Here is a 217,743-nt window from a genome sequence, read left to right as displayed (position 1 = left end):
TCGTTTTCTGGGTGGTCCGTGGGTGGGGGCCCCACCAATGTTTTTCGTTGCCTCCTATACTTAAAACGGGGGGGGGGGGCCCCCCCCTAAACCCCCCCCCCCCCACCCCGTGGGTGATCAGCGGTCTTCGGTCAGGCGCTGAGCACGCCCGTGGCGAGCAGGCCGAGCAGGCCCACGCCGATCACGATCCGGTAGATCACGAACGCGTTGAAGGAGTGCTTGGCGACGAACTTCAGCAGCCACGCGATGGAGGCGTAGGCGACGACGAAGGACACGAGGGTGCCGACGGCCAGCGGGGCCGCGCCCACGCCGGCGCCGAGGGCGTCCTTCAGCTCGTAGATGCCTGCGCCGGTCAGGGCCGGGATGCCGAGGAAGAACGACAGCCGGGTGGCGGCCACCCGGTCGAGGTCCAGGATGAGCGCGGTGGACATGGTGGCGCCGGAGCGGGAGAAGCCGGGGAAGAGCAGGGCGAGGATCTGGGAGCAGCCGACCCACATGGCGTCCTTGAACGAGGTGTCGTCCTCGCCGCGCTTGTGCCGTCCCATCTGGTCGGCCGCCCACATCACACCGGAGCCGACGATCAGCGAGCCGGCCACCACCCACAGCGAGCCGAGGGCGCCGTCGATCAGCGGCTTGGCGGCCAGGCCCACGATGACGATCGGGATGGTGGCGGCGATCACCCACCAGGCGAACTTGTAGTCGTGGTGATAGCGCTCCTCGCGGTTGGTCAGACCGCGGAACCAGGCGGAGACGATGCGCTTGATGTCCTTGAAGAAGTACACGAGCACGGCGGCGATGGCGCCGACCTGGATGACGGCGGAGAAGCCGACCACGGACTTGTCGTCGACGGGGATGTTCATGAGCCCCTCGGTGATCTTCAGGTGACCGGTGGAGGACACCGGGAGGAACTCGGTCACCCCCTCGACGACTCCGAGGACGACGGCCTGACCGACGGAGATGGCGCTCATGGGATCCAGTTCTGGGGAAGAGGAGGAACGGCTGGTCGACAGTGCTGTAGACAGTCTTACTATGCCCGACCGTAGGGCAAGAGCCAGGCAAACAACGTACCGGCGAGGGCGAACCCCGCGAGCGCTGCAGCGAGCCCGGCCGCCACGCTCGCGACGACGTTGACGGCAGCGTAGAGCCCCGAGCCGACCCTGGTCGGCCGCAGGGTCTCGCCGGAGAAGGCGGAGCACGGCGCCGACGCCCCGCACAGTCCGGCATCCAGGAGAAGTTGCAGGTGAAAGCCTGTGACCCCGGTGGACACGACAGCTGCGAACGTCCCGAGGACGAGGCGCCCGGAGCTGTTCACGACGAACGTACCCCAGGGGACGACCGAGTCGTGGCGGGCCCGCACGGCGCGGTCGGCGAGGTGGCCCAGGAGCGCGCCGGCCACAACCTCCGCGGTCATCATGGGCAAGTTCACGACGAACTCTTACCTGCTGCCCCCGGCGGGCGGGGGCCGGAACACGGATCCGCTCCCGGGGCCGGGCCTCACCAGCCTTTCTCGAAGACGCGGGCGACCTCGGCGATGCGCATCTCGTCGCGCCGGTAGCAGACGCGGCAGCGCACGCGGCGGGTGCGCAGCAGGCCGAGGCGGGTGAGGAAGTCGAGGTGGGCGCGGGCTGTGCGGGGCGGGACGCCCAGCTTGACGGCGACGGCCCGCGCGGTGACACCGGTCTCGGCGAGGTCGCCGCGCCCGCGGGCCGGGAAGTGGGCCGCCGGGTCCTTGAGCCACTCCAGGATGGTGCGCCGTATCCGGCCCGAGGGTGCTCCCGTCATCCGTCCGCCCTCCGTCGCCGCCTCCTCGTACGCAGTGTTCCCACTGTGGCCCGGGCGACGCCGTCGTGTGCGGCACTCGACGGCCGTTGTCCGGTACGGGACGGGCATGCGGCCGAGGAGTAACGGGCCCGGGCCGTGTACGACGACGGGGGCCCGGCCGCCCCTTACGGCCGGGCCCCCTGCCGGGGTGGTTCAGCGGTGGCTGAACCACGTCATGGAGGAGAGCGCCTTGTCGTCGTAGCCGAACAGGGCCTGGTTCTCCCAGCCGTTGCCGGAGGTGGCGTCGGTCGGGTCCCAGCCGTTGCCGGACACGGCGGTCCAGGTGGCCTCCCAGTAGAAGACGCCGAGGCCACGGCCGCCCGGGACGGCCTCCACGATGCTCGCGACGTCGTTCATCCACTTGGTCTGGCCGGCCACGGTCGCCGGGTAGCCGGAGACCAGCTTGGCGGTGGTGTCGATCTGGTTCTCCAGCGCGTCGTTGTTGGCCAGTGTGAACGGGTAGGCGGTCTCGGCGACGAAGACGGGCTTGCCGTAGCGGGAGGCCGCGTCGTCCAGGGTGGTCTGGAAGTCGGAGAGCGGGCCGTGCCAGTAGCCGTAGTACGACAGGCCGATCGCGTCGAACTTCACGCCGTTCGCGACCGCGTTGTCGAACCACCACTCCGTGCCGGACTTGTCACCGCCCTTGGCCAGGTGCAGCGCCACGACCGTGGAGGAGCTGACCGCCTTGGCGGCGTCGTAGCCCGAGTTGAGCAGACCGGCCAGCTGGCTCCAGTTGGACGTGGAACCCTCGGACCACAGGATGCCGCCATTGATCTCATTGCCGATCTGGACCATGTCGGCGGTGGTTCCTTGAGCCTTCAACGCGTTCAGGACGTCGTACGTGTGGTTGTACACGTCCGTCTTGAGTTGACTGTATGTATGGCCCGTCCATGCGGCCGGCTTGGTCTGGGCTCCGGGGTCCGCCCAGGTGTCCGAGTAGTGGCAGTCGACCAGGAGCTTCATGCCCTGCGCCTTGATGCGCTTGGCCATCGCGAGGACGTGTGCCTTGTCGTTGAAGCCGTCCGCCGGGTTCACCCAGACCTTCAGGCGGGCGTAGTTCATGCCGTACGACTTCAGGATGGCCAGGGCGTCGCCCGTGGTGCCCGAACTCGTCTTGTAGGCACCGCCCTTGGCCTCGCTCTTGGCGAGGGAGGAGATGTCGGCGCCGTGGATGGACGTGCCGGTGGTGCCGGATGTGAAGGTCAGATCGTCAACATTGATCCAGTTGCCGGCATTCGCGTCACTGTTGATGCTGATGGTGCACTGACTGTTCGTCACCTTGATCGGCGTGACGATACGGATCCACCCACTGGACGAGAGGGGCAGATCGGTGCGCTGTTCGGCACTCCCGCAATTCTTGAGCGCTATGTACGCGGCGTTCTGCCCGCCACTGGAGCGGACCCAGGCGGTCAACGTGTAGTCGCCGTTGGTCAGGCCCGACACGTACTGGTACGTCTCCACCTTGTAGGCGGACGCCGCGTACTGGGTGAGGCGGTAACTGCCGCTGTGGCCGCCGGACTCGGTGTACGAGGCCCCGGTGTCGCCGTACTCGGACCAGCCGGTGGGTGTGGCCGTGCCGGTGCCGTCGGCCTCGAAGCCGCCGTTGGTCAGCGTGCTCGCGGCGTGGGCGGCCTGCGCGGGCAGGAAGGTGAGGGCGAGCCCGGCCGTGAGCGGCAGCAGCAGGGCTCTGGTGGTGCGTCCGGGATGGAACTTCATCGTCCGTCGTCCCTTCGACGTGACTGGGGAGGGGTGTCCTCCGGCGGGGCTGGAGGAGAACCCCTCCGCCCGCGGCTCTCGTGGCACACGCGGGCGGAGGGGAGCCTGCTCAGCCGTCGAGTCGTACGACCCGTACGGCCCCTGCCGGGACCGGGAGGCGGCCCGCGGCGCGTTCGCCCGTCAGCAGCTCGGTGCCGGGCGACTCCAGCGGCACCTTGGTGTCGCCGGCGGTGTGGTTGATCGCGAAGAGGTACGTGCCCGACGCGCCGCTGCGGCGCACCACTTCGACGTCCCGGGGCAGGTCTGCGCGCGGCGCGAGCCGGGCGTCGTCGGCGGCCCAGCCGATCAGCGCGTCCAGGCCATGGGCGTCGAGGCGGGTGGAGACGTACCAGGCGGTGCCGTCGCCGAGCCGGTGCCGGGTGACGGCGGGGCGGCCGGCGGTGAGCCCGTCGGCGTAGGTCCACACGGTCTCGGCGCCGCGCGGCACGACGAACTCCGTCCACACGTCCCCGGTCAGCTCGGAGCCGTCGGGTCCGGCCAGCCGCACCCGCTCGTCCTTGAGCAGCGGCGAGAACTCCTCCACCGTCAGACCGAGGACGTCGCGCAGCGCGCCCGGGTAGGCGCCCTCGTGCACGGCGTCGTACTCGTCGACGATGCCGGAGAAGTACGACACCACGAGCGTGCCGCCGTTCTCGACGTACTCCCGGACGTTGTTCCCGGCCGCCTCCGTCATCAGGTAGAGGGCCGGTACGACGACAAGGGGATAGGCCGACAAGTCGGCTTCCGGGTGGGCGAAGTCGACCGTGAGGTGGCGGTCGTAGAGGGCCTCGTAGAAGGAGTCGGCGCGTTCGCGTGGGTCGTGGTCCTCGCTGGGGCGCCAGGAGAGGTTCTGCGCCCACCAGGACTGCCAGTCCCACAGCATGGCGACGTCGGCCTCCGTGCGGGTGCCGCGGATCGTGCTCAACGAGTCGACGGACGCGCCGAGTTCGACCACCTCGCGCCACACCCGGGTGTCGGTGCCGCCGTGCGGCAGCATCGCCGAGTGGAACTTCTCGGCGCCGCGCCGGGACTGGCGCCACTGGAAGAACATCGCGCCCTCGGAGCCGCGGGCCACGTGGGCGAGCGAGTTGCGGGCCATCTGGCCGGGGGCCTTCGCGGGGTTGCGCGGCTGCCAGTTGACGCCGGAGGTGGAGTGTTCGAGGAGCAGCCAGGGTGCGCCTCCGGCCACGGACCGGGTGAGGTCGGCGGCCATCGCGAGGTTGACGTGGGTGCGGCGGCCGTCGGTGATCAGGTAATGGTCGTTGGTGACGAGGTCGACCTCGCGGCCCCAGGACCAGTAGTCGATCGAGTCGCACTGGCTGAGCGCGGTCATGAAGTTCGTGGTGACCGGGACACCGGGTGACAGGCGGTGCAGGATGTCGCGTTCGGCGGTGAAGTTCTCGCGGATGGTCGCGTCGGCGAACCGCTTGTAGTCCAGGGCCTGGCCCGGGTTGCCGACGGTCGGGGTGGCCCGGGGCGGGTTGATCTGCTCGAAGCCCGTGTAGCGCTGCCCCCAGAAGGCCGTCCCCCAGGCCTCGTTGACGGCTTCGACGGTGCCGTGGGTCCGGGCGAGCCAGCGGCGGAAGTGTGCGGCGCAGGAGTCGCAGTAGCAGGCGGAGACGGGGACGCCGTACTCGTTGTGGACGTGCCACAGGGCGAGTGCGGGGTGGTCGCCGTAGCGTTCGGCGAGTTTCACGGTGATCGCCCCGGCCGCGGCCCGGTAGTCGGCGTTGCTGTGGCAGATCGCGCCGCGGGAGCCGAACTCGTATCGCGTGCCGTCGGCGGTCACCGGCAGGGCCTCGGGATGCGCGCGGTAGAACCAGGCGGGCGGGGCGACGGTCGGCGTGCCGAGGTCGACGCGGATGCCGTTCTCGTGGAGCAGGCCGATCACCCGGTCGAGCCAGCCGAAGTCGTACTCCCCCGGGGCCGGTTCCAGCAGGGCCCAGGAGAAGATCCCGACGCTCACCATCGTGACGCCGGCCTCCCGCATCAGCCGGACGTCCTCCAGCCAGACGCTTTCCGGCCACTGCTCGGGGTTGTAGTCGCCACCGAAGGCGAGCCTGGTGAGGCCCCTGGGGCTGGTGTCCGGCATGGGTGTCTCCCGTTGAATCGATCATTTGGGAACGTGCACACACAACGGAGGCGGTGCGAGCCCAACATAACCGCACAGCAACAACCATTGACAAGTGTCCGGGATGTTTCTCTACTGTGAACGCTCACAGAAGCATGGCGGGGACTCCGGACAGGCGAGGACCTAGTTCATGTGAACGTGCACATCTGCATGGCAGGTCCCCGCAGGAGGCGGGGACCCAGGTCAGGGGAGAAACCATGCCGCACACGAAGCGTCGTCGCCTCGTGACAACCGCCCTCGCCGTCGCGCTCGGCGCGACCACCCTCGCCGCCTGCGGCTCCGGGGACGACAGCAAGTCCGAGTCCGGTCCGGTCTCGCTGACGTACTGGACCTGGACGCCCGGCATGGACAAGGTCGTGGACCTGTGGAACAAGGGGCCGGGGAAGAAGGACCAGATCACGGTCACGGTGAAGAAGCAGGCGTCCGGCGACACGCTGGTCACCAAGATCCTCACCGCGCACAAGGCGAAGAAGGCCCCGGACCTGGTGCAGGCCGAGTACCAGGCGCTGCCGACCCTGGTCAGCAACGACGCGCTGGCCGACATCTCCCAGCAGGTCGGTGACATCAAGGGCAAGTTCGCCGACGGCGTCTGGCAGCAGACCACGCTCGGCACGAACGCCGTCTACGCCGTCCCGCAGGACATCGGGCCGATGATGTTCTACTACCGCGCGGACCTGTTCAAGAAGTACGGCCTGACGGTCCCCACCACCTGGGAGCAGTTCGCCGAGACCGCCCGCCAGTTGAAGAAGAAGGCGCCGGACAAGGACCTGACCACCTTCTCCGCCAACGACTCCGGCCTCTTCGCCGGTCTCGCCCAGCAGGCCGGCGCCAAGTGGTGGACCGCCTCCGGCGGCAAGTGGAAGGTCGCCATCGACGACACGGCCACCCAGAAGGTCGCCACGTTCTGGGGCGGGCTGGTCAAGGAAGGCGTCATCGACAACCAGCCGATGTACACCCCCGCCTGGAACAAGGCGCTGGACACCGGCAAGCAGCTCGCCTGGGTGAGCGCCGTGTGGGCGCCGGGCACGCTGACCACGGCCGCGCCCGACACGAAGGGCAAGTGGGCGATGGCGCCGCTGCCGCAGTGGTCGGCGACCGAGGACGTGACCGGCAGCTGGGGCGGTTCCTCCACGGCCGTGACCACCGACTCCGCGCACAAGGAGGCGGCCGCGAAGTTCGCCGCCTGGCTGAACACGGACCACGACGCCCTGAACGCGCTGGCCAAGGACGGCGGCATCTACCCGGCCTCCACGTCCGCGCAGCTCAGTGGCGCCTTCTCCAACCCGCCGGACTACTTCTCGAACCAGGCCGACTTCTACACCAAGGCCGCCGACATCGCGAAGACCACGGCGCCCTCGGCGTGGGGCCCGAACGTGAACGTCGCCTACACGTCGTTCAACGACGCGTTCGGCTCCGCCGCCAAGAACAAGTCGGACTTCGCCGCCGCCCTGAAGACGATGCAGGACGCCACGGTCGCCGACATGAAGAAGCAGGGCTTCGGGGTTTCCCAGTGACGAGCCCCGCACGCCGGAAGTCGTACGGGGTCAAGGGGGCCCCGTACGCCTTCCTCTTCCCCGCCACCGCACTCTTCGCCCTCTTCTTCGCGCTGCCCATCGGTTACGCCGTCTTCCTCAGCTTCCGCAAGGTGCACGTCTCCGGGCTCGGCCTGGGCGCGGGTGCGCGCGCTGAGGTCTGGGCCGGCTTCGCGAACTACACCGAGGCCTTCAAGGACAGCGAGCTGCTCCAGGGCGCGCTGCGCGTGCTCGGCTACGGCTGCATCGTCGTCCCGGTGATGCTGGGCCTCGCCCTGCTGTTCGCGCTGATGCTGGACTCCGAGCGGGTGCGGCTCACACCGTTCACCCGGCTCGCGATCTTCCTGCCGTACGCCGTCCCCGGCGTGGTGGCGGCGCTGCTGTGGGGCTTCCTGTACCTGCCGGACGTGAGCCCCTTCTACTACCTGCTGGCGAAGCTGCATCTGCCGCAGCCGAACCTGCTGGACGGCGGTCCGCTCTATCTCGCCCTGTCGAACATCGCGGTCTGGGGCGGCACCGGCTTCAACATGATCGTCATCTACACGTCGTTGAGGTCCATTCCGGCCGAGGTGTACGAGGCGGCGAAGCTGGACGGCGCGAGCCCGCTGCAGATCGCCCTGAAGATCAAGATCCCGATGGTGGCGCCCTCGCTGGTACTGACCTTCTTCTTCTCGATCATCGCGACGCTCCAGGTCTTCAACGAACCGACGACCCTCAAGCCGCTCACCAACTCCGTCAACACGACGTGGAGTCCGCTGATGAAGGTGTACCAGGACGCCTTCGGCCGCAACGACATCTACTCGGCGGCCGCCGAGGCGACCCTGATCGCCCTGGTCACGCTGCTGCTGTCGTTCGGGTTCCTGCGGGCCGCGAACAGCCGCAGCAAGCGGGACGTCAGTCAAGGAGACGCGCGATGAGTTCTCTTGCCCTGCGCAAGGCGGCCCCGGCCGCGGGCACCACCCCTGGCACGGCCCAGGGTCCGCCGCTGCGCCGCCGGATCGCACTGGTGCCGACGATCACGCTGCTGGCCGGGGCGATCTACACGCTGCTGCCGGTCGCGTGGGTGGTGATCGCGTCCACCAAGTCCGGGCACGAGCTGTTCTCCACCTTCACCTTCCTGCCGGGCACCGGGTTCACGCGGAACATCGAGGACCTGAGCGCCTACCGCGGGGGCGTCTACTGGAAGTGGATGGGCAACTCCGCCCTGTACGCCGGTCTCGGCGCACTGCTCTCCACGGCCGTCTCGGCGTTCAGCGGCTACGCGCTCGCGACCTACCGCTTCAAGGGCCGCGAGACGATCTTCAACGTCCTGCTCGCGGGCGTGCTGATGCCGCCGGTGATCCTCGCGATCCCGCAGTACCTGCTGCTGGCGAAGGCGAACCTGACGGACTCCTACCTGTCCGTGCTGCTGCCGCAGATCCTCTCCCCGTACGGGGTCTACCTGGCCCGGATCTACTCCGCCGCGGCCGTCCCCGCCGATGTGGTGGAGGCCGGGCGCATGGACGGGGCGAGCGAGTGGCGGATCTTCACCCGGATCGCGCTGCCGATGATGATCCCGGGCATGGTCACCGTGTTCCTGTTCCAGTTCGTCGCGATCTGGAACAACTTCCTGCTGCCGTTCATCATGCTCAGCGACGACGAGAAGTTCCCGCTCACGCTGGGCCTGTACACGCTGCTGGAACAGGGCTCCAACACCCCGGCGCTGTACACCCTCGTGATCACGGGCGCGTTCCTCGCGGTCCTCCCGCTGATCGCCCTGTTCCTGGTCATTCAGCGGTTCTGGAGCCTCGACCTGCTGTCCGGGGCCGTAAAGTCATGACCATGAGCAATCCGGGCGGCCGGCGCAAACCGCCGACGATCCACGACGTGGCGCGCGAGGCAGGCGTCTCGCGCGGCACCGTCTCGCGCGTGCTCAACGGCGGGCACTACGTCTCTCCCGCCGCGCAGGAGGCGGTCAACGCCGCCATCCGCAGGACCGGGTACGTCGTGAACCGGCACGCCCGTTCACTGATCACCGGACGCTCCGACTCGGTCGGCTTTCTGCTGACCGAGCCGCAGGAGCGGTTCTTCGAGGACCCCAACTTCAATGTCCTGCTGCGCGGTTGCACCCAGGCGCTGGCCGCGCACGACGTGCCGCTCCTGCTGATGCTGGCGGGCACCGAGGACGAACGGCGGCGCATCACGCGGTACATCACCGCCGGGCACGTCGACGGGGTGCTGCTGGTCTCCAGCCACTCCGGTGATCCGGTCGCGCAGGAACTGCGGGAGGCGGGCGTGCCGCTCGTCGCCTGCGGAAAGCCCATCGGCCTGGGCTCGAAGGTGAGTTACGTGGCCGCCGACGACCGGGACGGCGCGCGGGACATGGTCCGGCATCTGCTGTCGCTGGGGCGGCGCAGGATCGGTGTGGTCACCGGTCCGCTGGACACACCGGGTGGGGTGGAGCGGCTCGCCGGGTACAAGGAGGTGCTCACCGAGGCCGGCATCGGGGTCGACGAACGGCTCGTCGTCTCCGGCGACTACAGCCGGGCGAGCGGTGAGGCGGGCGCGGAGCGGCTGCTGGCACAGGCGCCGGACATGGACGCGGTGTTCGTGGCCTCAGACCTGATGGCGCAGGGCGTGCTGGCGGCGTTGCACCGGGCCGGGAAGGAGGTGCCGGATGACATCGCTGTCGGCGGCTTCGACGACTCCCCGGCGGCGACAGCGGCCACTCCGGCCCTGACGACGATCAGGCAGCCGTGGGACCGGATCAGCAGCGAAATGGTGCGGGTGCTGCTCGCGCAGATCGGCGGGGAGGATCCGGCGGCGGTGATTCTGCCGACGGAACTGGTGCGGCGGGCGTCGGCCTGAGCGCCGACCGGAGTGCTGGGAGAGGCCGTCAGCCGTCTGCGGCGGCGTCGTGGTCTCTCGCGCCCACGCGGCGGCCAGTTCCGTGGTTAGGCCGCGGCTCATCAAGGTCACCGGCATTCACGTCGGCCCGGGGATCCAGGCGGCTGCAGCGCCGGGATGAGGGCGGACCGGTGCGTGACGGGCGCCACCCGGGTGAAGATCGCGGGCCGGTGTCGGCAACCGGTCAGGATCGGAGAAGCCGTGGCGGGCCGACCGGTCCTAGCGTGAGGTGCACCGGCGGGACGACCCGCCGGCCCGCGCATCGCGAAGGAGTGAGTGCCATGACCACAGGCGTGCAGACGATCATCTACCCCGTCAAGGACGCGAAGGCCGCCAAGGCGCTGTTCACCGCCCTGCTGGGCGTCCAGCCGTATGCCGACGAGCCGTACTACATCGGTTTCAAGGCCGCCGGGCAGGACGTCGGGCTCGACCCGAACGGTCACGCGCAGGGCCTGACCGGCCCGGTGCCGTTCTGGCACGTGACCGACCTGCGCGAGCGGCTCGCGGCGCTGGTGGAGGCGGGTGCCGAGGTGCTCCAGGACGTGCGGGACGTGGGCAACGGCCGGCTGATCGCCTCCGTGAAGGACCCCGACGGCAACCTGATCGGCCTCCTCCAGGACCCGGCCGCCTGAGACCCGGCTGCCTGAGACCCGCCCCGCGAGCCCCGGTCACCGCCCGCACCCCGAACTAGTTGCACACTCAACGATTGGCTGGATCGGTGCTACGGTGCGGGTATGGCAGTCAAGACGGCGGACGCCCGGCTTGAGGAACGGTGGCGGGACATCCTCGCGGTGCACGCGCGCACGATGTGCGAGATAGACCGGGCGCTGCACCCGCACGGACTGGGCGCCAGCGATTTCGAGGTGCTCGACATCCTGGCGACCGAGTCGCCCGCGCCGGGCGAGCAGTGCCGGGTGCAGAATCTGGTCGGCCGGGTGCACCTGAGCCAGAGCGCGCTGTCCCGGCTGATCGGCCGGCTGGAGAAGGACGGGCTGGTCGAGCGCTCGGTGTGCGCGGAGGACCGGCGTGGGGTGTGGGTGGCGCTCACCCCCAAGGGCCGCGCCCTGCACACGGCGGTGCTGCCGCTCCAGCGGGCGGTGCTGGAGCGCATGCTCGCCGAGCAGGACGTCAGAGCATCGGCTCCACAGCCCTAGAGCAGCAGTTCGGCCCCGTCGTCCAGCACCTCGACCCCGTGCTCGGCGGCACGCGCGCGTGCCGGTGACGCCGGGTCGAGCAGCGGGTTCGTGTTGTTGAGATGGGTGTAGACCCGGCGCGCCCCGGGATGCCGGGCGAGGGCGGCGAGGGTGCCGTCCGGGCCGGTGACCGGCAGATGCCCCATGGCCGCCTGCCCGGCGCCGGACCGTACCGCCGTCCCCATCTCGTCGGCCGCGTAAAAGGTGCCGTCGACCAGCACACAGTCGGCCTCGGCGCACAGCTCGTCCAGCTCCGCGCTCCAGGCGCCCACGCAGGGCGCGTACACCAGCACTCCCCCGCTGGCCAGGTCCTCGACGCGGTACGCCGTCACCCACGGGCCGGCCGGCTGCGGCGCCTGCACCGGAATGTACTTCGGGATCTTCGCGCCCACCGTACGGGCCGTGACCACCAGCCCGCCGGCCAGCACGAATCCGCCGTCGGCCAGGGTGTCCGCCCATTCCCAGGGGGCGTAGCGCTCCAGGGCGGTGCGGACGGGGGCGAGCGCCGAGCGGACCGGCGGAGCCGCGTAGACCTTCAGGCCCGCCGCTCCCCGCAGCTCGCCGAGTCCGGTGACGTGGTCGGCCTCGGCGTCGGTGAGCAGGACCCCGCGCAGCGGGGTGTCCCGGGGGCCGGGGCCGGGCCACAGTGCCGGTGTGGCGGTGAGCTGGGTGCGCAGATCGGGCGAGGCGTTCAGCAGCCACCAGTCGCGGCCGTTGCCGCTGACGGCGGCGCACTCCTGGGTGCGGGAGGGCAGCCTGCCGTCCCGGGCGGCCGCGCACAGCGCGCAGGCGCAGTTCCACTGCGGGAAGCCGCCCCCGGCGGCGGTGCCCAGCAGGACGACCCTCACGATTACCCCTCCGCGTTCGACCGGCCTTTCTCCCGCTGGGATCTTCCCCTCGCGAGGAGAGGGGCCACCCCGGCGCGGGGAGCAGTTCCGGCCGTTCGGTCGCCCAAGGGGGGTGAGGGCGTGTTTCAGCGGGCCAGCAGTGTCCGTACCCCCTGTGACGTGAGCGTCAGGGCGTGGGCCGAGTTGCCGTCTATGGCCAGGGCCAGGTCCTCGTCGGGCCACTGTGCGGCGAGGGCGCCGAGCGGGACGAGGCGGTAGCGCGAGATGAACGGCAGCAGCCGGCCCAGCTCGCCCTCCGTGGTGAACACGGGAACGACCGGTTCGCCTCCGGGCTGTTCCAGGACGGGCAGGGCCAGCGAGGAGGTTTCGGCTCCCTCCTCGTCGGGCGCGTCGTCCGGCACCGGGACGAGCACGTCGCTGTGCGCGAGGGTGTCCAGGGCGGCCTGGTCCTCGGCGTTCACGGCCAGCGCGTCCAGCGCCTGCTGGGCCGGTGTCGGCCGGTGGTCGTGTGCGGCGGATGTCTCCATGGCAGATCCCCAGGTAGCTGCGGTGATGCGGCCTCCCGGGCGGGTCCGTGCCCGGGTGCTCCCGGTCGCGTACCCGCTGGGCCCGGGGGCATGCGTGGGGATCGCGGGGAGGTCTGGTGAGCACGCGGGCGCGCGCCCTAGCGTGTCCTCATGCCGATGCGACCCTGGTTCCGCGAGGCCAAGCTGGGCATCTTCGTCCACTGGGGCGTCTACGCGGTGGACGGAGTGCCGGAGTCCTGGTCCTTCTACACCGGCCAGGTCTCCCACGAGCAGTACATGAGGCAGCTGGACGGTTTCACGGCGTCCCGTTACGACCCGCGCGCGTGGGCGGAGCTTTTCGCCCGCGCCGGGGCCCGGTACGCCGTGCTCACCGCGCGTCATCACGACGGGGTGGCCCTGTGGGACAGCGCGTACGGCGGGCTGGACGTGGTCCGCCGCACCCCGGCGGGGCGCGACCTGATCGCCGGGTACGCGGACGCGCTGCGGGATCGCGGCCTCAAAGTGGGCCTGTACTACTCCCATTCGGACTGGAACCACCCCGACTACGCGAGCACCCGGCACCCCGCCCCGGACGAGGATCCCCCGAACCCCCTCGCGCACGCCCGGCCCGGTGCGGAGGATCCGGCGGCCTGGTCGCGGTACCTCACCTACCGGGACGGGCAGGTCGGGGAGCTGGTGGACCGGTTCCGGCCGGACCTGCTGTGGTTCGACGGCGAGTGGGAGCGCACCGAGGAGCAGTGGGGGCTGGACGCCCTGGCCGCGCGGATCCTGGCCGGGAACCCGGACACCGTGCTCAACGCGCGCATGCTGAGCCACGGCGACTACGCCACCCCGGAGCAGGGCGTGCCGCTCCAGGCGCCCGACGGGCCCTGGGAGTTGTGCCTCACGGTCAACGACTCCTGGGGCTTCCAGCACCGGGACCACAACCACAAGTCGGTGCGCCAGCTGGTGCGTTACTTCACGGAGACGATCGCCGCGGGCGGCAACCTGCTGCTCGACGTGGGCCCGCGCGAGGACGGCACGATCCCGGCGGAACAGGCGGACCGGCTCACGGGGCTCGGGGCGTGGATCGGCCGGCACGGCGAGGCCGTGTACGGCACGGTCGCGGGGCTGCCGCCGGGCCACCACTACGGCCCGAGCACGCTGTCGGCCGACCGGCGGACGCTGTACCTCGTGTGCTTCGACACCCCGCGCGAGACGGTGTCCGTGCGCGGGCTGCGCAACCGGGTGCGCCGGGTGCGGGTGCTGGGGACGGACGCCGGTCTGGGCCACCGGGTCACCGGCGGGCTGCACGACGTACCGGGCGTGACCTGGATCGACGCGCCGGCTGCCATGGACGTGGACGAGTACGCGACCGTGCTCGCCGTGGAACTCGACGGGGAACTCGATCTGTACCGAGGTACCGGGCGGACCTGACGCCGTCGGCCGCGCGGTCGTCAGCCGGGCCCGGCGAGCAGGCCGGCGACGGTGGTGACCCGGACCAGCGGCCGGTACAGGTCCATCAGCTGGAGGGCCTTGAGGTGGGAGTCGTCGTCCGCGCCCGCGCAGGCGTCGGCGACCACCAGCACCTCGGTGCCGGCGTCGGCGGCGGCCAGGGCGGTGGACAGGACACAGCAGTCGGTGCTGACGCCGGCCAGGACCAGACGGTCGCCGGGGGCGAGACGGGCGGCGAGCTGCGGGGTCCACTTGCCGAAGGTGGTGGCGTCCAGGACGTGCTGAGCCTCGTCGGTGAACTCTGCGTCCAAGTCCCAGAGTTCGGCGTCCGGAGGCCTGCGGGCGAAGGGCCATCGCTCGTAGTAGGCGCGCCAGGCGCCGGTCGGGTGCTCGGGGGCCACGAAGCGGGTGAAGGTCACGCGGCCGGTGAAGGCGGGCAGCAGGCTGCGTACGCCTGCCGCCGCGTCCGCGTACCGGGGTGCGGCCCAGGGGCTCGCCGGGTCGGCGAAGACGTGCTGCATGTCGATGACGGCGAGGTGGCCGGCGCTCATGCGGGGAGCATCCCTTCGCCGGGCGGCGGTGCCCCGTCCTCCTGGGCGCGCACCCGGCGGCGGCCGAGGAGCAGCGTGCCGAGGAAGGCGAGCGCGAGGGCGGCGAGGACACCGAGGTTGGCGGACGCCCAGGCGCCGGACTTGCCGCCGAGACCGAGCGGCCCGAGCAGATAGCCCTGCCAACTGAGCCAGCTCGCGGAGGTGTTGGTGACCAGGCCCCAGCCGAGGGCCGTGGCGGCGAGGGTGAGCAGCAGGGGTGCCGGGGGGATGTCGCCGTAGCGGCCGTGCGGGCGGTAGAGGTCGCCGTCGTCGTAGTCGCGGCGGCGCAGGGCGAGGTCGGCCAGCATGATGCCGCACCAGGCGGCGATGGGGACGCCGAGCGTGGTGAGGAATCCCGTGAACGGGGCGAGGAAGTCGTCAGCGAAGAACACGATGTAGACGGAGCCGGCGATCATCAGGGCACCGTCGAGGAGCGCGGCCAGGTAGCGGGGCACCGGCAGACCGGCGGAGAGCAGGGCGAGGCCGGAGGAGTAGATGTCGAGGACGGCGCCGCCGACCAGACCGAGGACGGCGACGACGGCGAACGGCACCAGGAACCAGGTCGGCAGGATGGTCGTGAGCGCGCCGATCGGGTCGGCCGCGACCGCCTTGCTCAGCGACTGCGAGGAACCGGCCAGCAGCAGCCCGAAGACGAGCAGGAGCAGCGGGGCGACACAGGCGCCGAAGGTGGTCCAGCCGATCACCGCCCGGCCGGCCGAACTGCGGGGCAGATAGCGGGAGTAGTCTGCGGCGGCGTTGACCCAGCCGAGGCCGAAGCCGGTCATCATGAACACGAGCGCGCCGATGAACTCCTGCGGGGAGCCGGCCGGGACGGCGCTGACGGCGGCCCAGTGGATGTGGCCGGCAACGAGGGCGACGTAGACGACGGTGAGGACGCCCGTGATCACGGTGATCGCCGTCTGCAGCCGCATGATGACGTCGAAGCCCATGACTCCGCCGACGACGGTCAGCGCGGCCACGACGACGAGGGCGAGCACCTTGGTCCCGGTGCCGCCGCCCCAGCCGAGGCGGCCGAAGACCGTCGCGGTGGCGAGCGTGGCGAGCGCCGTGAGTACCGTCTCCCAACCGACGGTGAGCATCCAGGAGATCAGGGACGGCAGCCGGTTGCCGCGCACTCCGTACGCGGCCCGGCTGAGCACCATCGTCGGTGCCGAGCCCCGCTTTCCGGCGACCGCGATGAACCCGCACAGCAGGAACGAGACGACGATGCCGAGCACGCCTGCGGCGAGGGCCTGCCAGAAGGAGATGCCGAAGCCGAGCGCGAACGCGCCGTAACTCAGCCCTAGGACCGAGACGTTCGCGCCGAACCAGGGCCAGAACAGCGTGCGCGGCGTGCCCTTGCGCTCCGCGTCCCCGATCACGTCGAGGCCGTGTGTCTCCAGTTGGATCGGGCGGCCGGCGGGTCTGCCGTCGACCGGGTCCTGCGGGTACGTCGTCACACCGGGCCCCCTGTCCTGCCCGTCCGGGCGTGTCGCGATCACGCTAGGCGGGCACCCCGGGAGCGTCAATCGAGTTGGCGCACGTCGGCACTGCGGGGCGGGACCGGGCGCGTCGCGTCGGACTCCGGCCGTGGGAAGGCGGGCTCGGGCCGTCGGGCGGCGGGTTCACGCCGTGCGGCGGCGGCTCCCGGCAGCGGGGCAACGGCTCCCGGCAGCGTCGCGCCGGACTCCGGCCGCGGGGAGGCAGGTTCGGGCCGTCGGGAAGCGGGTTCACGCCGTGCGGCGGCGGCTCCCGGCAGCGGGGCAACAGCTCCCGGCCGCATCGCGCCGGACTCCGGCCGCAGGGCGGCAGGTTCGGGCCGTCGGCCAACAGTTCCCGGCCCTGGGACGGCGGGTTCCGGCCGCGAGGCCGCGGGTTCCGGCCCTGGGGTCGGGGGTTCCGGCCGTGGGGTCGGGGGTTCCGGCAGGGTGCGGGCGAGCAGCCAGCTCAGTACGGGCATCAGGATGAGCGGGGCGAGGGCGGTGCGCAGGGACGTGGCGTCGGCGAGCCGGCCGATGAGCGGGCTCACCAGCCCGCCGACGCTCACCGCCAGGCCGAGCGTGATGCCGCCTGCCGTGCCGACCCGTGAGGGCAGATAGTCCTGGCCGAGGGTGACCTGGAGGGAGAACGGCACGTAGAGGCCGGCGGAGGTCAGCGCCACGCACGCGTACAGGGCCGGGCCGGGGACGAACACGACGCCCGCGACCGCCAGGGCCGACACCAGGTACGACCACCGGCACACGGTGACCCGGTCCCACCGCTCGGCCAGCGCGCCGCCGAGCACGGAGCCGATCGCGCCGCCGGCGTAGAGCACACACAGCGCGGCGGTACCCGCGCCCGCTCCGCCGCCCAGGCGTTGCTCGGCGTACAGGGACAGGAAGGTGCTCAGGCCGATGAAGGCGATCGAGCGGCACACCACCGCCAGCGACAGCCGGACGAACGACGCCCTGTCGTCGGGTCCGGTCCGCGCGGCCATACCGGCGGAGCAGGCCGGTGGGCGGCGTCCGGGGGTGCGCAGGACGGCCAGGCAGAGCGCGGTCCCCGCGAGCGCGGGCAGTGCCAGTGCCGGGGTCCGGCGCAGCCCGCCCGTGCCCACGACGGCCGCGACCAGCAGCGGGGCGAGGGCGAAGCCCACGTTGCCGCCCAGCGAGAACCAGCCCATGGCACGGTGCGAGCCCCCGCTCGCGAGCCGGGCGACGCGGGCCGACTCGGGGTGGTAGGCGGCCACGCCGATCCCGGTCACCGCCATGCACACGAGGGTCGGGCCGTAGCCGCCGTCGAGGCCGGAAGAAGAGATGCCGAGGCCGGCGAGGAGTGTGCTGACGGGGAGCAGCCAGGGGACCGCGCGGCGATCGGTGAGGGCGCCGAACAGCGGTTGCGCCACCGAGGACAGCAGAGAGGCGGCCAGTACGACACCGGAGGCGGCGGCGTAGCCGTAGCCGCGCCCGGCGACGAGGAAGGGGATCAGGGCCGCGACGGCGCCCTGGTAGACGTCGACGCAGGCGTGCCCCACGGACAGCAGGGTGATCGAGGCGTTCTTTCGCACCTCGTCATGCTGCGACCGGGTGATACTGTCGCGCTTTCGATAAACTGCCCGATAATGACAGAAATCCGCCATGAACCGATCGCTCCGACGCGCACCCGGTTGCTGGCGTCCCGTACGGGGATCGACGCCCACCGGCACGACGACCACCAGATCGTCTACGCGGGCCGGGGCGTCGTGGCCGTCACCACCGACGCCGGTTCCTGGGTCGCCCCGGCCACCCGTGCCCTGTGGGTGCCGGCCGGCACGGTGCACGCCCACGAGGCGTACGGGGAGCTGGAGTTGCACCTGATGGGGCTGCCCTCGACCGAGAACCCGCTGGGTCTGGACACCCCGACCGTGCTCGCCGTGTCCCCGCTGCTGCGCGAGCTGATCATCGCGCATACCCGTACCCCGGACGACGGCAGTCCCGAGCGGGCGCGGCTGCGCGCGGTGCTGCTGGACCAGTTGCGCGCCTCGCCCCAGCAGCCCCTGCACCTGCCGGCGCCGTCGTCGCCGCTGCTGCGCGCGCTGTGCGGCATCCTGCTCGCCGATCCGGCGGACGGCCGTACCCTCGCCGAGCTGGGCCGGGAGGTCGGCGCGAGCGACCGTACGCTGTCGCGGCTGTTCCGCGGCGAGCTGGGCATGACGTTTCCGCAGTGGCGCACCCAGGCGCGGCTGCACCGGGCGTTGGTGCTGCTGGCCGAGCAGACCCCGGTGACGGCGGTGGCGCACCGCTGCGGCTGGTCCTCGGCCAGCGCGTTCATCGACGTCTTCCGGCGCGCCTTCGGCCATACGCCGGGCGCGCGCCCGGCGGACCCCGGCGGCGTCCCCCGTACCCCCGGTACTCCCGGCACCCCCGACAACCTCGGCTGACACACCTGCGAGCACCTCCGCCGGCACCGGCGCATCCTCCGACCGCCACCGGCGGGGCTCTCGGCCGTGGCCCGCGGCCTGGCGCGTCCGGTCGCGGCAACCGGCGGCGTGGCGTGTGCCGCGCCGCCGGGGTGCGCGGCGAGGATGGCGCTCGGTGACGGGCCCGGGAGCAGCTGGCGGAAAGGCGGAGGCGGGTATGACGGTGAACCGTGTCGGCCTGGTGGTGCACGGCGGACGCCCCGAGGCGGTGGTCGCCGCACGGGCCGTGCGCGAGTGGTGCGCCGAGCACGCGGTGGGCTGCGCGGACATCGACGTGTGGCAGGAGGGCGCGCGGCACAGCGCGCTGGAGGAGGTCGAGGCCGCGGGCGATCCGGACCTGATCGTCACCCTCGGCGGCGACGGCACGTTTCTGCGCGGTGCCCGGCTGGCCGCCGAGCACGACGCCCTGGTCCTCGGCGTCGACCTCGGCCGGGTCGGCTTTCTGACGGAGGTTCCGGTCTCCGCGGTGCGCGTGGCACTGGACGCCGTACGGGACGGGCGGATCACGGTCGAGCGCCGGATGCTGCTGACGATGCGCGCGTCGTGCCGGCTGGAGGTGCCGGCGCAGATGGAGGCGCTGATGCGGTACGGGCGCGGGCCGATGCTGCCGCCGCCCCGGGTGCGCCCGGAGTGCGAGACCGGGAACGAGTGGGGCGTGGCCCTGAACGTCACGGCGCTGAACGACGTCGTCGTGGAGCGGCTGACCCGGGACCGCCAGGTGTCGGTCGGGGTCTACCTGGCGGGCCGGCTGCTCGCCTCGTACTCCGCCGACGCGCTGCTGGTGGCCACGCCCACGGGGTCGACGGCGTACAGCTTCGCCGCGGGCGGTCCGGTGGTCTCGCCGCGCGCCGACGGGCTCGTCTTCACGCCGGTCGCCCCGCACATGGTGTTCAACCGCTCGGTCGTGGCCGCCCCCGACGAGCCCATCGGGCTGCGGGTGCTGGAGCGTTCGGGCCAGGCCGCCGTGAGCATCGACGGCCAGTTGCGCGGGGTGCTGAGCCCCGGGGACTGGATCGGCGTGTACGCCGCTCCCCACCGGCTCAAGGCCGTCCGGCTGGGCCCGATGGACTTCTACGGCCGGTTGCGCGAGCGCATGAACCTCACCGACGCCCCGGCCGCGCTGGCCGACGGCGAGGCGGCTCCGCTGTGGCCGGTCAGCACTCCCCCGCCGGGCGACCTGGCCCACCTCGCGCTGCCCCCGGCCCCGGCCGACGGACCGCCCCCGTCGTGAGCCGGGCTCGTCGCGAGCCGCCGCGTGACCGCCTCGTAAGCCGCGGGCGCCGTAAGCCTCGCTCGCCATAGGCCGTCCGCGCTCGTGCCGCCCCGGCGGGCCGCCCCTGACCTGCGCCTGGCCCGCTACAGCTGCCCGCCCTCCTGGATGTTCACCCCGTCGATCGTGACGACGTCCGTCCGCTCGGACCCCCCGACGACGCGGATCCAGCTGTCCACGGTCAGCTCGCGGCCGCTCAGGGCGATCTTGAAGCCGCCGTACATGCCGGGCACGGGGAACCAGCACACCGGGTGCGCAAGTTCGGTCAGCACCTCCACCTCCGGCAGCCGCATCCCCTGCTGGGTGGCGAGGTCGGTGCCGCCCTCCAGTCCCGCCCGGTGCCGGATCAGCCGGTGCAGGTGGTACTGGAGGCGGCCGGTCACGTCGGCGGGCAGCGGGTGCCGGATGTCCGGGCACAACGGGGCGGTGATGTGGTGGTGGCCGCGCTGCGCGGCGACGTCCACGGCGCGCGTCCCGTCGCCGGTGCGCAGGGTCCGCCACGCGCCGGCCTCCAGCAGCCGCTCGACCGTCTCGGCCGAGGCACCGTGCCAGGCGGCCTGGTGCAGGGGCGTGAAGCCGCTACGGCCTTCCAGTCGCGCGGTGTTGACCCAGTCGCGGTTCTCGCCGAGGAGAGCCAGCACGTTGTGCCAGTGACCGTCCCGGGCGGCGTCGGCGAGCCGGTCGCGCAGTGCCGCGTACTCGTCCTTGAGGCTCGACCGGCGCGTGACACCGTCCCAGTGCGCGACTTTCTCATGATCCACGGGGGCGAGTGTACGAACCGGACGGCGTCCTCCGCCACCTCTCGGCCGGTCCCGCGCACGACCCCCGCACCGACTGCGGCTGAACCCGTCGACAGCGCGCCTCCCGCACCCGCACGCGGCCCAGACCGTACCGGCCGCCGGCGCAGAGGTACGGACACCCGCCCCACAACGGCAGGGCGCGGAGGCGGGCTCCGGGCGGTGCCGGGCGCTTACCTCCGGGGTAATGGCCGGCCGGAAGCCCTCGCGGCTACTTTCGGTCCGGCGCGCCGACGTGCCGGAGACGAAGGAGCCGCCCATGTCCGCCTACGGTTTCGCGCACCTTCGAAGCCGCCGTCATCACCCGGACATCCTGGAGTACTTGGAACGGATCCAGGAGACCCTCGCGCCGTTCGGCGGCCGGTTCGTGGTCCACGGTCCGCCCGCCGAAGTGGTCGAGGGGGCCTGGGAGGGCAGCATGGTGCTGATCGAGTTCCCCGACCTGGACGCGGCCCGCGCCTGGTACCACTCCCCCGCCTACCAGGACATCCTGCGGCTGCGGGCCGACCACATCGACGGAGACCTCGTCCTCGTGGAGGGCGTCGCCCCCGGGTACGACCCGCGCGAGCGCGCGGCGAAGCTCCGTGCGGAGCACTCCGTGCCGGGGCCGTCACGCCGTCGATGAGGCCGTGGTCAGTGGACGCAGAACTCGTTGCCCTCCGGGTCCCGCATCACGACGGAGAAGGACCCCGAACTCTCCGCGTCCTGCACGCGCAGCCGGGCGGCGCCCGCGCTCTCCAGGCGCAGCGCCTCGGCGAGCACGCGCTCCTTCCGCGTGGCGAACGGGACGCTCCGCCCGCCGCTCACCCCCAGATCGAGGTGCAGCCGGTTCTTGCCTGCCTTCGGCTCGGGCACCTGCTGGAACCAGATCCGTGGCCCGACACCCCGCGGATCGATCACGGAGTCGGCGCAGTCGCCCGTGCCCAGCTCCTCCTCCGGCACACCCTGGTCCAGCCAGTACGCACGCCAGGTGGCGAACGGCGCGGGCGGCGGCTCGACTTCGTACCCGAGCGCGACCGCCCAGAACACGGCGAGCCGCTCCGGCTCGGCGCAGTCGACGGTCAGCTGGAGTGTGGGACGGGTGACCATCGGCCTACTGTAAAGGACCGTCAGAACACCCACCGCGTGTGCGTGTAGACCCCGTTGTCCCGGCCGAAGCCGTACGCCGTGTCCGGGGCGACCGCGAACACCACCGCGTCCCCTGCGCGGAACGCGTCCCCGATCCCGTGGAAGGTGCCCTCCGGCGAGGTGATGTGCGACCCGTACTTCGCCTCGTACGCCGCGATCACCTCCTCCAGCACCGCGGGATCGGCCACCCGCTCCGCCGTGCCCTCGACCACGAGGTCGAGCCCCTCGGTGAGCGAGTTTCCGCCGGTGGTCAGCGTGCACTGGGCGTGATGGGCGAGGTTCCTCGCCTTCTGTTCTCCCGGACCGGTGGCGAAGTACAGCACCCCGTCGTGCCAGGCGGCGATCACGGGGGTCACGTGCAGCCGGCCGTCGGGGCGCACCGTGGACACCCAGAAGATCTCGGCGGCCTCCAGGTGCCGCTGGGCCTCGGCCCACTCGGTGGCGGTGGCGTTCTCGGCACCGGGCCGGGGCTGAAGGGCGGAACTGTAGCGGGCGTCGAGCGAGGCCGTTGGCTCGGGCCGCGCGGGGTCTTGTGTCGGCATGACGGATCTCCTTCTTTCTCTCCTCCCTCATAACGACCGCCGGGCAGCGCGGAAATCATCGCCGCGCGCGTGACCGGGCGGAGCCCGCGTGCCTGGGCGGCCGTACGACACGTCCGTACCGGAATCAGCGTCTGTCCGGGGCGGCCAGCCGGTGCAGTCGCAGGGCGAGTTGGATCTCCAGGGCGCGGGCCGGGGTCTGCCAGTCCGCGCCGAGGAGCCGGCTCACGCGTTCCAGGCGCTGGGCGACCGTGTTGACGTGGACGTGGAGGGCGTCCTTGGTGCGGGCCGGGCTCATGCCGCAGGAGAAGTACGCGTCCACGGTGCGCAGCAGATCGGTGCCCCGCCGCTCGTCGTACGCCACGACGGGGCCCACGGTGCGCTCGACGAATCCGGCGACGTCCCGTTCGCCCGCGAGGAGCAGGCCGAGGAAGCCGAAGTCCTCGGCCGCCGCACCGTCCCCGGCCCGGCCCAGCAGACGCAGCGCGTCCAGGCAGCGGCGGCCCTCGGCGTAGGCGCCGGCCACGGTCTCGGGCCGGGCGGCGAGACCCGAGACGGGGGCGGAGGCGCCGACCGTGACGGATTGGCGGACGGTCCTGCCCAGGTGGCGGGCGGTGCGGCGGGCCACCTCCGTGGCGCTGTCGCCGGCGCCGAGCGGCAGCAGCAGGACCGTGCCGCCGTCGCGTGCGGCGGCCAGGCCCTGCCGGGTGGCGGCGAGATGGGAGGCTGCCGCCCACAGGCGGCGGCGGGCCGCGGCCTCCTCGTCGGCGTCGGCGGCCGGGCCGTCGAGACGGGCGGCGAGGACGACATGGGTCGCGTCCAGGTCGGCATGGAGCCGGGCGGCGCGCTCGCGCAGCAGGCGCGGGTCCCGGTCGCGGGCGTCCAGCAGGTCGTCCAACAGCTCGCCCCGCACGCGCTGTTCGGCCTCGGCGGCGGAGCGGCGGGCGAGCAGGAGCAGCGAGGTGACCATCGCCGCCCGCTCCAGCGTGCGCTGGTCGACGGGGTCGAGGCCGGGGTGTCCGCGCAGGACCAGCGCGCCGAGGACTTCGTCGCCCGCGGCCACCGGGGCGATCCAGTCCCGGCCGTGCCGTACGGCATGGCCCTCGGCCCGCGCGGCCTCCAGCGCCTCGGCCGGTGCCGCGCCGGCCTCGGTGAACTCCACGGTGCCGTCGAGGACTTCGGAGACGGCGGCGGCCACGTCGCGCACCCCGCCGCCGCGCAGGACGAGTTCGGCGAGCCGGTCGTGGACGTCCGAGGCGCGTTCGATGACCGCGCTGCGGTCCCGGATGATCTCGTTGGCGCTCTCCAGGCCTGCCAGCGCCGCGCGGGTCTCGGTGAGCAGGTTGGCGGTGTCGATGGCGGCGGCGGCGAGCGCGGCGAAGGAGCCCAGCAGGGCGATCTGCTCGCGTTCGAAGACACGGGCCCGGCGGTCGGCGGCGAAGAGGACGCCGATCACGTGCGGGCCGAGCACGAGGGGGACGCCGAGGATGGCGACCAGGCCCTCGTCATGGACGCCGGCGTCGATGGTGCGGGTGTGCTGGAAGCGGGCGTCCTCGAAGTAGTCGTCGGTGACGTACGGCCGTGTGGTCTGCGCGACCAGTCCGCCGAGCCCCTCCCCCAGGCCGAGCCGGAGCTGCTGGAAGCGGGCCGAGACGGAACCCTCGGTCACGCGCATGTACGTGTCGCCGTGCGCCGGGTCGTTCAGGGTGAGGTAGGCGACGTCCGTGCCGAGCAGGGAGCGGGCGCGCTGCACGATCGCCTGGAGGACGGCGTCCAGATCGCGCAGGCCCGCGAGATCGTGGGCGGTCTCGAAGAGCGCGGACAGCTCCGCCTCGCGGCGCCGGCGGCCCTCCAGCTCGGCCCGGACGCGCAGGGCGAGCGCCCTGGCCTGCTCCAGCTCGGCGATCCGCGCTGCCGGCCGGCCCTCGGCGCGGGCGAGCAGCACCGGCTGCTCGTACGCCTCCACCGAGGCGTCGCGGGCCAGCAGCTCCAGGTAGGGGACCTCGGGGCTGTGGCGGGGTGCCGACTGGAGGTGATCGCGAGACATGGTCACAGGATTGCGCATCATCGGCCCGGCCCGCCGAGCCTGTGGACAACTCTCGCCGGGCGCTCCCGGCCCGCACCTCAGTGGGCCGACCACCCGCCGTCGAGCACCAGCGAAGTGCCGGTGACGAAGGACGCCTGGGGGCCGCACAGATAGGCCACGGCCTCGGCGACCTCCTCCGGTTCGATGAGCCGCCGGACGGCGCTGTCCTTCAGCAGGATCTCGGACAGCACACGCTCCTCGGGGATGCCGTGCGCCCGCGCCTGGTCCGCGATCTGCTTCTCGACCAGGGGGGTGCGCACATAGGCGGGGTTCACGCAGTTCGAGGTGACCCCGTGGGGCGCGCCTTCCAGCGCGGCCGTCTTGGACAGGCCCTCCAGTCCGTGTTTGGCGGCCACATAGGCCGACTTGAAGGCGGAGGCACGCAGACCGTGGACGGAGGACACGTTGACGATCCGGCCCCAGCCCTGCGCGTACATGTGCGGCAGCGCGCCGCGGATGAGCCGGAAGGGCGCCTCCAGCATCACGGTGAGCACCGTGTGGAAGACATCGGGCGGGAACTCCTCGATGGGGCGCACCAGTTGCAGGCCCGCGTTGTTGACCAGCACATCGGTACCGGCGGCGGCCCGTTCGGCGGCGTCGAGGTCGGTGAGGTCCAGGGCGTGCGGTACGACGGTCCCGGGCAGGCCGGCGGCCCGGTCCGCCTCCGCCGCCAGCTCGGCCAGGCCCGCCGCGTCGCGGTCGACGGCCCGCACCTCGGCCCCGGCGGCGGCGAGCCGCAGCACGCAGGCGCGGCCGATGCCGCCGGCGGCACCGGTGACGAGTGCGGTGCGGCCGCCGAGGTCCGGGGAGAGCGGCTGGGAGCGCGGACCGGACGGGAGGCTGGGGGCGGTCATGGGCCGACCCTAAGCGGCACCCAACCCGTCACCACATGTGGTTCTCACCCACACTTCAGTCAAGAGTCGTAGGGGCAAACCATGTGGGTTCCTCGCACATGGCCTGCTTGATCCGGAGAAGACCGAACTCGTTGAGGTCGGGCAGCGCGTCCGGGGCGAACCAGCCCACCTCCAGCGACTCGTCGTCGTTGACGCGCGCCTCGCCGCCCACGGCGCGGCAGCGGATGGTGACGTCCATGTACTGGCAGGTGTCGCCATTGGGATAGGTCACCGGCTCCAGGGCCTGCACCAGGACGATCCGCTCGGCGACACAGTGCACCGCGGTCTCCTCGAAGACCTCCCGCACGGCGCAGGCCGCGGGCTGCTCACCCGGGTCCGGGATGCCGCCGATCACCGACCACTTGCGGGTGTCGGTCCGCCGGCCCAGCAGGACCCTGCCCTCGTCGTCGAAGACGATCGCGGTGACCCCGGGAAGCCAGAGCAGCTGCTGGCCGGCCGAGGCCCTGAGCGTGCGGATGAAGTCAGGAGTAGCCATGGCCTCGACCCTAACCGGACCGGCGTGCCCTCTCCTGCCGGTTCAGGATCCGTACCCCGGTCGTGCGGTCACGCGCCGCCGGTGCGCCGGGCGCGCAGCCCGGACCCGATCGCCCAGCCGACGCCGCCCGCGGCGACCAGCACGAGGGCGATCTCCGGGAGGATGCCCAGCTCGGTCGCGGGGGTCTCGGAGGTGCGCAGCGGCACCTTCTGCACGAGGTAGGCGGGCACGAACATGCCGGTCCTCTGCGTGATCCGCCCGTCCGGCATGATGATCGCGCTGACCCCGCTGGTCACCGGCACGGTGACGGTGCGGCTGTGCTCGACGGCGCGGATCCGGGACATGGCGAGTTGCTGGTAGGTCATCTCGCTGCGGTCGAAGGTGGCGTTGTTGCTGGGCACGGAGATCATCTCCGCGCCGTGTGTGACGGTGTCCCGCACGGCCCAGTCGAAGGCGGCCTCGTAGCAGGTGGCCAGGCCGACCTTGGCGCCGTCCATGTCGAACACGCCCGGCTTGCTGCCCCGGCTGAAGTCCTGGCGGACCATGCCGGTCCAGTTCTTGTTGATGGCGCCGACCATCCCGCGCAGCGGGAGGTACTCGCCGAACGGCTGGATCTGCCGCTTGTCGTAGGTCTGCGTCGGTCCCTTGGCCGGGTCCCACAGGACCTGCTCGTTGAGCAGCTTGCCGTCACGCTCCACGACCGCGCCGACCGAGACGGGCACGCCGACCGCCTTGGCGGCCTCGTCGATGACGGCGGCCGCGTCGGGGTTGGCGAAGGGGTCGATGTCGGAGGAGTTCTCCGGCCACAGCACGTAGTCGGGCCTCGCGACCTTGCCCGCCCTGATATCGGCGGCGAGCCTGAGCGTCTCGCGCACGTGGTAGTCGAGCACGGCCCGGCGCTGGGCGCTGAACTCCAGCCCGGAGCGCGGCACGTTGCCCTGGATGACCGCGACGGTCCGGGTGCCGTCCTCGGCCTTGTCGCTCACGAGCGCCCGGGCGGCGACCGCGCCCGCCACCGGGACGGCCACGCTCAGCAGCGCGGCGGCCGCGGCTCCGCGCCGTACGGCCGCGCTCCGGCGCTTCTCGGCGAGCAGCCGCCCGGCCTCGTACAGGCCGAAGCCGCACAGCACGACCCCGAATCCCAGCACGGGCGTGCCGCCCACCGCGGCCAGCGGCAGGAAGACGCCGTCGGCCTGGCCGAAGGCGATCTTGCCCCAGGGGAAGCCGTTGAACGGTGCGCGCGCGCGTACCGCCTCGCCCGCGATCCACACGGCCGCGGCCCACACCGGCCAGGCGGGCAGCCTGGAGACGGCGGCGATCCCGACGCCGACCAGGGCGATGAAGACCGCCTCGATGGCGACCAGGGCCAGCCAGGGACCGGGGCCGACCTCCACACCGGTCCACACGAGCAGCGGCAGCAGGAAGCCCAGCCCGAAGAGGTAGCCGAGGCCGAGGGCCGCCTTCCAGCTCCGGCCGCGCAGCACCCAGCCGAAGCCGGCGAAGGCGGGCAGCGCCAGCCACCACAGGGGGCGGGGCGGGAAGCTGACGTAGAGCAGCACTCCGCAGAGCGCGGAGGCGAGGGCCGGGACCAGGCGCAGCAGCCGGGCGCCGCGCGTGCCGGAGGCGGACGGCTGGAGCTGGTCCGGCTGGTCCACGGAGGTTGCGGTGACGGTCACCCGGGTGAGTGTACGGCGGCCGGGCTGACCGCGAACAGCACGGTTCGAGGGCCGGCACCGGCGTCGGCCCGGGGCGGTCTCCGCTGGTCACCGCCGTGTGGCGGGCCGCGGAACCCCGGGACCGCACCGTGCCGCCGCTCGCCGGCCCCGCCTCGGTCCTCCCCCTTCTCACCACGCTCCTCATCACGACGATCCGCCGCATCTCGTGCCCAAAGCGGTCATCAGCCGCTACGGTGTGCCCAGCCTCGGCAGTGCGACCGGACCCGGCGCCGTGACCTGTCGTGGGCCCGGCATGGGTGTGCGGGGGACGAGGGGCGGCGGGTGGGCTCGACGGAGATGAGGCCTGCGGCCGGTACGGCTGCGGCGAACGCGGTGAACGCGGCAAACGTCAGAGGGAACGTTTCTGACGGCGCGGGCATGATCCTGCTCGGGGCCTGCGCCGGGTGGGCGCTGATCACCGCGGCCGTGCACGACGGACGGCCCGAGGGTGTACTGCTCGCGGTGCTGGCCGTGACCGCAGGTCATGCCGTCGGCCGGGTCTCCGGAGCCCTGCTCCCGGTCGCCGCGCCCGGAGCCGGCGCGCTGGCCGCGCTAGCGCTGGCCGTGGCGCAGCCCGATCTCTCCCCCGGCGTCTGGTACGCCACTCCGCTCGGCCACGCCGGAGGCACGGCCGCCCTGCTGGCACTGGCCACGGGAGCCGCGTGCTGTGCCGCCTGGGCCGCGCCCGGACCGGCCCTGCGGCTGGGGCTGTGGGCGCTGGCCGCCGCAGTCGTACTGACCGCGGCCGTCCTCGGCTCGGCGGCCGGTTGCGCGGCGAGCACAGCCGTCCTGCTGTGCGCGCTGGCCGCTGGTTCGGTGACCCGCCGGGGTCTGTCCCTGCTGGGGCTGGCCGCGGCTGCGGCCCTGGTCGCGGGCACGACGTGGGCGCTTGCCGCCGGTGTGCTGCCCGACGGCCTCGCGGACGTGCTCGAAGGGCGGCTCACCGGGCACCGGGTGGAGCTGTGGCAGGACGCGCTGCGGATGGCGGACCGGCACGGGGGCCTCGGGGTCGGCCCGGACCGGTTCGGCGAACTGAGCCCGGCGGCGACGCGGACGGTGCCCTCCGACGGCAAGCCGCACTCGGCCCCGTTGCAGGTGGCCTCGGAGCAGGGCCTGGCCGGGGTGGTGCTGCTCGGGGCCGCGTTCTGCTGGGTGCTGCACGCGCTGTGGCGTACGCCCCGCTCGACGCCGGTCGCCCTCACCACGGGCGCCGCCCTGACGGCGCTGGCCGCGCTCGCCTCGCTGGGCAACGCGCTGAGCTTCACGTCGGTGACGGCGGGCGCCGGACTGCTGGCCGGGTGGGCGACGGCACGGCCCTGGGCGCGCGAGGGCGCGGAGCCGCGGCTCTGAGCGACGGGGCCGCCCCGGCACGCGGCGTCAGGCAGCCGGGCCTGGTTGGCCTGCCCGCAGCCGGGCCCGGATGACCCGTACCGCCGACTCCGCGTTGTCCACCGTGATCGTGAAGGTGTGCCCGTCCCACAGGCGCAGCACGACACCCTCACCCCGGCGTACGACGACCGCGGTGCCCTTCTCGGGGCGCCACCGGTAGCCCCAGCCGCCCCAGTGCCGGGGCGTGACCAGGGCGGTGAAGTCGGCGCCGGCCACGTGCGAGAGCGGGATGCGGCGGCGCGGGAGCCCTATGTGGCCGCAACGCACCTCGACGCACTCCCTGTCGAGCCTGAGGTCGACGTGCACGAAGGCGAGCGTGCCGAACAGGACCAGCAGCCCGGCCGCGATGCAGCCCACGACGGACATCGCCAGCGGGGCGACGCCGGAGGTCCAGGCCGAGTCCACGGCCAGCTCGATGCCGAGCGCCATGCACGCCGCACCGACCAGGGCCAGCAGCCACTGCACGCGGTTGGTGGCCCGCCCGGTCCAGACGTCGGGGTGTGCGGGGTCCTCGGCGTGGGGGTGGTCCCTCATGTTTATGAGGTTACTCAGGTTTCGCCGCGCGGGTACCGGCGTGCGGAGGACGACCGGCCCGGGCGGGACGGGACGGGCTCGCTCGCGGTGCGCCGTCGCCGCCGGTCAGCGGACCGGGCTGACGGCCCGCAGGAAGCGGCCTTCCGCGTACGTGAGGGCGGTGTCGGGGAGCGTGGCCTCGCGGCCGCTGAGCAGCACCGTGAGGGTGGTGTCGGCGAGGGCGTCGGGGGTCGGCTCGGCGCCGATCCGGCGCAGGGCCTGGGCGGCCACCGCACCGGCGGAACCGTGCAGGACGAGCGGCTGGGCGTCCGGACGCTGGACGGCCGCGCGGATCCGCTCGCCGACCAGCTCGTAGTTGGTGCAGCCGAGGACGACGGCGGTGACGTCCTTCGGGGTGCGGGCGGCGGCCGAGGCGATCGCGGCCTCGACCGCGGCCTCGTCGGCGTGGTGCACGGCGTCCGCGAGGCCGGGGCACGCCACCTCGGTGACGGTGACGCCTGCGGCGAACTGGTCGATCAGACCGCGCTGGTAGGCGCTGCCGGTGGTGGCGGGGGTGGCCCAGATGGCGACGTGGCCGCCAGCCGCGGCGGCCGGCTTGATCGCCGGGACGGTTCCGATGATCGGCAGATCCGGTTCGAAACGGGCCCGCATCTGCGGCAGGGAGTGCACGGACGCGGTGTTGCAGGCGACGATCAGGACGTCGGGCTCGTGGGCAGCGGCCGCCTCGGCCACGGCGATGGCCCGCTGCGTGATGTCCTCCGGGGTCCGCGGTCCCCAGGGCATCCCGTCCGGGTCCCAGGAGAGCACGAGATCCGCGTCGGGGCGCAGCCGCCGTACCGCTGCGGCAGCGGGGAGCAGGCCGATTCCGGAGTCCATGAGCGCGATCTTCACCCGGCCACGATAGACGATCCGCCCTTGCGGACCGCCCGGGTGGGGCAGACTGCGGCCGTGAGCACCCTGCTGTGGATCACCGTCGTCTCGCTGGCCGCCTGGTGCTGGCTGCTGCTCTGCCAGGGCTTCTTCTGGCGCACGGACGTCCGGCTGCCGCCACGCCGGGAACCGGACGCGTGGCCGTCCGTGTGCGTCGTCGTACCGGCGCGCGACGAGGCCGCCGTGCTGCCCGCGAGCCTGCCGTCACTGCTGGCGCAGGAGTATCCGGGGCGGGCGGAGGTCGTCCTGGTGGACGACGGGAGCACGGACGGCACGGGCGAGCTGGCCCGGGAGCTGTCCCGGCGGCACGGCGGCCTGCCGCTGACGGTGGGCTCGCCGGGGGAGCCGCCGGCGGGCTGGACGGGCAAGCTGTGGGCGGTGCGGCACGGCATCGGCCTGGCACGCGCGCGTGGTCCCGAGTACCTGCTGCTGACGGACGCGGACATCGCGCACGCGCCGGACAGCCTGCGGGAGCTGGTCGCGGCCGCGGGGGCCGGTGGCTTCGACGTCGTGTCGCAGATGGCGCGGCTGCGGGTGGAGAGCGTGTGGGAGCGGCTGGTGGTGCCGGCGTTCGTGTACTTCTTCGCGCAGCTGTATCCCTTCCGGTGGATCGGCCGCCGGGGATCGCGCACGGCCGCGGCGGCGGGCGGCTGCGTCCTGCTGCGCGCGGACATGGCGGAGCGGGCGCGCATCCCGGACGCCATCCGGCACGCCGTGATCGACGACGTGGCGCTCGCGCGCGCGGTGAAGGGCGCCGGCGGCCACGTCTGGCTGGGGCTGGCCGAGCGGGTGGACAGCGTGCGGCCCTATCCGCGGCTGCACGACCTGTGGCGGATGGTCTCGCGCAGCGCCTACGCCCAGTTGCGGCACAACCCGCTGCTGCTCCTCGGTACGGTCGCCGGGCTCGCCCTGGTCTACCTGGTGCCGCCCGCCGCACTGGTCGCGGGCGCGGCCGGCGGGAGCGTGACGACGGCCGTGTGCGGCGCTCTGGCGTGGGCGGTGATGGCGGGCACGTACGTACCGATGCTGCGCTACTACCGCCAGCCGCTGTGGCTCGCCCCGCTGCTGCCGTTCACCGCGCTGCTGTACCTGCTGATGACGGTGGACTCGGCCGTGCAGCACTACCGGGGGCGCGGGGCCGCCTGGAAGGGCCGTACGTACGCGCGTCCCGATGCCGTGCCCGACGAGGGCTGAGCCCGGTCACTTGCGGCCGGGCGTCCAGTTCATGCCCCAGCCGTAGGCGCGGTCCACGGTCCGCTGCGGGCTCACTCCGCGCGCCGGCACGAGATAGCGGGCCTCGCGCTCTACGAGGAGGTCGCCGCCGGTGTTCGTGATCAGGGCGAGCGCGCACACCGTCGAGGGGACGGTGCACTCGTCGAGCGAGAAGTCGATGGGTGCGCCGTGCTGCGGCCGGAGGGTGACGGTGGCGTGCAGGTCGGCGAAGGAGCTGGCGCCTTCGTAGATGGTGACGAAGACGAGGATGCGCCGGAAGTCCCGCAGGTGGTCGAGATTGACGGTGAGGTTCTCCCCGGCGGCCACGGCACCGGTGCGGTCGTCGCCGTCGAGGTGGATGTACGGCGGCCGGTGCAGCGATCCGAAGGCGTTGCCGAGGGCCTGGACGACTCCCTTGCGACCGTCGGCGAGTTCGTACAGGGCGCACAGGTCGAGGTCGACGTCCCCGCTGCCGCCGCCTCCCCAGCGGCCGCCCCAGCCCGAAAACTGTTTGCGCACCTGCCAGTTGAGGTTCACGCGCAGGGCACCGGACGTTCCGCCCTGCTTGGCGAGCGAGACGGAGGGGGCGGCCTTGGTGAGCGTGACCTTGGACAGGCGGACCGGCGCGGGGGGCGGTGCGGCGACCGGGGGCGCCACGGGGGGCGCCGGCGGCGGGGGCGGCACGGCCGGCGGCGGGGGCGGTACGGGGGGCGTCGCGGGTGCCGGCGGCGTCGCCACCGCGGGCGGTGCGGCGCGCTGCGGTTCGTCCACGGTGATCCCGAAGTCCGTTGCCAGGCCTTCGAGACCGCTGCTGTAGCCCTGGGCGACGGCACGGAACTTCCAGCCGCCCTGGCGGCGGTAGAACTCACCGAGCACGAAGGCCGTCTCCGAGGTCGCGCCGGGGCTGTCGAAGCGGACGACGACGGAGCCGGTCGCGCCGTCGGTCACCTCGATGTAGAGGCCGGGGACCTGTGCGAACGTGCCGCCGTCGGCGGAGGCGGCGAGGACGATCCGCTCGATCGCCCCCTCCACGCGCGCGAGGTCGACGGAAAGAGTGTCGGTGACCTGTCCGCCGGCCGTCCGCTTGCCCTCGTGGCGTACGGCGCCGGAGGGGTGCGCGGGCTGGTTGTAGAAGACGAAGTCCCCGTCGGAGCGGACCCGTCCGGCGGCGAGCAGCAGCGCCGAGGCGTCCGCGTCGGGCACGCCGGGACCGGAGCGCCAGCCCAATTCGACGCGCAGGGCCGTGGTCGGCACCGGCGCGTTCGACCCTTTCGGCATTGACATGTCCCGCCCCAATCCGTGGTCGACTCCCGGGCACCCCCGGCCGTCCGGTCATCCCTACCCGCACAACCTATTCCCGGGGCGGGCGAACTCCCCTGAACAGCACCGGAAGATCGCCGGTCGACCGCCGGTAACCCCGCGGAAAGTCTCCCTTTACATGATTCAAACGCGGGTCGGCGCCCCATTTTGCCAAGTTCGCTCGGATTGGGGATCCCAGGTCACTGCCGACACGGAAAAGAACCCTCTTATCGGTCTCCCCAACGAGCACATCGTGGGCTTAACTTATGTGCCATGACCTCCCCCCGCTCCACTTATGGTGGCGGCTACTACTCCGCCTCCTTCCCGGACACCCCGATCTACGACTCCCTCGTCGCCGAGCGGGGCACCCCGCAGATCGCCCCGATCCGGGTCCCCGCCGCCTACGACATGGGCAGCCACCTGCCCGCCCTGCCGTCGGCACTGCCCGCCCTCCCGGCGGCCCCCTCACCGCAGCCCCCCGCCTACGGCTACCCGCAGACGCCGCAGCCCGCGCCGCTCCAGCAGGCACCCACGGCGTACATCCCGCAGCAGGCGAGCGCCCCGCGCGGCTACCCCGGTCCGCAGGCCCCGCAGCCGCAGCGCCCGATGGCGGGCGGCACGGGGTACGAGGCCATGCGTCCCGCGCCGCGGCCCGCACCGGCTCCCTACCAGGACCCGTACAACAACCAGCAGTACCGCGGCTACTGACCGGCGCCTCCTCGCTGTCGGTGCCGCCTGGCACGATGGCGTCATGGAACACGCCGAAGTGCAGTCGATCCACGTCCATCCGGTCAAGGCGTTCCGGGGATTCGCGCCCCGGGAAGCTGTGGTGGAGCCCTGGGGCCTGGCCGGAGACCGGCGCTGGACACTGATCGACGACGGGGGAAAGGTCGTCACCCAGCGCGAGCAGCCGCGCCTCGCGCTGGCCGCCGCCGAGCTGCTGCCCGGCGGCGGCGTTCTGCTGTCCGCGCCCGGCCGGGCGCCCTTGCCGGTGACCGTGCCCGAGCCGGGCGAGACCGTGCCGATCAGCATCTTCGGCACGAAGGTGGAGGCGGTCCCGGCCGCGCCGCCCGCGCATGCCTGGTGCAGCGCCCTTCTGGAGGCGGACGTCCGCCTGGTGCACATGGACGATCCGGCCACCCGCCGCCCGGTCGACCCCGCGTACGCCCTGCCCGGCGAGACGGTCAGCTTCGCCGACGGCTATCCGCTGCTGGTCACCTCCGCGGCCTCCCTCGACGCCCTCAACTCCCTGATAGCGGAGGGCACCCACGGCCACGAGGGTCCGCTGCCGATGAACCGCTTCCGGCCCAACCTCGTCGTCGCGGGCACCGAGGCCTGGGCCGAGGACCACTGGTCCCGCGTCCGCGTCGGCGACGTGGTCCTGCGCGTCGCGAAGCCGAGCGGACGGTGCGTCGTCACCACCACCGACCAGGACACCGCCGTACGCGGCCGGGAGCCCCTGCTCACCCTGGCCCGCCACCGCAGGGCCGGCTCGATGCTGGTCTTCGGGCAGAACCTGGTGCCCGTCACGCCCGGCACCATCAGGGTCGGGGACCCGGTGCGGGTGCTGGAGTGACACGCGACAACGGCCGGATGCGGACGGGAACCGAAAGGGGGGCACCGTCGTTGAAAGTGCATGAGAAACGCCTGAGAAGCCGCGCTGGGGACCGTCCGCGGCGGACGTGACGTCGCTCTCTCTTGCTCCGGGGCACGGACGCACGCCCGCCCCGGGGGCTATGACGGAGCGGAAGGGGGTGGGGACATGCGAGCCATCAGGGGGCTGTGGCGCTGGCGGCACAACCCGCTGCGCCGACCGACCGATCTGGCCGAGGCATGGGTGGCGCTCGTGGCGCTGGCGCTGATCGCCGTGGCCGCGCCCGTGACGGGTGGTCTGGTCGGGGCCGTCGCCCAGGACTCGCTTCAGCGGTCGGTGCGCGAGCAGCAGCACACGCGCCATCTCGTCACCGCCACGGTGGTGCGTGCCCTCAAGGACACCCCCTCGCTGGAGACGGATCCCGACGCCGCCGTGGTGCGCGAGTCGCGCCACCGCGTCCTCGCCGACTGGACCGCACCGGACGGCACCGCGCAGCACGGCGCGGCCCTGGCGGACCTCAAGTCCCCTCACACGGGCGACCACTTCGCCGTCTGGACGGACCCGCAGGGCCGAATAACCACGCGGCCGCTGGACTCCCCCACCGCGACGACGCACGCGGTGCTGGCCGGATTCGGCGCGGCCCTGCTGATCGCCGGCCTGGTCGAGGGTGTCCGGCGGCTGGCCGTATGGCACATGATCCGCCGGCGGTACGCGTGCTGGGACCAGGCCTGGGACCGGGCCGGCCCGGACTGGGGCAAGGCGGGCACCGGCAGCTGACGGCCTGACGGCTCTGGTCAACCCACCAGGCACGCACACGCTACGGTGGACCGGCCGAAACGCTTTCGGCGACAACCCGCGGATGAGCGAACCGCAGGGACACGCAGGTTTTCGAAGAGCGCGCAGGCGCACCGGCCCCAGGTCCGGCACCGTCGCGCTCCCGTCACCGGCGGCACGGTCCCGCGCGGGATCGAGTCATCAGTACGACGAGGTGGGGGCACGGCAACGCCATGGCACAGGGCACGGTCCAGGTGACGCACACCGGTACGTCGCGGTGGCGGCGCCGCACGGGTGAGTACGCATCTCTCGCCGCCGCCCTGGAGGCCGCCGCCGACGGCGACGTCCTCACCATCGCCCCCGGCACCTACCGGGAGAACCTCGTCGTGCAGCGGTCCGTGACGCTCCGCGGCCCCGAGGGCTCCCCCGGATCGGTGCGGATCGCGCCTGAGGCGGGAGTGCCGCTGACGGTGCGGGCCTCGGCCGTGGTCCAGGACCTGCACGTGGAGGGCCAGGACGTGGCGGCACCGGCGCTGCTGGTCGAGGAGGGCACGCCCGAACTGACGGACGTGCGGATCGTCACGCGCTCCGCCGTCGGCATCGAGGTGCGCGGCGGTGCCCGCCCGACCGTGCGCCGCTGCACGGTGGACAACCCCGCGGGCGTCGGCATCGCCGTTCTCGACGGCGGCAGCGGGGTGTTCGACGAGTGCGAGGTCGTCGCGGCCGGACAGGCGGGCGTGGCCGTCCGCGGCGGCGCCCATCCGCGCCTGGTGCGCTGCCGCGTGCATCACGCCTCCGGTCCCGGGCTGACGGCGACCGGCGAGAACTCCGCCCTGGAGGCGGTGGGTTGTGAGATCTACGAGGTCCGCGGCTCCGGTGTGCAGGTGAGCCAGCGCGCCACCGCGCATCTGACCGACTGCGACGTGCACCGCACCACCGCCGACGGCGTCACGCTGGACACGGACGCGGTGCTCACCCTGGCCGACTGCCGTATCCACGACATCCCGGAGAACGCGGTCGACCTGCGCTCCCGCTCAGTGTTGACGCTGACCCGCACGACGGTCCGTCAGTTCGGGCGCAACGGCCTGTCGGTGTGGGACCCGGGCACGCGGGTGGACGCCAACCAGTGCGAGATCTTCGACAGCACGGGCGACTACCCGGCGGTGTGGGTGAGCGACGGCGCCACGGCCGTCCTCGACTCCTGCCGGGTGCACGACGTGCCGGACGCGCTGTTCGTGCTGGACCGCGGCTCGCGCGTGGACGTCGTGGACAGCGACCTGTCCCAGGTGCGCAACACGGCGGTGTCGGTGAGCGACGGGGCGACCGCGCAGCTCGACGACTGCCGTATCCGGGAGGCGGCCACCGGCGCCTGGTTCCGCGACCACGGCAGCGGCGGCACGCTGAACAACTGCACCCTGGACGGCACCCAGACCGGCGTGATCGTCACCAAGGGCGCCGACCCCACCGTCGAGCGGTGCACGGTCGACTCCCCCGCCGAGGCCGGTTTCTACGTCTCCGCCGGCGGTCGCGGCAGCTTCCTCAACTGCCGGGTCAGCGGCAGCAGCGGGTACGGCTTCCATGTGATCGACGGTTGCCGGGCGACCCTGCGCAAGTGCCGTACGGAGCGCTGCGCGCGCGGCGGTTACGAGTTCGCCGACAACGGCCCGGACGCCGGTTCCGTGACGGGCCCGGTCGTGGAGGACTGCACCAGCGACGAGAGCGGGGGCCTGCGCCCGCCGGCGGTGCGGGAGACCGCCGTACAGACGGCGACGCATGCCGGCGGCCTGCTCGGCTCGATCCCCGGGCAGCGCACCACGGAGCACGAGCCGGTGGCCGACACCGCGGAACCGGCCGCGCCGGCGCGCACCTCGAAGGACGTGCTCGGGGAACTCGACGCGCTGGTCGGCCTGGAGAGCGTCAAGCGCGAGGTGCGGGCGCTGACCGACATGATCGAGGTGGGCCGGCGCCGGCAGCGGGCGGGCCTGAAGGCGGCCTCGGTCAAACGGCATCTGGTGTTCACCGGCTCCCCCGGCACCGGCAAGACGACGGTCGCCCGGCTCTACGGCGAGATCCTCGCCTCGCTCGGCGTGCTGGAGAAGGGGCACCTGGTGGAGGTGTCCCGGGTCGACCTGGTCGGCGAGCACATCGGCTCCACGGCGATCCGCACCCAGGAGGCCTTCCAACGGGCGCACGGCGGCGTGCTGTTCATCGACGAGGCGTACGCGCTGTCACCGGAGGACGCCGGGCGGGACTTCGGCAAGGAGGCCATCGACACCCTGGTGAAGCTGATGGAGGACCAGCGGGACGCTGTGGTGGTGATCGTCGCCGGGTACACGGCGGAGATGGAGCGCTTCCTGTCCGTCAACCCCGGTGTCGCCTCCCGCTTCTCCCGCACCATCACCTTCGGCGACTACGGCCCCGAGGAGCTGCTGCGGATCGTGGAGCAGCAGGCCGACGAGCACGAGTACCGGCTGGCGCCGGGCACGTCCGAGGCACTGCTGAAGTACTTCACGGCGATCCCGAAGGGCCCGGCGTTCGGCAACGGCCGCACCGCCCGGCAGACGTTCGAGGCGATGGTGGAGCGGCACGCGAGCCGCGTCGCCCAGCTCGCCGACCCGAGCACCGACGACCTCACCCTGCTGTACGCGGAGGATCTGCCCGAACTGCCGTGAGCACCGGGCGGCACAGGTAGGTCCGGCACACGGTCTAGTCGACGCCGCCCGCGGAGTCCCGCGGATCCGGTCGCGGCCGCGGGCGTTGCCCCGGCAGCTCCGGGCGCAACCGGGCCAGCAGGCGGGCGCGTTCCCGGTCGAAGTCGGGGTCCGCCTGGTAGTCGGAGTGGCCGAGGATGGGTGCCGGGAGCGGATGGTCCGGGGTGCGGCCGTAGGCGAGGGGGTCCCGCAAGGGGCCGTGGTCGACCTCGGGCGTGGTGTCGTCGGGGACCCGGACGGGTCCGCCGATGGGGTCGGTCCGGCGGTAGAGGTTGCGCCAGCAGGCGACGTCGTGGTGCAGGGCGGCGAGCGCCGGCGGTCCGAAGTGGGCGGGGAACCAACGGCCGTAGAGACGCTCCAGCGGGGAGCCGTAGGTCAGCAGGGCGATCCGTTTGCGGGTCGACGGGGTCAGCTGCCAGGCGGCGGCCGCGGCCAGGACGCTGCCCTGGGAGTGGCCGGAGAGGACCAGGCGGCCGCCGGTGCGCTGCGTCCAGGTCGCCATCCGCCAGGTCAGGTCGGGCACGGCGCGCTCCGCGTAGCACGGGGGCGCGAAGGGGTGGGCGGCGCGCGGCCAGAAGGTGCCGACGTCCCACAGGATGCCGATGGTGCGCCGTGCCGAGGCGTCCTTGTAGGCGCGCCGGCCCCAGGTCACGAACAGCAGGAAGGCGAACCCGACCAGCCAGGAGCCCAGCGCCTGCGAGGTCTCGGCCGCCGCCCGCAGCACGTCGACGGTGCGGCGGGCGGCGCCGTCGGGTGTCTTGCCGGTGGTCATGGCGCCGGCCAGGGCCAGGGCGCCGAGCACGAAGGTGGTGGCGGTGAGCACGGCGACGACGAGGGGTGCGCGGTCGGTGAGGGTGGCCATGGACCGGACCTGGGCGATGGTGCGGGTGCGGCCGGGGTCCTCGGGTTCGCCGGGGTGCTCGTGGCGGATGCGGGCGCGCTCGGCGCGGGCGAGCCGGGCGGTGCCCAGTCCGAGCCGGACGCCGAGGAGCAGCAGGACCGCGAGGACCGGCGGGATCGTGGACGCCTGCCAGGTCAGCAGCACGGGCGGCCCGGCGGGCAGGGCGCCGGTGCCGTCCAGCCAGCCCGCGACGCGCTGGGCGACCCCGCCGGACATCACGCCGCCCAGGGAGCATGCGAGCAGCGCGACGGCCGGGCCGCCGAGGCCCCGCATCCCGGCGCGCCGGTCGGGAGCGCGGCGGTGCAGGTCCCGGGCGACGAGGGCGAGGGCGATCACGAGCAGCCCCTGGGCCAGCATGAGCGTGCCGAAGGCCGGGTCGCCGGGCAGCCGCCCGGTGGAGTGCCAGCCGGGCCGGGACCAGCCGGCGTAGAGCGCGGTGAGCAGCAGCAGGCCGAGCGCGGCGAGCGGCAGGCGGCGTACGAGATGCCGGTCGAGCGCCTGGTCGAGGGTGTTCTCGCTGCGGCCCCGGCGGCAGACCACGCCCACCGCCGCTGCCGCCCCGGCCAGCAGGGCCGCGGTCAGCAGCCAGCTCAGGACGTTCAGGGCCACGGGACCGCCCGGCCGGTGGTCGAAGCGGGTCGCCGGGGTCGCGAGGGCGGCGGCCACGGTCAGCAGGCCGGCCGCGGTGTGCGCGGCGCGCAGCCGGGCCACGAGGCGGCGCCCGTACCAGAATCCGGGCATCGCCAGCGCGCTGCCGTCGGTCTCCGGCTCCGGTTCGCGGGACATCGGCCGGTGCGACTCGTACGCACTCCAGGTGCGGCGCGAGAGGTACCAGAGCAGGGCGGTCAGCGCGACCGGCACCAGCGCCGCGAGGGCGAGCCGACGGCCGGGCAGGCTCCACCAGCCGCCGTCCGCGACGGACGCCGCGACGCCGGAGAACGTCAGCCAGGTGTGGCGGCGGGCGCACTCGGGGGCGCCCGCGCACTGCCAGGCGACCAGGTCCAGGGCCACCTCGCAGGCGGCGGCCACCAGCAGCACGGTGAGGGTGAGGGCGGTGAGGCGCACGAGGAGGCCGTACAGGCGGACGGCGCGCGGCCGGTCCGTCGCGGCGGGGCGCATCCAGTGGGCGAGGTTGACCACCATGAACGGCAGCAGTAACAGCCACAGGGCGCGGCTGCTGTCGCCGGAGGTCAGGTTGCACCAGACGTACGCCTCCCGCACGGGCTCGCCGCGCGGTGCCTTCCCCGGTTCGGCGTCCGCCGCGCGGCGGAACACCGCGGCGGTGTCGTCGCCGGTGACCCGGACCGTGCGCGGGTCGCCGAGCATCTTCTCGGGTGTGGTGCCGCCGACCCCGTGCACCAGCAGCTCCAGCTCGGCCAGCGGCGCGGCGGGCCCGTCCGCCCGGTCGGTGCCCGCCTCGCCGGGCCCGTCGGTCTGCGGCCCCGTGGGGCGGTTCTGCGCGCGTTCCACTGTCGTCGCACTCCCGTGCCCACGCCCGAACGGTCTGAGTCGATGCGGGCTTCAGGATCTCCGCTCCGCCGGTGCCGCGCACCGCTCGTCACGGAATCTCCCCGATCCGTGTGACGTCGTGACGCAACGCGTGCGACACGAGTGGCATGTGCGCGTCGTGACAGGCGGGTGGCGCGACCCCTGCCGGACCGTGAAAGGATGGGACGCCCGCGCACTTCCGGTTCTCCGGATTCTCCTGGTCGGAGCCGGTGCGGCGGGCGAGTCGGACGGTTGGCGGCGAAAGGACCGGTGCGTGCGTGAGTGAGAATCAGAACCTCCTCGCGGAGCAGCGCCGCGCCCTGATCCTGGACGAGGTCCGGCGCCGGGGCGGTGTGCGGGTCAACGAGCTGACCCGCAAGCTCGGGGTCTCGGACATGACCGTGCGCCGTGACCTGGACTCCCTCGCCCGTCAGGGCATGCTGGAGAAGGTGCACGGCGGGGCGGTGCCGGTGGTCGAGGCCAGCACCCATGAGCCGGGGTTCGAGGCCAAGTCGGGTCTGGAGCTGACCGCCAAGGAGGACATCGCACGGGCGGCGGCCCGGCTGGTCAGCCCGGGCGCGGCGATCGCCCTGTCCGGCGGTACGACGACGTACGCGCTCGCGCAGCATCTGCTGGAGGTGCCCGACCTCACCGTCGTGACGAACTCGGTGCGGGTCGCGGACGTCTTCCACGCGGCGCAGCGCACTTCGGGTCAGCGCCAGGGCGCGGCCACGGTGGTGCTGACGGGCGGGGTGCGCACACCGTCGGACTCGTTGGTGGGGCCGGTCGCCGACCAGGCCATCGCCGCCCTCCACTTCGATCTGCTGTTCCTCGGTGTGCACGGAATATCGGTCGAGGCGGGGCTGTCCACGCCGAACCTCGCGGAGGCCGAGACAAACCGGCGGCTGGTGCACTCCGCACGCCGGGTCGTGGTGGTCGCCGACCACACCAAGTGGGGCACGGTGGGCCTCAGTTCGTTCGCCACGCTGGAGCAGGTGGACACGCTCGTCACCGACGCGGGGCTGCCGGCCGAGGCGCGTACGGAGATCTCGGAGCATCTGCCGCGGCTGATCGTGGCGGGCGAGGGCGAGGGCGACATCGAGGCAGCCGAGGACATCTGACGGCCCGTCAACTACGCTGAACTCCCTCAACTGTCTGCTTCGGGACAGGACTTCAGACGTCACGAGGGGGTTCGCGTCATGCCGCACCGTCTGCGCCCGGTCGGGCCGGAGTTCGTCGACAGCGCGCCGGTACGACTCGTGTTCACACAGGACGTGGCCGCCCCTCCGGAGGCCGTCTTCCACGCCCTCGCCGAGGACGTGCCCGGCTGGCCGCAGTGGTTCTCGGCCATCGCCTCCGCCCGGCCGACCGAGGGCGGGCGCGAGGTGCGGCTGCGCGGCGGCATCCGTTTCCGCGAGACGGTGCTCGCGGCGAAGGGGCCCGAGGTGTACGCCTATCGGGTCGACGTGACGAACACGCCGGGCGCCCGCGCCTGGATCGAGGAGTGGCGGCTGGCCCCGGCCGGACCGGGAACGCGGGTGCGGATGACCTTCGCCCTCGACGGCACGGCGCCCTTCCGGCTGGTGTGCGGACTGGCCCGCCCCGGAGTCGGCCGCTCCTTCCGCACGGCGGTCGCCGCACTCGACCGGCGCCTGCGCTGAACCGCCCGCGACGCCGTCCCGGCCGGCCGCCCGTGGACCACCCCCCGGCCCGTCCGGGGACTCAGTCGGGCCAGACGCCCGTCGTCAGCAGGGTGTCGATCGCCGCCGAGTACGGCGTGATGTCGAGGCCCTGCTCCGCGAGCCAGGCGTCGGAGTAGTACTTGTCGAGGTAGCGGTCGCCCGGGTCGCACAGCAGGGTGACGACGCTGCCGGTCCGGCCCTCGGCCACCATCTCGGAGACGATCTTCAGCGCGCTCCACAGCCCGGTGCCCGTGGAGCCGCCCGCCTTGCGGCCGATGGCCCGCTCCAGGGCGCGTACGGCGGCGACGCTCGCCGCGTCCGGCACCTTCATCATCCGGTCGATCGCGCCGGGCACGAAGCTCGGTTCCATGCGCGGCCGGCCGATGCCCTCGATCCGGGAGCCGCAGTCGCAGGTGACGTCGGCATCGCCGGTCGTCCAGCCCTCGAAGAAGCAGGAGTTGTCCGGGTCGGCGACGCAGACGCGGGTGTCGTACTGCATGTAGTGGACGTAGCGGGCGAGGGTCGCGGAGGTGCCGCCGGTGCCCGCGGTGGCGACGATCCAGGCCGGCTCCGGGAAGCGCTCCAACTCCAGCTGGCGGAAGATGGATTCGGCGATGTTGTTGTTGCCGCGCCAGTCGGTGGCCCGCTCGGCGTAGGTGAACTGGTCCATGTAGTGGCCGCCGGTCTCCACCGCGAGTCGGGCCGACTCCTCGTACATCTTCCGTGAGTCGTCCACGAAGTGGCACCGCCCGCCGTGGAACTCGATCAGGCGGCACTTCTCGGCGCTGGTCGTGCGCGGCATGACCGCGATGAAGGGCACGCCGATCAGCTTGGCGAAGTAGGCCTCGGAGACGGCCGTCGAGCCGCTGGACGCCTCGATCACCGGGCGACCGGGGCGGATCCAGCCATTGCAGAGGCCGTAGAGGAACAAGGAACGGGCGAGGCGGTGCTTGAGGCTCCCGGTGGGGTGCGTCGACTCGTCCTTGAGGTAGAGGTCGATGCCCCACCGCTCGGGCAGCGGGAAGCGGAGCAGGTGCGTGTCCGCCGAGCGGTTGGCGTCGGCCTGGACCTTGCGTACGGCTTCTTTCAGCCAGTCGCGGTAGGCCGGGTCGCTGCGGTCCACGTCGAGGGTGGCGCCGGTGCGGATCTGGGGGGTGGTGCTCACGGCGGTGCTCCTTACGCTGGGCGCCGACAACGCCTGACGCGGCCGACACGTCGAGCATAGGCATCTTTGACACCGCTTCCCACCTGCATAAACGCATCTTTGGGCGACCCAAAGCGGCCCTGGGGCACAGGCGGGCGCGGCCGGCCAGGGGCGCATTGGCGGGAGTGCTCCGGGCGGTCGTCGCGCGCGCCCCGCGTGTACTGGTGCTCTCGGCCCCCTCGGGGCAGACTGCACGCGACGGGACCTGTCGTCCCCAGGGGCGCACACTGGGTCGCGGAAGCACACGCGCAAGGGGGCTGCAAGCGATGGCGGAGCCGGAGTTCACGGCCACGGGCGTGCGGATCGGCAAGCGGCTGCGTTCGCTCACGCGGGCCGGGCAGGTCCGGATCAACGACGGCAGGCTGGAGTTGCTCAACAGCTACGGCAGCGAGATCGACAGCGCGCCCGTGCAGGCGGTGCGGGCGTCGAAGCCGTGGTTCGCGGCGGACGACCGGGCGCTGGCCGATCTCAACGGCCAGCGGTATCTGCTGACGCTGGGCGAGCACGACCCCGCCCCCGGCGAGCCGGGGCCGCCCGCGGCCCGGCGGTTCATCGAGGCGGTGCGCCGGGCCGCAGGCCGCGGCGGTTGAGTGCCGTAGGGCCGCGGGTGGGGGAACCGGTCACACACTCCGAGCAGCGTCGCGCCGCGGCGAGTTGCGGGAGCGCATCCGCCCTGTCACGCTGTTCACACACGTCACTCTGGGTTTACCGGCGATAACGCTGCGAACCAGCCCGCCGGCCATGACAGCAGGCGACGTTTGGACGCAAGCACCCTGCTGGATCCGTTGTTCTCCGTGTTCTTCCGGTCCCTTCGGACCTCTACATCGGGGAGTCGCGAGCCGTGATCAGTCATCCGAGCAGGCACTGCACGGTGGAGCTGCAAGCCCTGCCGTCGCGGATCGGCCAGGTCCGCAGAATCGTATCTGCGCAGTTGCGCTACTGGCATATGGACCCGTTGATAGACCGGGCCGCACTCGGTGTGACGGAGCTGCTGAGCAACGTCCACCGGCACGCCAGGCCCGACAAGACGTGCACCGTCGAGCTGGAGTTGCTGGCGGACCGGCTCACGGTCTCGGTGCGCGACAGCGACCCGCGGCTGCCGGTGCCGGCCGACACGGCCGCGGACGCGCCCGACGTCGGGCCGCTGGCCACCTGCGGCCGGGGGCTGGCGATGGTGGCCGCGGTGAGCGACAGCTGGGGCGCGCGGCCGGACGGCGAGAACGGCAAGGTCGTGTGGTTCACGCTGCCCGCCCCGGAGGAGGCCCGGACGCGTCCGGCGCAGGCCCCGCACCGTCCGGCACGGGCGGCACAGCCGGCCCGGCCGACGCCGGTACCCGTGCCCGTGGTGGCCACGGTGCCGGTCACGGTGCCGGTCACGGTGGCGGCTTCGGTGACCGCGGGGACTCCCGTGACTGCCGCGGCTGCGGTGACCGCCGGAACGCCCGTGGGCGCCGCCGTCGCTGCCGCGAGCGCGACTCCTGCGCCCGCACCGGCCCCGTCCCCGGCTCCCGTTCCCGCGGTGGCACACGCCTCCGCCGGGCCCGGGGCACAGGCTCCCGCCCGGTCGGCCGTTCCCGGCTGACCGGGCGGTGAGGCCGCCTCCGGACCCGGACGGGCGCGCCTGCCCGCCGGGCCGGTTCGGACCGTACCCGGCTGCGCCTCCGACGCGGCCGATCGCGACAGTTCCCGCACTCGCGGAACGCCGACGACCACGCCCATCCGCCGAGCCGGGTCGGACCGAACTCGGTTGCAGTCCCGACGCGGCCGGTCGCAATGGACCCCACACCCCGCACCCCGGAACCCGGACGACCACACCCACCTGCCGAACCGGGTCGGACCCTGCTCGACTGCAGATCCCACGCGGCCGGTCACAGCGGATCGCACGCCCCGGGACCCCGACGACCACGCCCACCCGCCGAACCACGCCGGACCATCCCCAGCTCCAGATCCCGCGCGGCCGACCGCAACGGACCCCACACCCCCGGGACCTCGACGGCCACACCCGCCCACCAGATCAGCTCGGACCGAGCCCGGCCACACACCCCACGCGGCCAGTCGCAGTGCACCCCGAACCCCGTGAACGGGACGACCACACCCACCCGCCGAACCACGCCGGACCATCCCCAGCTCCAGATCCCGCGCGGCCGACCGCAACGGACCCCGCGCCCCCGGGACCCCGGGACCCCGACGGCCGCGCCACCCACACCAGGGCACACCGCACCGGGCAGCAGATCCGACGCGGACGCGCCCGGCGGGTTCCGTGCTCCTCGGGGCGGTCACTGCGTGGCGATCGACCTCAGGACGTCGAGGCGGGCCGCTCGTCGGGCCGGGCGCAGGCCCGCGAGGGCGCCCGCGGTGAGGCCGACGAGGGCGACCACGGCGAGCCGTGCGGGTGGCAGGGCGAAGGCGAACGCGGTGTCGCTCGCGCCGTCGGAGGCCTTCACCAGCACCCAGCCGAGGAAGGCGCCGAGGCCGAGTCCGCCGACCGTGCCGAACGCGGCGACCAGGACCGACTCCCAGCGGACCATGGCCCGCAGCTGGGTGCGGGTCTGCCCGACGGCCCGCAACAGCCCCAGTTCCCGGGTGCGTTCGTGCAGCGCGAGGGTCAGGGTGTTGGCGATGCCGAGCAGGGCGATGAGCACCGCGAGGGCGAGCAGGGCGTAGACGAGGGTGAGCATCATGTCGATCCCGCCCGCCGAGGACTGCGCGTACTCGTCGCGGGTCTGCACCTGCGGGTTGCCGTAGCGTGCCGCGACCTGCTGCACCGCCGCCTTGCCCGCGTCGGCGCCCACCCCGTGCCTGAAGGTGACGGCGACGAGGGTGTCGGAGTCCTGGGTACGGTGCGGGGCCCAGGCGGCCCGGGTGATGACGTAGTCACCGGCCAGTTCGGAGCGGCCGTACACGGCCCGGACGGTGAAGTTCTCGCTCGTGCCGTCGGTGAAGGTCAGGCGGGCGGTGTCACCGGTGCGCAGATGCTGCCGGCCGGCCTCCGCCCGGGTGAGGGCGATCCCGTCGGTGCCGAGGTCGCGCAACGAACCGGTGACCGTGCCGAGGTCGAAGGCGTGGGCGAGCGCGGCCGGGTCGGTGACCGTCAACGCCCTCCCCCTGCCGTCGACTTCGGCGACCCCGCGGCCGAGACCGACGGCGGTGTCCACCTGGGGAAGCCGGCTCAGGGCCGGGGCGAGCCGGGGGCTGAGTCCGCTGCCGCCCGCGCCGAAGGAGGGGTTGCTGACGGCGACGTCGCCCGCGAAGGACCGGGACACCGTCTGGTCCATGGTGGCCTTCAGCGAGGCGCCGAAGACGGTGAACAGGGACACCACGGCCACGCCGATCATCAGCGCGCTCGCGGTGGCGGCCGTCCGCTTCGGGCTGCGCAGGGCGTTGCGCCGGGCGAGGCCGCCGGTGACCCCGCGCAGCCGGTCCAGCGGACGGCCGAGCAGGCGTACGACGGCGGTCGCGGCGACCGGCCCGAGGACGACGAAGGCCGCCAGAGCGAGCAGCGCGCCGAGTCCCGCGAGCCATACGGACGGGGTCACGAGGACACCGCCGAGGGTCGCCGCGAGCGCGAGCGCGCCGAGGGCGGCGCCGGTGACCGCACGCGGGCGGGAGGCGCCCGAGGTGTCGACGTCCGTCTCGCGCAGCGCGGCGAGCGGCGCGGTGCGTCCGGCGCGCAGGGCGGGCAGCAGCGCGGAGGCCACACAGACCACGACGCCGACCGCGAACGGCAGTGCCATCGACAGGGTCTTGATCACCAACTCGCCGTCGGGGAACGGGAATCCGATCGCGGGGAAGAGCGCCTGGAGCCCGGCGGCGATGCCGATGCCGCCCGCGAGCCCGGTGAGCGAGGCGGTGAGCGCGACCGCGAGCGCCTCGGCGAGGGCGATGGCGGTCACCTGTCGGCGGGCGGCGCCCAGGGCCCGCAACAGGGCGTTGTCGCGGGTGCGTTGGGCGACCACGATCGCGAACGTGTTGTGGATGGAGAAGGTGGCGACGAGCAGGGCGACGCCGGAGAACACGAGCAGGAAGGTGGTGAAGAGGGTCAGGAACTGGCCGGAGACCATGTCGGTGTTCTCGCGCGCCGACTGCTGCCCGGTGACGACCTCGACTCCCTTGGGCAGTACCGGAGTCAGTCGCCGCACGAGCTCGCCCTGACCGACTCCGGGCGCCGCCCGCACGTCGATGGCCGCCGCCTGCCCCGGCCGGGCGGTGAGATACCGCTCGGCGTCCGCCTGGGTCATGCCGGTGAAGGTCACCTGTGCCATGCCGTCCTGGCCCCCGAAGGTGGCGAGGCCCACGACGGTCACGCGCACCGGGTCGGGGGTGCGCAGGGTGGTGGTGTCGCCGATCTTCAGGCCCGCCTTCTTCGCCGCGCCCCGGTTCACCACGACCTCGCCGGTGCGGGCGGGGGCGCGGCCCTCGGCCAGCCGGTACGGGTTGAGCCGCGGGTCGGTGATCCAGTTCCCGGCGAGGGTCGGCGGCCCCTGACCGCCGACGGGTTTGCCGTCGGCGCCCACGAGTTGGCCGCGCCCCTCGATGTCCGGGACGGCTGCGGCCACGCCGGGCACCCGCTCGACGGTGCGCACCAGCGAGGTCTCGACGGGCTGCCGTACGCCCTGGCCCTGGCCGGGTGCGGTGATGGCGTCGGCGCCGCGCACCACGGCGTCCGTACCGACGGTGGCCTCGCCGAACATGGCACCAAAACTCGCCCTGAGCGTGTCGCCCATGACGAGGGTGCCGGTCAGGAACGCGACGCCGAGGAACACGGCGAGGAAGGTGCCGGCGAAGCGGCGTCGGTGCGCGCGCAGCGAGGCGCGGCTCAGCCGGAGCGAGGCGTTCATGACCGCACCTCGAAGGCCTTCATGCGGTCCAGGACGCGGTCGGCGGTGGGCGCTGCCATGCGGTCGACCAGGCGGCCGTCGGCGAGGAAGAGCACCTCGTCGGCGTGCGCGGCGGCCACCGGGTCGTGCGTGACCATGACGACCGTGCGGTCCATCTCCCGCACGGCCCGGCCGAGCAGTCCGAGGACCTCGGCGCCGGAGCGGGAGTCGAGGTTGCCGGTGGGCTCGTCGGCGAAGACGACGTCGGGCCGGCCGGCGAACGCCCGTGCCACGGCGACGCGTTGCTGCTGGCCGCCGGAGAGTTCGGACGGCCGGTGGTGCAGCCGGTCGCGCAGCCCGACGACGTCCACGAGCGCGTCGGTCCACTCCGGGTCGCCGCGCCGCCCGGCCAGGTCCAGCGGGAGGGTGATGTTCTCCGCGACGGTCAGCGTGGCCACCAGGTTGAACGCCTGGAAGACGAACCCGATCCGGTCGCGGCGCAGCAGGGTCAGGCGGCGGTCGTCCAGCGCGCCCAGGTCGGTGTCGCCGATGCGGGCGGTGCCGGAGGTGAGGGTGTCGAGGCCGGCCGCGCAGTGCATGAGCGTGGACTTGCCGGAGCCGGAGGGGCCCATGATCGCCGTGAAGCGTCCGGCGGGGAAGTCCACGGTGACACCGTCGAGCGCGCGTACGGCGGTGTCACCACCGCCGTACACCTTGACCGCGTCCCTCACGCCGGCCGCGGCCTTTCGCTGTGCGGTCGTCGTGGTCATGCCGGGCCCCCCTTGCCCGTGCGGCCGAACTGCTCGTCCAGGACGGACAGGCGGCGCCAGTACTCGTCCTCATCGATCTCGCCGGAGGCGAAGCGGCGGCCCAGCACCGCGAGCGGGGAGTCCCCGGCCGGGCGGCCGCCGTCGACGGGCCGGTACCAGGGACCGCCGCGACCGCGCCACCCGGTGCGGCGCAGCAGGGTGACGGCGCCGATCACGACGGCCGCCCAGATCAGCGGGAAGAACAGGATCCACGGGCCGGGCCCGCCGTGCCAGCTCGCCAGGGTCTGCATCTCGGGTCATCTCCCTTGTCGTCGCGTCGTCCCCGGTCTTCGGGGACGCCACGAGACTCCCTCCCGCAGGGGGCCCGGGTCGTCGTGCGGCCGGCGGCACCGCGCGTACCCCCCGGGGAGTACGGCGACGGGGTGCGTCTGCTCCGCGCGGACGGACGCTCCTCGGGGACGCTCGCTCCTCGGGAACTGGCTATTTGTAACTACTAGTATGTACAGTAGCCGCATGAGCACCCCGGAACGACTGATCGAGTCCACGCGCGAACTGCTGTGGGAGCGCGGTTACGTGGGCACGAGCCCGAAGGCGATCCTGGAGCGCGCGGGCGCGGGCCAGGGCAGCATGTACCACCACTTCAAGGGCAAGCCCGATCTCGCCCTGGCAGCGATCCGGCGGACCGCCGACGAACTGTGCGCCACGGCCGAGCGCGTCCTCGCCGGGCCGGGCACGCCGTACGAGCGCATCGAGGCCTACCTGCTGCGCGAGCGAGACGTGCTGCGCGGCTGTCCGGTCGGCCGGCTAACGATGGACCCGGACGTGATCGCCAGCGAGGAGCTGCGCGCGCCGGTGGACGAGACGATCGCGTTCATCCGGCGGCGGATCGCCGAGCTCGTCGAAGAGGGCAAGCGGCAGGGGCAGTTCGCGCCCGGACTGGACGGCGAGGAGATCGGCGCGGCCGTCCTCGCGACGATCCAGGGCGGCTATGTCCTCGCCCGCGCCTCGGGCTCCCCCGCCGCGTTCGACGCGGGCGTACGCGGCCTGCTCTCCCTGCTGACGCCTCCGGCCACCGGAAAGGACCGCTGAATCCGATGCATGCCATGCAGTACGAGCTGACGCTCCCCGCCGACTACGACACGGGGATCATCCGTACCCGGGTCGCCCGGATCGGGCATCTGCTCGACGACTGGGACGGCCTCGGCTTCAAGGCGTACCTGCTGCGCGAACGCGGGCGGTACAACTCCGTGGTGAACCAGTACGCACCGTTCTACCTGTGGCACACGGTCGAGGGCATGAACCGCTTCCTGTGGGGCGGCGCCTTCCAGGGGCTGGTGAACGACTTCGGCAGGCCCACCGTGCGGCAGTGGACCGGGCTGGGCTGCGCCGAGGGGACGGGTACGCGCGCGGCGTTCGCCGTGCGGCGCCGTCAACCGCTCGCGGAAGGCGTGGAGTTGGCCGGAACGGTGGAGGATGCCGTCGCCGAGGCGGAGCGGCTGGCCACCGAGGACGGCGCGGTGCTGGCGGCGGCGGCCGTGGACACGCGCGCGTGGGAGCTGGTGCACTTCTCGCTCTGGGAGCATGACGCCCCGAAGGCCGAGGGGGACGTCTTCCAGGTGCTGCACCTGTCCGCGCCCGGCCGGGACCGGCTCCCGCGGGGCCGGCAGTGGTGAGTCGCGTCCGTACGGTCCTCGGCGACATCGCACCCGAGGACCTGGGCGTGTGCGACGCGCACGACCATCTCTTCCTGACCAGCCCGATGTTCCCGGGCCGGGAGCTGAACGACACCGCCGCGGCCCGGGCCGAGCTGGGGGCGTTCCGGGCGGCCGGCGGTGCGGCCGTCGTGCAGTGGACGCCGTACGGCTTGGGGCGCCGGGCGGCGGACCTGCCCGGGCTGTCCCGGGCCACGGGAGTGACGCTGGTGTGCGCCACCGGCCTGCACCAGGCCGCGCACTACACACCGGAGTTGCTGGCCGGGCTGCGCGGCCGCCTGGCGGAGGTGTTCGTGTCCGAGCTGACCGAGGGTATCGGTACGACCGGGGTCCGGGCCGGGCTGATCAAGGTGGCGGGCGGCTTCCACGCGCTCGACGCGCACGCCCGCTGGACGATGACGGCGGCGGCCGAGGCGAGCCGTGCCACCGGCGCGCCCATCGCCGTGCACCTGGAGATGGGCACCGGCGCGCTGGACGTACTGGACCTGCTGTGCGGGGAGTTGGACGTACCGGGTGAGCGGGTGATCCTCGGGCATCTGAACCGCTCACCCGACCCGGTGGTGCAGCGGGAGGCCGCGCGTTCGGGCTGCTGGCTGGCCTTCGACGGGCCGTCCCGCGCACACCACGCCACCGACTGGCGGATGCCCGGCGCGGTGCGCGACCTGGCGGAGGCCGGCTTCGCCGACCGGCTGCTGCTCGGCTGCGACACCGTGCTCGCCGGCGCCCGCTCGGTCGACGGCGGGCCCGGCATGCCGTATCTGCTGCGCAGGGTGCGGCCGCGGCTGGTGGCGGAGTTGGGTACGGAGCTGGTGGAGCGGATCCTCACGGAGCATCCGGGGCGGGCGTTCGGGATCGGCCGGCGGTGAGTGCTGGCCGGCCTCGTGCGCGGGGTGGTCCTCCGGCGCGTGCCGGGGCACAGCGCGCGGTCCGCGACCGGGCGGCCGGGGGCCGGGCGGATTCGGCGCCGGAGCGGGGCCGCTGGCGAGGGCGCCGACGGCGGTGTGACCAGGCTCAGTTGTCGGCGTAGTGGCGTAGGACCGGGTGCAGGTAGTCCACGTGCGGGCCCGGGAGGGTGGACAGGTCCGCTGGTGAGCCGACCAGTTCGATCCGGTCGAACTCGGGATCGTCACCGCGGGCGGTCTCCGCCGCCGCCAGCTCGGCGTACCGGTCGTACAACTCCGGTGCGGGACGCGGCGGGGCGAGGAACAGCACGCCGACGCTGCCGCGCTCGCCCCGGGTGGTCAGCCACCAGGTCAGGGCCTCGGGCGGGGTGTCGGAGCCGGTCTCCTCGGCCAGTTCGCGGGCCGCGTGGGCACGCAGCGCCGCGAGGTCCAACCCGTGGGGCCCGGCCGGGGGTTCGACGGTTCCGCCGGGCAGCTGCCAACGGCCGGGAACGGCGGTCGAGGGGGACATCCGGCCCACCGTCAGACGGCCGTCGTCGGCGGGCTGGACCACGGCCACGAACAGGGACGAGAGCGTGGGCGAGCCGGGCACGTGCCGCAGCGCGCGGTACCGGTAGGTGGCCCGGGCCCAGGTCAGCACCAGGCCGTCCGCCCCGTCACGCTCCACCCCGACGAGTGCTGCCGCCGGGCCGTCGAAGAGGGCCGGGTTCGCCCGGACCGACTCTTCCCACACCTCGTCCATCGCCGAGCGGTGCGGTCCCGACAGTGCCGGCAGAGCCGTCTCGACCAGGCGCAGGCGTACGGCGGGCAGGAGTTCCACGGTCGCGGGGCCGTGCGCGGTCACCGCAGTGCCGCCAGCGGGTCGTCCAGGACCGGCTGCCAGGCCAGTTCGGCCGCGCCGACCAGGCTGTTGTGGTCCAGCGTGCACGGCAGGATCGGCACGCCGCCGCTCTGGCCCCACAGGCTGCGGTCCGCGACGACCGCGCGCAGCCGGCCGGGGTCGGCGTCCAGCAGGGTGCGGTGCAGGCCGCCGAGGATGATGCGGTCGGGGTTGAGGATGTTGACGAGCCCGGCGAGACCGAGGCCCAGGCGGTCGATGAGCGCCTCGGCGGCCGTACGGACGGACGGGTCGTCGTACTGCGTGCGCAGCAGGTCGTTGGCCTGCTGGAGCAGGGACACCTCGGGGCCCGGCTCGCGGCCCGCCTCGACCAACAGCGCCAGCGGGTCCGCCTCGACGTCCAGACAGCCACGGCTGCCGCAGTGGCAGGGGCGGCCCTCCGGGTTGACCGTGAGGTGGCCGACCTCCAGCGCGAGGCCCGAACTGCCGGTGTGCAGACGGCCGTCGAGGACCAGGGCACCGCCGACGCCCCGGTGCCCGGTGGCCACGCACAGCAGGTCGCGGGCGCCCCGGCCGGCGCCGTGCCGGTGTTCGGCGAGCGCGGCGAGGTTGACGTCGTTGCCGGCGAACGCGGGGCCGGTGAGGCCGGCGGCGCGCACGCACTCCGCGAAGATCCGCCGGACGGGGGCGCCGACGGGCCAGGCCAGGTGCAGGGGGTTGAGGGCGAGTCCGTCGGGTTCGGCGACGGCCGACGGTACGGCGAGCCCGGCGCCGACACAGCGGCGGCCGGTCGTGCGCAACAGCTCGGCGCCCGCCTCCACCACCGAGCCGAGCACCTTCGCCGGGTCGGCGTCGACGGTCTCGCAGCCCGGCGCGGTCGCCACGATCCGTCCGCCGAGGCCGACGAGCGCGGCCCGGAACCCGTCGGCGTGGACCTGGGCCGCCAGCGCCACCGGCCCGTCCTCGGCCAGCTCCAGCCGGTGCGAGGGCCGCCCCTGGGAGCCGGCGGCCGCGCCGGGCCGGGCGTCCACCCGGATCAGCCCGAGCGCCTCCAGCTCGGCGGCCACCGCACCCGCCGTCGCCCGGGTGACCCCGAGTTCGGCGGTGAGCACGGCCCGGGTCGGTGCGCGCCCGGTGTGCACGAGCTCCAGCGCGGGCCCGAGCGCGCCGCGCCCCCGGTCCAGTCGCGCCCTCGGGGTCGTCCTCTCCCCCGCCGTCCGGGGGTCCGCCTTGCCGCTCATGAGGGCGAGTCTCCCATGATCCGCAACCGTGGGTCCGGGCCGCCTGCTACAGCCCGCTCACCCGCAGGGTGATGTTCAGCCGTCCGCCGAGTCCCAGCCAGGGCGGTGCCGTACCGGGACGTACGCGCGGCACCCCGTGGTAGGCCCGCCGGGACGGCCCGCCGAAGACGAACAGATCGCCGCTGCGCAGCTCCACGTCGGTGTACGGCCGGGCGCGCGTCCCGGTGTTGCCGAAGCGGAACACGCACGTGTCGCCGAGGCTCAGCGAGACCACCGGTGCGTCCGCGCGCTCGTCGGCGTCGCGGTGCATGCCCATGCGGGCGTCGCCGTCGTAGAAGTTGATCAGCGCGATGTCGTACGGCGCCGGGGGGACCGCCGCCGGGCCGAGCGTGTCGGCGACCGCGCGGCGGCCCAGCTCGCCGAGCCAGGCCGGGAAGGGCTTCACCGGGGCGCCGTCGCCGTCGACGGCCGTGCGGGCATAGGCGTACGGATACCAGTGCCAGCCCAGGCAGACCTGCCGGGCGGTCATCGTGCCGCCGCCGGGTGTGCGGACCGTGCGCAGTCCGGCCGGGGGCCGGGCCCAGTCCCGGCAGGCGGCGAGCAGATGCCGCTGCTCTTCGTCCGCCAGCCAGCCCGGGGCGTGCACGGCGCCCGGTGCGACCTGCGCGCTCTCCCTGGGAAACAGCTCCGCGTCCACGCGCTCCATCATGGCGCAGGCCCGCCGCACCACCCCTGATCTGCGGCTCCGCTAGCCTGGGGGCACGATGAGCGACCGTATGACGACACCGTGGGGCGAGGTCGAGCTGACCCGCTTCCCCGAGGATCCCCGCGACCGGCTGCGTGCCTGGGACGCCTCCGACGCGTACCTGCTGCGCCACCTGGCCGAGGAACAGGTGCCGCTCACCGGCGCGGTCGTGGTGGTCGGGGACCGCTGGGGCGCGCTGGCGACGGCGCTCGCCGCGTACCACCCGACACAGATCACCGACTCCTTCCTCAGCCAGGAGGCGACCCGGGCGAATCTGGCGCGGGCCGGCGTGGAGCCGGGTGCCGTCCAGCTGCTCACCACCCAGGACCCGCCGCCGGAGCGCGTGGACGTGCTGCTGGTACGGGTGCCGAAGAGCCTCGCCCTGCTGGAGGACCAGCTGCTGCGGCTGGCACCCGCCGTGCACGCGGGCACGGTCGTCGTCGGCACCGGCATGGTGAAGGAGATCCACACCTCCACGCTCCAGCTCTTCGAGCGGGTCCTCGGTCCGACCCGCACCTCGCTGGCCCGGCAGAAGGCCCGGCTGATCTTCTGCACCCCGGACCCGGCGCTGGAGCGGCCCGCGAACCCGTGGCCGTACACCTACGCCCTCCCGGGCGACGTCGGGCCGGCCTCAGGGCGCACGGTCGTCAACCACGCCGGCGTCTTCTGCGCCGACCGTCTCGACATCGGCACGCGTTTCCTGCTGCGGCACCTGCCCGGCCCGGGCGCCGCCCGCGTGGTGGACCTCGGCTGCGGCAACGGCGTCGTCGGTACCGCGGTGGCGCTGGCGGACCCGTCGGCCGAGGTGCTGTTCGTCGACGAGTCGTTCCAGGCGGTGGCCTCGGCGGAGGCGACGTACAAGGCCAACGGGGTGCCCGGGCACGCGGAGTTCCGGGTCGGTGACGGGCTGGCCGGGGTGGCCCCGGGCAGCGTGGACCTCGTCCTGAACAACCCGCCGTTCCACTCCCACCAGGCGACGACCGACGCGACGGCATGGCGCATGTTCACCGGCGCGAAGCGCGCGCTGCGGCCGGGCGGCGAGCTGTGGGTGATCGGCAACCGTCATCTCGGGTACCACGTGAAGTTGAAACGGTTGTTCGGCAACAGCGAACTGGTCGCCTCCGACCCGAAGTTCGTGGTGTTGCGGGCGGTCAGGAAGGACTGAACGACCGGTCAGCCGGAGGTGCGGCCCAGCACCCCGATGATCCGGCGTACCTCGTCCGCCATCGCCTCCCTCCCCACGCTCAGGTACTTCCGCGAGTCGACGGCCTCGGGGTGGGTGGCGAGGAACTCCCGGATCGCCCCGGTCATCGCCACGTTGAGCGCCGTGCCGACGTTGACCTTGGCGATGCCGCCCGCGACCGCCTCGACCAGGCCGTCGTCCGGTACGCCGGAGGAGCCGTGCAGGACGAGCGGGACGGCGAGCGCCGCGGACAGCTGCTTCAGCAGTGCGTGGTCGAGGCGGGCCGTGCGGGTGGTCATGGCGTGCACGCTGCCGACGGCGACGGCGAGCGCGTCGACGCCGGTTCCGGCCACGAAGTCACGGGCCTGGTCGGGATCGGTGCGCGCGCCGGGCGCGTGGGCGTCCAGCGGAGGTCTGCCGTCCTTGCCGCCGACCTGCCCCAACTCGGCCTCGATCCAGAGTCCTTGGGAATGCGCCCAGTCGGCGGCGGCCCGGGTGGCGGAGAGGTTGTCGGCGTACGGCAGCCGGGCCGCGTCGTACATCACCGAGCCGAACCCCGCGCCCGGTGCCTGACGCAGCAGGTCGTCGCTCTGCACATGGTCCAGGTGCAACGCGACGGGCACGGTGGCCCGTTCGGCGGCGGCGACGGCGGCGCGGGCCAGCGGCAGCAGCCGTCCGTAGCGGAACTTGACGGCGTTCTCACTGACTTGGAGGACGACGGGGGCTTCGGCCGACTCGGCGCCGGCGATGACGGCTTCGATGTGTTCCAGGGTGATGACGTTGAACGCGGCGACCGCGGAGCGGGCCGCGGAAGCGGAGGTGATCAGCTCGCCTGTGTTCACGAGGGGCACTTCGGGTGTCCTTCCGAGACGCGGACCGGGGGGGTGGCAGCAGGGGCGGGGCGGGGCGGCCGGAGGTTCGACCGGGAACGGCCAGGGGTCGGCCGGGTACCGGCAGAGGGTGAGCCGGGCTGCCGCCGGAGATGGGCGGCCGGGGGGCCGGGCAGGCGGTGGCTGGGGGGGGTGGCTGCGCGTGGGCCGCACATCGGGGAAAGTCGGCGGGAGCCCGGCCGCGCGCGGGCCGGGGTCGGCCATGCGCGGGCCGGGGTCGGCCATGCGCGGGCCGGGGTCGGCCATGCGCGGGCCGGGGTCGGCCATGCGCGGGCCGGGGTCGGCCAGGGTCGGGCCGGGGGCGGCCGGTCGTCAGTCTGGGCCGGCCGGTCGGCCGGGGGTCAAGCCGGTCGGCCGGGCGTCAGGGGGCGAGGATCACCGAGCGGGTGAGATGGCGCGGCCGGTCGGGGTCGAGGCCGTGCGCGGCGGCGACGGCGACCGCGAGCCGCTGGACCCGGACGAGTTCGGCCAGCGGGTCGAGTTCGCCCTCGATCCACAACCCGCCGGTGGCGCCGACCTGTTGGGCGAGCCCTTCGGGCGCCTCGCCGAGCATCCACGCGGCCCTGCCCGCGGTGGTGATGCTGATCGGGCCGTGCCGGTACTCCATCGCCGGATAGGCCTCGGTCCAGGACAGCGAGGCCTCGCGCATCTTCAGACCGGCCTCGTTCGCGAGCCCGACGGTCCAGCCGCGCCCGAGGAAGGTGAACTGGGTGCAGGCGACGAGCTGTTCGGGAAGAGGAGTGGTGAGGGCCGTGCGCGCGTCGGCGACGACGGAGTCGGTGTGCAGGCCGAGATGGGCGCGGAGGAGGGTGAGGGCGGTGGTGGCGAACCGGGTCTGGACGACGGAGCGTTCGTCGGCGAAGTCCAGGACGACGAGGTCGTCGGCGGCGGACATGACAGGGGTGGCGGGGTCGGCGGTGACGGCGGTGGTCCGCGTCCGTCCCCGCAACGCGCCGAGCAGCTCCAGCACTTCCGTCGTCGTACCGGAGCGGGTGAGGGCGACGACCCGGTCGTACGACCGCCCGGACGGGAACTCGGAGGCGGCGAACGCGTCGGTCTCGCCCTGCCCGGCGCCCTCCCGCAGCCCGGCCACCGCCTGCGCCATGAAGTACGAGGTCCCGCACCCCACGATCGCGACCCGCTCCCCGGACTCCGGCAGCGCGGCCTTGTACCGCTGCGCCCCTTCGGCGGCCCGCGCCCAGCACTCCGGCTGGCTGTTCAGCTCGTCCTCGACATGGGTCATGCCCACACCCTTCCCTCGCTGATTGTTCCTGCAAGATATAGCGAGCTTTCGAGCACAATCAAGCATCAACGCGCAGAGGACCGTGCGCTAGGGTCACCGGGAACACGGAGAAGGAGGCTGCGGATGTCCCGGGACGCCCGCTGGAAGGCGCTGCTGGAACTGCTCGTGGAGCGCGGCCGGCTGGAGGTCGAGGAGGCGGCGGCCGAGCTGGAGGTGTCGGCGGCGACGATCCGCCGGGACTTCGACCAGCTCGCCGAGCAGCAGATGCTGGTGCGCACCCGGGGCGGAGCGGTGGTGCACGGGGTGTCGTACGAACTCCCGCTGCGCTACAAGACCGCCCGCCGCGCCTCCGAGAAGCAGCGCATCGCCAAGGCCGTGGCCGATCTGCTGGCGCCGGGCGAGGCGGTGGGGCTCACGGGTGGTACGACCACCACGGAGGTGGCCCGCGCCCTGGCCGTGCGCGGCGACCTGTCCAGCGGCTCACCGGCGCTGACCGTCGTCACCAACGCGCTCAACATCGCCAACGAGCTCGCGGTGCGGCCCCAGTTCAAGATCGTGGTGACGGGCGGGGTCGCGCGCCCGCAGTCGTACGAGCTCATCGGCCCGCTCGCGGACGGGGTGCTCGGGCAGATCACGCTCGACGTGGCGGTACTCGGTGTCGTCGCCTTCGACGCCACGCACGGGGCGGCGGCGCACGACGAGGCGGAGGCCGCGATCAACCGGCTGCTGTGCGAGCGCGCCGAGCGGGTGGTGGTCGCCGCCGACTCCAGCAAGCTGGGCCGGCGCGCCTTCGCCCGGATCTGCGGAGCGGAGCTGGTGCACACGCTCGTGACGGACACAGCGGTACCGCAGGAGACGGTACGCCTCTTCGAGGAGGCAGGAATCCGGGTCCTGGCGGTGTGACACCCGGCCCGAGCCCCGCCGACGCGACGGCCGGCCGGCCCCGGCCGCGACCGGCCCGCACCGAGCCCACCCGGCACGGCGGCCGGTGCGCAACCCCCGGGCACGGCACCGGCCCACACCGGACCCACCCGCCACACCGGCCGGCGCAGAACCCCACCCACGACACATCGACCCACACCGAGCCCGGTCACCGCGGAGGCCCGCACAGAAGCGGCGCGCGCCACCGACGCATCGGGCTCCGCCCACGCCGGATCCGGCCACCTCGGACCCGGCCGCTTCGGATCCGGCCCCTTCCGCGCCGACGTCTGCTTCCGTGCCGACCGCCTCAGAACCGCCCCAGGTCGGCCTTCACGAACCCCGCCCCCCGCTGGTCGTTGCACCCGGTCTGCGGCCGGTCGGCCGGGTCGGGCCAGGTCTGCTGGGCCTGGAGGGCCACGCTCACCAGGGTGAGCAGCAGGTCGACGTCGCTCGCGGCGTCGAGGCGCAGGGTCACCCACTGAGAGCCGGGCACGATCCTGATCGCCCCCGAGTCCCTCAGGTCCTTGGCGAAGCGCCGGATGGCCCGGTCGGTCAGCCGTAGATCGACATCGCGGTCCGAGTGGAAGTGGGCGATCTCGCCGTGGGCCGAACTCACCGCCTCTCCCAGGCCGCAGCTCGGGATCGCCTGGCTCAGGTCGGGCCAGGTCGCCAGTTGCGCGAGCGCGCGCGAGGCCAACGTCATGGGGCCATCATGGACCGCTCACCCCTCGGCAACCAGCTCGTGAGCAAGCATTAACCGACCTGTATCCACCGGAGGACCGCGCACGGAAAGACTCCGGCCACCCCGAACGGGGCACACGGTGCGCGGGGTTGACGGCACGGCCGGCATCAAGGCACACAAGTAGGCGCAGGTCAAGGACACATCGCTCCCGCCACGGACAGGCCGGAGCCGGTCGCACGCGGCCGAGGGCGGCCCGGACGGCATGCGAAGGCGCTCGTCGCCGAGGCGAGCGCTGACGCGTATCCGGTTCTCTCGCGATATGAACACGCTTGGCCCGTCCGTACACGCGAGCACCCTGGAAAGACCTTGCCCCTCCCCTCGGCCTCCCCCTAACCTGAGTTTGTGCCGCAAATAAACAAAACCCGATCGCGCAACGTCGTGCCGGGCAGCAGTACCGATCTCACCCGGCTGCGGATCGCCCTGACCGCCTTCTTCGCCCTGGACGGCTTCATCTTCGCCGGATGGGTCGTCCGGATTCCCGACATCAAGGAGCAGACCCACGCCTCGGCCAGTGATCTGGGCCTGGCGCTCCTCGGCGTCTCCGCCGGTGCCGTGATCACGATGACCCTCACCGGGCGCCTGTGCCGGCGCTACGGCAGCCATCCGGTCACCGTGGTCTGCGCCGTTCTGCTCTCCCTCAGCGTCGCCCTGCCCCCGCTCACTCACTCCGCGCCCGCGCTCGGCGCCGTACTGCTGGTGTTCGGCGCCGCCTACGGCGGGATCAACGTGGCCTTCAACAGCGCCGCCGTCGATCTGGTGGCCGCACTGCGGAGGCCGATCATGCCCACGTTCCATGCCGCGTTCAGCCTCGGCGGCATGATCGGCGCGGGCCTCGGCGGACTGGTCGCCGGTGCGCTCTCCCCCACCCGGCATCTGCTCGGCCTCACCCTCACGGGGCTCCTCGTCACCGCCCTCGCCGGACGCACCCTGCTGCGACAGGAGCCGCCCGTGCCGGCCCGGACCCGCCCGTCGCCGCACCAGAAACCGCGGACCGGTGGCCCGCGACGCGGCGGCCACCGCGGGCTGGTGCTCGTCTTCGGGCTGGTCGCGCTCTGCACGGCCTACGGCGAGGGCGCCATGGCCGACTGGGGCGCGCTCCATCTCCAGCAGGACCTGGCGGCCTCGTCGGGCGTGGCGGCGGCCGGGTACTCGTGTTTCGCGCTGGCCATGACCATCGGCCGGGCGACCGGGACCACACTCCTGGAACGCCTCGGCCGCGCGCGCACCGTGATCGCCGGAGGCGCCGTCGCGGCGGCGGGCATGCTGCTCGGCTCCCTCGCGCCCTCCGTGTGGGCGGCGCTGATCGGCTTCGCCGTCACCGGGCTCGGGCTCGCCAACCTCTTCCCGGTCGCCGTCGAGCGGGCGGGCGCGCTGACCGGCCCGTCCGGGGTCGCCATCGCCTCGACGCTCGGCTACGGCGGCATGCTCCTCGGGCCGCCCTCGATCGGCTTCATGGCCGACTGGTTCTCTCTGCCGACCGCGCTCACGAGCGTGGCGGCGCTGGCCGCCGTCGCCGCGTTCATCGGGGTCACGACGCGGCGGACCATGGGGCGCTGACGGACCTCGGCCACGCGGCGGTGCAGCGGAAAAGGCGGGCCTTCGAGCGGACTCCATCCGGCACACTCGCCCCATGGAGACTGCCGACTTCCTTCAGACCCTGGACCGCGAGGGCCGACTGCTCGCGGCGGCCGCCGACGCCGCAGGGACCGACGCCAAGGTGCCCACCTGCCCGGAGTGGCAGGTGCGCGACCTGCTGCGGCACACCGGCGCCGTGCACCGCTGGGCCGCCGGCTACATCACCGAAGAGGGCACCGCACGGCGCCCCTTCGGCGACCCGCCGGAGCTGGACGGCGCCGAGCTGGTGGCCTGGTACCGGGACAGTCACCGCCTGCTGGTCGACGCCCTGGCCGCCGCACCCGTCGACCTGGAGTGCTGGACGTTCCTTCCGGCGCCCAGCCCCTCACCGCTGGCGTTCTGGACCCGCCGGCAGGCACACGAGACGACCGTCCACCGGTACGACGCGGAGGCGGCGCGCGGGGGTACGGCCTCCCCGATCGCCCCGGACTTCGCGGTCGACGGCATCGACGAACTGCTGCGCGGCTTCCACGCCCGCTCCCGGAGCCGGCTGCGCACCGAGGAGCCGCGCGTCCTGCGGGTGCGCGCGCTGCACGCGGGGACGGAAGGGGCGCAAGGGGCGGACACCGTGTGGACCGTACGGCTGTCGGCCGAGCCGCCGGTGACCGTGCGGAACACGGCCGGCGCAGATGACGAGGCCGGTGAGGCCGAGGCCGAACTGTTCGGACCCGCCGACGAGTTGTACCTGGCGCTGTGGAACCGCAGGCCGGTGCCGAGCGTGCGCGGCGATCACTCGCTGGCCGAGCTGTGGCGGGAGAAGGGCGGCATCTGACACTCCGTCAGCCTCCATCTCTCCTTCAGTCGGCGCAGGCCAGCATCCGCGCCAGCACCGCGCGCTGCACGGGCCGCACCTCGCCGTGCAGCGCGCGCCCCTTGCCCGTCAGGGCCACCCGGACCCCGCGCCGATCCTCGGCACACATCGCACGGTCGACCAGGCCGTCCTTCTCCAGGCGGCCGATCAGGCGGGACAGGGCGCTCTGACTGAGGTGGACCCGCTCGGAGATCTCCTGCACGCGGTAGGCGCAGCCGCCGTCGGCCGCCACCCCCTCGGCCAGCAGGTCGAGGACCTCGAAGTCGCTGGCGCACAAGCCGTGTTCGTGCAGCGCCCGGTCCAGCTCGCACTGGGTGCGGGCGTGCAGGGCCAGGATGTTCCGCCACTGCTCCACGAGTGCCTGCTCGGCCCTGTTCGCCGCCATGGGCGCACCGTAGCAGAGAATCAAGATTGTTGCACCGTAATTAAATGCATTTGCATTCGATGCATGCGCATGTACTGTCTTCGGCATGACCTCTCCGCTCACCCCCTCCGCGGCCCCGTCCCCGGCCGTCCGCTGGACTCCTCGCCTGTGGGGCACCCTGCTGGTGCTCTGCGCGGCGATGTTCCTCGACGCGCTGGACGTGTCGATGGTCGGTGTCGCGCTCCCCTCCATCGGCTCCGACCTGCATCTGTCCACGTCGACGCTGCAATGGATCGTCAGCGGCTACATCCTGGGCTACGGAGGCCTGCTCCTCCTCGGCGGACGCACCGCCGACCTGCTCGGCCGGCGCCAGGTGTTCCTCGTCGCGCTCGGCGTCTTCGCGCTCGCGTCGCTGCTCGGCGGGCTCGTGGACTCCGGTCCGCTACTGATCGCCAGCCGCTTCATCAAGGGCCTCAGCGCGGCCTTCACCGCGCCGGCCGGACTGTCGATCATCACCACGACGTTCCCGGAGGGTCCGCTGCGCAACCGGGCCCTGTCCATCTACACCACCTGCGCCGCCACCGGGTTCTCCATGGGTCTGGTGCTCTCCGGCCTGCTCACCGAGGCCAGCTGGCGCTTCACCATGCTGCTGCCCGCGCCGATCGCCCTGCTCGCACTGGCCGCGGGCCTGCGGCTGCTGCCGCGCAGCGCCCGCGAGGAGAACCACGCCGGCTACGACATCCCGGGCGCCGTCCTCGGCACCGCGTCGATGCTGCTGCTGGTCTACACCGTCGTCCAGGCCCCCGAGGCCGGCTGGGCCTCGGCCCGTACGCTGCTGTCGTTCCTCGCCGTCGCCGTGCTGCTCACCGCGTTCGTCCTGGTCGAGCGGCGTTCGCCGAGCCCGCTGATCCGGCTGGGCGTGCTGCGCTCGGGCAGCCAGGTGCGCGCCCAGCTCGGCGCCATCGCCTTCTTCGGCTCCTACGTGGGCTTCCAGTTCCTGACGACGCTCTACATGCAGTCCCTGCTCGGCTGGTCCGCGCTGCACACGGCGCTCGCGTTCCTGCCGGCCGGCGCACTGGTGGCGGTGTCGTCCACGAAGGTCGGCGCGATCGTCGACCGGTTCGGTACGCCCCGGCTGATCGCGCTGGGCTTCGCCTTCATGGCGCTCGGGTACGCCCTGTTCCTGCGCGTCGATCTCGACCCCGTGTACGCGGCGGTCGTCCTGCCGTCGATGCTGCTGATCGGCGCCGCCTGCGCGCTGGTCTTCCCCTCGCTCAACATCCAGGCCACCAACGGCGTCGAGGACCATGAGCAGGGCATGGTCTCCGGTCTGCTGAACACCTCGGTGCAGGTGGGCGGCGCGCTGTTCCTGGCGGTGGTGACGGCCGTGGTCACCGCGGGCGCCCCCGCACACGCCACTCCGCAGGCCGTCCTCGACAGCTACCGGCCCGGCTTCCTCGTCGTCACGGGCATCGCGCTGGCGGGCCTGCTGATCACGCTCACCGGTCTGCGCGGACACCGTAGCCGGCCGTCCGTGGTGGTCGCCCGGTCCACGTCCACGGCGCGGGAGGCGGAAGCGGAGCGCGTGGCGGTCCGCGACTAGGGGGTGTCGTTCGGATCAGGCCGGCCGAGACGAACGGTGCGGATCGGCCGACCCGAGCGGGGTCGTGGGGCCCCTCCCGCGCGAGCGAAGCCGAGCGTGGGGGAGTCGGCGAGTGACGACAACCCGGCTGGGGGTGCCCCCTCTGGGGGAGGGCGTGCCAGGGCCCGCGACGCCGGGATGATCCAGACGACACCTCCCAGGGGGAAGCCTCCGTACGTGCGCCCGGCGGGAGTTGGTTCGCCCGCCGGGCGCACGTCTGTGAGGCTGAGGTGATGGACAGCCACGGGGGACGCCGCACCAAGGCCCAGCAGGACGCGGCCACGGTCGAGATCGGCTATGCGCTGGTGAGCGCCGGGTTCGCGGCCGCGGTGCTGTTCGGAGCCGTCGCGGGGCCGGCGCTGCTCTTCGCTCTGCCCCGAGCGCTGAGGACGGCGCTGGTGTGGATCGGTCTCGTGGCCGCGTCCGTGGTCTTCCTGGCCCGGGTGGTGAGCGTGCTGGTGCGCTTCCGGCGGGGCGCTCAGCCCAGCCAGCCGGGTCGCACCAATCCCGACTCGTAGGCCAGCACGACGAGTTGGGCGCGGTCGCGGGCGCCCAGTTTCACCATCGCGCGGCTCACATGGGTCTTGGCCGTCAGCGGGCTGACCACCAGGCGGCGGGCGATCTCCTCGTTGGACAGACCGATGCCGACCAGCGCCATCACCTCCCGCTCCCGCTCGGTGAGCCGGGCGAGGGCATCGGCCGCCGCGGGCTCCTTGGAGCGGGCCGCGAACTCGGCGATCAGGCGCCGGGTGACGCCCGGCGACAGCAGCGCGTCGCCGTCGACCACCGCCCGTACGGCGCGCACGAGTTCGTCCGGTTCGGTGTCCTTCACCAGGAAGCCTGAGGCGCCGCAGCGGATGGCCTCGAAGACGTACTCGTCGAGCTCGAAGGTGGTGAGCATGACCACCTTGACGTCCGCCAGATCCGCGTCGTCCGTGATGCGCCGGGTCGCGGCCAGGCCGTCGAGCCGGGGCATGCGGATGTCCATGAGGACGACGTCCGGCGCCCGTTCGCGCACCAGGCGCAGCGCCTCCTCGCCGTCGGCCGCCTCGCCGGCCACCTCGATGTCCGGCTGCGCGTCGAGCAGCGCTCTGAAACCGGCCCGCACGAGCGACTGGTCGTCGGCGAGCAGTACCCGGATCACTGGTCCTCCCTGAGATGCGACGGCAGCACGGCGAGCACCCGGAAGCCGCCGTCGGGGCGCGGGCCCGCCTCGATGGTGCCACCCAGCGCGGCCGCCCGCTCCCGCATGCCGGCCAGCCCGTTCCCGCTGCCGCCGGCGTCGGCTCCGGTCGCGGGTCCGTCGTCGTCGACGCGCAGCCGCAGCGCGTCGCCGTCATGGGCGAACGCCACGCGCGCGTGCCGCGATCCGGAGTGCCGTACGACGTTGGTCAGCGCCTCCTGGACGATGCGGAACGCGGCCAGGTCGGCCCCCGCCGGCAGCTGCGGCGGCACGCCCTCGACCTCGACGCTCAGCCCGGCGGCGGCCGCCTGTTCCACCAGTTCCGGCAGCCGGTCCAGGCCGGGGGCGGGCGTGCGCGGGGCGGCGCCGGGGGCGCGCAGGGTGTCGAGCACCTGGCGGACCTCGCCGAGGGCCTCCTTGCTGGCGGCCTTGATGGTGGTGAGCGCGGTCCGCGCCTGCTCGGGGTCGCTGTCGAGCAGCGCGAGGCCCATGCCGGCCTGGACGTTGATGACGGAGATGCTGTGCGCGAGGACGTCGTGCAGTTCGCGGGCGATCCGCAGCCGTTCCTCGTCGGCGCGCCGCCGGGCCGCCTGCGCGCGGTCAGCCCGCTCCCGGGCCCACTGTTCGCGCCGCACCCGGGCCAGTTCGGCCACGGCGAACACCGCCAGCACCCAGGCGGCGAGGCCGATCTCCTGGATGACGCCCGCGCCCTTGTCCCCCGGGGGCGGCAGCCAGCGGTACAGCCAGAGCGCGACCAGGGCGTGCCCGGCCCACAGCAGTCCCACGGCCGCCCAGGCGGCTCGCCGGTGCCCGGCCACGACCGCGCTGAAGCAGGCCACCGCGACCGTCAGATAGACCGGCCCGTAGGGGTAGCCCGCGGCCAGGTAGCCGAGGGTCACCGCCGCCGTGCCGAACACCACGGCCACCGGGTGGCGGTGGCGCCACAGCAGCAGGAGCGAGGCGACGAGCAGCAGCACGCGCGCGTAGAGATCGAGCGGCACCCGGTGCGGCTGGCCGTGCCCGGCGAAGTTGCTGCCGACCAGCACGAACACGGTGAACAGCGCCGTCGAGCGCCACGGCCAGGCCCGCCCCCGGTGCGGCTCCGTGTCGTCCGGGCCGTCGCGCCAGGCAGGTCCGTACCGCGACCACGGGGGCCCGTACCGCCACCGCGGCGAGGGGGCGCGCTGCTCTTCCATGCCCGCCACGCTAGACGCCGGCGGCGGCGCCGGACGTCCGCCGGGCGAGGTGATCACCCGTACTCCCCGGGGAGTACGGCGCCCGCCACAGGGGACCCCGCCCCTACCGCAGCCCCACCCCGTGTGCCAGCCGCGTGACCGTGTGCCGGAAGAAGCTCTCCCGGTCCTCGACCACCTTGTGGAACTGGCCGAACAGCTCGAAGCTCACCAGCCCGAACAGCTGGGCCCAGGCCGCCACCATCGCCACGGCGACCTCGGGGGGCAGGTCGGGGGCGAGGTCGGCGGCCATGCGCTCGGCCTCGGGGCGCAGGGAGGCGGGCAGGGGCAGGTCGGCGAGCCCGGGGCCCTCGTGGGCGGCGCGGATGATGTCGATGAGGACGAGGCCCACGCGGGAGGCGGCCGGGACGGTGGTCTCGGGGGCGGCGTAGCCGGGCACGGGCGAGCCGTAGATCAGCGCGTACTCGTGCGGATGCGCGAGCGCCCAGCCGCGCACCGCCTCGCACACGGCGGTCCAGCGGGCCACGGGCGCGGCACCGCGCGCCGCGTCGTGCGCCCGCTCCGCACGCTCGCCGAGGGAGTCGTAGGCGTCGATGATCAGGGCGGTCAGCAGCTCGTCGCGGCTGGGGAAGTACCGGTACAGGGCCGAGGAGACCATGCCGAGTTCGCGCGCGACGGCCCGCAGCGAGAGCTTCGCCGCTCCTTCGTCCGCCAGCTGTCTGCGGGCCGCTTCCTTGATGGCGGCGGTGACTTCGGTCCTGGCCCGTGCGCGGGCGCCCTGTGGGGTGCTCATACCCTCAAGTCTGCCACGAGAGAGAGCAGTGCACACAAAAGAGAGCAGCGCTCTTGCATTCTCGTGCCGACCTCCCCCACACTGGAGCCAACCGAGAGCACCGCTCTCCCGAACCGTGGGGGTCACCATGTCGTCACACGTCAAGAAGCCGGGCTGGTTCACCGTCAACGTCTTCAACCGGACGGTGGCCTGGCTCACCGGCCGCGGCATCAGCATCTGGGGCTCCCGGGTCCTCGCGGTGCGCGGACGCAAGAGCGGGCAGTGGCGTACGACTCCGGTGAACCTGCTGACGGTGGACGGGCAGCAGTACCTGGTCGCCCCGCGCGGCCATGTCCAGTGGACCCGCAACATGCGGGCGGTCGGCGGGGGCGAGCTGAGGCTCGGCAGTAACGTGGACGTCTTCACCGCCGCCGAGGTCGCCGACGACGACAAGGTCCCGCTGCTGCGCGCCTACCTCAAGCGCTGGAAGGCGGAGGTCGGAGTCTTCTTCGACGGCGTCGGCCCCGACTCCCCGGACGAGGACCTGCGCCGCATCGCCCCCGACCACCCCGTCTTCCGGATCACCGTCACGAACTGACCGGATCCTCCGCCGGGGCGCCCTGCTCCCGGTCCAGCGCGGTCAGGGCGCGCTGGGCGAGCGGGCGGGAGCGGACGATCTCGGCGACCGAGGTCTTGCCCTGGGTGATCTCCCGGAACGCCCGCCAGGCGGGGCGGAATCCGGTGAGGGCCGCGTGGAAGAGGCCGGGACGCTTCTCGAACGCGGTCAGCAGCCGCTTGCCGACGCTCATCTCGACGCCGAGTCCGGCCTTGACCGCGAACGCGTAGTTCAGGGCCTGGCGGCGGGTGTCGACCGCGTCGTGCGCCTCGGCGATGCGCACCGCCCACTCCCCCGCGAGCCGGCCCGAGCGCAGCGCGAAGGAGATGCCCTCGCGCGTCCACGGCTCCAGCAGACCGGCCGCGTCACCGCAGACCAGCACCCGCCCCCGGGACAGCGGCGAGTCGTCCGCGCGGCAGCGGGTCAGATGCCCGGAGGAGATGGACGGCTCGAAGCCGGCCAGACCGAGCCGGGCGATGAAGTCCTCCAAGTACCGCTTCGTGGCGGCGCCTTCGCCGCGCGCGGAGATCACGCCGACCGTCAGGGTGTCGCCCTTCGGGAACACCCAGCCGTAACTGCCCGGCATCGGGCCCCAGTCGATGAGGACCCGGCCCTTCCAGTCCTCCGCGACGGACTCCGGGACCGGGATCTCCGCCTCCAGGCCGAGGTCCACCTGGGCCGGCTTCACCCCGACATGGGCCCCTATCCGGCTGGCGCTGCCGTCGGCGCCGACGACCGCGCGGGCCAGCACCGTTTCGCCGCCCTGGAGCAGGACGGCGACCGTGCGCCGGTCGGGGACCGCCGAGCCGTGCTGCTCCACGCGCTGCACCGTGACGCCCGTACGCAGCTCGGCGCCCGCCTTCTGGGCGTGCTCGACCAGCTGCTGGTCGAACTCGGGGCGGTTGATCAGGCCGAACAGCATCTGCTTGGAGCGGCGGGTGCGGGCGAACCGGCCGTTGTGGGAGAACGTGACCGCGTGCACCCGGTCACGGAAGGGCAGCTCGAAGCCCGGGGGCAGCGCGTCGCGCGAGGGGCCGATGATGCCGCCGCCACAGGTTTTGTAGCGCGGCAACTCGGCTTTCTCCAGCAACAGCACGCGCCGTCCGGCGACCGCGGCCGCATAGGCGGCCGAGGCCCCCGCGGGTCCCGCGCCCACCACGACGACGTCCCACACCTGCTGCACGTCGTCCGCCGAAGAGTTCTCGCCGCTCACGATGGTCTACTGCTCCGATCCAGCCGCTGCCGTAGTGTCCCCCGCATCCTACGGCGGTCGTCGCCGCAGGCCACTGTGGGAGTATCGGGGTACTCACCCCGTTCAACGTCGCACCCACGAGGAGCGTGCCCATGTCGTCGAATCCGGTCGCCGAGACCGTCGCCTCGCTGATGCCCCGGGCGAAGGCGGAGCTGACCGAGCTCGTCGCCTTCCGGTCGGTGGCCGACTTCGCGCAGTTCCCGAAGAGCGAGAGCGAGGCCGCCGCGCGCTGGATCACCGAGGCGCTCACCGCCGAGGGCTTCGTCGACGTGGCCCTGCTGGACACCCCGGACGGCACCCAGTCGGTCTACGGCTACCTGCCGGGCCCCGAGGGTGCGAAAACGGTTCTGCTCTACGCCCACTACGACGTGCAGCCGCCGCTGGACGAGGCCGGCTGGACCACCCCGCCGTTCGAGCTGACCGAGCGCGACGGCCGCTGGTACGGCCGCGGGAGCGCCGACTGCAAGGGCGGCTTCATCATGCACCTGCTCGCGCTGCGCGCCCTGAAGGCGAACGGCGGCGTCCCGGTGAACGTGAAGATGATCGTCGAGGGCTCGGAGGAGCAGGGCACCGGCGGTCTGGAGCGCTACGCCGAGCAGCACCCCGAGCTGCTCGCGGCCGACACGATCGTGATCGGCGACGCGGGCAACTTCCGGGCCGGCCTGCCCACCGTGACCACCATCCTGCGCGGGATGACCCTGGTCCGGGTGCAGATCGCCACCCTGGAGGGCAACCTGCACTCGGGCCAGTTCGGCGGAGCCGCCCCGGACGCGCTGGCCGCGCTGATCCGGGTCCTGGACTCGCTGCGCGCCGCGGACGGCTCGACCACCGTCGACGGTCTCGACTCCTCGGCCACGTGGGACGGCCTGGAGTACACCGAGGAGCAGTTCCGCTCCGACGCCCGGGTGCTCGACGGTGTCGAACTGACCGGCGGCGGCGCCGTCGCCGACCGCCTGTGGGCCCGCCCGGCGGTCAGCGTCCTCGGCATCGACTGCCCGCCGGTCGTCGGCGCGACCCCCTCGGTGCAGTCCACGGCCCGGGCCCTGATCAGCCTGCGGGTGCCGCCGGGCGTGGACGCCGCCGAGGCGACCAAGCTGCTCCAGGCGCACATCGAGGCGCACACCCCGTGGGGCGCCCGGGTCAGCACCGAGCACATCGGCCAGGGCCAGCCCTTCCGCGCCGACCCCACCAGCCCGGCCTACCGGGCGATGGCCGACGCGATGGCCGCGGCCTACCCCGGCGAGACCATGCAGTACGCCGGACAGGGCGGCTCCATCCCGCTGTGCAACACCCTCGCCGGGCTGTACCCGCGGGCCGAGATCCTGCTGATCGGTCTCAGCGAGCCGGAGGCGCAGATCCACGCGGTCAACGAGAGCGTCTCCCCCGAGGAGCTGGAGCGCCTGTCGGTCGCCGAGGCGCTGTTCCTGCGCAACTACGCCGGCTGACCCCCCGGGTCTCCCGTCCGCCGCTTCTGCCGGCGGCAGAGCGCCCTCGCCTGCGGGCGGGGGCGCTGCCTACGGTCGGGGCATGGACGTCATCGAACTGCTCCCCCGGCTGCACCTGCTGCGCTTCCCCGTCGGCCAGGCCTATCTCTGGCGCGACGACGACGAGTTGACGCTCGTCGACACGGGCACGATCGGTGCGGGCCCGGCGATCGCCGACGCGATCACGGCGCTGGGGCACGCGCCCTCGGACGTACGGCGGATCGTGCTGACCCATTTCCACGAGGACCACGTGGGCGGGGCGGGCGAGTTCGCGGCGCTGAGCGGCGCCGAGGTGCTGGCGCACCACCTCGACGCCCCGGTCGTCCGCGGGGAACTCCCCGGCCCACGGCACCGGTTCGAGGACTGGGAGCTGCCGATCCACCTGGAAGTGAGCAAGCACCTGCCCCAGGGGACGCCGGTGCCGCCCGCCCCGGTCACCGACGTGTCCGACGGCGAGGTGCTCGACTTCGGCGGCGGGGCACGTGTGCTCCATGTCCCCGGGCACACGGACGGCAGCATCGCGCTGTTCCTGCCCGCCGAGGGCGTGCTGTTCACCGGGGACACGGTGGCCGCGTCACCGGCCGACGGCTCGGTGATCCCAGGGGTGTTCAACCTCGACCGCCCGCAACTCCTCGCCTCTCTGCGGCGGTTGGCGGAGCTGGACGCGGAGGTGGCGTGCTTCGGGCACGGCGACCCGGTGCTGTCGGGTGCGGCGGCGGCGCTGCGCGAGGTGGCAGCCACCGCCTGAACACCGGACCACCGGGGATCAGCCGACCGGCACCCCGCCCTCCAGATACAGGGCGGTGCCCCGCTCACGGGCCCGCAGCGCCCAGCGCAGCCGCTCGTAGCGGACCGGCGGGAGCATCCCCGCGGCCTCCTGCTCGCCGGCGAAGCGCCAGGCGCGCAGCTCCGGGCCCGGCAGCAGCACCCGGGACGCCTCGGCGGGCTCCAGTCTGCCGCCGTCGAACAGCAGCCGCAGCCCGCCGAAGCCGGGCGGCGCGGGCCGCTCCCAGTCCACGACGAGCAGCCGCGGCACCTCCCGCAGCTCTATCCCGGTCTCCTCGGCGACCTCCCGCATCCCGGCACGGGCGGGCGCCTCACCCCGCTCGACCACCCCGCCGGGGAACTCCCAGCCGGGCTTGTAGGTCGGGTCGACGAGCAGCACCCGGTCGTGTTCGTCGAAGAGCAGCACCCCGGCGGCGAGCGTCTCGGCGGTCGGCTCGGGGGTCTGCACGATGTCACAGGGGGGTACGGTCCCGCCGGAGACGGCGTCGGCGATGCGGACGGCGGTCTCGTACGGAGTGAGGTCGCCGGTGTCCACGAGGTGGGCGTCGGCGGTGAGCCAGGAGGCGAGGGCGGCGCGGTAGGGCTCGATGTGGTCGTACGACCACTGCCGTATCCGTATCTCGCCGTCGGGCAGGTCGGGCGGGATCTCCCGGCCGGCTATCCGCTCGCGCAGGATCGTTTCGGCCGGGGCGAGGAGCAGATGGTGCACGGGGATCCTGCGGGTGGCGAGGCCGCCGAAGATCTCGTCGCGGTACTCCTGGCGGAGCAGGGTCATGGGCACCACGAGGGTCCCGCCCAGCTCGGCCAGCATCGCGGCGGCCGTGTCGACCATCAGCCTGCGCCAGATCGGCAGGTCCTGGATGTCGCCGACCTCGGCGAGGCGCTTGGGCGGCAGGAGGTGCGTGAGCGACCCGCCGACGACCTCGGGGTCGAAGAGCGTGCTGTTCGGGATCAGCTCGATCAGTTCCCGTGCGGCGGTGGTCTTCCCCGCACCGAACGCGCCGTTGATCCAGACGACGGTCACGGACTCCCCCTCTTCTGTTGGCCCCCTGTGGCTTGCCCGCAACACCCTGCCACGGAAACCCCGCCCCGGTGAGGGCGTCCGCACAGGAGTGCCGGTGCCCCCTGCGGCGGGAACACCGGCATGCGCGCGGAGAGCGCCGAAGCCAGGGGGTGTCGTTCGGATCAGGCCGGCCTGATCCAGACGACACCCCCTAGTTCTGCCCGAAGTCCTGCGGGAAGGCCCGATCGAAGGCGTGGTCGAAGGCCTGGGCGCCGGACTGCCGGCCGGCGGGGGCGAGACCGTCCTGGTCGACGAGGTCACCGGTCGAGTGGACGGTGTCCTGGACACCGAGCTCGTCGAGCGGACCGTTGTCCGCCGCGTGGGACGGGGTGACGGCGGCCACGACGAATCCGGTGGCCAGGGTGGCGAGGGCGAGGATGCTGCGCTTCTTCATGCGCTGACCAACTGGAAAGGCGGCCGGGGGTCACGCGGACCGCGCGCCTTCCGCTCATCAGGCCGATCGCCGTCCGGCGCGCGGGCGCCCCGGCCGTACGGGCGCCCTGGCGGGAAAATTCCGTGGCTCCGCCGATCATGTGCCGGATATCCTCCGGGGCCAGAGCGTCGACGATCACCTTCTTCAACGCCCCACCGCCGGACGGATCGAGGTCGCATGCGCGCGCAGGTGAGCGGTTTCCCGGCCGTCGGCCCCGACGGCGATCCCCTCGGCCTCGTGGCGCGCTCGGCCGACCGGCTCGTACGGTCCGCCGGCGCGCTGTCCGACGCCGCGCTGCGTGCCCCGGCCGGGCTGCCCGGGTGGACGCGCGGCCATGTGCTCGCCCATGTCGCCCACAGCGCCGACGCCTACGTCCGGCTGCTCGGGCTCGCGCGCACCGGCCGCGAGCCGGGCCCCCGCGCGGACCGGGCGTCACTGGCCGCCGCGCTGGAGCGGGACGCGGCCCTGCCCGCCGGCCGGCTCACGGCCCTGCTGCGCGAGAGCCTCGACCGGTTCACGGCGCAGGCGCGCGCGATGCCCGCCCCCGCCTGGGACCGTCTGGTCCCCGCGCTGGCCGGCTGGCGGCACCCGGCCTGGTATCTGATGCTGCGCTGCCTGCGGGAGCTGGAGACCCACCACCTGGACCTCGGCACCGGTCACGGCACCGAGCAGTGGCCCGGCGCGTATGTCTCCTGGGCGCTGGACGACACGCTCGGCACCCTGCGGGCGCAGGGCTTCGCGCTCGCCTCGGTGGAGGCCGTGGACCTGGGCCGGCGCTGGACCCTGGCGCCGCAGGGCCCCTCGGTCACGGGGGCCGGACACCGGATCCTCGGCTGGCTCACCGGACGACTGCCCGCCGACACCCTGGTTCCTGACGCACCGGCGCATCTCCTGCCCCGGCCGCCCGCCTGGCCCCAGCCTCCGCTGCCGGGCTGGGGCCGCGTCGGCGACGGCGCATGAGCCGAGCGAAGCCAACACATCCGAACACTCAACGAGCTCACAGGGTGAAACAGCCCAGCTGTCAAGGCTTTTGACGGGATATCGAACAGTCCAGACCTACCTCTTCCAACAGACTCCGACAGGTCCTACCGTAAACGCGCACGACTGAGCCTCGCTGACACCCAGGCGTCGCCCGGTCGTCAGCCACCGTTCGCGAGTCGGAGGAACGTCCACGATGCGTCACCCTCACACCCGCACGACCCGCACCGCCCGCCGAAGACTGCTCGGGGCCCTCGGCGCCGGGCTGCTGTGCACGGCGGGCCTCGCCACCCCCGCCGTCGCCACCCCGGCCGCCCGCGCCCCCGTCACCACGGTCCCCGCGCAGGCCCCCGCCGTCCCCGCCCTGGCCGACGGGCTCGCCCTCACCCCGCCGATGGGCTTCAACAACTGGAACTCCACGCACTGCCGGGCCGACTTCAACGAGACGATGGTCAAGGGCATCGCGGACCTCTTCGTGGCCAAGGGCCTGAAGGACGCGGGCTACCGGTACGTCAACCTGGACGACTGCTGGGCCCTGCCGAACCGCGACGCGAATGGCAAGCTGGTGCCCGACCCGGCCCGCTTCCCGAACGGCATCAAGGCCGTCGCCGACTACGTCCATTCCAAGGGCCTCAAACTCGGCATCTACACCAGCGCCGGCATCAAGACCTGCAACAGCGCGGGCTTCCCGGGCGCGCTCGGCCACGAGTACAGCGACGCGCGGCAGTTCGCCGACTGGGGCGTGGACTACCTCAAGTACGACAACTGCAACAACCTCGGCGTCGACGCCCGGTCGCGCTACCGGACCATGCGGGACGCGCTGAGAGCGACCGGGCGGCCCATCGTGTACAGCATCTGCGAATGGGGCGAGAACAAGCCGTGGGAATGGGCCGCGGACGTCGGTCACCTCTGGCGGACCACAGGTGACATCAGCGACGACTGGGGCTCGATGGTCTCGATCCTCAAGCAGAACCTGCCGCTCGCGCCCTACGCCGGCCCCGGGCACTGGAACGACCCCGACATGCTGGAGGTCGGCAACGGCGGCATGACGGACACCGAGTACCGCTCGCACTTCTCGCTCTGGTCGATCATGGCCGCACCCCTGCTGATCGGCACCGATCTGCGCAAGGCCACCCCGGCGACCTTCGACATCCTGGACAACAAGGACGTCATCGCCGTCGACCAGGACCCGCTCGGCAAGCAGGGCACGGTGATCTCCTCCGTGGGCGGGCGCTGGGTCATCGTCAAGGAGATGAAGGACGGCAGCCGGGCGGTCGCCCTCTTCAACGAGTCCGGCACCGCCCAGCGGATCGCCACCACCGCGAGCGCCGTCGGCCTGCCCGCCGCCCCCGCCTACACCGTGCGGGACCTGTGGCAGCACCGCGACGACAACACCGCCGGCACCCTCGCCTCGACCGTACCGGCCCACGGCACGGTGCTGCTGCGCGTTTCCGCCGACCCGCGCTGGGCGACCCACCCGCCGGCGGCCGAACTCGGCCTGGACGGCAGCCCGTTGCTGGAGGCGGCCACCCCGGTCACACTGACCGGCACGGTCACCGACCTCGGCCGTACACCCGCGCGCCGGCTCTCGGTGTCGCTCACCGGACCGGCGGGCTGGAGCGTGCGGCCGACCTCGGCGACCACGGCCGGCGCCCTCCCCACCGGCCGGACCCTGCGCACCGGCTGGCGCGTGACCGCCCCGGCCGGAACCCCGACGGGGGCCTACGACCTGACGCTCCGGGCCCGTTACCGCTCACCGTCCGGCGAACAGGTCTCCAGCGCCCTCCCGCTCAGCGCGTCCGTGGTGGTACGGCCGCCCGCCGGGACGTCGTACCTGAGCGATCTGCCCTGGCTGTCGGCGACCAACGGCTGGGGACCGGTGGAACGCGACACCAGCAACGGGGAGAGCGCCGCGGGCGACGGGCACCCGATCACCATCGGCGGCACCGTGTACGCCAAGGGGCTCGGGGCGCACGCGCCGAGTGACATCTCCTTCTACACCGGCCGGGCCTGTACGACGGTCCGCGCGGCCGTCGGCGTGGACGACGAGAAGGGCCTGAAGGGCACCGTCGCCTTCGAGATCTGGGCGGACGGCACGAAGGTCGCCGCCACGGGCGTCCTGACCAACACGATGCCCGCCCAGCCCCTCACCGCCGACGTCACCGGCGCCCAGGTGGTCCGCCTCGTCGTCACCGACGGCGGCGACGGCAACGACTCCGACCACGCGGACTGGGCGGACGCCGCACTGACCTGCTGACGGCGCCCATCCGCCGGGCGCGGCGACCGGCACGCGGCCGCGGGCCGGCGGGGACACCGCGGTGTGCGCCCCGTCCCGGCTCAGACCCCCGCCGCGTCCGGCCGCCGGGCCAGCGCCGCCGCGGCGGCCCCGACCAGCCCCGCGTCGGTGCCCATCTGGGCGGGGACGACCGTCAGCCGCTGCACGAACGACAGGGTCGCGTAGCCGGTGAGCGCCTTGCGCAGCGGCGTGAGCAGGATGTCGCCCGCCTTGCCGACACCGCCGCCGATCACCGCGATGTCGATCTCGACCAGGGTCGCGGTGGCCGCGATGCCGGCGGCCAGCGCCTGGGCGGCCCGCTCGAAGGAGGCCACGGCGACCGGGTCGCCCGCGCGGGCGGCGGCGGCCACCGCGGCGGCCGAGGTGTCGCCGTCGGGGCCCGGCAGCCAGCCCTGCTCCAGGGCGCGGCGGGCGATGTTGGGCCCGCTGGCGATGCGCTCCACACAGCCCCGCGAACCGCACGGACACGGGTCGCCGTCGAGGTCGACGCTGATGTGGCCGATGTGACCGGCGTTGCCGGTCGGGCCGGGGTGCAGCTGCCCGTTCAGGACCAGGCCGCCGCCGACACCCGTCGAGACCACCATGCACAGCGCGTTGTCGTGGCCGCGCGCGGCGCCCTGCCAGTGCTCGGCCGCGGTGATCGCGACGCCGTCCCCGATCAGCTCGACCGGCAGGCCCCCGGTGGCCACGCGGACCCGCTCCACCAGCGGGAAATCCCGCCAGCCGGGCACGTTGACCGGGCTGACGGTGCCCGCAGAGGCGTCCACCGGGCCGGCGCTGCCGATGCCGAGGAGGCCGGCGCGGACCCACAGCGGTGACCCGGCGAGCTCGCCGAGCACCACCTCGACGGCCCGCATGACCGTTTCGCCGTCCTGCTGGGCGGGCGTGGCACGCTGAGCGCGCTCCAGGATGCGGCCGTCACCGTCCACCAGTGCGCCGGCGATCTTGGTGCCACCGATGTCCAGGGCCGCCACAAGGTCGGTGTGCATGAGAGTCAGATCTCCCCGTCGAAGCTTGATAACCATACAGAGCAGGGCCGGTCAAGCGGTGGGGGCGCAGGCCGACAGACAGCGGTGGACAGTGTCTCGCGCATCTGACAACGTTGTCCAGGTTCTATGCTCGACGCCACATCCTCATACAAACGCCGGATCGGCGCAGCCCCCTCGGGACATTGCGCACACGCACCGACCGCGCGGACGAGACGGACGACAGGACAGGACCCCGCATCGTGCCCGACACCACCCGCCCCACAGACCGCCTGCCCGGCACCCGCTACGGCAACCGCCCGACCATGAAGGACGTGGCGGCGCGGGCCGGTGTCGGGCTGAAGACGGTCTCCCGGGTGGTCAACGGCGAGCCCGGGGTCACGCCGGACACCGAGCGGCGGGTGCAGGAGGCCATCGAAGCGCTGGGCTTTCGCCGCAACGACAGCGCCCGCGTGCTGCGCAAGGGCCGTACGGCGAGCATCGGCCTGGTGCTGGAGGACCTCGCCGACCCCTTCTACGGCCCGCTCAGCCGCGCCGTAGAGGAGGTGGCCCGGGCCCATGGCGCCCTGCTCATCAACGGCTCCAGCGCCGAGGACCCGGAGCGCGAGCAGGAGCTGGCGCTGGCGCTGTGCGCGCGCCGGGTGGACGGGCTGGTGGTGATTCCGGCCGGGGACGACCACCGCTATCTGGAGCCGGAGATCCGGGCCGGGGTGGCGACCGTGTTCGTGGACCGGCCGGCCGGGCGGATCGACGCGGACGTGGTCCTGTCCGACAACTTCGGCGGCGCCCGGGACGGGGTCGCGCATCTGATCGCGCACGGCCACCGCCGGATCGGGTTCATCGGCGACATGCCCCGCATCCACACGGCCGCCGAGCGGCTGCGCGGCTACCGGGCGGCCATGGAGGACGCGGGGATACCGGTCGAGGACGCCTGGATGTCCCTCGGACAGACCGATCCGGAGCGGGTGCGCCGGGCGGCGGAGGAGATGCTCGCCGGGCCCGAGCCCGTCACCGCGATCTTCACGGGCAACAACCGGGTGACGGTCACCGTGATCCGGGTCCTGGCCGAGCGCTCCCGCCGGGTCGCCCTGGTGGGCTTCGACGACTTCGAGCTGGCCGATCTGCTCCAGCCCGGGATCACGGTCGTCGCCCAGGACGCGGCCGCCCTCGGCCGTACGGCGGCCGAGCGTCTGTTCCGCCAGCTGGACGGCGGGCTCGTCGCCCCGGAGCGCATCGAGCTGCCCACCCGGCTGATCACGCGCGGCTCGGGCGAACTGCCGCCGGCGGACTGAGCCGCGCGGGACCGGAGCACCCACGTCAGCCGGCCGGCCCGGCGCCGTACGCCGACGGTCAGCAGACCCGGAGGCCGGGCACCGGGGCGTCGTTGTTCCCGCCCTCCAGGTAGACGTCGCTGACGTAGACGCCGGTGTTGCCGCTGTCGTCGTCGGTCTTCGCCCACCACACGTTCGTCCAGCGGCCGTAGGTCTCCCGGCGGCCCAGGTTCGCCTGGCAGTAGAAGTAGTTGGTGCCCGCGTCGAGAGTCCCGGCCGCGGCGCCGGAGGCCGTGTAGGACGTGGCCGTGCGCCACACGCCGCAGGTGTACTTGCCGCCGCCGGTGGACCGGCACGCTGCCGTCGGACCGGACGTGTGGCCCGGACCGCCGGTCGGGGCCGGGCCGTGGGACGGTTTGCCCGGTGGTGCGGCCGTGGCGGAGGCGGCGGCGCGCGAGGTCGGTCCGGTGGTGTCCGGGCCGCTCGGCGTCGGGCTGGGTTCCGCGCCCTTGCTGCCGTTCGGGCGGGTGTGCCCGGGCCGGGTGGACCGCTCGGTGCCGGCCCTTTGGGCGGTGGCGCTCGCGGAGCGCGAGGCGGCGGGCGCGGGCGCCGCCTTCGACGAGCCCGTGTCGCGCAGCGTGGCGACGGTGATCCCGGCCGCGGCGAGCACGACGGCGACGGCAGCGGCGGCGAGCAGGACGCGGCCCCTGCGACGGGGTGTGCCCGGCGGGGTGTTCACGGGCCCGGTGCGGGTGCCGGGTGCGAGGGTGGCCGGTCCGGTGGAGCCCTGGGCGTCGCCGGGCACCGGGCTCGTCGGCGCACCGGCCGGGGGCACGGGGCTGTGGGCGAACTGTCCGGCCGGGCCCTGCGGCGCCGCCGGGCCGAATCCCGGCGGCGCGGCCGGTGTGGTGGTTTCCGTGCGTTCGGGTGCGCCCGGCGGTGTCGCGCGCAGGGTGGTGGTCGGCGTGTCCGGCGTCCGTGTGCCGGTCACCTCGCGCAGTGCCTCGCAGGCCTCCTCGGCATCCGGGCGGGCGTCCGGGCGCTTGTCGAGCAGGCGCCGCAGGACCGGTGCCAGCGGTCCCGCCCGGCGGGGCTCGGGCAGCGGTTCGGTGACGATCGCGGCGAGCGTGGAGTAGGTGGACGTGCGGCGGAACGGGGAGGCGCCCTCGACGGCCGCGAACAGCGTGGCGCCCAGGGCCCAGACGTCGGACGCCGGGCCGGGCTCGGCGCCCTGGGCGCGCTCGGGGGCCAGGTAGTCGAGGGAGCCGACGAGTTCGCCGCTGCGGGTGAGGCGGGTGGCCGAGCCGTCGCCGGGGTCGTCCATGGTGGCGATGCCGAAGTCGGTGAGGACGACGCGGCCGGAGCGGTCGAGGAGGATGTTGCCGGGTTTGACGTCGCGGTGCAGGACGCCGGCGCGGTGGGCGGCGGCCAGGGCGTCCGTCACGGCGGCGCCGATGCGTGCCGCCTCGTACGGGTCGAGGGTGCCGCGCTCGCGCAGGACGTCGTCCAGGGAGGGACCCTCGATCAGTTCCATGACGATCAGCGGGCGCCCGTCCACCTCGGCCACGTCGTGCACGGCGACGACACCGGGGTGGCGGACCCGGGCGGCGGCCCGGGCCTCGCGCTGCATGCGCAGCCGCAGTTCGGACAGTTCCGGTCCGGCCGCGTCCGTGTACGTGCGCAGCTCCTTGACGGCGACCTCGCGGCCGAGGACCTCGTCCACCGCCCGCCAGACCACGCCCATGCCACCGCGCCCGAGCCGTGCGCTCACGCGATAGCGCCCGGCCAGCAGCCGGCCGGCTCCGTCCGAGTGCCCGTACCGCTCCGGTCCCTGCTCCCCCGAAGACACCGCCGCCCCGTTCCTGAAGTCGTTGCTCTGTCGCGTCCGCCTGGTCGATGCGTGGCGTCCAGCGTACGGGGCGGCGGCGCCGGCCAACTCCCGCGGCCGGGGGTCGTGACCGGTCCGCGACGTCTACTGCGCGGAGGCGGTCAGGTCGCCGCGCCGGGGCGCGGCGAACCCCTCCAGGTCGAGGCGGGTCAGGCCGGTGAGGCGGGCGACCTCGGCGATGTCGAGGGCGCCGCAGTCCAGGCCGCGCAGCAGGTAGCCGCTGAGGGCCTTGGCGGTGGCGGGCTCGTCCATGACGTCGCCGCCGACGTGGCCCGCGTAGCGGGCGAGGCGGCCGGCGGCCTGCTCGAAGCCCTCGCGGTAGAAGGCGAAGACGGCGGCGTAGCGGGTCGGGATGTGGCCGGGGTGCATGTCCCAGCCCTGGTAGTAGGCGCGGGACAGGGCGCGGCGGGTGAGGCCGTAGTGCAGCCGCCAGGCGTCGTGGACCTTGGCCGTCGGGCCGACGGGCAGGACGTTGGTGGAGCCGTCGCAGACGCGTACGCCGGTGCCCGCGGCGGCGACCTGCATGACCGCCTTGGCGTGGTCGGCGGCGGGGTGGTCGCTGGCCTGGTAGGCGGCGGAGACGCCGAGGCAGGCGCTGTAGTCGAAGGTGCCGTAGTGCAGACCGGTGGCGCGGCCCTCGGCGGCCTGGATCATCCGGGCGACGGTCGCGGTGCCGTCGGTGGCGAGGATGGACTGGCTGGTCTCGATCTGGATCTCGAAGCCGAGCCGACCGGCGTCGAGGCCGTGGACCTTCTCGAAGGCCTCCAGGAGCCCGACGAACGCGCCGACCTGCTCGGGGTACGTCACCTTCGGCAGGGTGAGGACCAGGCCCTCGGGCAGACCGCCCGCCTCGATCAGGCCGGTGAGGAAGACGTCGAGGGTGCGGATGCCCCGGTCGCGGACGGCGGCCTCCATGCACTTCATGCGGATGCCCATGTACGGCGCCGCCGTGCCGTTCTCGTACGCCTCCGCGATCAGGCGGGCGGCGCGGGCCGCGGTCGCGTCCTCCTCGGCGTCGGGGCGGGGGCCGTAGCCGTCCTCGAAGTCGACGCGCAGGTCCTCGATGGGTTCGCGCTCCAGCTTGGCGCGCACGCGCGTGTAGACCGGCTCGGCCAGTTCGTCCGCGAGGCCGAGGACGGCCGCGAAGGAGGCGGCGTCGGGGGCGTGTTCGTCGAGGGCGGCGAGGGCCCGGTCGCCCCAGGAGCGGACGGTGTCGGCGGCGAAGGCGTCGCCGGGGACGTAGACGGTGTGGACGGGCTGCCGGGTGCCGGGGTCCCCGGGGTAGAGGCGCTCCAGCTGCGCGTCGACCGGTGCGAGGGAGGCGCTGATCTCCTCGCTCACGGCGCCCGCGAGGCTCGTCGCCACCTTCTCCTGCTGACCCATCCCACACCCTCCTATTTTCCGCTGTACGGAATCAATAATCCGCAGAATGAAGTTATCCGGGCGGTTCGCGCTGGTCAACACCCTGTCCGTACGCCGGCCCACGAGAGAGAGTCGTCTTCAGGATGCACCGAGGCCCCGGTGACCGCGTGGGTCACCGGGGCCTCGGACAGCGCCTGGCCGGACTCAGCCCTTGCGGGCCTTGATCTCGTCGGTCAGCTGCGGGACGACGTCGAAGAGGTCGCCGACCACGCCGTAGTCGACCAGCTCGAAGATCGGGGCCTCGGCGTCCTTGTTGACGGCCACGATGGTCTTCGAGGTCTGCATACCGGCGCGGTGCTGGATCGCGCCGGAGATGCCGTTGGCGATGTACAGCTGCGGCGAGACCGACTTGCCGGTCTGGCCGACCTGGTTGGTGTGCGGGTACCAGCCCGCGTCGACGGCGGCACGCGAGGCACCGACGGCCGCGCCGAGGGAGTCGGCGAGCGCCTCGATGATCGAGAAGTTCTCGGCGCCGTTGACACCACGGCCGCCGGAGACCACGATCGCGGCCTCGGTCAGCTCCGGACGGCCCGTCGACTCACGCGGCGTGCGCGCGGTGACCTTGGTGCCGGTCGCCTTCTCCGAGAAGGTCACGGCGAGGGCCTCGACCGCACCGGCGGCCGGGGCGGCCTCCACTGCGGCCGAGTTCGGCTTGACCGTGATGACCGGGGTGCCCTTGCTGACACGGGACTTGGTGGTGAAGGACGCGGCGAACACCGACTGGGTGGCCACCGGACCCTCGTCACCGGCCTCCAGGTCGACGGCGTCGGTGATGATGCCGGAGCCGATGCGCAGCGCGAGGCGGGCGGCGATCTCCTTGCCCTCGGCGGAGGACGGGACCAGCACGGCGGCCGGGGACACGGCCTCGTGGGCGGCCTGGAGGGCGTCGACCTTCGGCACGACCAGGTAGTCGGCGTACTCGGACGCGTCGTGGGTGAGGACCTTCACCGCGCCGTGCTCGGCGAGGGTGGCGGCGGTGTCGGCGGCGCCGTTGCCCAGCGCGACGGCGACGGGCTCGCCGAGGCGGCGGGCCAGGGTCAGCAGCTCCAGGGTGGGCTTGCGGACGGCACCGTCCACGTGGTCGACGTAGACGAGGACTTCAGCCATGGGATTGCTCTCCTGCGTAAGGAAGTTGAGGGGCGGTCAGCGGGGGCGAGCCCTTAGATGAACTTCTGGCTCGCGAGGAACTCAGCGAGCTGCTTGCCGCCCTCGCCCTCGTCCTTGACGATGGTGCCGGCCGTGCGCGCCGGGCGCTCGTTCGCGGCCTCGACCGTGGTGAACGCGCCCTCCAGGCCCACCTCTTCGGCCTCGATGTCGAGGTCCGACAGGTCCCAGGACTGAACCGGCTTCTTCTTCGCCGCCATGATGCCCTTGAAGGACGGGTAACGCGCCTCGCCGGACTGGTCCGTCACGGACACGACCGCCGGGAGGGAGGCCTCCAGCTGCTCGCTCGCCGCGTCGCCGTCACGACGGCCCTTCACGACGCCGTCCTCGACGGAGACCTCGGAGAGCAGGGTGACCTGCGGGACACCGAGACGCTCGGCGACCAGCGCCGGCACGACACCCATGGTGCCGTCGGTGGAAGCCATGCCGGAGACGACCAGGTCGAAGCCGGCCTTCTCGATCGCCTTGGCCAGCACCAGGGAGGTGCCGATGGCGTCGGTGCCGTGCAGGTCGTCGTCCTCGACGTGGACGGCCTTGTCGGCACCCATCGACAGGGCCTTGCGGAGCGCGTCCTTGGCGTCCTCCGGGCCGATCGTGAGAACGGTGACCTCGACGTCGTCGTCGGAGTCCTCCGAGATCTTCAGGGCCTGCTCGACCGCGTACTCGTCCAGCTCGGAGAGCAGACCGTCCACGTCGTCGCGGTCGACGGTCAGGTCATCGGCGAAGTGCCGGTCGCCAGTGGCGTCGGGCACGTACTTCACAGTGACAACGATCCTCAAGCTCACGCCGGCTCTCCTACTGCATCGACATTTCCGGGCTGCCTCTTGCAGGCAGCATAGGCGCCTCAAGCGGCCGATCCCGGTCGGGGCGTCCGCGCGCTCCGACCGAAATATTACTCGTCAGTACACCCAGTTCATGCCCGCTAAGCAAGCGCTTTGAACTGTGACCTTCGCAACGCAGCGTAATCGGAATTCGACCGGCCCGCAGAAGACGGCGGCGTGATCAATCCCGCAGACCGTTGAAGCGCCCCTGGTGGTACAGGAGGGGGCGTCCGGCGCCCGAGGGGTCGCCCAGCACGACCTCGGCGAGCACGATGCGGTGATCACCGGCCGGGACACGGCCGACGATCCGGCAGACCAGCCAGGCGAGCACGTCGTCGAGCACCGGTACGCCTTCCGGACCCTCGCGCCAGGCCGTGGGCGCGCCGAACCGGTCGGCGCCGCTGCGGGCGAAGGTGCCGGCCAGCTCGCCCTGGTGCTCGCCGAGTATGTGCACGCCGACGTGGTCCGTCTCGGCGATCGCGGGCCAGCTGGAGGCGCCCGTGCCGATGCCGAAGGAGATCAGCGGAGGGTCGGCGGAGACCGAGGTGAGGGAGGTGGCGGTGAAGCCGACCGGGCCGGTGGCGCCGCGCGCTGTGATCACCGCGACACCGGCGGCGTGCCGGCGGAACGTCGAGCGGAGCAGGTCGGGGGAGGCGAGCCGGGGGGTGCCGAGTTCGGGCGAGGCCGTCATGGAAGGGTCCTTCTGCCGAGGGGGACGAGCCGGTGCGTAGCTGCTCAACAGCCCGGACAGCGCGCGCTCGCGGTGCGGGCGAGGTCGATGTGGGCCCGCCCGAAGAGAAGGAGTTTGATCGGCATACGGTCAGGCTGACGATAGGTGGCGCGCGCAGTCAAGTGCGTTCCGGTGGCCGGAAGATGGTGCGCCGCCCGTGGAGACACCCTCACACCGCCTCCCCGAGGGCCGCGATGACGTCGGCCTTGCGCGGCTGTCCTGCGGCGCGGCGCACCACCCGGCCGTCCGCGTCGAGGACGAGCACGGTGGGCGTCCTGAGGATCTCCAACTCGCGTACGAGACCCAGGTGGGCCTCGGCGTCGATCTCGACGTGCGCCACGCCGGGGACCAGTGCCGCCACCTCGCCGAGCAGGCGCCGGGTGGCCCGGCAGGGCGCGCAGAAGGCGCTGGAGAACTGGACGAGGGTGGCCCGCTCCCCCAGTTCGGCGCCCAGTTCGGCAGCCGCCAGCCGCACGCCGTCATCTCCGCACCGCACGCCGTCTCCTCCGCACCGCATGACGTCACTTGCTGGTCGACACTTGTGGTCGGCATCCGTACCAGCGCGGATCAGCCCGTGAAGATTCCTCCAGCATGACGGAAGGTTCGCATCGCACGTAAAGCCGATTTAAAGATCCGAGGTGGGATGTAGGCCGACGTGACGAGGATCTCGCCGCCGCAAGGCACCAGGACTGGCTACCCGTCCGTTCTTCGGGCACGATCTGCGAGACGCCGTAAACCTACGGCTGCGTAACTTTCCCGCCGGGAGCCCCTTTCCCGAGCAGAGCAGAAAGGGTCCACCCCGCACATGGCAGAGCTGGTCTACCGTCCCGTCGTCGGTTTCGCGAAGACGTTGTTCAAGGTCTGGGACCTGAAGATCGACTGCCAGGGCTCGGAGAACATCCCGCGTTCGGGCGGCGCCGTGCTGGTGAGCAATCACATCAGCTACCTCGACTTCATCTTCAACGGCCTGGCCGCCCTGCCGCAGAAGCGCCTGGTGCGCTTCATGGCGAAGGAATCGGTCTTCCGGCACAAGGTCTCCGGTCCGCTCATGCGCGGCATGAAGCACATCCCGGTCGACCGCAAGCAGGGCGAGGCGGCCTACGCGCACGCGCTGGACTCGCTGCGCTCCGGCGAGGTCATCGGGGTCTTCCCGGAGGCCACCATCTCGGAGTCGTTCACGCTGAAGAGCTTCAAGTCGGGCGCGGCGCGCCTGGCCCAGGAAGCGGGCGTCCCGCTCGTCCCGATGGCGGTCTGGGGCACACAGCGACTGTGGACGAAGGGCCACCCGCGCAACTTCAAGCGCAGCCATCTGCCCGTCACGATCCGCGTGGGCGAGTCGGTCGAGGCCCCGCGCGACCAGTACGCGGGCGCCATCACACGCCGCCTGCGCGAACGCGTCCAGGATCTGCTCGACGCCGCCCAGCGCACCTACCCCGGCCGTCCCAAGGACTCCGAGGACTCCTGGTGGCTCCCCTCCCACCTGGGCGGCACGGCCCCGACGATGGAGCAACTGCGCGCGGCCGAGGCGCACTGAGGCACGAGGCGCGGACCGAAGGGGCTCTGCGGAGCGGACTTCGACGAAGACTTCTGCGGGAGACTTCGCCAGCGCGACTTCCCCGGGATGCGGGGGGGGCGTCGGCGAGGCGCTGTTCGGCCACGCGCACCCATCACAAGGCCACGTGACCGAGGCCGACTGCCTCACGGAGCGCACGGCCAAGGCCGACCGGCCCGGGGCAGGTGACCGGGACGCAGTGAACGCGCGCGTCCGACCGAGGGCCACCAGCCCGGTGAACGGACGACCACAACCCATCGGCCCGGCACAGGTGACCGAGTCGCACCGACCACCCGCGTCCGACCGACGACCGCCGCCCGAAGTCCGTGGCCGAGGACACCGACCCGATGCCGCACGGCCCGGGTACGCCGCCCGGCGGCGCACGGTCCCGGACCGACCCGGGGCGGGACGACCGTCCCGGAGCAGAGACGGGGCGAGCCGGCGCCCTCACCGACATGGCGCGGAACCAGTGGGACGTATCCCCGTACGGCCACAGCACGCCGACGCCCGGCCGGGTGGGGTGGCGGTGCGGGCGCCCCGGGCGACCCAACGGCCGCGCCACGCCCGGCCATCCACGAGGGTTCCGCCTCGCCGACCCCGCCACACACGCCGGTGCGCCCCTTGCCACCTGCGCCGTGTCGCCAGGCAGACCGACCATGCACCCAACGACCATGGCACGTCCGGGACTCCACGGCGCCGTACGGCGGGTCGTACGCGACCCCGGGGAACAAGGGAACAGCCGTTGGCGCCAAGGGCTGATCTTGCCGTCCAGCAGGGCGTCCAACGGCCCTGCCGAGGTGCGGCAAAGCTCGGGCGATCTGGGCGGCCAGCGGTTCTGGCGGGCGGAGATGCCCGGTGTGGAGACCGGTGGCCACGGGCTGTTGGAGGACCTGGCCCGCAACGAGGTCGACCTGACCAAGCTCGCCGCGCGCTGGCCGGACATGCCGCGGGCCATCGGCTCACTGGCGACCGGGCAGCTCCGCGCGTACGGCCTGCTGCGGTTGTTCGGCCGCGAGGGGCGGCCCACGCCCTTGGGGCAGGCGTTCGCCGAGTACGGGTGCATCGCCAAACCCGGCACCTGCTCCGGGTCGTCGACCCGGTCGACCAACTCGGCGCGCTCGGCCTGCCTCGACGCCGCCGTCGACCACCTGCGGGCCCTGCCGCCCGAGGAGCGGGAGCGTGACATCCTGGACGAGGACACCGGCGGATGACGGGGCGTCAGGGCGCGTATCGGGTCGCGATCGACGAGCATCGCAGCTTCCGGGGCGGGTGCCCGTCCGGGATGCCGGCCCCGAGGGCCTCGGCTGCGTGCCCGCCGGGATGGTGTGTCAGACCTTGGCGAGCCGCTCCACCAGCAGTTCCACCCTCGCCTCGGCGTCCTCGGGCAGCAGGCGGCCCGCCCGGGTCAGGGTGGCGAGCCCGTGCAGGGACGCCCAGAACGTCTCGGTGAACAGCCCCGGGTCGATGCCGTCCCCGGCGACCTCGCCCAGGCTCTCCATCAGCGCGGCGAAGGCGTCCTTCAGCGGCTCCGGCGTGTGCTCCTGCGCGTACGCCAGGCCGCCGTCGAGCTGGAAGATGGCGTCGTAGACCGCCGGGTTGCGCTCGGCGAAGTCGAGGTAGGCGCGGGCCAGGGCGGCGACCCGCTCGCGCGGGCCGTCCGCGCCGGCGGTCGCGGCCCGCACCGCCACGGCCATCTCGGCGGCGCCCTCCAGGGCGACGGCGCCGATGATCTCGCGCTTGCCCCGGAAGTGGCTGTAGAGGACGGGCTGGCTGTACTCGATGCGCTCGGCGAGCCGGCGGGTGGTCACCGCGTCCCAGCCCTGCTGCTCGGCGAGTTCGCGGGCCGCCGCCACGATGAGGCGCTCGCGCTCCGCCCGTTCGCGCTGCTTGCGTTCCTGTACCGACATGCATTGATCCTAGCATCGCTAGACAATCGAGCGCCAGTAGTACTAGCGTTGCCCCACCTGCTAGCAACGCTAGTTCAACGGAGGGGTCGTCATGCTCAACGCACTTGAGGTGTTCACCACCGTGATCGTCGGCCTGATGGTGGGGGTGGAGTTCTCCGTCGCCTTCGTCATGAACCGGATCCTGGACGCGCTTCCCGAGGACAGCGGCCAGCTCGGCCACGCCCACGCCGGCCGGATGCTCGGCGCCCTGATGCCGTTCTGGTACATCGGCTCGCTCGTCCTCAGCGCGGTCTGGGCCGTCGCCGGATGGCACCACCACGGCGCCGGACTCGTCGTCACCGCCGCCAGCCTGCTGATCCTCAGCGTGGTCATGTCGCTCCTGCTGCTCGTCCCGATCAACAACCGGAACAAGACCTGGACCCCCGACAACCGGCCCGCCGACTGGAAGCAGCAGCTGCACCGCTGGGACCGCTACCACTACGTCCGCGTCGCCGTCATCATCGCCGCCTTCACCCTGCTGGTCGCCGCCCTCGCCTGAGCCCGCGGGCCGACCCCGCGCCGGTGGCGCACACGACTCACCGGGCGCCACGAAGCTCACCAAGCTGCCGAAGACCCGCAAGGAGAAGAACAATGTCGCTGAAGAAGATCAACACCGTCCTGGCCGCAGCCTTCATCCTCTTCATCCTCTGGTTCGGGACGGAATTCATCCTGAGCCCGGAGACGACGGCGCCGGGCTACGGCCTGCCGAGCCGGCCGTCCGGCGACGGCGGCGGCTTCCTGGTCGTCAAGGGAATCCGCGACGTCGTCCTGGCCCTGGTCCTGGGCATCCTGCTGGTGACCGGCCACCGCCGGGCGCTGGGCTGGGCGCTGCTGGTGGAGGCCCTCGCCGCGTACGGCGACATGGCCAACGTGCTGGCCCACCACGGCTCCGTGGCCACCGCGCTCGGCGTCCACTGCCTGACCGCGACACTGATGGTGGTCAACGGCCTGCTGATCATGCGCGAGACCCGCGGGGTCACGGCCGCTCCGGCAACGCCCGCCCCGCAGCCCGCCTGACGCCACCTCGGAGCGTGTCGGTATCCACCTGTCAACGCCCTTGCGACGGCCAGTAGTCGGTCGCTCCCGGGTCGGACCCGGCAGGTCTCAGAGTGCGTCGGGGAGTGTCTTCCACAGGGACGGTCGGTCCGGCGCGGTCTTCAGGGCGTCGAGGACGCGCGGATGCGGTGCGGCGTACAGCACCGGGTAGTCCGTCTCGCCGGCCGCGGGGTCGGGGATCCAGGCCAGCCGTTCGCCGTCGAGGGAGAACCGCGCGTCCACGCCCGGTTTGTTGCCGCGGGGATCCTGCCGGTGCCAGGCACCGTGGAAGCGCACGGCGACCAGACCGTGCACGGCGTGACCGCTGCCGTCGTCGTGCGCCAGGCGCTGGTAGCACAGGGCGGTCGGGATGTCCTCGGCCCGCAGCAGTGCGGCCAGGGCGTGGGCCTTGGCGTAGCAGATGCCGGTGCGCAGTTCCAGGACGTCCGAGGCGCGCCAGGTGACCCGCGGGTCGCCGGCGTCGGCCGAGTGCGGGATGGTGTCGCGGACGAACGCGAAAGCGGCGCGTGCATAGGCATACGAGTCCGCGACCCCTTCGGCCAGCCGGGCGGCCGTTTCCCGGACCACGGGATGGTGATGGTCGACGGCCTCGTCGTCAGCCAAGTAGGCAGAGAGGTCGGCGGTGTCCTGGATCAGCTCCATGGGTGCAGAGCATAGGAATGCGATCACCCGAGAGTCAATCAACTTTCAGGTGATCGCATACCTATGCAATCTGTCGAGCGACGGTACGACTAGCGCGCCATCTCCTCCTTGAGCGCCGCCACGAAGGTGTCGACGTCCTCCTCCGTGGTGTCGAAGGAGCACATCCAGCGCACCACTCCGGCGCCCTCGTCCCAGAAGTAGAACCGGAACCGCTGCTGCAGCCGCTCGCTCACGTCGTGCGGAAGCTTCGCGAAGACGCCGTTGGCCTGGACCGGGTAGAGGATCTCCACGCCGTGCACCGCGCGCACCCCCTCGGCGAGGCGCTGGGCCATCTCGTTGGAGTGCCGGGCGTTGCGCAGCCACAGGTCCTTCGCCAGCAGCGCCTCCAACTGGACCGACACGAAGCGCATCTTGGAGGCCAGCTGCATCGACAACTTCCGCAGGTGCTTCATCTGCCGCACCGCGTCCTGGTTGATGACGACGACGGCCTCGCCGAAGACGGCGCCGTTCTTCGTCCCGCCGAGCGAGAGGATGTCGACACCGACCGCGTTGGTGAACGTCCGCATGGGCACGTCGAGCGAGGCGGCCGCGTTGGCTATGCGGGAGCCGTCCAGGTGCACCTTCATGCCGTGCGCGTGGGCGTGCTCGCAGATCGCCCGGATCTCCTCGGGCGTGTAGAGCGTGCCCAGCTCCGTGCTCTGGGTGATCGAGACGACCTGCGGCATCGCACGGTGCTCGTCCTCCCAGCCCCAGGCCTGCCGGTCGATCAGTTCGGGGGTGAGCTTGCCGTCGGGCGTGGGCACGGTGAGCAGCTTCAGGCCGCCCATGCGCTCGGGGGCGCCGCCCTCGTCGACGTTGATGTGCGCGCTCTCGGCGCAGATCACCGCGCCCCAGCGGTCGGTGACCGCCTGGAGCGCGACGACGTTCGCACCGGTGCCGTTGAAGACCGGGAAGGCCTCGGCCGTGGATCCGAAGTGGCCGCGGATGATCCGCTGGAGGTTCTCGGTGTACTCGTCCTCGCCGTACGCCACCTGATGGCCGCCGTTGGCCAGGGCCAGGGCGGCCAGCACCTCGGGGTGGGCTCCGGCGTAGTTGTCACTGGCGAAACCGCGGACCTGCGGGTCGTGGTGGCGACGCGCGTCGGTCTTGGGTGGGTTCACGGCTTCTCGGTCAGCCACAGACGGTTTCCGTTCACTTCGGCGGCGGACTTGCTCCAGACGCCCTCGACGGCCTCGGCGAGGTCCTTGACGTCCGTGAAGCCCGCGAACTTCGCGTTGGGGCGTTCCGCGCGCATCGCGTCGTGCACCAACGCCTTCACCACCAGGATGGCAGCCGCCGAACGCGGACCCTCCTCACCCCCGGCCTTGCGGAAACCGTCCGCCATGGCGAGCGTCCAGGCCTCGGCGGCGGCCTTGGCCGCGGAGTACGCCGCGTTGCCCGCCGTGGGCTTCGAGGCGCCGGCGGCACTGATCAGCAGGTAGCGGCCGCGCTCGCTGCGCTGGAGGGCGTCGTAGAAGGCCAGGGAGGTGTGCTGGACGGTGCGGATCAGCAGCTTCTCCAGCAGGTCCCAGTCCGCGAGATCGGTCTCGGCGAAGTTCGCGCTGCCGCGCCAGCCGCCCACGAGGTGGACCAGGCCGTCGACGCGGCCGTGGTCCTTCTCGATGCGCGCCGCCCAGTCGCGGGTCGAGCCGAGGTCGAGCAGGTCGACCGTCTCGCCGGTGACCGTGGCGCCGCCGTTCGCGTAGCGGGCCGCGTCCACGGCCTCCGCCAGGCGCTCGGGGTTGTTGTCGGCGCCCACGACGACGGCGCCGGCCTCGGCGAGCCGGACCAGCGTCGCGTGCCCGGCGGGTCCGCCCGCGCCGGCCACCGCGATCACCGTTCCCTTGAGAGACCCGTTGTTCCCCACGTTCTTCCCCTCTTGAACAGCTCGAACAGCTTGAACAGTGATCCCGTCGCGGTCGCTCACGCGGCGGTCCGCCCGGCGCCGTCCGCCGTGATGCCCTTGGTGGAGGCGATCACGTTCTTCAGCTTCTTGGACAGGGCTTCATAGAACATGCTCAGCGGAAACTCGTCCGGAAGCACGTCGTCCACGAGTTTGCGCGGCGGCTGGGTGAGGTCCAGGGCGTCCGGGCCCTTGGCCCACTTGGAGCCGGGGTGCGGTGCCAGATAGGTGGCGACCAGCTCGTATCCGGCGAACCAGTGCACCAGCTTCGGGCGGTCGATGCCGTCCTTGTACAGCTTCTCGATCTCGGCGCACAGCTGGTTGGTGACCTGCGGGGCCCGCTCCCAGTCGATGGAGAGCTTGTTGTCGGTCCAGCGGACGACGTCGTGCTTGTGCAGGTAGGCGAAGAGCAGCTGGCCGCCGAGGCCGTCGTAGTTGCGGACGCGGTCGCCGGTGACGGGGAAGCGGAACATCCGGTCGAAGAGCACCGCGTACTGCACGTCACGGGCCTGCGCGACGCCGTCCGCCTGGAGCTTCACGGCCTCCTTGAAGGCGGTGAGGTCGCAGCGCAGCTCCTCCAGGCCGTACATCCAGAACGGCTGGCGCTGCTTGATCATGAACGGGTCGAACGGCAGGTCGCCGTGGCTGTGGGTGCGGTCGTGGACCATGTCCCAGAGCACGAAGGCTTCTTCGCAGCGCTTCTGGTCGTGGACCATCGCGGCGATGTCCTCGGGCAGCTGAAGGCCCAGGAGGTCGACGGCCGCGTCGGTGACCCGGCGGAAGCGGGCGGCCTCGCGGTCGCAGAAGATGCCCCCCCAGGAGAAACGTTCCGGCGCCTGGCGTACGGCGATGGTCTCCGGGAAGAGGACGGCCGAGTTGGTGTCGTAGCCGGAGGTGAAGTCCTCGAAGGTGATGCCGCAGAACAGCGGGTTGTCGTAGCGGGTGCGCTCCAGTTCGGCCAGCCAGTCCGGCCAGACCATGCGCAGCACGACCGCCTCCAGGTTGCGGTCGAGGTTGCCGTTCTGCGTGTACATCGGGAAGACGACCAGGTGCTGGAGGCCGTCCGCGCGGTCGGCGGCCGGCTGGAAGGCCAGCAGGGAGTCCAGGAAGTCCGGCACCTCGAAGCCGCCCTCGGCCCAGCGGCCCAGGTCGCGCACGAGCGCCTCGTGGTAGGCCTTGTCGTGCGGGAGCAGCGGGGAGAGCTGCTCGACCGCGTCCACGACACGCCGTACGGCCGCTTGGGCGTCCGCCCCGGCCGGGGCGCCCTCGGCGTCGAAGTCGATCGACCCGTCCTTGGACTGCCATGGCCGGATCCGCTCCACGGCATCCTTGAGCACCGGCCAGGCCGGGTGCTCAATCACCCTGGTCGACGAAGGAATCTGTTCCTCCATAGCCGACTGCACAAGAATTTCCGTCATGACCCATCCTTCACGGGAGAACCTCGCGTAAGGACACCGTATGCATACCCGGTTTCCGCCATCAAGAGGCATCTCGGGAAATTTTCCCGCTACATGGCTTGGTCACCGATGATTTTCCTGTGCTAAACCGTGACGGCGCTCACTTCCGTCGCTTGCAGCGCGCCCGGGCAGGGTGTCGCTCCGGCCGGTCAAGGACACGGAGACTCGCCCACGCGCGGGTGACGGTGGGGGCGCATACCGGCCAGTTGAGGCGCGCGGCACGCACCCGTACGGCGTGCACGTGCGGGTTCATCGCGGGCCCCGGCGATTAGGCTGCGAGCCTGCCCGCGCGGACGACGGCGTCCGTTCGTCCGTCCCGCGCGCGCCGAGCCGCCGTCGACGGAAGCGAGTCGAACCTTGAACTTCCTTACCATCGGTCACCGCGGGGTCATGGGTGTCGAGCCCGAGAACACCCTTCGCTCCTTCGTCGCCGCGCAGGACGCCGGCCTCGATCTCATCGAACTCGATCTGCATCTGAGCAAGGACGGCGCTCTGGTCGTCATGCACGACGCCGAGGTCGACCGTACGACCGACGGCACCGGGCCGATCGCCGAGAAGACCCTGGAGGAGCTGCGCGACCTGGACGCGGGCCGCGGGGAGCGGGTGCCGGTGTTCGAGGAGGTGCTGGACACGGTGCGCAGCCCGATCCAGGCGGAGATCAAGGACGTGGCGGCGGCCAGGGCGCTGGCGAAGGTGATGCACGAACGGGACCTGGTCGGGCGGGTCGAGGTGTCCTCGTTCCACGACGAGGCGGTCGCCGAGATCGCCCGGCTGGTGCCGGGGGTGCGCACGGCACTGATCGCCGAACGCTACGGCACCGACGTGGTGGAGCGGGCCGTGGCCGTCGGCGCCCCGACCCTCTGTCTCGACATCCGCCGGATCACCCTGGAGATCGTCGAGCACGCGCGCGAGGCCGATCTGCGGATCATCGGCTGGGTGGTCAACACGCACGACCATCTGCGCCTCGTCCGCGCCCTGCAGCTGGACGGCGCGACGACCGACTTCCCGGAGATCAAGCGCGCCGCGCGTTTCACCGCGTGATCGCGCGCGCGAGGGTCACACCAACGGCTTGACCAGCAGCTCGAACTGGAGGTCGGCGCGCTGCGGGATGCCGAAGCGCTCGTCGCCGTACGGGAAGGGGCTCATCTGTCCCGTACGGCGGTAGCCGCGGCGCTCGTACCAGGCGATCAGGTCGTCGCGCACGGAGATCACCGTCATGCGCATCTCGCCGACACCCCACGCCTCGCGCGCCCGGCGCTCGGCCTCGGCCATGACCACCTTGCCGAGACCTGCGCCCTGCATGGTCGGGCTGACGGCAAACATGCCGAAGTAGGCGTGGTCACCGCGGTGTTCGAGCTGGCAGCAGGCGACGATACGGCCGTCCCGCTCCACCGCGAGCAGCCGGCTGTCGGGCGACTTGATCACGTCGAGCACACCCTCGGGATCGGTGCGCTGCCCCTCCAGGATGTCCGCCTCGGTGGTCCACCCCGCCCGGCTGGCGTCGCCGCGGTACGCCGACTCGATCAGCGCGACCAGCGCGTCGACGTCGGCGTCCGTGGCGTCGCGGAAGGTGACGGAGGTGGCGCTGGTGTCCATGGGCGGCCTTTCGATCTCGGGCGTGGCTGAGCCAGGGTCGAGGGTAACCCTGCCAGTAGGCTCCGCCGGCATGGTGCATGTACTCAGCAGCCGGACGCTGCTCACCCCCACCGACCCCGAGCGCTCCCGTGTCTTCTACGGCGAGCGGCTGGGGCTGTGCGTCTATCGCGAGTTCGGTACCGGACCCGAGCGCGGCACGGTCTACTTCCTCGGCGGCGGCTTCCTGGAGGTCTCCGGCCGCTCCGAGACCCCGCCGTCGCCCGCCGTCCGGCTGTGGCTCCAGGTCGACGACGTGACGGCGGCGCACGAGGAGCTTCGCGCGAAGGGCGTCGCCGTCGTCCGGCCGCCGGTGAAGGAGCCGTGGGGCCTGATCGAGATGTGGATCGCCGATCCGGACGACACGCGCATCGCCTTGGTGGAGGTCCCGGCGGAACATCCGATGCGGTACCGACCGGGTATCTGATCCGGGACGGCGGTGGCTGTGGCACAGGCGGCGGTGGCAGGAGGGCCGAGGGGGTGTGCGGTGCCGGGCTGACGCGGTGCCGGTACGGGGCTCGCGTGCGGCTGCGTCGGCGGGCGCGCCGTGCGTCAGGCCGCCCGGCCGAGGGTTCTCGGGTCCGGCCCGGCACGCTGCCTCCCGGTCCGTGGGGCAGCGTGACCGCCGGCCGGATGTGGCCGTGTTCTCGAAGACGGGTCCGCGGGCATGGGGCTCGGGCTCGTGGGCGGGGCGGTGGGGGTGACCGGGTCGGTCCGGCCTCGCGCAGGGCCTCCCGACCTGTGGAGCGGCGCGGCGCCCGGCAGAGCGTGTCCGCGTTCTCGAAGACGGCTCGGTGGGCGTGGGCTCGGGCTCGCGGGCAGGGCGGTGGGGGTGGTCGGGGGCGAGGGCGTCCCGGATGGCCGGGCCTGTGGGGTGGGGTTAGCGTGCCGGGAGAGGGCTCCGCGGGGTGCGCCGGGCCCGTCCGCCCATCCGCTCGTCCGGAAGGTACCGCGATGGAGTTCGACAAGCCCGTGACCGGCGGCCCGTGCTGGACCGAGCTGGGGACCAGCGATCTGGAGGGAGCCAAGCGGTTCTACGCCGAGCTGTTCGGGTGGCGTCCCGAGACGGACCCGCGGCCGGAGGCGGGCGGGTACACGGTGGCCCACCTGGGCGACGCGCCCGTCGCCGCGCTCACCCCGCTCTACCAGGATTCCCAGCCGGTGGCCTGGAACGTCTCCTTCTCCGTGCCGGACGCGGACGCGGCGGTGCGGCGTGTGGAGGAGGCCGGCGGGGCGGTGGTCGTCGGTCCGATGGACGTGTTCGACGTGGGCCGGTTCGCGGTGGCCCTCGACCCGACGGGCGCGGCCTTCCAGTTGTGGCAGGCGCGGACGTTCCGGGGCGCCGGGCTGTTCAACGCGCCCGGCACACTCGGCTGGGTGGAGCTGGCCACCCGGGACACCCGCCGGGCCCGGGAGTTCTACACCACGGTGTTCGACTGGAGCGCCCAGTCCTCCGAGTGGTACACGGAGTGGGCCCTCGACGGCGCGGAGTTCGGCGGCATGGCCGACATGACCGACCGGTTCCCGCCCGACGTGCCGGCGCACTGGATGCCGTACTTCGCGGTGGCCGACGTGGACGCGACTGCCGAGGTCGCGGACCTGGCGGGCGGTGCCGTCGTCATGCCTCCCGCGACCGTGCCGGACGGCCCGCGCATCGCGGTGCTGCGGGATCCGCAGGGCGCGGCCTTCGGGGTGCACCTCATGGACCCGGAGGGCTGAGGAGCGGGCGATCCCGTCACCCACCAGGAAAGGACGTCGGCGCCCGCATCGCGCCCTGCCCACCGCGGGCAACCACCGGAAGAACCTCGTGCCCTCGGTCGAGGGGCGTGTCGGACCGGCCCGCGTGGGAGATCGTTCGGGCCAACACCCTTGCGGAGCTGTGAAGATCGCCGAGCAGGGCGGACGGACTCCGGCGCAGGTGGCGCCGGCCCGGCTGCTGGGGCGGCAGGGCAACGTCGTCCCGAACGTCGCGGCCACGAGGACGGCCCGCCTCGCCGACAGCCCGGCGAGCGCCGAGGTCCGGCTGGACGAGGTGCGCGCGCTCCCGCTCGGCCTCCCGCACGAGCCGACCGTCACGCGGAATACGGCGACCGCCGACGGTCCACGACGTCCTCCGACCCGGCCTCCCTAGGCGCGCAGCGCCCCCATCCGGCCCTCCAGGCGGCCGAGCAACTCCCCCAGCAGACCGGCGAGTTCGCCTTGCCCCTCGGGAGCGAGGACCGACAGTACGGCGGTCTCGTAGGCGAGTTGCTCGGGCAGGATGCCGTCGACCAGGTCACGGCCGGTGTCGGTGAGCCGGAGATGGGCGACGCGGCGGTCACGGGTGTCGCCGCGCCGCTCGACCAGCCCGCGCTCGGTCAGCTGCTTGAGCCGCTTGGTGACGGCGGCCCCGGAGGAGAAGGTCTCGCGGGCCAGCTCGCCCGGGGTCAGCTCGTGGCCGGTGCGGCGCAGCGCGCCGAGCAGATCGAACTCCGGGCGGCTGAGACCGGCCCGGCGCAGGGGCGCGTCCTCGGCCTGCTGGAGCAGGGCGGCACAGCGGTTGATCCGGCCGATGACCTCCATGGGCCCGGTGTCCAGCTCGGGGTGCACGGCCCGCCACTGCCGGACCACGGCGGCGACGGTGTCATCGGGCGAGGCCTCGGAACCGGGGCCCGGGCCGGTACCGGTGGCCGTACCCGTACGGTCGGCCTGCCCGGTCCCGCTCCCGGCCTCGCCCACGGCGTCGGCGCCGGAACCCGGGCCGGAACCCGTGTCGGTCCGCTCCACGCCCCGGCTCGGTCCCGCCTCCGCCCCGGTCGTGTCGTCCGCGGGTGCCGGTCCGCCGTTGCTCGCCGTCATGGCCGTATGTCCTCCGTCGCCCGGTCCGGGTCCTGCCTCCGGCCCCGGGCCTGCTCCTCGTCCTGCCCCGGCACGTACCCCTGGCGTCGTACCGTCGCCGCGAGCGTACGGTGTCCGGACTGCTCGGCGAGCACGACCCGCTCCTCGGGCAGGGCGCGCTGCCACCATTCGCCGAAGGCGGCGTCGGCTGTGGCGCGCAGGTCGGCGAGGGCGGCGGCGAGGGCACGGCGGGCGGACTCCAGGGCGCGGGGCGCCGGGTGCGGCTCGGCCAGCAGTCGGGCGGCGTGCTCGCGGGCGCGTTCGGCCGTGCTCAGGGCGTGTTCGAGGCGGTCGCCCGCGCGCCGGTTGGTGACGGCGACGGCCGCGCCGAAACCGACCAGCGCGCCGACGAGGGTGTCCACGACCCGCTCGGTCATCAGCCGCCCAGGGTCCTGGCTGCGGGCGAACTCGGTGATGAGCAGCGCCATCGGGGTCACACAGACGCTGCCGAGCCAGTAGTTGCGGCCCATCAGCGCCTCGGCGCCGAAGCTCAGGGCGAGGCAGCACAGCACCAGGGCGGCCGGGTGGAGATGGGCGAGCGGGGCGAGGACCGCGAAGGCGAGCACGCCGACGAGGTTGCCGACGACGCGCTGGACAGCCCGGTTCCAGGTGAGGGTGACGTTCGCCTGGTAGAGGGAGGCCGCCGTGACCAGGGCCCAGTAGGGGCGGCCGACACCGAGCGCGAGGGCGGCGTAGCCGGCGAGGGCGCAGCCGAGCGCGGTGCGCGCGGCGACCGGCGCGAGCGGGGCGAGGCGGTGCCGCAACGACCGTGGCCGCAGGGCGAGTTCGGTGTCCACGCCGAGGAGTTCGTCGGGGGACTCACGGGGCGGCGCCACCCGCGGTATCCGGCCGGTGCCGCGCAGCTCCCGGGCCCAGGCGCGCAGGCGGGCGGGGTCGCTGTCGGCGGGGGCGGCGAGGGCGACCTCGGCGCGCACGACGAGCTGTTCGAGGGCGCGGCGGGCCCTGTCGGGGCGTGCGGCGAGCAGCGACTGCCAGGCGGCGTGGATCGCGGCGGCGCTCGCGGCACGGGCCTTGGCGTGTCCGTCGCCGGTGCGGTCCGTGGCGGCGTACGCGGCGGTGGCGTTCAGGGCCTGGGCGGTGGCGCGCCGTTCGGGGCCGTGCGGGCGCAGCAGCCCGGGGGCCATGCCGACCAGCCAGGCCCAGGCGCCCGCCGCCAGGGCCAGCCCGACGTGCCCGGGGACCTGGCCGAGGGTCTGCGGTGCGAACAGCGAGGCGGAGCTGATGAAGGCGAGGACCACGTTGGCGGGCGGTCCGAGCCGGGTCGCGTCGCACACGGTCTTCTGCACGGCCGCCATGACGGCGCCGACGGTGACCAGGACGACGGCGTTCGTGGTGAGTGACGCCGCGAGCAGCGCGACGGCGAGGCCGCCGACCATGCCGGCCACCACCCAGGCGAGGACGCGGGCGCGGGCGGCGTAGGGCCGGTTGTGGCCGTAGAGCGCGCACAGGGATCCGGCCATCGTGTACATGGCGAGGTCGAGGCGGCCCAGCGCCAGCAGGATCAGGTTGGGCGGGGCGATGGCGGCGACCACGCTCAGCGCGGGCTTGAACCAGATGTCGGAGGGCCGCCCGAGGCGGAGCACTCCGGAGAAGGGAAGTCGGCGAAGGGTCGCACTGCTCATACCTATGAATTTAGCACATGTTTTACTCGTAAAACGTTCACCACCCGTCCCGCTCACCTGCTGCGCTCCGTCGAATGCTCCCCGTGTACACCCTTGCGCTCGCGTGCGCCCCGGTCGGCCCGGGCATCGCATCCCTCGACCGAGCGTCGAGCGGGGAGGTGCGCGTGCACGGACCGTTGACGGCTGCCTGGCTGCTGGTCGCGCTGTGCGCGGCGACCGGGGTCTACTGCCTGCTGCGGATGCGCAGCGGGGTCGAGGAGCAGCGCCGCTCCGCGGGCGGCGAGGCGCTGATGGGCTTCGGCATGGCCGTGATGGCCGTACCGGCGGCCGCCTTCACCCCGCCGCGGTGGGCGTGGCCGGCGTACGCGGCGGTGTTCGGGGCGGCGGCCCTGCGCGCACTGTGGGCCGCCCGCACGGCGCCGCACCATCTGCACCATCTGGTGGGCACGTCCGCGATGGTCTACATGGCGGCGGCGATGGCCGTGGCCCCGCCCGCCGCGCACCATGCGCACGGCGGCTCGGGCGTACCGGTGCTGACCGGCGCGCTCCTCGTCTACTTCACGGGGTACGTGCTCCTCACCGGCTCCCGCCTGGTGCCGGCCACGGTCGCCGCGGGCGGACCGCGATCCGGACCGGCACGCTGGGGAGACCGCCCGGAACTGGCCCGGGCCTGCCGGTTGTCGATGGGCATCGGGATGATGGCGATGCTGCTCACGATGTGAGCGAGCACCCGAGGGGCCGAGGACCCGAGGGCGGACCCGACGGGAGCGTTGCCTGCGTCACTTCGGCGTCACGGGCCGTACGGTGAGCGGCCTCGCGCTCATAGGGTGCTGCCCATGATGGTCCCCGTGGCACTGCTGCTGCTCGGCGCCGTGACCGCCATTGTCGCTCCCCGGCTGCTCGCCCGGGCCGACTGGGCGGACCGCGAACCGGTCGTCGCCCTGTGGGTGTGGCAGTGCGTGGTGGTGGCCGTCCTGCTGTGCTGCGCGCTCTCGATGACACTCAGCGCGGCCGCGGCCTGGGTGGCGGTGCGCGGGAACGTGTTCGCCCCGGCGCCGCGCGCGGTCGTGGACGCCTACGCGCTCGGCGCCGCCGGGCCGTGGGCCGCGACCACCGCCGTGCTGCTCGCCTCCGGGGGCCTGTGGAGCCTCGCGATGCTGGTGCGCGAGGTCGTACGGTCCAGGACGCGCCGGCGGGCACGGCGGACCGAACTCCTCGTGCGCGCACCGCTGTTGCCCGGCGAGAAGGCGGTGAGCGGACGGCTGGTGGTGCTGGAGGGCGACCGTCCCGACGCCTGGTGGCTGTCCGGTGCCGCGCCCCAGCTCGTCATCACCACGGCCGCTCTGCGCCGCCTGAAGGGGCGTCAGCTGGACGCGCTGCTCGCGCACGAGCAGGGTCACGCACAGGCCCGGCACGACTGGCTGCTGCACAGTTCGGCCGCGCTGGCGGGCGGGTTCCCGCAGGTGCCGGTGTTCGCCGCGTTCCGCGACGAGATGCACCGGCTGGTCGAGCTGGCCGCCGACGACATGGCCTCCCGGCGCTTCGGCCGGCTGACGACCGCGCTGGCCCTGGTCGAACTGAACGAGGAGCGGGGCGTGTTCGGCCCCTCCCCCACTCCGCAGGCCCATGTCCCACAGCGCGTGCACCGCCTGCTCGCCGCCCCGGACCGGCTCCCCGCCCTGCACCGGCTCCGCCTGACGGCGCTGGCCGCGCTGGTGCCGGTGATCCCGGTGCTGGTGGCCCTCGTACCGGGGCTGCGGGCACTGGGCTGAGCTGCCACGGAGCCGCCGAGGCGCTGTCGGGGAGCCGCCGGGGTGCCGGTCACGCCCCCCGCCGACCGGCCTCGTCTCGACCCACTGGGCCCCGCTCACGATGCGCCTGGTGTGCGGCCACGCTCGTACAGCAGTCGGTGAAGGCGGCCTCGGCGTCGGAGCACCCCGGGTACGGCTGGGCGTGCGCCGGCTCCCGGACGTGCTCGGCGGCCGGCTGTTCGAGGCGTTGGCGGTGACGTCGGCCGTGCCGGTGCACGAGCGGGTCGGGATCGGCCGGCTCAACTCACCTGGACACCGCTCCCGATAGGGTCGAGGGCATGGCTGCTGTGCTGTTCGACTTCTCCGGGACCCTGTTCCGGATCGAGTCCGCCGAATCCTGGCTGCGCGCGACGCTGAACACGTCGGGGCACAGCCTCCCCGAACCACAACTACTCGACACCGCGACTGCGTTGGAAGCGGCCGGCGCACTGCCGGGCAGCGGTGTGGAACCGGTCGCGCTGCCGACCGAACTGGCCGCCATGTGGGCGGTGCGGGACGAGAGCGCACCGCTGCACCGGGCCGCCTACACCGGCGCGGCCCGCCAAGTGCCGCTCCCCTGGCCGAAGTTGTACGACGCCCTGTACGAGCGACACATGGCGCCCGCCGCCTGGTCCCCGTACCCGGACGCGGTCGAGGTGTTGAGCGCGCTGCGCGAGCGCGGCATCGGGGTCGGCGTGGTCAGCAACATCGGCTGGGACCTGCGCCCGGTATTCCGCCATCACGGGCTCGACGGGTACGTGGACGCGTACGTGCTGTCGTACGAACACGGGGTGCAGAAGCCGGACCCGCGGCTGTTCTCGGTGGCCTGCGCGGCACTGGGCGCCGATCCGCGCCAGGTGGTGATGGTCGGCGACAGCAAGGAGGCGGACGGCGGTGCGGCCGCGCTCGGCTGCCGGGTGCACTTCGTCGATCATCTGCCGGTGGAAGAGCGGCCCGGCGCACTGCTGCCGGTGCTGGACCTCGTGGACTGAGGCCGCCTCCGGGCCGCCGGGCCGCGGCCGTTCGGGTAGGGGCCCTGAAGGGTGTGGAGAGTAACGGCTCGCTCACGCGCCGCCCGTCTGAGACGATCCCCCGCGTCGCCCCAGACGGACGGCAGCCCTGGACCGGCCCCGCCCATGGCGGGGCCTCCCGCGTTGAGTATAGTTGGCTGGCAGCCAGTCAACGCAGGAGTTACAGGATGTCCCCGCGCAGCGCCTCGGTCAATGAAGAGTTGCGACGGCGTTCCCGGGAACGGCTGTTGCAGGCGGCGGTGGAGATGGTCGGCGAGCACGGCTTCGAGGCCACCACGCTGGGCGACATCGCGGACCGGGCCGGTTCGGCGCGCGGACTGGTGTCGTACTACTTCCCCGGCAAGCGTCAGTTGGTGCAGTCCGCCGTGCACCGGCTGATGCACCGCACGCTGGAGGAGGCGCTGGAGCGCGAGCCGCACACCGAGGACGGCAGGGAGCGGCTGGCCCGGGCCATCGACGCCATCCTGGGCCTGACCCGCGACCACCCCGTCCTGATGCGGCAGCACATGGCCGGCCTGCTACAGGCGGAGGGCTTCGTGCAGTGCCCGGAGCAGCAGCGGCTGGGGGAACTGCTGGGGGACACCGTCGCCCGGTACGGCTCGGAGAACGTCCCGGCCGACTACCCGAAGCTGCGGGCCCTGTTGATGGGCGCGGTGTACGCGGCACTGCTGCCGGGGGCGCCGATGCCCCTGCCGGTCCTGCGGGCCGAACTGTTCCAGCGGTACGGGCTCGACTGGGCGATGGGGATGCCGCCGGAGAGCGAGCCGGCCACCGGGGCGCGGAAGCGGGATCTGTCCCGGTTCTTCGCCACGGAGGCCCGGCCGGAGCAGGACTGACGGCCAACCGGCCTCAGCCGCGGCGCGCGTGACGTGCCGTCAGAAAACCCGCGTCCCGCGCCTGGGCGATCAGTTTGAGGGAGCGGCGACGGCTGCGCCCGGTCGCGGTCATCACGGCGAGCACCGGGTCGGTGCCCTCCTCCTGCGCGGCGCGGTACTCCAGGGCCGCCCGCCGGCACCCCTCGACACCGCGCGGCCAGGCCGACCGTTCACGTCGAGCCGTGGCGCAGACGCCGGCTGCTTCCCCGTCGACCTCGCCGCTCACACCGCCCTCGTCCCGCTCACCGCCCACAGGGCCCTCGCCGCCCTCGCTGCCCTTACCGTCCTCAGCGCCCTCGCCCGCCGCGCCATTCACGCTCACCTCGTGCGGCTCCTCCGCCGCACGAGCACCCTGCTCGACCACCCACTCCTGCGCCCCCTCCACCGCTTCAGCCCGCGCACCCGCCGCCGCATCCTCGCCCTGGTCCGCCGCGTCCACCGCGTCCCCCGCCACCCCGCACGCCCCGGAGAGCGGCCCCTTGAGCCAGTCCGCGAGGGCTGTCAGGTCGGCGAGGGACAGGGCCGGTTCGGCCTGGACGTCCTCGATGGACACGCGTCCCTCGCGGGCGACGGCCAGCGCGTCGACGCGGGCGCCGTCGGGAAAGGCCAGCCGGACGTGGAACCAGGACAGGGTGCCGTCACGCTCCCGCACTTCCCACGCGGGCCACACGGACACCGCACCGTCCTCCGGGTCCCGATCAGTCAGATTGAGGTCAGAAAGATCAAGAAAGGATGCTCCAGGCACGCACGCAACGTAACCGCATGATCACACTCCATACGAACGGACACGCGTCCACGTCACCCCGGCGGCCCCTGCCGTACCGCGCCGGACGGTGCCATGCTGGTGACGTCCGCACACTCTCCTTCCCTCAAGGAGTTCCGCTGTGCTGCGTGTCGCCGTCGTCGGTTCGGGCCCGAGCGGGTGTTACACCGCCCAGAGTCTGGTTCAGCGGGATCCAGGGGTCCACGTGGACGTCCTGGACCGGCTGCCGTGCCCGTACGGCCTGGTCCGTTACGGTGTCGCCCCGGACCACGAGAAGATCAAGTCGCTCCAGGGCAGCCTCGCGTCGGTGCTCGAACACGAGCGGGTGAGGTTCCTCGGCGGGGTCCGGGTGGGCGGTCCGGGCGGGCTGCCGGTGGAGCGGCTGCGGGAGCTGTACCACGCGGTGGTGTACTGCGTGGGCGCGGCCGGTGACCGCCGCCTCGGGATCCCCGGCGAGGAGCTGCCGGGCAGTTGGCCGGCGACCGACTTCGTGGCCTGGTACAGCGCTCATCCGGACGCGATCGACGCGGGCTTTCTGCACGGTGTGCGCTCGGCCGTCGTCATCGGAGTGGGCAATGTGGCGGTGGACGTCGCGCGGATGCTGGTCCGGGGCGCCGCGGAGCTGAACCCGACGGACATCCCGCAGGCGGCTCTCGACACACTGGCGGAGAGCGGGCTCGCCGAGGTGCACGTGGTGGGGCGGCGCGGCCCGGCGCAGGCCCGCTTCACCACCAAGGAGCTGCGCGAGCTCGGCGATCTGCCCGACACCGAAGTGACCGTACGGGCACATGAGTTGGCGCTTGATCCGAGCGACCCCGGCACGCTGCCCGGGGTGTCGCGGCGCAATCTGGAGGTGCTGCGCGGCTGGGCGGAGCCCGCGCCGGAGCCGGCCGCGCGGCGGATCGCCCTGCGCTTCTTCCTGCGGCCGGTCGAACTGCTCGCGGGCGAGGGCGGCCGGGTGGGCGCCGTGCGCTTCGAGCGGACGGCACCGGACGGGCAGGGCGGAGTGACGGGCACGGGCCGGTACGAGGAGGTGCCGGCCCAGTTGGTGCTGCGGTCGGTGGGCTATCGCGGAGTGCCGCTGGACGGGCTGCCGTTCGACCCGGTGAGCGGCACCGTGCCGCACGAGGGGGGCCGGATCGTGCGGGGCGGTGCGCCCGCCCCCGGCGAGTACGTCGCGGGGTGGATCAAGCGCGGCCCGACGGGTGTCATCGGCACCAACCGGCCCTGTGCGAAGGAGACGGCCGCCTCGCTCCTCGCGGACGCGCCCGCGCTGCTCGCCAGGGAGGTGCCCGCGGATCCGGTGCCGGCGCTGCGGGCGGCCGGGTTCGATCCCGTGCCGTGGTCGGGCTGGCTGGCGATCCGGCGGGCCGAGGCCGCACTGGGCGCGCGGCTCGGGCGGAGCGTGGTCAAGCTGGCCGACTGGGACGCGCTGCGCACGGCGGCCCGCTCGGCGTAGCCGGGCCTGCTCCGCTGCGCCGCGGAGGCGGGCGGCCGGGGTGACACACACCGGCAACAGTCCGGAAATCAACAAACTGTTCAAGGCGCCTACGGTCTCCTCCTGTTCGGATGTCACTCCCCGCCCGCCGCTTGCTGGAGTTCCCATGGCCACCACCGCAGAGGTGCACCCCGTCGACGAGATACCGCCGGTACGGCAGCTGGCCGCCTTCGGGTTGCAGCATGTGCTCGCGATGTACGCGGGCGCCGTCGCCGTGCCGCTGATCGTGGGCGGCGCGATGAAGCTGTCGCCCGCCGACCTGGCGTATCTGATCACCGCCGATCTGCTGGTGTGCGGCGTCGCCACGCTGATCCAGTGCGTCGGCTTCTGGCGGTTCGGCGTGCGGTTGCCGATCATGCAGGGCTGTACGTTCGCGGCCGTGTCGCCGATGGTGCTCATCGGGACGACGAACGGCGGGCTGCCCGCGATCTACGGCGCGGTGATCGTAGCGGGGCTGGCGATCATGCTGCTGGCGCCGGTCTTCGGCCGGCTGCTGCGCTTCTTCCCGCCGCTGGTGACCGGCACGGTGATCCTGATCATCGGCGTCTCGCTGCTGCCGGTGGCGGGTGACTGGGCCGCCGGCGGCGCCGGGGCGAAGGACTTCGGCGCGCCGAGGAACCTGGCGCTGGCGGCCTTCGTGCTGGCGGTGGTGCTCGGCGTGCAGCGGTTCGCGCCGGCCTTCCTCGCCCGGATCGCCGTGCTGATCGGCATCGCGGTGGGCCTGGCGGTCGCGGTGCCGTTCGGGTTCACCCGCTTCGGCGCGGTCGCGGACGCCGACTGGGTCGGCATCAGCACGCCGTTCCACTTCGGCGCCCCGGCGTTCCATGTGTCCGCGATCGTGTCGATGCTGGTGGTGGCGCTGGTCAGCATGACCGAGACGACCGGTGACCTGATCGCCGTCGGTGAGCTGACCGGGCGGAAGGTCGAGCCGCGGTCGCTGGCCGACGGGCTGCGCGCGGACGGTCTGTCGACCGTGCTCGGCGGGGTGTTCAACACCTTCCCCTACACGGCGTACGCGCAGAACGTGGGTCTGGTCGGCATGACCCGGGTGCGCAGCCGCTGGGTGGTCGCGGCGGCCGGCGGGATCCTGGTGCTGCTCGGCCTGCTACCCAAGCTGGGTGCGGTGGTCGCGGCGGTCCCGGCGCCGGTGCTGGGAGGCGCCGGTCTGGTGATGTTCGGGACGGTCGCGGCGAGCGGGCTGCGGACGCTGGCCCGGGTCGACTTCCGGGGCAACGACAACCTGACCGTGGTGGCCGTCTCGGTGGCGATCGGCATGCTGCCGGTGGGAGTGCCCACGGTGTACGACGGCTTCCCGGACTGGTTCCGGACGGTGATGAACAGCGGCATCAGCGCGGGCTGTCTGTCCGCGATCGTGCTGAACCTGCTCTTCAACCACCGTACGGCGACGGCGGGTTCGGGTGCCGGCGGCTCGGCGGGGCAGGCGGGTTCAGGCTCCGCCGCCGAGCCGGCGGATCTGTAGCGCGGCGGCGGCGAGCAGGCTGTCGAGCAGCCCGGGAAAGAGGTCGTCCAGATCGTCCCGGCGCAGGATGTTCATCTTGGCCGTGCCCCGGTAGACCTGCCGGATGACCCCGCTCTCGCGCAGCACCCGGAAGTGGTGCGTGGTGGTGGACTTGGTCACCGGCAGGTCGAACTGCGAGCAGCTCAACTCCCCTTCACCGGCGGAGAGTTCACGGAAGATCCGCAACCGCATCGGGTCGGCGAGCGCATGCAGCACGGTCTCCAGCCGGATCTCGTCCCGCTCCGGGTGCGGCAGCGCGCGGCCGGTGGTGGCGGTGTCGGTCACGGCGGCGCCCTTCGTCACATGATCCTGGCCCGTCGATCCGTGATCGTGGCCCACGCACCATTGTACGACACCCATCATAGTTTGACATCTCTCGTAGTACGAGGGTTATCGTACGAGTCGACCAGCGGTCCCGTGACGAATGGAGTCCGTCGTGAGCGCGCTCTTCGAGCCCTTCACCCTGCGCGAAGTCACCATCCCCAACCGGGTGTGGATGCCCCCCATGTGCCAGTACTCGGCCGACCCGGAGGGGCCGCTCACCGGCGCCCCGAACGACTGGCACTTCGCGCACTACGGTGCGCGCGCCACGGGCGGCACCGGCCTGATCATCGTCGAGGCCACCGCCGTCTCGCCGCAGGGCCGGATCTCCCCCTACGACCTCGGCCTGTGGAACGACACCCAGGTGGAGGCCTTCCGCCGGATCACCCGCTTCCTGACCGCCCAGGGCTCGGTGCCCGGCATCCAGCTCGCCCATGGCGGCCGCAAGGCCTCCACCGACCGGCCGTGGAAGGGCGGCGCGCCGGTCGGACCGGAGGCGCACGGCTGGCAGCCCGTCGCACCGAGCGCGGTGCCCTTCGACGAACGGCATCCCGTACCCACCGAATTGACGATCGATCAGATCACCTCGATCGTCGGTGAGTTCGCCGCCGCCGCGCGCCGCGCGCTCGACGCGGGCTTCGAGGTCGCCGAGATCCACGGCGCCCATGGCTACCTCGTCAACGAGTTCCTCTCGCCGCACTCCAACCGCCGCACCGACGCCTACGGCGGCTCGTACGAGAACCGCACCCGCTTCGCCCTCGAAGTCGTCGACGCCGTACGCGAGGTGTGGCCCGAGGACAAGCCGGTGTTCTTCCGCGTCTCGGCCACCGACTGGCTCCAGGACGGCGGCTGGACCACGGAGGACACGGTACGCTTCGCCCGCGATCTGCACGCCCACGGCGTGGACCTCCTCGACGTCTCCACGGGCGGCAACGCCTCCGGCGTGACCATCCCGGTCGAGCCGGGCTACCAAGTGCCGTTCGCCGCCCGGGTGAAGGCCGAGACGCCGCTGCCCGTCGCCGCCGTGGGCCTGATCACCGAGGTGGAGCAGGCCGAGAAGATCCTGACGAACGGCGAGGCCGACGCCGTCCTGCTCGGCCGCGAGCTGCTGCGCAGCCCCTCCTGGGCCCGGCAGGCGGCGCGGGAGCTGGGCGCCGAGACCCGGGTGCCGGTGCAGTACCACCGGTCGGTCTGAGCCCGACGGCCCGCAGCCGGCCACCCCTCGGCACGGCGACACTGCCGGGCCTCGCCGCACGCCCGTCTCCCCCCAGGTCCGCACCGGCCGGTGACAGGATGTGGGGGCGAGGGGAGAGCGGATGGGGCGCAGGGAACGGGAGGCGGTCGCGCGCGCGGCGCGGCTGTACGAGGCGGCACGCTCGCTGGCCGACGACCACGACAAGGCCGTCGAGGCGGTACGGGCGGCACTGCGGCCGATCGAGGACGCGGCGGTGGAGCAGGCGCTCGACGCCCTGCCCGTGGCCCGGCTCCAGGACGCCACCGGCGGGCGGCTGCGGCTGAACGAGGTGGACGGCAGCGGGCTGCACACGGTGCGTCAGGTGCTCGACGCCGGCCCCTACCGGTTGCGGCAGATCCCCGGGGTGGGTGAGCGGACCGCCGGTCAGATCGTCGCGGCTGCGCGCCGGCTCGCCGACGCCGTACGGGAGACCGTCGCCGTACACCTCGACGTGGACCGGCCGCAGCCGCGGACGACGGCGCTCGTCAGGGCGCTTCAGGTGCTGGTGGAGGCCGGGCCGCAGGCGCGGCGTGCCGTCGGCGCGGCCGGCGTGCTCGCGCGGCGCCTCGAACCTCTGCTGTCCGACGCCGGGCCCGCCGCCGGGCGCCTGAGCCTGCTGGTCGCCGGGCAGGACAAGAAAGTCCGCGCGCTGGCGGCCGTCGAGCAGCTGCGCACGGTCGTGGCGGACGCCGAACGGGCCGGCACCCCCGGGGCGCTCGCGCAGGCCTCGGTGGACCTGCTGCGGGCGCCGTCGAACGACCTCGCGGCCTGGGTGGACTTCGAGCTGCGCTCCGCCGAGTACTACGGCCTGCTCACCGAGATCTCCGGGCGCACTCCCGACACGGCGGCCGCCGAGGGCTTCCTGCCCGACGAGATCGCCGAGCGCGTGCACGGCCAGCAGGTGGACGACTCCGGGCTGCGGGTGTCGCTGCGCGGCTACCAGGCGTTCGGGGCCCGCTTCGCGCTGGCGCAGCGCCGGGTCCTGCTCGGCGACGAGATGGGGCTCGGGAAGACGATCCAGGCGCTGGCCGCGCTGGCGCATCTGGCCGCCGCGGGGCAGAGCCACTTCCTGGTCGTCTGTCCGGCGAGTGTCCTGGTGAACTGGACGCGGGAGATCGAGGCGCGCACCTCGCTGCATGTCACGCCGTTGCACGGACCGGACCGGCACGCGGCGTTCGCCCACTGGAAGGGGCGGGGCGGGGTCGCCGTGACGACCTTCGACGCCCTGCGCGGATTCCCGGTGCCGGACGGGGTTGAGATCGGGATGCTGGTGGTCGACGAGGCGCACTGCGTGAAGAACCCCAGGACCCTGCGCTCCCAGGCCGTCGCCCAGTGGGCCGGGCCCTGCGAACGGGTCCTGTTCATGACGGGCACACCGATGGAGAACCGGGTCGCCGAGTTCCGCAACCTGGTCCGGATGCTCGACGAGGCCGTGGCGGAACGCATCGGCGACCGTGCCGGGCTGCCCGGTTCCGTGGCCTTCCGGAAGGCGGTCGCCCCCGTCTATCTGCGCCGCAACCAGGTGGACGTGCTCGCCGAACTCCCCGCGCTCCAGCACACGGACGAGTGGGAGGAACCGAGCGCCACGGACGAGGAGGCGTACCGCGAGGCGGTGCGCTCCGGGAACTTCATGGCGATGCGCAGGGCGGCGTACGCCCGTCCCGAGCGGTCCGCCAAGCTCGTCCGGCTCCGCGAGATCGTGCAGGAGGCGCGGGAGAACGGGCTGAAGGTGGTGGTGTTCTCCGCCTTCCGGGACGTCCTCGGCGTGGTGCGGGAGGCGCTCGGTCCCGACCCGCGCCGGGGCGGCGGGCCGGTGCTCGGCCCGCTCACCGGAAGCGTGCCGCCCGATCGGCGTCAGTCGCTGGTCGACGAGTTCGCCGCCGTGTCCGGCCCGGCGGTGCTGCTGGCGCAGATCCAGGCGGCGGGCGTCGGCCTCAACCTCCAGGCCGCCTCCGTCGTGGTCATCTGCGAGCCCCAGCTCAAGCCGACCGTCGAACAGCAGGCGGTGGCCCGGGCCCACCGCATGGGCCAGGTACGGCCGGTCCGGGTGCACCGGCTGCTGGCGCCGGGCGGGGTGGACGAGCGGATGGTGGAGATGCTGAACCGCAAGGCCCGCCTGTTCGACACCTACGCCCGCCGCAGCGCGCTCGCGGAGGCCACCCCGGACGCCGTCGACGTGTCGGACTCGGACCTGGCGCGCCTGATCGTCGAGGAGGAGCAGATCCGGCTGGGCCTGGCGCACGGCGGGCGGGGTGCCGATGGGGCCGAGGAGACCGGCGGCGAAGCCGACGACGCCGCTTGTGGCACATCCGGCGAAGCACCCGGCGGACTCGGTGGACTGGACGAACTCGGCGTGAGCGACGGCCATTCCTTTCCGGTGCGACACACGCACCCGGAACGGATCCCGGCGCCGGAACGGTCGAACACCCCCTAGGGGCGCCAGCGGTCGTCGTATTCGGGATGACCGGCGAACGGCAGCGCGAGCAGGCGCAGGGTGGTGCAGGGTGCACGGGGGTGCCCGCCCTCGCGGCAGGTGCGGCATCTGCCGCCGTCCCCGGTCCGGTGCTCCGCCACCAGGGCCCGCTTCGCCGGGAGTTCACGCAGCACCCGGGCCGGATCGTGCCGGGCCACATGGGTCAGCAGCTTCACCGGGTCCTCGGCGCCGAACTGCACCATCGGCGTGTGCGTGGACCCGCCGTCCCGGGACGTGAGCACCTGCTCGATCTCGTCCGCGACGACGCCCCAGACCGCGCCGGCCGCACCGGCGACCGCGTCGCGGGCCACCCGTTCCTCCTCCTCGAAGCGGTCCCGCAGGAACGCCTCCAGAGCCGTCGTCGTCATGCGGCGCGCTCTCTGCGGCCGACCGATGCGGACAGCTCCCGCTGGTAGTCGGCGTAGGCCGTGCGCAGGGCCTCCCCCGGCCAGTCGGCCGGGAGGAGGGCGGGCGGCAGGACGGGGTCGGTGAGCAGGTGGCGCACGGCCGCCGCGCAGGCGGTGAAGCGGTCCGCCGGGCCGCGGCCGGCCGCCGTGTGCGCGAGCAGCGTCCGCGCGGTGGCGGCCCAGGCGGCCAACGGCCAGAGCCGGGCGGCCAGTTCGGGGTCGGGATCGTCGGGGCGGGCGGTGTACGTGAGGGCGACGCGGTGCAGGTCGGCAGGCAGCGGGCGGTCGAGGTTGGCCGGGCGCAGCCACACACCCTCGCGGAGTTCGGCCAGGCGCAGGGCGGTCAACCGGGCGCGCAGGTCGGCGCGTTCCGCGGGGCCGCGTCCGGTCGCCGTGATCACCACCATCTCCCAGTCGCCGTCCCACGCGCGCGTGCCGGGACGCAGGGCCTCGTCCTGGCGGCGCTGGCGGGCCAGCAGCCGGTCGCTGAGCCGGTAGACGCCGTCCGCGCGCCGCAGGTCCCCGGCGGCCACCATCCGGCTGAGGGCGGCACGCAGCGTGGAGCCGCCCACGCCGAACGGCTCCACCAGCCGGACCAGGTCCTTCACCGGCAGCTCGGGCGGGTGTGCGCCGAGCAGGAGGCTCAGCACGGCCGACCGCGCGGACAGCGGCCGCAGGTCCGCGTCCTCCGGCTCGGGCGGGACGTTCATGCGCATGGGCACGTACTCTACGTGCGCTCTTGTTGTTGCGTTATTGCTACAGCCGTAGGAAGAGTGCAACATTGCCGTATGGTCTCCACACCCGCACAGCAACGGCCGCAGTACGCGGCTCGGCCGCAGTACGCCACGCACGACGTCACCAACCAGGCCCCGCCCCTGGCCCCGTACGACGCCTCCGACGACCGGGCCCTGCTGGAGGGGCTGCGCCGGGAGGGCGCCGGGTGGGCCGAGGAGGACCTCCGGCGGCTGGGGGCGCGCGCCGGGAGCGCGGAAGCGCAGGAGTGGGGTGAGCTGGCCAACCGGCACGAGCCCGAACTGCGCACCCACGACCGTTACGGCCACCGCATCGACGAGGTCGACTTCCACCCCAGCTGGCACCACCTGATGCGCACGGCGGTCGCCGAGGGCCTGGCCGGCGCCCCGTGGGCGGACGAGCGGCCCGGCGCCCACGTGGCCCGCAGCGCGGGCGGCCTGGTCTGGGGGCACACGGAGGCCGGGCACGGCTGCCCGACCTCGATGACGTACGCCGCCGTCCCCGCGCTGCGCGTCCAGCCGGACCTCGCCAAGCTCTACGAACCGCTGCTCACGAGCCGAGAGTACGACCCGGAGCTGCGCGTGCCGACCGAGAAGCCGGGTCTGCTCGCCGGGATGGGCATGACCGAGAAGCAGGGCGGTTCGGACGTCCGGACGAACACCACGACGGCCACGCCCACCGGCGAGCCGGGCGTGTACACCCTGCGCGGGCACAAGTGGTTCACGTCGGCGCCGATGTGCGACGTGTTCCTGGTGCTCGCGCAGGCCCCGGGCGGCCTGTCCTGCTTCCTGGTGCCGCGGATCCTGCCGGACGGCAGCCGCAACACGTTCCGCATCCAGCGGCTGAAGGACAAACTGGGCAACCGCTCCAACGCGTCCTCCGAGCCGGAGTTCGACCGGACGGTGGCCTGGCTGGTGGGGCCGGAGGGGCGCGGGGTGAAGACCATCATCGAGATGGTCAACTGCACCCGGCTGGACTGTGTGATGTCCACGGCGACCCTGATGCGCAAGACGCTGGTCGAGGCGGGGCATCACGCCCGGTACCGCAGCGCGTTCGGCGCCCGGCTCCTCGACCAGCCGCTGATGCGCAACGTCCTGGCCGATCTGGCGCTGGAGTCGGAGGCGGCGACGACGCTCACGCTGCGGCTGGCCGGCGCGGCCGACCGCGCGGTGCGCGGGGACGCCGGGGAGCGGTCCTTCCGGCGGATCGCCACCGCCGTGGGCAAGTACTGGGTCACCAAGCGCGGCCCCGCGTTCACGGCGGAGGCCCTGGAGTGCCTGGGCGGCAACGGCTATGTCGAGGACTCCGGCATGCCCCGGCACTACCGGGAGGCGCCGCTGCTGTCGATCTGGGAGGGCTCGGGCAACGTCAACGCGCTCGACGTGCTGCGCGCCCTCCGCCGCGAACCGGACTCCGCGGAGGCGCTGTTCGCCGAACTCGCCCTCGCGCGCGGGGCGGACGCCCGGCTGGACGCCACGGTGGCCGGGCTGAAGGACCAGTTGGCCGAAACCGACCAGGTGGGCGCCCGCCGGCTGGTCGAGCGGATGGCACTCGCCCTGCAGGCCTCGTTGCTGGTCCGGTACGCCCCGCAGCCGGTCGCGGACGCCTTCTGCGCGAGCAGGCTGGGCGGCGACTGGGGGCACGCGTTCGGCACGCTGTCCGCCGGGACCGGCCTCGACGCGATCCTGGAGCGGGCCCTGCCCGGCCTGAACTGACCCCTCTCCCCCGGCGAGTGCCGGCCACGCGCGCGTGTGGCCGGTGACAGCCGACGGATCGCACACAGTCAGACCGTGACTGCGGACCGTTGTCAGTGCCGTGGTGCACACTCGCGATCAGGTGGCACTCGCGTGGGGGAGGACTACGTGTTCACGGGGATCGACGAGGTCGACTGGGCCTCGCTGCGGCATGCCCACGGCAGCGCGCGGGACGTGCCTGGATGGTTGCGGGCGCTGGAGTCCGCGGACGACGCCGAGCGGGCGGCCGCGCTCGACGGGATGTACGGCGCGCTGCGCCACGAGGGCGGGGTGTACGACGCCACACCGGTCTGCGTCCCCTTCCTGTTCTCGCTCGCGGCCAGAGCGGAGGTCCCGGACCGGGCCGGCATCGTGGAACTGCTGGTCGGCGTCGGCACGGCGGGTCCGGACGGGGACACGCGCGCGTGGGAGGCGGTGCGCGCGGGTGCGGAGGACTTCGTCCCGCTCGCCGCGGACCCGGACCCGGCACTGCGCGCGGCGGCGGCCGGGGCCCTCGTGCGGTTCCCGACCGAGCCCGCGCGGACCCTGGAGGTGTTACGGCGGCGGCTGCGGGCCGAGCGGGACGGCCCCGTCCTGCTCGCCCTCACCGAGGCGCTCGGCCTGTTCGCCCTCCGGCACCCCGCACACGCCGACGCCGCGGTGGACCTCCTGGCCGAGCTGAGCGCGCCGCCGCACGAGGCGGGGCTGCGGCTGGCCGCCCTCGGGCAGCTCGCGCTCGCGGCGCCCGCCCGGCTTCCGGCCGGCCTGGTGCCGACGGCGGTCCGGCTGCTGCGGGAGCGGTCCGCGCGGCGTGCCGGCGCCGCAGAACAGCCCGCGGCCGACACTCTCGTGGGGCGGCTGCGGCGACTGCGTCCCTCGGACGAGGAGGGCGCCCGGCTGCTGCGCACCCTGCACTCCGCGCTGGGCGACCGTGTGGCGGACCGCAGCGCCCTGCTGTCCGGGCAGTTGACCAGTGCGGACCCGGTGGACCGGTGCAACGCGGTGTGGCTGGCGGCGGCCCTGCTGCGCGGCTGGCGCGGCGACCACAGGGCGACCGTCGCGCTGCTGGGCCGCCAACTGGACGCGGAACAGGACCGGTTGCGGGACGCGGCGGTCGTGGTCCTGGCGGAGCTGTACGCGCTGGCGACGCCCGCGGCCGACGCCCTGCACGCGCTCGTGTGCGCCAGGCCCGACCTGTGGACACACCGCTGGGAGCGCGGCGCCCCCGCGCTCGGCGGCCCGCTCAAGGCGCTGGCCAGGAGCGGTGATCCCCGCGCGCTCCCGGCCCTGGCCCAGCTCCTGGCGGGCCCGGCCGCGCCCGTGGAGCTGGGATTCGAACTGAGCCACCTGGGCGCCGCCGCGGCCCCGCTCGCCCCGGCGGTACGGCACCGGCTCGGCCGGGTCCCGCTGTCCTCCCCGTCCGCCGCCCGGCTCGCCGCCCCGCTGCTGGCGGCGGTGGGAGCCGCGGGGGACGCGGAGGCGGTCCCGGAGGTGCTGCGGCTGCTGTCGGACGCCCCCGACGCCCTGAGGACACGGGACGCGCTGGCGAGTCAGGTGATCGCAACGCTGGAGACCCTGGGCGCCACCGCGCGGGCGGTCCCGCTCCTGCACGCGCTCCTGCCCACCCGGCACGCGGCCGCGGCGGCCGGGGCCCTCTGGTCGGCGGACGGGGACAGCGTCGCCGTACTCCCGGTCCTGCTGCGGGAGTTGACCGAGGGCGAGCCTGCGAGCCGGTGCGTGGCCGCCCGCCGGCTGGGCAGACTCGGTCCGGCCGCGCGGCCCGCGCTGCCCGCACTGCGCCGCGCCACCCGGTCGGGGCGGACAGGGCAGCGGACGTCGGCCGCGTACGCGCTGTGGCACATCGCCGCGGATCCGGAGCCCGTGCTCCCCGTCCTCCGTGCGGCCTGGGCGGAGGACCTGCGCGCCCGCGGCACGATCGCCCACTGCCTGACCACGATGGGCCCGGCCGCGGCCCCGCTACGGGACCTCGTCACGGCGGAACTGGCCGCCCCCCGCCGCCATCTGGCCCGCGCGGGCGCGTCCTGCCGCCGAGGCGTACCGAAGGACGAGGCACTGCTGCGCGCCTGCCGGGAGGTGCTGATGATGGTGTAGCGGGTGATGCGACCGGCGGTGCAGTAGGTGTTGTGGCTGATGGTGCATGGGTGTTGGGAGTGTTCGGGGTGGCTCGTGTGGGTGTGGTGGTCAGACCGTCCGTCCCCACTGTGGGCCGAGCCGTGCCCATTCCGTGTCCCAGGCGTCCATCCGGCGGCGTTCGAGCCGGCGGCGCAGGGCCAGGCCGCCGACGAGCGGGACGGCGGCTGCGCCCGTGCCCACCAGCCCGCCGATGAGGGTGCCCCGGAAAGCGGCCTCGGAGGCGGAGGTGGGGCGGCCGACGAGACGGCCCTGGGGATCGGTCCAGACGGTGACCGGCGTACCGGCCTTGCTGCCGAGCCCCACCCTGACCTGCCCGGTGTGGGCGGTGCCGTCGGCCACCGTCCAGCGCACCTCGGCCCACACCCGCTCCTCCCCGGAGGTGTGGGCGTGCGGGGACGAGGTCTGCCTGGCCGCTCCCACGACACGGGCCACGACGGGCTGCCACTCGGCGCGCTCCCGGGCGAATCCGTGCTCCACCGCCCCGGCGGCCGCGAGACCGGCCAGCACCCCGGCGACGACGGTCAGCAGCCACGTGCCGAGCACCACCCAGGCCTCCACCACGTCGGCCCGGCGTTTGAGCGGGTTGCGCCGCCAGCGCCAGAGCCACACCTTCGGACCACGGAACGCCTTCAAAGGCATCCTCCTCACGAGCGCACCGACCGGCCGGACCGCCCTCCCATACGCGGGAGATCGCTCCGTTGCTCACGACGAGCCGTCTCCTCGACGGTCGCACGAGACACCCGGTTCGCGCAGGCACATGCCGGAACGCATCCGGCCGATCCCCGCCCCAGGCCGACGACACCGCCGTGACCTGCGCAGACGCGCACTCGGAGGGAGAGTGTCAGTGGTGGGGTGCAGACTGGCCGATATCTGACGACTACCTGGACAACGGCGTCCCGGAGGTGATCGGCATGACCGACGTTCTGCTGGCGGTGGGTACCCGAAAAGGCCTGTTCATCGGGCGGCGACAAGGCGGCGGCAGCTGGGAGTTCGACGACGGCCCGTACTTCAACGCACAGGCGATCTACTCGGTCGCCATCGACACCCGGGAGGGCCGGCCCCGGCTGCTGGCGGGCGGTGACAGCGCGCACTGGGGACCGTCGGTCTTCCACTCCGACGACCTCGGCCGCAGCTGGACCGAGCCCGAGCGGCCGGCCGTCAGGTTCCCGAAGGACACCGGCGCTTCGCTGGAGCGCGTCTGGCAGCTGCATCCGGCAGCGGCCGAGCCCGGCGTGGTCTACGCGGGCACCGAGCCCGCGGCGCTGTACCGCTCGGTGGACCGCGGCGAGAGCTTCGAGCTGGTCCGGCCGCTGTGGGAGCATCCGACGCGCGCGCAGTGGGTGCCGGGCGGCGGCGGTGAGGGGTTGCACACGGTGGTCACCGACGCCCGCGATCCGAAGGCGGTGACCGTGGCCGTCTCGACGGCCGGGGTGTTCCGCACGACCGACGGCGGCGCGAGCTGGGAGCCGTCCAACTCCGGTGTGTCCGCGGTGTTCCTGCCGGATCCGAACCCGGAGTTCGGCCAGTGCGTGCACAAGATCGCCAAGGACGCGGCCGACCCGGACCGGCTGTATCTGCAGAACCACTGGGGGGTGTACCGCAGCGACGACGCGGGCGGGCACTGGACCGACATCGGCGCGGATCTGCCGTCCACGTTCGGCTTCGCGGTGGCCACGCATCCGCGCCGGGGCGACACGGCGTACGTCTTCCCGATCAACGCCGACGCGGACCGGGTGCCCGCCGAGCACCGCTGCCGGGTCTTCCGCACCACGGACGCGGGCCGCACCTGGGAGCCGCTGGCCGAGGGGCTGCCGCCGGAGGCCCACTACGGCACGGTCCTGCGGGACGCCCTGTGCACGGACGACGCCGACCCGGCCGGTGTGTACTTCGGCAACCGCAACGGCGAGGTGTTCGCCTCGTCCGACGACGGCGACAGCTGGCAGCAGCTGGCCTCACATCTGCCGGACGTGCTGTGCGTGCGGGCGGCGGTGATCGGCTGACGTCTCCCACGCCCGCGTGCGCGGCGGGAGCGCGGGCGTGGGCGCCCAGCTCCGGCCATCGGTTGATCACGGGCCCTTGTACGGCAGTAGGGTGACGCCCGTGGCACCACGACCCTTGCATGAAATCGTCGAACCGGGCTGGGCGAAGGCCCTGGAACCCGTCGCCGGGCGGATCGCGCAGATGGGCGACTTCCTGCGCGCGGAGATCGCCGCGGGACGCACCTATCTCCCGGCCGGATCCAACGTCCTGCGTGCGTTCCAGCAACCCTTCGACGACGTACGGGTCCTGATCGTCGGTCAGGACCCGTATCCGACCCCCGGGCACGCGGTGGGCCTGTCGTTCTCGGTCGCCCCCGAGGTACACCCGCTGCCGCCGAGCCTGATCAACATCTTCCGCGAGCTGAACACCGACCTGGGCCTGGCCCAGCCGTCCAACGGCGACCTGACCCCGTGGACCCAGCAGGGCGTCCTGCTGCTCAACAGGGCGCTGACCACGGCTCCGCGCAGCCCGGGCGCCCACCGCGGCAAGGGCTGGGAGGAGGTCACCGAGCAGGCGATACGGGCGCTGGCGGCGCGCGGAAAGCCGCTGGTGTCGGTGCTGTGGGGCCGGGACGCGCGCAATCTGCGCCCGCTGCTGGGCAGCCTGCCGGCGGTCGAGTCCGCGCATCCCTCGCCGATGTCGGCCGACCGCGGGTTCTTCGGTTCGCGCCCCTTCAGCCGGGTCAACGACCTGCTGGTCCAGCAGGGCGGAGAGCCGGTGGACTGGCGTCTGCCGTGACCGTCCCCGGATATCTGGCGGTCGACTCCGGGGGCTCCGGTGTCCGGGTCGCCGTCGGCGTGCCGGGCCGGGCGCCGGCCGCCCGGCGGGAGTCACGGGAACCCGTCCGCACGGGTGCGCGGGGCATCGATCCGGCCCATCTGCTGGCGCAGCTCCTCCCCCTGGCCCGCGCGGCGGCCGTGGAGGCCGGCGTGGACGGGCTGGACACGGCCGTCGTCGGCGCCACCGGATTCGCCACGCTGGGTGACGCCCTGCGCGCCGAGCTGCCGGGCGCCCTGGCCCGGGAGCTGGGGGTGCGGCGGGTGGCGCTCGCCGCCGACGCCGTCACCGCCTATGTCGGCGCCCTCGGGCCGCGGCCGGGCGCCGTGCTCGCCGCGGGCACCGGGCTGATCGCGGTCGGCACCGATCTCGCCCGGTGGCGGCGGGCCGACGGCTGGGGACATCTCCTCGGCGACTGCGGCGGCGGTGCCTGGATCGGCCGGGCCGGCCTGGAGGCGGCGCTGCGCGCCCACGACGGCCGCGACGGCGGCTCCGTACCCCTGCTGGCCTGCGCCGAGGAACAGTTCGGGCCGGTGGGCGAACTGCCGGGCAGGCTCTACCCGCGCACCGACCGGCCCGCCGTGCTGGCCTCGTTCGCGCCCGCGGTGGCCGCGTGCGCCGCGCACGACCCGGTGGCCGCGGACGTCCTGCGCGCGGCGGCGCGGCACATGGCCGACTCCGCCGCGGCGGTGTGCCCGGCGGACGGGGTGCCCGAACTGGCGCTCACCGGCGGCCTGTTCGGCATGGGCGAGCCGCTCATCGGACCGCTGCGCGAGGAGCTGGCGAGCAGGCTGCCGCACGCCCGGCAGGTGCCGGCCGAGGGCGATCCCCTGCACGGCTCGGTACGCATCGCGGCCGACCTCGCGGCGGGGCGGCTCACTCTGCCGAGTGAACCGGCGATGCTCTCCGTGGTCCCCGTACGAGGGGGTTGAGCGAACGGGCGGAGCAAGCGGGTCGAGATCACCGTAAAAGCGGATTGTTCGCCCTGTCGGCCCATGTTCCCGGCACGTGCCCGGAACACGTGTCCTTGGTGCGTAAATCATCAGACAAAACAGGACGGATACCGCTCACCTGCACCCTCCCCGAACGGAGGAACCCCCGAAGCCAGTAACATGCGGCGCCATGAGCTCCCCCACTGGACCCGCGTCCGGCCTGCCAGTACGAATGCCGCGACCTCGTCAGCCCGGACGGCACCGCCGACCGGAACCGCTGGCGGCTCCCGAGGGCGCGCCCGCGCTCGTCCTCGCGGTACCCGGCGCGCCCAGCACCACCACCCGTGGCCTCGCCGAGGAGGTCGTGAGCATCGCCCGCTCCGAGCTGCCCGGCCTGAACGCCCGGATCGGGTACCTGGACGGGGACGACGCCGAGTTCCCCACGCTCCGCTCCGTGCTGGCGCACGCCGCCGAGGAGCGCACGGCCCGCTACGAGCAGGCCGTCGCCGCCGGTGTCGAGGGGATCAAGGAGCCCGACGGCCCGGTCGCCGTCGTCGTGCCGCTGCTGGCCGGTCCGGACAGCGCCCTGCTGCGCCAGATCCGCCAGTCCGTGATGGACAGCCGGGTCGCCGCCGATCTGACCGACGTCCTCGGCCCGCACCCGCTGCTCGCCGAGGGCCTGCACGTGCGGCTGTCCGAGGCGGGCCTGGCCCGCGCCGACCGCGCCCGGCTGTTCACCGTGGCCACCGCCGCCGACGGCATCATCCTGGCGTCCGTGGGCGGCGACGAGGCGGTGCAGGCGGCCGGGATCACCGGCATGCTGCTCGCCGCGCGCCTGGCCGTGCCGGTGATGGCGGCGGCCCTGGACCAGGAGGGTTCGATCTCCTCCGTCGCCGAGCAGCTGCGCTCGTCCGGCTCGCAGCAGCTGGCCCTGGCGCCGTACCTGATCGGCCCGGAGATCGACGCGGGGCTGCTCGCGGCGGCCGCCGAGGAGGCGGGCTGTGCCACGGCCGAGTCGCTCGGCGCGTACCCGGCGATCGGCAAGCTCGCCCTCGCCAAGTACACGACCGCGCTGGGCATCGCCCCGCAGCAGCCGCAGGGCACGCCGGTCCGCTGATCCCACGCCGGCACCCACCCGGCATCCGTACGGCCGAGGGCCCGCTCCACACCCGGAGCGGGCCCTTCGCACTCAGCCGAAGACGACGCAGGAGGCCGCGGGCACCGGCACCGAGCCGTCGTAGCGGGGCAGCCCCGTCGCCTCGTCCACGGCGAACCAGGTGACGTCGCCGGAGCGCTCGTTGGCCACGTAGAGGAAGCCGGCACGCTGGGCGAGCGCGCGCGGCCAGTTCCCGCCGCAGGTCACCGCGCCGACGAGGCGGAGCGCGTCGCCCTCGACGGCGAGGACCGACAGGACGTCCTCGCCGCGCGTGGCGGTCCACACGAAGCGGCCGTCGGGCGAGACCACGATGCCGGACGGATAGGCGTCGCCCGCCGGGGCGCCGGGCAGCACCGGGACCTCGGTCAGAGGCTTCAGGGAGCCGCGGGCGGCGTCCCAGCGGCAGACGGTCACCGTCGGGGTGAGTTCGTTGACGACGTAGGCGTGCCGGCCTTCCGGATGGAAGGCCAGATGACGGGGGCCGGCGCCGGGGCGCAGGGCGATCTCGCGGTGCACGACGGGGACGCCGGCCGCGAGGGCGCACACCCGTACCGAGTCCGTGCCGAGGTCGATGCTGACGGCCCAGCGGCCGCTCGGGTCGGGCTGGACCTGGTGCGCGTGGGGGCCGCGCTGGCGCCGGTCGTGCGGGCCGGAGCCGGTGTGCTGGAGCAGCCCGGAAGCCTTGGCGGCGAGGGTGCCGTCCGGGCGCAGCGGTACGGCGGTGACGCTGCCGGAGCCGTAGTTGGCGGTCAGCACGTGGCCGTCGTACAGGCCGAGGTGGGTGGGGCCGCTGCCGTCCACCGGCACGGGCGGTCCGGCGAGTTCCGGCCGCTCGCCGCCGACCCGGAAGGCGGCGACGGCGCCCTCGGCCGTCTCGCTGACCGCGTAGAGCGTGTCGCCGTCGGGTGAGAGGGCCAGATACGACGGGTCGCGGACGTCGTCGGCGGTGGCCCCGAGCGTGAGGGCGCCGCCGTCCGGCGCGACGGTCGCGGTGACCAGTCCGGGGCCGCCCGCCGCCGTGAACGAGCCGATGAACGCCCGGTGCCCGCCGGAGCTGCCGTCCTGTGCCACCGCTGTCCCCTCTCGGTCGTCCCGGTGGAGCCGGTCCGGGGCCGACGGTAGCAGTCGATCACGCGGGGTCTAGACCAAGAGACACAAGGCGCGTCCCCGGAATGCGGCGTCGGCTCAGGCGCCCACGAGCCGCGAGCCTGACGGCGACCGCAGGGGCTCGGCAAGATCGGCGAGGGCACGCTCCAGGCCGTGCAGATGGGCCAGGGCAGGCGGGTGGGCCGGGATGGACTCGGCGGAGGGTGCGGTGCGGCCGCGGTGCGGCTCCGGGCGGCCAGCCGTGAGCGCCTCGACGGCGGCCTCCACCCGCCAGTAGGCCGCTGCCAGCCGGGCGTCGTGCGAGGCCTCGGGGTCGGCCGCGACCGCCACCAGGCCGCGCACCTCGCGGACGCAGTCGTCGAGGAGCGCGAGGACGCGGCGGGCGCGCTCCTTGCGGGCCGGCATCGGGTTCAGCGGGTGCACCAGCGGGGCGACCGCGAGCCGGACCCGGCCGAGCAGCTGCTCCAGCTCGGCCACGCGCGGCGCCGGGTCGGCCGTCGCGGAGCCCGCGAGCCGGTCGGCGGCCTCGGCGGTGCAGGCGTGGACGCAGCGCAGGGCGCGCTGGATCCAGCCGTCGGTGACGGCGTGGGTGGTGACCGGCAGGACGAACAGCACGGCGAGCGCGGCGCCGAGCGCGCCGACACCGGTCTCGACCAGGCGCAGGCCGAGCAGACCGGGGCTGAGGACGCCGAGGAGGCCGTAGAGGGACTCGGCGAGCACGGTCACCCAGAGCATCATCCAGGTGTAGGAGACGGCGGCCGAGTAGAAGATGCCGAAGACGGCGATCGCGACGAGGACGGCGGTCGGGACGGGCGCGCCGTGTACGGGGACGGCGACGAGGAAGCCCAGGCCGATGCCGATCAGCGTGCCGAGGACGCGGCGGAAGCCGCGCACCAGCGTCTCGCCGCGCGAGGCGGTGTTGACGAAGACCCACCAGGTGGCACCGACGGCCCAGTACCAGCGCTGTTCCGACACCAGCTGGCCCACGACCAGTGCGAAGCCGGCGCCCGCGGTCGCCTGGACCGCCTGTCGCGTGGTCACCCGGGCGAGGCCGGTCCCGGCCGGCGCGGACGAGGCCGAGGGTGCGGCGGCCGGGGGCAGCCGGCGCTCGTAGCACCACAGCCCGAAGCGCACCACGGCCGCGCTCAGCACGGACAGCAGGACGGCGGCGTACAGCTCGGGCAGCTTCTCCGGGGCGGCGTGCACGAACTGGGCCACGAAGAAGGTCATGAAGGCGAACACGCCGAGGCTGTGCCCGCGCGGCCCCCAACGGCGCGCGTACACCCCGGCGCCGACGACGGCCAGGAAGGCGAGGTCGCGCGCGACGGGGAACGCGTGCAGCTCGGCCGCGGCGGCGAGCACCGGCACGCCCACGACGGGCAGCTGCGCGGTGGTGACCGCCTGCTCCCGCACGGTCGCGTCGGCCACGGTGAACAGCGCGAGCAGCGCGGCGAGGCCGCCGGTGACCGCGCCGACGAGGGAGTGTCCGGCGGCGAAGCAGACGACGACCGCCAGCCCGATGCCGAGGACGGCCCGCGCGGCGAAGCGCAACCGCGCCCGGCCCGGGTCCGGCGCCACGAACATCCTCTTCAGCACTGCTGCCCTCCCCATGGAACTCCGGCACAGAAAAGGCGCCGCGGGGATCCGCAGCGCCATCGACGTCTCCATGAGAGCATCACTCGGCTCACTGGCTCAAGTGATCGCCGAATCGCTGGTCCATTGGCACAGCACGGGCAGTGCCGCGGCGCTCATGGAAAAGCCAACGGACCAGGTCGGAGGGTCTGCGTCCCGGCGACACGCCTGAGCCATTGGTACAGTCGCCGGTCATGGCCGTGGACGAACTCGACACCCGCATCCTGCGACTGCTTCTGGAGCAGCCGCGCACCAGCGTGCGCGAGTACGCCCGCGTTCTCGGCGTCGCCCGCGGCACGCTCCAGGCCCGGCTGGACCGCATGGAACGCGACGGCGTGATCACCGGCACGGGCCCGTCCCTCTCCCCCGCCGCGCTGGGCCATCCGGTGCTGGCGTTCGTGCACATCGAGGTCACCCAGGGCCATCTGGACGACGTGGGGGACGCGCTGGCCGCCGTACCGGAGATCGTGGAGGCCTTCTCCATCACCGGCGGCGGGGATCTGCTCGCGCGCGTGGTGGGCCGGGACAACGCCCATCTGGAGGACGTCATCCAGAAGCTGATCAGCCTCCCGGGCGTGGTGCGCACCCGCACCGAGGTGGCGCTGCGCGAGCGCGTCCCGTACCGGCTGCTGCCCCTGGTGGAGTCGGTCGGCCGGGCGTCCCGCACCTGAGGCGGGGCCCGCGGATCGGCGTGGCCCATGGGAGCCGGGCACGGGCCGGTACGACATGACGTGCGTCGGGCACGACCGCTCGCGGATCCCCGTCGTGCGCACGCGGCCGTGACTGCATAGCGTGATCGCATGACCACAGACCAGGCCGGACCGGTGCCGGTCGTCGGTGACCGGCGGTGGAAGGCGCTCGCCGTCTGTCTGACCGCGGCCTTCATGACGCTGTTGGACACCTCGATCGTGAACGTGGCCCTGCCCTCGGTGGAACGCGGGCTGCACGCCGACGAGGCCGACCTGTCCTGGGTGATGTCCGGCTACGCGCTCGCCTACGGCCTCTGCCTCGTCCCGGCGGGCCGGCTCGGGGACATGCGCGGGCGGCGGCAGACCTTCCTGACCGGGCTCGCCCTGTTCACGCTGGCGTCGGCGGCCTGCGGGCTGTCGTCCGGTGCCTCCTGGCTGGTGCTGTTCCGGCTGCTCCAGGGGGCGTCGGCGGCGCTGATCGCGCCGCAGACCTCGGCGCTGATCCAGCAGATGTTCCAGGGCCCGGAGCGGGCGCGCGCGTTCGGCATGATGGGCAGCACCATCGGGATCTCCACCGCGGTCGGCCCGCTCGCGGGCGGCCTGCTGATCCAGGCGTCCGGCGGCCCCGAGGGCTGGCGCTGGGTCTTCTACGTCAACCTGCCCATCGGCGTGGCCGTCTTCTGCGCGGCCCTGCGACTGCTGCCCCGCTCCCCCGGTTCGGCGGGCAGGCGCGAGAGTTTCGACCTGCCGGGCGTCCTGCTGCTCGGTGCGGGCGTGCTCGCCCTCATGCTGCCCCTCGTGCAGAACCAGCAGTGGCACGGGCGGTCGAAGTGGGCACTGCTCCCGGCCGGAGCCGGCCTGCTGGCCGCGTTCTGGGCGTGGGAGCGGCAGCAGGGGCGGCGCGGCCGGGCGCCGCTGATCGACCTCGGGCTGTTCCGGCTGCGCTCCTTCACGCTCGGCGCGCTGCTGAGCCTCGTGTACTTCGGCGGCTTCACGACCCTGTTCTTCGTCTACACGCTGTTCCTCCAGAACAGCATGGGGTACGGCGCTCTCGCGGCGGGGCTGTCGTCCATGCCGTTCGCGCTGGGCGCCGCGGTGGGCTCCGCGCTCGGGGGCCGGCTGGTGCTGCGGTTCGGGCGCCGGACGGTCATCGGCGGCCTGACCACGGTGGCGCTGGGGATGGTCGGCGTCGTCACGGCCGTGCAGTTCGTGCCGGGGCGGGCGGTGGCCTGGGGGGCCGCGCTGCCGCTGCTCGTCGCCGGACTCGGCTCGGGCCTGACCATCTCGCCGAACACCACCCTGACCCTCTCCCGCGTCCCGGTGGGGCGGGGCGGGGCCGCGGGCGGGGTCCTCCAGACCGCCCAGCGCATCGGCTCGGCCGCCGGCATCGCGGTCGTGGGCTCGGTCTACTTCGCCCATCTGGCCCACCGCGGCAGCCCCGCGGCCGCGCTCCAGCTGGGCCTGGTCACGTCCATCGGCATCATTCTGCTGGCCCTCGTCCTGGCCTACGCCGACCAGCGCGAGCGGCGCTCTCACCCGGAGGAGGAGAAAAGACCGGAGGCCGCCAGGCAGGGGGCGTAGCCGGAGTCGTGCCGGGGTGCGGGACGGGGCGGCCCGTGGGACGAGGCGGCGCGCATGGCGCCGCTCCCGCCACCGCCGGCCTCACGACCTGCGCCGCGGCTTCCCCCGCTTCGGCGTCGGCTTGCCCCCCGCCGTGCGGGCCCGGGGCGTGCGGCCCGGGGACTTCGCCTGGGGCTTCTGGCGGGTGCCCGCGCCCTCGGAGCGCCTGGGCTTCTGTTCGGCCGACGGTTGGGTGCGGCCGCGGGTGCTGTTGACCGTGCGGCCGCGGACGATGCCGATGAAGTCCTCCACCAGGTCGGTGGTGGCCTCCTCCGGCCAGGACAGGGCGACGCCGGACTGTGGGGCGTCGGTGACGGGGCGGTAGGTGAGGTCCTTGCGGTGGTAGAGGCGGGCCAGTGACTGCGGGACGACCAGGAGCCCGACGTTCGCGGCGACCAGCTCGATCGCGTCCGGTGTCGTCGCGGGCCGCTCGAAGGCGGGCTCGCCGGGCGGACCGTCCCAGTCGAAGACGTCGTCCAGGGGGTGGAAGACCACCTCGTCGGCGAGGTCCGCGAGGGTCACCTCGTCCGCGGCCGTGATCACGTGGTCCTTGGGGACGACGACCACCGTGGTCTCGGTGTAGAGGGGGATCGCGCTGAAGTACGTACGGTCGACGGGGAGCCGGACGAGGCCCGCGTCGGCCTCGGCGGCGCGCAGCACTGCGGGTGCCTCGGCGGCCGATACCTGAACGAGGGTGAGCGGGGTGTCCGGCCGGCGTTCGTTCCAGGTCTTCACCCATTTGGCGGGCGTCACTCCGGGGACGTACGCGAGCCGGAACGACGGTGATTCCTCCGAGCCTGTCACCAGGCCAGGTTACCGGCCGTCGGCTGCGGGGCCGTCACCGGCGGCCCGCCCCGCCGCGCACGGCGTGGTCGGCGGCCGGGCACACGGCCGATACCCTTGACCTCATGAGTTCGCAGCAGAGCACCCAGACGATGAAGCCCGCGACCGCGGCGAAGAAGCTGGGTGTGTACCTCCCCGCCACCCCCGCCTCGTTCCAGGAGGGCGTCGTCACGCGCGCCGAGCTGAACGAGCTCCAGGCGAACCCGCCGGAGTGGCTGAGCGAGCTGCGCCGCACCGGCCCCCACCCGCGTCCGGTGGTCGCCGCGAAGCTCGGCGTCTCCATCGCCGGTCTCGCGCGCGGCGGGGTGACCGAGGCGCTGACCACCGAGCAGATCGAGGCGCTCAAGCAGGAACGGCCCGAGTGGCTGGAGAAGGAGCGCACCACACAGGCCGAGGTCCGCAAGGAAGCCGCGCGGATCAAGCAGAGGAACGCCGAGCGCGCGGAGCAGGCACGCCCCTGACGCACCGAGCGTCCCCGCAACGCCTGGAGCTTGCCCGACGCCCCCATCGCCGAGTCGTACGGCGGTGGGGGCGTCGTCGTGCTGCCGGCGCGCCGTCGACGTGCTCACCGTCGCGGCGGTGACGCCCGGGACAGCCCCGCGCGGCTCCGGCTCAGGCTGCACCACGTACTGCGGCTGCCCCGCTGGTGAGAGGCCCCGTGCCGGTCCTCCCCAGGGCCCGCGGGCGTTGTCAGTGGTGTGCCCTACAGTTCCCGTCACTTGATCAGTACGGGTGCGGGAGGCACGTATGGGGTGGGTGTCGGCCGGCGACTACGAAGTCGCCCTCGACGGTGGGAAGGTGGTGTGCCGCAACGCCTCGGGGCGGCTGCTGAAGTCGGTGCCCCCGAAGATCGCGGACGATCCGGGGGTCGTGGGTCTGAAGCAGCTGACGGAGTGGCTGGAGCGGCACGAGCGGCAGTGCCTGGCCGATACCGAGCGGTGGATGGTGCGTTCGCTGCCGGTCCCGCTCGACGTCCTCACGCGCGTGTGGCCGGACCCCGCCTGGCAGGCCGCGCTGCGCGACCTCGTCGTCACCGGAGCCGACGGACAGGTCGCCGGCTTCCTGCGGGACGCCGACCCCGAGCGCGGCCTCGGCCTGGTCGACCTCGACGGCGACACCGTCCGCATCTCCCCCGCCCTCGTCCGCGTCCCGCACCCCGTCCTGCTCGACGACCTGGAGGAGCTGCGGGAGTTCGCCGTCGAACTGGGTGTGGAGCAGCGCGCGCAGCAGCTCTTCCGCGAGGTCTGGCACCGCCCGGCCGCGCTCGACGCGGAGGCGACCCAGGTCGAGGAATACGCCGGGGGTTCGTTCAAGGAGCTGCGCTTCCTGCACGGCAGGGCCGCCCAGCTCGGCTACCGGGTGCGCGGCGGGTACGCGGTGTGCCCGGTCCTGGAGGACGGCCGCAGCGCCGAGGCCCGCGTCTGGATCGGCGACTACGACGGCTGGTCGGAGACCGAGACCGGCCCGCTGGCCTGGTCGGACTCCACCGGGAGGGTCCTGAGGCTCGGTCAGGTCGGGCCGGTGGCCTGGTCGGAGGGCATGCGCATGGCGGCCGCGCTCTACGCGGGGCGGGACATCGAGGACGAGGAGCGGGCGGCATGACGTACGACGGGGACAAGCGGAACGACGGGCACGACGGGGCCGCCGTGTCGGCGCTGCTGGATGCCGGTGCCGTCCTGCCGCCGGGCAGCACCGCGCGCGAGGACGCCGACGCTCTCACGGTCCGCACCTACACGCACGCCGCCCTGGACGGCCGCCCGGTGGTCCGGCTGGTGCCGGGCACGCTCGGCGAGGCCGAAGACCTGGCACTGGAGTTCCTGGGCCTGGCCCGCGAGCCGGAGACTCCCGAGGTCGGGCAGGTGCGCCGGGAGACGCTGGGCTTCCCGGCCTGGGCGCTGGTCCACGACCCGGCCAACGGCCATCACGCGCTCGCCCTGGTGAAGGACGTCGAGCGGCTCGCGCGGCAGGCCAAGTCCAAGCCGGGAGGCGCCAAGGACGGCTTCGAGGCACTCGGCGCCCGGCTGGGCCGGGCCGTGCCGCACTTCCTGCCGACGTTCTACGAACAGGCCGCGCGGGTCTTCCTGGAGCATGAGAACACCACCTACGCGGCCGCGTTCTTCGGCAAGGCCCGGGAGGCCGAGCGGGTGCACGCGCTCGCGGTGGACGAGGAGCGCCAGCGGGCCGTCTTCCTGGAGTTCGCGTTCGCCGGGGCGCTGACCGTGAAGGCGCTCAAGGAGCATGTGCGGGACCTGACCGCCCGGCTCGACCCGGCGGCTGCCTGGACGCAGTTCCGGCAGCTCACGGTGGAGCGCTGTGCGGCCGGGATGCCGCCGTACGCCTCGCTGCCGCAGGACGCGCGCGGGCTGATCAGGGCGGCGGGCCTGGACCGGGTCACCGAGGAGTGCGCGCTGGTCGCCGACCTGATCGCCTCTCCCGCCGCCGTACGCGCGCCGAAGTCCTTCTGGACCGCCTACCGCCCGGTGCTGCCCGTCCTCGCCGAGCGTCGCCCGGAGGTCCGGCTGCGGCTCCTGGAGATCATGCCGGCCGGTCTCGGCCGGGACGTCGAGGACGACGCGTTCTGGCTGACGCTGCTGGCGGAGACCGGGACCGAGCGGCTGCTGACCGATGGGCCGGCGGCCCGGGAGCACGGCGCCGATCCGGCGGACTGGCTGAGCCGCTGGGCGGCCTTCCGCAAGCACGGCGGATCGTACGCGCGGCGCTGCCCGGCCACGCTGGCACTGGTCGAGCGCATGGCTCCGCTGCTGCGGGAAGCGGGCCGCCCGGTGGACCTGTGCACCGGACGCTGGCACGCGGGCGCCGACCTCGATCTGCTGGACCTGTGCGCGGCCGAGCGGATCCCGCTGACGCTGCCGGGCGCCGACGTACCGGTGTATCTGCCGGTGCCCGAATGGCTGTTGGACACCCGGGAGGGCCGGCGTGACCTGGCGGCGGTCGCGGCGGACCCGCGGCTGCGGCGCCTGCTGCACCGGACCATGGGCCGGGTCGGCGGCCATCAGCGATCCGGCGAGCTGCTGAAGTCCGTCGCGGGTCATCCGGTGCTCTCCGACGTGCTGCGGGAATGGCTGGAGGAGGCCGCCGACGACGTCACGCGCGCGGTGGGCCTGCCGGGCGCCCGCGCGGCGCTCGACCGGCTGCGTCCGTTCCGGGTGATCGCCGCCGAGGTCGCCCCCGACGCGGTGGCCCGGGTCGCCGGGCACCAGGTCGCGCCGCTGCTCGGCCGGACCCTGCGCGCCGGCGTCCTGGACGAACTGGGCTGGCCCGCCCTCGACGAGGCGCTGACGCTGCTCGACGACGAGATCGGCGAGGTCGGCAAGGCCGGTCAGGGCGGCCAGGGTGGCCAGGGTGGCCAGGTCGGCAAGAAGAAGCGGAACGACGGCGACGACGAACTGGCCGTCCACGAGGCCTGGCCCGCGCTGATCCTGAGCCGCGGCCGCAAGGCGGTCGTCGTCGGACCGGAGCGCGTACTGCTCGCACACGACCTGCGCGTGCCGCACGAACTGGACCGCCGGCAGCGCCCCCGATTCCGGTTCGTGGACGGGGAACTGCTCGTGATGTGGCGGAGCGAGAACAAGCAGCACGGCTACTGGTCGGCCCGGCCCGCCGAGGTGTTCGAGCTGGGCGGCGAGCAGTTGCCGACCTGGTGGTCCGGCCAGGAGACGGCGATCGCGTCGGTCCCGCTGGCCGGCGGGGGCCGTGCCACCGGAGGCCGCACGCTGCACGCCGGGGACACGGACCTGCCCCCGTGCCGAGCCGTCATCGGCGACGGCACCACCCTGTGGCGCCAGGGCCGGCAGGGCCGCCGGACGGTCTGGCTGGAGTACGACCCGGCCACCGGCACGCACGGCCGCGCCTCCCTGCCCGCGCTGCTGCGCTCGGGCATCCGCGAGGACGCCGAGCTGCTGCCCGAGCTGTGCGAGGTCCTGCCGCTGCAACCCGGCCTGGAACACAGCCCGTTCGGCACCGACGGCACAGTGCTCGGACGCTGGGTGCGCACCGAGGGCGCCGGTGCCGAGGAGCGCCGGACGGCCGGGACGCCGGACGGGCGGACCGTGTCGCTCGCGATGGACGACGCAGGCGCGGCGGGCGTTCCCCTCGGCGCGCTGCGGCTGCCCTGCGACGCCGAGCCCGTGGTGGCTCAGCTGACCCGCCACCACGCGCGCCCGGGCGGACAACTCGGGCTCTACGCACGCGAGGACACGTCCTGCGACGGGCTGCTGGGCCGCGTGACGCCGAACGCCGGCGGCGGTGAGTACGCCGCCGGGACCCGCTTCGTACCTCCGCTGCCCTTCTGGCACGCGCTGCGCCCGCGTGACGAACAGGGCTCGGCCGCACTGCGCGCACTGGACGACGAGCGGGTCGCCGAGGCGCTCGGGAGGACCACCGAGACGCTGACGCTGCGTCAGAAAGCGCTGGCGAAGGCCGGGAACGACGAGGCCGCCAGGGCCGCCGTGCCGACCGCCGACCTCATCGTGCTGAAGGCCGTGGAGCACTTCTTCCCGGAGATCACCGACGAGCGGCTGCGCATCGGTGTCGCCGGGCTCGTCAAGTCGGCGTTGCACATCACCGACTCGGCCCTCTCCTTCGCGAGCCCCCCGAAGGAGCCGCCAGGGCAGCCGCGCAGCCGGACCGAGGGCATGTTCGCCGACTACAGCCCCGCGCACGGCGACGACCGCACGCTGTCCGACGCCCTGTCCGGTGTCGTCGGCCTGCACGGCTGGTGGCCCGGGGAGCGGTACACCGTGCTGCGGCAGATCCGCGCGGTCAACCACGTGCTGTCCGGCAGGCCCGCCGACGGCCGGCAACTGCCCGGCCCGGAGCGGCTCGACGCCCTCACCGACGGCTGGACGAGCGAGGAGCACACCGTCCCGGCGATCGGCCTGACGTGGCCGCCCGTCCTGGGCACCCTGCGGGCGATGCTGTACCGGGCCGCCTCGCCCGTCCTCTCCGACGCGCACCGGGAGGCACTGCTGCTGCTCGGCGAGGCCCTCGGCGAGGGTCCGCTCGCGTCGGCCGACGGCACACTGCGGCAGGTCGTACTGGGCGAACCGCTGGAGGAGAAGCAGCAACAGCGCGACGGGCAGGTACTGCGCCGCGCCGGGCGCACGGCGGTGATCCTCGGTACGCACCGGATCGACCGGCAGCACCACCGGATCCAGTGGCTGGCGCTGGACCACGATCCGGCCGGTGCGTTCGGCGCGGTCGCGCACTTCACGCTGGACGCGGAGACGCGGTACACCCCGACGGTCTCCGCCGAGGACCTCGCCGCCGTCATCGGCCTGGTCCGGGCGAAGGGCGCCGCTCCCTGGCAGCCGGGGGCGCCCGAGGCGCTGATCGCGGCGACCGGCGGCGGGCTGGGGCCGCTCCAGGCCACCGTGCTGCTCGCCGGAGTGCCGCAGGAGGCGCCCGCCGAGAGCCTCGCCGCCGTCGGACTGAAGCCGAAGCAGCGGGAGTTCGGCGCCGCCCGGCTACAAGGCCTCGGCATGGAGCCGCGGTTGGCGCTCATGGGGGCGCTGCTGCCGGCCGACCCGGTCACCCTGTGGACGGCGGGACCGGACCTCGACGCCGCCGGGCGGATGTGGACCGAGCGGTTCGGCTCGCTGGTCCGGCTGCCCGAGGACCTCTGCGCCGAGCTGTCCGGAATGGGGGCCGGCGGCGCCGAGGACGTGCTCAACCCGTCCCGCACGCCGTGGTTGAGCCGTACGACGGTGATGCGGTGGGACAAGGACGGCCGGCTCACCCCGGCTGACCCGCAGGCGCTGCCCGGCGGACACACCCTGGCCGAGGCGGTCGGCGCGCTCGCCGCGCTCGCCTACGTCCTGCCGTACGGCCATCCGCTGCGCGCTCTCCTGCCGGAGGGGCTCGCCGCGGTGCGGCGCCGGATGTCCGACCCGGAGCTGATGCTCGGTCTGGGCGTGGAGTCGACGGAGAAGGGCGGCCCCACCGCGGTGGAGCTGCGCAAGGCCTACGGACTGCCCGCGGCCGGCGGAGCCGACGCCCACGGCACGACCCGGGTCGGCGAGGCGCTCGCCCTGCGCCCCTGGTACCACGACGTCGAGACGGTCCTGGTCCGCCCGGCCGGGCTCACCGGTCCCGACGACGCCGTGTTCGGGCTGCTGGAGGGCCTGGTGGGGCCGCACCGGGGGCACGGCCTGCGCATGTTGCGCACGCTGCTCGGCGAGGAGCTGGGCCGCGCGGTCGCGACCGGTACCGAGGGCCTGACGGGATACGCCCAGGACCCGGCCGTCAGCGTGCCGGAGCTGGTCGCCGAGGTCGCCGGGGCCCACGGACTGAGCCAGGACGCGGCCGCGCTCTACCTCCAGCTGCTCGCCCTGCCCGATCCGACGGACCGCAACTGCGCCCGCTGGACCGGCTGGAGGCCCGCACGGCTGAAGAAGGCCCGCACCGAGCTGGCCGGCACGGACCTGGTCGTCACGGCCAAGCGGCCGCGCGCCGGGCGGACGTTGTTCCTGCCGTGCGGCTGGCGCGACCTGAAGTCGCCCGCGCTGCCGGTGGAGACCTGGAAGGAGGGCCTGTATCCGGTCCCGGCCCGGCAGCGTGCGATACCGCTGCTTCCGGTGCCGGAGCTGTTCCGGCGCGCCTGGGACCGCGTCCGCGCGGGCGACGCCCCGGCGTACGAGGAACTGACCACCCGCGCGACCCGGCGGGGGCGGCGCCGATGACGTCCCGCCGGCCCTGGTCAGGAGGCTCGCCCCGGCCCCTGCTCCGCGCCCTCTCACCGACCGCTGTCCGCACCGCACCGAAGGACTCCCGCCGATGACCGCCGCCCTCGCGCCCGACGCGACCCGTCAGATCGTCCCTCCCGAGGACCGGTACGCCGCCGAACTGGCCTTCCTCGCCGCCCACGACGCCGGTCCCAGGCCGCCCGCCTGGCGGCTCACGCCCCGGGCCGTCGTCACGTTCGTCATGGGCAGCGCCGGGCAGGCGCTGCGCCTGCCCGACGACGTGACGGCGCCGGAGGGCGTGCCTCGCCGGCTGGTGATCTCCGGCAAGTTCGTGGGTGACCGCGCGCTGGTCGAGCGGTGCGTGGTCACGCTCGCCGGTGAGCGGGGCCTGCTGCTGGTCGGCGAGCCCGGCACGGCCAAGTCGATGCTGTCGGAGCTGCTGTCGGCCGCCGTGTGCGGCACCAGCGGGCTGGTCGTGCAGGGCACGGCCGGCACGACGGAGGACCAGCTCAAGTACGGCTGGAACTACGCCCTGTTGCTCGCCCAGGGCCCCACCCGGCAGGCGCTCGTCCCGTCGCCGGTGCTCACGGCGATGACGCGGGGCGCGATCGCCCGGGTCGAGGAGGTCACGCGCTGTCTGCCCGAAGTGCAGGACTCCCTGGTGTCGCTGCTGTCGGAACGGCGCATCGCCGTACCCGAACTGGCGGGCGGCGAGGACGCGTTGGCGCACGCGGCACCCGGGTTCAACCTCATCGCCACCGCCAACCTGCGGGACAAGGGCGTCTCTGAGATGTCGGCCGCGCTCAAGCGACGCTTCAACTTCGAGACGGTGGGCCCGATCCCGGACCTCGACGCCGAGACGGCGCTCGTGCGCGGCCAGGCCCGGGCGGCGGTGGAGCAGGCGGGCGCGGCCTTCCGGGTGGACGACGCCGTCCTGGAGGCCCTGGTCACCGTCTTCCGTGATCTGCGGGAGGGCAGGTCGGCGGAGGGGTGGGAGGTCGAGCGGCCGTCCACGGTGATGAGCACGGCGGAGGCCGTGGCCGTGGCGGGTGCGCTGGGACTGGCCGCGGCGTACTTCCCCGGTGACCGGGACGTGCTCGGGCTGCTGCCCGGCCATCTCCTGGGTGTCGTGCGCAAGGACGACCCGGCGGACGCGGCGCGGCTGCGGGGCTACTGGGACGGAGCGGTCCGGCGCCGGGCCGAACAGGGGTCGGCCACCTGGCGCACGCTGTGGGATCTGCGCACGGTGCTGGAGGGCTGAGGATCGTGACCCACCCGTCCGCCGCCGAGGCGACAGGCCAGGGCAGGACCCAGGTCGAGGACAACGCCGGGGCTCGCGGCAGTACTCGCGCGCCCGACGCGGCCGTCGCCGCGCTCACCGGGCCGTCGGCGCCGTATCTCATCGGGGTACGGCATCACGCGCCGTCCCTGGCCGCCGCCGTACCCGCGCTGCTGGACGCCGCCGGGCCGGACGTGCTGTTGGTCGAGCTTCCCGCCGAGTTGCAGGAATGGCTGCCGTGGCTCGCCCACGAGGAGACCCGGGCGCCGGTCGCGCTCGCCGCGGCACCCGGCGGCGGCGGCGCGGTCGGGGGTCCGGCCTTCTACCCCTTCGCCGACTTCTCACCGGAACTGGCCGCCGTGCGCTGGGCCGCGCGCAACGAGGTGCCGGTGATCGCCTGCGACCTGCCGCTCGCGGACCGGGCGTGGACGGCGGCGCCGCACGCCGCGGCCCGGCCGACGGACGGAAGCGACGGCAACGACGGTGACAGTGACACTGGTCGCGTACCCGGAGTCGTCGCCGCCCTCCGCGCCCGGCTCACCGGCCGTCCCGGGGACGATCTGTGGGACCGGCTGGTCGAGGCGGCCGCCCCCGGTTCGCCGCCGGAGGCACTGCGGCGGGCTGCGCTGCTGACAGGGTGGGCGCTGCGTGAGGAGGCGCTGGCCTCGGGCGGGGTGCCGGAACTGGATCTGCGGCGGGAGCGCTGGATGCGCTCGTGCCTCGCGGCGGCCACGGCGAACGGGGAGCGTGCCGCGGTCCTCGTCGGCGCCTTCCACGCCCCGGCGCTCCTCGGACCGGCCGAGGACGACGCCGGCGAGAACGACGCCGGTGAGCCGGCCGCGCGGCGGCAGCCTGCCGACCCGGCCTGGACGACCTCCCTCGTCCCGTACAGCTACGCCCTGCTCGACGAGCGCTCCGGTTACCCCGCCGGAATCCGTGACCCGGAGTGGCAGCACAGGGTGCTGGACGCGGCCGGTGACCCCGCGGCGCTGGAGGAGGCGCTGATCCGGGCCGCCGTAGGGGTGTGTGCCGAGTTGCGGGCGCTGGGTCATCCGTCCGGGCCGGCCGACGCACGGGAGATCGCGCGGCTGGCCGGTGACCTGGCCCGGCTGCGGGGGCTGCCCGCGGCGGGCCGGGGCGAACTGGTCGAGGCCGTGCAGACGGTGCTGGCGCAGGGCGAGCCGTACGGGCGGGGGCGGGCCGTCGCCCGGGCGATGGAGCGGGTGCTGGTGGGTACGCGCACCGGGCGCCCGGCGCCACGGGCGCCGCGCAGCGGGCTGGCCCCGGCGGTCGAGGCGGACGTGGCCGAGCTGGGCCTGCCGGGCCCGGCGGACGCACCGTCCGCCGGCGTCCGGGACCTGCGCCTGGACCCGCTCCGCTCGGACCTGGACCGCCGCCGTGAACTCCTGCTGCGGCGCCTGACGGTGTGCGGGGTTCCGTACGGCGAGCCCAAGGCGGTGACCGGCACGGGCGGCGCCGACGCGCTCACCTCGCGCTGGGAGGTCCGCTGGACCCCGGCCACGGCGGCCATGCTGACGGCGGCCGGGGTGCGCGGGGTCACCCTGGCGCAGGCGACCGAGGGGGTGCTGCGGGAGCGGCGGCGTACGGAGCGGGACGAGGGCGGCCCGACGGCGGCGCAGACCCTGGCGGGGCTGGAGCAGGCGGCGCAATGCGGCCTGTCCGGGCTCGCCGACGAGCGCCTGGCGGACACCGCCGAGGTGCTGCCCGGCTCCGGCACGCTGCCCGAACTCCTCGCCGGACTGGCCCTGTTGGACCGGCTGCGGGCCGGGCACTGCGCCGGACTCGGCCGTGACGAGGAGCGTACGGCGCGGGCGGCGGCCGTAGCCGAGCTGCTGACGGCCGCCGCGGTGCGCCAGGTCGACGGGCTCACGGGCTCGGAGGACCCGGCCGACGCGCACGCCCTGGTGGAACTCGCCCACCGCGCGGATGTGTTGGGCGGCATCCGGCTCACCGACGCGCTCGCCCGGCTGGCGGCCGACGGCTCCCCGCTGATGCGGGGCGCCGCCGGGGCCGTCCGCGTGCTGCTGGGGCAGGAGGAGGCCCGGGCCCTCGGGGACCGGGTCGCGTCCTGGGTGGACGGGGCCGTCGACGCCGCGTCGCGTACGGCGCTGACCGCGCGGCTGGCCGGTCTGCTGAGCGCGGCCGGGCCGCTGCTGGAGTCGGCGCCGCCCGCGCTGGAACCGCTGCTGAACCGGGTGTCGGAGCTGTCCGACCGGGACTTCCTCGACCGGCTCCCGGCGTTGCGCGGCGGCTTCGACACGCTCAGCCCGGCGGCTCGCGAGCGGCTGCTGGCCGCGGTGGAGCGGCGCCTCGGCGGCGACCGGCCGGACGACACCGGGGCCGTGGACCCGGCGACCCTCGCCGTCTGGACCCGTGCGGATCTGACGGCCCGCGAGACGCTCGCCGCGCTCGGGCTCCTGCCGCCGCAGCGGCCCACCGGGGCGCGCGCCGGCGAGGAATCGCGGGACGAAACACACCGGGACGGGTCCGGCACACCCACGTCCGACAAGCCCACGACCAACACGCTCACGTCCAACGCGCCCACGCCCAACACGCCCGCGTCCGGCGGGGATCGCCCCACGCCCGCCCCGGCCGATGCCGGGCACAGGCTCCCTCCCGCCGACCGGTGGCGGCTCGCCCTGGGTCGTCGGACTGGCCAACTTGACTCATCCGCACGGCCGTTGGCGACCGCGCTGGACGAGTTGTACGGCAGTGGGCGCGGTGAGGGCAGTCGCGGAGAGCTCTCCGGACACGGGAACCGCGGCGGGCGTGAGGCGGCGTTTCCCGGGGTGCGGGAGTGGTCCGAGGAACTGGCGGCGCTGTTCGGCCCGGGGATCCGGGAGGAGGTGCTGGCGGCGGCCGCCGCGACCGGCCGCCAGGACGTGTTCGCGGAGCTGGACCCGGATCGGGTGCGGCCCTCCGTCGATCTGCTGCGGTCGGTGCTGCGGCACGCCGGTGGTCTGCCCGAGTCCCGGATCGCGGCGCTGCGTCCGCTGGTCCGCCGGCTGGTCGACGCGCTGACCCGGGAGCTGGCGACCCGGCTGCGCCCCGCCCTGCACGGCACCGCGCTGGCCCGCCCCAGCCGGCGCCCCGGCGGCGGCCTCGACCTGCCCCGCACCTTGCGGGCCAACCTCGCCACCGCCCGCCGTATGCCGGACGGCACGGTGCGGGTCATACCCGAGCGGCCCGTCTTCCGCAGCCGTGCGAAGCGGGCGGCGGACTGGCGGCTGATCCTGGTCACCGACGTGTCGGGCTCCATGGAGGCGTCCACGATCTGGGCGGCGCTCACGGCCTCGGTGCTGGCCGGGGTGCCCACCCTGTCCACGCACTTCCTGGCCTTCTCCACCGAGGTGATCGATCTGACCGACCACGTCGCCGACCCGCTCTCTCTCCTCCTGGAGGTCAGCGTCGGCGGCGGCACCCACATCGCGGCCGGGCTGCGGCACGCGCGCGAGCTGGTCAGCGTGCCGTCGCGCACGCTCGTCGTGGTGGTCAGCGACTTCGAGGAGGGCTACCCGGTCGGCGGGCTGCTGGCCGAGGTCCGTGCCCTGGTCGGGGCCGGCTGCCACGTACTGGGCTGCGCGAGCCTCGACGACGCGGGCCGGCCCCGCTACTCCACCGGCGTGGCCGGGCAGTTGGTCGCCGCGGGCATGCCGGTGGCCGCACTCAGTCCGCTCGAACTCGCTCGCTGGATAGGAGAGAAGATCGCATGAGCCGGGAACTGCCGCCGGTCGCACCGTCCGTGACGGCCGCTCTCGTCGCGGCCCTCTCACCCCGGCTGCGGAGACGCCTGGACACGGGCATCGCCAAGCTCGCGGACCGCCCGGTCGAGCGCGACGGCGCCGTCGTGCGCATCGCCCTCGACGACGCCACCGACCTCGAACTGCACGCCCCGGACGGCACGGTGAGGAGCACGGACGCCGTCCGCTGCGGTTGTCTGCTGGCGCCGGAGTGCCTGCACCGCGCCGCGATCGCCTCGGCGGCCCCGGTCGCGGACGACACCGACTCCGAGGAGATCGAGGGAAGTTCGGAGGAGGAGCCCGCCGCGCAGCAACCCTCCGTCCGGCCGGAGACGGCCACGGCCGAGCAGCGCGCCGCCGCCCGCGCGCTCCACTCCGCCGCGGCCGACGTACTGGAGGCCGGTACGGACGGCGCCGGCGCGGTGCTCCAGGCCGGGCTGCTGCGCGCCGCGCACACGGCGCGCCTCGCCGGTCTGCACCGGGCCGCCGCCTCGGCCGTGTCGGTGGTCACCGCGCTGCGCGCCGCCCGCGCGGCCGATCCGGCCTACCGGCTGGACGACCTCGTCGCACGACTGCGTGACGTGCTGACCGTGGCCCACCGCGTCCCGGCCGCCGAGGGCATCGAACTGACCGGGCTGCGCGGCACCGCACGGCAGCCGTACCGCCCGGACGGCTCGCTGCGGCTGTACGGCCTGTTCTCCGAGCCGGTGGTCACCGCGAGCGGCTACGCGGGTGCCGTCACCTGGACCGCGGACGCCACGGGCCGGCTGTACCAGGTGTCCGACGTCGCTCCGGGCGGCGCCGGGCGCGCGGTGGGCGCTGCCGACCGGGCGGTCCGGATCGGTGACACGGCCCTGAGCCACCGGGAGCTGTCCCGAGCGGGTCTGGCGGTGTCGGGGGCCACCGTCTCGCCCAGCGGTCGGCTCGGCGCGGGCGCGGGGGTACGGGCGGTGGCGGCGGCCGGTGCCGGCTGGCGCGAGGAGCCGCTGGACCGGCTCTGGAAGGTGCCCGTGGCCGAACAGATCGCGCGGGCGCTGAGCGGCGGTCACGATCTGCTGTTCCTGGAGGTCACCCTGGCCGGTACGGCGGCGGAGGCGGCGGGCGAGTGTCTGCTCGCCGAGTGCGGTGGCGTCGCGCTGCGGCTGACCCGGGCCCATGACGACCCGGCGCTGCCCTGCCGGGACAACCTGCGGCTGCTGGCCGCGGCCCGGGGCAGCGGACTCCGGGTCGTCGCCCGGCTCGCACCGGCCGCGCATCCCCGGGCCCAGCTCCTGGCGGCCGAGCATCCGACGGTGGCCGGCGAGCGTGTCGACCTCGGCTTCGACCGGCTCCAGCGCGCGGACCTGCCGGCCGTGCCCGCGTCCCTCGCGCCGGCCGCGTCCCCGGCGCCGGAAGAGGCCCCGGTCCATCTGCTGCGCCGCCGGGTGCAGCAGGCGGTGTCGGGCGGGCGGCGGGTGCTGTCCTTCCCCGGTGACTCGGCGGGTGACGTCCGTCGGCTGGGCCGGTCCGGGCTCGCGACGGCGGGCGACCTGCTGGAGGCGCTGCACGGGGCGGCGGCGGAGCGGTCCCGTGACGTGTTCGGCCGCCTCCTGCCGACGGACCCGGACCGCTTCGCCCGCGCGTGGCTGGCGGCGGCCCGCTACACCGACGAACTGGACCGGGCCCTGTGCGCCGCCGCCTGGACCTGAGTCCGGGTCCGGACCCGGGGTTCCCGAGACCGGGCCGGAGCGCATGCTCGTCGAGGTGACGGCAGTGCGACTCCCGGCCGGAACCGTGCGCACCGCCCCGAGCTGGACGCCCTGCCTTGTACGACGGTCCCGTCCCTGGCCGGACTCCTCGCCCTCGCCCCGACCCGCACCTCCTGGCCGCACACCACGGCGAGGACCCGCCGTACGCCGTCCACGCCTAGGATCCAGCTCACCGGATCACGCCGGAACTCCAGGCACAGGAACAGAAACAGGAACAGGGGACGGCTCCATGGTGACAGCGCGCCGGTTTCCGCTCGGCTCCGCGACCACGCTCACGGACCTGACGGACGACCCCCATCCCCGGCTGGCCCTGCTGCGCGCCCACGAACCGGTGTCGTGGCTCCCCGTGTTGGGCGGCTGGTTGGTGACCCGGCGTGATCTCGCACTGCGCGTGATGCGCGACGCGGCGACCTTCACGGTGGACGATCCCCGCTTCTCCACCGCCCAGGTGGTCGGTCCGAGCATGCTCTCCGTGGAGGGCGCCGAGCACAAGCGGCACCGCGCCCCCTTCGCCGACCCGTTCCGCGCGCAGGACGTGCACGACCGGTTCACCGGCTTCGTGGAACAGGAAGCAGCCCGGCTCGTGGCAGGCATCCGGCCGCGGGGCAGCGCCGAGCTGCGCCGGGAGGTGGCCGGACCGCTGGCCGTCGCCGTCGTCGCCGAGTCGCTGGGCCTGGTCGGCGCGGCCGCGGAGGAGGTACTGACCTGGTACGACGCCATCGTGAGCGCGGTCTCCGACCTCACCGCCGGGCGGCCGGCGAACCCCGCCGGGGCGGCGGCCTTCGACCAGCTGCGAGGAAGCGTCGAGGCGACGGTCGCGGCAGGAGGCGACACGTCGCCGCTGGTCGCGGCGGCCCGGAGCAAGCGCCTGAAGCTGCCGGAGGTGGTCGCCAACGCCGCGGTGCTGATGTTCGGCGGTATCGAGACCACCGAGGGCATGATCGCCAACGCCGTACTGCACCTGCTGGCACACCCCGGTCAACTCGCCCTCGTGTGTGCCGATCCGGACCTGGCCGACGCGGCGATCGAGGAATCGCTCCGCCTGGAACCCGCCGCGGCGAACGTGGACCGCTACGCGACCACCGACGTGACGATCGGCGGGGCCGACGTGCGGCGCGGTGATCTGGTGGTCGTCTCGCTCGCCGGCGCGAACCGCGACCCCGAGGTCTTCCAGGACCCCGACGTCTTCGACCTGCGACGGGACAACTCCCGTCTCCAGCTGGCCTTCGCGCACGGCCCGCACTTCTGTCTGGGCGCCCACCTCGCCCGCCTGGAAACCCGCGCCTGCCTCCTCGCGCTCCTCGACCGTCTTCCCGGCCTGCGGCTCGACCCGGCCTCACCCACCGCGCCCACAGGCCTGGTCTTCCGCAAGCCCCCGGCCGTGCGCGTCCGCTGGGACGTGCCGGACCGGCGCTGACCCGGCGCCGGCCTGTCTAGGCGCCACGACGGACCCGGGCGGCCTGGCGGGCCTCGGCGATCCGGCGGGCCTCAGCGGACCGGCGCGACGTGCCGTCGCCGCCGGGCCGCCCCGGTCGGGTGCCCATCCCGCGGAACGGGGCACCGCCGCGCTTCGGACGCTCCGCGACCGGCCCGCTGCCGCCGACGGGGACACCGGAGGGAGCCTGGGCGCCGGTGATGCGGCTCAGCTCGGCCTCGCCGGAGCGGACCTGCGTGATCCGCGGCCTGATGCCTGCGTCGGACAGGAGACGGGCCACGTCCCGGCGCTGGCCGTGGAGGACCAGGGTGACCACGCTTCCGGACGCGCCGGCGCGGGCGGTTCGGCCGGCGCGGTGCAGGTAGTCCTTGTGGTCGTGGGGCGGGTCGACGTTGACGACGAGATCGAGGTCGTCGACGTGGATGCCCCGCGCCGCGACGTTGGTGGCCACCAGCGCCGTGACCTCGCCGGTCTTGAACTGCTCCAGGGTGCGGGTGCGTTGGGGCTGCGACTTGCCGCCGTGCAGGGCCGCGGCCTTCACGCCGCTGCTCAGCAGGTGCCTGGTGAACTGGTCGGCAGCGTGCTTGGTGTCCAGGAACATGATCACTCGTCCGTCGCGGGCGGCGATCTCGGTGGCGGTGGCGTACTTGTCGGCACCGTGCACCTGCAGCACGTGATGCTCCATCGTGGTGACCGCGCCCGCCGACGGGTCGACCGAATGCACGACCGGGTCATGGAGGTAACGACGGACCAAGAGGTCGATGTTGCGGTCCAGCGTGGCCGAGAACAGCATGCGCTGACCGTCGGGACGTACCTGGTCCAGCAGTGCGGTGACCTGCGGCATGAACCCCATGTCCGCCATCTGGTCGGCCTCGTCCAGGACGGTGACGTTCACCCGGTCCAGGCGGCAGTCCCTGCGCTCGACGAGATCCGTGAGGCGGCCGGGAGTCGCGACGACCACCTCGGCCCCGGCACGCAGTGCGCCGGCCTGCCTGCCGATCGACATGCCGCCGACCACGGTGGCCAGTCGCAGCTTCAGCAGTCGGGCGTACGGGGTGAGCACATCGGTGACCTGCTGGGCCAACTCGCGTGTGGGGACGAGGACCAGGGCCAGTGGCCTCTTCGCCTCGGCGCGCTGTCCGCTCGTGCGGACGAGGAGCGCCAGGCCGAAGGCGAGCGTCTTGCCCGATCCGGTCCGCCCGCGCCCCAGGACGTCGCGCCCCGCGAGGGAGTTCGGCAACGTGGCCGCCTGGATCGGGAACGGCTCGTGCACGCCGAGATCGGTGAGCATCCTCAACAGCTCGGCAGGCATGTCCAGTTCACCGAAGTTCGCGACCGCGGGCAGGGCCGGGGTGACGGTGACCGGCGGGGCGAACTCCCCCTGGGGCGCGGCGGGACGGCGGCCGGTGGAGCGGTCGTTCGGGCGAGCTGAGCGGCTCATGGAGAACCTTCCTCGACGGGGCACGCATCGAGGAATTCACGACAGGAATGAGCCGGATGAATTGCAAGAACGAGCCGGATGTGAGACGGAAAGAATTTCACCGGAATGCAAAAAAGATATCTGGGACCCCGCCGCAGGACGGGGCCCCAGATATCTCGTACGCTTCGGCGTCAGGCGGGGGTGATGTTCTCCGCCTGCGGGCCCTTCTGGCCCTGCGTGACGTCGAAGTTCACCTTCTGGCCCTCGTGGAGCTCACGGTAGCCCTGGCTGGCGATGTTCGAGTAGTGCGCGAAGACGTCCGGGCCGCCCCCGTCCTGCTCGATGAAGCCGAATCCCTTTTCCGAGTTGAACCACTTCACGGTGCCGGTAGCCATGTCACATCTCCTTGGGGGCAGTGCCCGCGGGTCCACACCGTGTGAACCCCTGCGTTGCCACATTGAACCCCGTCCGGACAAGCACCGGATAAACAGAAATGCCCGGCGGCATACGGCCGCCGAGGCACTTGAAGTTTCGGGAACTACAACTGCAACTACCGGTAAGTTTAGCAGAGTACGCGGATCTGTACTACTTTCTTTCACCACGGAAGGTGAACCTTCAGATTGCGTCACGCTTCGGCGCCTGGAAGCCGCCGATCCTCTGTTCCAGCAGTTCGGCCAGCCGCAACGGGGTACGGTCCTCGAACATCGGCCCGATGAGTTGCACCCCCACCGGCAGGCCCTCGGGGGACCGTCCCGCGGGTACGGCGGTGGCGGGCAGGCCGGGCATGGTGGCCACACCGGCCCAGACGAGCTGGTCGAAGTACGGGTGCTCGACGCCGTCGATGTCGATCCGGCGTTCCCTCGGATCGGGGTTGTGGTCGTGCGGGAACGCGGGAGTGGGCGTGATGGGACACACCACGGCGTCGAACTCGGCGAAGAGCTGCCGCCACCCGTGGCGGTGAAGCTGGCGACGGTTGTCGGCCTCGATCCAGTCGAGGTGGCGGAACACCATGCCGCGCAGCCGCGCCGCATCGAGACTGCGGTCGTCCGCGCTCAGCGCGGCGGCGCGGGTCCGCAGCTCCTCGTACGCCTCGACGGGGAAACGCGCGACAGCGCTCGAAAACATCAACTGCGTGTAGAGCTCCGCGGCTTCGGCCAGATCGGGCAGCAGCGGACTGTGCCGTTCGACGCGGGCGCCGCCGTCGACGAGCGCGTCGGCCACCCGGTTCACGCCCGCCCGCACAGCGGACCCGGTCGGAATGAACGGATGCTCGTCGAGGACCAGGACCCGGAAGCCGCCGAGCCGCTCGTGGCGCGCGGGCGGCAGCGTCAAGGCGTGCGCCACGCCGAGGGTCAGCGGGTCCGGTCCGGCCATGACGTCGAGCAGGAGCATGAGGTCGCGGGCACTGCGCGCCATCGGGCCGACGACGGCGAGGTCGAGATCGACCGGCAGGGCCGGCACGGACGGCGGGACCATACCGCGGTTCGCCGCCAGCCCCAGGGTCGGCTTGTGCGCGTAGACACCGCAGAAATGCGCGGGGGTGCGCAACGAACCGGCCAGGTCGGAGCCGATGGACAGCGCGCCGAATCCGGACGCCAGTGCCGCCGCCGACCCGCCGGAGGATCCGCCCGACGTGCGACCGTGGTCCCACGGGTTGTTGGTGGTGCCGTAGATCTCGTTGAAGCTCTGTATGTCCTGCAGCCCCAAGGGCACATTGGTCTTGCCGAGCACCACCGCGCCCGCGGCCTTGAGCCGCGACACCTGCACCGCGTCCTCGGCCGGCATGTGGTTCCGGTGTTGCGGTATGCCCCAGGTGGTGGGCAGCCCGGCGATGTTGTAGGACTCTTTGACCGTCACCGGTATGCCGAGCAGCGGCCGGTCCTCACCGCGGGCGCGCGCCTGGTCGGCGTCGCGCGCGGCAGCCCTCGCACGGTCGAAGTCCGGCACACAGATCGCGTTGACCGCCTTGTCGTCCCGCTCGATACGGGCGATCGCCTCGTCGGTCAGTTCCACCGAGGTCACTTCACCGGCACGCAAAGCAGCCGCGAGCCTTTCGGCCGTCTGAAAGCTCCACTCCATGAACCAGACCGTACAGGCCTCTGGAGCAGGCCATAAAATGCCGTTTCGCACAACGGGTTTGATGTCTGCGGACCTCAACCGCAGTCGAGCTGGCCCGCGTTGTGCTTGGCGTCGAGTATCCGGCGCACACCGGCGTCGACCTTGGCCCGGAAGGAGGCGTCCTGTGCCATCCGGGCCTGGATGCCCTGTGCCATCGCGGGTATGGTGCTCGGCTGCACCGTGAGGATCATGTCCCCGCCCGCCGCGATGAAGTTCACGGCCCGCTGGGCAGGCGTGAAGGACCGTACCGCGACCGCGTTGCCGAGGTCGTCCGAGATGACCACGCCGTTGAAGCCGAGTTGGCCGCGCAGCAGGTGCTCGATGACCGTCGGCGAGAAGGCCGCCAGGTGGTTGGGGTCGATCTTGGTGTAGGTGGCCGACGAGATCATCACGAAGGGCGATCCGGCCTTGATCCCGGCCCGGAACGGCGTGAGGCTGGAACTGTCGGCGGTCGTCACCGAGTCGACGACGTTCGCGGTGGTGTCGGTGTTGCCGATCACCTGGCCCAGTCCGGGAAAGTGCTTGAGCGTGGTCATCACGCCCGACTGCGCGAAGCCGGCGGCGAAGGCGCCGCTGTGCGAGGTCACGACGTCCGCGGTGTGGCCGTACTCCCGCTGGAAAGAACCAATGGGTATGTTGCGGACGCCCAGCGCGGCCGGGACGACGTCGGCGACCGGTGCCAGGTTCAGGTTGACCCCGGCGGCCTTGAGCTCGTTGGCCCATGCGGCGGCCCGGGTACGCAGCGTCGATGTCGGCCAGCTGCCCTGGGTCAGGCCGCTGGGCATGGCCGAGAAGCCGGGGCCGTTGAGAACCTGCACCCGGCCGCCCTCCTGGTCCGTCGAGACCAGCAGGCCGACCCGCCGCCCGGCGACCTGGTCCGCCTGGCCTCGGAATCCGTCGACGAGCTTTCTGGTCGCCGTCGTACCGGCGCTGCTGCGGCCCGTCAGCATGACCGACCCCACGTGGTTGTCGCGCAGGATGCGCAGCTGGGCCTGGTCGGGCTGGGACGCGGAGATTCCCCCCATGAGCAGCTGTCCGACCCGCTGGGCAGTGGTCATGCCTGACAGGTATCGGTCGGTACAGGTGGCGGCGGGCGCCGACGAGGTGGCGCGCGCGGTGGCAGGGGCGGCATCGGCGCCGGTACGGCTCGGCAGTGCGCTGGAGGCACCCGGGGTCGGTGTGCCATGGCTGACGGCGGGGGATCCGGGGGAGTCGGGTGTCGCCCCTGGCGCGACCGATCCGCCACAGCCTGTGACGGCGAGCACGAGGGTGACCAGCGGGATCCTTGTGCGCAGGGCTGCGCAGCGGCGGTTCCTGGGCTGCTGCCGGACGCGTATGGTCATGCTTCTTCCTCCGGCCTGGACGAGCCGGGGTCACCGCGCCGCGTAGCCACTTCCGTCACGGCGAGCCCGGCTTGCTGCGTCCATCACACCGTACGTTATGGGGCATTCGTTCGCCCCTTGGCCAGACGGTGCGGGCTCCGCGGCGGATCGGCGCGGCAAGGCGGCAGCGCGTCGGCAGCCCCGGCGCCCGCCTCGGCATTCCAGTTGGTCAGCATGGCTCGATGACCCCGCCGGCGTGGTGCCGCGGCCTGCGACCCGACCGATGTCGTCGGTCAGGCTCTCGACGACGCACGAGCCCGCGAAGGGATCCGCCGTCGGCGGAGTTGACCGCTGGCGAATCCCGTTCAGGGCATCCCGGCTAAGGTGATCTCGCAGATCCCGTGAAGCGAGGGGTTCCATTGGGGGGAGCGAACGGGCGGCGGCCCACGGTGGTCGTACTCACCGCCCTGCAGGTGGAGTACGAAGCGGTGCGCCGGCACCTGGAGGACGTTCACGAGGTCGCGCTGCCACAGGGCACCCTCGTCGACGTCGGCAGGGTACCCGGCCTCGACTGGGAAGTGGCGCTGGCCGAGACAGGTCCCACCAACACCCGGGCCGCGCTCGTCACGCAGCCCACGATCGAGTACTTCGACGCCGAGGCCGTGTTCTTCGTCGGCGTAGCAGGCGCCCTCAAAGACGATGTGCACCTCGGTGACGTGGTCGTCGCCAGGAAGGTCTACGGCTATCACGGCGGCCGTGAGAGCGTGGACGGGTTCCAGGCTCGGCCTGACGCCTGGGAACCGGCATACGACATCGACCAGTTGGTGCGCTCCGCCCGCCGCAACGAGCCATGGGCCTTCCTCTCCCCGAATACGCCGTCCGCCGCGACGCCCAGGGTCCACTTCGAGCCGATCGCCTCGGGAGACGTGCTGATCGGCAGCCGTGACTCCGAGACGGCCCGCCGGATCCGCAGCCACTACAACGACGCCGTGGCCGTCGACATGGAGAGCCAGGGCGTCACCCACGCGGCCCGGATGCATCGCGCGGTGCGGGCGCTCTCCGTCCGCGGCATCAGCGACTTCGCCGGTCCCGGCAAGGCCGCGTCCGACGCCGCAGGCTCCCAGGAGACAGCGTCACGGCACGCCGCCGCCTTCGCGCTGCGGGTGCTGCGCGACCTGCGCCCCGCCGGACGGCCGGCCCAACGGCGGCCCCAGGGGCCCGCGGTCGTCGTGGTGGCCGGACCCGACCGCGACTCCGGCCCCACCGCATGGGACAGTCGGCCCACCGTCGAGGTCGAGGGACAGCAATACCTGCTGTACGAAGGTTCCGGAGACCTCCTTGACGAGTCGCGGGACGGCGACGTGGTGCGGCGCCAGGCAGTGGCGCGTGTGGTGTCGGACCGGGATTCCCGCGGTTCCTACGCCTGGCTGCGGCAGGTCGAGTGGGCACGGCCACGTCCCGGCCCGGGCCGCGTCGACCCCCTGGCCGCGCTCGAAAAGGAAGCCGGGCTGTGCCGTGCCTTCCGCGGCCCCGCCGTCGTACAGCTCGCGCGTCGTGGGAACACCGCCACCCTGGCTCTGGCCTGGCCGGCCGACCCGAAACTCGGCCGGCCCGTCAGGACCCTGGACGAACTGCTGCCCGCCGCGTCCTCGCCGACGGACCCGCTGCGGCTGTGGTCGATCGTGCGGGGCATCGCCGAAGTGGCCCACGTCCTGGAGCGGCTGGCCGGCGAAAATCTCTCACACCGGGCGCTGCGGCCGACCGCGATCGTCATGAACCGGCCGCACATGGTGCTGCGCGACTTCGGCCTCGCCGCCGTGGGGCCCCGCCCGGGCGAAAACCCCGGGCCCTATCAGGCACCCGAGCAGCGGTACGGCTCCGGTCTCCGACCCGGACCGGCCACCGATGTCTACCAGTTGGGTGCACTCCTGCATCAAGCGCTGGCCGGCCACATCCCCGATCCCGGGTATCCCGGGCTGACGCCCGCCAACGCCCCGGCCTCCGTTCCGGACAGCCTCGTCCACGTGGTCGGCAGTGCACTGCGGCAGGACCCGGGCGCGCGTCCAGGCGTGCGCGCATTCCGCCTCGCCCTGCTCGCCGCCGCCCGCGAGCTGTCGTCCTTCCCGCCGACCCAGCGCTGAGGAGCGCCGATGTCCGTCACCACCGTCGCGCTGCGCGCTCCGCTGGTGCTCGTCCCGGGGCACGGTCTGGACGAACAGCTCCGTGCCAAGGCCGAATCCAGCGCTGGGTTGCCGCCCGCCGTCTCGCAGATCGTCCACGATCTGAACCAGCTCGAACACGGCGCCGCGGTCAGCGTCAGCCCGGGCACGGGCAGGTACAAACCGTCCCTGCTGGTTCACACGCGCACGTACCGGCTGCGTCTTGAGGTGACGAACCGCGGTACCGGCTACTTCGTCAAGCACATCGACCCGCTGCGCCTCGCCGACCACGCGCGCCTTGCCCGATCCTGTCTCCTGGTACGCCCCCCTGCCTGGCGGATGGTGTTCGAGCTGCCGGCGGTGCCCGAGGGCTCGGACGCCCAGTGGCACGACCTCGAAGAGGCCTGGCGCAGGCTTGGCCGAGCACGGTCGGAGCAGCAGGAGAGCTCCTCCGTCAGCGAAGCCCACGCGAAGTTCCTCGACACGGTGGACCGGTTGATCGACATGACCGAGGAGATCACCACCCGGGAGGAGCGCACGGCCGCCCCGTTCCCGTATCAACGCCTGACGGCTACCGGCGGCAGGCGGAGCAGCGCTCCGCAGTCAGTGTATGAATTCCAGCTCCTCAACACGGAATTGCCGCCGACCGGCGCATTCGTCCGCATCCAGGGTGATACGGAGACCCGCGGCAGAGTGAGCCGTGCCGCGGGACGTTCCGTCACCGTCCGCTTCGACCAGCCCGTGTCGTGGGAGAGGCTCCCGGCTCGCGGAGCACTGGAACTCATACCGAGCAACGTGGTCTTCAACAAACAGCGGCAGGCCGTGGCGAGCCTTCGCACGGGGGACACAAGGAATCCGGGTCTGCTCCCGGCCGTGGTCGAACACCATGTACGCGCCATCCCGGCCACCACCGCACGGCCGCACGAGGAGCTCGACCCCGAACAGCTCGACGCCTTCCGCAAGGCGCTGACCACCGAGGACCTGCTGGTGGTGCTCGGCCCGCCCGGTACCGGCAAGACCCGGACCATCACCGAGATCGCCCACACCACCGCGATCACGGCCGCCACCGGCGGCGGCCGGGTCCTCGTCACCTCCCACACCAATCGCGCGGTGGACAACGTGCTGGCCCGACTGCCACCGGATCTCGTCGTCATCCGCGTCGGAGACGAGAGCAAAGTCCACGCCGATGTGAAACCGCTGCTCCTGGAGGAGCAGTCGGAGAACCTCGCCGAGGGCATCCGACACACCATGGCCCTGCGCACCCAGGCCTACCGGGAGGCGGAGGCCGCCGCGCCGTGGACGGCGGAACTCGCCGACCGGCTCCACCGGGTCGACGGCCTGGCCCAGCAGGTGAGCGCCGCGACCGTGCGTCTGCAAGGCGCGATCCAGGCGGCCGCGGCACCGGCCCGGGAGCGGCTGGCAGCACTCCGGCACGAGGAGGACGAACGGGAGTCGGCCTTGCGAGCGCTCAGTGAGCGCGCGTCCCGGCTCCGGACGAAGGCGCAGTCCGAACAACAGCGTGCCGACGCCTGGTTGACCGGTCGGCTGCACCGCTCCAGGGGCCGCCGCGCGGAAGAAGAGCTCACCGCGGTGCGGCACGAGATCCAGAGGTTCGAGGCCCTGGGCCCTGAACTGCGCCGACAGGCTGAAGCGGCGAGCGCCGAGGTGGACCGTGTGGTCCGCGAGTCGCCTGCCGTCAGCTCGGGACTGGCCGCCCGCCAGGCGGTGGAGCATCGACTCGGCGAGAGCCTTCACTCCGCCTACGAGGCCGCCGACGTGGCCGTCCGGGCGCTCGGCACGGTCATGCCTGGCGTGTCCGCTCCCACTCCGCTCCTGGATCCGGCCGAGGCGGCAGCCGCGCTGCACGCCCTGCACCGGCAATTGGAGGCGTGGCTGCCGCTCGTCTCCCAACGCCAGGAACTCAGCCGGCAGTGGCAGGCCGCCGTCGGCCAGGACCCTGGCCAGCTGGTGCCCGAACTCGTCCGCTACGCCCAGGTGGTCGGCGCCACCTGTATCGGAGCCGCGTCCCGCCCTGAACTGTCCGGAGTCGACTTCGACTTGGGCATCGTCGACGAGGCGGGCCAGATCGGCGTCGCGGACGCACTGGTGCCGCTGACTCGGGTCCGCCGGGGCGTCCTGGTCGGTGACGACCGGCAACTGCCGCCCTTCCACGACCGCGAGGTGGACGACTGGGCCCAGGGCGTCGGCGACCCCGGGCTGGTCCGGCTGATCTCGCAGAGCGCCTTGGAGCAGCTGCGTGCCGGACTGCCCGCCTCCCACGTCGTCCAGCTGACCCGGCAGCGCCGGATGCCCGCTGAGATCGCCGACTTCATCTCGGCCGCTTTCTACCGGGGAGAACTGCTCACCGAGAAGGAACACCGGCACACCGACCCCTTGTTCGCGAGCCCGATGGCCTTCGTCGACACTGCCTCGCTGCCCGCCGGCGTACGTCGCGAGTCGGGCGGGCATCGCGCCGAGGGCCGCGGCCGCAAGGGCGCCTCCAACGACTGCGAAGCACGTCTCCTGGCCCGCCTCGCCGCCTTCTACCACCGGCGGGGTTCCGAGTGGGTGGTGATCGTCCCCTACCTCGCGCAGCGCCTGGAGGTGGTCCGCCACCTCACCGCCCTGATCGGAGATTCCCAGCTCGCGGATGCCTCGGTCGGCAGCGTCGACTCCTACCAGGGCGGGGAGAGCGAGGTCGTGCTGTACGGCTTCACACGAAGCAACCCCGATGGCCGTGTCGGCTTCCTCAAGGAACTGCGCCGCGCCAACGTCGCCTTCACCCGTGCCAAGAGCCAACTGGTGCTGACGGGTGACCTGAGCACTTTGCTGTGCGCGGACGACCCCGGCTTCCGCGCGCTCATCGACGACCTGCACCGGCATCTGCTCGACCGCGGCGACCTGCGGGACTACCAGGACGTCATGGCAGCGCTCGACAAAGCCGCCCCCGGCCTGGACGAAGCCGCCGGCCTGGCCCCGAAGGGGGGCCGAGCGTGACGACGGCCGCCCGCCTCATGCCCTTCCCCGAAGAGCGGGTCCTGGAGGACGCCGCCTTCGGCCAGGGCATCGTGCCCACCCGGCTCTACGCCCTGCTCCTGCCCGTCTGGCAGGTGGAGATCCGCGCCGACATCACCGAGGGCGAGGACTTCTTCCTCATCGACCGCTTCCTGGAGCGCGGGCTGCGCCATGGCGCCCTGCACACGGTCGACGAACTCGCCGCGTTCTTCGCCCTGGACGGCGCCCTGGTCGCGCAGGCTGTGCGCTTCCTCACCGCGATCGGCCACCTGCGGGAGTCCGGGGGCCGTTTGTCCCTGACAGCACTGGGACAGCGCTCCGTGGACGACGACATCCGCTACGTGGTCACGCGCCAGGACCGCCGCAAGCTGTACTTCGAGGCCCTGAGCTGCGCCCCGCTGACCCGAACGCACTACGACCAAGAGGTCGTGACCCTGCTGTCCCCCGACGAACTGGCCGCCGTGACACGGGGCGACCGCTATCCGCGCTTCAGCCCGATCCACGTGGCCTCCGGCTTCGACCGCACAGCCCTGGAACGCCTCAAAGACCGCAAGGACCGGGCCCGGTTCAACCTGCCCGTCGCCCTGGACGCGGTGGAGAGCCTGGACGAGCGACTCGTCTTCCTGCCGGTCTATCTGGTGCGCGGCCGGGAAGGACTCCTGGTCTACGGCCAGGCCGGGGCAGGGGCCGAACACGACCCGGAGCTGAGCGCGCTCTGCGCCCGTACTCCAGAGCTGATCAGCGCTCTCGACAACGAGGAGCAGGGCGAGGAGTCGGACGAGCGTGTCCTGCGGGCAGCCCGGAACTGGCTCCGTGAGCAGCACCTCGACTCAGTCGCACCGGAACAGGACGCCGACGGCACCTGGTCGGTGTCGCTGCCCGCCACCGCCTTCGGCGAAGACGGAATCCCCGTGTCCCGCATCGGCACCTACCGCATGGCGGGCAACCGCTTCTTCCGCGTGTGGTGCCCGGCCGAAACACCACGGAAGCACGCTCTGCTGGACCGTCTGGACAAACGCCTCGGCTCCCGCCGCCAGGCCACGCGGGGAGAGGCAGAGGATCTCGTCGCCCGCCTGGCCCGCCAGCTACGCCTGGCGGTCCCCGACCTGTCCCAGCTCCGCGCCGGCGCCGGGAGAACCGGCCTCAAGGGCCTGGAGGCCCAACTGGCCGGACTGGAGGATGAACACGTGTGATCGGCGCCGGAGGGTCCTTCGCGGCGCCGTCCGCCTGGTGCTCAGCCTGCGGCCTTCCGCACTGAGCGACGCCGTCTCCACCCGACGGCTCCTGAGCACGCCAACTGCCCCAAGGTGCTGGGCCTCGTCACCCACTCGAAGGTGGCGATCGGGCGCAGGGGAGGTGCGCTACGTTCTCTGTCCCAACGGGCCGGCAGACCGGAGGAGTTGCGCAAGGCAGAGTTCACACTCGGCCTCGCCCTCGGCGTGGCCGCCCAGCCTCCCTCATGGCCGGTGCCGCCCAGTGGCCGCGTGGCAGTCCGGCCCAGCAGCTGTCAGCGGCAGACCTGCCGGCCGGTTTCAGCTCACGACCCTGCACCGCACCGCTGCCGCAGGGCATGCCCACCCCGCGCGCAGCCGCCCGCGCCGCCCGCCGTCTCGTGCGACGCATCACGGGACCCCTCGGGCGCCTGCTCACGGAGGCAGGACACGGAATGAGGTCAAGCCCCCGCAAGATACGTGAGACGCACCTTTCGTTGAGGATTATCCTGATTTGTATCGACCAGACATACCGACTGCCAGGTGCCCAGTTCCAGACGGCCGGCGATGACGGGGAGGGTCGCGTGCGGCGGGACGAGGGCCGGCAGGACGTGGTCGCGGCCGTGGCCGGGGCTGCCGTGGCGGTGCTGCCAGCGGTCGTCGGCGGGGAGCAGGGTGTGCAGGGCGGCGAGGAGGTCGTCGTCGCTGCCGGCGCCGGTCTCGATGACCGCGATCCCGGCGGTCGCGTGCGGGGTGAAGACATTGAGCAGCCCGTCGCGGCCCGCCGCCGCCTCCCGCAGGAAGTCGTCGCAGTCGGAGGTGAGGTCGACGACGCGCTCCCGCGAGCCGGTGGTGACGTGCAGCGTTCGGGTGGCGAGGGCATCTGGCATGCTCCCATCCTGACCCATCCGCCGGGCTCCCCTCTCGGCGGCGCGACCGGCTGCCGATATCCATGGTCCACAGGGCGAGACACCGTTGACCGTGGACCGCCCATCTGGCTACGTTCAGCCGCATGTTGCGTTCAGCCCTGCTCACCACGCGCGGTCACATCGACCTGCTGTGGGTGGCCTCCGCCGCGTGTCGCCGCGGCTGCTGACGCCCTTTTCCGCTTCACCCTTCCGCTCTCCGGCGCACTCCGCCGTCGATTCCGCAGACCCGTGTCCCCCTGGTCCGGCTGCTCGCGTACAACAATGACCGGCTGCTGAGACGGGCCTGGGACACGGCCCCCTTCCTTCCCCGTCTCTCCGCCCGCCCGCCCTCCCCCTTCCTCTCCTCCACCTCGCTCGCCCTCTCCCCGAGGAGCCTCCATGAGCATCAGCCATGCACCGCCCAACTCGCCTGAACCCGATATTTCCGGTATATCCAAGTCTGGGTCGGCCGAGGCGGCGGGGGCGGACGCCACCGGCCTCGACCTCCAACCCGTCGTCCCCGCCTCCTCCCGCTCCCTGCGCCTCCCCCGCTGGCTGCGCCGCACCACAGGTCCGATCCTGCTGCTCGCCCTGTGGCAACTGCTCAGCGCCACTGGCGTCCTGACGCCCGACGTGCTCGCCTCGCCGGGCCGGATCGCGCGGGTCGGCTGGGACCTGATCAGCGACGGATCGCTGCCGTCGGCCATGGGAACCTCGCTACGGCGCGTCGCCCTCGGCCTGCTCTTCGGCACCGTGACCGGCACCGGACTCGCCCTGGTCTCCGGGCTGTTCCGGATCGGCGAGGACGTGGTGGACGCGCCGGTGCAGATGCTGCGGACGGTGCCGTTCGTCGGTCTCATCCCGCTGTTCATCATCTGGTTCGGCATCGGCGAGGCCCCGAAGATCGCCATCATCACGCTCGGCGTGACCTTCCCGCTCTACCTCAACGTGTACGCCGGCATCCGCGGCGTCGACGCCCAACTCATCGAGGCGGGCGAGTCGTTGGGACTCTCCCGCCGGGGGCTGGTACGGCACGTCGTACTTCCGGGTGCACTGCCCGGCGCGCTAACCGGGCTGCGGTACTCCCTCGGCATCGCCTGGCTCGCGCTGGTCTTCGCCGAGCAGGTCAACGCCGACTCCGGCATCGGCTTCCTGATGGTGCAGGCACGGGATTTCCTGCAGACCGACGTGATCGTGGTCTGCCTGATCGTCTACGCCTTCCTCGGCCTGCTGGCCGACTTCATCGTCCGTTCTCTCGAAAGGGTGTTGCTGCAATGGCGACCGACGTTCACCGGCCGGTGACCCCTCGGACGACCCGGGCCGTGCACGTCGAGGGGCTCACCCGCTCCTTCGACGGCCGTACGGTCATCGACGATCTGCGTCTCGACATCGCGCCCGGCGAGTTCGTCGCCCTGCTCGGCCGCAGTGGCTGTGGCAAGTCGACACTGCTGCGCATCCTCGCCGGGCTCGACCGCGACATCCGGGGCACCGCACTGGTCCCGCGCCGCAGAGCGGTCGCCTTCCAGGCGCCTCGGCTGATGCCCTGGAAGAAGGTCTGGCGCAACGTCCTGCTCGGTCTGCCCGGCAAGCCCGAACGCGCCGTCGCCGAGCAGGCGTTGGCCGAGGTCGGGCTCGGCCACCGGGTCGACGCCTGGCCGAGGACGCTGTCCGGCGGCGAGGCCCAGCGCGCCGCCCTCGCCCGCGCCCTGGTCCGCGAGCCCGATCTGCTGCTGCTCGACGAGCCGTTCGGCGCGCTGGACGCGCTCACCCGGATCAGGGCCCAGCGCCTGGTCGGGGAGTTGTGGCAGCGCCGCGGCTGCGCCGTGCTGCTGGTCACGCACGACGTCGAGGAGGCCGTACTGCTCGCCGACCGCGTCCTGGTGATGGACGACGGCCGCATCGCCCACGAGCAGCACATCGACCTCGACCGGCCGCGCGAGATCACCGACCCTCGGTTCGCCGCACTCCGCGCCGGGCTGCTGGAACGGCTCGGCGTCAACACCGCCGCCGAAGCCGCCTGATCCCTCGATGCGCACCCGCGTCCCACCGCACTCGACACCCCCGCACACGAACGGAACCGCCATGCGACGACGACTCGTCCCCGCCGCAGCTCTCCTCCCCCTCGTACTCCTGCTCACCGCCTGCGGCGGGAACTCGTCCGCGAGCACCGACACCGACGGCACGGGCTCGGTCACCCTCGACGTCGGTGACCAGAAAGGCGGTTCTGAGGCCATCCTGCGCGCCGCGGGAGAGCTGAAGAACCTGCACTACAAGATCAAGTGGTCCACCTTCACCTCCGGCCCGCCCCTGCTGGAGGCCGTCAACGCGCAGGCCGTCGACATCGGCGGCGTCGGCAACACCCCGCCCGTCTTCGCGGCCGGTGCCGGTTCGAAGATCTCCGTGGTGGCCGCCTGGCACGGCACGTCCAAGGGCGACACGATCCTCGTTCCCAGCGACTCCAAGCTGACCGGTCCGAAGCAGCTCAAGGGCAGGTCCGTCGCCGTGGCGCAGGGCTCGTCCGCGCACTACCAGCTGATCGCCTCGCTCAGAGCGGCGGGGCTCAGCCTGTCCGACGTCAAGGTCAAGTACCTCCAACCGGCCGACGCACTCGCCGCGTTCACCTCCGGCAAGGTCGACGCATGGGCGGTCTGGGACCCGTACACCTCCCAGATCCTGCGGGCCAGGCAGGGGCGGGTGCTGACCACGGGCGATGGCGTCACCAACGGGCTCACCTTCCAGGTGGCCGCGCCCTCCGCGCTGAAGGACCCGAAGAAGGCCGCCGCCGTCAAGGACTACCTGACCCGGCTGCGGCGAGCGACGGCCTGGGTCCACGACCATCAGCAGGATTGGGCCAGGGTGTGGGCCAAGGACACGGGGCTGCCGTACGAGGTGGCGCTGGACTCGGTGAAGCGGACCAACTCCACACGTGTCGCCGTCGCCGTCGACCAACCTCTCGTCGCCTCCGAGCAGCAGATCGCCGACGCCTTCACCGAGTTGAAGCTGATTCCGAAGAAGGTGGACTTCGGCGACTTCGTGGACACCCGCTTCAACACCGGCCTGCCCCCGTCGACGACACCGGCCGAGAACTGACCCCGCCCGGGGAGCGAGAAGGGCACGGGGATCAGCACGGTGTCTCCACCGGAGCAGTCCGGCCGGTAGGCGGTGCCGGGCAGGTGGCGCCGCCACTCGGCGGGGTGATCATGCGACGGGTCACAGCGCAGGCCCGGGCGGTGACCGCGGGCACGGTGGTCTCCCAGATCTGTGCGGTGTGGTCGGCGCCACCGCCGATCACCCGGGTGCCGTCGGCGCTGAAGGCGACGGACTGGCTTGCGCCGGGGTCTCCGGTGTCTCCGGTGTCTCCGGTGAGTGTGGCCAGCTGGACGGGGTGCCGGAGGCGAGAGTGCGTCCGTCCGGGCTGAAGCCGCCGAGAAGACGGCCTGTCCGTGTCCGCGCAGGGCAGGACCGTACGGGACCGGGCGGCGGCAGTCCCTGATGTCCCACACCCGGACCGTGCTGTCCGAGCTGCCGCTGGCGTAGGGCAGGGCCTGGACCAGGTCGGGGTGGCGGGTGCAGTGGGCGTAGAAGTCGGCGCGGACGGCGATGACGACGCGGCAGCGGCTGTCGGGGGCCTGTGCGGAGCGGACGAGAGCGGCGATGAAGGCGGTGCGCTCGGCCGGATCGGTCGAGACCGACCGAGCGCGCGGTGTCCTCGCCGGATTCCCATGATCCACCGGAGGCGGTCGAGGCCGACGGTGGACGGGGTTCCGCGGCGGCAAGGCGGGTGGCCGTCTCGTGCCGCGTTCGCGCCCACTGCTCCTCATGCCACGGGCAGGGTGGGCAGTTGACGACCGGCCGCGGCGGCGGAGAGCTTCGCGATCGAGTAGTGGGCCCGCTGGGCGAGCACCCGGTAGGTGGGGTTCGCCGCCTACCGCATCCTCAGCCACTACGACCCCAACCTGTGCCTCGGCATCCCCGGCGCGAGCGAGGCCGACGGTGCCGCGGTGATCCAGTGGCCTTGCGGCACCTGCCCAGACCACTCCTGGTACTTCTGACCAGCGAAGCCCCTGCCTGCCGGGCGTACGACAGAACCTCCGGTACGGCGCCCGGTGTACTCCACCGACCTACACCGACGCCACATTCCCCCCGGACCTGCGCAGCGGACGGTTCCAGATGTCGACCTGGCCTGGGGACTCGGCGAGCCCTGGGGCCGACGCGACGGTGCCTGGGGCAGCGAGGACGACACACACGTCGCCCAGCTCCACGGCGGCCAGGGCTCAGGCCCGGGAAGATCCCCGCCCCCTCCCCAGTTAGTAGAATCGTGAACGAATCGCGCGAGGTCGAGGTTGTCGTCATCGGAGCCGGTCAGGCCGGACTGTCCAGCGCCTATCACCTGCGGCGCACCGGCTTCGAGCCGGACCGTGACTTCGTGGTGCTCGACCACTCCCCCGCGCCGGGCGGCGCCTGGCAGTTCCGGTGGCCCTCACTGACGTACGGCAAGGTGCACGGAATGCACGCCCTGCCCGGCATGGAGCTGACGGACGCCGATCCCGCGCGGCCGTCGGCGGAGGTCATCGGCGCGTACTTCGACCGCTACGAGCGCGCCTTCGGCCTGCGGGTGCGGCGGCCCGTCGACGTACGGGCCGTCAGGGAGGGCGACGGCGGCCGGCTGTCCGTGGAGACCTCGGCGGGCACCTGGTCCACGCGAGCGCTGATCAACGCGACCGGCACGTGGGACCGGCCGTTCTGGCCTCGCTATCCCGGCCAGGAGACCTTCCGGGGACGGCAGTTGCACACCGCCCAGTACGCCGGTCCCGAGGAGTTCGCCGGGAAGCGGGTCGTGGTCGTGGGTGGCGGCGCCTCGGGCACCCAGCATCTGCTGGAGCTGGCCCCCTACGCGGCCGCGACCACCTGGGTCACCCGTCGGCCCCCGGTGTTCCGCGAGGGGCCGTTCGACCAGGAGGCGGGCCGGGAGGCGGTCGCGCGGGTGGAGGAGCGGGTGCGTCAGGGGCTGCCGCCGCGCAGTGTGGTCTCCGTCACCGGGCTGCCCCTCAACGACGCCGTCCGGCAGGGTCTCGCGGACGGGGTTCTGGACCGGCAGCCGATGTTCGACCGGATCACCCCGGACGGGGTGGAGTGGAGCGACGGCCGCCGCGTCGCCGCCGACGTCATTCTGTGGGCCACCGGGTTCCGGGCCGCGCTGGACCACCTCACCCCGCTGCGCCTGCGCGAGCCGGGCGGCGGGATCCGGGTCGAGGGCACCCGGTCCGTCGCCGATCCCCGTGTCCACCTCGTCGGCTACGGCCCTTCGGCCAGCACCATCGGCGCCAACCGGGCGGGGCGCTCCGCCGTACGGGACATCAGGCAGTTGCTGTCCGAGGAGCAGCCGGTCGCCGTGTGAGACGGCGGCGGACAAGCGGCGCAGCCCATCTGCAACGGCATTCCGCGGTCCGGCCGGTCGAGGACGACCCGGGCGACCTTGCCCCTGCCCGCCCTCGTCGTGGCCTCGGCCTGGACGAGGCCGGCGACGGTGGCGGTGGCGGTGGCGGTGGCGGTGGCAGCCTGGTAGCGGAAGCCGAGAACCGTGTCGGACCTCCCTCCCGGGTTCAGCCGGCCGGCTCCAGCTGTGCGTCCCGGCGCACCAGGGCGGCGTACCGCCCGTCCCGCTCCAGCAGTTCTTCGTGCGTGCCGCGTTCGGCGACGCGGCCGGAGTCCAGCACCACGATCTGGTCGGCATCTCGGATCGTGGAAAGGCGATGGGCGATGGTGATCGTGGTCCGGTCGGCGGACAGGGCGTCGATGGCCTCCTGGACGGCGGCCTCCGTACGGGTGTCGAGCGCGCTGGTCGCCTCGTCGAGAATGAGGACCGGCGGATCGCGCAGGATGGTGCGGGCGATCGCGAGGCGCTGCTTCTCACCGCCGGAGAAGCGGTGGCCGCGTTCGCCGACGACGGTGTCGTAGCCGTCGGGCAGCGCGGCTATGTGGTCGTGTATCTGCGCCGCCTCGGCGGCCGCGTGAAGTTCCTCGTCGGTGGCGTCCGGCTTGGCGAAGCGGAGGTTGTCGGCGACGGTGGCGTGGAAGAGGTACGTCTCCTGCGAGACGACGCCGACCGCGCGGGCGAGAGTGTCGAAGTCGAGGTCACGGACGTCGACGCCGTCCAGCGTGACGCGACCGCCGGTGACGTCGTAGAGCCGGGGCACCAGATAGCCGAGCGTGGACTTGCCGGCGCCGGTGGGGCCGACCACGGCGAGGCCGGTGCCCGCGGGCACGGTGATGTCGATGCCGTCGAGGACCGGGCGGACCTTGTCGTCGTTGTCGTAGCGGAACTCGACGTTCTCCAGCCGGACTTCGCCCTTGATCTGGTCGAGGTGGACGGGCCGCTCGCGCTCGGTGATGTCGATCGGCAGGTCGAGATACTCGAAGATGCGCTGGAAGAGCGCGAGGGAGGTCTGGATCTGGACGCCGGTCGCGAGCAGGCTCACGGCCGGGCGGAACAGGCCCTGCTGGAGTGAGACGAAGGCGACGATGGTGCCGAGCGAGACCTTCGGGCCGCCGAACTGGAGGGCCAGACCGGCGGTCCAGTAGATGACGGCCGGCATCGCGGCCATGACGATCGTGATCACGGCCATGCGCCAGCGCCCGGCCATGTTCGACCGCACCTCAAGGTCGACCAGGCGCTCGGACTCCTCGGCGAAGGACGCGGTCAGCGAGTCCGACCGGCCCATGGTGCGGCCGAGCAGGATGCCGCTCACCGAGAGCGACTCGGTGACCGTGGCGGCCATGGCGGCCATCTGCTTCTGGCGCTGCGTGGTGATCTTCTTGCGTTCGTTGCCCACGCGGCGGCTGATCCACACGAACACCGGGAGCAGGAGCAGCGAGACGATCGTGAGCCGCCAGTCGAGCGCGATCATCGCGACGATCGTGGCGACCACGCTGGTGGCGTTGGAGACCAGGGAGGTGGCCGTGGAGGTGACAGTGGCCTGCATGCCACCGATGTCGTTGGCTATGCGGGACTGCACCTCGCCGGTGCGGGTGCGGGTGAAGAAGGCAAGCGACATGCGCTGGAGCCGGCCGTAGACGGCCGTGCGCAGGTCGTGCATGACGCGCTGGCCGACGGTGGTCGAGATCAGCGTCTGGAGCACGCCGAAGACGCTGGAGAGGACCGCGCTCAGGATCATGCCGAGCGCGAGCAGGCTCAGCAGGCCGGTCCGACCCTGCGGAATGGCGACGTCGAGGGTCGCCTTCAACAGGAACGGCGTGGCCACCGAGACCAGCGAGGCGGCACCTACCAGCAGGCCGACGACGGCGAGCCGCCCGCGGTAGGGACGGAAGAGCTTCAGGATGCGCCGCACCTGCCGGGGCTGTTCCTTGGCGTCGGCAGGTGGGGTCCAGGACGTTTCACGGTCGGGATGCATGGGCTCCTACGGAGACGGACGGGGGCCGGTCAGGAACCGGCCGACGATGACTGACTGATCGTAGCTCATTGTTACCTATACTCACAATGAATGTCGTCCTGATATTGTTCCCGCATGAGCACCCCCGATTCCGACGGCCTGCTCGCCGAGCAACTGCTGCGGCTCACCCGACGGGTGCACCGCATCCAGAAGCGCCATCTGGAGCGGCGCGATCTGGGCGTCACCCCGGCCCAGTCCCGGCTGCTGCGCACCCTCGCGCACTACCCCTCGCCACCGCGTATGGCCGACCTGGCCGAGCGCCTGGAGGTGGTGCCGCGCGCGGTGACGACGCTGGTCGACGGGCTGGAGGCGAGCGGGAAGGTACGACGGGCGGCGGATCCGGCGAACCGGCGCGTCACGCGGATCGAGCTGACCGATGAGGGGCGCGCGACCCTGCGCGAACTGCGCGGCGCACGCCGGTCGGCGGCCGAGGAAATACTGGCCCCGCTGACCGAGAAGGAGCGCGCGGTGCTCGGCGTACTGCTGGACACGCTGATCGACGGGGAGTCGGCCAAGAGCTGCTGACGGCCGAGCCCGCCCCGTCGGCAGGCCACCGCCCACGGACGGCACGGGCTGTGGCACGGGCACTTCCCGGGGAACGCCGGACTCACGGAAGCCGAACGGGACTTCCGTGATACAGAAGGCAGCTTCCGATGCCGATCATCCCGATGGCGTCGTGGATCCCTTCCGCGACGCCCGTGTCACAGCCGCGTACATCACCCCGTGCGTGACGCATCCCGCACGGCCGTGCTCAGCACCGCTTGCGATCCTCCGTCAGCATTCCCTGCGCCGTGGCCAGTGAACGGTCGTAGCAGCCGTCGGAGCCGTAACGGCGGTAGCGCTCGCCGGAGGTGCCGACCGCGTGCCGCTGCTCGCGCGGGACGTTGAGCGTGTACGCCGCGTCGCCGCTGTAGGTGTCGTCGAGCCGCGACCACGCGACGCGCCGGCCGTCCTGCAGCCGCCTCACCGACGCATGGTCGCCGAGCGTCAACACCGTGCGCAGCCGGTTGTCCGTCCCGACGGTCGTCGTGCCGTTCAAGGTGTACGTGCGCTGCGTGTGCGTCACCCGGGCTGGGCTGTGTCCGCCGGTGGTGACCGTCTCGTCGTCGGTCCAGGTCGCGTCCAGCCCGTCCGTGTTCTCACCCTCGGTCCAGCGGTGCACGGAGGTGTTGGCGAGGGTACGGCTGACGGTCGTCGTCACACGGCCGTGCGAGGTGTCGAGGTATCCGGAGACGGTGAGCCGGTGTCCGGCCCGGGTGTTCACCCGGTTCTCCGAACCCGGCGTGTAGCTGGAGGAGTTGACGAGGTTCGTCGCCGTGTCCGCGGTGAGTGCGCCGGTGACCCGGGCACGGTGCGCGTCCTGCCAGACCAGTACGTTCACCGGCGTGCTCCAGCCCGACTGTCCCGCAGGCACGCCGACGACCGAGACCTCGACCTGGTGCGGACGGCCGTCGTTCAGCAGGCCCGCGAAGGGCGTGAGGTCGTACTGGACGGGTCGCACGTCGAAGGCGCCCGGCGCCGGGATGACGTACCAGAGGAAGGGATCGGACCAGCCCCCCGTCCAGACGTTCGGGAACGGTGCGGCGATTCCGGCGAGTTGGCCGTCGACCTTGACCTCCACCTCGCGATACGGACCGTGATCGGCCTTGCAGGAGTACGAGGCCGGGTCGGCCACGGTCAGATACCAGAACTCCTCGCAGCCGCCACCCGAACCGGTCGCGTACACCTCGGCGACGATGCGCTCACTGTTGCGCGGCGTGGTGAGCGTCGTGCCGTGCGGCGTGTCCGTCAGGGTGAGGACCCGGTCGGGGGTGCGCTCGGCGGCGCGGCCCGCGTAGAAGGTCAGCGTGACGTGCACGTCGATGACGCCGGTGTACGTGCCGTCCACCACGTTGCCGATCAGCATCTCGACGTCCTGCGGGCTGCGAAAGGTGTCGCTGTATCGGGTGACGTCCTTCTCGACGTGCCACGCGATGCCGTCGGGCGAGGGCTCCGGAGTGGAGGTGCGCAGGATCTCGACCCCGCCGACGTGCAGATAGCCGAGCCGGTCGTACTGACGGCCCTTCACCTTGCCGTCGAGGCGCAGGACGACCTTGTTCCAGTGGTCGCCACAGCCCTGAGGCGGGGTGTACGCGCCGCGATAGGGCGTGAAGTCGCGGAACTGGGCGTCGGCCAGCGTGACCTGGCATGACGCGGTGTGCGGCCGGTCGACGGGCGGCGCGGCGGTGACCGGATCGTGCCAGTCGGTGCCGAACTCGGTCGGCACGTCGGCCGCTTGGGCGGTGACGGCTCCGGTGCCGAAGAGCGCGCTTGTCAGGAGGGTCACTCCGGCAAGCATGGACATGACTATCCGTCTTCTCATGGCCCGTGTTCTACGGGCAGTCGCCCCCGCCCCGCAATGACGCCTCGTCGCCTCAGGCGCGCAGTTCCCTCTCGTCCCCCATCACCATCATCGGATGCTGGGCCGGGTCGAGCGTGCGCAGCAGGAACTTCATCGCCCCCTTGGGCAGACTGACACAACCGGACGTGCCGTCGCCGTGATCGAGGTGCAGCCAGATACCGCCACCCCTGTCGTCACCGAGGGGGCGGGTGGGGTCGTGCGGGACGGTACCCGGCAGGCGGTTGTAGTCGATCGCGATGACATAGTCGAAAACATGGTCGTACGCCACGGCATTGACCGTCGGCGCGTAGGCCACGTAGTCCTGGTCGTACGGCAGCCTGCTGCCGGGGTCGTCGAGCACGCCACCCGCATCGGTGAGGCCGAACACGCCGACAGGGCTGCGGTCGTCGCCCGAATAATGCTCCAGGGTCCAGCCCTTCCGGCCATTGTGGGCGGCCCAACGGGCCACCCGCCGCCACTCCGGACCCTCCTTCATGTAGAGCACCGCCGTGGCGTCGGGTGAATCCTCGCCCTCGCCGTACACCGCCAGGACCTGGCCGGTGTCGGCGGGGATCCGGCGCTGGAGGCGCTCGCCGACGGCCGGGATGCGGGTCGGATCGGTCGCGGGCAGCGCCGCCACGCCCGGGGCGCGAAGACCCTGCGCACCGCCGGTGTCGACCGGGCCCGACGATCCGTCACTGCCGCACCCGGAAAGGGTCGCCAGGACAGCCCCGATCGTCACCGCGGCCGCCACGAGCCGCACGCTGTAGATCCTCACATGACCATGGTGGCACCACATAACGATCGATCATGTGACTAATCCTCCCATTTCACCGGGTTGGCTGACAGCACAGCAGCAGTGACCTGCACAGAATCGGATCACCCGGCCGCCGACCACGACCGGACTCCCGACGTGGATGCCAGCCTCGCCCGTGACCTCATGGATCCGTGGCCGGAAGCCGGTTGATTCGGCCGGTCCGCCGGGAAAACCGTTTGAAATTCACCACTCTGCGACGCGAACCTTTCACGGCTTGTTGGCACACCCCTCCGTCTCCCCCTCCCTGACACGAGCCACTGGGACGTCATGCAGATTCAAGACCTTCCGTATTCCGATCCGGGGGTCCCGGACACGCGTTCCGGCCCCCGATTCCTGTGGTGGCTCTGGCGCAACCAGCTGGGCGGACAGCTGAAGGCACTCGCCTGGGGCCTGCTCCACTTCGTCTCCGTCTCGGCCCTGCCCTTCTGTGTCGGCCTGGCCGTGCAGGCCGTCGTCGACCGCTCCGGCACCCGGCTCGCCCTGACGGGCGCTCTGATGCTGCTGTGCGGCACGGGCATCGCCCTCGGCGACACCTTCCTGCACCGAGCCGCGGTCACCAACTGGATCACGGCCGCCGCCCGGGTCCAGCAACTGCTCGCCCGCAAGGCCTCCCAGCTCGGCTCCGCCCTGACCCGACGGGTCGCCGCCGGCGAAGTGGTGGCCGTGTCCACCGGCGACGTCGAGAAGATCGGCTGGTTCGTCGAGGCGATCTCCCGGTTCACCGCCGCGGCGCTCACGGTCGTCGTGGTCGGTGTCGGCCTCCTCGTCTATCAGCCCGCCCTGGGTGTGGTCGTCGCGATCGGACTGCCGATCGTCGCGGTCTCGGTGCTGCCGCTGCTGCCCCGGGCCACACGCCGCGCCGATGTACAGCGCGAGAAGGCGGGCCGGGCCACCGAGCTGGCCTCGGACACGGTCGCCGGACTGCGCGTGCTGCGCGGCATCGGCGGCGAGGAACTGTTCCTCGACCGCTACCGCCGGGCCTCGCAGGAGGTACGGCACGCCGCCGTGCACAGCGCCCGGATGTGGTCGCTGATCTCCGCCATCCAGGTGCTGCTGCCCGGACTGCTGCTCATCGCGGTCGTCTGGCACGGCATCCACCTGGCCCGCCAGGGCCGAATCACCGTCGGCGAACTCGTCACCGTCTACAGCGCGGTCATGGTCCTCAACTACCCGCTGCGGCACTTCGAGGAAATCGCCATGGCGTACTCCTTCTCCCGCCCGTCGGCCAAACGGGCGGCCCGGGTGCTGGCACTGGAGCGGTCCACGGCCACCGACGGCACCCGCGCGGCCGAGGTGCCGACCGGGGATCTGTACGACCCCGACACCAAGCTGCTCGCTCCCGCCGGCCGGCTCACCGCCGTCGTGTGCGGCGACCCCGACGCGGCCGGACGTCTGGCGGAACGGCTGGGCGGCCACCCCGCCGAACCGGGCCGCTCGGTGCTGCTCGGCGGGATCGCCCTGGACGAACTCCCTCTGGACAGCGCCCGGACCGCCGTCCTCGTCCAGGACAAGGACCCGGTGCTGCTCTCAGGCACCCTGCGCGAACTGCTCGACGTGCCCGCCTCCGCGGCGGTGCCGGCCGAAGACGCCCTGGCCGCTGCGCAGTGCGCCGACGTGCTGGACGCGCTCGTCCAGGGATCGGTGGACGCCGCCGACCCGATGGACGCCCGCATCACCGAGCGTGGCCGCTCCCTCTCCGGCGGCCAGCGCCAACGGCTCGCGCTGGCCCGGTCGTTGGTCACCGATCCCGAGGTGCTGGTGCTGGACGAGCCGACCTCCGCGGTCGACTCGCACACCGAGGCCCGGATCGCGGACGGGCTGCACCGGCTGCGCTCGGGCCGGACGACCGTGGTCTTCACCTCCTCGCCGCTGCTGCTCGACCGCGCCGACCGGGTCGCCCTGGTCCATGAGGGCGAGGTCGTGGCGGTCGGCGTGCACCGCGACCTGGTCGACAGCGAGCCGCGGTACCGCGCCGTGGTGACGCGGCAGACGGAAGAGGAACTGGCCGCGACCGACGAGGACGTCCTGCTGGACACCCTCCAGGAGCTGGAAGAGATCGAGGAGAGCGCATGATCGGCGTTGCGCCGCCGGCGTACGACCCGGCGGCCCCGACGACCGCCACCACCCTGCCCGTCGGCGCGGGCGCGACGGTGCGCGCCTACGTCACCGAGCTGTTCCGGCGGCACCGGCGGGCCTTCCTGCTGCTCATCGCAGTCAACACGGTCGCCGTGATCGCCTCCATGGTGGGGCCGTACCTGCTCGGCGGCCTGGTCGAGCGGGTGTCCGACCGCTCCCGGGATCTCCAACTGGGCCTGACCATCGGACTGTTCGTACTCGCGCTGGCCGTCCAGGCCGTGTTCGTACGCCAGGTACGGCTGCGAGGTGCGGTACTCGGCGAGCGAATGCTGGCGGACCTGCGCGAGGACTTCCTCGTCCGCTCCGTCGGGCTGCCGCCGGGCGTGCTGGAACGGGCGGGCACCGGCGACCTGCTCTCCCGTATCACGACCGACATCGACCGGCTGGCCAACGCGATGCGCGAGGCCGTGCCGCAGCTGGCGATCGGTGTCGTGTGGGCACTGCTGCTGCTCGGCGGGCTCGTCGTGACGGCTCCGCCGCTGGCCGCCGCCGTGCTGCTCGCCGTCCCGGTGCTGCTGGCCGGATGCCGCTGGTACTTCAAGCGGGCGCCCTCCGGCTACCGCTCCGAGGCGGCCGGGTACGCCGCCGTCGCCGCCGCGCTCGCCGAGACCGTGGACGCGGGCCACACCATCGAGGCGCACCGCCTGGGCGCCCGCCGTGTCACCCTGTCGGAGCGGAGGATCAAGGAGTGGACGGCCTGGGAGCGCTACACGCTGTGGCTGCGGTCCGTACTGTTCCCGGTCATCAACGCCGTCCATGTCATCGTCCTCGGCTCGGTCCTGATGGTCGGCGGGGTCTTCGTGCTGCACGGCTGGCTCGACGTGGGCCGGCTGACCACCGGCGCCCTGATCGCCCAGATGCTGGTCGACCCGGTGAACCTGATCCTGCGCTGGTACGACGAGGTGCAGGTCGCCCAGGTGTCGCTGGCCCGGCTGGTCGGTGTGCGCGACATCGAACCGGATGCCGGGGACGCCTCGCTGGATCCCGAGGGGCGGGACGTGTCCGCCGACCGGGTGCACTTCGGCTACCGCAAGGGTGTCGACGTGCTGCGCGAGGTCTCGCTGGAGGTCGCGCCGGGCACCCGGCTGGCCCTGGTCGGCCCGTCGGGAGCCGGCAAGTCCACGCTGGGCAGGCTGCTGGCCGGGATCTACGCACCCCGGGACGGCACGATCACGCTGGGCGGCGCCGAGCTGTCCCGCATGCCGGCCGAACGCGTCCGCTCCCACGTCGCCCTCGTCAACCAGGAGCACCACGTATTCGTCGGCTCCCTGCGCGACAATCTCCTGCTGGCCCGCACCAGTGCCACCGACGCCGAGCTGTGGGCGGCACTGGGAGCGGTCGACGCGGACGACTGGGCGCGAGCCCTGGACGACGGCCTGGACACCGAGGTCGGCTCGGGCGGCCTGGCGCTCACTCCGGCGCAGGCCCAGCAGATCGCGCTGGCCCGGCTGGTGCTGGCCGATCCGCACACGCTGGTCCTGGACGAGGCGACCTCGCTGCTCGACCCGCGTGCCGCCCGCCATCTGGAGCGTTCCCTGGCCCGCGTCCTGGACGGGCGCACGGTGGTCGCCATCGCCCACCGCCTGCACACCGCCCACGACGCCGACGTGATCGCCGTCGTGGAGAACGGCCGCATCAGCGAGCTGGGCAGCCACGACGAGCTGGTCACCGCCGACGGCGCGTACGCGGCCCTGTGGCGCTCCTGGCACGGATGAGGACCCGCCGGAGCGGCCGGCGATCGGTACCGGAGTGAGGCATCCGCTGCCGATACCGGTCGCGCCGCCGGTCGCACCGGTCCTGGTGCTCACGATGCCTCGGCTGCCCCGGCAGGCCGGGACCGGGGTGGCTTCCGGGACCGCGGTGGCTTCGGTTCCCGGCCAGCGGGGCGGTCGGGCCATGGCCGGCCGCCTCGACGCGGACGCCGCCACAACCGGAGCCCGGACCGCCGGGGCTCCGGTGCACCGGCCCGCCAGGGGTCCTGCCCCAGCCGAAACACGAGGGGACCGGGACTCGGCGGCCCGCGTCGCGGTGGGCCCTGCCGGGTACCCGTATGCGCACACAGGCCTCCGCCGGGGGCCGTGCCGTTGCGCGGTCCCGAGCCGGGGTGGAAGGCTGGAGAGCGGCACCGGTTCGGGGAGCGTCGGCGAACCGTCTGGTTCGCGGCGTGTGGCACCCGTGCCGCACGTGTCGGCGGCCCGCCGCCCCGTGCGGTGGCATGCGGCCGTCCTCATCACCCGGAGGTACTCGTGGACAGCGCCGACAGCTGGGGGGACGACGTCTACCAGCCCGATCCCTCGGAGATCCGGGAGGACTCGGGGGTGCTCGACGTCGAGGACACACTTGACTTCGACGGCGTCGACGACCCGCTCGACCGTGGCTGGTCCCCTCCCGAGCGGCCGTGGGCGGTGGAACACACCGGTGTGACGGCCGCCGAGCGCCAGGCGGGCGAGACCCTGGACCAGCGGCTCGCCGAGGAGCAGCCCGACCTCTCCGCGCCCGACGGCGACGGCATCGGCGACTGCGACGGCACCGACGGGGAACTCCTGGACAACGAGGTCGGCGACCTCCGCTCCGGCCGACTGGTGGCCCCCGACGAGGGTGCCCACGAGGACGACGAGGCCGCCCTGCTCGCCACCGATGTCGGCATCGACGGTGCCGCCGCCTCCGCCGAAGAGGCAGCGATGCACATCGTCGACGAGGACTCCCTGTCCGGCTGACCCGCAGGCCCCCTGCCCGACCGCCCCGCACGAGGAGCCGCCATGCAGCAGGACAAGCACCCTGCCTACCGCCCCGTGGTCTTCCGCGACCGCGCCGCCGGATACGCGTTCCTGACCCGGTCGACGGCGCAGAGCGAACAGACCATCGAGTGGGACGACGGCGAGAGCTACCCGGTGGTCGACGTGGAGATCTCCTCGGAGAGCCACCCGTTCTACACGGGCAAGGCCCGCACGGTCGACGCCGAGGGCCGCATCGCCCGCTTCGAGCGCCGGTACGGCGGAGGGGAGTCCGGCGAGGCAGGCTGACCGGGAGCGGGGCCCCGGCCCCTCCGGGCCGGAGCGACGGAACCGACCGCAGAGCCTGCCCCGGGCCGATGCCCGGGCCGTGCCCGCCGTCAGATCACATTGAGTGCGGCGGCGCAGCCCACCCCGCCGAGCAGCATGAACACGGGCATGAGGACCTTCAGCTCCACCCAGCTGCCGGCCCGGAACCGTATCGCCTTCGGCGGTCCCACCGGGTACCAGCGCTTGCGGCCCACCGGAATGGGCCACAGGATCGGGCAGCCGGACACGGTCAGCGCGTCCCCGAGGTCGTGCACCAGCGCACCCAGCACGATCGGCAGCCCCAGCCACAGGTACTGCTGGTCCGGCGCCGTGAACAACCAGTCCGAGCCGTTGCCCGGCTTGTCCAGGATGCCCGCGAGGATCCACGCGCTGGTCCCCGCCAGCAGCCAGACGAGGATGTCGCTGCTGGAACCCCGGGCCGCCCGCCACAGCAAGCCTTCGATCGCCAGCACCATGTGCACGAACAGGATCGCCAGCACCGCCCAGCGGCCACCCGTGACAGCCGACGCCGAGGCGCCGGCTCCGAGCAGGACCGCCCACAGCCAGGTGTGCGTCAGCGTGCGGTGGCCGCCGTTGCGTCGCGGGTCGCCCTTCATGCGCGTCGCCTTGTAGACGGCCCAGGACAGCTTGTCGACGATCTCGCAGACCCAGTGGGAGATCGGCCCGAAGGAGCGCGAGATGGTCGCCGCCTTGTGGTCGAGGTCCGGGGCGAGCGCGGCGCCGGCGCAGATCAGCGCGCCGACGAGAAGGACGGGCCAGGGCATCGGGTGTCCGTACGCCGCGGCGGCCGCTCCGGCCCCGAGCCAGGCCGCGGCCCCCGACAGTGAGTGTGCTGGTCCCATCATGGCCGCTTCCCGCCCCATTCCTCGTGTATCGCTGTCCAGTTGAACCGGTGCGCTGACGATTCGTCGGCGACACAGCGTAGCTGCCGTGATCTTCGTCGTCGCAGCCGATTCCCCTCTCGGGGGCCAGGCCAGGCAAGATGGGTGCGTGACCCTCATCGATCAGCTGCCGCCGACCGCCGACCCCGACGCCCTGTACGAAGCCTTCGAGTCGTGGGCGCAGGAGCGCGGCCTCACCCTCTACCCGCATCAGGAGGAGGCGCTGATCGAGGTCGTGTCCGGGGCGAACGTGATCGTTTCGACGCCCACCGGATCCGGCAAGAGCATGATCGCCGCGGGCGCGCACTTCGCCGCGCTGGCCCGGGACGAGGTCACCTTCTACACCGCCCCGATCAAGGCACTGGTGTCCGAGAAGTTCTTCGAGCTGTGCAAGATCTTCGGCACCGAGAACGTCGGCATGCTCACCGGCGACGCCTCCGTGAACGCCGATGCCCCCGTGATCTGCTGCACCGCCGAGGTGCTGGCGTCGATCGCGCTGCGCGACGGCAAGGACGCGGACGTCGGCCAGGTCGTCATGGACGAGTTCCACTTCTACGCCGAGGGTGATCGCGGCTGGGCGTGGCAGATCCCGCTGCTGGAGCTCCCCCAGGCGCAGTTCATCCTGATGTCCGCCACCTTGGGCGACATGTCCTTCTTCGAGAAGGATCTCACCCGCCGCACGGGCCGCCCCACGGCAGTGGTCCGCTCGGCGACCCGGCCGGTGCCCCTCTCCTACGAGTACGAGCTCACCCCGCTCACGGAAACGCTGACCGATCTGCTGGGGAGCAGGCAGGCCCCCGTCTACATCGTGCACTTCACGCAGGCGCAAGCCGTGGAGCGGGCGCAGGCGCTGATGAGTATCAACATGTGCTCGCGCGAGGAGAAGGACCAGATCGCCGAACTGATCGGCAATTTCCGCTTCACCACCAAGTTCGGCCGCAACCTCTCCCGCTACGTCCGGCACGGCATCGGCGTCCACCACGCCGGCATGCTGCCCAAGTACCGCCGTCTGGTGGAGAAGCTCGCCCAGGCGGGCCTGCTGAAGGTCATCTGCGGCACGGACACGCTCGGCGTGGGTGTCAACGTGCCCATCCGCACGGTGCTGTTCACGGCGCTGACCAAGTACGACGGCAGTCGCGTCCGCACTCTGCGGGCCCGTGAGTTCCACCAGATCGCGGGCCGGGCCGGACGGGCCGGCTTCGACACCGCCGGACTCGTCGTGGCACAGGCGCCCGAGCACGTCATCGAGAACGAGAAGGCCCTGGCGAAGGCGGGCGACGACCCGAAGAAGCGGCGCAAGGTCGTACGCAAAAAGGCACCGGAGGGCTTCGTCGCCTGGACGGAGAACACCTTCGAGAAGCTGATCGCCTCCGAACCCGAGCCGCTGACCTCGCGCTTCCGGGTGACCCACACGATGCTGCTGTCGGTGATCGCCCGACCGGGCAACGCCTTCGAGGCGATGCGTCATCTGCTGGAGGACAACCACGAGCCGCGCAAGCAGCAGCTGCGGCACATCCGCCGCGCCATCGCGATCTACCGCTCGCTGCTCGACGGCGGCATCGTGGAGAAGCTCGACAAGCCGGACGCCGAGGGGCGCATCGTCCGGCTCACGGTCGATCTCCAGCAGGACTTCGCGCTCAACCAGCCGCTGTCCACCTTCGCGCTCGCCGCGTTCGAACTCCTCGACCCCGAGTCGCCGTCCTACGCGCTCGACATGGTGTCCGTCGTCGAGTCCACCTTGGACGACCCGCGGCAGATCCTCGTCGCCCAGCAGAACAAGGCGCGCGGCGAGGCCGTGGCCGCGATGAAGGCGGACGGGGTCGAGTACGAGGAGCGCATGGAGCGACTCCAGGACATCACGTACCCGAAGCCGCTGGAGGAACTGCTCTTCCACGCGTACAACACCTACCGCAAGAGCCACCCCTGGGTCGGCGACCACCCGCTCTCGCCCAAGTCCGTCATCCGCGACATGTACGAACGTGCGCTGTCCTTCACGGAGTTGGTGTCCTTCTACGAGCTGGCTCGTACTGAGGGCATCGTGCTGCGCTATCTCGCCAGCGCCTACAAAACGCTCGATCACACCATTCCGGACGACCTGAAGTCCGAGGACCTTCAGGATCTGATCGAGTGGCTCGGCGAGATGGTGCGCCAGGTGGACTCCAGTCTGCTCGACGAGTGGGAGCAGCTGGCCAACCCGGAGGAGATGACCGCCGAGGAGGCCCAGGAGAAGGCCGACGAGGTCAAGCCGGTCACCGCCAACGCGCGAGCCTTCCGGGTGCTGGTCCGCAACGCCATGTTCCGCCGCGTGGAGCTGGCCGCCCTCGATCAGGTCGAGGAACTCGGCGAGATGGACGCCGACTCCGGCTGGGACGCCGACGCCTGGGGCGAGGCGATGGACAAGTACTGGGACGAGTACGAGGATCTCGGCACCGGCCCCGATGCCCGTGGCCCCAAGCTGCTGGTCATCAAGGAGGAGCCGGAGAAGGGCCTCTGGCGCGTCCGCCAGATCTTCGACGACCCGAACAACGATCACGACTGGGGCATCAGCGCGGAGATCGATCTCGCGGCCTCGGACGCCGAGGGACGTGCCATCGTGCGCGTCACCGAAGTCGGCCAGCTGTGAGCCGTGCCCGACCAGGTGTGAGCCAAGGAGAGACCCACCGATGACGAACCCTGCCGAGAGACTGGTCGACCTGCTCGACCTGGAGCAGATAGAGGTCAACATCTTCCGTGGCCTCAGCCCGCAGGAGTCCTTGCAGCGGGTCTTCGGCGGCCAGGTGGCAGGCCAGGCGCTGGTCGCCGCCGGCCGCACCACGGAAGGCGACCGCCCGGTGCACTCGTTGCACGCGTACTTCCTGCGCCCCGGGCGCCCGGGAGTGCCGATCGTGTACCAGGTGGAGCGGGTCCGTGACGGCCGGTCGTTCACCACGCGCCGGGTCACGGCCGTGCAGCAGGGCCGCACCATCTTCAATCTGACCGCCTCCTTTCACAAGCCTGAGGAAGGACCGTTCGAGCACCAGCTGCCGCCTGCTCGCGAGGTGCCGGACCCGGAGTCGCTGCCGACGGTCACCGAGGAGATCCGCAAGCACCTCGGTGCGCTGCCCGAGCAGTTGGAGCGGATGGCGCGCCGCCAGCCCTTCGACATCCGGTACGTCGACCGGCTGCGCTGGAACGCCGAGGAGATCCAGGGGGCCGAGCCGCGCAGCGCCGTGTGGATGCGCGCGGTCGGACCGCTGGGGGACGATCCCCTGGTCCACACGTGCGCGCTGACCTACGCCAGTGACATGACGCTCCTCGACGCGGTCCGCATCCCGGTCGAATCCCTGTGGGGCCAGCGGAACTTCGACATGGCCTCGCTGGACCACGCCATGTGGTTCCACCGGCCGTTCCGCGCGGACGAGTGGTTCCTGTACGACCAGGAGTCGCCGATCGCCACCGGTGGGCGCGGGCTGGCCCGTGGGCGTATCTACGACCTGCAGGGGAGACTGCTGGTCTCGGTCGTCCAGGAGGGCCTGTTCAGGTCCCTGTAGCGACGCGGCGCCCGGGCCCTCGGCCCGCCGTGAGACACCGGTCGGGCTCAGCTGCGTTCAGGGCGTGGAGCTCTGCGCCGCAACCAGCCGCGCAGCCCCCGGTTCGCCGGCGCCGGGGCGGCTCGCTGGGCCCGGCGCTCCCGGCGCGCCGGCGGCCCGGCCTGCCGTACCACCGGCGCGCGATCCCATGCGAACGCCCGGCCCGCCGCCCCGTCCTCGGGCCATGGCGCCCCGAACACCGGACCGGCATGCCCCTCGGACTCCCCGAGAGGCTGCCTGGCGTCCGGCTCGGCCACCGTGAGCTCCTGCTCACCGTCCGTCGCGGGCGCTGGCCCGGCTTTGGGGGCGGGTTTCCCCGGCGCGGGCTCATCGGGCAGCTCGGATGTCCTCACCACAGGCGCGCTGTCCACCGCGCACGGCTCAGCCATCGGTTCACCGACCGACTCGGGTGTCCCGACCGCCGGTTCGTCGTCCCGCCTCCGGGCTCCTGTGATCATCATGCCCGGCGGCACCCCCGGCTCCATGTCCCGCGTGACCGTTCGGGCCAGGGGCGGGATCGGGCGAGCAGCCGCTCGCACGGAGGGCGCGACACGCCGGGCGGCCGGGCGCGGCGCGGGCGTCGCGCTGCGGGCCTCCTCGAGCACACGGGCCAGTTCGCCGCGCAGCCAGTCGATCTCGTCCGCATCCTGCGCGTTCGTGATCCGCTCGGCGAGTTGCGCCGCGGCCGATCCCGGGAGGCCCTGGCCGAGTGGCGTGGGCCGGAAGCGATTCACATACGAGCGTTCGTGAGGATCCTTGACGATGTCGGCGATCTCGACGGGTGAGAGGAAGGCGGCCACGGCTCCGGCTCGCGCCCACGGTTCCTCGGCGTGCCGCAGCAGGAAGCCGAGTTGGCGTCCGCGCCAGTTGCGGGCCCGCAGGTCGACTCCCGCCTCCAACTGGCCGCGCAGGGTCTCGGGAGTGCGTCCCTTGAGCAGGTGCGCGTTCTCCGGGGCCAGGGTGAAGTTCCGCAGGTCGTCCGCCAGATGGAGCCAGACCACGGCGCGGTAGCGGTTCAGATACCAGCGTACGGGCACGAGGAGTCCCAGGCGGGCGAGGCGGGTGAAGCGGCCGGCCGGGATCTCCATGAGCGCCGCGCCCTCGGTGGTGCCCACCACCTGGACACGCTCGCGCAGGGATTCCGGGAAGTCGCGCCGCTGGCGGAGCCGGTCGAGCTCCGCGCGCTCCACTCGCCGGGCTCCTCCCCCTCCCTCGTCGGGCACGGTGCGGATGTGACCGAGATGCAGAGCGAGGTCGAACTCGCTTCGTTTGAGGCCCAGTTCCCGAGCGGCACGGCTCAGGGTGTATGTGGCGGGCCGGGGCGGGCTGATGATGTTTGCCGACATGGTCGTCGCTCCCCCGTGGAGTGAAGGCTCACGCCATGTGCGCGAACCGTGTACACACCGTAGCCGGTTCGGCGCAACTCGCGGCGAGCCTGTGGATAACTCCACATGGGCAGGCGAACGTGCAGCTCAGAGGTCCTGATTGGGGGTTCGCTCGGGTTGCCTGGCATCGACTCCGAGGTGTTCGCCGACGCGGTTGACGAGCAGGGTCATCTCGTAGGCGATCTGGCCGATGTCGGCCTCCGCGCCGCTGAGCAGGCACAGACAGCTGCCGGTGCCCGCCGCGGTCACGAACAGCACGGCGTCGTCGTACTCGATCATGGTCTGGCGCACACTGCCCGCGCCGAAGTGGCGCCCCGACCCCTTGGCCAGGCTGTGCAACCCGGATGCCACGGCAGCCAGGTGCTCGGCGTCCTCACGGCGCAGGCCCGTACTCGCACCCGTGACCAGTCCGTCGTTCGACAGGACCAGCGCGTGCCGCACATGGTCCACCCGCTCGGTCAGATCGTCCAGGAGCCAGCCGAGTCCCTGGTTCTGCGCCATCTCCGTCTCCCCGTGTGACATCCCCCTGACTGGAGGAACTCCCCGCCAGCCTTCACCACGTCCGGCGTCCGGGCAAGCCGGATCGGCGCATGGCACAGAAGATGACCGACGGGCAATGTCGGACCTTCGCCCCGGACGGTACAGATACCGCCAACCTGGCCACCCTTCGCGGCGACGAAGCGCTGACACCAGGACCGGCCGACTCCCGCCGGCCGGGGACCGACCGCGTCCGACTCGGGGCGGGGACACCTCGACAAGGCGCGATCTCGCGGCTCACCCGACCGAGTTGAGGATCCGGGCCGTGTGCATCCGTCCCGCATACTCCACGAGCCGGATCAGGACTTCCTTGCCGGAGTCCCGGTCGCGTGCGTCGCACAGCACCACGGGGGTGCCGTGGTCGAGGTCGAGGGCGCGGGAGACGTCGTGGGCGCCGTAGGTGCGGGCTCCCGCGAAGCAGTTGACGGCCACCACGAAGGGGATGCTCCGGTGCTCGAAGTAGTCGACGGCGGGGAAGCAGTCCTCCAGGCGCCGGGTGTCCGCGAGGACGACGGCGCCGAGGGCACCCTGGGACAACTCGTCCCAGAGGAACCAGAAGCGGTCCTGTCCCGGCGTGCCGAAGAGGTAGAGGGACAGCCCCGAGCGGATGGTGATCCGCCCGAAATCCATGGCGACGGTGGTGGTGACCTTGCGGTCCACGCCGTCGGTGTCGTCGACCAACTGCCCTGCCTCGCTGAGCAGTTCCTCCGTGCGCAGCGGCCGGATCTCGCTGACGGCCCCGACAAGGGTGGTCTTGCCCACGCCGAACCCTCCGGCGACCAGTATCTTCAGCGCCAGCGCGGTGTCGCCGGTGACGTCGGAGTGCTCGGCAGCCATGATCACTTCTCTCGGGAGGACCGGTCACGGTCGGCGTCCGCGCACGCCGGGCGCGGCATCGACACCGTGACAAATAGGGCAGTCTTGTGGATGGTTTGACTGAAATGCACCTGATGTGAGCGACTCGCACCCGGTCGGGGGTGCAACGCGCCCGGATGAGGACGGGGTGAGGCGTACGACGCGCTCCGCGCGATCATCTACAGCGCTCGCAATCCGGCGATGACCTCGCGCAGAATCCGCTCGTCGGGCAGGTGCGCCGGGGGCACGGGGCGGCTGATGACCACGCGGCCGAGTTCCAGGAGGTCTCCGAGGAGCACCCTGACCACGCCGACGGGAAGGTCGGCGTCCGCCGCGAGTTCGGCAACGGACTGCGTCTCCGTGCGGCACAGCCGGATCAGGGTCCGGTGTTCGGGGCCGAGCGCCGTGTCGTCGTCGAGGGCCGGGGTCGCGGGGTCGAGGGTGACGAGGGCGATCAGGTCGAAACGCACCCCGGTGGGCCCGGCCTGGGTGCGTCCGCCTGTCATGGCGTACGGGCGGACCAGGGGCCCGGCCTCGCCGTCGTACCACTGGCTGCCCGGCTCCCGCGGGCCGTCCATCGGGTTCTCGGTCATCGGTGGCGCCTTCCGGCTCATCCGGCGACGGGCGGCTGTGCTGTGGCGCGCGGTGGCGTGTAGAGGTGCTCGCCGACCCGCTTGACCAGGCGCGCCATCTCGTAGGCGACCAGTCCGATGTCCGCGGTGACCGCGGTGAGCACCGCGAGGCAGGAACCGTCACCCGCCGCGGCCACGAACAGGAACGCGTCGTCCATCTCGACCATGGTCTGGCGCACCCCGCCCGCTCCGAAGTGCCGGCCCGTGCCCTTGGCAAGGCTGTTGAAGCCGGAGGCGACGGCGGCGAGATGCTCGGCGTCCTCGCGCGTGAGGCCGGTGGAGGCGCCGACGGCCAGCCCGTCGTTGGAGAGCACGACGGCGTGCCGTACCTCCCTCACGCGCATCACCATGTCGTCGAGCAGCCAGTCCAGTTCGCCGGATCGCCGGCCGGCGCTCGTCTGGGGGTCCTGGATCATGCCGGGTCTCCTTCGCTGCTGTCGTCACTGGCCGTTACGGGGCCCGGGGTGGCTCCGCGTCCGGGCTGTCTGCCGCCGCCGCGCGCCCAGCCGTCGCGGTAGGCCGCCATGCGGTCCCGCACCAGTTCGGGGGTGCGCAGGTCGTCACCGCGCCGATCGGGCACCGCTTCTTCGGTGCGCTGTTGTCGGAGTTGGGGAGCGAGGCTCGCCTGGCGCACGCGGCGTGGAAGGTCACCGGAAGGCTCGGCGTCATGGGGCGGGCGGTGCGGGCGCAAGGCGGTGACTCCGGGGGGCGGGTTCTCGACGGTCGTGCCGTGCCCGCCCTGCGCCTCGTCCCTGTCGCGGCGTCCGGGCTCGCCGGCCGCGGTGTGCGGACCGAGCGTGGTGGCCGCGAGGGCGGGGCGGTCCGGCCGTGCGGTGACGGCCTCGTGGAATCCGCTCGCGCCGGGCACGCGCGCGTACGCGCGTTCCTGCTCGTGGCGGGCCCGTTCGGGGTGCGGGGCGGCGGGTTCCTTCGACGCGCCGTGGAGCAGGGCGGTGGGCAGCAGGACGACGGCGGTCGTGCCGCCGTACGGTGAGGTCCGAAGGTGCACCTTCACCTCGTGCCGCGAGGCGAGCCGGCTGACGACGAAGAGCCCGAGACGGTCGCTGTCGAACAGGTCGAGGGCCTCGGACTGTTCGATGCGCCGGTTGGCCTCCGCGAGGGTCTCGGCACCCATGCCCAGTCCCCGGTCCTCGATCTCCAGCGCGTAGCCGTTGCCGACGGGTTCGCCGGTGACCCGCACGCGTGTGTGCGGCGGCGAGAACTGGGCGGCGTTCTCGACGAGTTCGGCGAGCAGGTGGGTGAGGTCGGCCACTGCGGCACCGATGACGTGCGCCTCGGGGAGTTGGCGGACCTCCACGCGCGCGTAGTCCTCGACTTCCGATACGGCGGCCCGTACGACGTTCGTGAGCGTCACCGGCATGCGCCAGGCGCGGCCGGGTGCCGCACCCGAGAGGATGATCAGGCTTTCGGCGTGGCGCCGCATCCGGGTGGTGAGGTGGTCCAGGCGGAACAGGTCGCTCAGTTCGTCGGGATCGTCGGAACGGCGCTCCATGCTGTCGAGGAGGCTGAGCTGGCGGTGGACCAGCACCTGGCTGCGGCGCGCGAGGTTGACGAAGACCCCGGAGATGCCGCTGGCGAGCTCGGCGCGCTCCACGGCGGCGTGCAGGGCTGCGCGGTGGACGGTGGTGAGCGCCTCCGACACCTGGCCCGTCTCGTCCTCGGCCGGCGGTCCCGCGGGGGCCTCCGCCTCGATGTCGAGTTCCTCGCCCACGCGCAGTCTGCGTATCGCTTCCGGGAGTTTGCGACGGGCGATGTCCAGGGCGTCGTTGCGCAGGCTCACGAGTTCGACCACGAGTCCGCGTCCGATACGCACGGAGATGACGAGCGAGGCGGCGACGGCGGCCAGCCCGAGCAGTACGGCGGCACCGGCGGGGCTGAGCAGTCCGCGGGTCACCGGGTCGGCGCGGCCCGCCACATTCCGGCCCGTGTCCGTCGCGATGCTCCGCATGCCGTCCTGCACGCGTGCGTGGGCGGCACTCCAGGAAGCCTGCGATGCCACCTCGGCAGACCTGCTGCCCGGCCCGGCGGTGAGGATCTTGTCCTCGGCCGCCCCGAGGGCCGCGTAGGAGCGGCTGCGGGACAGGTCCCGCCAGGCGGCGTGCTGGGCGGCCGGCAGATCGGCGACTGCTGTGTCGGTGAACGTACGGCGCGCGGCGACGGCGGCGCCGAACAGCCGCAGCCGCTCGCCCTGAAGACCGTCCGCACCGCCGCCGAGCAGCGCGTCCTCCTGGGCCAACGCCTCGGCGGCCCGGGAGAATTCGAGCAGTACGCGCGCGTCGGAGCCGACATCGGCCTGCTGGATGCCGGTGAGAGCGCCGTCCACGGCGAAGGCCTCGCCGATGGTCTTCGTGTACTGCGCGTACACCGTGTCCCAGCCGGACCTGTGGTCGAGCACGGCCGTCCGCAGCGCGCGCAGGTGCTCGGCACCGGTGACGAAGACGGCGAGGCGCCCGGAGACGTCGGCGGGCAGTTCCTCGCTGTCGGCGACGGTGTTGTCGCCGCCGAGGCGCAGCTCGCCCACGGCCCGGTCGGTGCGGCCGGCCAGAGCTTGGAGATCGCCGCCGTCGGCCGCGCCGGGTGAGAGGGCGTGGCGCACGGCCGCGGCGCGCTCGGCCTGCAGGGCGGCGACGGCCGCGGCCACCGGGGTACGCAGTTCGGCGTCGACCTGCTGGGACTGACGCAGCCGGGCGACGTCCTGGGCGGTGCTGACGGTGGCGTAGGCCCACAGGGAGAGCAGGGAGACGACCGGGACCATCAGCAGGCTGACGACCTTTGCACGCACGGTACGCGGGCGCAGGTACCGGCGGCTCCCACGCGCGCGTGCCTGTGCCGGAGACGCGCTGACGAGCCGGTCGGCGGCCTCGTCGGCGGGCGGTCCGGCGTGCGCACGGCGGCCGCGCGGGGGGTGTGCCGAGGCATCGGCTTTCGGGGCGGTACGGGGCGGGCGCATGGCCTCCTCGATCGGGACGTGGGTCGGGGCGCTCTGGCCTGGCTCCCCTTAGCGGGCGACGGTCTCGACGGGCCGTTGGGCGGAGGCGGAGGCCTCGCGCTCGTCGGCCGTGGGCGAGAGGGCGACGAACGCCGAGGTGATGAAGAGATAGGACCCGAGGCCGACGGCGAGGGGGAAGATGAACTGCATCGCCGTGGCCCCGGGCAGGGTCTCGCCGGAGGGGTTCACACGCACGCTCACCGCGAACATCCCGGTGTAGTGCATGCTGCTGACGGCCGCCCCCATGACGAGGGAGGCGACGGTGACCGCACGGGGCGACGTGATGTTGAGGCCGGCCCACAGGGCCGCGGTCGCCGCCACGACGGCGATCAGTACCGACAGTCCGACGAGGACGGGGTCGTACCGGACGTCGCCGTGCAGCCGCACCGCCGCCATGCCCAGATAGTGCATGCTGGCGACGCCCAGCCCGGTGGTGAGTCCGCCGAGCAGCAGCGCCCGGTTGCGGTCGCGACCGTAGCCGACGGCGAAGACGCCGGCGCAGACGACGACCATCGCGACGAGGAGACTGAGGATGGTCAGGGGTACGTCGTAGCGGATGTCGGTGCCGCTGACGCGGAAGCCGAGCATGGCCACGAAGTGCATGGTCCAGATGCCCGTCCCGATCGCGGATGCGGCGGTGACGAGCCAGTTGCGGCGCGAGCGGCCGGTGGTGGCGAGCGCGCGGACGGTGCAGCGCAGTCCGAGTGCGGCGCCCGTACAGGCCATCAGGTACGACAGCACGGGGGTCAGCCAGCCGAAGGCGGCGTGGTCCAAGTGTCCCATGGCCAAGGGACGCTAGGGGGCACGGGCGCACATGGGGGGCGCATTTCGAAACGTGCTGGAATATGACAGGCGGATGCGCCGGAACGATCGCGTCCGGCCCGAACATGTGCGCCTACATATCCCCCGTGACGGTGAGGAATCATGCGGAGCATGAGCGAAGACCACACACATGTGCAGGAGTTCTTCGGTGCCCGGGCGGCCGGCTGGGACAGCAGGTTCCCCGACGACGGCCCCGCCTACACGGCCGCTGTGACCGATCTCGGACTGCGGAAGGGGGACCGTGTGCTGGACGCCGGCTGCGGCACGGGGCGCGCCCTGCCACCGCTGCGGGCCGCCGTGGGCCCCTCCGGGGTGGTGCTGGGCGCCGACCTGACCCCGGCGATGCTCAAGGCGGCCGCGCGAGCGGGCAGGGACCGGGACGGACGGCTGCTGCTCACGGACGTCGCCGCGCTGCCGCTGCGCTCGCGGACCCTCGACGCCGTGTTCGCGGCCGGCCTGATCGCCCATCTGCCGCAACCGCTGGACAACCTGCGGGAGCTGGCGCGCGTGGTACGGCCGGGCGGCGCGCTCGCGCTGTTCCATCCCGTCGGGCGCGCGGCCCTGGCGGCCCGGCAGGGCCGGCAGATCACGGCCGACGACCTGCGTGCCGAGGCCAACCTCGGTCCGCTCCTGGCCGGTTCGGGATGGCGCATGACGTCGTACGTCGACGAGGACGCGCGGTTCCTCGCCCTCGCAACACGCGAGAGCTGATCGGCATGTCGACAATGCTGCTCCGCCGCGGTGCCGTGACGGCGCAGCCGCGCCCCCTTCCGGCCCGGTACCCTCACCGCCGTGCAAGGGGCAATCCGAGCCGAACTCCCTTGGCCAGGCGGTGTGCTCGCGTCACTCGATGGCGTCGGCGGCAGTGACGTCCCGGTGCCGCACCGGGCAGCCACGCAGTCCGGCAGTCGGACGGGTCCCCAGGCCGTCGACGCGGTAGCCGTTCGGGTAGCCCTTGATCTCGCGGTTCTGGCGGGCGAAGTGGGGGGCGTTGCGCGGCGGCAGCAGCCGGACGAGCCTGCCACGCGTGCGTACCGCACGGCGCACCAGCGCGGTCGTCGCAGCGCCGGGTGGCGCGTAACGGAACGTGCGCAGCAGCGGCTCGTCGAGCAGTGCCAGCGTCGCCGTGCGCAGCACCGGCGCCATCGGGCGCGGATACCAGGACGCCATCAGGCAGAGGGTGGCGTCGGAGACCTGCCGGGCCCGCTCGTCCCAGCCGAAGTGATCGCGCTCGTAGGAGTCGAGGAGCGCCTCGAACTCCTCATAGGTCGCGGGGATGCCGGGGATGCCCATGTGCCGGCCGAGAGTGCGGTAGTACTCGGTCGCGGCCACGATCTCGTGCCGGGACAGCCGTCGCCATCCGTAGGCGTCGATCCAGCGTCTGGGCACCACGACGAAGGTGCTCAGGACGTAGCGCATGTCGTCGTCGCTGATGTCGTAACTGCGGTGCATCTGGTTGATGCGACGGATCGCCGTGCGACCCTCCTCGGCGGCGAAGCCGTGCTCGACGATGGTGTCCAGGAGCAGCACGGTGTCGTCGTACCGCTTCTGCGTACGCTCGGTCAGCTCCGCCGTCTCGGCGAGCAGCCGGCCGATGCTCGGCACGGCATAGGTGCGGTACAGGGCCAGTTCAAGGGCTCGTGTGTAGTCCCAGGGGAACTCGAACGCCGTACTCAGGCGGTAGATCTCCACCGCGTCCGCCACCGGATCCAGCCGACGGATCCGACCGAGCCGCTCGAACCGCTTCACCACACCGTCCCCCTTCTTACGGCTCTTCCGAGGAGGGTCCAACTCTACGGTGGGTGACCGAGGATGAGCTATCGGCGACGACCCGATCGGGGCGCGGAGGCGGTCCGCACACAATATGTTCGAGGCAGCGGCGACGGAGGCCTGTGATCCGCTCGGGCCGCCCCTGACCATGGCGACGCCCCTGGTCCGCTGTGGCCGTTTCGCCCCCGTCCAGGTGGAAACCAGCAGCTCCGCGTGGTGTGGGCTGTCGTGACAAGGGGCTTGCGCTCGCACTAGGGTGCGCGCCGTTGGACGAACCACTGGGGAGGCTGGGATGGCCGGGACGGACGATGCGGCCGTCGCCGCCGCCGCGGACGATGCGCTGTACGTACTGACGGCGGTGCTGCTGACGCCGGCGCAGTTTCCGAGCGTGCTGGGCGACGACTATCCGGAGGCGTGCATGGCGCTGGGGCTGGCGCCCCTTGCCGACGGGTACGGCCTGGTGCTGGGACAGGACGGTGACGGCGCCCGCTGGACGGTCGTCATCGACGACGTCTCGCTGGTCGCCGTGGCGATCGCATCCTGGGACTGCGGCATGGAGTACGAACTGTCGCCGGACGAGCGCGCGGTCGTGGCCGCACTGCCGGGCTGGCCCCTGGCGGTCGCCGTGGCCGCCCCCGGCGTCCCCGCACCTCACGACCCCACTCCCGACGTGGCGGACGGGCCTCCGCTGAGCCCACCGGACACCAGCGCCTGGGGACCGGCCCAGCGCCGCCTGGGCGCCGACGAGATCGCCCTGCAGTGGGCGGCGTGGCGGGACCAGATCAACGACGAGAAGTTCTCCACACCGGACGAACGGGCACAGGCCACCGAATCCTCGGCGCACGGCGCGGAGGCCGACGAGTCCGCCGAATCCGCGCCGGACGGCGGAAGCGTGCCGCACAGCGGTCACCGTGGTGTCAAGCGGGTGCTCGCGGAGGCGCGCGCCTACGTCGACTCGCCGCCGCCGCTCGGCCGGGTACGCTCGTCGTTCGCCCCGGGAGACGCCCGTACGCTGCGCGCCGACGGGCCCGGCTGGTCGATGGTGGCCCGCACCGACGACATCGCGTTCGTCCTGCTGGACGAGGAACCCGGCGAGGTCCTGCCGGTGGGCCGGGGCCCCGAGTTGCCGGGGCTGCTGGAGGCGCTCGACAAGATGGCCGTGCGGCCCCTCTAGCGCTGGGCGGCCCTCGTCCGGGGCCGCCGCACCCGCCACCTGAACCAGCCGCCCGTACCGGCCCCGGACACCGCACTCCCGGCGACGGCGCGCCCCTCGGGAGCCGTCCGGACCTCCGCGGGCGCCTGTTCGAGCCTCCACGCCCGCCCGGAGCCCGGGCGGGCGTCTCCGGCTGTCCGCCGCCTCAGCGGCCGAGTTCCTTGCGGGTCACCCTGCGGAGCCTGCGCCGCTGCGAGGGGTCCAGCGTCAGGTACGCGGCCACCGGGACCCCGACCACGATCAGGAATGACACCCACCAGGGCAGCCATATGAGCAGGATCAGCCCGGCCGCCACGCCTCCTGCGGCGATCTTCGCGTTCTTGGACATGAACGTCGCCTCCTTCGCGGCCACTGCCGCTCTCTGCTCAGAAAACGGCCCCGCGCTCTTGGCGGTTCCGGACCCCGACCCTGAGACTTCCCCGAAGCCCACCCCCTAATGGTCCCGCCGGGGGCTGCGCACAGTCCGGGCTCTGTTCGCAGTATCGCTCCGCCACGCGCCTTGTGTGGGCCGCCGGTACGAGCAATTTCAACTGTCTCGCCGACACGCCCTCCAGCCCGTCACAGCGCCCGCCGGCCGTCGTGACGCCGGGGCCCACGCCCCGCTTGTGTTCCGCGAACGACCCCGCTGATCGAACAGATTGTGAAGTGGCCTTGATCACGACGTCGGCGTGCGGGGTGCGCCCACGGCGTGCTGTAGCCTCGGGCACCCCATCCATGGTAGTCAAATTTGAGGAGTGCGGCAGAGCTGTGCAGACCATCCCCACGGCACCCCCCTCAGAACTCTCCGAACTGGCCCGCTGTTGCGTCGTGTTCCTGCCGTCCGACCCGGCGCGAGCGGGGAGTTTCGCCTTCTGGCACTGGGACGGTGAGACTCCGCCTGCCGTCCCCGGCGGCTCCACTACGGAGCTGGACGTCGTACTGCCCACCGAGAACGGCGGTGTCGAACGGGTCCGCACCCCCGCGGTCCTGCTCCCCGTGCAAGATGCCCTCCCGCTGCTCACGCGCGCGCGTGCACTGCCGGAGGGGCATCGCTCGGCCTGCTTCTGGGAAGCTGCCCGCGGATTGGCCCTGCACTTCCTCGCGCGCGGACTGCTGCTCCCGGGCCTGTCTCCGGGCGATCATGACGCCTGGCGGGTGGGCCCACTGTCCGCACGGGACGCGGAGCTGGTCCGCGAACTCGCGGCCGGCATGCCCCCGGAGGCCCACGCAGTGCCGCTCACCGCCACGGAGCCAGCCCGGCTGCCCGACCCGGAACGGCTGCTCCGGGCGTTCCTGGACGCGGTCGCCGATGTGCTCCCACGCTCTCCCGCGGCCTCCTGGGTGACCGGCGGTCCGGCGTACGCGACGCCCGAGCCGCAGCGCCTGCCCGAGCTGCGGTCCTGGGCGGACGACATCGCCGCCGCCCACGACGCCGGCATACGACTGTCGCTGCGTGTCGAGGTCTCGGGGCTCGACCGTGCCGCTGAGCAGGACGACGGCCGGGTCCGGTTCCATGCGGTGCTGCAAGTACACGGGCCGAGCGGGGCGCCGGACGTCATGGACGCCACCGGTCTGTGGAGCGGCACCGGCCAGGGACACGAGTCGTTCGGCACACGCGCGCGTGCGGACGCGCTGCTGGCGCTGCGCCGCGCGGTCCGCGCCTGGCCGCCGTTGACGCCCCTGCTCACCGCCGCCGTGCCCGACGCCGTGGACCTCGCCAACGACGAGATCGCCGAACTGCTGGGCGAGGGCAGCCGTGCGCTGGCCGTGGCGGGCGTCGACGTGCACTGGCCGAAGGAACTGTCGCGCGACCTGACCCTGCACGCGACCGTCGGTCCGCCGGACGACGACACGTCCGCCCCAGGGGATGCCCCGGCTCCCCCGACATTCCTCGCCGCAGACGCCTCCGTCAGCTTCTCCTGGGGTTTCACGCTGGGCGGGCGGCAGCTGTCCCGGGCGGAGCTGGACCGGCTCGCGGAGGCCAAACGGCCCCTGGTGCGATTGCACGACGGATGGGCCCTGGTCGACCCGCGGCAGGCGGACGACGCCCGGACCCGGCAGGAGCGCTCGGTCGCTCCCGTCGAGGCGCTGGCCGCCGCGCTGACGGGGTCGACGGAGGTCGACGGCCGGCTGGTCGACGTGCGCTCGACGGGGTGGCTGGAACGTCTCCGGGAGCGGCTCACGGACCCCGAGCCGGTACGCGCCGTCGGCCCTCCGCCGGGCCTGTCCGCCACGCTGCGGGACTACCAGCTGCGCGGCCTCGACTGGCTGGCCCGTATGACCTCCCTCGGTCTGGGCTGCTGCCTCGCCGACGACATGGGCCTCGGCAAGACCGTCACACTGATCGCGCTGCATCTGTACCGGCAGACGGACGCCTCGTCCGCCGGCCCGACGCTCGTGGTCTGCCCGGCCTCCCTGCTCGGCAACTGGCAGCGCGAGATCGAGCGGTTCGCTCCCGGTGTGGCGGTGCGCAGGTTCCACGGGCCCGGGCGTGATCTCGGCTCCGTCGTGTCCGGGGAGTTCGTGCTCACCACATACGGCACCATGCGCCTCGACGCGGAGCGGCTCGCGAAGGTGCCCTGGAGTCTGGTCGTGGCCGACGAGGCTCAGCACGTGAAGAACCCCTACGCGGCGACCGCGCGGGCACTGCGCTCGATCGGCACACGCGCGCGTGTGGCGCTCACCGGCACCCCTGTGGAGAACAACCTCACGGAACTGTGGGCGATCCTCGACTGGACGACACCCGGCCTGCTCGGCCGGCTCGGTGCCTTCCGCGCGCGGTATGCGCATCCGGTGGAGGGAGGTCTCGACCCGGCCGCCGCGCGGCGGCTCTCGAAGCTCGTGCGGCCGTTCCTGCTGCGGCGGCGAAAGTCGGATCCCGGCATCGCTCCCGAGCTGCCGCCGAAGACCGAGAGCGATCGCCCCGTGGCCCTCACCCCCGAACAGGCGGGACTGTACGAGGCGTTGGCCCGCGAGACACTGGACCGGATCGCGGTCGCCGACGCCATGGCCCGCCGGGGTCTGATCGTGCAGTTGCTGACGGGCCTGAAGCAGATCTGCAACCACCCGGCGCAGTTCCTCAAGGAGGACGAACCGCGGCTCACCGGGCGCTCCGGAAAGCTGGAGCTGCTGGACGAACTGCTCGGCACGATCCTCGCGGAGGGTTCGGGCGTGCTCGTCTTCACGCAGTACGTGCGCATGGCCCGCCTGCTCGAACGGCATCTGACGGATCGTGGCGTGCCCTCGCTGCTGCTGCACGGCGGGACGCCGGTCACCGTTCGTGAGGCGATGGTCCGGCGCTTCCAGGAGGGTGAAGTGCCCGTCTTCCTGCTGTCCTTGAAGGCCGCGGGGACGGGACTCAACCTCACGCGGGCCGACCATGTCGTGCACTACGACCGCTGGTGGAATCCCGCGGTCGAGGCGCAGGCCACCGACCGCGCGTACCGCATCGGGCAGACCCGTCCGGTACAGGTCCACCGGCTGATCGCCGAGGGCACTCTGGAGGACCGGATCGCCGAGATGCTCGCCCGCAAGCGGGAGTTGGCGGACGCGGTGCTCACCACCGGTGAGGCAGCACTGACGGAGCTGACCGACACGGAACTGGCGGCGCTGGTGGAACTGCGCGGGGAGGCGCGATGAACCGTTACGACGAGAAGCACACACGCGTGGCCGGGCGCACGTTCGCCACGCAACCGCCCGCGCGCGGGCAGGCGTTCGCACGGACCTGGTGGGGCCGCTCCTGGCTGCGAGCACTGGAGGACGGGGCGTTGGACAACGCGGCGGTCGCGGCGGGGCGCCGGCTCGCGCGCGCGGGCGGCGTGGGCGCGATGACCGTACGGCCGGGCCGGGTCACCGCCGTCGTACGCGAGCCCGGCGGCGCGGCCCACCGGGCCGACGTGCTGCTGCCGGAGCTGTCCGAGGAGGAGTGGGCCCGGTTCCTGGACGTGGCCGTGGAGCAGGCCGGGCACATGGCGGCACTGCTCGACCGGGAGCTGCCGCCACATCTGATCGAGGATGCCACGGTGAGCGGAATCGAGCTGCTGCCGCGCCTCGGCGATCTGGAGCCGGCGTGCGACTGCGGAACGTGGGACCACTGCGGGCACACCGCCGCGCTGTGCCACCAGGTGGCGCGCCTGCTGGACGAAGATCCGTTTCTGCTCCTGCTGCTGCGCGGGCGGGAGCGGGAGGTCTTCCTCGCGGAGCTGCAAGGGCGCGGTAGCGCTTCCGCGTCCCTGTCGGAAACCGACGCGCGCGCGGCCGAGGGTGTGGACGCGGCGGAGTCATGGGCGGCCGGTGACATCCTGCCCCCGCTCCCCGAGCTGCCCGGGCTTCCCGCGGTACCCGGTACCCCACCATGTCTCGGCACCGGGGCGGCCGCGGCGCCCGGGATCGATCCTGTGGCACTGGAGCACCTGGCGGACCGCACCGCTGTGGAGGCGTACCGGCTGCTGGCGGAGGCCCTTCGCGGCGACGTGCGGGACGGCAGCGCCCTGACAGCGGCACAGGACGCCGTACGCCTCGCCTGCGCGGCGCCTGCGGGCTCGGTCACCGACCGGCTCGCCGAGGGGGCCGGCCGCGGCCGCGAGGGATTGCTGACCGCCGTCCGGGCCTGGCACGCCGGGGGCGCGGCGGCCCTGGCCGTGCTGGACGACGCGTGGCCGGTGCGGGATGCGGCGCTCGCACGCGCGCGTGTGGCGCTGGAAGCGGCCTGGGAGGCGGACGAGCAGCCGTCGTTCGACCGGAACGGCAACCGATGGACCGTGCCCGGCGAAGGAGTTCAGCTGCGTCTCGGCCCCGACGGCCGCTGGTGGCCGTACCGCGACGGCGGCGGCCGTTGGATCCCGGCGGGCGGGCCCGACCGCGATCCGGCTGCGGCTCTGACCGTGGCTCGCCTCGACACGGGCACGGAGGCCACGCCGCGCGTGGAGCATGCCGAGGTGAAGTCCCTGGACAGCAAGGAGTTTTGAGGCACCGTCACCACGACATCGCCACGATCCGGCGAGCTCCCGATTCCGGCATCGACCTCGTGGCCGGTCGGACCATGTTGGCGATGGGCGAGGGCTGGGGAGAACAGCGTGTGATGCGGCTGCGCTCCCAGCCCTTTCTCATGCCCCGGCAAGGGCACGCGCGCGTGCGAACGGTCAGCCGCGCGCTCCGAGCAGGTGGTCCATCGCCAGCTGGTCGAGGCGCTCGAAGGCCATCCCGCGGGTGGCCGCCGCCTCCACGTCGAAGTCCTCGAAGGCCGTACGGTCGGTGAGCAGGGCCTGAAGGCCGTCGGCCGCGGTCGGCTGGGCCAGCTGGTCCAGGCGCGAAGCGCGCAGCGCTTCCCGGACCTCCGGGTCGGCCCGGAAGGCCGCCGCACGCTCCTTCAGGATCAGGTAGTTGCGCATGCAGCCCGCAGCCGACGCCCACACACCGTCCAGATCCTCGGTCCGCGGCGGCTTGAAGTCGAAGTGGCGCGGTCCCTCGTAACCGGCACTCTCCAGCAGGTCGACCAGCCAGAACGCCGACCGCAGGTCACCGGCGCCGAACCGCAGGTCCTGGTCGTACTTGATGCCGGACTGTCCGTTGAGGTCGATGTGGAACAGCTTGCCCGCCCACAGAGCCTGCGCGATGCCGTGCGGGAAGTTCAGGCCGGCCATCTGCTCGTGGCCGACCTCGGGGTTGACGCCGTACAGCTCGGGGCGCTCCAGGCGCTCGATGAAGGCCAAGGCGTGGCCGACGGTCGGCAGCAGGATGTCGCCGCGGGGCTCGTTCGGCTTGGGCTCGATGGCGAAGCGGAGGTCGTAGCCCTGCGCGGTGACGTACTCGCCCAGCAGGTCGAAGGCCTCCTTCATACGGTCCAGGGCGGCGCGCACGTCCTTGGCGGCGCCCGACTCGGCGCCCTCGCGCCCGCCCCAGGCGACGTAGGTCTTCGCGCCCAGTTCGACCGCGAGGTCGATGTTGCGGATGGTCTTGCGCAGTGCGTAGCGGCGCACGTCGCGGTCGTTGGCGGTGAACGCGCCGTCCTTGAACACGGGATGCGTGAAGAGGTTCGTGGTGGCCATCGGGACCGTCATACCGGTGGCGTCCAGAGCCTGGCGGAACCGCTTGACGTGCGACTCGCGCTCGGTGTCCGAGGCGCCGAAGGGGATCAGGTCGTCGTCGTGGAAGGTCACCCCGTGGGCGCCCAGCTCGGCCAGGCGCTGGACCGTCTCGACCGGGTCGAGGGCACGGCGGGTGGCGTCGCCGAACGGATCCCTTCCCTGCCAGCCGACGGTCCACAGGCCGAAGGTGAACCTGTCCTCGGGGGTGGGCTGGTAGCTCATGCCGCGGCTCCCTTGCTGCGTTCTTGCTGCGTGACGACTATTTCGTCATGGCGGTTTACAAATTAGTATGCGCACGCACCTCTGGGAAGAGACAAGATGCAGATACCGCAGAGCCGCGGAAGAGGAGAGCCCGATGTCAGCATCCGAAGGTCCGCTCGTCGTCGGCGTGGACACATCCACCCAGTCCACGAAGGCACTGGTCGTCGACGCGTCGACCGGGCAGGTGGTGGCGAGCGGCCAGGCACCGCACACCGTGTCCTCGGGCGCGGGCCGCGAGAGTGATCCGCGTCAGTGGTGGGGCGCGCTGTGCGAGGCGTTGCGCCAGTGCGGTGACGCGGCGCACGAGGCGGCGGCGGTGTCGATCGGCGGCCAGCAGCACGGCCTGGTCACCCTGGACGAGCGCGGCGAGCCGGTGCGTCCCGCGCTGCTGTGGAACGACGTCCGCTCGGCGCCGCAGGCCCGCCGGCTGGTGGAGGAACTGGGTGGGCCGAAGGCCTGGGCGGAGCGCACCGGCAGCGTGCCCGGCGCGTCGTTCACGGTCACCAAATGGGCGTGGCTCGCCGAGCACGAGCCGCAGGCGGTGCGCGCCACGCGCGCGGTACGGCTTCCCCACGACTACCTCACCGAGCGCCTGACGGGACAGGGCACGACGGACCGCGGCGACGCCTCGGGCACCGGCTGGTGGGCGTCCGGGACGGAAGGCTACGACGAGGAGACCCTCGTGCACATCGGGCTCGACCCGGCGCTGCTGCCCCGCGTGGTGCGGCCGGGCGAGGTGGCCGGCACCGTGCGCGACAGCCATGACCTGCCGTTCTCCAAGGGCACGCTGGTCGCCCCGGGCACCGGCGACAACGCGGCGGCTGCGCTGGGTCTCGGTCTGCGGCCGGGCGCCCCGGTGCTCAGCCTCGGCACGTCCGGCACGGTCTACGCCGTCTCCCGGCGCCGCCCGGCCGACCCGACCGGCACAGTGGCGGGCTTCGCGGACGCGCACGGGGACTGGCTGCCACTGGCGTGCACCCTGAACTGCACGCTCGCCGTGGACCGTGTCGCGGCCCTGCTGGGCCTGGACCGGGACGCCGTCGAGCCCGGCGGCACCGCGACGCTGCTGCCGTATCTGGACGGCGAGCGCACCCCGAGCCTGCCGCACGCCTCCGGGCTGCTGCACGGACTGCGCCACGACACGACCGGGGGGCAGCTGCTCCAGGCCGCGTACGACGGCGCCGTGCACGCGCTGCTCGGCGCCCTCGACCTGGTCCTGGACCCGGACGCGGACCGCAGCACCCCGTTGCTGCTGATCGGCGGCGGAGCTCGCGGGACGGCCTGGCAGCAGACGGTACTGCGACTGTCGGGGCGGCCGGTCCAGGTGCCCGAGGCGCGGGAACTGGTCGCCCTCGGGGCCGCCGCACAGGCCGCCGGGCTGCTCACCGGCGAGGACCCGGGCGCCGTGGCACGCCGCTGGAACACGGCCGCAGGTCCGGTGCTGGAGGCGGTGGAGCGGGACGAGGCGACGCTGGAACGGATCACCGGGGTACTCTCCGACGCGGCCCCGCTGCTGGAGCGGGGGACGGACACCGGGCCGCAGGCGTGACGCCGGGCGGCGGACAGCGAGGATCGACGCAGGCATGACCGCACCGCTGCACGAGGCCCGCCCGCCGGGCTCCGGGCGCACCCTGCCGGACACCCAGCAGGGCATGCGTCGGCGCAATCTGGCCCGCGTGATGCACGCCGTCAGCGCCGAGGGGTCGTTGTCGCGGGCCGCGGTGGCCTCGCGCATCGGGCTGACGCGGGCGGCCGTGTCGACGCTGGTCGACGAGCTGATCCGCTGGAGGCTGCTGGAGGAGCTGGGGCCGGAGCGGCCGGGACGGGTCGGCCGGCCCGGGTCCGCGCTCGCGGTGAGCGGCCGCGGTCCGGCGGGGATCGGCGCCGAAATCGGCGTCGACCATCTCGCGGTGTGCGCGGTCGACCTGCGCGGCACGGTCCGCGCCCGGGCCGTGCGACGCGGGGCGAACGGGGGCCGGGCGCCCGAGGCAGTGGCCGCGGAGCTGGCGGAACTGGCGCACCGGGTCGTCACGGAGGCACAGCGCGAGGAACTCTGGCCGGCCGGGCTCGCCGTCGCCGTCCCCGGACTCGTGGCCCGGGACGGCCGTACGGTCGTCCGCGCCCCGAACCTCGACTGGCACGACACCGACATCGGTGCCCTGCTGCCCGGCGCATGGCCGCTGACCGTGGACAACGAGGCCAACTACGGTGCCCTCGCGGAACTGTGGCTCGGCGAGGACACCCCGCGCGACTTCCTGCATGTGTCCGCCGAGATCGGCATCGGTGCCGCGGTCGTCGTGGACGGCGGGCTGCTGCGCGGCACCCGGGGCTTCGCGGGCGAGCTGGGCCATATACCCGTACGACCGGACGGGCCGCCCTGCCCGTGCGGCGGCCGGGGGTGCCTGGAGCAGTACGCCGGCGAGGAGGCGGTGCTGCGCGCGGCCGGACTGGAGCCGGGCGAGGACCGGGTGGGCCTGCTCGCGGGGCGCGCCGAGGACGGCGACGAGCACGTACGGGCGGCTCTGCGGGACGCGGGAGCGGCGCTCGGCATCGCGCTGACCGGAGCGGTGAACCTGCTCGACCCCGAGACCGTGGTCCTGGGCGGTGCCCTGGCCGGCCTCTCCCCCTGGCTGCTGCCGTCCCTGGAGGCGGAACTGACGGGCCGTACCGCGGGCCCGGCCTGCCCGGTGACCGTCTCGCGGCTGGGGCCGGAGGGCCCCTTGCTGGGTGCGGCGCACTCGGTCGTCCGCTCCGTGCTGGACGATCCGGCCGTGGTGGCCGAGCGGTCCTGACCGTATCGGCACCGCGTCAGTACCGTCGCGGCGATCTTCCGAGCCAGGATTCACCCGATCGGGTGACGGAGTTTTCCACAGGCAGCAGGCTGTCCACGGATCCGCTGCGAGCCCTTCTGCCCACCCCGTCCGCGCCGTACCGTGATTCACGCGAGACGCTGCCGACGATTCGTCATGGATCTGGTGCGTACGCGAGATGACGGCACTTCACACACGTCGGGTGGCAGCGGGCTGACACGCATCGGGGGACACGCATGCACGGGGAGGGGACCGAGGCTCTGCGGCGCGACGCCATCGGGTTGCGCGAGGTGCTGTTCCAGAGCGTCACGGCGATGGCGCCGGCCGCCGCGGTGGCCGCGTCGATTCCGTCCGGCGCCGCCTTCGCGGGTGGCAGTCTGCCACTGGCGGTGCTGATCGCGCTTGTGGCCTGCCTGTTCACGGCATCGTGCGTGGCCGAGCTGGCCCGGGAGTTACCGGCGGCGGGCTCGGTGGCCACCTATGCGGCGCGGGGGCTGCATCCGGCCGTCGGCTTCCTCGTCGGCTGGGGTTACGTCTTCGTGGAGGCGCTGGTCCCGCCCCTGCTGCTTCTGCAGCTGGGCTTCACGGCGGCCGGCACGCTGCATGAGGAATGGGCCTCGTGTCCGGCCGACCTCTGGTGGCCGTGGTCGCTGGCCGGTGCGGCCGTGATCGCCGTCGCCGGATACCTCGGCGTCCGGGCCTCGGCCCGCTTCGGGACGGTCCTCGGTGTCTTCGAGATCCTCGTCTTCCTCGTGTTCGCGGTCCTGCTCATCGGCAAGGCGGGCAGCGCCAACACCCTGTCGGTGTTCGGGACTTCGCACACCGCCGACGGGTACGCCGGGTTCAGCGGCGTGTTCGCCGGATCCGTCTACACGGTGCTGGCCTTCTCCGGGTTCGAGGCGGCGGCGCCGCTCGCCGAGGAGACGCGTGACCCCCGACGGACGATGCACCGCGCGGTGCTCGGGGCGGCTCTGGGGATCGGTCTGTTCTACGTGATCACGACCTATGCGATGACGGTCTACTACGGCCCGGACCGCTTCACGAAGTTCGGCGCCTCGGGCGAAGCGTCCTGGGACGGTGTCGCCCGGGCCTCCTTCGGCCTCTTCTGGGTGCTGGTGTTCCTGGCGGTGATCAACTCCACGATCGCCAACGCCAACGCGTGCGCCAACGTCTCGACCCGCACGGCCTTCGCCCTGGCCCGTATCCGGGTCCTGCCCGGGCTGCTCGCCACGCTGCATCCCCGGCACCGCTCCCCCGTGGCCGGCATCACGGTGCAGACCGTCGTGGCGGTCGGGGCCGTGCTGGGGCTCGGCTTCGCGTACGACCCGGTGACCGCGTTCCTGCTCCTCGCCACGGTGATCGTCACGGTAGTCGTCGGCGTCTACATCGTCGTGAACCTCGCCTGCGCCGGTTACTTCCTGCGGGCCGGCCGAGCCCTGCTCAAACCGGTGCGGCATCTGCTGTTCCCGGTGCTGGGCATCGTGGCGTTCGTCCCGGCCCTGCTGACGGCCGCCGGTCTCCCGGTGTTCGACTTCGTGACCCCGCTCAAGGCCCCGGTGTCCTACGCCGGCCCGATCGTCGGCGTCTGGATGGCGGCGGGCGTGGTGGTGCTGCTCCTGCTGATACGACGGCACCCCGAGCGGATAACCGAGACCGCGCGGGTGCACCTCGACCAGTACGCCCCGGAAGGCCACCGGCAGGACGGCACCGTGTCCGGCTGACCACCACCGGCCCGCTCGGCAGCCGCGCGGACCGACGCCGCCCCCCCAAAGGCCTCCGTTCCCCGACCGCCCCTGCCAGAAGGGACCCCTTCACGATGACCGACCCCCGGATCCTCACCGTGCGCCCGGAACCGGATCAGTACGCCTGGACGTTCGGCGGCGCGGCGCCCGTGGCGCGGATCGCGCCCGGCACCGTGCTCGACCTGTACACCGAGGACTGCTTCGCCGGCCGGGTCCGCTCCGAGAAGGACCTCGTCTCCGAGGTCTGCGAGTTCCCCTACCTCAATCCGCAGACCGGTCCCTTCCACATCGAGGGCGCCGAGCCCGGCGACACCGTGGCCGTGCACTTCGTGTCGATCGAACCGGCTCGCGACTGGGCCGCCTCGACGACGGTCCCGCTGTTCGGCGCCCTCACCTCCACGCACACCACGGCCACGCTTCAGCCCCCGCTGGAGGAGCGGGTCTGGATCTGGCACCTGGACCGCACGCGGCGCACCGCCCTGTTCCAGGCGCGCGACAGTGACATCCGGGTGGAACTGCCCATGGACCCGATGCACGGCACGGTGGGCGTCGCCCCCGCCCATCTCGAAGTGCGCTCGGCCCTCGTCCCGGACGCGCACGGCGGGAACATGGACACGCCCGAGATGCGGGCGGGCGTCACCTGCTACCTGGGGGTCAACGTCGAGGGCGCGCTGCTGAGCCTCGGCGACGGGCATGCACGCCAGGGTGAGGGCGAGACCTGCGGGGTGGCCGTGGAGTGCGCGATGAACACGGTGGTGATCGTGGACCTTCTAAAGGACGTCGCCACGCCGTGGCCCCGGCTGGAGTCGGACACTCACATCATCTCAACGGGCTCGGCCCGCCCGCTGGAGGACGCGTTCCGGATATCGCAGCTCGACCTGGTGCAGTGGCTGGCACGCGACTACGGGTTCAGTGAGCCGGACGCGTATCAATTCGCAACCCAGGCGGTCGAATCACCGTTGGCCAACGTATGCGACACGAACTACACGTGCGTGGCCAAGCTCCGTAAGGAGTGGCTGCCCGCGCGCGAGACGTACCGGGGTGTGCACGCGCGGCTGCGTGAGACCGCGCGGACACTGCGCGGCTGACACCGGCGCCGGCCCTCCAGGCGTCGGCCCCGTCGTCCCGATCCCGCCCCCTCCGCCGCCCCGTCCTCCCCCCACTCTCCACGACGCTCGAAAGGCACCCGCTCATGGACATGGACCCGCCCGGTTCGGTGCAGCCGGAAGAACCAGCCGGATCGGCACCCTCTGCGCGCCCGGCCCCCTCGCCCCTCACGAGGCGGCGGATTCTGAAGGGCGCCGCGCTGGCCGCCGTGCCCTACGCACTGCTCCCGGACCCACGGGCCGGCGCGCAGACCGAGGCCGTCGACTATCCACCCGCCGAGTGGCAGCCGGCGAGCAGCTCCAACTACACGGCGTCCGACCGCCCCGGCAGCTACGCGATCGACCGTGTGATCATCCACGTCACGCAGGAGACGTACACCAACACACTGGGGATCTTCGCCAACCCGCAGAAGAAGGTGTCCGCGCACTATCTGGTCCGCTCGGCGGACGGGCACATCGCACAGTGCGTGCACGAGGCCGACATCGCCTGGCACGCGGGCAACTGGGACTACAACACCCGCAGCATCGGCATCGAGCACGAAGGATGGGTGGACCAGCCCTCCTATTTCACCGACTCTCTCTACCAGGAGTCGGCCAAGCTCACCGCGGCGGTCTGTGACAAGCACGGCATCCTCAAGGACCGGGACCACATCATCGGCCACTACGAGGTGCCGGGCACCGATCACACCGACCCGGGGCCCTACTGGGACTGGGTCCGCTACATCCGCCTCGTCAATTTCGCCTAGTCGCCCACCGGGCCGGGACGGAGCGCCCCGCGCCACAGCCCACCACAGTGAGGAGCCGCAGGGCAGACACGGTCAGCGACGAAGCCGAGTCGAACCGAGGTCGAACAGGTTGTCCGCACGAACACTGCGAGTGACGATGGTCCCAGCCGCATCTACGCGCTTTCACCGTCCGGGGAGGCCGAGTTGAGCGATCCGTGGGTGGCCCTGGAGCCGGGGGCCGACCCCGCCGAGCGGGTCCGTGTGCTGCGCCGGGCGCACGAGACGTTCACCACGGCGGGTACGGTGCCCCGCCCGGTGCGGTCGGTGGTCGCCGAGTCGTGGCGGCGCAGCGCCCGGGCCGGGGTCGGGCCGGACGGTGCCGCCAGCGTGGAGCTGACCGACGGCGACCTCGGCGCCTATCGTGCGGAACACCCGTTGGCCCGGGTGATGCCCCTGTTCCGGGAGCTGATGGGCACCTTCGCCGCGGACGGCGAGCATCTGCTGGCGGTGTGCGACGCGCACGGCAGACTGCTGTGGGTGGAGGGGCACCGGGCGACCCGGCGCAGGGCGGACGGGATGAACTTCGTGCCGGGGGCGCGCTGGTCGGAGACGGCGGTCGGTACCAACGCGCCGGGCACCGCCGTCGCCGTGGACCGCCCGGTGCAGGTGTTCGCCGCGGAGCACTTCATACGCCGGGTCCAGCCGTGGACGTGCGCAGCCGCCCCGGTGCACGACCCGCGCACCGGCCGGGTGCTGGGCGCCGTGGACATCACCGGTGGTGACGGGCTCGCACATCCGCACAGCCTCGGGTTCGTGCAGGCGGTGGCGCGCGCGGCGGAGGCTCAGCTCGCGCTGCTCACGCCACCGTTGAGAGCCGCGGACATCCCGATGCTCAGCGCCCTGGGCCGGGACGAGGCCGAACTCGTCCTGGACGGCCGCCGGACGCGGCTCAGCCGTCGGCACAGCGAGATAGTCGTGCTGCTGGCCCGGCATCCGGAGGGGCTGAGCGGTGACGAGCTGCTGTGCGCGCTCTACGCCGACGAGTCGGTGCCACCGGTGACGCTGCGGGCCGAACTCGCCCGACTGCGCAGGCTGTTGGGGCCAGGGCTGCTCGCCTCGCGGCCGTACCGGTTCACGGCGGCCGTCGAGTCGGACGTCACCGTGGTGGAACGGCGGCTGGAGGCGGGGGCGGTCACGGCGGCGGCGGAGGCGTACTGCGGCCCGCTGCTGCCCGGTTCGCAGGCGCCCGCGATCGTACGGCTGCGAGAGCGGATATCCGACGGGCTGCGCACGGCACTGATCGCGCACGGCGACCCGGACCTGTTGGCGGACTGGGCGCACGCGCCCTGGGGGGAGGACGACCTGGTGGTGTGGCGGGCGCTCGCCGCGGTGCGGCCCACGGCCCCGGTGCGGGCCCGGCTCGCCGCGCTGGAGGCCGAGCTGACGGCTCCGGCCGGTCCGGCACCGGGGCGGACCGGCGGCGCAACGTACTTGCAACGTCCGCCCGCCTAGCCTCGCGCCGACAGCTGCCCAACGGCGGGCAGCGCTGCACCAGGAGGCAGACCAGCATGACTCGTTACGCGGCGCCGGGCACCGAAGGCGCGATCGTCTCCTACCAGGCGCGCTACGACCACTTCATCGGCGGAGAGTACGTGCCGCCGGTACGCGGGCAGTACTTCGAGAATCCGTCGCCGGTCAACGGGCAGCCGTTCACCGAGATCGCGCGCGGTACCGCGGAGGACGTGGAGCGGGCACTGGACGCGGCGCACGAGGCCGCGCCCGCGTGGGGCCGTACGCCGGCGGCGGAGCGCAGCGACATCCTCCTGAAGATCGCCGACCGCATGGCGGCGCACCTGGAGCCACTGGCGGTGGCGGAGAGCTGGGAGAACGGCAAGCCGGTACGGGAGACGCTGGCGGCGGACATCCCGCTGGCGATCGATCACTTCCGGTACTTCGCGGGGGCGATCCGGGCACAGGAGGGGTCGCTCGGCGAGATCGACGACGACACGGTGGCGTACCACTTCCACGAACCGCTCGGGGTCGTCGCGCAGATCATCCCGTGGAACTTCCCGATCCTGATGGCGACCTGGAAGCTGGCGCCGGCGCTCGCCGCGGGCAACGCGGTCGTCCTCAAGCCGGCTGAGCAGACCCCCGCGTCCATCCACTACTGGGTCAGCCTGATCGCGGATCTGCTGCCGCCGGGCGTGCTGAACATCGTCAACGGCTTCGGCGTCGAGGCGGGAAAGCCGCTGGCGTCCAGCCCGCGGGTGGCGAAGGTGGCGTTCACCGGGGAGACCACGACGGGGCGGCTGATCATGCAGTACGCCTCCGAGAACATCAAGCCGGTCACGCTCGAACTCGGCGGCAAGTCGCCGAACATCTTCTTCGACGACGTGTGGGCGCAGGACGACGACTTCCGTGACAAGGCGCTCGAAGGCTTCACCATGTTCGCGCTCAACCAGGGTGAGGTGTGCACGTGCCCGTCCCGTGCGCTGATCCAGCGTGGCCACTACGCCGACTTCCTCCAGGCGGCGGTCGAACGGACGAAGCAGATCAAGCACGGTCACCCGCTCGACACCGACACGATGATCGGCGCGCAGGCGTCCAACGACCAACTGGAGAAGATCCTCTCCTACCTCGACATCGGCCGCCAGGAAGGCGCGAAGGTCCTGACGGGTGGTGAGCGCATCGAGTACGACGGCGAGCTGAAGGGCGGATACTACGTCCAGCCGACCATCTTCGAGGGCGACAACCGCATGCGGATCTTCCAGGAGGAGATCTTCGGCCCGGTCGTCTCGGTGGCCTCGTTCGACGACTTCGACGACGCGATCAAGATCGCGAACGACACGCTGTACGGGCTGGGCGCGGGCGTGTGGACGCGGGACGCCAACACCGCGTACCGGGCGGGCCGCGCGATCCAGGCGGGCAGGGTGTGGACCAACTGCTACCACGCCTACCCGGCGCACGCCGCCTTCGGCGGATACAAGCAGTCGGGAATCGGCCGCGAGACGCACAAGATGATGCTGGAGCACTACCAGCAGACCAAGAACCTCCTCGTCTCGTACTCGCCGAAGAAGCTCGGCTTCTTCTAGTGCTCTGACCGCATCAGGTTCGCCGGGTCGGTGGTCGTGGCGGTTGGATGTGCGGTGACGTCCGATCCGACCGCTGGAGGCGAGGTGGCCGAGCCTGTCCGTGTGCGCAGACTGACCGACCGGGAGGGGCAGAAGCTGCAGCCTGGCATGTCTGGACTCTCGGTGGGCGGGAGGCCGTCCTCGCCTGCTCAGTCGTGACGACGAGGATTTCGTCGTCACGACGGCCACCCGCCCGATCAAGCTCGGCCAGCTTTTCACCCGTTGGTCGCTGCGCAAACTCGTCGCCTACCTGCGGAAAGTCCACAGCCGGGTGATCCGCAACGGCCGCGAGGCGTTACGCGGCCTGCTCGCCCGCCGTGGTGTCACCTTCCAGCGCACCAAGCCATGGAAGGAATCCCCCGACCAGGACCGCGAGGCAGAGCTGGGTGCATAGGGAGCGGCCGCATGTCGAGGCTGAAGCGCAGCGAGGTCGAACCCCAGGAGGACCACGGCTTCTTCGGGCCGGGCTCGGTGGTGTGGAAGGTCTGGGGCTATCCGGTGGCGCCGACGGTGGGTTTCCAGCGGGCCGTGGTGGTGGAGGAGCTGGACCCGCCGCTGGTGGCCGCGGTCCACGCCGCCCAGGGCATCTACCGGCGCTCCTGCAGGCGCTGCGACCGGATCCTTCGCTACTTCGCCACGGTGGCGTTCGCCGGTTCGCGGCACGTGTGCAAGGCCGCGGGCGTCCTGGTCAAGGTCCGTTCCAGGGCGATCGGCCATCTGCCCTACGGGGGCGGGACCTACGATGCCAACGATCCCGCCTCGTAGCTGTGGATCCAGCTCACCGGCTGGCACTCGGTCCTGTACGCGTACGAGAAGTACGGCCCCGGGAAACTCACCGCCGCCAAGGAGCGGGAGTACTGGCAGGCATGTACCGTCACAGCAGAACAGCAGACGTGCTCCCCGAACGACATCCCGCCCGACCGTGACGGTGTCCGCGCGTATTTCGAGCGCATGCGGCCGCAGTTGTCCGCCAGCCCGATCGCCCGGCAGGCCACCTCCTGAAGAACGAGCTCGTACAGCCTCCGGCACCGCGCTGGGCGCAGCCGGTGAGCCTGGCGGCGGCGAAGGCGCAGCCGATCGCCACGGTCGAGCAGGCGCTGCGCGACGAGTTGGGCGTCGCGGACGTCATCGCCTGCTGCAGCGGCACCTCGGCGCTGACGCTCGTTCTCCACGCGATGGGCGTGGACCCGGACGACGAGGTCGTCGTACCGGCCTACGGATGTGCCCCGTCGGCGAACACCGTCGTCGGTCTCGCAGCCACGCCCGTCTTCGCCGACATCCAGCCCTGGACGATGGTGGTCGACCCCGAGCAGGTCGAGCGCGCGATCACCGGCCGTACCAAGGCCGTCGTCCCCGCGCACATGTTCTCGGTGATGGCCGACATGCCGGCGCTGCGGCGCCCGGCGCGGCAGCACGAGGTCCGGCTGGTGGAGGACTCCGCGGTGGCGCAGGGCGCCGTCCTGGACGGACGTGCCGCCGGGAGCCGGGGCGATGCGGGACTCTTCTCGTTCGTCCAGGTCAAGACGTTCGGCACGGCGGGCGAAGGCGGGGCCGTCGTCGCCGACGACGCCGCGCTGGGCCGCCTCGTACGGTCGCTGCGCACCACGGCCGGGGCGGCCGGCGGTTCGTCTACGACCGCATCGGGTACGACAACCGCTTAGACGAGGTGCTCGCCGTGTTCCGGCTGCACCGGCTTCCGGGGCTGGCCGCACGGCTGGAGCGCCGGGCCGCCATCGCCGAGTACGACCACCGGCACTCACCGGCGACCCACATCGCGCAGGAACTCGCCGCGCTCGGCGCGCAGGTGAGCTACCACGCCCCCTACACCCACGACTTCTCCCTGGCCGACGTGCCCCCTGCCCCGCCGGCCGGACCCGCTGAACGCCGCCCGCTGCGCCGACCTGACGATTCTCGTCCAGGGTCGTCGCACGTACGACCTCACCGAACTCGCCGGCACGGCCCGCCTCCTCTTCGACACGACCGGCCGCGTACCGGGGGACCGGGCCGTCCGGCTCTGAACCCTCGACGCCCTTCGGTCACGTCCGAGACAGCCCGCAGCGTCGCGGCCTCGCCCTTCACCGCTGTGCCGGCCCGGCGCGGTGTGCCGCATCACCCGCCCACTGCTGCAGGGCGGTTTCGAGACCGGTGACGGCAGCGGTGTCGGTGGTGTCGCAGGCCCAGACGACCACCCCGTCCGGGCGTACGAGCAGCCCGGCCGGCGTCGTCGCGTGGTCGTCGGTCACGCTGGTCACCCGCCCGGCCCAGGCCGCGGCGAGGCGGGCGAAGGCGCCGTCCGGAGTGCGGTCGAGCAGCAGGAATCCGCCACCGTGACCGTGGTCGACCAGACGGGAGCCGTCCCTCAGCCACAGGTCGGGGGCGTACCGCCCGACCAGCGGATGATCGCCGGGCAGGTCGACGCGCTGTGTGACGCCGGAGATCTTCTTGACCGCATGGGTCGCGCCGGCCCGTGTGCTCAGCAGATCGGCGACGACCTCACGGAGCGCGGCCGACTTCGGGTCCCCGCGCATCACCCCGGTCTGGGCCCGCGTCCAGTCCAGCACCCAGGCGCCGAGGGGACGGCGCTCGGCGTCATAGGTGTCGAGCAGCCCGTCGGGGGCCCACCCGGCGACCACGGCACCGAGCTTCCAACCGAGGTTCATCGCGTCGCCGACCCCGAGATTGAGCCCCTGCCCGCCGAACGGCGAGTGCACGTGCGCGGCGTCACCGGCCAGCAGCACCCGCCCCGACCGGTAGGCCGCGGCCTGGCGGGCGTTGTCGCTCCAGCGGGTCGCGGCGCCACGCAGCGCGGTCAGCGTGACATCGGTGCCCGAGACCCGGCGCAGACTGGCCTGCACCTCTTCGAGGGTGACCGGCACCATGGGCGTTCCCCCGCGCGAGCGAGGCCGAGCGTGGGCGAGGGGGGCGGGTGCGCCGTCGAACTCCACGGTGACCACCCGCCCGGGCTGAGGCCCGCAGCGGTACGCGCCCCGGGTCGACCACACCCATCCGGGCGCGAGCTTCTCGGGATCGGCGATGTCGACGACCGCCAGGCGCCCGGTGAGTTCCGGGTCGGTGCCGGGGAAGTCGATGCCCGCGAGGCGGCGTACGGTGCTGTGCCCGCCGTCGCACCCGACCAGCCACCCGGTGCGCACCGGGCCGGCGGTGGTGCCGACGAGTACGCCGTCGCCGGTGTCCTCGAACGCGGTGACCTCCACCCCGCGGCGCACCGGTACGCCGAGGCGCGTCGCATGCTCGGTCAGCAAGCCCTCCAGCTCGCGCTGCGGCACCATCTGCGCGCCGCCGACCGCGGCGTGCGCGGCGAGGTCGGCATCGGACCAGTCCACGAGGCCGGCGTCGAGGACCATTCCGGCGAAGTGCCCGGTGAACCGCGTCTCGTGGGCCCGCGGGCGGTCACCGGACGGCCGGTCGCCGGTCGCGGGAGCGAACGAGCCCATCCGGTCCAGCATCTCCCGCTGCACCTGTTCGGCGGCGGGCAGCAGACCGCGGCGGTCGAGGGCCTCGGCCGTCGGCACGTTGATGGCTCCGGCCTTCATCGCCCGGTCCGGCTCGGCCCGTCGTTCGAGTACCTGCACCCTCGCCCCGGAGAGCGCCAGTTCGGCGGCGAGCACGAGGCCCACCGGCCCGGCGCCGACCACGGTCACGTCCACATCCACGCCCACGTCCATGTCCTGGTTCACGTCCACTCGGTTCACAGCCACTGTCACGAACGGTGTTCTACAAACGAACGTCGTTCGTGTCAAGTTATGATGGCCGGGTGAACCCGAGAGAGCGACGCGCGGCGCGCCATCAGCCGCCGAACCCCGAGGCCGCGACCGACGCCAGACCACGGCGCCGCAAGGTCCCGATCACCGTGGAACAGGTCGTCGACACCGCGCTGGGCGTCGTCGCCACAGAGGGCTACGAGGCGCTGACCATGCGCCGGCTGGCCGGCGCGCTCGACACCGGACCTGCCTCGCTCTACGCCCACGTGGTCAACAAGGCCGACCTCGACGAGCTGCTCATCGGGCGGCTGTGCGCCGGGCTCGTCCTGCCCGCCCCCGACCCCGCCACCTGGCGGGAGCAGATCCGCGGTGTGTGTGCCCAGATGCGCGACCAGTACCTGAAGTACCCCGGGATCTCCCGCGCCGCACTCGCCATGGCCCCCACCGACCTCCAGACCATGCGCGTCACCGAGGGCATGCTGGCCATCCTGCTCGCCGGCGGCGTCCCCCCGCAGTCCGCGGCCTGGGCGATCGACGCCCTCCTGCTGTACGTGGCCGCCTACTGCCTCGAAGTGTCCGTCGCGCGCCGGCGAGCGGCGGACGACGACACCGCCTGGGTCCTCGACCGCGACGAGCTCGTGCGCCGGTTCACCGCCCTGCCCGTCGAGACCTTCCCCCACACCACCCGCCACGCCGCCGAGCTCACCGCCGGCGAGGGCCACGACCGGTTCGACTTCACCCTCGGCGTGCTGATCGACGGCCTCGCACACCGCTGAACCGAGGGCGTTTGCGACCGCCGGGCCCGACGCGCGTCGGGCCGCCGGACCCGCCGTCGTATCGGCTGCGCTGCCGTGGGCGCGGCGGACGTACGGCGTGCAGGACGACCTCATGGTCTGTGTGGCCCAAGCCGGTCACCGGCCTCCGGCCCTGGGGTCGTGACGCGGGCGGTTTCGCGCCGGACGGGCGATCCTGGTGAGCGAGCGGTGCTGCGCGGAAGCAGTGCTGCGAGGAGGCCAGGAGGCGCGCCCCGGTGATCGCCGTCAACCCGTTGAACAGCGCCTCGGTACTGGCCGCCTTCGGCGCGCTGGGCGTCCTGGTGGTGCTCTTCGCCGAGTCCGGACTGCTGGTCGTCGGCTTCTTCCTGCCCGGTGACACGCTGCTGTTCCCGGCCGGGGTGCTGTGCGCCGGCAGCGCGCACCAGCCGCCCCGCCTCGCGCTGTGGCAGGTGCTGGTGTGCGCCGCCGTCGGGGCGGTGGCCGGCGGGCAGGTCGGCTATCTGATCGGCCGCCGTGGCGGGCAGGCGCTCCTGGCCCGTACCTCCAGCCGCCGGGTGAAGGCGACGGCCGCCCGCGCCGAGGAGCTGCTCGCGCGCTACGGCTATGGGAAGGCGCTGGTCATCGGCCGGTTCGTGCCGCTGCTGCGGACGGTCCTGCACCCCGTGGCCGGTGCGCTCGGCGTGCCTGTCCGCACCTTCACGCGGTGGCAGACCGTGGGCGGCGTGCTGTGGTCACAGACGCTGGTCCTCGCCGGTTACAGCCTGGGGGCGTCGGTCCCGCACATCGACGACTACCTGCTGCCGCTCGTCGCCGTGGTCGTCGTCGCGTCGATGGTGCCGTTGCTGATCGAGGCGTACCGCCGACGGCGCGAGGGCCGACCGGACCGGGCCTCGCGCCGGAGCCGTTGATCGGGCGCGGCCCCCCGCGCGCCCCTTCGGGGCGTCTCGGACGTCCGTACCCCGGTACGTGACCCGGCCCCCGACCACCGTCAGCACGACCGGCAGATCCGCCAGATCCGTGTCGGGCACCGCCAGCGGATCGTCGGCCAGGACCGTGAGGTCGGCGCGGTGTCCCACGGAGATCGCCCCCGCCCGCGTCTCCTCCCCCGCCGCCCAGGCCGCGTTGACCGTCATGCCCCGAGCGCCTGGAGCGGCGCGACGGGCCAGTCGGAGCCGAGCACGATCCGCGCCCCGGCCTCCCACAGGTCACGGCAGCGGAACGCCCGCCCGGCACGCTCCTCGTAGAGCCGGCGCGACCAGGTGTCGGTGTGGTCGGCACGCGTGAACTCGCAGCAGTGCGTGGGCTGCATCGACGCGGCCACGCCGAGCGGCGCGAACCGCCGTACGGTGCCGTCCGGGACGGTCTCGACGTGCTCGACGCGGTGGCGCACCGGCCGCGCGGCATCCGGCCCCTCCACTCGCCCCTGCGCCTGCCCCTCCGCCTGCGCCTTCGCCACGGAGTCGAGGACATGGCGCACCGCCGCGTCGCCGATCGCGTGCGTGGCCGTCGGCACGCCGGCGCGGTGCAGGGCCGTGACGACCTGGGTGTAGCGCCGCGCGTCGGGCCAGTGGGCGTGGCCGACTCGCCGTGGCAGTCGGGTGTCTCCAGCCAGGCGGTGCCGTTGTCGATCGTGCCGTCCATGAAGAGCTTCACGCCGGCCACCCGCCACAGGGCGCCGCCGGTGCCCTGGAGCCGGACGAGGCCGGCGACGGCGTCGTCGTCCGTCTCCGGCCGGCACCACGGTGCGATCCGCAGCCGCAGGGGCAGGGCGTCCTCGGCCTCCAGCGCCGCGTAGACCGCGAGGCTGTCCCCGTTCGCGTCCATCGCGTGGCCGCCGGTGAGCCCGGACGCGGCCATGGCGTGCAGCTCCTCGGCGGTCCGGGCGCGCACCTCGGCCTCGGTGGGCCGGAGCGCGACGGCCTCGACGAGTTCGCAGGCCGCGTCAGCGCGGGGTGCCGCCCTTGCGGCGCTTGCGGTTCGGGCGGTGGGGGCGGTGGACGGCGGCCAGCTCCCCGATCGCGGCGCGGACATGGGCCGGGTCGCCCTTGCGGGAGCCTCCCGCGCACCACCAGGACGGCCGCCCGTCGACGTCCCTCGGGTGCATGCCCAGGTCGTGGACGGTGCAGACCGGCCACACCCGCCACAGCCGCTCGCTCACCGTCTCCTGGGCGGCGTCGGCGACGGCCGTCAGGGCCTCGGCGGCCGACTCGTACGGCATCAGGGGGTTGCCGTGCGCCTCGCCGTTGGAGAGGGCCACGTAGACCTGCTCGACCAGGTCCGCCATCTCCGGGTAGACCGTCAGCCGCAGCGGACGCTGCTCGGGGGCCGTCGCCGCCAGATCCCGGTTGACGGCGGCCAGCGCCTCGTCCCACAGCGGGTACTGGCCGACGGGCACCTGGCGCGGCTCGGCCGGCCGGAAGGAAGCAGACATACGCGCATCCTCCCAGACGGGCGACCGGCCGGATCGAACCCGTTCGAGGCGGCGAACGCGGCCTTCTGGACGCCTCTGTGACGAGCCGTGAGACTGGGCCGTGTACGGCGCCCCGGCGCCCCGCTCTTCAGGACGGTGACCATGGAAGAGGAAGTCCCCCGCGTCGAACTCACCCGGCGGGCCGAGGAGCTGGTGCGGCAACTGCGCGCCGCACACGGTCCGCTGATGTTCCATCAGTCCGGAGGCTGCTGCGACGGCAGCGCGCCCATGTGCTACCCGGACGGCGAGTTCCGCACCGGCGACTCGGACGTGCTGCTGGCGGAGCTGTCGGTGGACGGCGTGGCGGAGCCCGTCACCTTCTGGATGTCCCGCAGCCAGTACCAGGCGTGGAGCCACACCCGGCTGATCGTCGACGTCGTGCCCGGACGGGGCAGCGGCTTCTCGCTGGAGGCACCCGAGGGGGTGCGTTTTCTCACTCGTTCTCGCGTAGTCGAGGCCTAGTCGGCCCGCCGTCCCCCCGCTTCTGCTCAACTGCCCCTGAATCCCTTGGAACACGGGGAACCAGAAGGAAAGTTGACGAGGCATCAGGGGGCATGGTGGCAAGACGAAGCAGGCGTACGACAACGGCGAGAGCGGTTCTCACGGTGGTCACCGCGTTCGGTGTGCTGGCCGGTGCGGCCCTGACGGGGGCGGCGCCGGCCGCTGCCGTACCGGCGGGCACGCGGATCGCGCCCGGGGTCACCTACCGGCAGTTCGACGTCCGGGCGGCCGCGGGTCCGACGCACGTCCATCTGCTCACCGTCGACCTGGGCGATCCGCACGTCCGCGTGGACCTGCTGTACCCGGGCAAGGTGGCGGCGCGAGCCACCGTCTCCGGGATGGCGGACGCGGCCGGGGCGGTCGCGGGGGTCAACGGTGACTTCTTCAACATCACCGAGACCCAGCACCCGGGCGTGCCCGCCACCGGCGCGAGTGTCGGCCCGGCGATCGCCCACGGGCTCGTGCTCAAGGCCGCGGTGCCGGACGGCCAGCGGTTCGGGCCCGCGCTGCCGCCGGGCACGAACACCCGGGACGTCTTCGGTGTCGGTGTCGACCGGCGGGCCCGGATGGACCGGCTCTCTTTGACCGGCGCCGTCCGCTCCCCGGAGGGCCGGTTCCCGCTGCGGGGCCTGAACCAGTACGCCCTCCCGGAGAACTCCGTCGGCGCCTTCACCTCGCGCTGGGGCAGCGCCTCGCGCGAGCGCGCGGTCTGCGGCACGGACACCGAGCGCTCGGCGCCGTGCAGCACCGACACCCACGAGGTGCGGATCCGGTCCGGCCGGGTCGTCTCCGCCTCCGACACCCCGGGCAGCGGCGCGATCCCGGCGGACACCACGGTCCTGGTCGGCCGCGAGGAGGGCGCGCGGCAGCTGCGCAAGCTCTCCGTCGGCGAGCGGGTGACCGTGACGCACACCCTGGTGGCGGCGTCGTCCGGGGTGCCGTACGCGTTCGCGATCGGCGGATTCCCGGTGCTGCGGGACGGCCGGGAGCTGTCCGGGCTGAACGACGTCGCCTCGGCGGTGCGCACGGTCGTGGGCTTCGCGGACGGCGGACGGCGGATGCTGATCATGGCGCTGGACGGTGCCGCCGCCTACCGGACCGGGATGACGGTCGCCGAGGAGGCGGCCACCATGCGTGCGCTGGGCGCCTCCGACGCGTTCAACCTCGACGGCGGCGGTTCGACGGAGATGGTCACCCGGGACGCCGGCGCCCGTACGGTGACGGTCCGCAACCATCCGAGCGGCGGCGCCGAGCGGCCCGTCGCGAACGGCATCGGCGTCTTCGCGGGCCCCTGAGCGGCCCGCGCCTCAGGGGTGCAGGCTGCTGACCAGTTCGGCGGTCGCGGTGAGCCCGGTGTTGATGGTGGGCCCCATGCTGGAGCCGGCCATGAAGAAGCCCAGCACCATGCAGACCAGGGCATGCGAGACCTTCAGCCCGCCGTTACGCATGAAGATCACGGCCAGAATCATGAGCAACAGCACCACAGAGATGGAAACGGCCATCGGGAACCTCCTCCGCCACGCCCCTTGAGCGGCGTTTCGGCCGCAAGTGTGGCGTAGCGGAGGGTTGGTCCGGGCGGCTGACATGTCCCCCGATCGAGTGGTGTCACGCCGTGGGGCGGGCGTCGAGGAAGGCCTCCAGGCCGGCGAGGTCGTCGGTGTTGAGGTAGTCGACGCCAGCGGCGAGCAGTTCCGTCCACAGGGCGTCGCGGGCGGGGCCCGCGGCGTCCGGTGTGGCCCAGAACCTCACCAGCTGCCCGTGCGCGTGGGCGGCTTCGGTGATGCCCCGCAGCTTCTGCCGCTCGGCGCCCGGGAACGTGCCCTCCCCGGTCCAGGTGAAGTTCGTCGTCCAGTTGTCGCTGATCAGCGGGATGAAGGAGGCGGGGGCGGTGCTGCCGAGGTCGGTGAGCCGGCCGTCGTAGAAGGCGCGCCGCTCGGTCTGCGCCGCCATGGGGATGCGGGCGGCGCGGTCGCCGGAGACGACGGCGGTGACCGGTCCGGGGTGGATACGCCCGTGCGCGCAGCGGCTGAACAGGTGCGGGTAGCGGCGCAGACGGCGGTCGAGTTCGAGGTACGTCGAGGAGCCCTCGGTCTTGATGTCGATCAGCAGTTGGAGCGGTCGGCGCCACCCCCGGTACACCGAGCCGTGCTCGGCCCGCACGCGCGCGGCGAGGGGGTCGAGGTAGAGGGATTCGAGGGTGCGGGTCGGGTCCAGCTCAGAGCTGTCGTGACCGATGAGGAGCTGGTCGCCGACGAGGAAGATGTCGGCCTCGACGCTGTTGAACCGGTGGCCGAGCGCGTCGAACAGGGGGTGCGGGTGCTCGTAGTCGTTGTGGGCGTGCGCGTTCCACAGCGGGTGCGGGCCCCGGTGCGCGGCGGCCGCCCGGGCCGGTACCGCGGGCAGGGCGACCGCGCCGGCGAGGGCGGCGCCGAGGGTGGTGAGGGCTCTGCGTCGGGTGGTGAGGGCCATGCGCTGCCTCCCTTGAGGTGCCGGACGGGACCGGGGAGAGTATGCGTGCCCTCATCGCCCAACGACCCTGGCCCGGCGGGGAGTTGGCGCGATATTCACGTCTGCGGAGCAGCCGCCCGGGTGAAGCCCGCCGAGGTGGGGCGGGCTTCACGCGGCTGACGTCAGGGTGCCTGGAGGTCGACCAGCCCGGCCAGCGCCGAGCGATGCGCGCCCGCCGTGCCGTACGCGATCGAGTCCGCCTTGGCCCGCTTGAGGTACAGGTGGATCGGGTGCTCCCAGGTCATCCCGATCCCGGCGTGCAGTTGGAGCGCCTCCTCGGCGGCGTGGACGGCGACGGGGGCGGCGTACGCCTGCGCGACCGCGACCGAGATCTCCGTGTCCTCGCCGGAGGCCAGCGCGTCGGCGGCGGCACGGGCGGCCGCCCGGAGGTTGACCGTCTCCAGCCACAGCTGGGCGAGCCGGTGCTTGAGCGCCTGGAAGCCGCCGACCGGCCGGTTGAACTGCTTGCGCTCCTTGAGATAGCGGACCGTCTCGGTCAACACCCAGTCGGTGAGGCCCAGTTGCTCGGAGGAGAGGAGTCCGGCGGCGGCGCGCAGGGCACGCCGTACGGCGGGTTCCGCGTCGCCGACACGGCGGCCGGGGGCGGCGTCGAGGGTCACCGTGGCGAGCGGCCGGGTCAGGTCCAGGGCGACCTGCGGGGTGACGGTCACGGCGTCGGCGGTCACGGCGTACAGGCCGCCGTCGTCGGCCGGGACCAGCAGCACATCGGCCGCGACCGCGTCGGCGATGCCGGTCAACTCGCCGTGCAGGGTGCCGTTCTCGACGCGTACGGCCGTGGCGGTGGCGCCCGGTGCCGTGTGCAGGGCGACCGCGAGGGCGCCGATGGTGCGGCCGGAGGCCAGTCGCTCCAGCAGCTCCCCGTCGCCGCAGGCGAGCAGGGCCTCGGTGGCCACGACCGCGCTGGTGAGGTACGGCACGGGCGCCACGGCCCGGCCCAACTCCTCCAGCACGACGGCGACTTCGCGGTGCGAGGCACCCTGGCCGCCCTGTGCCTCGGGCACCAGGAGGCCGGCCAGGCCCATGCCGTCGGCGAGCAGCTTCCACAGGGCGAGGTCGTGCGGGGCGTCCGACTCGGTGCGGGCGATGACGTCGGCCGGGGCGCAGTGGTCGGTGAGCAGGTCCCGTACGGCGGCCCGCAGCGCCTCTTCCTCCTCGGAGTAGAGGAGATCCCGCTGTGTGCGCTGTGTGGTCATCGGGCCAGGTCCTTCCACGCGACGTCCTTGTCGGTGCGCGGCTCGGCGGGCAGGCCGAGGACGCGCTCGGCGACGATGTTCAGCAGGACCTCGCTGGTCCCGCCCTCGATGCTGTTGCCCTTGGCGCGCAGATAGCGGTAGCCGGCGTCACGGCCCGTGAAGTCGACGAGCTCGGGGCGGCGCAGGGTCCAGTCGTCGTACAACAGGCCCTCTTCGCCTCGGAGTTCGACCTCCAGTCCGCTGATCTCCTGGTTGAGGCGGGCGAAGGCGAGCTTCATGCCGGCGCCCTCGGGGCCGGGCTGGCCGGCGACGAGCTGCTGGCGCAGCCGCTCGGCGGTGAGGCGGGAGACCTCGGCCTCGACCCACAGCTTCAGCAGCCGCTGGTGGAGGTCGTGGGTGCGCAGTTCGGGGCGTTCGCGCCAGGTCGTGGCGACCGGCCCGATCATGCCGCCCTCGCGGGGCAGCCGCATGCCGCCGATGGCCACGCGCTCGTTGTTGAGGGTGGTCTGCGCGACCCGCCAGCCGTCGCCGGTCTCGCCGAGGCGGCGGGAGTCGGGGATGCGGACGTCGGTGAGGAAGACCTCGTTGAACTCGGCCTCGCCGGTGATCTGGCGCAGCGGCCGGACGTCGACACCCGGGTCGGTCATGTCGCACAGGAAGTAGGTGATGCCCGCGTGCTTGGGCACGTCCGGGTCGGTGCGGGCGATGAGGATGGCCCAGCGGGCGTTGTGCGCGCCGGACGTCCACACCTTCTGCCCGTTGACCACCCAGTCCTCGCCCTCCCGGACGGCCCGGGTGCCGAGCGCGGCGAGGTCGGAGCCGGCGCCGGGCTCGCTGAACAGCTGGCACCACACCTCCTCGCCGGTCCACAGCGGCCGCAGATAGCGCTGCTTCTGCTCCTGCGTGCCGTACTTGAGGATGGTCGGCGCGGCCATGCCGAGCCCGATGCCGTTGCGGCGCGCGTCGTTGTCGGGGGCGCCGGCGGCCTCCAGCTCGGCGTCCACGGCGGCCTGGAGGTGGCGGGGCGCGTCCAGTCCGCCGAGGCCCTCGGGGTAGTGCACCCAGGCGAGGCCTGCGTCGAAGCGGGCCCGCAGGAACTCCAGCCGGTCGGTGCTCGCGACCGGGTGGCGGTCCAGCAACTCCCGTGTGCGGCGGACCAGTTCGTCGGCGTCGGTCATGCTGCTCCCTCCATCACCACGGCGATCCGGCCGGTGGAGCGGCCGTCCGCCACCTTCTGCACGGCGGTGGCGGCCTCGCCGAGCGGCACCCGCTCGCTCACCAGCGGCTTGATCGCGCCCCGGGCGGCCAGCCCGGTCAGTTCCTCGTGGCAGTGCCCGATGAGCTTGGGGTTCTTGGTGGCGTACAGCCCCCAGTGCAGGCCGAGGATCGAGTAGTTCTTCACCAGGGCGTGGTTGAGCGCCGGGCTCGGGATGCCGCCGCTCGCGAAGCCGACGACGACGATCCGGCCCTCGAAGGCGACCAGCTTGGCGGACTGGGCGTAGGCCTCGCCGCCGACCGGGTCGTAGATCACGTCGGCGCCCCGGCCGCCGGTGGCCTCCTTCACGGCGGCGACGACGTCGTCGCCGCGCCGGTCGACCACCACGTCGCAGCCCAGCTCCCGGGCGACGGCGGCCTTCTCGGCACCGCCGACGACACCGATCACGGTGGCGCCGGCCGCCTTGCCGAGCTGGACGGCGGCACTGCCGACACCGCCGGCGGCGGCGTGCACGAGCAGGGTCTCGCCCGCCTCCAGGTGGGCCCGGCGGTGCAGGCCGAACCAGCCCGTCTGGTAGCCGATGTGCAGCGCGGCGGCCTCGGCGTCGTCCAGCGAGTCGGGGGCGGGCAGCAGCGCGCGGGCGTCGGCGACGGCGTACTCGGCGAAACCGCCGTACGGCAGCGTGGGGTTGGCGATCACCCGGCGGCCGTCCTCGGTCTCGGCGCAGATCTCCACGCCGGGCGTGAACGGCAGCGGCGGCCGCACCTGGTACTGGCCCCGGCACAGCAGGGCGTCCGGGAAGTTGATGTTGGCGGCGCGCACCCGCAGCAGCACCTGGCCGTCGCCGGGCGTGGGCGGCTCCACCTCCGCGAGGCGCATCACCTCGCTCGGCTCGCCGTTCTCGTGCACTTGCCATGCCTGCATGCGGGGCCTCCACGGGACTGCTTCGTCTGACCGGGTCCGACGGCATACTAAGCGGTCGCTTGCCCATCAGGGAACAGCCGGCCGTCAGGAAGCCGCGTCACGTCCGCGTCGACCGGGTTGCTACCGCGTCGACCGGATCACTTCCGCGTCGGCCGCGCCCGCACATGCATCCGCTCCCCCTGCGGCCCGAACAGGCTCAGGAACTCCACCGGCCCCTCCCCCGTCGAGCCGAACCAGTGCGGCACCCGGGTGTCGAACTCGGCGGCCTCCCCCGCCGACAGCACCACGTCGTGCTCGCCGAGGACCAGCCGGAGCCGGCCCGACAGCACGTACAGCCACTCGTACCCCTCGTGGGTGCGCGGATCCGGCTGCTGCTCGCGCTTCGGTTCGAGCACCTTGAAGGCCTGGAGCCCGCCCGGCTGGCGGGTCAGCGGCCAGTGGGTACGCCCGCCCCGGACGATCGGCTCGGCCCGCACCCGCGGATCCCCCACCGGGGGCGCGCCGACCAGTTCGTCCAGCGGCACCTGGTGTGCCTGGGCGATCGGCAGCAGCAGCTCCAGGCTGGGCCTGCGCAGGCCGGACTCCAGCCGGGACAGGGTGCTCACGGAGATCCCGGTCGCCTCCGACAGCCCGGCCAGGGTCACCTCGCGCTCCTTGCGCAGGCGCCGCAGCCGGGGGCCCACCTCGGAGAGAACGTCGTCGGTACTCATGCTCGTATTGCAGAATCGGCAAAGACATTTGTCAATACGGCAGGACCCGGGCCACGGTCGTGCCATGACCGAGAACAGCAGGTACGAAGTGGTCGTCGTCGGAGGCGGGGCCGCCGGGCTGTCCGCCGCGCTCGTCCTCGGCCGGGCCCGGCGCCGCACGCTGGTCGTGGACGCGGGCGAACCGCGCAACGCGCCGAGCGCACACATGCAGGGCTATCTGTCCCGCGACGGCATGTCCCCGGCCGAATTCCTGGCGGTCGGGCGCGAGGAGATCGCCCGGTACGGCGTGGAGCTGGTCCGGGACCGGGTGACGGATGCCGCCAGGGACGGCGAGGGCTTCACCGTCCGGCTCGCGCAGGGCCGGACGGCACACGCCCGGCATGTGGTGATCGCCACCGGCCTGAAGGACGAACTGCCCGGGGTGCCGGGGCTGGCGGAGCGGTTCGGCCGGGACGTCGTGCACTGCCCGTACTGCCACGGCTGGGAGGTCCGCGACCGGCCGACCGGGGTGCTCGCGACCTCGCCGCTGAGCGTGCACCAGGCGCTGATGGTCACCCAGTGGTCCGACGACGTGCGGCTCTTCCTGCACGAGGTGGCCGAGTCGGAGCTGACCGACGTCGACCTGCGCCGGCTGGCCGCCGCCCGGGTGGCGGTCGTCCCCGGCAGGGTGACCGGGCTGGTCGTCGCCGACGACCGGCTCACCGGGGTCCGGCTGGCGGACCGTACGGTCCACGAGCGCGAGGTGCTCTACGCCGCCCCGCGCGCCGTCCCCCGCAACGACCTGCTGATCGAACTGGGCGCCGAACTGCGCGAGACCCCGTTCGGCAGCTACCCCGTGATCGACGAACGCGGCCTGACCACCGTCCCCGGGCTCTGGGCGGCGGGCAACGCGAGCGGCTTCGCCGAGCAGGTGATCAACGCGGCGAGCCGGGGGTACCGGGCGGGCGCCGCGATCAACGGGGAGCTGCTGATGGCGGACCTGGACGCGAGGGTGCAGGTGTAGTCGACGCGACGGTGCGGGTGTAGTCGGCCGGTCTCTGCGTCACCATGGCTGCATGCTGCTGGCCCGGCTCGCCCAGGTGTCCCGGGACGTCGCCGCGACGACGGCGCGGTCCCGCAAGACGGAGCTGCTCGCGGAGCTGTTCCGGGAGACGGCGGCGGACGACGTGCCGATCGTGATCCCGTATCTGGCCGGACGCCTGCCGCAGGGCCGGCTCGGCGTCGGCTGGAAGGTGCTGAGCCACCCGGTGCCGCCCGTCGCCGGTCCCACGCTCACGGTCCGCGAGACCGACGCCCGGCTCACCGAGCTGGGCGCGGTCTCCGGGCCGGGTGCGCAGGCGGAGCGGGCCCGGATCGTCGGCGCGCTGATGGGCGCGGCCACGGCGGACGAGCAGGGATTCCTGCGCGGACTGCTCACCGGCGAGGTCCGGCAGGGCGCACTGGACGCGGTCGCGGTGGAGGGGCTCGCCCGGGCGACCGGCGCGGATCCGGCCGGCGTACGGCGGGCGGTGATGCTGGCGGGGTCCGTGCAGGCGGTCGCCCAGGTGCTGCTCGCGGAGGGGCCGGGGGCGCTGGAGCGGTTCCGGCTCACCGTCGGCCGACCGGTGCTGCCGATGCTGGCGCGCAGCGCGTCCTCGGTCGCCGAGGCGGTGCGCGAGCTCGGCGCCTGCGCGGTGGAGGAGAAGCTGGACGGCATCCGGGTGCAGGTCCACCGGGACGGCGACACGGTCCGCGTGCACACCCGCACCCTGGACGACATCACCGACCGGTTGCCCGAAGTGACGTCGGCCGCACGGGAGTTGGCGGGTGAGCGGTTCGTCCTGGACGGCGAGGTGATCTCCTTCGGCGGCGACGGCCGCCCTCGTTCGTTCCAGGAGACCGCGGGGCGCGTCGGCTCCCGGACCGACGTGGCGAAGGCGGCCGGGGCGGTCCCGGTCTCGCCCGTCTTCTTCGACGTCCTGTCGGTCGACGGCCGCGATCTGCTCGACCTGCCGTTCGCCGAGCGGCACGCGGAGCTGGCGCGGCTGGTGCCCGAGCCGATGCGGGTGCGCCGTACCGTCGCCGCCGGGATCGAGGACATCGCCGAGGCGGAGCGGTTCCTCGCCGAGACCCTGGCCCGGGGACACGAGGGCGTGGTGGTGAAGGCGCTGGACGCGCCCTACAGCGCGGGCCGGCGCGGCGCCGCGTGGCTGAAGGTCAAGCCCGTGCACACCCTCGACCTGGTGGTGCTGGCCGCCGAGTGGGGCCACGGCCGTCGCACCGGCAAGCTCTCGAACCTGCACCTGGGCGCGCGCACCGCCGACGGCGGCTTCGCGATGCTGGGCAAGACGTTCAAGGGCATGACGGACGTGATGCTCGCCTGGCAGACGAAGCGGCTGCGCGAACTGGCGGTCGACGACGCCGACGACGGCCGGGTGGTCCGGGTCCGCCCCGGACTCGTCGTGGAGATCGCCTACGACGGCCTCCAGCGCTCCTCCCGCTACCCGGCCGGCGTCACCCTGCGCTTCGCGCGCGTGGTCCGCTACCGCGAGGACAAACGCCCCGAGGAGGCCGATACGGTGGAGGCCCTGCTGGCGGCCCACCCGGAGGTCACACCATGACGGTGCGTGCGACGAGGCGGAGCGCGGGACTGCTGTTGTTCCGGCACACCGGTGACGGACTTCAGGTGTTGCTAGGCCATATGGGTGGCCCCCTGTGGGCGAAGAAGGACGCGGGCGCGTGGACCGTCCCCAAGGGCGAGTACGAAGCCGACGAGCCCGCGTGGGAGGCGGCCCGCCGCGAGTTCCGGGAGGAGCTGGGGATCGCGCCGCCCGACGGGGAGGCCGTACCGCTGGGCGAGGTGGTGCAGAGGAACGGCAAGATCGTCACGGCGTGGGCGGTGGCGGCGGACCCGGATCTGTCGGAGTTCAGCCCCGGCAGCTTCGCCATGGAGTGGCCGCCGAGGTCCGGCCGGGTGCAGGAGTTTCCCGAGCTGGACCGGGTGGAGTGGGTCGGCCTCGACCGGGCCCGTGCGGTGATTATCGCCGCGCAGGCCGCGTTTCTCGACCGGCTGGCCGAACACACGGGCTGAACGGCGCCGCACGCGTTGCGGACGCCGCGCCCGCGCGCGAAGGTCGAGACAAGCCCGCTCCCAGGGAGGTCAGCCATGCCCATCGCGACGGTGAACCCGGCGAACGGCGAGACGCTCAAGACGTACGAGCCCATGGGCGAGGAGGAGCTGGAACGCCGGCTCCAGCTCGCCGAGGCCACGTTCCGCACCTACCGGACGACCACGTTCGCCGAGCGCGCCCGCCTCATGCACCAGGCCGCCGACCTGCTGGACGAGGACCAGCCCGAGATCGGCCGGGTCATGACCCTGGAGATGGGCAAACCCCTCAAGCAGGCACGCGCGGAGGCCGCCAAGTGCGCGAAGGCGATGCGCTGGTACGCCGAGCGCGCCGAGGCGCTGCTGGCCGACGAGGAGCCCGCCGCGTCGGACGTGACGGACTCGGGGGCGTCCCGGGTACGGGTGCGCTACCGGCCGCTCGGCCCGGTGCTCGCGGTCATGCCGTGGAACTTCCCCCTGTGGCAGGTGGTCCGGTTCGCCGCGCCCGCGCTGATGGCCGGCAACGTGGGCCTGCTCAAGCACGCCTCCAACGTTCCCCAGACGGCGCTGTACCTGGAGGACCTGTTCCACCGGGCGGGGTTCAAGGAGGGCTGCTTCCAGACGCTGCTGATCGGGGCGGGCGCGGTGGACGGCGTCCTGCGCGACGAGCGCGTGAAGGCGGCCACGCTGACGGGCAGCGAGCCGGCGGGCCGGGCCGTCGCCGCCACCGCCGGCGCGATGGTCAAGAAGACGGTGCTGGAACTGGGCGGCAGCGACCCGTACGTGGTGCTGCCGTCCGCCGACCTCGACCGCGCGGCCGAGGTCGCGGTGACCGCGCGCGTGCAGAACAACGGGCAGTCCTGCATCGCCGCCAAGCGGTTCATCGTGCACGGCGACGTCTACGACGCCTTCGCCGGGAAGTTCGTCGCGGGCATGGAGGCACTCAGGATCGGCGACCCGCTGGCGGAGGACACCGACGTCGGCCCCCTCGCC

General features: G+C 73.0%; 187 protein-coding genes and 8 pseudogenes (1 of these 195 cut by a window edge). 105 read left to right on the top strand and 90 right to left on the bottom strand.

The window, feature by feature from the left end; genetic code table 11:
- Positions 1-131: 131 nt before the first annotated feature.
- The 5 genes from ACFC8N_RS16395 to ACFC8N_RS16375 all read right to left on the bottom strand — a co-directional run bounded on the left by ACFC8N_RS16395 (position 132) and on the right by ACFC8N_RS16375 (position 5,668).
- A complete protein-coding gene (locus ACFC8N_RS16395) occupies positions 132-968 on the bottom strand; it encodes an undecaprenyl-diphosphate phosphatase (protein ID WP_356023629.1) in 837 nt (278 codons plus the stop codon).
- 59 nt (positions 969-1,027) lie between these two features.
- Entirely contained in the window at positions 1,028-1,411 is a 384-nt protein-coding gene (locus tag ACFC8N_RS16390; RefSeq protein ID WP_376288502.1) for a CrcB family protein, read from the bottom strand.
- An 83-nt stretch (positions 1,412-1,494) separates the two neighbouring features.
- Positions 1,495-1,782: an ArsR family transcriptional regulator gene (locus ACFC8N_RS16385; RefSeq protein WP_376288501.1), complete on the bottom strand. Its 288-nt coding sequence runs from the start codon at positions 1,780-1,782 to the stop codon at positions 1,495-1,497.
- A gap of 192 nt (positions 1,783-1,974) precedes the next feature.
- On the bottom strand, positions 1,975-3,537 hold the full coding sequence (locus tag ACFC8N_RS16380; RefSeq protein ID WP_376288500.1) for a glycosyl hydrolase 53 family protein: 1,563 nt from the start codon (positions 3,535-3,537) through the stop codon (positions 1,975-1,977).
- A gap of 109 nt (positions 3,538-3,646) precedes the next feature.
- On the bottom strand, positions 3,647-5,668 hold the full coding sequence (locus ACFC8N_RS16375) for a beta-galactosidase (protein ID WP_376288499.1): 2,022 nt from the start codon (positions 5,666-5,668) through the stop codon (positions 3,647-3,649).
- A 236-nt stretch (positions 5,669-5,904) separates the two neighbouring features.
- On the opposite strand from ACFC8N_RS16375, the gene ACFC8N_RS16370 reads away from it, so the two are divergent.
- From ACFC8N_RS16370 to ACFC8N_RS16345, 6 genes are all read left to right on the top strand, one after another.
- The gene (locus tag ACFC8N_RS16370) at positions 5,905-7,221 is read left to right on the top strand and encodes an ABC transporter substrate-binding protein (protein WP_376288498.1); all 1,317 of its coding nucleotides are present in this window, start codon (positions 5,905-5,907) and stop codon (positions 7,219-7,221) included.
- Positions 7,218-8,156 carry a sugar ABC transporter permease gene (locus ACFC8N_RS16365; protein WP_356023617.1) on the top strand — a complete coding sequence of 313 codons (939 nt, stop codon included), beginning with the start codon at positions 7,218-7,220 and terminating at the stop codon, positions 8,154-8,156. Before ACFC8N_RS16370 ends, ACFC8N_RS16365 begins: the two co-directional genes overlap by 4 nt.
- Positions 8,153-9,058: a carbohydrate ABC transporter permease gene (locus tag ACFC8N_RS16360; protein ID WP_362820127.1), complete on the top strand. Its 906-nt coding sequence runs from the start codon at positions 8,153-8,155 to the stop codon at positions 9,056-9,058. The genes ACFC8N_RS16365 and ACFC8N_RS16360 overlap by 4 nt, the downstream gene beginning before the upstream one ends.
- The gene (locus tag ACFC8N_RS16355) at positions 9,055-10,086 is read left to right on the top strand and encodes a LacI family DNA-binding transcriptional regulator (protein ID WP_356023613.1); all 1,032 of its coding nucleotides are present in this window, start codon (positions 9,055-9,057) and stop codon (positions 10,084-10,086) included. Before ACFC8N_RS16360 ends, ACFC8N_RS16355 begins: the two co-directional genes overlap by 4 nt.
- A 320-nt stretch (positions 10,087-10,406) precedes the next feature.
- Positions 10,407-10,757, top strand: a complete 351-nt coding sequence (locus ACFC8N_RS16350; RefSeq protein WP_376288497.1) for a VOC family protein — start codon at positions 10,407-10,409, stop codon at positions 10,755-10,757.
- Between the two features lie 102 nt (positions 10,758-10,859).
- Positions 10,860-11,279, top strand: a complete 420-nt coding sequence (locus tag ACFC8N_RS16345) for a MarR family transcriptional regulator (protein WP_356023610.1) — start codon at positions 10,860-10,862, stop codon at positions 11,277-11,279.
- Here ACFC8N_RS16345 and pqqB read toward each other — a convergent pair.
- Together pqqB and ACFC8N_RS16335 are read right to left on the bottom strand one after the other, a co-directional pair.
- Entirely contained in the window at positions 11,276-12,166 is an 891-nt protein-coding gene (pqqB, locus tag ACFC8N_RS16340) for a pyrroloquinoline quinone biosynthesis protein PqqB (RefSeq protein ID WP_376288496.1), read from the bottom strand. The two genes, ACFC8N_RS16345 and pqqB, sit on opposite strands and share 4 nt — an antisense overlap.
- Before the next feature lie 125 nt (positions 12,167-12,291).
- Positions 12,292-12,693, bottom strand: coding sequence for an SseB family protein (locus tag ACFC8N_RS16335; protein WP_356023606.1), 402 nt, complete (start codon positions 12,691-12,693; stop codon positions 12,292-12,294).
- 150 nt (positions 12,694-12,843) lie between these two features.
- Here ACFC8N_RS16335 and ACFC8N_RS16330 point away from each other — a divergent pair, with 150 nt between their 5' ends.
- Positions 12,844-14,109, top strand: coding sequence for an alpha-L-fucosidase (locus tag ACFC8N_RS16330; RefSeq protein WP_376288495.1), 1,266 nt, complete (start codon positions 12,844-12,846; stop codon positions 14,107-14,109).
- A gap of 20 nt (positions 14,110-14,129) precedes the next feature.
- Here the strand turns inward: ACFC8N_RS16330 and ACFC8N_RS16325 are convergent, their stop codons facing one another.
- The 3 genes and pseudogenes from ACFC8N_RS16325 to ACFC8N_RS16315 form a co-directional block, all read right to left on the bottom strand.
- A complete protein-coding gene (locus ACFC8N_RS16325; RefSeq protein WP_356023604.1) occupies positions 14,130-14,678 on the bottom strand; it encodes an isochorismatase family protein in 549 nt (182 codons plus the stop codon).
- Positions 14,675-16,177, bottom strand: coding sequence for a purine-cytosine permease family protein (locus tag ACFC8N_RS16320; RefSeq protein ID WP_376288513.1), 1,503 nt, complete (start codon positions 16,175-16,177; stop codon positions 14,675-14,677). The genes ACFC8N_RS16325 and ACFC8N_RS16320 overlap by 4 nt, the downstream gene beginning before the upstream one ends.
- 407 nt (positions 16,178-16,584) lie before the next feature.
- A pseudogene (locus ACFC8N_RS16315) lies at positions 16,585-17,763 on the bottom strand (MFS transporter); the annotation flags it as partial.
- 54 nt (positions 17,764-17,817) lie between these two features.
- Between ACFC8N_RS16315 and ACFC8N_RS16310 the strand changes: the two are divergent.
- Entirely contained in the window at positions 17,818-18,615 is a 798-nt protein-coding gene (locus ACFC8N_RS16310) for a helix-turn-helix transcriptional regulator (protein ID WP_376288494.1), read from the top strand.
- A gap of 196 nt (positions 18,616-18,811) precedes the next feature.
- Positions 18,812-19,885 carry an NAD(+)/NADH kinase gene (locus ACFC8N_RS16305; RefSeq protein ID WP_376288493.1) on the top strand — a complete coding sequence of 358 codons (1,074 nt, stop codon included), beginning with the start codon at positions 18,812-18,814 and terminating at the stop codon, positions 19,883-19,885.
- Between the two features lie 125 nt (positions 19,886-20,010).
- On the opposite strand, the gene ACFC8N_RS16300 is transcribed toward ACFC8N_RS16305, so the two are convergent.
- A complete protein-coding gene (locus tag ACFC8N_RS16300; protein WP_356023598.1) occupies positions 20,011-20,685 on the bottom strand; it encodes an ankyrin repeat domain-containing protein in 675 nt (224 codons plus the stop codon).
- A 295-nt stretch (positions 20,686-20,980) separates the two neighbouring features.
- Between ACFC8N_RS16300 and ACFC8N_RS16295 the strand changes: the two genes are divergently transcribed.
- Positions 20,981-21,346 (top strand): DUF1330 domain-containing protein, encoded by a 366-nt coding sequence (locus ACFC8N_RS16295; protein ID WP_362820134.1) that lies wholly within the window; start codon positions 20,981-20,983, stop codon positions 21,344-21,346.
- Positions 21,347-21,354: 8 nt separating this feature from the next.
- Here the strand turns inward: ACFC8N_RS16295 and ACFC8N_RS16290 are convergent, their stop codons facing one another.
- The 6 genes from ACFC8N_RS16290 to lnt all read right to left on the bottom strand — a co-directional run bounded on the left by ACFC8N_RS16290 (position 21,355) and on the right by lnt (position 27,539).
- Positions 21,355-21,810 (bottom strand): VOC family protein, encoded by a 456-nt coding sequence (locus tag ACFC8N_RS16290; protein WP_356023594.1) that lies wholly within the window; start codon positions 21,808-21,810, stop codon positions 21,355-21,357.
- Positions 21,811-21,830: 20 nt separating this feature from the next.
- Entirely contained in the window at positions 21,831-22,391 is a 561-nt protein-coding gene (locus ACFC8N_RS16285; RefSeq protein WP_356023592.1) for a pyridoxamine 5'-phosphate oxidase family protein, read from the bottom strand.
- Positions 22,392-22,515: 124 nt separating this feature from the next.
- Positions 22,516-24,435, bottom strand: coding sequence for a GAF domain-containing protein (locus ACFC8N_RS16280; protein ID WP_356023590.1), 1,920 nt, complete (start codon positions 24,433-24,435; stop codon positions 22,516-22,518).
- Between the two features lie 77 nt (positions 24,436-24,512).
- Complete coding sequence (locus ACFC8N_RS16275) at positions 24,513-25,328, bottom strand: 3-hydroxybutyrate dehydrogenase (protein WP_376288492.1); 816 nt, start codon at positions 25,326-25,328, stop codon at positions 24,513-24,515.
- 55 nt (positions 25,329-25,383) lie between these two features.
- Entirely contained in the window at positions 25,384-25,863 is a 480-nt protein-coding gene (locus ACFC8N_RS16270; RefSeq protein ID WP_356023588.1) for an NUDIX domain-containing protein, read from the bottom strand.
- Between the two features lie 68 nt (positions 25,864-25,931).
- Positions 25,932-27,539: an apolipoprotein N-acyltransferase gene (gene lnt, locus ACFC8N_RS16265; RefSeq protein WP_376288491.1), complete on the bottom strand. Its 1,608-nt coding sequence runs from the start codon at positions 27,537-27,539 to the stop codon at positions 25,932-25,934.
- Between the two features lie 417 nt (positions 27,540-27,956).
- On the opposite strand from lnt, the gene ACFC8N_RS16260 reads away from it, so the two are divergent.
- A complete protein-coding gene (locus ACFC8N_RS16260; protein WP_376288490.1) occupies positions 27,957-28,928 on the top strand; it encodes an O-antigen ligase family protein in 972 nt (323 codons plus the stop codon).
- 27 nt (positions 28,929-28,955) lie between these two features.
- Here ACFC8N_RS16260 and ACFC8N_RS16255 read toward each other — a convergent pair whose 3' ends face one another.
- Together ACFC8N_RS16255 and ACFC8N_RS16250 are read right to left on the bottom strand one after the other, a co-directional pair.
- Positions 28,956-29,501 carry a hypothetical protein gene (locus ACFC8N_RS16255; protein WP_356023583.1) on the bottom strand — a complete coding sequence of 182 codons (546 nt, stop codon included), beginning with the start codon at positions 29,499-29,501 and terminating at the stop codon, positions 28,956-28,958.
- A 105-nt stretch (positions 29,502-29,606) separates the two neighbouring features.
- Positions 29,607-30,392 (bottom strand): glutamate racemase, encoded by a 786-nt coding sequence (locus ACFC8N_RS16250; RefSeq protein ID WP_376288489.1) that lies wholly within the window; start codon positions 30,390-30,392, stop codon positions 29,607-29,609.
- A 57-nt stretch (positions 30,393-30,449) separates the two neighbouring features.
- Here ACFC8N_RS16250 and ACFC8N_RS16245 point away from each other — a divergent pair, with 57 nt between their 5' ends.
- Positions 30,450-31,625 (top strand): glycosyltransferase, encoded by a 1,176-nt coding sequence (locus ACFC8N_RS16245; RefSeq protein WP_376288488.1) that lies wholly within the window; start codon positions 30,450-30,452, stop codon positions 31,623-31,625.
- A gap of 6 nt (positions 31,626-31,631) precedes the next feature.
- Here the strand turns inward: ACFC8N_RS16245 and ACFC8N_RS16240 are convergent, their stop codons facing one another.
- On the bottom strand, positions 31,632-32,927 hold the full coding sequence (locus tag ACFC8N_RS16240) for a TerD family protein (protein WP_376288487.1): 1,296 nt from the start codon (positions 32,925-32,927) through the stop codon (positions 31,632-31,634).
- Positions 32,928-33,215: 288 nt separating this feature from the next.
- Between ACFC8N_RS16240 and ACFC8N_RS16235 the strand changes: the two genes are divergently transcribed.
- The 4 genes from ACFC8N_RS16235 (at position 33,216) to ACFC8N_RS16220 (ending at position 37,982) form a co-directional block, all read left to right on the top strand.
- Positions 33,216-33,650 carry a DUF6643 family protein gene (locus ACFC8N_RS16235; protein WP_356023575.1) on the top strand — a complete coding sequence of 145 codons (435 nt, stop codon included), beginning with the start codon at positions 33,216-33,218 and terminating at the stop codon, positions 33,648-33,650.
- A 43-nt stretch (positions 33,651-33,693) separates the two neighbouring features.
- Complete coding sequence (locus ACFC8N_RS16230) at positions 33,694-34,518, top strand: MOSC domain-containing protein (protein WP_356023573.1); 825 nt, start codon at positions 33,694-33,696, stop codon at positions 34,516-34,518.
- A gap of 186 nt (positions 34,519-34,704) precedes the next feature.
- Positions 34,705-35,313 carry a hypothetical protein gene (locus ACFC8N_RS16225; RefSeq protein WP_376288486.1) on the top strand — a complete coding sequence of 203 codons (609 nt, stop codon included), beginning with the start codon at positions 34,705-34,707 and terminating at the stop codon, positions 35,311-35,313.
- A gap of 230 nt (positions 35,314-35,543) precedes the next feature.
- The gene (locus ACFC8N_RS16220; protein ID WP_376288485.1) at positions 35,544-37,982 is read left to right on the top strand and encodes a right-handed parallel beta-helix repeat-containing protein; all 2,439 of its coding nucleotides are present in this window, start codon (positions 35,544-35,546) and stop codon (positions 37,980-37,982) included.
- Between the two features lie 34 nt (positions 37,983-38,016).
- Here the strand turns inward: ACFC8N_RS16220 and ACFC8N_RS16215 are convergent, their stop codons facing one another.
- Positions 38,017-40,392, bottom strand: coding sequence for a hypothetical protein (locus tag ACFC8N_RS16215; protein WP_376288484.1), 2,376 nt, complete (start codon positions 40,390-40,392; stop codon positions 38,017-38,019).
- Between the two features lie 296 nt (positions 40,393-40,688).
- On the opposite strand from ACFC8N_RS16215, the gene ACFC8N_RS16210 reads away from it, so the two are divergent.
- Both ACFC8N_RS16210 and ACFC8N_RS16205 read left to right on the top strand, forming a co-directional pair.
- The gene (locus tag ACFC8N_RS16210) at positions 40,689-41,531 is read left to right on the top strand and encodes a DeoR/GlpR family DNA-binding transcription regulator (protein ID WP_376288483.1); all 843 of its coding nucleotides are present in this window, start codon (positions 40,689-40,691) and stop codon (positions 41,529-41,531) included.
- Positions 41,532-41,609: 78 nt separating this feature from the next.
- Complete coding sequence (locus ACFC8N_RS16205; RefSeq protein ID WP_362820152.1) at positions 41,610-42,071, top strand: SRPBCC family protein; 462 nt, start codon at positions 41,610-41,612, stop codon at positions 42,069-42,071.
- A 61-nt stretch (positions 42,072-42,132) separates the two neighbouring features.
- Here ACFC8N_RS16205 and ACFC8N_RS16200 read toward each other — a convergent pair whose 3' ends face one another.
- Positions 42,133-43,257 (bottom strand): PLP-dependent cysteine synthase family protein, encoded by a 1,125-nt coding sequence (locus ACFC8N_RS16200; protein WP_356023563.1) that lies wholly within the window; start codon positions 43,255-43,257, stop codon positions 42,133-42,135.
- Between the two features lie 305 nt (positions 43,258-43,562).
- On the opposite strand from ACFC8N_RS16200, the gene ACFC8N_RS16195 reads away from it, so the two are divergent.
- Both ACFC8N_RS16195 and ACFC8N_RS16190 read left to right on the top strand, forming a co-directional pair.
- A complete protein-coding gene (locus ACFC8N_RS16195; protein WP_071374519.1) occupies positions 43,563-43,886 on the top strand; it encodes a hypothetical protein in 324 nt (107 codons plus the stop codon).
- 251 nt (positions 43,887-44,137) lie between these two features.
- Positions 44,138-44,617 (top strand): annotated as a pseudogene (locus ACFC8N_RS16190) (ATP-binding protein); the annotation flags it as partial.
- Positions 44,618-45,572: 955 nt separating this feature from the next.
- Here the strand turns inward: ACFC8N_RS16190 and ACFC8N_RS16185 are convergent.
- Genes ACFC8N_RS16185 through ACFC8N_RS16175 form a run of 3 tightly spaced genes read right to left on the bottom strand, consistent with a single transcriptional unit; the run spans position 45,573 to position 49,173 of the window.
- The gene (locus ACFC8N_RS16185) at positions 45,573-48,134 is read right to left on the bottom strand and encodes an ABC transporter permease (protein ID WP_376288482.1); all 2,562 of its coding nucleotides are present in this window, start codon (positions 48,132-48,134) and stop codon (positions 45,573-45,575) included.
- Positions 48,131-48,883, bottom strand: coding sequence for an ABC transporter ATP-binding protein (locus tag ACFC8N_RS16180; RefSeq protein ID WP_376288481.1), 753 nt, complete (start codon positions 48,881-48,883; stop codon positions 48,131-48,133). Before ACFC8N_RS16180 ends, ACFC8N_RS16185 begins: the two co-directional genes overlap by 4 nt.
- Entirely contained in the window at positions 48,880-49,173 is a 294-nt protein-coding gene (locus ACFC8N_RS16175) for an SHOCT domain-containing protein (protein WP_356023557.1), read from the bottom strand. The genes ACFC8N_RS16180 and ACFC8N_RS16175 overlap by 4 nt, the downstream gene beginning before the upstream one ends.
- A gap of 223 nt (positions 49,174-49,396) precedes the next feature.
- On the opposite strand from ACFC8N_RS16175, the gene ACFC8N_RS16170 reads away from it, so the two are divergent.
- Genes ACFC8N_RS16170 through ACFC8N_RS16160 form a run of 3 tightly spaced genes read left to right on the top strand, consistent with a single transcriptional unit; the run spans position 49,397 to position 51,461 of the window.
- Positions 49,397-49,972 (top strand): TetR/AcrR family transcriptional regulator, encoded by a 576-nt coding sequence (locus ACFC8N_RS16170; protein WP_362820155.1) that lies wholly within the window; start codon positions 49,397-49,399, stop codon positions 49,970-49,972.
- Between the two features lie 5 nt (positions 49,973-49,977).
- A complete protein-coding gene (locus ACFC8N_RS16165) occupies positions 49,978-50,556 on the top strand; it encodes a DUF4865 family protein (RefSeq protein ID WP_362820157.1) in 579 nt (192 codons plus the stop codon).
- A complete protein-coding gene (locus ACFC8N_RS16160; protein WP_356023551.1) occupies positions 50,553-51,461 on the top strand; it encodes a phosphotriesterase in 909 nt (302 codons plus the stop codon). Before ACFC8N_RS16165 ends, ACFC8N_RS16160 begins: the two co-directional genes overlap by 4 nt.
- A gap of 145 nt (positions 51,462-51,606) precedes the next feature.
- Here ACFC8N_RS16160 and ACFC8N_RS16155 read toward each other — a convergent pair whose 3' ends face one another.
- Genes ACFC8N_RS16155 through ACFC8N_RS16145 form a run of 3 tightly spaced genes read right to left on the bottom strand, consistent with a single transcriptional unit; the run spans position 51,607 to position 54,273 of the window.
- Positions 51,607-52,341, bottom strand: coding sequence for an NUDIX domain-containing protein (locus ACFC8N_RS16155; protein ID WP_376288480.1), 735 nt, complete (start codon positions 52,339-52,341; stop codon positions 51,607-51,609).
- Positions 52,338-53,576, bottom strand: coding sequence for an ROK family protein (locus ACFC8N_RS16150; protein ID WP_356023547.1), 1,239 nt, complete (start codon positions 53,574-53,576; stop codon positions 52,338-52,340). The genes ACFC8N_RS16155 and ACFC8N_RS16150 overlap by 4 nt, the downstream gene beginning before the upstream one ends.
- Positions 53,577-53,622: 46 nt before the next feature.
- Entirely contained in the window at positions 53,623-54,273 is a 651-nt protein-coding gene (locus ACFC8N_RS16145; protein ID WP_356023545.1) for an alpha-ketoglutarate-dependent dioxygenase AlkB, read from the bottom strand.
- A gap of 79 nt (positions 54,274-54,352) precedes the next feature.
- Here ACFC8N_RS16145 and ACFC8N_RS16140 point away from each other — a divergent pair, with 79 nt between their 5' ends.
- Positions 54,353-55,486, top strand: coding sequence for a methyltransferase (locus ACFC8N_RS16140; RefSeq protein WP_376288479.1), 1,134 nt, complete (start codon positions 54,353-54,355; stop codon positions 55,484-55,486).
- 8 nt (positions 55,487-55,494) lie between these two features.
- Here the strand turns inward: ACFC8N_RS16140 and ACFC8N_RS16135 are convergent, their stop codons facing one another.
- Entirely contained in the window at positions 55,495-56,355 is an 861-nt protein-coding gene (locus ACFC8N_RS16135) for a ketose-bisphosphate aldolase (RefSeq protein WP_376288478.1), read from the bottom strand.
- A 400-nt stretch (positions 56,356-56,755) separates the two neighbouring features.
- On the bottom strand, positions 56,756-57,637 hold the full coding sequence (locus ACFC8N_RS16130; protein WP_356023539.1) for a sugar isomerase: 882 nt from the start codon (positions 57,635-57,637) through the stop codon (positions 56,756-56,758).
- 123 nt (positions 57,638-57,760) lie between these two features.
- On the opposite strand from ACFC8N_RS16130, the gene ACFC8N_RS16125 reads away from it, so the two are divergent.
- Positions 57,761-58,540 carry a DeoR/GlpR family DNA-binding transcription regulator gene (locus tag ACFC8N_RS16125; RefSeq protein WP_356023537.1) on the top strand — a complete coding sequence of 260 codons (780 nt, stop codon included), beginning with the start codon at positions 57,761-57,763 and terminating at the stop codon, positions 58,538-58,540.
- A 325-nt stretch (positions 58,541-58,865) separates the two neighbouring features.
- On the opposite strand, the gene ACFC8N_RS16120 is transcribed toward ACFC8N_RS16125, so the two are convergent.
- A complete protein-coding gene (locus ACFC8N_RS16120) occupies positions 58,866-59,261 on the bottom strand; it encodes a luciferase family protein (RefSeq protein ID WP_356023535.1) in 396 nt (131 codons plus the stop codon).
- Positions 59,262-59,678: 417 nt separating this feature from the next.
- Between ACFC8N_RS16120 and ACFC8N_RS16115 the strand changes: the two genes are divergently transcribed.
- Positions 59,679-60,857, top strand: coding sequence for an MFS transporter (locus ACFC8N_RS16115; protein WP_376288477.1), 1,179 nt, complete (start codon positions 59,679-59,681; stop codon positions 60,855-60,857).
- 73 nt (positions 60,858-60,930) lie between these two features.
- Complete coding sequence (locus ACFC8N_RS16110) at positions 60,931-61,707, top strand: maleylpyruvate isomerase family mycothiol-dependent enzyme (RefSeq protein ID WP_376288476.1); 777 nt, start codon at positions 60,931-60,933, stop codon at positions 61,705-61,707.
- Between the two features lie 25 nt (positions 61,708-61,732).
- Here ACFC8N_RS16110 and ACFC8N_RS16105 read toward each other — a convergent pair whose 3' ends face one another.
- A complete protein-coding gene (locus tag ACFC8N_RS16105) occupies positions 61,733-62,131 on the bottom strand; it encodes a MarR family transcriptional regulator (RefSeq protein ID WP_356023529.1) in 399 nt (132 codons plus the stop codon).
- An 85-nt stretch (positions 62,132-62,216) separates the two neighbouring features.
- On the opposite strand from ACFC8N_RS16105, the gene ACFC8N_RS16100 reads away from it, so the two are divergent.
- Positions 62,217-63,713, top strand: a complete 1,497-nt coding sequence (locus tag ACFC8N_RS16100; protein WP_376288475.1) for an MFS transporter — start codon at positions 62,217-62,219, stop codon at positions 63,711-63,713.
- A gap of 272 nt (positions 63,714-63,985) precedes the next feature.
- Positions 63,986-64,270, top strand: a complete 285-nt coding sequence (locus ACFC8N_RS16095; RefSeq protein WP_376288474.1) for a DUF6332 family protein — start codon at positions 63,986-63,988, stop codon at positions 64,268-64,270.
- On the opposite strand, the gene ACFC8N_RS16090 is transcribed toward ACFC8N_RS16095, so the two are convergent.
- From ACFC8N_RS16090 to ACFC8N_RS16080, 3 genes are all read right to left on the bottom strand, one after another.
- Positions 64,231-64,896: a response regulator transcription factor gene (locus tag ACFC8N_RS16090; protein ID WP_356023523.1), complete on the bottom strand. Its 666-nt coding sequence runs from the start codon at positions 64,894-64,896 to the stop codon at positions 64,231-64,233. The two genes, ACFC8N_RS16095 and ACFC8N_RS16090, sit on opposite strands and share 40 nt — an antisense overlap.
- Positions 64,893-66,131: a sensor histidine kinase gene (locus ACFC8N_RS16085; protein ID WP_376288473.1), complete on the bottom strand. Its 1,239-nt coding sequence runs from the start codon at positions 66,129-66,131 to the stop codon at positions 64,893-64,895. The genes ACFC8N_RS16090 and ACFC8N_RS16085 overlap by 4 nt, the downstream gene beginning before the upstream one ends.
- A 103-nt stretch (positions 66,132-66,234) precedes the next feature.
- Entirely contained in the window at positions 66,235-66,921 is a 687-nt protein-coding gene (locus tag ACFC8N_RS16080) for a TetR/AcrR family transcriptional regulator (protein ID WP_356023519.1), read from the bottom strand.
- Positions 66,922-67,048: 127 nt separating this feature from the next.
- Here ACFC8N_RS16080 and ACFC8N_RS16075 point away from each other — a divergent pair, with 127 nt between their 5' ends.
- A complete protein-coding gene (locus ACFC8N_RS16075; protein ID WP_356023517.1) occupies positions 67,049-67,498 on the top strand; it encodes a nitroreductase family deazaflavin-dependent oxidoreductase in 450 nt (149 codons plus the stop codon).
- On the opposite strand, the gene ACFC8N_RS16070 is transcribed toward ACFC8N_RS16075, so the two are convergent.
- The gene (locus ACFC8N_RS16070; protein ID WP_356023515.1) at positions 67,488-68,729 is read right to left on the bottom strand and encodes a geranylgeranyl reductase family protein; all 1,242 of its coding nucleotides are present in this window, start codon (positions 68,727-68,729) and stop codon (positions 67,488-67,490) included. The two genes, ACFC8N_RS16075 and ACFC8N_RS16070, sit on opposite strands and share 11 nt — an antisense overlap.
- A gap of 131 nt (positions 68,730-68,860) precedes the next feature.
- Between ACFC8N_RS16070 and ACFC8N_RS16065 the strand changes: the two genes are divergently transcribed.
- Entirely contained in the window at positions 68,861-70,213 is a 1,353-nt protein-coding gene (locus tag ACFC8N_RS16065) for a dipeptidase (protein WP_376288472.1), read from the top strand.
- Positions 70,214-70,295: 82 nt separating this feature from the next.
- Positions 70,296-71,000, top strand: coding sequence for an MBL fold metallo-hydrolase (locus ACFC8N_RS16060; protein ID WP_376288471.1), 705 nt, complete (start codon positions 70,296-70,298; stop codon positions 70,998-71,000).
- An 18-nt stretch (positions 71,001-71,018) separates the two neighbouring features.
- Here ACFC8N_RS16060 and ACFC8N_RS16055 read toward each other — a convergent pair whose 3' ends face one another.
- On the bottom strand, positions 71,019-72,062 hold the full coding sequence (locus ACFC8N_RS16055; RefSeq protein ID WP_356023509.1) for an NUDIX domain-containing protein: 1,044 nt from the start codon (positions 72,060-72,062) through the stop codon (positions 71,019-71,021).
- A 190-nt stretch (positions 72,063-72,252) separates the two neighbouring features.
- Positions 72,253-72,495: a hypothetical protein gene (locus ACFC8N_RS16050; protein WP_356023772.1), complete on the bottom strand. Its 243-nt coding sequence runs from the start codon at positions 72,493-72,495 to the stop codon at positions 72,253-72,255.
- A gap of 216 nt (positions 72,496-72,711) precedes the next feature.
- Here ACFC8N_RS16050 and ACFC8N_RS16045 point away from each other — a divergent pair, with 216 nt between their 5' ends.
- Together ACFC8N_RS16045 and ACFC8N_RS16040 are read left to right on the top strand one after the other, a co-directional pair.
- A complete protein-coding gene (locus ACFC8N_RS16045) occupies positions 72,712-73,494 on the top strand; it encodes a maleylpyruvate isomerase family mycothiol-dependent enzyme (protein ID WP_376288470.1) in 783 nt (260 codons plus the stop codon).
- A 214-nt stretch (positions 73,495-73,708) separates the two neighbouring features.
- Positions 73,709-75,769 (top strand): NPCBM/NEW2 domain-containing protein, encoded by a 2,061-nt coding sequence (locus tag ACFC8N_RS16040; RefSeq protein WP_376288469.1) that lies wholly within the window; start codon positions 73,709-73,711, stop codon positions 75,767-75,769.
- Positions 75,770-75,849: 80 nt separating this feature from the next.
- Here ACFC8N_RS16040 and ACFC8N_RS16035 read toward each other — a convergent pair whose 3' ends face one another.
- A complete protein-coding gene (locus tag ACFC8N_RS16035) occupies positions 75,850-76,797 on the bottom strand; it encodes an ROK family protein (RefSeq protein WP_356023503.1) in 948 nt (315 codons plus the stop codon).
- A gap of 239 nt (positions 76,798-77,036) precedes the next feature.
- Between ACFC8N_RS16035 and ACFC8N_RS16030 the strand changes: the two genes are divergently transcribed.
- Complete coding sequence (locus tag ACFC8N_RS16030; RefSeq protein ID WP_356023501.1) at positions 77,037-78,086, top strand: LacI family DNA-binding transcriptional regulator; 1,050 nt, start codon at positions 77,037-77,039, stop codon at positions 78,084-78,086.
- 58 nt (positions 78,087-78,144) lie between these two features.
- On the opposite strand, the gene ACFC8N_RS16025 is transcribed toward ACFC8N_RS16030, so the two are convergent.
- The 6 genes from ACFC8N_RS16025 to ACFC8N_RS16000 all read right to left on the bottom strand — a co-directional run bounded on the left by ACFC8N_RS16025 (position 78,145) and on the right by ACFC8N_RS16000 (position 84,607).
- Positions 78,145-79,914 (bottom strand): protein kinase, encoded by a 1,770-nt coding sequence (locus ACFC8N_RS16025; protein ID WP_376288468.1) that lies wholly within the window; start codon positions 79,912-79,914, stop codon positions 78,145-78,147.
- A gap of 123 nt (positions 79,915-80,037) precedes the next feature.
- Positions 80,038-81,336 (bottom strand): DUF6986 family protein, encoded by a 1,299-nt coding sequence (locus ACFC8N_RS16020; RefSeq protein ID WP_376288467.1) that lies wholly within the window; start codon positions 81,334-81,336, stop codon positions 80,038-80,040.
- Positions 81,337-81,519: 183 nt separating this feature from the next.
- Entirely contained in the window at positions 81,520-82,482 is a 963-nt protein-coding gene (locus ACFC8N_RS16015; RefSeq protein WP_356023495.1) for an electron transfer flavoprotein subunit alpha/FixB family protein, read from the bottom strand.
- A 53-nt stretch (positions 82,483-82,535) separates the two neighbouring features.
- Positions 82,536-83,324 (bottom strand): electron transfer flavoprotein subunit beta/FixA family protein, encoded by a 789-nt coding sequence (locus tag ACFC8N_RS16010; RefSeq protein WP_376288466.1) that lies wholly within the window; start codon positions 83,322-83,324, stop codon positions 82,536-82,538.
- A gap of 217 nt (positions 83,325-83,541) precedes the next feature.
- Entirely contained in the window at positions 83,542-84,051 is a 510-nt protein-coding gene (locus tag ACFC8N_RS16005) for a flavin reductase family protein (RefSeq protein WP_376288465.1), read from the bottom strand.
- A 208-nt stretch (positions 84,052-84,259) separates the two neighbouring features.
- Positions 84,260-84,607, bottom strand: a complete 348-nt coding sequence (locus tag ACFC8N_RS16000) for a TlpA family protein disulfide reductase (RefSeq protein WP_376288464.1) — start codon at positions 84,605-84,607, stop codon at positions 84,260-84,262.
- 288 nt (positions 84,608-84,895) lie between these two features.
- Between ACFC8N_RS16000 and ACFC8N_RS15995 the strand changes: the two genes are divergently transcribed.
- Entirely contained in the window at positions 84,896-85,624 is a 729-nt protein-coding gene (locus ACFC8N_RS15995) for a lysophospholipid acyltransferase family protein (RefSeq protein ID WP_356023487.1), read from the top strand.
- 833 nt (positions 85,625-86,457) lie between these two features.
- Positions 86,458-86,747, top strand: a pseudogene (locus ACFC8N_RS15990) (Tn3 family transposase); the annotation flags it as partial.
- 223 nt (positions 86,748-86,970) lie between these two features.
- Here ACFC8N_RS15990 and ACFC8N_RS15985 read toward each other — a convergent pair.
- Positions 86,971-87,549, bottom strand: a complete 579-nt coding sequence (locus ACFC8N_RS15985) for a TetR/AcrR family transcriptional regulator (RefSeq protein WP_376288463.1) — start codon at positions 87,547-87,549, stop codon at positions 86,971-86,973.
- A 91-nt stretch (positions 87,550-87,640) separates the two neighbouring features.
- Here ACFC8N_RS15985 and ACFC8N_RS15980 point away from each other — a divergent pair, with 91 nt between their 5' ends.
- On the top strand, positions 87,641-88,087 hold the full coding sequence (locus ACFC8N_RS15980) for an anthrone oxygenase family protein (protein ID WP_376288462.1): 447 nt from the start codon (positions 87,641-87,643) through the stop codon (positions 88,085-88,087).
- A 92-nt stretch (positions 88,088-88,179) separates the two neighbouring features.
- Positions 88,180-88,605, top strand: coding sequence for a DUF4267 domain-containing protein (locus ACFC8N_RS15975; RefSeq protein ID WP_376288461.1), 426 nt, complete (start codon positions 88,180-88,182; stop codon positions 88,603-88,605).
- Between the two features lie 87 nt (positions 88,606-88,692).
- Here ACFC8N_RS15975 and ACFC8N_RS15970 read toward each other — a convergent pair whose 3' ends face one another.
- The 4 genes from ACFC8N_RS15970 to ACFC8N_RS15955 all read right to left on the bottom strand — a co-directional run bounded on the left by ACFC8N_RS15970 (position 88,693) and on the right by ACFC8N_RS15955 (position 92,646).
- Entirely contained in the window at positions 88,693-89,286 is a 594-nt protein-coding gene (locus ACFC8N_RS15970) for a transglutaminase domain-containing protein (protein ID WP_376288460.1), read from the bottom strand.
- Positions 89,287-89,375: 89 nt separating this feature from the next.
- Positions 89,376-90,446, bottom strand: coding sequence for a low specificity L-threonine aldolase (locus ACFC8N_RS15965; RefSeq protein WP_356023477.1), 1,071 nt, complete (start codon positions 90,444-90,446; stop codon positions 89,376-89,378).
- Positions 90,443-91,192 (bottom strand): SDR family oxidoreductase, encoded by a 750-nt coding sequence (locus tag ACFC8N_RS15960; protein WP_362820190.1) that lies wholly within the window; start codon positions 91,190-91,192, stop codon positions 90,443-90,445. The genes ACFC8N_RS15965 and ACFC8N_RS15960 overlap by 4 nt, the downstream gene beginning before the upstream one ends.
- Before the next feature lie 56 nt (positions 91,193-91,248).
- The gene (locus ACFC8N_RS15955) at positions 91,249-92,646 is read right to left on the bottom strand and encodes a DUF6421 family protein (RefSeq protein WP_376288459.1); all 1,398 of its coding nucleotides are present in this window, start codon (positions 92,644-92,646) and stop codon (positions 91,249-91,251) included.
- A 396-nt stretch (positions 92,647-93,042) separates the two neighbouring features.
- On the opposite strand from ACFC8N_RS15955, the gene ACFC8N_RS15950 reads away from it, so the two are divergent.
- Entirely contained in the window at positions 93,043-93,726 is a 684-nt protein-coding gene (locus ACFC8N_RS15950; protein ID WP_356023471.1) for a glycerophosphodiester phosphodiesterase family protein, read from the top strand.
- 15 nt (positions 93,727-93,741) lie between these two features.
- Here the strand turns inward: ACFC8N_RS15950 and ACFC8N_RS15945 are convergent, their stop codons facing one another.
- Positions 93,742-94,281: a GNAT family N-acetyltransferase gene (locus ACFC8N_RS15945; protein ID WP_356023469.1), complete on the bottom strand. Its 540-nt coding sequence runs from the start codon at positions 94,279-94,281 to the stop codon at positions 93,742-93,744.
- Between the two features lie 70 nt (positions 94,282-94,351).
- On the opposite strand from ACFC8N_RS15945, the gene ACFC8N_RS15940 reads away from it, so the two are divergent.
- The 3 genes from ACFC8N_RS15940 (at position 94,352) to ACFC8N_RS15930 (ending at position 96,448) form a co-directional block, all read left to right on the top strand.
- Positions 94,352-94,744, top strand: coding sequence for a VOC family protein (locus ACFC8N_RS15940; RefSeq protein WP_356023467.1), 393 nt, complete (start codon positions 94,352-94,354; stop codon positions 94,742-94,744).
- A gap of 527 nt (positions 94,745-95,271) precedes the next feature.
- Positions 95,272-96,036: a VOC family protein gene (locus ACFC8N_RS15935; RefSeq protein WP_356023465.1), complete on the top strand. Its 765-nt coding sequence runs from the start codon at positions 95,272-95,274 to the stop codon at positions 96,034-96,036.
- A gap of 160 nt (positions 96,037-96,196) precedes the next feature.
- Positions 96,197-96,448: a hypothetical protein gene (locus tag ACFC8N_RS15930; protein WP_376288458.1), complete on the top strand. Its 252-nt coding sequence runs from the start codon at positions 96,197-96,199 to the stop codon at positions 96,446-96,448.
- Here ACFC8N_RS15930 and ACFC8N_RS15925 read toward each other — a convergent pair.
- A complete protein-coding gene (locus ACFC8N_RS15925; RefSeq protein ID WP_376288457.1) occupies positions 96,445-97,155 on the bottom strand; it encodes a MarR family winged helix-turn-helix transcriptional regulator in 711 nt (236 codons plus the stop codon). The genes ACFC8N_RS15930 and ACFC8N_RS15925 overlap by 4 nt on opposite strands.
- Positions 97,152-98,837 carry an FUSC family protein gene (locus ACFC8N_RS15920; protein ID WP_356023461.1) on the bottom strand — a complete coding sequence of 562 codons (1,686 nt, stop codon included), beginning with the start codon at positions 98,835-98,837 and terminating at the stop codon, positions 97,152-97,154. The genes ACFC8N_RS15925 and ACFC8N_RS15920 overlap by 4 nt, the downstream gene beginning before the upstream one ends.
- A gap of 164 nt (positions 98,838-99,001) precedes the next feature.
- Here ACFC8N_RS15920 and ACFC8N_RS15915 point away from each other — a divergent pair, with 164 nt between their 5' ends.
- The 5 genes from ACFC8N_RS15915 (at position 99,002) to ACFC8N_RS15895 (ending at position 102,494) form a co-directional block, all read left to right on the top strand.
- Positions 99,002-99,559, top strand: a complete 558-nt coding sequence (locus tag ACFC8N_RS15915; RefSeq protein WP_376288456.1) for a DUF5134 domain-containing protein — start codon at positions 99,002-99,004, stop codon at positions 99,557-99,559.
- A gap of 114 nt (positions 99,560-99,673) precedes the next feature.
- The gene (locus ACFC8N_RS15910; protein WP_376288455.1) at positions 99,674-100,609 is read left to right on the top strand and encodes a M56 family metallopeptidase; all 936 of its coding nucleotides are present in this window, start codon (positions 99,674-99,676) and stop codon (positions 100,607-100,609) included.
- 109 nt (positions 100,610-100,718) lie between these two features.
- Positions 100,719-100,916 (top strand): hypothetical protein, encoded by a 198-nt coding sequence (locus tag ACFC8N_RS15905; protein WP_376288454.1) that lies wholly within the window; start codon positions 100,719-100,721, stop codon positions 100,914-100,916.
- Between the two features lie 10 nt (positions 100,917-100,926).
- Entirely contained in the window at positions 100,927-101,619 is a 693-nt protein-coding gene (locus ACFC8N_RS15900) for an HAD family hydrolase (protein WP_376288453.1), read from the top strand.
- 206 nt (positions 101,620-101,825) lie between these two features.
- Positions 101,826-102,494 (top strand): helix-turn-helix domain-containing protein, encoded by a 669-nt coding sequence (locus ACFC8N_RS15895; protein ID WP_356023452.1) that lies wholly within the window; start codon positions 101,826-101,828, stop codon positions 102,492-102,494.
- Positions 102,495-102,507: 13 nt separating this feature from the next.
- Here the strand turns inward: ACFC8N_RS15895 and ACFC8N_RS15890 are convergent, their stop codons facing one another.
- Complete coding sequence (locus ACFC8N_RS15890; RefSeq protein WP_376288452.1) at positions 102,508-103,209, bottom strand: DUF6214 family protein; 702 nt, start codon at positions 103,207-103,209, stop codon at positions 102,508-102,510.
- A gap of 208 nt (positions 103,210-103,417) precedes the next feature.
- On the opposite strand from ACFC8N_RS15890, the gene ACFC8N_RS15885 reads away from it, so the two are divergent.
- Together ACFC8N_RS15885 and ACFC8N_RS15880 are read left to right on the top strand one after the other, a co-directional pair.
- Positions 103,418-104,755, top strand: coding sequence for an FAD-dependent oxidoreductase (locus tag ACFC8N_RS15885; RefSeq protein WP_376288451.1), 1,338 nt, complete (start codon positions 103,418-103,420; stop codon positions 104,753-104,755).
- Between the two features lie 145 nt (positions 104,756-104,900).
- Positions 104,901-106,274 (top strand): nucleobase:cation symporter-2 family protein, encoded by a 1,374-nt coding sequence (locus ACFC8N_RS15880; RefSeq protein WP_362820198.1) that lies wholly within the window; start codon positions 104,901-104,903, stop codon positions 106,272-106,274.
- On the opposite strand, the gene ACFC8N_RS15875 is transcribed toward ACFC8N_RS15880, so the two are convergent.
- Positions 106,242-106,598 carry an ArsR/SmtB family transcription factor gene (locus ACFC8N_RS15875; RefSeq protein WP_376288450.1) on the bottom strand — a complete coding sequence of 119 codons (357 nt, stop codon included), beginning with the start codon at positions 106,596-106,598 and terminating at the stop codon, positions 106,242-106,244. The genes ACFC8N_RS15880 and ACFC8N_RS15875 overlap by 33 nt on opposite strands.
- Before the next feature lie 151 nt (positions 106,599-106,749).
- Here ACFC8N_RS15875 and ACFC8N_RS15870 point away from each other — a divergent pair, with 151 nt between their 5' ends.
- Together ACFC8N_RS15870 and ACFC8N_RS15865 are read left to right on the top strand one after the other, a co-directional pair.
- Entirely contained in the window at positions 106,750-107,829 is a 1,080-nt protein-coding gene (locus ACFC8N_RS15870; RefSeq protein ID WP_376288449.1) for an NADH:flavin oxidoreductase/NADH oxidase, read from the top strand.
- Positions 107,830-107,950: 121 nt separating this feature from the next.
- On the top strand, positions 107,951-110,302 hold the full coding sequence (locus ACFC8N_RS15865) for a DEAD/DEAH box helicase (protein ID WP_376288448.1): 2,352 nt from the start codon (positions 107,951-107,953) through the stop codon (positions 110,300-110,302).
- On the opposite strand, the gene ACFC8N_RS15860 is transcribed toward ACFC8N_RS15865, so the two are convergent.
- Positions 110,299-110,709 (bottom strand): DUF6221 family protein, encoded by a 411-nt coding sequence (locus tag ACFC8N_RS15860; protein WP_376288447.1) that lies wholly within the window; start codon positions 110,707-110,709, stop codon positions 110,299-110,301. The genes ACFC8N_RS15865 and ACFC8N_RS15860 overlap by 4 nt on opposite strands.
- On the bottom strand, positions 110,706-111,464 hold the full coding sequence (locus ACFC8N_RS15855) for a PaaX family transcriptional regulator C-terminal domain-containing protein (RefSeq protein WP_376288446.1): 759 nt from the start codon (positions 111,462-111,464) through the stop codon (positions 110,706-110,708). Before ACFC8N_RS15855 ends, ACFC8N_RS15860 begins: the two co-directional genes overlap by 4 nt.
- Before the next feature lie 72 nt (positions 111,465-111,536).
- Between ACFC8N_RS15855 and ACFC8N_RS15850 the strand changes: the two genes are divergently transcribed.
- Entirely contained in the window at positions 111,537-113,216 is a 1,680-nt protein-coding gene (locus tag ACFC8N_RS15850; protein WP_376288445.1) for an acyl-CoA dehydrogenase family protein, read from the top strand.
- Positions 113,217-113,363: 147 nt separating this feature from the next.
- The gene (locus ACFC8N_RS15845) at positions 113,364-115,346 is read left to right on the top strand and encodes a HEAT repeat domain-containing protein (RefSeq protein WP_376288512.1); all 1,983 of its coding nucleotides are present in this window, start codon (positions 113,364-113,366) and stop codon (positions 115,344-115,346) included.
- 90 nt (positions 115,347-115,436) lie between these two features.
- Here ACFC8N_RS15845 and ACFC8N_RS15840 read toward each other — a convergent pair whose 3' ends face one another.
- Positions 115,437-116,027, bottom strand: a complete 591-nt coding sequence (locus ACFC8N_RS15840; protein WP_376288444.1) for a hypothetical protein — start codon at positions 116,025-116,027, stop codon at positions 115,437-115,439.
- Positions 116,028-116,299: 272 nt separating this feature from the next.
- Between ACFC8N_RS15840 and ACFC8N_RS15835 the strand changes: the two genes are divergently transcribed.
- The 4 genes from ACFC8N_RS15835 (at position 116,300) to ACFC8N_RS15820 (ending at position 120,254) form a co-directional block, all read left to right on the top strand.
- Entirely contained in the window at positions 116,300-117,388 is a 1,089-nt protein-coding gene (locus ACFC8N_RS15835) for an exo-alpha-sialidase (RefSeq protein WP_356023431.1), read from the top strand.
- Between the two features lie 100 nt (positions 117,389-117,488).
- Positions 117,489-118,166, top strand: a complete 678-nt coding sequence (locus ACFC8N_RS15830; protein WP_362820204.1) for a uracil-DNA glycosylase — start codon at positions 117,489-117,491, stop codon at positions 118,164-118,166.
- Positions 118,163-119,137 carry an N-acetylglucosamine kinase gene (locus tag ACFC8N_RS15825; RefSeq protein WP_376288443.1) on the top strand — a complete coding sequence of 325 codons (975 nt, stop codon included), beginning with the start codon at positions 118,163-118,165 and terminating at the stop codon, positions 119,135-119,137. The genes ACFC8N_RS15830 and ACFC8N_RS15825 overlap by 4 nt, the downstream gene beginning before the upstream one ends.
- Positions 119,138-119,327: 190 nt before the next feature.
- Positions 119,328-120,254 carry a sirohydrochlorin chelatase gene (locus tag ACFC8N_RS15820; RefSeq protein ID WP_376288442.1) on the top strand — a complete coding sequence of 309 codons (927 nt, stop codon included), beginning with the start codon at positions 119,328-119,330 and terminating at the stop codon, positions 120,252-120,254.
- A 72-nt stretch (positions 120,255-120,326) separates the two neighbouring features.
- Here ACFC8N_RS15820 and ACFC8N_RS15815 read toward each other — a convergent pair whose 3' ends face one another.
- Both ACFC8N_RS15815 and ACFC8N_RS15810 read right to left on the bottom strand, forming a co-directional pair.
- The gene (locus ACFC8N_RS15815; protein WP_376288441.1) at positions 120,327-121,364 is read right to left on the bottom strand and encodes a lactonase family protein; all 1,038 of its coding nucleotides are present in this window, start codon (positions 121,362-121,364) and stop codon (positions 120,327-120,329) included.
- Positions 121,365-121,478: 114 nt separating this feature from the next.
- Positions 121,479-122,996, bottom strand: a complete 1,518-nt coding sequence (locus ACFC8N_RS15810; RefSeq protein WP_376288440.1) for an FUSC family protein — start codon at positions 122,994-122,996, stop codon at positions 121,479-121,481.
- A gap of 230 nt (positions 122,997-123,226) precedes the next feature.
- On the opposite strand from ACFC8N_RS15810, the gene ACFC8N_RS15805 reads away from it, so the two are divergent.
- Positions 123,227-123,703 (top strand): Lrp/AsnC family transcriptional regulator, encoded by a 477-nt coding sequence (locus tag ACFC8N_RS15805; protein ID WP_356023421.1) that lies wholly within the window; start codon positions 123,227-123,229, stop codon positions 123,701-123,703.
- Positions 123,704-123,832: 129 nt separating this feature from the next.
- A complete protein-coding gene (locus ACFC8N_RS15800; protein WP_376288439.1) occupies positions 123,833-125,302 on the top strand; it encodes an MFS transporter in 1,470 nt (489 codons plus the stop codon).
- A gap of 81 nt (positions 125,303-125,383) precedes the next feature.
- Here ACFC8N_RS15800 and ACFC8N_RS15795 read toward each other — a convergent pair whose 3' ends face one another.
- A complete protein-coding gene (locus ACFC8N_RS15795) occupies positions 125,384-126,145 on the bottom strand; it encodes a LysR family substrate-binding domain-containing protein (protein ID WP_376288438.1) in 762 nt (253 codons plus the stop codon).
- Positions 126,146-126,249: 104 nt separating this feature from the next.
- On the opposite strand from ACFC8N_RS15795, the gene ACFC8N_RS15790 reads away from it, so the two are divergent.
- The 8 genes from ACFC8N_RS15790 to ACFC8N_RS15755 all read left to right on the top strand — a co-directional run bounded on the left by ACFC8N_RS15790 (position 126,250) and on the right by ACFC8N_RS15755 (position 141,093).
- Positions 126,250-126,645 carry a DUF5997 family protein gene (locus ACFC8N_RS15790; protein ID WP_376288437.1) on the top strand — a complete coding sequence of 132 codons (396 nt, stop codon included), beginning with the start codon at positions 126,250-126,252 and terminating at the stop codon, positions 126,643-126,645.
- A 30-nt stretch (positions 126,646-126,675) separates the two neighbouring features.
- Positions 126,676-126,834, top strand: a complete 159-nt coding sequence (locus ACFC8N_RS15785) for a hypothetical protein (protein WP_356023413.1) — start codon at positions 126,676-126,678, stop codon at positions 126,832-126,834.
- Positions 126,835-126,931: 97 nt separating this feature from the next.
- Positions 126,932-127,786 (top strand): DUF4132 domain-containing protein, encoded by an 855-nt coding sequence (locus ACFC8N_RS15780; RefSeq protein WP_376288436.1) that lies wholly within the window; start codon positions 126,932-126,934, stop codon positions 127,784-127,786.
- A complete protein-coding gene (locus ACFC8N_RS15775) occupies positions 127,783-132,885 on the top strand; it encodes a hypothetical protein (protein ID WP_376288435.1) in 5,103 nt (1,700 codons plus the stop codon). Before ACFC8N_RS15780 ends, ACFC8N_RS15775 begins: the two co-directional genes overlap by 4 nt.
- Positions 132,886-132,979: 94 nt before the next feature.
- Complete coding sequence (locus ACFC8N_RS15770; protein ID WP_376288434.1) at positions 132,980-134,149, top strand: AAA family ATPase; 1,170 nt, start codon at positions 132,980-132,982, stop codon at positions 134,147-134,149.
- A gap of 140 nt (positions 134,150-134,289) precedes the next feature.
- A complete protein-coding gene (locus ACFC8N_RS15765) occupies positions 134,290-137,901 on the top strand; it encodes a DUF5682 family protein (protein ID WP_376288511.1) in 3,612 nt (1,203 codons plus the stop codon).
- On the top strand, positions 137,898-139,616 hold the full coding sequence (locus tag ACFC8N_RS15760; RefSeq protein WP_376288433.1) for a hypothetical protein: 1,719 nt from the start codon (positions 137,898-137,900) through the stop codon (positions 139,614-139,616). Before ACFC8N_RS15765 ends, ACFC8N_RS15760 begins: the two co-directional genes overlap by 4 nt.
- A 289-nt stretch (positions 139,617-139,905) precedes the next feature.
- Positions 139,906-141,093: a cytochrome P450 gene (locus tag ACFC8N_RS15755; protein ID WP_376288432.1), complete on the top strand. Its 1,188-nt coding sequence runs from the start codon at positions 139,906-139,908 to the stop codon at positions 141,091-141,093.
- Between the two features lie 16 nt (positions 141,094-141,109).
- On the opposite strand, the gene ACFC8N_RS15750 is transcribed toward ACFC8N_RS15755, so the two are convergent.
- From ACFC8N_RS15750 to ACFC8N_RS15735, 4 genes are all read right to left on the bottom strand, one after another.
- A complete protein-coding gene (locus ACFC8N_RS15750) occupies positions 141,110-142,552 on the bottom strand; it encodes a DEAD/DEAH box helicase (protein WP_356023401.1) in 1,443 nt (480 codons plus the stop codon).
- Positions 142,553-142,722: 170 nt separating this feature from the next.
- Entirely contained in the window at positions 142,723-142,926 is a 204-nt protein-coding gene (locus ACFC8N_RS15745) for a cold-shock protein (protein ID WP_356023399.1), read from the bottom strand.
- Positions 142,927-143,146: 220 nt separating this feature from the next.
- A complete protein-coding gene (locus ACFC8N_RS15740) occupies positions 143,147-144,610 on the bottom strand; it encodes an amidase (protein WP_376288510.1) in 1,464 nt (487 codons plus the stop codon).
- Between the two features lie 74 nt (positions 144,611-144,684).
- The gene (locus ACFC8N_RS15735) at positions 144,685-145,992 is read right to left on the bottom strand and encodes a glycoside hydrolase family 3 N-terminal domain-containing protein (protein WP_362820215.1); all 1,308 of its coding nucleotides are present in this window, start codon (positions 145,990-145,992) and stop codon (positions 144,685-144,687) included.
- A gap of 398 nt (positions 145,993-146,390) precedes the next feature.
- Here ACFC8N_RS15735 and ACFC8N_RS15730 point away from each other — a divergent pair, with 398 nt between their 5' ends.
- The 3 genes from ACFC8N_RS15730 to ACFC8N_RS15720 are packed head-to-tail and all read left to right on the top strand — an operon-like array spanning position 146,391 to position 152,338.
- Positions 146,391-148,112, top strand: coding sequence for a hypothetical protein (locus tag ACFC8N_RS15730; RefSeq protein WP_376288431.1), 1,722 nt, complete (start codon positions 146,391-146,393; stop codon positions 148,110-148,112).
- A gap of 9 nt (positions 148,113-148,121) precedes the next feature.
- Entirely contained in the window at positions 148,122-151,127 is a 3,006-nt protein-coding gene (locus ACFC8N_RS15725; protein WP_376288430.1) for a DEAD/DEAH box helicase, read from the top strand.
- Positions 151,124-152,338, top strand: a complete 1,215-nt coding sequence (locus tag ACFC8N_RS15720) for a hypothetical protein (protein WP_376288429.1) — start codon at positions 151,124-151,126, stop codon at positions 152,336-152,338. The genes ACFC8N_RS15725 and ACFC8N_RS15720 overlap by 4 nt, the downstream gene beginning before the upstream one ends.
- Before the next feature lie 479 nt (positions 152,339-152,817).
- Here ACFC8N_RS15720 and ACFC8N_RS15715 read toward each other — a convergent pair whose 3' ends face one another.
- Complete coding sequence (locus ACFC8N_RS15715; protein ID WP_376288428.1) at positions 152,818-153,246, bottom strand: secondary thiamine-phosphate synthase enzyme YjbQ; 429 nt, start codon at positions 153,244-153,246, stop codon at positions 152,818-152,820.
- Positions 153,247-153,663: 417 nt separating this feature from the next.
- On the opposite strand from ACFC8N_RS15715, the gene ACFC8N_RS15710 reads away from it, so the two are divergent.
- The 3 genes from ACFC8N_RS15710 (at position 153,664) to ACFC8N_RS15700 (ending at position 156,354) form a co-directional block, all read left to right on the top strand.
- The gene (locus ACFC8N_RS15710) at positions 153,664-154,566 is read left to right on the top strand and encodes an ABC transporter permease (RefSeq protein ID WP_376288427.1); all 903 of its coding nucleotides are present in this window, start codon (positions 153,664-153,666) and stop codon (positions 154,564-154,566) included.
- On the top strand, positions 154,539-155,285 hold the full coding sequence (locus tag ACFC8N_RS15705; RefSeq protein ID WP_376288426.1) for an ABC transporter ATP-binding protein: 747 nt from the start codon (positions 154,539-154,541) through the stop codon (positions 155,283-155,285). The genes ACFC8N_RS15710 and ACFC8N_RS15705 overlap by 28 nt, the downstream gene beginning before the upstream one ends.
- Positions 155,286-155,346: 61 nt before the next feature.
- Positions 155,347-156,354 carry an ABC transporter substrate-binding protein gene (locus ACFC8N_RS15700; RefSeq protein ID WP_356023383.1) on the top strand — a complete coding sequence of 336 codons (1,008 nt, stop codon included), beginning with the start codon at positions 155,347-155,349 and terminating at the stop codon, positions 156,352-156,354.
- A 458-nt stretch (positions 156,355-156,812) separates the two neighbouring features.
- On the opposite strand, the pseudogene ACFC8N_RS15695 reads toward ACFC8N_RS15700, so the two are convergent.
- Positions 156,813-157,085: pseudogene (locus tag ACFC8N_RS15695) on the bottom strand (hypothetical protein); the annotation flags it as partial.
- A 90-nt stretch (positions 157,086-157,175) separates the two neighbouring features.
- Here ACFC8N_RS15695 and ACFC8N_RS15690 point away from each other — a divergent pair.
- Together ACFC8N_RS15690 and ACFC8N_RS15685 are read left to right on the top strand one after the other, a co-directional pair.
- Complete coding sequence (locus tag ACFC8N_RS15690; RefSeq protein WP_376288425.1) at positions 157,176-157,316, top strand: RICIN domain-containing protein; 141 nt, start codon at positions 157,176-157,178, stop codon at positions 157,314-157,316.
- A 266-nt stretch (positions 157,317-157,582) separates the two neighbouring features.
- Positions 157,583-158,662, top strand: a complete 1,080-nt coding sequence (locus tag ACFC8N_RS15685) for an NAD(P)-binding domain-containing protein (protein ID WP_376288424.1) — start codon at positions 157,583-157,585, stop codon at positions 158,660-158,662.
- Positions 158,663-158,867: 205 nt separating this feature from the next.
- On the opposite strand, the gene ACFC8N_RS15680 is transcribed toward ACFC8N_RS15685, so the two are convergent.
- Entirely contained in the window at positions 158,868-160,676 is a 1,809-nt protein-coding gene (locus tag ACFC8N_RS15680; protein ID WP_376288423.1) for an ABC transporter ATP-binding protein, read from the bottom strand.
- 114 nt (positions 160,677-160,790) lie between these two features.
- Between ACFC8N_RS15680 and ACFC8N_RS15675 the strand changes: the two genes are divergently transcribed.
- Complete coding sequence (locus ACFC8N_RS15675) at positions 160,791-161,240, top strand: MarR family transcriptional regulator (protein ID WP_356023373.1); 450 nt, start codon at positions 160,791-160,793, stop codon at positions 161,238-161,240.
- A 226-nt stretch (positions 161,241-161,466) separates the two neighbouring features.
- Here the strand turns inward: ACFC8N_RS15675 and ACFC8N_RS15670 are convergent, their stop codons facing one another.
- The gene (locus ACFC8N_RS15670; protein WP_376288422.1) at positions 161,467-163,077 is read right to left on the bottom strand and encodes a peptide-N4-asparagine amidase; all 1,611 of its coding nucleotides are present in this window, start codon (positions 163,075-163,077) and stop codon (positions 161,467-161,469) included.
- A 52-nt stretch (positions 163,078-163,129) separates the two neighbouring features.
- Positions 163,130-163,873, bottom strand: a complete 744-nt coding sequence (locus tag ACFC8N_RS15665) for a L,D-transpeptidase family protein (protein ID WP_376288421.1) — start codon at positions 163,871-163,873, stop codon at positions 163,130-163,132.
- 306 nt (positions 163,874-164,179) lie between these two features.
- On the opposite strand from ACFC8N_RS15665, the gene ACFC8N_RS15660 reads away from it, so the two are divergent.
- The 4 genes from ACFC8N_RS15660 (at position 164,180) to ACFC8N_RS15645 (ending at position 169,071) form a co-directional block, all read left to right on the top strand.
- Positions 164,180-165,985 (top strand): ABC transporter ATP-binding protein, encoded by a 1,806-nt coding sequence (locus ACFC8N_RS15660; RefSeq protein ID WP_356023365.1) that lies wholly within the window; start codon positions 164,180-164,182, stop codon positions 165,983-165,985.
- On the top strand, positions 165,982-167,763 hold the full coding sequence (locus tag ACFC8N_RS15655; RefSeq protein WP_376288420.1) for an ABC transporter ATP-binding protein: 1,782 nt from the start codon (positions 165,982-165,984) through the stop codon (positions 167,761-167,763). Before ACFC8N_RS15660 ends, ACFC8N_RS15655 begins: the two co-directional genes overlap by 4 nt.
- A 531-nt stretch (positions 167,764-168,294) precedes the next feature.
- Entirely contained in the window at positions 168,295-168,765 is a 471-nt protein-coding gene (locus tag ACFC8N_RS15650) for a DUF5709 domain-containing protein (RefSeq protein ID WP_356023362.1), read from the top strand.
- 42 nt (positions 168,766-168,807) lie between these two features.
- A complete protein-coding gene (locus ACFC8N_RS15645) occupies positions 168,808-169,071 on the top strand; it encodes a type B 50S ribosomal protein L31 (RefSeq protein ID WP_356023360.1) in 264 nt (87 codons plus the stop codon).
- Positions 169,072-169,160: 89 nt separating this feature from the next.
- Here ACFC8N_RS15645 and ACFC8N_RS15640 read toward each other — a convergent pair whose 3' ends face one another.
- Positions 169,161-169,955 carry a metal-dependent hydrolase gene (locus ACFC8N_RS15640; RefSeq protein WP_356023358.1) on the bottom strand — a complete coding sequence of 265 codons (795 nt, stop codon included), beginning with the start codon at positions 169,953-169,955 and terminating at the stop codon, positions 169,161-169,163.
- 145 nt (positions 169,956-170,100) lie between these two features.
- On the opposite strand from ACFC8N_RS15640, the gene ACFC8N_RS15635 reads away from it, so the two are divergent.
- Both ACFC8N_RS15635 and ACFC8N_RS15630 read left to right on the top strand, forming a co-directional pair.
- Entirely contained in the window at positions 170,101-172,614 is a 2,514-nt protein-coding gene (locus ACFC8N_RS15635; protein ID WP_376288419.1) for a DEAD/DEAH box helicase, read from the top strand.
- A gap of 40 nt (positions 172,615-172,654) precedes the next feature.
- Complete coding sequence (locus ACFC8N_RS15630) at positions 172,655-173,521, top strand: acyl-CoA thioesterase (RefSeq protein ID WP_376288418.1); 867 nt, start codon at positions 172,655-172,657, stop codon at positions 173,519-173,521.
- Between the two features lie 548 nt (positions 173,522-174,069).
- Here ACFC8N_RS15630 and ACFC8N_RS15625 read toward each other — a convergent pair.
- The 7 genes and pseudogenes from ACFC8N_RS15625 to ACFC8N_RS15595 all read right to left on the bottom strand — a co-directional run.
- Positions 174,070-174,906, bottom strand: a pseudogene (locus ACFC8N_RS15625) (DUF6397 family protein); the annotation flags it as partial.
- 126 nt (positions 174,907-175,032) lie between these two features.
- Positions 175,033-175,446 (bottom strand): roadblock/LC7 domain-containing protein, encoded by a 414-nt coding sequence (locus tag ACFC8N_RS15620; protein WP_071379824.1) that lies wholly within the window; start codon positions 175,444-175,446, stop codon positions 175,033-175,035.
- Positions 175,447-175,719: 273 nt separating this feature from the next.
- Complete coding sequence (locus ACFC8N_RS15615) at positions 175,720-176,319, bottom strand: ATP/GTP-binding protein (protein ID WP_356023351.1); 600 nt, start codon at positions 176,317-176,319, stop codon at positions 175,720-175,722.
- Between the two features lie 197 nt (positions 176,320-176,516).
- The gene (locus ACFC8N_RS15610; protein ID WP_356023348.1) at positions 176,517-176,930 is read right to left on the bottom strand and encodes a DUF742 domain-containing protein; all 414 of its coding nucleotides are present in this window, start codon (positions 176,928-176,930) and stop codon (positions 176,517-176,519) included.
- Positions 176,931-176,947: 17 nt separating this feature from the next.
- The gene (locus ACFC8N_RS15605) at positions 176,948-177,385 is read right to left on the bottom strand and encodes a roadblock/LC7 domain-containing protein (protein ID WP_356023346.1); all 438 of its coding nucleotides are present in this window, start codon (positions 177,383-177,385) and stop codon (positions 176,948-176,950) included.
- Positions 177,382-179,940: a nitrate- and nitrite sensing domain-containing protein gene (locus ACFC8N_RS15600; RefSeq protein ID WP_376288417.1), complete on the bottom strand. Its 2,559-nt coding sequence runs from the start codon at positions 179,938-179,940 to the stop codon at positions 177,382-177,384. The genes ACFC8N_RS15605 and ACFC8N_RS15600 overlap by 4 nt, the downstream gene beginning before the upstream one ends.
- A 48-nt stretch (positions 179,941-179,988) precedes the next feature.
- Positions 179,989-180,762: an MHYT domain-containing protein gene (locus ACFC8N_RS15595; protein ID WP_356023341.1), complete on the bottom strand. Its 774-nt coding sequence runs from the start codon at positions 180,760-180,762 to the stop codon at positions 179,989-179,991.
- Positions 180,763-180,912: 150 nt separating this feature from the next.
- Between ACFC8N_RS15595 and ACFC8N_RS15590 the strand changes: the two genes are divergently transcribed.
- Positions 180,913-181,512, top strand: a complete 600-nt coding sequence (locus tag ACFC8N_RS15590; protein WP_376288416.1) for a class I SAM-dependent methyltransferase — start codon at positions 180,913-180,915, stop codon at positions 181,510-181,512.
- A 132-nt stretch (positions 181,513-181,644) separates the two neighbouring features.
- Here ACFC8N_RS15590 and ACFC8N_RS15585 read toward each other — a convergent pair whose 3' ends face one another.
- Complete coding sequence (locus ACFC8N_RS15585; RefSeq protein ID WP_376288509.1) at positions 181,645-182,550, bottom strand: oxygenase MpaB family protein; 906 nt, start codon at positions 182,548-182,550, stop codon at positions 181,645-181,647.
- 313 nt (positions 182,551-182,863) lie between these two features.
- Here ACFC8N_RS15585 and ACFC8N_RS15580 point away from each other — a divergent pair, with 313 nt between their 5' ends.
- Positions 182,864-183,745, top strand: coding sequence for a hypothetical protein (locus ACFC8N_RS15580; RefSeq protein WP_362820233.1), 882 nt, complete (start codon positions 182,864-182,866; stop codon positions 183,743-183,745).
- A gap of 184 nt (positions 183,746-183,929) precedes the next feature.
- On the opposite strand, the gene ACFC8N_RS15575 is transcribed toward ACFC8N_RS15580, so the two are convergent.
- Complete coding sequence (locus tag ACFC8N_RS15575) at positions 183,930-184,112, bottom strand: hypothetical protein (protein WP_356023334.1); 183 nt, start codon at positions 184,110-184,112, stop codon at positions 183,930-183,932.
- Positions 184,113-184,531: 419 nt separating this feature from the next.
- Between ACFC8N_RS15575 and ACFC8N_RS15570 the strand changes: the two genes are divergently transcribed.
- Together ACFC8N_RS15570 and ACFC8N_RS15565 are read left to right on the top strand one after the other, a co-directional pair.
- Positions 184,532-187,402: a DEAD/DEAH box helicase gene (locus ACFC8N_RS15570; RefSeq protein WP_376288415.1), complete on the top strand. Its 2,871-nt coding sequence runs from the start codon at positions 184,532-184,534 to the stop codon at positions 187,400-187,402.
- Positions 187,399-188,730 (top strand): SWF or SNF family helicase, encoded by a 1,332-nt coding sequence (locus ACFC8N_RS15565; protein WP_376288414.1) that lies wholly within the window; start codon positions 187,399-187,401, stop codon positions 188,728-188,730. The genes ACFC8N_RS15570 and ACFC8N_RS15565 overlap by 4 nt, the downstream gene beginning before the upstream one ends.
- Before the next feature lie 174 nt (positions 188,731-188,904).
- Here ACFC8N_RS15565 and xylA read toward each other — a convergent pair whose 3' ends face one another.
- A complete protein-coding gene (xylA, locus tag ACFC8N_RS15560; RefSeq protein ID WP_362820236.1) occupies positions 188,905-190,071 on the bottom strand; it encodes a xylose isomerase in 1,167 nt (388 codons plus the stop codon).
- Positions 190,072-190,204: 133 nt separating this feature from the next.
- On the opposite strand from xylA, the gene xylB reads away from it, so the two are divergent.
- From xylB to ACFC8N_RS15510, 10 genes and pseudogenes are all read left to right on the top strand, one after another.
- Positions 190,205-191,659: a xylulokinase gene (gene xylB / locus ACFC8N_RS15555; protein WP_376288413.1), complete on the top strand. Its 1,455-nt coding sequence runs from the start codon at positions 190,205-190,207 to the stop codon at positions 191,657-191,659.
- 34 nt (positions 191,660-191,693) lie between these two features.
- Entirely contained in the window at positions 191,694-192,902 is a 1,209-nt protein-coding gene (locus ACFC8N_RS15550; RefSeq protein WP_356023323.1) for an ROK family transcriptional regulator, read from the top strand.
- Positions 192,903-193,156: 254 nt separating this feature from the next.
- Entirely contained in the window at positions 193,157-194,641 is a 1,485-nt protein-coding gene (locus tag ACFC8N_RS15545) for an APC family permease (protein ID WP_376288412.1), read from the top strand.
- A gap of 95 nt (positions 194,642-194,736) precedes the next feature.
- Entirely contained in the window at positions 194,737-195,750 is a 1,014-nt protein-coding gene (locus ACFC8N_RS15540; protein WP_376288411.1) for an acetamidase/formamidase family protein, read from the top strand.
- A gap of 110 nt (positions 195,751-195,860) precedes the next feature.
- Positions 195,861-196,514, top strand: coding sequence for an N-acetylmuramoyl-L-alanine amidase (locus ACFC8N_RS15535; protein ID WP_376288508.1), 654 nt, complete (start codon positions 195,861-195,863; stop codon positions 196,512-196,514).
- A gap of 183 nt (positions 196,515-196,697) precedes the next feature.
- Positions 196,698-198,005 (top strand): GAF domain-containing protein, encoded by a 1,308-nt coding sequence (locus tag ACFC8N_RS15530; protein WP_376288410.1) that lies wholly within the window; start codon positions 196,698-196,700, stop codon positions 198,003-198,005.
- A 56-nt stretch (positions 198,006-198,061) separates the two neighbouring features.
- Positions 198,062-199,585: an aldehyde dehydrogenase gene (adh, locus tag ACFC8N_RS15525; RefSeq protein WP_362820243.1), complete on the top strand. Its 1,524-nt coding sequence runs from the start codon at positions 198,062-198,064 to the stop codon at positions 199,583-199,585.
- Positions 199,586-199,724: 139 nt separating this feature from the next.
- Positions 199,725-200,009: pseudogene (locus ACFC8N_RS15520) on the top strand (IS630 family transposase); the annotation flags it as partial.
- Positions 199,970-200,626: pseudogene (locus tag ACFC8N_RS15515) on the top strand (oxygenase MpaB family protein). The pseudogenes ACFC8N_RS15520 and ACFC8N_RS15515, both read left to right, overlap by 40 nt.
- Before the next feature lie 44 nt (positions 200,627-200,670).
- Complete coding sequence (locus ACFC8N_RS15510) at positions 200,671-201,285, top strand: DegT/DnrJ/EryC1/StrS family aminotransferase (protein WP_376288409.1); 615 nt, start codon at positions 200,671-200,673, stop codon at positions 201,283-201,285.
- Positions 201,286-201,699: 414 nt separating this feature from the next.
- Here the strand turns inward: ACFC8N_RS15510 and ACFC8N_RS15505 are convergent, their stop codons facing one another.
- On the bottom strand, positions 201,700-203,310 hold the full coding sequence (locus tag ACFC8N_RS15505) for an FAD-dependent oxidoreductase (protein WP_376288507.1): 1,611 nt from the start codon (positions 203,308-203,310) through the stop codon (positions 201,700-201,702).
- Between the two features lie 89 nt (positions 203,311-203,399).
- Between ACFC8N_RS15505 and ACFC8N_RS15500 the strand changes: the two genes are divergently transcribed.
- Positions 203,400-204,122, top strand: a complete 723-nt coding sequence (locus tag ACFC8N_RS15500) for a TetR/AcrR family transcriptional regulator (RefSeq protein ID WP_356026606.1) — start codon at positions 203,400-203,402, stop codon at positions 204,120-204,122.
- Between the two features lie 254 nt (positions 204,123-204,376).
- Positions 204,377-205,030 (top strand): DedA family protein, encoded by a 654-nt coding sequence (locus tag ACFC8N_RS15495; protein ID WP_356026608.1) that lies wholly within the window; start codon positions 204,377-204,379, stop codon positions 205,028-205,030.
- A 39-nt stretch (positions 205,031-205,069) separates the two neighbouring features.
- Here ACFC8N_RS15495 and ACFC8N_RS15490 read toward each other — a convergent pair.
- Both ACFC8N_RS15490 and ACFC8N_RS15485 read right to left on the bottom strand, forming a co-directional pair.
- A pseudogene (locus tag ACFC8N_RS15490) lies at positions 205,070-206,066 on the bottom strand (amidohydrolase); the annotation flags it as partial.
- Positions 206,065-206,553 (bottom strand): hypothetical protein, encoded by a 489-nt coding sequence (locus tag ACFC8N_RS15485; RefSeq protein WP_362820247.1) that lies wholly within the window; start codon positions 206,551-206,553, stop codon positions 206,065-206,067. The gene ACFC8N_RS15485 and the pseudogene ACFC8N_RS15490, both read right to left, overlap by 2 nt.
- Positions 206,554-206,694: 141 nt before the next feature.
- Here ACFC8N_RS15485 and ACFC8N_RS15480 point away from each other — a divergent pair, with 141 nt between their 5' ends.
- Positions 206,695-207,054, top strand: a complete 360-nt coding sequence (locus tag ACFC8N_RS15480) for a DUF779 domain-containing protein (protein WP_356026612.1) — start codon at positions 206,695-206,697, stop codon at positions 207,052-207,054.
- 92 nt (positions 207,055-207,146) lie between these two features.
- The gene (locus ACFC8N_RS15475) at positions 207,147-208,388 is read left to right on the top strand and encodes a phosphodiester glycosidase family protein (protein WP_376288408.1); all 1,242 of its coding nucleotides are present in this window, start codon (positions 207,147-207,149) and stop codon (positions 208,386-208,388) included.
- Between the two features lie 12 nt (positions 208,389-208,400).
- On the opposite strand, the gene ACFC8N_RS15470 is transcribed toward ACFC8N_RS15475, so the two are convergent.
- The 6 genes from ACFC8N_RS15470 to ACFC8N_RS15445 form a co-directional block, all read right to left on the bottom strand.
- On the bottom strand, positions 208,401-208,595 hold the full coding sequence (locus tag ACFC8N_RS15470) for a hypothetical protein (protein ID WP_071374410.1): 195 nt from the start codon (positions 208,593-208,595) through the stop codon (positions 208,401-208,403).
- A 103-nt stretch (positions 208,596-208,698) separates the two neighbouring features.
- The gene (locus ACFC8N_RS15465) at positions 208,699-209,562 is read right to left on the bottom strand and encodes a phosphatidylinositol-specific phospholipase C/glycerophosphodiester phosphodiesterase family protein (protein ID WP_376288407.1); all 864 of its coding nucleotides are present in this window, start codon (positions 209,560-209,562) and stop codon (positions 208,699-208,701) included.
- A gap of 161 nt (positions 209,563-209,723) precedes the next feature.
- Positions 209,724-210,815, bottom strand: a complete 1,092-nt coding sequence (locus tag ACFC8N_RS15460) for an acyl-CoA dehydrogenase family protein (protein WP_376288406.1) — start codon at positions 210,813-210,815, stop codon at positions 209,724-209,726.
- Positions 210,812-211,993 carry an acyl-CoA dehydrogenase family protein gene (locus ACFC8N_RS15455; protein ID WP_376288405.1) on the bottom strand — a complete coding sequence of 394 codons (1,182 nt, stop codon included), beginning with the start codon at positions 211,991-211,993 and terminating at the stop codon, positions 210,812-210,814. The genes ACFC8N_RS15460 and ACFC8N_RS15455 overlap by 4 nt, the downstream gene beginning before the upstream one ends.
- Positions 211,990-212,955: an NADPH:quinone oxidoreductase family protein gene (locus tag ACFC8N_RS15450; RefSeq protein WP_376288404.1), complete on the bottom strand. Its 966-nt coding sequence runs from the start codon at positions 212,953-212,955 to the stop codon at positions 211,990-211,992. Before ACFC8N_RS15450 ends, ACFC8N_RS15455 begins: the two co-directional genes overlap by 4 nt.
- A 137-nt stretch (positions 212,956-213,092) precedes the next feature.
- A complete protein-coding gene (locus ACFC8N_RS15445) occupies positions 213,093-213,665 on the bottom strand; it encodes an XRE family transcriptional regulator (protein WP_356026624.1) in 573 nt (190 codons plus the stop codon).
- Between the two features lie 64 nt (positions 213,666-213,729).
- On the opposite strand from ACFC8N_RS15445, the gene ACFC8N_RS15440 reads away from it, so the two are divergent.
- From ACFC8N_RS15440 to ACFC8N_RS15425, 4 genes are all read left to right on the top strand, one after another.
- Positions 213,730-214,668: an NAD(P)/FAD-dependent oxidoreductase gene (locus ACFC8N_RS15440; protein ID WP_376288403.1), complete on the top strand. Its 939-nt coding sequence runs from the start codon at positions 213,730-213,732 to the stop codon at positions 214,666-214,668.
- A 52-nt stretch (positions 214,669-214,720) separates the two neighbouring features.
- Positions 214,721-216,265: an ATP-dependent DNA ligase gene (locus ACFC8N_RS15435; RefSeq protein ID WP_376288402.1), complete on the top strand. Its 1,545-nt coding sequence runs from the start codon at positions 214,721-214,723 to the stop codon at positions 216,263-216,265.
- Positions 216,262-216,735, top strand: a complete 474-nt coding sequence (locus ACFC8N_RS15430) for an NUDIX domain-containing protein (RefSeq protein WP_376288401.1) — start codon at positions 216,262-216,264, stop codon at positions 216,733-216,735. The genes ACFC8N_RS15435 and ACFC8N_RS15430 overlap by 4 nt, the downstream gene beginning before the upstream one ends.
- Before the next feature lie 75 nt (positions 216,736-216,810).
- On the top strand, positions 216,811-217,743 hold the 5' portion of the coding sequence (locus ACFC8N_RS15425) for an NADP-dependent succinic semialdehyde dehydrogenase (RefSeq protein WP_356026632.1). It continues 453 nt past the right edge of the window; the window shows 933 of its 1,386 coding nt (coding positions 1-933); it begins with the start codon at positions 216,811-216,813; its stop codon lies beyond the right edge, outside the window.

Source organism: Streptomyces sp. NPDC055966 (assembly GCF_042269865.1).
Lineage (GTDB): Bacteria > Actinomycetota > Actinomycetes > Streptomycetales > Streptomycetaceae > Streptomyces.
Note: the sequence above shows the minus strand (reverse complement) of the source record. Positions and strands in the feature narration are given on the sequence as shown.

Coding starts and splice junctions, on each gene's coding strand:
- ACFC8N_RS16395 (WP_356023629.1), bottom strand. CDS start 968: ATGAGCGCCATCTCCGTCGGTCAGGCCGTCGTCCTCGGAGTCGTCGAG.
- ACFC8N_RS16390 (WP_376288502.1), bottom strand. CDS start 1,411: ATGACCGCGGAGGTTGTGGCCGGCGCGCTCCTGGGCCACCTCGCCGAC.
- ACFC8N_RS16385 (WP_376288501.1), bottom strand. CDS start 1,782: ATGACGGGAGCACCCTCGGGCCGGATACGGCGCACCATCCTGGAGTGG.
- ACFC8N_RS16380 (WP_376288500.1), bottom strand. CDS start 3,537: ATGAAGTTCCATCCCGGACGCACCACCAGAGCCCTGCTGCTGCCGCTC.
- ACFC8N_RS16375 (WP_376288499.1), bottom strand. CDS start 5,668: ATGCCGGACACCAGCCCCAGGGGCCTCACCAGGCTCGCCTTCGGTGGC.
- ACFC8N_RS16370 (WP_376288498.1), top strand. CDS start 5,905: ATGCCGCACACGAAGCGTCGTCGCCTCGTGACAACCGCCCTCGCCGTC.
- ACFC8N_RS16360 (WP_362820127.1), top strand. CDS start 8,153: ATGAGTTCTCTTGCCCTGCGCAAGGCGGCCCCGGCCGCGGGCACCACC.
- ACFC8N_RS16355 (WP_356023613.1), top strand. CDS start 9,055: ATGACCATGAGCAATCCGGGCGGCCGGCGCAAACCGCCGACGATCCAC.
- ACFC8N_RS16350 (WP_376288497.1), top strand. CDS start 10,407: ATGACCACAGGCGTGCAGACGATCATCTACCCCGTCAAGGACGCGAAG.
- ACFC8N_RS16345 (WP_356023610.1), top strand. CDS start 10,860: ATGGCAGTCAAGACGGCGGACGCCCGGCTTGAGGAACGGTGGCGGGAC.
- ACFC8N_RS16335 (WP_356023606.1), bottom strand. CDS start 12,693: ATGGAGACATCCGCCGCACACGACCACCGGCCGACACCGGCCCAGCAG.
- ACFC8N_RS16330 (WP_376288495.1), top strand. CDS start 12,844: ATGCCGATGCGACCCTGGTTCCGCGAGGCCAAGCTGGGCATCTTCGTC.
- ACFC8N_RS16325 (WP_356023604.1), bottom strand. CDS start 14,678: ATGAGCGCCGGCCACCTCGCCGTCATCGACATGCAGCACGTCTTCGCC.
- ACFC8N_RS16310 (WP_376288494.1), top strand. CDS start 17,818: ATGACAGAAATCCGCCATGAACCGATCGCTCCGACGCGCACCCGGTTG.
- ACFC8N_RS16305 (WP_376288493.1), top strand. CDS start 18,812: ATGACGGTGAACCGTGTCGGCCTGGTGGTGCACGGCGGACGCCCCGAG.
- ACFC8N_RS16295 (WP_362820134.1), top strand. CDS start 20,981: ATGTCCGCCTACGGTTTCGCGCACCTTCGAAGCCGCCGTCATCACCCG.
- ACFC8N_RS16290 (WP_356023594.1), bottom strand. CDS start 21,810: ATGGTCACCCGTCCCACACTCCAGCTGACCGTCGACTGCGCCGAGCCG.
- ACFC8N_RS16285 (WP_356023592.1), bottom strand. CDS start 22,391: ATGCCGACACAAGACCCCGCGCGGCCCGAGCCAACGGCCTCGCTCGAC.
- ACFC8N_RS16280 (WP_356023590.1), bottom strand. CDS start 24,435: ATGTCTCGCGATCACCTCCAGTCGGCACCCCGCCACAGCCCCGAGGTC.
- ACFC8N_RS16275 (WP_376288492.1), bottom strand. CDS start 25,328: ATGACCGCCCCCAGCCTCCCGTCCGGTCCGCGCTCCCAGCCGCTCTCC.
- ACFC8N_RS16270 (WP_356023588.1), bottom strand. CDS start 25,863: ATGGCTACTCCTGACTTCATCCGCACGCTCAGGGCCTCGGCCGGCCAG.
- ACFC8N_RS16260 (WP_376288490.1), top strand. CDS start 27,957: ATGATCCTGCTCGGGGCCTGCGCCGGGTGGGCGCTGATCACCGCGGCC.
- ACFC8N_RS16255 (WP_356023583.1), bottom strand. CDS start 29,501: ATGAGGGACCACCCCCACGCCGAGGACCCCGCACACCCCGACGTCTGG.
- ACFC8N_RS16240 (WP_376288487.1), bottom strand. CDS start 32,927: ATGTCAATGCCGAAAGGGTCGAACGCGCCGGTGCCGACCACGGCCCTG.
- ACFC8N_RS16235 (WP_356023575.1), top strand. CDS start 33,216: ATGACCTCCCCCCGCTCCACTTATGGTGGCGGCTACTACTCCGCCTCC.
- ACFC8N_RS16230 (WP_356023573.1), top strand. CDS start 33,694: ATGGAACACGCCGAAGTGCAGTCGATCCACGTCCATCCGGTCAAGGCG.
- ACFC8N_RS16225 (WP_376288486.1), top strand. CDS start 34,705: ATGCGAGCCATCAGGGGGCTGTGGCGCTGGCGGCACAACCCGCTGCGC.
- ACFC8N_RS16220 (WP_376288485.1), top strand. CDS start 35,544: ATGGCACAGGGCACGGTCCAGGTGACGCACACCGGTACGTCGCGGTGG.
- ACFC8N_RS16205 (WP_362820152.1), top strand. CDS start 41,610: ATGCCGCACCGTCTGCGCCCGGTCGGGCCGGAGTTCGTCGACAGCGCG.
- ACFC8N_RS16195 (WP_071374519.1), top strand. CDS start 43,563: ATGGCGGAGCCGGAGTTCACGGCCACGGGCGTGCGGATCGGCAAGCGG.
- ACFC8N_RS16185 (WP_376288482.1), bottom strand. CDS start 48,134: ATGAACGCCTCGCTCCGGCTGAGCCGCGCCTCGCTGCGCGCGCACCGA.
- ACFC8N_RS16180 (WP_376288481.1), bottom strand. CDS start 48,883: ATGACCACGACGACCGCACAGCGAAAGGCCGCGGCCGGCGTGAGGGAC.
- ACFC8N_RS16175 (WP_356023557.1), bottom strand. CDS start 49,173: ATGCAGACCCTGGCGAGCTGGCACGGCGGGCCCGGCCCGTGGATCCTG.
- ACFC8N_RS16170 (WP_362820155.1), top strand. CDS start 49,397: ATGAGCACCCCGGAACGACTGATCGAGTCCACGCGCGAACTGCTGTGG.
- ACFC8N_RS16165 (WP_362820157.1), top strand. CDS start 49,978: ATGCATGCCATGCAGTACGAGCTGACGCTCCCCGCCGACTACGACACG.
- ACFC8N_RS16150 (WP_356023547.1), bottom strand. CDS start 53,576: ATGAGCGGCAAGGCGGACCCCCGGACGGCGGGGGAGAGGACGACCCCG.
- ACFC8N_RS16140 (WP_376288479.1), top strand. CDS start 54,353: ATGACGACACCGTGGGGCGAGGTCGAGCTGACCCGCTTCCCCGAGGAT.
- ACFC8N_RS16130 (WP_356023539.1), bottom strand. CDS start 57,637: ATGACCCATGTCGAGGACGAGCTGAACAGCCAGCCGGAGTGCTGGGCG.
- ACFC8N_RS16125 (WP_356023537.1), top strand. CDS start 57,761: ATGTCCCGGGACGCCCGCTGGAAGGCGCTGCTGGAACTGCTCGTGGAG.
- ACFC8N_RS16120 (WP_356023535.1), bottom strand. CDS start 59,261: ATGACGTTGGCCTCGCGCGCGCTCGCGCAACTGGCGACCTGGCCCGAC.
- ACFC8N_RS16110 (WP_376288476.1), top strand. CDS start 60,931: ATGGAGACTGCCGACTTCCTTCAGACCCTGGACCGCGAGGGCCGACTG.
- ACFC8N_RS16105 (WP_356023529.1), bottom strand. CDS start 62,131: ATGGCGGCGAACAGGGCCGAGCAGGCACTCGTGGAGCAGTGGCGGAAC.
- ACFC8N_RS16100 (WP_376288475.1), top strand. CDS start 62,217: ATGACCTCTCCGCTCACCCCCTCCGCGGCCCCGTCCCCGGCCGTCCGC.
- ACFC8N_RS16095 (WP_376288474.1), top strand. CDS start 63,986: ATGGACAGCCACGGGGGACGCCGCACCAAGGCCCAGCAGGACGCGGCC.
- ACFC8N_RS16085 (WP_376288473.1), bottom strand. CDS start 66,131: ATGGAAGAGCAGCGCGCCCCCTCGCCGCGGTGGCGGTACGGGCCCCCG.
- ACFC8N_RS16080 (WP_356023519.1), bottom strand. CDS start 66,921: ATGAGCACCCCACAGGGCGCCCGCGCACGGGCCAGGACCGAAGTCACC.
- ACFC8N_RS16075 (WP_356023517.1), top strand. CDS start 67,049: ATGTCGTCACACGTCAAGAAGCCGGGCTGGTTCACCGTCAACGTCTTC.
- ACFC8N_RS16065 (WP_376288472.1), top strand. CDS start 68,861: ATGTCGTCGAATCCGGTCGCCGAGACCGTCGCCTCGCTGATGCCCCGG.
- ACFC8N_RS16060 (WP_376288471.1), top strand. CDS start 70,296: ATGGACGTCATCGAACTGCTCCCCCGGCTGCACCTGCTGCGCTTCCCC.
- ACFC8N_RS16050 (WP_356023772.1), bottom strand. CDS start 72,495: ATGAAGAAGCGCAGCATCCTCGCCCTCGCCACCCTGGCCACCGGATTC.
- ACFC8N_RS16045 (WP_376288470.1), top strand. CDS start 72,712: ATGCGCGCGCAGGTGAGCGGTTTCCCGGCCGTCGGCCCCGACGGCGAT.
- ACFC8N_RS16040 (WP_376288469.1), top strand. CDS start 73,709: ATGCGTCACCCTCACACCCGCACGACCCGCACCGCCCGCCGAAGACTG.
- ACFC8N_RS16035 (WP_356023503.1), bottom strand. CDS start 76,797: ATGCACACCGACCTTGTGGCGGCCCTGGACATCGGTGGCACCAAGATC.
- ACFC8N_RS16020 (WP_376288467.1), bottom strand. CDS start 81,336: ATGGGTCAGCAGGAGAAGGTGGCGACGAGCCTCGCGGGCGCCGTGAGC.
- ACFC8N_RS16015 (WP_356023495.1), bottom strand. CDS start 82,482: ATGGCTGAAGTCCTCGTCTACGTCGACCACGTGGACGGTGCCGTCCGC.
- ACFC8N_RS16005 (WP_376288465.1), bottom strand. CDS start 84,051: ATGACGGCCTCGCCCGAACTCGGCACCCCCCGGCTCGCCTCCCCCGAC.
- ACFC8N_RS16000 (WP_376288464.1), bottom strand. CDS start 84,607: ATGCGGTGCGGAGGAGACGGCGTGCGGTGCGGAGATGACGGCGTGCGG.
- ACFC8N_RS15995 (WP_356023487.1), top strand. CDS start 84,896: ATGGCAGAGCTGGTCTACCGTCCCGTCGTCGGTTTCGCGAAGACGTTG.
- ACFC8N_RS15985 (WP_376288463.1), bottom strand. CDS start 87,549: ATGTCGGTACAGGAACGCAAGCAGCGCGAACGGGCGGAGCGCGAGCGC.
- ACFC8N_RS15980 (WP_376288462.1), top strand. CDS start 87,641: ATGCTCAACGCACTTGAGGTGTTCACCACCGTGATCGTCGGCCTGATG.
- ACFC8N_RS15975 (WP_376288461.1), top strand. CDS start 88,180: ATGTCGCTGAAGAAGATCAACACCGTCCTGGCCGCAGCCTTCATCCTC.
- ACFC8N_RS15970 (WP_376288460.1), bottom strand. CDS start 89,286: ATGGAGCTGATCCAGGACACCGCCGACCTCTCTGCCTACTTGGCTGAC.
- ACFC8N_RS15955 (WP_376288459.1), bottom strand. CDS start 92,646: ATGACGGAAATTCTTGTGCAGTCGGCTATGGAGGAACAGATTCCTTCG.
- ACFC8N_RS15945 (WP_356023469.1), bottom strand. CDS start 94,281: ATGGACACCAGCGCCACCTCCGTCACCTTCCGCGACGCCACGGACGCC.
- ACFC8N_RS15940 (WP_356023467.1), top strand. CDS start 94,352: ATGGTGCATGTACTCAGCAGCCGGACGCTGCTCACCCCCACCGACCCC.
- ACFC8N_RS15935 (WP_356023465.1), top strand. CDS start 95,272: ATGGAGTTCGACAAGCCCGTGACCGGCGGCCCGTGCTGGACCGAGCTG.
- ACFC8N_RS15925 (WP_376288457.1), bottom strand. CDS start 97,155: ATGACGGCGAGCAACGGCGGACCGGCACCCGCGGACGACACGACCGGG.
- ACFC8N_RS15920 (WP_356023461.1), bottom strand. CDS start 98,837: ATGAGCAGTGCGACCCTTCGCCGACTTCCCTTCTCCGGAGTGCTCCGC.
- ACFC8N_RS15910 (WP_376288455.1), top strand. CDS start 99,674: ATGATGGTCCCCGTGGCACTGCTGCTGCTCGGCGCCGTGACCGCCATT.
- ACFC8N_RS15900 (WP_376288453.1), top strand. CDS start 100,927: ATGGCTGCTGTGCTGTTCGACTTCTCCGGGACCCTGTTCCGGATCGAG.
- ACFC8N_RS15895 (WP_356023452.1), top strand. CDS start 101,826: ATGTCCCCGCGCAGCGCCTCGGTCAATGAAGAGTTGCGACGGCGTTCC.
- ACFC8N_RS15880 (WP_362820198.1), top strand. CDS start 104,901: ATGGCCACCACCGCAGAGGTGCACCCCGTCGACGAGATACCGCCGGTA.
- ACFC8N_RS15865 (WP_376288448.1), top strand. CDS start 107,951: ATGGGGCGCAGGGAACGGGAGGCGGTCGCGCGCGCGGCGCGGCTGTAC.
- ACFC8N_RS15860 (WP_376288447.1), bottom strand. CDS start 110,709: ATGACGACGACGGCTCTGGAGGCGTTCCTGCGGGACCGCTTCGAGGAG.
- ACFC8N_RS15855 (WP_376288446.1), bottom strand. CDS start 111,464: ATGCGCATGAACGTCCCGCCCGAGCCGGAGGACGCGGACCTGCGGCCG.
- ACFC8N_RS15850 (WP_376288445.1), top strand. CDS start 111,537: ATGGTCTCCACACCCGCACAGCAACGGCCGCAGTACGCGGCTCGGCCG.
- ACFC8N_RS15840 (WP_376288444.1), bottom strand. CDS start 116,027: ATGCCTTTGAAGGCGTTCCGTGGTCCGAAGGTGTGGCTCTGGCGCTGG.
- ACFC8N_RS15835 (WP_356023431.1), top strand. CDS start 116,300: ATGACCGACGTTCTGCTGGCGGTGGGTACCCGAAAAGGCCTGTTCATC.
- ACFC8N_RS15820 (WP_376288442.1), top strand. CDS start 119,328: ATGAGCTCCCCCACTGGACCCGCGTCCGGCCTGCCAGTACGAATGCCG.
- ACFC8N_RS15805 (WP_356023421.1), top strand. CDS start 123,227: ATGGCCGTGGACGAACTCGACACCCGCATCCTGCGACTGCTTCTGGAG.
- ACFC8N_RS15800 (WP_376288439.1), top strand. CDS start 123,833: ATGACCACAGACCAGGCCGGACCGGTGCCGGTCGTCGGTGACCGGCGG.
- ACFC8N_RS15790 (WP_376288437.1), top strand. CDS start 126,250: ATGAGTTCGCAGCAGAGCACCCAGACGATGAAGCCCGCGACCGCGGCG.
- ACFC8N_RS15780 (WP_376288436.1), top strand. CDS start 126,932: ATGGGGTGGGTGTCGGCCGGCGACTACGAAGTCGCCCTCGACGGTGGG.
- ACFC8N_RS15775 (WP_376288435.1), top strand. CDS start 127,783: ATGACGTACGACGGGGACAAGCGGAACGACGGGCACGACGGGGCCGCC.
- ACFC8N_RS15770 (WP_376288434.1), top strand. CDS start 132,980: ATGACCGCCGCCCTCGCGCCCGACGCGACCCGTCAGATCGTCCCTCCC.
- ACFC8N_RS15760 (WP_376288433.1), top strand. CDS start 137,898: ATGAGCCGGGAACTGCCGCCGGTCGCACCGTCCGTGACGGCCGCTCTC.
- ACFC8N_RS15755 (WP_376288432.1), top strand. CDS start 139,906: ATGGTGACAGCGCGCCGGTTTCCGCTCGGCTCCGCGACCACGCTCACG.
- ACFC8N_RS15750 (WP_356023401.1), bottom strand. CDS start 142,552: ATGAGCCGCTCAGCTCGCCCGAACGACCGCTCCACCGGCCGCCGTCCC.
- ACFC8N_RS15745 (WP_356023399.1), bottom strand. CDS start 142,926: ATGGCTACCGGCACCGTGAAGTGGTTCAACTCGGAAAAGGGATTCGGC.
- ACFC8N_RS15740 (WP_376288510.1), bottom strand. CDS start 144,610: ATGGAGTGGAGCTTTCAGACGGCCGAAAGGCTCGCGGCTGCTTTGCGT.
- ACFC8N_RS15735 (WP_362820215.1), bottom strand. CDS start 145,992: ATGACCATACGCGTCCGGCAGCAGCCCAGGAACCGCCGCTGCGCAGCC.
- ACFC8N_RS15725 (WP_376288430.1), top strand. CDS start 148,122: ATGTCCGTCACCACCGTCGCGCTGCGCGCTCCGCTGGTGCTCGTCCCG.
- ACFC8N_RS15715 (WP_376288428.1), bottom strand. CDS start 153,246: ATGCCAGATGCCCTCGCCACCCGAACGCTGCACGTCACCACCGGCTCG.
- ACFC8N_RS15710 (WP_376288427.1), top strand. CDS start 153,664: ATGAGCATCAGCCATGCACCGCCCAACTCGCCTGAACCCGATATTTCC.
- ACFC8N_RS15705 (WP_376288426.1), top strand. CDS start 154,539: ATGGCGACCGACGTTCACCGGCCGGTGACCCCTCGGACGACCCGGGCC.
- ACFC8N_RS15700 (WP_356023383.1), top strand. CDS start 155,347: ATGCGACGACGACTCGTCCCCGCCGCAGCTCTCCTCCCCCTCGTACTC.
- ACFC8N_RS15680 (WP_376288423.1), bottom strand. CDS start 160,676: ATGCATCCCGACCGTGAAACGTCCTGGACCCCACCTGCCGACGCCAAG.
- ACFC8N_RS15675 (WP_356023373.1), top strand. CDS start 160,791: ATGAGCACCCCCGATTCCGACGGCCTGCTCGCCGAGCAACTGCTGCGG.
- ACFC8N_RS15670 (WP_376288422.1), bottom strand. CDS start 163,077: ATGAGAAGACGGATAGTCATGTCCATGCTTGCCGGAGTGACCCTCCTG.
- ACFC8N_RS15660 (WP_356023365.1), top strand. CDS start 164,180: ATGCAGATTCAAGACCTTCCGTATTCCGATCCGGGGGTCCCGGACACG.
- ACFC8N_RS15655 (WP_376288420.1), top strand. CDS start 165,982: ATGATCGGCGTTGCGCCGCCGGCGTACGACCCGGCGGCCCCGACGACC.
- ACFC8N_RS15645 (WP_356023360.1), top strand. CDS start 168,808: ATGCAGCAGGACAAGCACCCTGCCTACCGCCCCGTGGTCTTCCGCGAC.
- ACFC8N_RS15640 (WP_356023358.1), bottom strand. CDS start 169,955: ATGATGGGACCAGCACACTCACTGTCGGGGGCCGCGGCCTGGCTCGGG.
- ACFC8N_RS15630 (WP_376288418.1), top strand. CDS start 172,655: ATGACGAACCCTGCCGAGAGACTGGTCGACCTGCTCGACCTGGAGCAG.
- ACFC8N_RS15620 (WP_071379824.1), bottom strand. CDS start 175,446: ATGGCGCAGAACCAGGGACTCGGCTGGCTCCTGGACGATCTGACCGAG.
- ACFC8N_RS15615 (WP_356023351.1), bottom strand. CDS start 176,319: ATGGCTGCCGAGCACTCCGACGTCACCGGCGACACCGCGCTGGCGCTG.
- ACFC8N_RS15610 (WP_356023348.1), bottom strand. CDS start 176,930: ATGACCGAGAACCCGATGGACGGCCCGCGGGAGCCGGGCAGCCAGTGG.
- ACFC8N_RS15605 (WP_356023346.1), bottom strand. CDS start 177,385: ATGATCCAGGACCCCCAGACGAGCGCCGGCCGGCGATCCGGCGAACTG.
- ACFC8N_RS15600 (WP_376288417.1), bottom strand. CDS start 179,940: ATGCGCCCGCCCCGTACCGCCCCGAAAGCCGATGCCTCGGCACACCCC.
- ACFC8N_RS15595 (WP_356023341.1), bottom strand. CDS start 180,762: ATGGGACACTTGGACCACGCCGCCTTCGGCTGGCTGACCCCCGTGCTG.
- ACFC8N_RS15590 (WP_376288416.1), top strand. CDS start 180,913: ATGAGCGAAGACCACACACATGTGCAGGAGTTCTTCGGTGCCCGGGCG.
- ACFC8N_RS15580 (WP_362820233.1), top strand. CDS start 182,864: ATGGCCGGGACGGACGATGCGGCCGTCGCCGCCGCCGCGGACGATGCG.
- ACFC8N_RS15575 (WP_356023334.1), bottom strand. CDS start 184,112: ATGTCCAAGAACGCGAAGATCGCCGCAGGAGGCGTGGCGGCCGGGCTG.
- ACFC8N_RS15565 (WP_376288414.1), top strand. CDS start 187,399: ATGAACCGTTACGACGAGAAGCACACACGCGTGGCCGGGCGCACGTTC.
- xylA (WP_362820236.1), bottom strand. CDS start 190,071: ATGAGCTACCAGCCCACCCCCGAGGACAGGTTCACCTTCGGCCTGTGG.
- xylB (WP_376288413.1), top strand. CDS start 190,205: ATGTCAGCATCCGAAGGTCCGCTCGTCGTCGGCGTGGACACATCCACC.
- ACFC8N_RS15550 (WP_356023323.1), top strand. CDS start 191,694: ATGACCGCACCGCTGCACGAGGCCCGCCCGCCGGGCTCCGGGCGCACC.
- ACFC8N_RS15545 (WP_376288412.1), top strand. CDS start 193,157: ATGCACGGGGAGGGGACCGAGGCTCTGCGGCGCGACGCCATCGGGTTG.
- ACFC8N_RS15540 (WP_376288411.1), top strand. CDS start 194,737: ATGACCGACCCCCGGATCCTCACCGTGCGCCCGGAACCGGATCAGTAC.
- ACFC8N_RS15535 (WP_376288508.1), top strand. CDS start 195,861: ATGGACCCGCCCGGTTCGGTGCAGCCGGAAGAACCAGCCGGATCGGCA.
- adh (WP_362820243.1), top strand. CDS start 198,062: ATGACTCGTTACGCGGCGCCGGGCACCGAAGGCGCGATCGTCTCCTAC.
- ACFC8N_RS15505 (WP_376288507.1), bottom strand. CDS start 203,310: ATGGACGTGGGCGTGGATGTGGACGTGACCGTGGTCGGCGCCGGGCCG.
- ACFC8N_RS15485 (WP_362820247.1), bottom strand. CDS start 206,553: ATGTCTGCTTCCTTCCGGCCGGCCGAGCCGCGCCAGGTGCCCGTCGGC.
- ACFC8N_RS15480 (WP_356026612.1), top strand. CDS start 206,695: ATGGAAGAGGAAGTCCCCCGCGTCGAACTCACCCGGCGGGCCGAGGAG.
- ACFC8N_RS15475 (WP_376288408.1), top strand. CDS start 207,147: ATGGTGGCAAGACGAAGCAGGCGTACGACAACGGCGAGAGCGGTTCTC.
- ACFC8N_RS15470 (WP_071374410.1), bottom strand. CDS start 208,595: ATGGCCGTTTCCATCTCTGTGGTGCTGTTGCTCATGATTCTGGCCGTG.
- ACFC8N_RS15465 (WP_376288407.1), bottom strand. CDS start 209,562: ATGGCCCTCACCACCCGACGCAGAGCCCTCACCACCCTCGGCGCCGCC.
- ACFC8N_RS15460 (WP_376288406.1), bottom strand. CDS start 210,815: ATGACCACACAGCGCACACAGCGGGATCTCCTCTACTCCGAGGAGGAA.
- ACFC8N_RS15455 (WP_376288405.1), bottom strand. CDS start 211,993: ATGACCGACGCCGACGAACTGGTCCGCCGCACACGGGAGTTGCTGGAC.
- ACFC8N_RS15450 (WP_376288404.1), bottom strand. CDS start 212,955: ATGCAGGCATGGCAAGTGCACGAGAACGGCGAGCCGAGCGAGGTGATG.
- ACFC8N_RS15445 (WP_356026624.1), bottom strand. CDS start 213,665: ATGAGTACCGACGACGTTCTCTCCGAGGTGGGCCCCCGGCTGCGGCGC.
- ACFC8N_RS15440 (WP_376288403.1), top strand. CDS start 213,730: ATGACCGAGAACAGCAGGTACGAAGTGGTCGTCGTCGGAGGCGGGGCC.
- ACFC8N_RS15435 (WP_376288402.1), top strand. CDS start 214,721: ATGCTGCTGGCCCGGCTCGCCCAGGTGTCCCGGGACGTCGCCGCGACG.
- ACFC8N_RS15430 (WP_376288401.1), top strand. CDS start 216,262: ATGACGGTGCGTGCGACGAGGCGGAGCGCGGGACTGCTGTTGTTCCGG.